This window comes from Streptomyces sp. NPDC058637 (assembly GCF_042717325.1).
Lineage (GTDB): Bacteria > Actinomycetota > Actinomycetes > Streptomycetales > Streptomycetaceae > Streptomyces.
The window spans coordinates 55,606-262,006 of sequence record NZ_JBHXRD010000007.1; the positions used below are offsets into that span (position 1 = coordinate 55,606).

186 protein-coding genes and 15 pseudogenes (1 of these 201 cut by a window edge) are annotated in these 206,401 nt (G+C 71.2%); 82 read left to right on the top strand and 119 right to left on the bottom strand.

Annotated features, from left to right (window positions below; all coding sequences use genetic code 11):
• The 6 genes from ACFWVP_RS08875 to ACFWVP_RS08900 all read right to left on the bottom strand — a co-directional run.
• Nucleotides 1-199 carry the 5' portion of a DUF1049 domain-containing protein gene (locus ACFWVP_RS08875; protein WP_384494830.1) on the bottom strand. It extends 35 nt beyond the left edge of the window, so 199 of the gene's 234 nt are visible here — the first part of the coding sequence; it begins with the start codon at nucleotides 197-199; its stop codon lies beyond the left edge, outside the window.
• A 114-nt stretch (nucleotides 200-313) separates the two neighbouring features.
• The gene (locus ACFWVP_RS08880; RefSeq protein WP_384494832.1) at nucleotides 314-2,089 is read right to left on the bottom strand and encodes a CocE/NonD family hydrolase; all 1,776 of its coding nucleotides are present in this window, start codon (nucleotides 2,087-2,089) and stop codon (nucleotides 314-316) included.
• A gap of 151 nt (nucleotides 2,090-2,240) precedes the next feature.
• The gene (locus ACFWVP_RS08885) at nucleotides 2,241-3,194 is read right to left on the bottom strand and encodes an LD-carboxypeptidase (RefSeq protein ID WP_384494834.1); all 954 of its coding nucleotides are present in this window, start codon (nucleotides 3,192-3,194) and stop codon (nucleotides 2,241-2,243) included.
• Nucleotides 3,191-5,200 carry a S9 family peptidase gene (locus tag ACFWVP_RS08890; protein ID WP_384494836.1) on the bottom strand — a complete coding sequence of 670 codons (2,010 nt, stop codon included), beginning with the start codon at nucleotides 5,198-5,200 and terminating at the stop codon, nucleotides 3,191-3,193. The genes ACFWVP_RS08885 and ACFWVP_RS08890 overlap by 4 nt, the downstream gene beginning before the upstream one ends.
• Nucleotides 5,201-5,221: 21 nt before the next feature.
• Nucleotides 5,222-6,562 (bottom strand): M20/M25/M40 family metallo-hydrolase, encoded by a 1,341-nt coding sequence (locus tag ACFWVP_RS08895; RefSeq protein WP_384494838.1) that lies wholly within the window; start codon nucleotides 6,560-6,562, stop codon nucleotides 5,222-5,224.
• Nucleotides 6,555-7,388, bottom strand: a complete 834-nt coding sequence (locus ACFWVP_RS08900; RefSeq protein WP_384494840.1) for a M55 family metallopeptidase — start codon at nucleotides 7,386-7,388, stop codon at nucleotides 6,555-6,557. Before ACFWVP_RS08900 ends, ACFWVP_RS08895 begins: the two co-directional genes overlap by 8 nt.
• A gap of 272 nt (nucleotides 7,389-7,660) precedes the next feature.
• Between ACFWVP_RS08900 and ACFWVP_RS08905 the strand changes: the two genes are divergently transcribed.
• On the top strand, nucleotides 7,661-8,743 hold the full coding sequence (locus ACFWVP_RS08905) for a magnesium and cobalt transport protein CorA (protein WP_384494842.1): 1,083 nt from the start codon (nucleotides 7,661-7,663) through the stop codon (nucleotides 8,741-8,743).
• A 57-nt stretch (nucleotides 8,744-8,800) separates the two neighbouring features.
• Here ACFWVP_RS08905 and ACFWVP_RS08910 read toward each other — a convergent pair whose 3' ends face one another.
• A complete protein-coding gene (locus ACFWVP_RS08910; protein WP_384494844.1) occupies nucleotides 8,801-9,805 on the bottom strand; it encodes an aldo/keto reductase in 1,005 nt (334 codons plus the stop codon).
• A gap of 127 nt (nucleotides 9,806-9,932) precedes the next feature.
• Here ACFWVP_RS08910 and ACFWVP_RS08915 point away from each other — a divergent pair, with 127 nt between their 5' ends.
• Nucleotides 9,933-10,823 carry a LysR family transcriptional regulator gene (locus ACFWVP_RS08915; RefSeq protein ID WP_384494846.1) on the top strand — a complete coding sequence of 297 codons (891 nt, stop codon included), beginning with the start codon at nucleotides 9,933-9,935 and terminating at the stop codon, nucleotides 10,821-10,823.
• A 58-nt stretch (nucleotides 10,824-10,881) separates the two neighbouring features.
• On the opposite strand, the gene ACFWVP_RS08920 is transcribed toward ACFWVP_RS08915, so the two are convergent.
• Nucleotides 10,882-11,886, bottom strand: a complete 1,005-nt coding sequence (locus ACFWVP_RS08920; protein WP_384494848.1) for a chitinase — start codon at nucleotides 11,884-11,886, stop codon at nucleotides 10,882-10,884.
• Nucleotides 11,887-12,178: 292 nt separating this feature from the next.
• Between ACFWVP_RS08920 and ACFWVP_RS08925 the strand changes: the two genes are divergently transcribed.
• The 3 genes from ACFWVP_RS08925 to ACFWVP_RS08935 are packed head-to-tail and all read left to right on the top strand — an operon-like array spanning nucleotide 12,179 to nucleotide 15,968.
• Nucleotides 12,179-12,634: a hypothetical protein gene (locus tag ACFWVP_RS08925; RefSeq protein ID WP_384494850.1), complete on the top strand. Its 456-nt coding sequence runs from the start codon at nucleotides 12,179-12,181 to the stop codon at nucleotides 12,632-12,634.
• Nucleotides 12,634-14,883, top strand: a complete 2,250-nt coding sequence (locus ACFWVP_RS08930) for a bifunctional polysaccharide deacetylase/glycosyltransferase family 2 protein (protein ID WP_384494851.1) — start codon at nucleotides 12,634-12,636, stop codon at nucleotides 14,881-14,883. The genes ACFWVP_RS08925 and ACFWVP_RS08930 overlap by 1 nt, the downstream gene beginning before the upstream one ends.
• Entirely contained in the window at nucleotides 14,883-15,968 is a 1,086-nt protein-coding gene (locus ACFWVP_RS08935) for an acyltransferase (RefSeq protein ID WP_384494853.1), read from the top strand. The genes ACFWVP_RS08930 and ACFWVP_RS08935 overlap by 1 nt, the downstream gene beginning before the upstream one ends.
• A 19-nt stretch (nucleotides 15,969-15,987) precedes the next feature.
• On the opposite strand, the gene ACFWVP_RS08940 is transcribed toward ACFWVP_RS08935, so the two are convergent.
• The 3 genes from ACFWVP_RS08940 to ACFWVP_RS08950 all read right to left on the bottom strand — a co-directional run bounded on the left by ACFWVP_RS08940 (nucleotide 15,988) and on the right by ACFWVP_RS08950 (nucleotide 19,852).
• A complete protein-coding gene (locus ACFWVP_RS08940) occupies nucleotides 15,988-16,716 on the bottom strand; it encodes a class I SAM-dependent methyltransferase (RefSeq protein WP_384494855.1) in 729 nt (242 codons plus the stop codon).
• Between the two features lie 62 nt (nucleotides 16,717-16,778).
• Nucleotides 16,779-19,208, bottom strand: a complete 2,430-nt coding sequence (locus ACFWVP_RS08945; RefSeq protein WP_384494856.1) for an MFS transporter — start codon at nucleotides 19,206-19,208, stop codon at nucleotides 16,779-16,781.
• Between the two features lie 200 nt (nucleotides 19,209-19,408).
• The gene (locus ACFWVP_RS08950; protein ID WP_384494858.1) at nucleotides 19,409-19,852 is read right to left on the bottom strand and encodes an SRPBCC family protein; all 444 of its coding nucleotides are present in this window, start codon (nucleotides 19,850-19,852) and stop codon (nucleotides 19,409-19,411) included.
• Nucleotides 19,853-20,001: 149 nt separating this feature from the next.
• Here ACFWVP_RS08950 and ACFWVP_RS08955 point away from each other — a divergent pair, with 149 nt between their 5' ends.
• The 3 genes from ACFWVP_RS08955 (at nucleotide 20,002) to ACFWVP_RS08965 (ending at nucleotide 23,411) form a co-directional block, all read left to right on the top strand.
• Nucleotides 20,002-21,042: an Rv2578c family radical SAM protein gene (locus tag ACFWVP_RS08955; protein WP_384494860.1), complete on the top strand. Its 1,041-nt coding sequence runs from the start codon at nucleotides 20,002-20,004 to the stop codon at nucleotides 21,040-21,042.
• 128 nt (nucleotides 21,043-21,170) lie between these two features.
• The gene (locus tag ACFWVP_RS08960; protein WP_384494862.1) at nucleotides 21,171-22,802 is read left to right on the top strand and encodes an alpha/beta hydrolase; all 1,632 of its coding nucleotides are present in this window, start codon (nucleotides 21,171-21,173) and stop codon (nucleotides 22,800-22,802) included.
• A gap of 45 nt (nucleotides 22,803-22,847) precedes the next feature.
• Nucleotides 22,848-23,411: a GNAT family N-acetyltransferase gene (locus ACFWVP_RS08965; protein WP_384494864.1), complete on the top strand. Its 564-nt coding sequence runs from the start codon at nucleotides 22,848-22,850 to the stop codon at nucleotides 23,409-23,411.
• On the opposite strand, the gene ACFWVP_RS08970 is transcribed toward ACFWVP_RS08965, so the two are convergent.
• Nucleotides 23,389-23,961, bottom strand: coding sequence for a HEAT repeat domain-containing protein (locus ACFWVP_RS08970; RefSeq protein WP_384494866.1), 573 nt, complete (start codon nucleotides 23,959-23,961; stop codon nucleotides 23,389-23,391). The genes ACFWVP_RS08965 and ACFWVP_RS08970 overlap by 23 nt on opposite strands.
• A 354-nt stretch (nucleotides 23,962-24,315) precedes the next feature.
• Between ACFWVP_RS08970 and ACFWVP_RS08975 the strand changes: the two genes are divergently transcribed.
• A complete protein-coding gene (locus ACFWVP_RS08975) occupies nucleotides 24,316-26,097 on the top strand; it encodes a 3-hydroxyacyl-CoA dehydrogenase family protein (protein ID WP_384494868.1) in 1,782 nt (593 codons plus the stop codon).
• Between the two features lie 323 nt (nucleotides 26,098-26,420).
• Nucleotides 26,421-27,236, top strand: coding sequence for a TetR family transcriptional regulator (locus ACFWVP_RS08980; RefSeq protein WP_384494870.1), 816 nt, complete (start codon nucleotides 26,421-26,423; stop codon nucleotides 27,234-27,236).
• 8 nt (nucleotides 27,237-27,244) lie between these two features.
• Here the strand turns inward: ACFWVP_RS08980 and ACFWVP_RS08985 are convergent, their stop codons facing one another.
• Complete coding sequence (locus ACFWVP_RS08985) at nucleotides 27,245-27,994, bottom strand: restriction endonuclease (RefSeq protein WP_384494872.1); 750 nt, start codon at nucleotides 27,992-27,994, stop codon at nucleotides 27,245-27,247.
• Between the two features lie 128 nt (nucleotides 27,995-28,122).
• On the opposite strand from ACFWVP_RS08985, the gene ACFWVP_RS08990 reads away from it, so the two are divergent.
• The 10 genes from ACFWVP_RS08990 (at nucleotide 28,123) to ACFWVP_RS09035 (ending at nucleotide 41,896) form a co-directional block, all read left to right on the top strand.
• Complete coding sequence (locus tag ACFWVP_RS08990) at nucleotides 28,123-28,935, top strand: GNAT family N-acetyltransferase (RefSeq protein WP_384494874.1); 813 nt, start codon at nucleotides 28,123-28,125, stop codon at nucleotides 28,933-28,935.
• 341 nt (nucleotides 28,936-29,276) lie between these two features.
• Complete coding sequence (gene ccrA, locus ACFWVP_RS08995) at nucleotides 29,277-30,614, top strand: crotonyl-CoA carboxylase/reductase (protein WP_384494876.1); 1,338 nt, start codon at nucleotides 29,277-29,279, stop codon at nucleotides 30,612-30,614.
• A gap of 10 nt (nucleotides 30,615-30,624) precedes the next feature.
• Complete coding sequence (locus ACFWVP_RS09000; RefSeq protein ID WP_384494878.1) at nucleotides 30,625-32,637, top strand: protein meaA; 2,013 nt, start codon at nucleotides 30,625-30,627, stop codon at nucleotides 32,635-32,637.
• Nucleotides 32,634-33,647 (top strand): HpcH/HpaI aldolase/citrate lyase family protein, encoded by a 1,014-nt coding sequence (locus ACFWVP_RS09005; protein ID WP_384494880.1) that lies wholly within the window; start codon nucleotides 32,634-32,636, stop codon nucleotides 33,645-33,647. Before ACFWVP_RS09000 ends, ACFWVP_RS09005 begins: the two co-directional genes overlap by 4 nt.
• Nucleotides 33,648-33,649: 2 nt before the next feature.
• Nucleotides 33,650-34,183, top strand: a complete 534-nt coding sequence (locus ACFWVP_RS09010; RefSeq protein WP_384494882.1) for a MaoC family dehydratase — start codon at nucleotides 33,650-33,652, stop codon at nucleotides 34,181-34,183.
• Nucleotides 34,180-35,385, top strand: coding sequence for an acyl-CoA dehydrogenase family protein (locus ACFWVP_RS09015; RefSeq protein WP_384494884.1), 1,206 nt, complete (start codon nucleotides 34,180-34,182; stop codon nucleotides 35,383-35,385). The genes ACFWVP_RS09010 and ACFWVP_RS09015 overlap by 4 nt, the downstream gene beginning before the upstream one ends.
• A 182-nt stretch (nucleotides 35,386-35,567) precedes the next feature.
• On the top strand, nucleotides 35,568-36,215 hold the full coding sequence (locus tag ACFWVP_RS09020; protein WP_384494886.1) for a phosphatidylserine decarboxylase: 648 nt from the start codon (nucleotides 35,568-35,570) through the stop codon (nucleotides 36,213-36,215).
• Nucleotides 36,202-37,065, top strand: a complete 864-nt coding sequence (gene pssA, locus ACFWVP_RS09025; protein WP_384494888.1) for a CDP-diacylglycerol--serine O-phosphatidyltransferase — start codon at nucleotides 36,202-36,204, stop codon at nucleotides 37,063-37,065. The genes ACFWVP_RS09020 and pssA overlap by 14 nt, the downstream gene beginning before the upstream one ends.
• 188 nt (nucleotides 37,066-37,253) lie before the next feature.
• Nucleotides 37,254-39,398, top strand: a complete 2,145-nt coding sequence (locus tag ACFWVP_RS09030) for a SpoIIE family protein phosphatase (protein WP_384494890.1) — start codon at nucleotides 37,254-37,256, stop codon at nucleotides 39,396-39,398.
• A 140-nt stretch (nucleotides 39,399-39,538) separates the two neighbouring features.
• The gene (locus ACFWVP_RS09035; protein ID WP_384494892.1) at nucleotides 39,539-41,896 is read left to right on the top strand and encodes a discoidin domain-containing protein; all 2,358 of its coding nucleotides are present in this window, start codon (nucleotides 39,539-39,541) and stop codon (nucleotides 41,894-41,896) included.
• 58 nt (nucleotides 41,897-41,954) lie between these two features.
• Here ACFWVP_RS09035 and ACFWVP_RS09040 read toward each other — a convergent pair whose 3' ends face one another.
• Genes ACFWVP_RS09040 through ACFWVP_RS09060 form a run of 5 tightly spaced genes read right to left on the bottom strand, consistent with a single transcriptional unit; the run spans nucleotide 41,955 to nucleotide 46,827 of the window.
• Nucleotides 41,955-43,208 carry an ABC transporter substrate-binding protein gene (locus ACFWVP_RS09040; RefSeq protein ID WP_384494894.1) on the bottom strand — a complete coding sequence of 418 codons (1,254 nt, stop codon included), beginning with the start codon at nucleotides 43,206-43,208 and terminating at the stop codon, nucleotides 41,955-41,957.
• The gene (locus ACFWVP_RS09045) at nucleotides 43,205-44,335 is read right to left on the bottom strand and encodes a branched-chain amino acid ABC transporter permease (protein WP_384495155.1); all 1,131 of its coding nucleotides are present in this window, start codon (nucleotides 44,333-44,335) and stop codon (nucleotides 43,205-43,207) included. The genes ACFWVP_RS09040 and ACFWVP_RS09045 overlap by 4 nt, the downstream gene beginning before the upstream one ends.
• 4 nt (nucleotides 44,336-44,339) lie before the next feature.
• Nucleotides 44,340-45,230 carry a branched-chain amino acid ABC transporter permease gene (locus tag ACFWVP_RS09050; protein WP_056792191.1) on the bottom strand — a complete coding sequence of 297 codons (891 nt, stop codon included), beginning with the start codon at nucleotides 45,228-45,230 and terminating at the stop codon, nucleotides 44,340-44,342.
• Nucleotides 45,227-46,030 (bottom strand): ABC transporter ATP-binding protein, encoded by an 804-nt coding sequence (locus tag ACFWVP_RS09055; protein WP_384494897.1) that lies wholly within the window; start codon nucleotides 46,028-46,030, stop codon nucleotides 45,227-45,229. The genes ACFWVP_RS09050 and ACFWVP_RS09055 overlap by 4 nt, the downstream gene beginning before the upstream one ends.
• Nucleotides 46,027-46,827, bottom strand: coding sequence for an ABC transporter ATP-binding protein (locus ACFWVP_RS09060; RefSeq protein WP_384494899.1), 801 nt, complete (start codon nucleotides 46,825-46,827; stop codon nucleotides 46,027-46,029). The genes ACFWVP_RS09055 and ACFWVP_RS09060 overlap by 4 nt, the downstream gene beginning before the upstream one ends.
• A 217-nt stretch (nucleotides 46,828-47,044) precedes the next feature.
• Here ACFWVP_RS09060 and ACFWVP_RS09065 point away from each other — a divergent pair, with 217 nt between their 5' ends.
• Nucleotides 47,045-47,758, top strand: a complete 714-nt coding sequence (locus ACFWVP_RS09065; RefSeq protein WP_384494901.1) for a PucR family transcriptional regulator — start codon at nucleotides 47,045-47,047, stop codon at nucleotides 47,756-47,758.
• 73 nt (nucleotides 47,759-47,831) lie between these two features.
• Here ACFWVP_RS09065 and ACFWVP_RS09070 read toward each other — a convergent pair whose 3' ends face one another.
• A complete protein-coding gene (locus tag ACFWVP_RS09070; RefSeq protein ID WP_384495156.1) occupies nucleotides 47,832-48,947 on the bottom strand; it encodes a glycerate kinase in 1,116 nt (371 codons plus the stop codon).
• Nucleotides 48,948-49,098: 151 nt separating this feature from the next.
• On the opposite strand from ACFWVP_RS09070, the gene ACFWVP_RS09075 reads away from it, so the two are divergent.
• Nucleotides 49,099-49,593, top strand: coding sequence for an NUDIX domain-containing protein (locus ACFWVP_RS09075; RefSeq protein WP_384494903.1), 495 nt, complete (start codon nucleotides 49,099-49,101; stop codon nucleotides 49,591-49,593).
• Nucleotides 49,594-49,674: 81 nt separating this feature from the next.
• Nucleotides 49,675-50,952 (top strand): hypothetical protein, encoded by a 1,278-nt coding sequence (locus ACFWVP_RS09080; protein ID WP_384494905.1) that lies wholly within the window; start codon nucleotides 49,675-49,677, stop codon nucleotides 50,950-50,952.
• A 202-nt stretch (nucleotides 50,953-51,154) separates the two neighbouring features.
• On the opposite strand, the gene ACFWVP_RS09085 is transcribed toward ACFWVP_RS09080, so the two are convergent.
• The gene (locus ACFWVP_RS09085) at nucleotides 51,155-51,559 is read right to left on the bottom strand and encodes a (2Fe-2S) ferredoxin domain-containing protein (RefSeq protein ID WP_384494907.1); all 405 of its coding nucleotides are present in this window, start codon (nucleotides 51,557-51,559) and stop codon (nucleotides 51,155-51,157) included.
• Between the two features lie 326 nt (nucleotides 51,560-51,885).
• Between ACFWVP_RS09085 and ACFWVP_RS09090 the strand changes: the two genes are divergently transcribed.
• Nucleotides 51,886-52,470: a TMEM165/GDT1 family protein gene (locus ACFWVP_RS09090; protein WP_384494909.1), complete on the top strand. Its 585-nt coding sequence runs from the start codon at nucleotides 51,886-51,888 to the stop codon at nucleotides 52,468-52,470.
• A gap of 50 nt (nucleotides 52,471-52,520) precedes the next feature.
• Here ACFWVP_RS09090 and ACFWVP_RS09095 read toward each other — a convergent pair whose 3' ends face one another.
• The 3 genes from ACFWVP_RS09095 to ACFWVP_RS09105 all read right to left on the bottom strand — a co-directional run bounded on the left by ACFWVP_RS09095 (nucleotide 52,521) and on the right by ACFWVP_RS09105 (nucleotide 56,136).
• Entirely contained in the window at nucleotides 52,521-53,039 is a 519-nt protein-coding gene (locus ACFWVP_RS09095) for a methylated-DNA--[protein]-cysteine S-methyltransferase (protein ID WP_384494911.1), read from the bottom strand.
• Between the two features lie 16 nt (nucleotides 53,040-53,055).
• Nucleotides 53,056-54,528, bottom strand: a complete 1,473-nt coding sequence (locus tag ACFWVP_RS09100; protein WP_384494913.1) for an AlkA N-terminal domain-containing protein — start codon at nucleotides 54,526-54,528, stop codon at nucleotides 53,056-53,058.
• A gap of 192 nt (nucleotides 54,529-54,720) precedes the next feature.
• Entirely contained in the window at nucleotides 54,721-56,136 is a 1,416-nt protein-coding gene (locus tag ACFWVP_RS09105) for a phytoene desaturase family protein (RefSeq protein ID WP_384494914.1), read from the bottom strand.
• 86 nt (nucleotides 56,137-56,222) lie between these two features.
• On the opposite strand from ACFWVP_RS09105, the gene ACFWVP_RS09110 reads away from it, so the two are divergent.
• Nucleotides 56,223-57,068 (top strand): nucleotidyltransferase domain-containing protein, encoded by an 846-nt coding sequence (locus ACFWVP_RS09110; protein WP_384494916.1) that lies wholly within the window; start codon nucleotides 56,223-56,225, stop codon nucleotides 57,066-57,068.
• Between the two features lie 3 nt (nucleotides 57,069-57,071).
• On the opposite strand, the gene ACFWVP_RS09115 is transcribed toward ACFWVP_RS09110, so the two are convergent.
• The 6 genes and pseudogenes from ACFWVP_RS09115 to ACFWVP_RS09140 all read right to left on the bottom strand — a co-directional run bounded on the left by ACFWVP_RS09115 (nucleotide 57,072) and on the right by ACFWVP_RS09140 (nucleotide 62,769).
• On the bottom strand, nucleotides 57,072-57,905 hold the full coding sequence (locus ACFWVP_RS09115; RefSeq protein ID WP_384494918.1) for an inositol monophosphatase family protein: 834 nt from the start codon (nucleotides 57,903-57,905) through the stop codon (nucleotides 57,072-57,074).
• 45 nt (nucleotides 57,906-57,950) lie between these two features.
• Complete coding sequence (locus ACFWVP_RS09120; RefSeq protein WP_384494920.1) at nucleotides 57,951-59,750, bottom strand: gamma-glutamyltransferase family protein; 1,800 nt, start codon at nucleotides 59,748-59,750, stop codon at nucleotides 57,951-57,953.
• Nucleotides 59,751-60,097: 347 nt separating this feature from the next.
• Nucleotides 60,098-60,580: a hypothetical protein gene (locus tag ACFWVP_RS09125; protein ID WP_384494922.1), complete on the bottom strand. Its 483-nt coding sequence runs from the start codon at nucleotides 60,578-60,580 to the stop codon at nucleotides 60,098-60,100.
• A gap of 20 nt (nucleotides 60,581-60,600) precedes the next feature.
• Nucleotides 60,601-60,897 (bottom strand): annotated as a pseudogene (locus ACFWVP_RS09130) (MFS transporter); the annotation flags it as partial.
• Between the two features lie 7 nt (nucleotides 60,898-60,904).
• Nucleotides 60,905-61,369, bottom strand: a complete 465-nt coding sequence (locus ACFWVP_RS09135; RefSeq protein ID WP_384494924.1) for an ArsI/CadI family heavy metal resistance metalloenzyme — start codon at nucleotides 61,367-61,369, stop codon at nucleotides 60,905-60,907.
• Between the two features lie 32 nt (nucleotides 61,370-61,401).
• Complete coding sequence (locus ACFWVP_RS09140) at nucleotides 61,402-62,769, bottom strand: NAD(P)-binding domain-containing protein (protein WP_384494926.1); 1,368 nt, start codon at nucleotides 62,767-62,769, stop codon at nucleotides 61,402-61,404.
• Between the two features lie 484 nt (nucleotides 62,770-63,253).
• Between ACFWVP_RS09140 and ACFWVP_RS09145 the strand changes: the two genes are divergently transcribed.
• Both ACFWVP_RS09145 and ACFWVP_RS09150 read left to right on the top strand, forming a co-directional pair.
• On the top strand, nucleotides 63,254-63,628 hold the full coding sequence (locus ACFWVP_RS09145; protein ID WP_384494927.1) for an ArsR/SmtB family transcription factor: 375 nt from the start codon (nucleotides 63,254-63,256) through the stop codon (nucleotides 63,626-63,628).
• Nucleotides 63,629-63,657: 29 nt separating this feature from the next.
• Nucleotides 63,658-63,890, top strand: a pseudogene (locus ACFWVP_RS09150) (N-acetyltransferase); the annotation flags it as partial.
• A 74-nt stretch (nucleotides 63,891-63,964) separates the two neighbouring features.
• On the opposite strand, the gene ACFWVP_RS09155 reads toward ACFWVP_RS09150, so the two are convergent.
• The 3 genes from ACFWVP_RS09155 to ACFWVP_RS09165 are packed head-to-tail and all read right to left on the bottom strand — an operon-like array spanning nucleotide 63,965 to nucleotide 66,437.
• Nucleotides 63,965-65,023, bottom strand: coding sequence for an ArsO family NAD(P)H-dependent flavin-containing monooxygenase (locus ACFWVP_RS09155; RefSeq protein WP_384494929.1), 1,059 nt, complete (start codon nucleotides 65,021-65,023; stop codon nucleotides 63,965-63,967).
• Entirely contained in the window at nucleotides 65,020-66,132 is a 1,113-nt protein-coding gene (gene arsB, locus ACFWVP_RS09160; RefSeq protein ID WP_384494931.1) for an ACR3 family arsenite efflux transporter, read from the bottom strand. The genes ACFWVP_RS09155 and arsB overlap by 4 nt, the downstream gene beginning before the upstream one ends.
• Nucleotides 66,129-66,437 carry an ArsR/SmtB family transcription factor gene (locus ACFWVP_RS09165; protein ID WP_384494933.1) on the bottom strand — a complete coding sequence of 103 codons (309 nt, stop codon included), beginning with the start codon at nucleotides 66,435-66,437 and terminating at the stop codon, nucleotides 66,129-66,131. The genes arsB and ACFWVP_RS09165 overlap by 4 nt, the downstream gene beginning before the upstream one ends.
• A gap of 92 nt (nucleotides 66,438-66,529) precedes the next feature.
• Between ACFWVP_RS09165 and ACFWVP_RS09170 the strand changes: the two genes are divergently transcribed.
• The 5 genes and pseudogenes from ACFWVP_RS09170 (at nucleotide 66,530) to ACFWVP_RS09190 (ending at nucleotide 71,310) form a co-directional block, all read left to right on the top strand.
• Nucleotides 66,530-66,943, top strand: a complete 414-nt coding sequence (locus ACFWVP_RS09170) for an arsenate reductase ArsC (protein WP_384494935.1) — start codon at nucleotides 66,530-66,532, stop codon at nucleotides 66,941-66,943.
• Nucleotides 66,940-67,521: pseudogene (locus ACFWVP_RS09175) on the top strand (NAD(P)/FAD-dependent oxidoreductase); the annotation flags it as partial. The gene ACFWVP_RS09170 and the pseudogene ACFWVP_RS09175, both read left to right, overlap by 4 nt.
• 388 nt (nucleotides 67,522-67,909) lie before the next feature.
• Complete coding sequence (locus tag ACFWVP_RS09180; RefSeq protein ID WP_384494937.1) at nucleotides 67,910-68,665, top strand: alpha/beta fold hydrolase; 756 nt, start codon at nucleotides 67,910-67,912, stop codon at nucleotides 68,663-68,665.
• A gap of 592 nt (nucleotides 68,666-69,257) precedes the next feature.
• Nucleotides 69,258-69,866 (top strand): hypothetical protein, encoded by a 609-nt coding sequence (locus ACFWVP_RS09185; RefSeq protein WP_384494939.1) that lies wholly within the window; start codon nucleotides 69,258-69,260, stop codon nucleotides 69,864-69,866.
• Between the two features lie 1,240 nt (nucleotides 69,867-71,106).
• Entirely contained in the window at nucleotides 71,107-71,310 is a 204-nt protein-coding gene (locus ACFWVP_RS09190) for a cold-shock protein (protein ID WP_010982331.1), read from the top strand.
• A gap of 672 nt (nucleotides 71,311-71,982) precedes the next feature.
• Here the strand turns inward: ACFWVP_RS09190 and ACFWVP_RS09195 are convergent.
• The 12 genes from ACFWVP_RS09195 to ACFWVP_RS09250 all read right to left on the bottom strand — a co-directional run bounded on the left by ACFWVP_RS09195 (nucleotide 71,983) and on the right by ACFWVP_RS09250 (nucleotide 84,350).
• A complete protein-coding gene (locus ACFWVP_RS09195) occupies nucleotides 71,983-73,125 on the bottom strand; it encodes a saccharopine dehydrogenase family protein (protein WP_384495158.1) in 1,143 nt (380 codons plus the stop codon).
• 28 nt (nucleotides 73,126-73,153) lie between these two features.
• On the bottom strand, nucleotides 73,154-74,236 hold the full coding sequence (locus ACFWVP_RS09200; protein ID WP_384494941.1) for a saccharopine dehydrogenase: 1,083 nt from the start codon (nucleotides 74,234-74,236) through the stop codon (nucleotides 73,154-73,156).
• A gap of 109 nt (nucleotides 74,237-74,345) precedes the next feature.
• Nucleotides 74,346-75,524, bottom strand: coding sequence for an NAD(P)/FAD-dependent oxidoreductase (locus tag ACFWVP_RS09205; RefSeq protein WP_384494943.1), 1,179 nt, complete (start codon nucleotides 75,522-75,524; stop codon nucleotides 74,346-74,348).
• On the bottom strand, nucleotides 75,521-76,552 hold the full coding sequence (locus ACFWVP_RS09210) for an ornithine cyclodeaminase family protein (RefSeq protein WP_384494945.1): 1,032 nt from the start codon (nucleotides 76,550-76,552) through the stop codon (nucleotides 75,521-75,523). The genes ACFWVP_RS09205 and ACFWVP_RS09210 overlap by 4 nt, the downstream gene beginning before the upstream one ends.
• Nucleotides 76,553-76,596: 44 nt before the next feature.
• Nucleotides 76,597-77,553, bottom strand: coding sequence for a DMT family transporter (locus ACFWVP_RS09215; protein ID WP_384494947.1), 957 nt, complete (start codon nucleotides 77,551-77,553; stop codon nucleotides 76,597-76,599).
• Complete coding sequence (locus ACFWVP_RS09220) at nucleotides 77,547-78,347, bottom strand: thioesterase II family protein (RefSeq protein WP_384494949.1); 801 nt, start codon at nucleotides 78,345-78,347, stop codon at nucleotides 77,547-77,549. Before ACFWVP_RS09220 ends, ACFWVP_RS09215 begins: the two co-directional genes overlap by 7 nt.
• Nucleotides 78,344-79,744, bottom strand: coding sequence for a class I adenylate-forming enzyme family protein (locus ACFWVP_RS09225; protein WP_384494951.1), 1,401 nt, complete (start codon nucleotides 79,742-79,744; stop codon nucleotides 78,344-78,346). Before ACFWVP_RS09225 ends, ACFWVP_RS09220 begins: the two co-directional genes overlap by 4 nt.
• 13 nt (nucleotides 79,745-79,757) lie before the next feature.
• Complete coding sequence (locus ACFWVP_RS09230; protein ID WP_384494953.1) at nucleotides 79,758-81,566, bottom strand: beta-ketoacyl synthase N-terminal-like domain-containing protein; 1,809 nt, start codon at nucleotides 81,564-81,566, stop codon at nucleotides 79,758-79,760.
• Nucleotides 81,563-82,057, bottom strand: coding sequence for a 3-hydroxyacyl-ACP dehydratase FabZ family protein (locus ACFWVP_RS09235; RefSeq protein ID WP_384494955.1), 495 nt, complete (start codon nucleotides 82,055-82,057; stop codon nucleotides 81,563-81,565). Before ACFWVP_RS09235 ends, ACFWVP_RS09230 begins: the two co-directional genes overlap by 4 nt.
• 16 nt (nucleotides 82,058-82,073) lie before the next feature.
• Complete coding sequence (locus tag ACFWVP_RS09240; protein ID WP_384494957.1) at nucleotides 82,074-82,547, bottom strand: acyl-CoA thioesterase; 474 nt, start codon at nucleotides 82,545-82,547, stop codon at nucleotides 82,074-82,076.
• Nucleotides 82,544-83,935 carry an aminotransferase class III-fold pyridoxal phosphate-dependent enzyme gene (locus ACFWVP_RS09245; protein WP_384494959.1) on the bottom strand — a complete coding sequence of 464 codons (1,392 nt, stop codon included), beginning with the start codon at nucleotides 83,933-83,935 and terminating at the stop codon, nucleotides 82,544-82,546. Before ACFWVP_RS09245 ends, ACFWVP_RS09240 begins: the two co-directional genes overlap by 4 nt.
• 130 nt (nucleotides 83,936-84,065) lie before the next feature.
• Nucleotides 84,066-84,350 (bottom strand): acyl carrier protein, encoded by a 285-nt coding sequence (locus tag ACFWVP_RS09250; protein ID WP_384494961.1) that lies wholly within the window; start codon nucleotides 84,348-84,350, stop codon nucleotides 84,066-84,068.
• 552 nt (nucleotides 84,351-84,902) lie between these two features.
• Between ACFWVP_RS09250 and ACFWVP_RS09255 the strand changes: the two genes are divergently transcribed.
• Together ACFWVP_RS09255 and ACFWVP_RS09260 are read left to right on the top strand one after the other, a co-directional pair.
• Nucleotides 84,903-86,132 (top strand): M20 family metallopeptidase, encoded by a 1,230-nt coding sequence (locus ACFWVP_RS09255; protein WP_384494963.1) that lies wholly within the window; start codon nucleotides 84,903-84,905, stop codon nucleotides 86,130-86,132.
• Entirely contained in the window at nucleotides 86,132-87,466 is a 1,335-nt protein-coding gene (locus tag ACFWVP_RS09260; protein WP_384494965.1) for an MFS transporter, read from the top strand. The genes ACFWVP_RS09255 and ACFWVP_RS09260 overlap by 1 nt, the downstream gene beginning before the upstream one ends.
• Before the next feature lie 442 nt (nucleotides 87,467-87,908).
• Here the strand turns inward: ACFWVP_RS09260 and ACFWVP_RS09265 are convergent, their stop codons facing one another.
• Nucleotides 87,909-88,085, bottom strand: a complete 177-nt coding sequence (locus ACFWVP_RS09265; RefSeq protein ID WP_384494967.1) for a DUF1206 domain-containing protein — start codon at nucleotides 88,083-88,085, stop codon at nucleotides 87,909-87,911.
• A 228-nt stretch (nucleotides 88,086-88,313) separates the two neighbouring features.
• Here ACFWVP_RS09265 and ACFWVP_RS09270 point away from each other — a divergent pair, with 228 nt between their 5' ends.
• A complete protein-coding gene (locus ACFWVP_RS09270) occupies nucleotides 88,314-89,099 on the top strand; it encodes a hemolysin III family protein (protein ID WP_384494969.1) in 786 nt (261 codons plus the stop codon).
• A 238-nt stretch (nucleotides 89,100-89,337) separates the two neighbouring features.
• Here ACFWVP_RS09270 and ACFWVP_RS09275 read toward each other — a convergent pair whose 3' ends face one another.
• Entirely contained in the window at nucleotides 89,338-89,493 is a 156-nt protein-coding gene (locus ACFWVP_RS09275) for a DUF6131 family protein (protein WP_384494971.1), read from the bottom strand.
• An 814-nt stretch (nucleotides 89,494-90,307) separates the two neighbouring features.
• On the opposite strand from ACFWVP_RS09275, the gene ACFWVP_RS09280 reads away from it, so the two are divergent.
• The 3 genes from ACFWVP_RS09280 to ACFWVP_RS09290 all read left to right on the top strand — a co-directional run bounded on the left by ACFWVP_RS09280 (nucleotide 90,308) and on the right by ACFWVP_RS09290 (nucleotide 92,572).
• Nucleotides 90,308-91,264 carry an NAD-dependent protein deacetylase gene (locus ACFWVP_RS09280; RefSeq protein WP_384494973.1) on the top strand — a complete coding sequence of 319 codons (957 nt, stop codon included), beginning with the start codon at nucleotides 90,308-90,310 and terminating at the stop codon, nucleotides 91,262-91,264.
• A gap of 16 nt (nucleotides 91,265-91,280) precedes the next feature.
• Nucleotides 91,281-91,586 carry a hypothetical protein gene (locus ACFWVP_RS09285; protein ID WP_384494975.1) on the top strand — a complete coding sequence of 102 codons (306 nt, stop codon included), beginning with the start codon at nucleotides 91,281-91,283 and terminating at the stop codon, nucleotides 91,584-91,586.
• Nucleotides 91,587-92,026: 440 nt separating this feature from the next.
• A complete protein-coding gene (locus ACFWVP_RS09290; RefSeq protein ID WP_384494977.1) occupies nucleotides 92,027-92,572 on the top strand; it encodes a tellurite resistance TerB family protein in 546 nt (181 codons plus the stop codon).
• Between the two features lie 91 nt (nucleotides 92,573-92,663).
• Here the strand turns inward: ACFWVP_RS09290 and ACFWVP_RS09295 are convergent, their stop codons facing one another.
• Nucleotides 92,664-93,260: a hypothetical protein gene (locus tag ACFWVP_RS09295; RefSeq protein ID WP_384494979.1), complete on the bottom strand. Its 597-nt coding sequence runs from the start codon at nucleotides 93,258-93,260 to the stop codon at nucleotides 92,664-92,666.
• A gap of 231 nt (nucleotides 93,261-93,491) precedes the next feature.
• Between ACFWVP_RS09295 and ACFWVP_RS09300 the strand changes: the two genes are divergently transcribed.
• The gene (locus tag ACFWVP_RS09300) at nucleotides 93,492-94,547 is read left to right on the top strand and encodes a biotin/lipoate A/B protein ligase family protein (protein WP_384495160.1); all 1,056 of its coding nucleotides are present in this window, start codon (nucleotides 93,492-93,494) and stop codon (nucleotides 94,545-94,547) included.
• 112 nt (nucleotides 94,548-94,659) lie between these two features.
• Here the strand turns inward: ACFWVP_RS09300 and ACFWVP_RS09305 are convergent, their stop codons facing one another.
• From ACFWVP_RS09305 to ACFWVP_RS09315, 3 genes are all read right to left on the bottom strand, one after another.
• Nucleotides 94,660-96,879: an NADP-dependent isocitrate dehydrogenase gene (locus ACFWVP_RS09305; RefSeq protein ID WP_384494981.1), complete on the bottom strand. Its 2,220-nt coding sequence runs from the start codon at nucleotides 96,877-96,879 to the stop codon at nucleotides 94,660-94,662.
• 222 nt (nucleotides 96,880-97,101) lie between these two features.
• Nucleotides 97,102-98,574 (bottom strand): amidase, encoded by a 1,473-nt coding sequence (locus ACFWVP_RS09310; RefSeq protein ID WP_384494983.1) that lies wholly within the window; start codon nucleotides 98,572-98,574, stop codon nucleotides 97,102-97,104.
• Between the two features lie 195 nt (nucleotides 98,575-98,769).
• Nucleotides 98,770-99,126, bottom strand: a complete 357-nt coding sequence (locus tag ACFWVP_RS09315) for a hypothetical protein (RefSeq protein ID WP_384494985.1) — start codon at nucleotides 99,124-99,126, stop codon at nucleotides 98,770-98,772.
• A 184-nt stretch (nucleotides 99,127-99,310) separates the two neighbouring features.
• Here ACFWVP_RS09315 and ACFWVP_RS09320 point away from each other — a divergent pair.
• Nucleotides 99,311-100,078: pseudogene (locus ACFWVP_RS09320) on the top strand (hypothetical protein); the annotation flags it as partial.
• 111 nt (nucleotides 100,079-100,189) lie between these two features.
• Here ACFWVP_RS09320 and ACFWVP_RS09325 read toward each other — a convergent pair.
• From ACFWVP_RS09325 to ACFWVP_RS09365, 9 genes are all read right to left on the bottom strand, one after another.
• A complete protein-coding gene (locus tag ACFWVP_RS09325) occupies nucleotides 100,190-101,722 on the bottom strand; it encodes an NCS1 family nucleobase:cation symporter-1 (protein WP_384494987.1) in 1,533 nt (510 codons plus the stop codon).
• 95 nt (nucleotides 101,723-101,817) lie between these two features.
• Nucleotides 101,818-102,819 (bottom strand): TIGR03842 family LLM class F420-dependent oxidoreductase, encoded by a 1,002-nt coding sequence (locus tag ACFWVP_RS09330; protein WP_384494989.1) that lies wholly within the window; start codon nucleotides 102,817-102,819, stop codon nucleotides 101,818-101,820.
• 11 nt (nucleotides 102,820-102,830) lie between these two features.
• Nucleotides 102,831-104,231, bottom strand: a complete 1,401-nt coding sequence (gene hydA / locus ACFWVP_RS09335; protein WP_384494991.1) for a dihydropyrimidinase — start codon at nucleotides 104,229-104,231, stop codon at nucleotides 102,831-102,833.
• A 120-nt stretch (nucleotides 104,232-104,351) separates the two neighbouring features.
• Nucleotides 104,352-105,635 carry an aspartate aminotransferase family protein gene (locus ACFWVP_RS09340; protein ID WP_384494993.1) on the bottom strand — a complete coding sequence of 428 codons (1,284 nt, stop codon included), beginning with the start codon at nucleotides 105,633-105,635 and terminating at the stop codon, nucleotides 104,352-104,354.
• Nucleotides 105,632-106,474 (bottom strand): nitrilase-related carbon-nitrogen hydrolase, encoded by an 843-nt coding sequence (locus ACFWVP_RS09345; protein ID WP_384494995.1) that lies wholly within the window; start codon nucleotides 106,472-106,474, stop codon nucleotides 105,632-105,634. The genes ACFWVP_RS09340 and ACFWVP_RS09345 overlap by 4 nt, the downstream gene beginning before the upstream one ends.
• Before the next feature lie 133 nt (nucleotides 106,475-106,607).
• Nucleotides 106,608-107,645: a serine hydrolase domain-containing protein gene (locus ACFWVP_RS09350; protein ID WP_384494997.1), complete on the bottom strand. Its 1,038-nt coding sequence runs from the start codon at nucleotides 107,643-107,645 to the stop codon at nucleotides 106,608-106,610.
• Entirely contained in the window at nucleotides 107,642-108,562 is a 921-nt protein-coding gene (locus ACFWVP_RS09355; protein WP_384494999.1) for a DUF6895 family protein, read from the bottom strand. The genes ACFWVP_RS09350 and ACFWVP_RS09355 overlap by 4 nt, the downstream gene beginning before the upstream one ends.
• Complete coding sequence (locus ACFWVP_RS09360; RefSeq protein WP_384495001.1) at nucleotides 108,559-109,287, bottom strand: hypothetical protein; 729 nt, start codon at nucleotides 109,285-109,287, stop codon at nucleotides 108,559-108,561. The genes ACFWVP_RS09355 and ACFWVP_RS09360 overlap by 4 nt, the downstream gene beginning before the upstream one ends.
• Nucleotides 109,284-109,466: a hypothetical protein gene (locus ACFWVP_RS09365; protein WP_384495003.1), complete on the bottom strand. Its 183-nt coding sequence runs from the start codon at nucleotides 109,464-109,466 to the stop codon at nucleotides 109,284-109,286. Before ACFWVP_RS09365 ends, ACFWVP_RS09360 begins: the two co-directional genes overlap by 4 nt.
• A gap of 183 nt (nucleotides 109,467-109,649) precedes the next feature.
• Between ACFWVP_RS09365 and ACFWVP_RS09370 the strand changes: the two genes are divergently transcribed.
• Nucleotides 109,650-110,708, top strand: a complete 1,059-nt coding sequence (locus ACFWVP_RS09370) for an aldo/keto reductase (protein ID WP_384495005.1) — start codon at nucleotides 109,650-109,652, stop codon at nucleotides 110,706-110,708.
• A 190-nt stretch (nucleotides 110,709-110,898) separates the two neighbouring features.
• On the opposite strand, the gene ACFWVP_RS09375 is transcribed toward ACFWVP_RS09370, so the two are convergent.
• From ACFWVP_RS09375 to ACFWVP_RS09390, 4 genes are all read right to left on the bottom strand, one after another.
• Nucleotides 110,899-112,260 carry a hypothetical protein gene (locus tag ACFWVP_RS09375; protein ID WP_384495007.1) on the bottom strand — a complete coding sequence of 454 codons (1,362 nt, stop codon included), beginning with the start codon at nucleotides 112,258-112,260 and terminating at the stop codon, nucleotides 110,899-110,901.
• A gap of 135 nt (nucleotides 112,261-112,395) precedes the next feature.
• Complete coding sequence (locus tag ACFWVP_RS09380) at nucleotides 112,396-112,776, bottom strand: PPOX class F420-dependent oxidoreductase (protein WP_384495009.1); 381 nt, start codon at nucleotides 112,774-112,776, stop codon at nucleotides 112,396-112,398.
• A 20-nt stretch (nucleotides 112,777-112,796) separates the two neighbouring features.
• Nucleotides 112,797-113,153: a helix-turn-helix domain-containing protein gene (locus tag ACFWVP_RS09385; RefSeq protein WP_384495011.1), complete on the bottom strand. Its 357-nt coding sequence runs from the start codon at nucleotides 113,151-113,153 to the stop codon at nucleotides 112,797-112,799.
• A gap of 136 nt (nucleotides 113,154-113,289) precedes the next feature.
• Nucleotides 113,290-113,712: a MarR family winged helix-turn-helix transcriptional regulator gene (locus tag ACFWVP_RS09390; protein WP_384495013.1), complete on the bottom strand. Its 423-nt coding sequence runs from the start codon at nucleotides 113,710-113,712 to the stop codon at nucleotides 113,290-113,292.
• Between the two features lie 176 nt (nucleotides 113,713-113,888).
• On the opposite strand from ACFWVP_RS09390, the gene eno reads away from it, so the two are divergent.
• Nucleotides 113,889-115,190, top strand: coding sequence for a phosphopyruvate hydratase (eno, locus tag ACFWVP_RS09395; protein WP_384495015.1), 1,302 nt, complete (start codon nucleotides 113,889-113,891; stop codon nucleotides 115,188-115,190).
• Nucleotides 115,191-115,270: 80 nt separating this feature from the next.
• Here eno and ACFWVP_RS09400 read toward each other — a convergent pair whose 3' ends face one another.
• The 3 genes from ACFWVP_RS09400 to ACFWVP_RS09410 form a co-directional block, all read right to left on the bottom strand.
• Nucleotides 115,271-115,984: a glycoside hydrolase family 75 protein gene (locus ACFWVP_RS09400; protein WP_384495017.1), complete on the bottom strand. Its 714-nt coding sequence runs from the start codon at nucleotides 115,982-115,984 to the stop codon at nucleotides 115,271-115,273.
• 155 nt (nucleotides 115,985-116,139) lie between these two features.
• Entirely contained in the window at nucleotides 116,140-117,945 is a 1,806-nt protein-coding gene (gene ggt / locus ACFWVP_RS09405) for a gamma-glutamyltransferase (protein ID WP_384495019.1), read from the bottom strand.
• Nucleotides 117,946-118,059: 114 nt separating this feature from the next.
• On the bottom strand, nucleotides 118,060-119,085 hold the full coding sequence (locus tag ACFWVP_RS09410) for an NlpC/P60 family protein (RefSeq protein ID WP_384495021.1): 1,026 nt from the start codon (nucleotides 119,083-119,085) through the stop codon (nucleotides 118,060-118,062).
• A 474-nt stretch (nucleotides 119,086-119,559) separates the two neighbouring features.
• Here ACFWVP_RS09410 and ACFWVP_RS09415 point away from each other — a divergent pair, with 474 nt between their 5' ends.
• Together ACFWVP_RS09415 and ACFWVP_RS09420 are read left to right on the top strand one after the other, a co-directional pair.
• On the top strand, nucleotides 119,560-120,141 hold the full coding sequence (locus tag ACFWVP_RS09415; RefSeq protein WP_384495023.1) for a snapalysin family zinc-dependent metalloprotease: 582 nt from the start codon (nucleotides 119,560-119,562) through the stop codon (nucleotides 120,139-120,141).
• Nucleotides 120,142-120,222: 81 nt separating this feature from the next.
• A pseudogene (locus tag ACFWVP_RS09420) lies at nucleotides 120,223-120,962 on the top strand (PEP-utilizing enzyme); the annotation flags it as partial.
• A gap of 412 nt (nucleotides 120,963-121,374) precedes the next feature.
• On the opposite strand, the gene ACFWVP_RS09425 reads toward ACFWVP_RS09420, so the two are convergent.
• The 5 genes from ACFWVP_RS09425 to ACFWVP_RS09445 form a co-directional block, all read right to left on the bottom strand.
• Nucleotides 121,375-122,244 carry an amino acid ABC transporter permease gene (locus ACFWVP_RS09425; RefSeq protein WP_384495025.1) on the bottom strand — a complete coding sequence of 290 codons (870 nt, stop codon included), beginning with the start codon at nucleotides 122,242-122,244 and terminating at the stop codon, nucleotides 121,375-121,377.
• Nucleotides 122,241-122,885 carry an amino acid ABC transporter permease gene (locus ACFWVP_RS09430; RefSeq protein ID WP_384495026.1) on the bottom strand — a complete coding sequence of 215 codons (645 nt, stop codon included), beginning with the start codon at nucleotides 122,883-122,885 and terminating at the stop codon, nucleotides 122,241-122,243. The genes ACFWVP_RS09425 and ACFWVP_RS09430 overlap by 4 nt, the downstream gene beginning before the upstream one ends.
• Nucleotides 122,886-122,899: 14 nt before the next feature.
• Nucleotides 122,900-123,814, bottom strand: a complete 915-nt coding sequence (locus tag ACFWVP_RS09435; RefSeq protein ID WP_384495028.1) for a glutamate ABC transporter substrate-binding protein — start codon at nucleotides 123,812-123,814, stop codon at nucleotides 122,900-122,902.
• Between the two features lie 11 nt (nucleotides 123,815-123,825).
• Nucleotides 123,826-124,569 (bottom strand): amino acid ABC transporter ATP-binding protein, encoded by a 744-nt coding sequence (locus ACFWVP_RS09440; RefSeq protein WP_384495030.1) that lies wholly within the window; start codon nucleotides 124,567-124,569, stop codon nucleotides 123,826-123,828.
• Between the two features lie 101 nt (nucleotides 124,570-124,670).
• Nucleotides 124,671-125,132 (bottom strand): DUF6278 family protein, encoded by a 462-nt coding sequence (locus tag ACFWVP_RS09445; protein WP_384495031.1) that lies wholly within the window; start codon nucleotides 125,130-125,132, stop codon nucleotides 124,671-124,673.
• Between the two features lie 100 nt (nucleotides 125,133-125,232).
• Between ACFWVP_RS09445 and ACFWVP_RS09450 the strand changes: the two genes are divergently transcribed.
• Complete coding sequence (locus ACFWVP_RS09450; RefSeq protein WP_384495033.1) at nucleotides 125,233-126,012, top strand: SDR family NAD(P)-dependent oxidoreductase; 780 nt, start codon at nucleotides 125,233-125,235, stop codon at nucleotides 126,010-126,012.
• A gap of 263 nt (nucleotides 126,013-126,275) precedes the next feature.
• On the opposite strand, the gene ACFWVP_RS09455 is transcribed toward ACFWVP_RS09450, so the two are convergent.
• Nucleotides 126,276-127,016 carry a Clp protease N-terminal domain-containing protein gene (locus tag ACFWVP_RS09455; RefSeq protein ID WP_384495034.1) on the bottom strand — a complete coding sequence of 247 codons (741 nt, stop codon included), beginning with the start codon at nucleotides 127,014-127,016 and terminating at the stop codon, nucleotides 126,276-126,278.
• Nucleotides 127,017-127,162: 146 nt separating this feature from the next.
• Here ACFWVP_RS09455 and ACFWVP_RS09460 point away from each other — a divergent pair, with 146 nt between their 5' ends.
• A complete protein-coding gene (locus tag ACFWVP_RS09460) occupies nucleotides 127,163-127,456 on the top strand; it encodes a glutaredoxin domain-containing protein (RefSeq protein WP_384495035.1) in 294 nt (97 codons plus the stop codon).
• A 78-nt stretch (nucleotides 127,457-127,534) separates the two neighbouring features.
• Here ACFWVP_RS09460 and ACFWVP_RS09465 read toward each other — a convergent pair whose 3' ends face one another.
• The 7 genes and pseudogenes from ACFWVP_RS09465 to ACFWVP_RS09495 all read right to left on the bottom strand — a co-directional run bounded on the left by ACFWVP_RS09465 (nucleotide 127,535) and on the right by ACFWVP_RS09495 (nucleotide 133,066).
• Nucleotides 127,535-128,314, bottom strand: a complete 780-nt coding sequence (locus ACFWVP_RS09465) for an exodeoxyribonuclease III (RefSeq protein WP_384495037.1) — start codon at nucleotides 128,312-128,314, stop codon at nucleotides 127,535-127,537.
• 34 nt (nucleotides 128,315-128,348) lie between these two features.
• Nucleotides 128,349-129,002 carry an MBL fold metallo-hydrolase gene (locus ACFWVP_RS09470; RefSeq protein WP_384495038.1) on the bottom strand — a complete coding sequence of 218 codons (654 nt, stop codon included), beginning with the start codon at nucleotides 129,000-129,002 and terminating at the stop codon, nucleotides 128,349-128,351.
• A 13-nt stretch (nucleotides 129,003-129,015) separates the two neighbouring features.
• Nucleotides 129,016-130,299, bottom strand: coding sequence for an alpha/beta fold hydrolase (locus tag ACFWVP_RS09475; RefSeq protein WP_384495039.1), 1,284 nt, complete (start codon nucleotides 130,297-130,299; stop codon nucleotides 129,016-129,018).
• A gap of 505 nt (nucleotides 130,300-130,804) precedes the next feature.
• Nucleotides 130,805-130,939, bottom strand: a complete 135-nt coding sequence (locus tag ACFWVP_RS09480) for a hypothetical protein (RefSeq protein WP_384495041.1) — start codon at nucleotides 130,937-130,939, stop codon at nucleotides 130,805-130,807.
• 262 nt (nucleotides 130,940-131,201) lie between these two features.
• Entirely contained in the window at nucleotides 131,202-131,774 is a 573-nt protein-coding gene (locus ACFWVP_RS09485) for a S1 RNA-binding domain-containing protein (protein ID WP_384495043.1), read from the bottom strand.
• A gap of 46 nt (nucleotides 131,775-131,820) precedes the next feature.
• Nucleotides 131,821-132,632 (bottom strand): annotated as a pseudogene (locus tag ACFWVP_RS09490) (transposase).
• 83 nt (nucleotides 132,633-132,715) lie between these two features.
• Entirely contained in the window at nucleotides 132,716-133,066 is a 351-nt protein-coding gene (locus ACFWVP_RS09495) for a MerR family transcriptional regulator (RefSeq protein ID WP_384495044.1), read from the bottom strand.
• A gap of 55 nt (nucleotides 133,067-133,121) precedes the next feature.
• On the opposite strand from ACFWVP_RS09495, the gene ACFWVP_RS09500 reads away from it, so the two are divergent.
• From ACFWVP_RS09500 to ACFWVP_RS09550, 11 genes and pseudogenes are all read left to right on the top strand, one after another.
• Nucleotides 133,122-133,724: an RBBP9/YdeN family alpha/beta hydrolase gene (locus tag ACFWVP_RS09500; RefSeq protein ID WP_384495045.1), complete on the top strand. Its 603-nt coding sequence runs from the start codon at nucleotides 133,122-133,124 to the stop codon at nucleotides 133,722-133,724.
• Nucleotides 133,721-134,104, top strand: a pseudogene (locus tag ACFWVP_RS09505) (helix-turn-helix domain-containing protein); the annotation flags it as partial. The gene ACFWVP_RS09500 and the pseudogene ACFWVP_RS09505, both read left to right, overlap by 4 nt.
• Nucleotides 134,105-134,107: 3 nt before the next feature.
• Nucleotides 134,108-134,323, top strand: a pseudogene (locus ACFWVP_RS09510) (YhjD/YihY/BrkB family envelope integrity protein); the annotation flags it as partial.
• A gap of 40 nt (nucleotides 134,324-134,363) precedes the next feature.
• A complete protein-coding gene (locus tag ACFWVP_RS09515; protein ID WP_384495047.1) occupies nucleotides 134,364-134,912 on the top strand; it encodes a phosphatase PAP2 family protein in 549 nt (182 codons plus the stop codon).
• Nucleotides 134,913-134,998: 86 nt separating this feature from the next.
• Entirely contained in the window at nucleotides 134,999-135,157 is a 159-nt protein-coding gene (locus ACFWVP_RS09520) for a YegP family protein (RefSeq protein ID WP_384495048.1), read from the top strand.
• Nucleotides 135,154-135,573, top strand: a complete 420-nt coding sequence (locus tag ACFWVP_RS09525) for a phage holin family protein (protein ID WP_384495050.1) — start codon at nucleotides 135,154-135,156, stop codon at nucleotides 135,571-135,573. Before ACFWVP_RS09520 ends, ACFWVP_RS09525 begins: the two co-directional genes overlap by 4 nt.
• Entirely contained in the window at nucleotides 135,570-136,037 is a 468-nt protein-coding gene (locus ACFWVP_RS09530) for a DUF3618 domain-containing protein (protein ID WP_384495052.1), read from the top strand. The genes ACFWVP_RS09525 and ACFWVP_RS09530 overlap by 4 nt, the downstream gene beginning before the upstream one ends.
• Nucleotides 136,034-136,300, top strand: a complete 267-nt coding sequence (locus tag ACFWVP_RS09535; protein WP_384495053.1) for a DUF4235 domain-containing protein — start codon at nucleotides 136,034-136,036, stop codon at nucleotides 136,298-136,300. The genes ACFWVP_RS09530 and ACFWVP_RS09535 overlap by 4 nt, the downstream gene beginning before the upstream one ends.
• Nucleotides 136,301-136,378: 78 nt before the next feature.
• A complete protein-coding gene (locus ACFWVP_RS09540) occupies nucleotides 136,379-136,678 on the top strand; it encodes a hypothetical protein (RefSeq protein WP_384495055.1) in 300 nt (99 codons plus the stop codon).
• A gap of 136 nt (nucleotides 136,679-136,814) precedes the next feature.
• The gene (locus tag ACFWVP_RS09545) at nucleotides 136,815-137,327 is read left to right on the top strand and encodes a hypothetical protein (protein ID WP_384495057.1); all 513 of its coding nucleotides are present in this window, start codon (nucleotides 136,815-136,817) and stop codon (nucleotides 137,325-137,327) included.
• A gap of 303 nt (nucleotides 137,328-137,630) precedes the next feature.
• Nucleotides 137,631-137,798 (top strand): hypothetical protein, encoded by a 168-nt coding sequence (locus ACFWVP_RS09550; RefSeq protein WP_384495058.1) that lies wholly within the window; start codon nucleotides 137,631-137,633, stop codon nucleotides 137,796-137,798.
• Nucleotides 137,799-138,048: 250 nt separating this feature from the next.
• Here the strand turns inward: ACFWVP_RS09550 and ACFWVP_RS09555 are convergent, their stop codons facing one another.
• The 3 genes from ACFWVP_RS09555 to ACFWVP_RS09565 all read right to left on the bottom strand — a co-directional run bounded on the left by ACFWVP_RS09555 (nucleotide 138,049) and on the right by ACFWVP_RS09565 (nucleotide 139,514).
• On the bottom strand, nucleotides 138,049-138,429 hold the full coding sequence (locus ACFWVP_RS09555) for a DUF2267 domain-containing protein (protein WP_384495059.1): 381 nt from the start codon (nucleotides 138,427-138,429) through the stop codon (nucleotides 138,049-138,051).
• Between the two features lie 168 nt (nucleotides 138,430-138,597).
• Nucleotides 138,598-138,993, bottom strand: a complete 396-nt coding sequence (locus ACFWVP_RS09560; RefSeq protein WP_384495060.1) for a DUF2267 domain-containing protein — start codon at nucleotides 138,991-138,993, stop codon at nucleotides 138,598-138,600.
• Nucleotides 138,994-139,079: 86 nt separating this feature from the next.
• Nucleotides 139,080-139,514 (bottom strand): Hsp20/alpha crystallin family protein, encoded by a 435-nt coding sequence (locus ACFWVP_RS09565; RefSeq protein WP_384495062.1) that lies wholly within the window; start codon nucleotides 139,512-139,514, stop codon nucleotides 139,080-139,082.
• 131 nt (nucleotides 139,515-139,645) lie between these two features.
• On the opposite strand from ACFWVP_RS09565, the gene ACFWVP_RS09570 reads away from it, so the two are divergent.
• Together ACFWVP_RS09570 and ACFWVP_RS09575 are read left to right on the top strand one after the other, a co-directional pair.
• Nucleotides 139,646-140,281: a type III effector protein gene (locus ACFWVP_RS09570; RefSeq protein WP_384495064.1), complete on the top strand. Its 636-nt coding sequence runs from the start codon at nucleotides 139,646-139,648 to the stop codon at nucleotides 140,279-140,281.
• Nucleotides 140,282-141,148: 867 nt separating this feature from the next.
• The gene (locus tag ACFWVP_RS09575; protein WP_384495066.1) at nucleotides 141,149-141,355 is read left to right on the top strand and encodes a hypothetical protein; all 207 of its coding nucleotides are present in this window, start codon (nucleotides 141,149-141,151) and stop codon (nucleotides 141,353-141,355) included.
• 228 nt (nucleotides 141,356-141,583) lie between these two features.
• Here the strand turns inward: ACFWVP_RS09575 and ACFWVP_RS09580 are convergent, their stop codons facing one another.
• Nucleotides 141,584-142,300 (bottom strand): dienelactone hydrolase family protein, encoded by a 717-nt coding sequence (locus tag ACFWVP_RS09580; protein WP_384495067.1) that lies wholly within the window; start codon nucleotides 142,298-142,300, stop codon nucleotides 141,584-141,586.
• 324 nt (nucleotides 142,301-142,624) lie between these two features.
• Nucleotides 142,625-143,257: pseudogene (locus tag ACFWVP_RS09585) on the bottom strand (CGNR zinc finger domain-containing protein); the annotation flags it as partial.
• Between the two features lie 59 nt (nucleotides 143,258-143,316).
• Here ACFWVP_RS09585 and ACFWVP_RS09590 point away from each other — a divergent pair.
• Both ACFWVP_RS09590 and ACFWVP_RS09595 read left to right on the top strand, forming a co-directional pair.
• Nucleotides 143,317-144,093 carry an MBL fold metallo-hydrolase gene (locus ACFWVP_RS09590; protein WP_384495069.1) on the top strand — a complete coding sequence of 259 codons (777 nt, stop codon included), beginning with the start codon at nucleotides 143,317-143,319 and terminating at the stop codon, nucleotides 144,091-144,093.
• A gap of 72 nt (nucleotides 144,094-144,165) precedes the next feature.
• Nucleotides 144,166-145,251 carry an LLM class flavin-dependent oxidoreductase gene (locus tag ACFWVP_RS09595; protein ID WP_384495071.1) on the top strand — a complete coding sequence of 362 codons (1,086 nt, stop codon included), beginning with the start codon at nucleotides 144,166-144,168 and terminating at the stop codon, nucleotides 145,249-145,251.
• A gap of 476 nt (nucleotides 145,252-145,727) precedes the next feature.
• On the opposite strand, the pseudogene ACFWVP_RS09600 reads toward ACFWVP_RS09595, so the two are convergent.
• The 3 genes and pseudogenes from ACFWVP_RS09600 to ACFWVP_RS09610 form a co-directional block, all read right to left on the bottom strand.
• A pseudogene (locus ACFWVP_RS09600) lies at nucleotides 145,728-146,629 on the bottom strand (MerR family transcriptional regulator); the annotation flags it as partial.
• Between the two features lie 752 nt (nucleotides 146,630-147,381).
• Nucleotides 147,382-148,698, bottom strand: a complete 1,317-nt coding sequence (locus ACFWVP_RS09605; protein ID WP_384495073.1) for a YncE family protein — start codon at nucleotides 148,696-148,698, stop codon at nucleotides 147,382-147,384.
• A 630-nt stretch (nucleotides 148,699-149,328) separates the two neighbouring features.
• Nucleotides 149,329-149,703, bottom strand: coding sequence for a cupin domain-containing protein (locus tag ACFWVP_RS09610; RefSeq protein WP_384495075.1), 375 nt, complete (start codon nucleotides 149,701-149,703; stop codon nucleotides 149,329-149,331).
• Nucleotides 149,704-149,771: 68 nt separating this feature from the next.
• On the opposite strand from ACFWVP_RS09610, the gene ACFWVP_RS09615 reads away from it, so the two are divergent.
• A complete protein-coding gene (locus ACFWVP_RS09615; protein ID WP_384495077.1) occupies nucleotides 149,772-150,212 on the top strand; it encodes a MarR family winged helix-turn-helix transcriptional regulator in 441 nt (146 codons plus the stop codon).
• Nucleotides 150,213-150,355: 143 nt separating this feature from the next.
• On the opposite strand, the pseudogene ACFWVP_RS09620 reads toward ACFWVP_RS09615, so the two are convergent.
• A pseudogene (locus tag ACFWVP_RS09620) lies at nucleotides 150,356-151,137 on the bottom strand (IS5 family transposase).
• Nucleotides 151,138-151,362: 225 nt separating this feature from the next.
• On the opposite strand from ACFWVP_RS09620, the gene ACFWVP_RS09625 reads away from it, so the two are divergent.
• Nucleotides 151,363-152,775 (top strand): cytochrome P450, encoded by a 1,413-nt coding sequence (locus tag ACFWVP_RS09625; protein WP_384495079.1) that lies wholly within the window; start codon nucleotides 151,363-151,365, stop codon nucleotides 152,773-152,775.
• Between the two features lie 184 nt (nucleotides 152,776-152,959).
• Nucleotides 152,960-153,082 carry a hypothetical protein gene (locus ACFWVP_RS09630; protein ID WP_384495081.1) on the top strand — a complete coding sequence of 41 codons (123 nt, stop codon included), beginning with the start codon at nucleotides 152,960-152,962 and terminating at the stop codon, nucleotides 153,080-153,082.
• A 120-nt stretch (nucleotides 153,083-153,202) separates the two neighbouring features.
• On the opposite strand, the gene ACFWVP_RS09635 is transcribed toward ACFWVP_RS09630, so the two are convergent.
• The 3 genes and pseudogenes from ACFWVP_RS09635 to ACFWVP_RS09645 form a co-directional block, all read right to left on the bottom strand.
• Nucleotides 153,203-153,679 (bottom strand): ATP-binding protein, encoded by a 477-nt coding sequence (locus ACFWVP_RS09635; protein WP_384495082.1) that lies wholly within the window; start codon nucleotides 153,677-153,679, stop codon nucleotides 153,203-153,205.
• A 105-nt stretch (nucleotides 153,680-153,784) separates the two neighbouring features.
• Nucleotides 153,785-154,242, bottom strand: a pseudogene (locus ACFWVP_RS09640) (transposase); the annotation flags it as partial.
• A 61-nt stretch (nucleotides 154,243-154,303) separates the two neighbouring features.
• A complete protein-coding gene (locus tag ACFWVP_RS09645) occupies nucleotides 154,304-155,416 on the bottom strand; it encodes an erythromycin esterase family protein (RefSeq protein WP_384495084.1) in 1,113 nt (370 codons plus the stop codon).
• Nucleotides 155,417-155,937: 521 nt separating this feature from the next.
• Between ACFWVP_RS09645 and ACFWVP_RS09650 the strand changes: the two are divergent.
• Together ACFWVP_RS09650 and ACFWVP_RS09655 are read left to right on the top strand one after the other, a co-directional pair.
• Nucleotides 155,938-156,036 (top strand): annotated as a pseudogene (locus tag ACFWVP_RS09650) (IS5/IS1182 family transposase); the annotation flags it as partial.
• Nucleotides 156,032-156,273: pseudogene (locus tag ACFWVP_RS09655) on the top strand (YbhB/YbcL family Raf kinase inhibitor-like protein); the annotation flags it as partial. The pseudogenes ACFWVP_RS09650 and ACFWVP_RS09655, both read left to right, overlap by 5 nt.
• A 153-nt stretch (nucleotides 156,274-156,426) precedes the next feature.
• Here the strand turns inward: ACFWVP_RS09655 and ACFWVP_RS09660 are convergent.
• Complete coding sequence (locus ACFWVP_RS09660; protein WP_384495086.1) at nucleotides 156,427-158,868, bottom strand: polysaccharide lyase 8 family protein; 2,442 nt, start codon at nucleotides 158,866-158,868, stop codon at nucleotides 156,427-156,429.
• A gap of 539 nt (nucleotides 158,869-159,407) precedes the next feature.
• Between ACFWVP_RS09660 and ACFWVP_RS09665 the strand changes: the two genes are divergently transcribed.
• Nucleotides 159,408-160,160, top strand: a complete 753-nt coding sequence (locus ACFWVP_RS09665; protein ID WP_384495087.1) for a heparin lyase I family protein — start codon at nucleotides 159,408-159,410, stop codon at nucleotides 160,158-160,160.
• 71 nt (nucleotides 160,161-160,231) lie between these two features.
• On the opposite strand, the gene ACFWVP_RS09670 is transcribed toward ACFWVP_RS09665, so the two are convergent.
• From ACFWVP_RS09670 to ACFWVP_RS09695, 6 genes are all read right to left on the bottom strand, one after another.
• A complete protein-coding gene (locus ACFWVP_RS09670; RefSeq protein WP_384495162.1) occupies nucleotides 160,232-161,212 on the bottom strand; it encodes a hydroxyacid dehydrogenase in 981 nt (326 codons plus the stop codon).
• Nucleotides 161,213-161,265: 53 nt separating this feature from the next.
• The gene (locus ACFWVP_RS09675) at nucleotides 161,266-162,195 is read right to left on the bottom strand and encodes a carbohydrate ABC transporter permease (protein ID WP_384495088.1); all 930 of its coding nucleotides are present in this window, start codon (nucleotides 162,193-162,195) and stop codon (nucleotides 161,266-161,268) included.
• A gap of 2 nt (nucleotides 162,196-162,197) precedes the next feature.
• Nucleotides 162,198-163,097 (bottom strand): carbohydrate ABC transporter permease, encoded by a 900-nt coding sequence (locus ACFWVP_RS09680; RefSeq protein WP_384495089.1) that lies wholly within the window; start codon nucleotides 163,095-163,097, stop codon nucleotides 162,198-162,200.
• A 79-nt stretch (nucleotides 163,098-163,176) separates the two neighbouring features.
• Nucleotides 163,177-164,505, bottom strand: coding sequence for an ABC transporter substrate-binding protein (locus ACFWVP_RS09685; protein WP_384495091.1), 1,329 nt, complete (start codon nucleotides 164,503-164,505; stop codon nucleotides 163,177-163,179).
• A 247-nt stretch (nucleotides 164,506-164,752) separates the two neighbouring features.
• Nucleotides 164,753-166,540 carry a beta-galactosidase family protein gene (locus ACFWVP_RS09690; RefSeq protein WP_384495092.1) on the bottom strand — a complete coding sequence of 596 codons (1,788 nt, stop codon included), beginning with the start codon at nucleotides 166,538-166,540 and terminating at the stop codon, nucleotides 164,753-164,755.
• Nucleotides 166,541-166,578: 38 nt separating this feature from the next.
• Complete coding sequence (locus tag ACFWVP_RS09695; RefSeq protein WP_384495094.1) at nucleotides 166,579-167,637, bottom strand: substrate-binding domain-containing protein; 1,059 nt, start codon at nucleotides 167,635-167,637, stop codon at nucleotides 166,579-166,581.
• Between the two features lie 798 nt (nucleotides 167,638-168,435).
• Here ACFWVP_RS09695 and ACFWVP_RS09700 point away from each other — a divergent pair.
• The 5 genes from ACFWVP_RS09700 to ACFWVP_RS09720 all read left to right on the top strand — a co-directional run bounded on the left by ACFWVP_RS09700 (nucleotide 168,436) and on the right by ACFWVP_RS09720 (nucleotide 174,175).
• Complete coding sequence (locus tag ACFWVP_RS09700; protein WP_384495095.1) at nucleotides 168,436-168,750, top strand: hypothetical protein; 315 nt, start codon at nucleotides 168,436-168,438, stop codon at nucleotides 168,748-168,750.
• Nucleotides 168,751-169,478: 728 nt separating this feature from the next.
• Nucleotides 169,479-170,621 carry a polyprenyl synthetase family protein gene (locus tag ACFWVP_RS09705; protein WP_384495096.1) on the top strand — a complete coding sequence of 381 codons (1,143 nt, stop codon included), beginning with the start codon at nucleotides 169,479-169,481 and terminating at the stop codon, nucleotides 170,619-170,621.
• Nucleotides 170,618-172,189, top strand: coding sequence for a phytoene desaturase (locus ACFWVP_RS09710; protein WP_384495098.1), 1,572 nt, complete (start codon nucleotides 170,618-170,620; stop codon nucleotides 172,187-172,189). Before ACFWVP_RS09705 ends, ACFWVP_RS09710 begins: the two co-directional genes overlap by 4 nt.
• Nucleotides 172,176-173,171 carry a phytoene/squalene synthase family protein gene (locus ACFWVP_RS09715; protein ID WP_384495099.1) on the top strand — a complete coding sequence of 332 codons (996 nt, stop codon included), beginning with the start codon at nucleotides 172,176-172,178 and terminating at the stop codon, nucleotides 173,169-173,171. Before ACFWVP_RS09710 ends, ACFWVP_RS09715 begins: the two co-directional genes overlap by 14 nt.
• Nucleotides 173,168-174,175 carry a DUF5914 domain-containing protein gene (locus tag ACFWVP_RS09720; protein WP_384495101.1) on the top strand — a complete coding sequence of 336 codons (1,008 nt, stop codon included), beginning with the start codon at nucleotides 173,168-173,170 and terminating at the stop codon, nucleotides 174,173-174,175. The genes ACFWVP_RS09715 and ACFWVP_RS09720 overlap by 4 nt, the downstream gene beginning before the upstream one ends.
• 117 nt (nucleotides 174,176-174,292) lie before the next feature.
• Here the strand turns inward: ACFWVP_RS09720 and ACFWVP_RS09725 are convergent, their stop codons facing one another.
• From ACFWVP_RS09725 to ACFWVP_RS09745, 5 genes are all read right to left on the bottom strand, one after another.
• Nucleotides 174,293-175,792 carry an FAD-dependent oxidoreductase gene (locus ACFWVP_RS09725; protein WP_384495163.1) on the bottom strand — a complete coding sequence of 500 codons (1,500 nt, stop codon included), beginning with the start codon at nucleotides 175,790-175,792 and terminating at the stop codon, nucleotides 174,293-174,295.
• Nucleotides 175,793-175,842: 50 nt separating this feature from the next.
• Nucleotides 175,843-176,574, bottom strand: a complete 732-nt coding sequence (locus ACFWVP_RS09730) for a class I SAM-dependent methyltransferase (protein WP_384495103.1) — start codon at nucleotides 176,572-176,574, stop codon at nucleotides 175,843-175,845.
• Nucleotides 176,571-177,794 carry a lycopene cyclase family protein gene (locus ACFWVP_RS09735; RefSeq protein WP_384495104.1) on the bottom strand — a complete coding sequence of 408 codons (1,224 nt, stop codon included), beginning with the start codon at nucleotides 177,792-177,794 and terminating at the stop codon, nucleotides 176,571-176,573. Before ACFWVP_RS09735 ends, ACFWVP_RS09730 begins: the two co-directional genes overlap by 4 nt.
• Nucleotides 177,791-178,507, bottom strand: coding sequence for an SDR family NAD(P)-dependent oxidoreductase (locus tag ACFWVP_RS09740; protein WP_384495106.1), 717 nt, complete (start codon nucleotides 178,505-178,507; stop codon nucleotides 177,791-177,793). Before ACFWVP_RS09740 ends, ACFWVP_RS09735 begins: the two co-directional genes overlap by 4 nt.
• A gap of 99 nt (nucleotides 178,508-178,606) precedes the next feature.
• The gene (locus ACFWVP_RS09745; protein ID WP_384495108.1) at nucleotides 178,607-179,854 is read right to left on the bottom strand and encodes an NAD(P)/FAD-dependent oxidoreductase; all 1,248 of its coding nucleotides are present in this window, start codon (nucleotides 179,852-179,854) and stop codon (nucleotides 178,607-178,609) included.
• Nucleotides 179,855-180,989: 1,135 nt separating this feature from the next.
• On the opposite strand from ACFWVP_RS09745, the gene ACFWVP_RS09750 reads away from it, so the two are divergent.
• Nucleotides 180,990-181,316, top strand: a complete 327-nt coding sequence (locus ACFWVP_RS09750) for a plasmid stabilization protein (RefSeq protein ID WP_384495109.1) — start codon at nucleotides 180,990-180,992, stop codon at nucleotides 181,314-181,316.
• 521 nt (nucleotides 181,317-181,837) lie between these two features.
• Here ACFWVP_RS09750 and ACFWVP_RS09755 read toward each other — a convergent pair.
• The 6 genes from ACFWVP_RS09755 to ACFWVP_RS09780 all read right to left on the bottom strand — a co-directional run bounded on the left by ACFWVP_RS09755 (nucleotide 181,838) and on the right by ACFWVP_RS09780 (nucleotide 187,843).
• Nucleotides 181,838-182,533 carry a hypothetical protein gene (locus ACFWVP_RS09755; protein ID WP_384495111.1) on the bottom strand — a complete coding sequence of 232 codons (696 nt, stop codon included), beginning with the start codon at nucleotides 182,531-182,533 and terminating at the stop codon, nucleotides 181,838-181,840.
• A 73-nt stretch (nucleotides 182,534-182,606) separates the two neighbouring features.
• Nucleotides 182,607-183,773, bottom strand: a complete 1,167-nt coding sequence (locus tag ACFWVP_RS09760; protein WP_384495112.1) for an ROK family glucokinase — start codon at nucleotides 183,771-183,773, stop codon at nucleotides 182,607-182,609.
• 129 nt (nucleotides 183,774-183,902) lie between these two features.
• Complete coding sequence (locus tag ACFWVP_RS09765) at nucleotides 183,903-184,769, bottom strand: ATP-binding cassette domain-containing protein (RefSeq protein ID WP_384495114.1); 867 nt, start codon at nucleotides 184,767-184,769, stop codon at nucleotides 183,903-183,905.
• Nucleotides 184,766-185,815, bottom strand: a complete 1,050-nt coding sequence (locus ACFWVP_RS09770) for an ABC transporter permease (protein WP_384495116.1) — start codon at nucleotides 185,813-185,815, stop codon at nucleotides 184,766-184,768. Before ACFWVP_RS09770 ends, ACFWVP_RS09765 begins: the two co-directional genes overlap by 4 nt.
• On the bottom strand, nucleotides 185,812-186,795 hold the full coding sequence (locus tag ACFWVP_RS09775; protein WP_384495117.1) for a substrate-binding domain-containing protein: 984 nt from the start codon (nucleotides 186,793-186,795) through the stop codon (nucleotides 185,812-185,814). Before ACFWVP_RS09775 ends, ACFWVP_RS09770 begins: the two co-directional genes overlap by 4 nt.
• 286 nt (nucleotides 186,796-187,081) lie before the next feature.
• Nucleotides 187,082-187,843, bottom strand: a complete 762-nt coding sequence (locus ACFWVP_RS09780; RefSeq protein ID WP_384495119.1) for a GntR family transcriptional regulator — start codon at nucleotides 187,841-187,843, stop codon at nucleotides 187,082-187,084.
• Between the two features lie 93 nt (nucleotides 187,844-187,936).
• Here ACFWVP_RS09780 and ACFWVP_RS09785 point away from each other — a divergent pair, with 93 nt between their 5' ends.
• Complete coding sequence (locus tag ACFWVP_RS09785) at nucleotides 187,937-188,971, top strand: Gfo/Idh/MocA family oxidoreductase (RefSeq protein WP_384495121.1); 1,035 nt, start codon at nucleotides 187,937-187,939, stop codon at nucleotides 188,969-188,971.
• On the opposite strand, the gene ACFWVP_RS09790 is transcribed toward ACFWVP_RS09785, so the two are convergent.
• The 4 genes from ACFWVP_RS09790 to ACFWVP_RS09805 all read right to left on the bottom strand — a co-directional run bounded on the left by ACFWVP_RS09790 (nucleotide 188,947) and on the right by ACFWVP_RS09805 (nucleotide 193,853).
• Nucleotides 188,947-190,143, bottom strand: a complete 1,197-nt coding sequence (locus ACFWVP_RS09790; RefSeq protein WP_384495122.1) for a cytochrome P450 — start codon at nucleotides 190,141-190,143, stop codon at nucleotides 188,947-188,949. The genes ACFWVP_RS09785 and ACFWVP_RS09790 overlap by 25 nt on opposite strands.
• Before the next feature lie 152 nt (nucleotides 190,144-190,295).
• Nucleotides 190,296-191,471, bottom strand: a complete 1,176-nt coding sequence (locus ACFWVP_RS09795; RefSeq protein ID WP_384495123.1) for a cytochrome P450 — start codon at nucleotides 191,469-191,471, stop codon at nucleotides 190,296-190,298.
• A 400-nt stretch (nucleotides 191,472-191,871) separates the two neighbouring features.
• Nucleotides 191,872-192,612, bottom strand: coding sequence for a response regulator (locus ACFWVP_RS09800; protein ID WP_384495125.1), 741 nt, complete (start codon nucleotides 192,610-192,612; stop codon nucleotides 191,872-191,874).
• Nucleotides 192,609-193,853 carry a sensor histidine kinase gene (locus ACFWVP_RS09805; protein WP_384495127.1) on the bottom strand — a complete coding sequence of 415 codons (1,245 nt, stop codon included), beginning with the start codon at nucleotides 193,851-193,853 and terminating at the stop codon, nucleotides 192,609-192,611. Before ACFWVP_RS09805 ends, ACFWVP_RS09800 begins: the two co-directional genes overlap by 4 nt.
• A gap of 144 nt (nucleotides 193,854-193,997) precedes the next feature.
• On the opposite strand from ACFWVP_RS09805, the gene ACFWVP_RS09810 reads away from it, so the two are divergent.
• Entirely contained in the window at nucleotides 193,998-194,201 is a 204-nt protein-coding gene (locus tag ACFWVP_RS09810; RefSeq protein WP_384495128.1) for a hypothetical protein, read from the top strand.
• Here the strand turns inward: ACFWVP_RS09810 and ACFWVP_RS09815 are convergent.
• Complete coding sequence (locus tag ACFWVP_RS09815) at nucleotides 194,191-195,111, bottom strand: DMT family transporter (RefSeq protein ID WP_384495130.1); 921 nt, start codon at nucleotides 195,109-195,111, stop codon at nucleotides 194,191-194,193. The two genes, ACFWVP_RS09810 and ACFWVP_RS09815, sit on opposite strands and share 11 nt — an antisense overlap.
• Before the next feature lie 220 nt (nucleotides 195,112-195,331).
• Here ACFWVP_RS09815 and ACFWVP_RS09820 point away from each other — a divergent pair, with 220 nt between their 5' ends.
• The gene (locus ACFWVP_RS09820) at nucleotides 195,332-195,976 is read left to right on the top strand and encodes a TetR/AcrR family transcriptional regulator (protein ID WP_384495132.1); all 645 of its coding nucleotides are present in this window, start codon (nucleotides 195,332-195,334) and stop codon (nucleotides 195,974-195,976) included.
• 105 nt (nucleotides 195,977-196,081) lie between these two features.
• Here the strand turns inward: ACFWVP_RS09820 and ACFWVP_RS09825 are convergent, their stop codons facing one another.
• Nucleotides 196,082-196,705, bottom strand: coding sequence for a dihydrofolate reductase family protein (locus ACFWVP_RS09825; RefSeq protein ID WP_384495134.1), 624 nt, complete (start codon nucleotides 196,703-196,705; stop codon nucleotides 196,082-196,084).
• A 215-nt stretch (nucleotides 196,706-196,920) separates the two neighbouring features.
• On the opposite strand from ACFWVP_RS09825, the gene ACFWVP_RS09830 reads away from it, so the two are divergent.
• Entirely contained in the window at nucleotides 196,921-197,676 is a 756-nt protein-coding gene (locus tag ACFWVP_RS09830; protein WP_384495136.1) for an SDR family NAD(P)-dependent oxidoreductase, read from the top strand.
• Between the two features lie 72 nt (nucleotides 197,677-197,748).
• Nucleotides 197,749-198,585 (top strand): aldo/keto reductase, encoded by an 837-nt coding sequence (locus ACFWVP_RS09835; protein ID WP_384495138.1) that lies wholly within the window; start codon nucleotides 197,749-197,751, stop codon nucleotides 198,583-198,585.
• 36 nt (nucleotides 198,586-198,621) lie between these two features.
• Here the strand turns inward: ACFWVP_RS09835 and ACFWVP_RS09840 are convergent, their stop codons facing one another.
• The 3 genes from ACFWVP_RS09840 to allB form a co-directional block, all read right to left on the bottom strand.
• On the bottom strand, nucleotides 198,622-198,951 hold the full coding sequence (locus ACFWVP_RS09840; protein ID WP_384495140.1) for a putative quinol monooxygenase: 330 nt from the start codon (nucleotides 198,949-198,951) through the stop codon (nucleotides 198,622-198,624).
• Nucleotides 198,952-199,106: 155 nt separating this feature from the next.
• On the bottom strand, nucleotides 199,107-200,222 hold the full coding sequence (alc, locus tag ACFWVP_RS09845; protein ID WP_384495142.1) for an allantoicase: 1,116 nt from the start codon (nucleotides 200,220-200,222) through the stop codon (nucleotides 199,107-199,109).
• Between the two features lie 3 nt (nucleotides 200,223-200,225).
• Nucleotides 200,226-201,593 (bottom strand): allantoinase AllB, encoded by a 1,368-nt coding sequence (gene allB / locus ACFWVP_RS09850; RefSeq protein WP_384495144.1) that lies wholly within the window; start codon nucleotides 201,591-201,593, stop codon nucleotides 200,226-200,228.
• Between the two features lie 334 nt (nucleotides 201,594-201,927).
• On the opposite strand from allB, the gene ACFWVP_RS09855 reads away from it, so the two are divergent.
• Together ACFWVP_RS09855 and ACFWVP_RS09860 are read left to right on the top strand one after the other, a co-directional pair.
• Nucleotides 201,928-202,731, top strand: coding sequence for an IclR family transcriptional regulator (locus ACFWVP_RS09855; protein WP_384495146.1), 804 nt, complete (start codon nucleotides 201,928-201,930; stop codon nucleotides 202,729-202,731).
• 186 nt (nucleotides 202,732-202,917) lie between these two features.
• Nucleotides 202,918-203,277: pseudogene (locus tag ACFWVP_RS09860) on the top strand (response regulator transcription factor); the annotation flags it as partial.
• A 10-nt stretch (nucleotides 203,278-203,287) separates the two neighbouring features.
• Here the strand turns inward: ACFWVP_RS09860 and ACFWVP_RS09865 are convergent.
• Nucleotides 203,288-203,602 (bottom strand): DUF5955 family protein, encoded by a 315-nt coding sequence (locus ACFWVP_RS09865; RefSeq protein WP_384495164.1) that lies wholly within the window; start codon nucleotides 203,600-203,602, stop codon nucleotides 203,288-203,290.
• Between the two features lie 185 nt (nucleotides 203,603-203,787).
• Between ACFWVP_RS09865 and ACFWVP_RS09870 the strand changes: the two genes are divergently transcribed.
• Complete coding sequence (locus ACFWVP_RS09870) at nucleotides 203,788-204,393, top strand: NTP transferase domain-containing protein (protein ID WP_384495148.1); 606 nt, start codon at nucleotides 203,788-203,790, stop codon at nucleotides 204,391-204,393.
• A 256-nt stretch (nucleotides 204,394-204,649) separates the two neighbouring features.
• Nucleotides 204,650-206,269, top strand: a complete 1,620-nt coding sequence (aceB, locus tag ACFWVP_RS09875) for a malate synthase A (RefSeq protein WP_384495150.1) — start codon at nucleotides 204,650-204,652, stop codon at nucleotides 206,267-206,269.
• Nucleotides 206,270-206,401 lie beyond the last annotated feature (132 nt).

The following is a 206,401-nucleotide window of genomic DNA, read 5'->3' on the forward strand; positions in this document are numbered from 1 at the left end:
CGCAGAGCAGGCCGGCCACGAACACCCCGAGCAGCGCCGCCCAGAGCGGCATGGTGACCTTCGGGATGATGACGCGGATGGTGACGTCGGCGGTGTTGACGCAGATGAAGACGATCGCGAGGACCGCCAGGAGGGTGACGGCGATCCGGGCGGGGCTGAAGGGGCCCGTGGAACCGCTGGATACGTCCTTGGGGCTCATGTGCGGCCCTTTCCGCTGGGTCCTGGTTCCTGGACCAGGAACGACCGTCCCCGGACCCCAGGATCTCTCCGTCCGGGGCCCGGGGGCAGTGGAGTGCGGCCGTTCGGGTGGCGGTCAGCCGACGACGGGGAGCTCCAGGACGCCGGTGTCCCGCGGGGCGCTGACGACCGTGACGGGCTTGACGCCCCGGTTGCCGAAGTACGCCGTGTCGCTCGCGGCGATCACGAACCGCAGCCGGTGCCCCGCCTCGTACCGGTGCACGATGCCCGGCAGCTCCACGGTGAAGGGACGGGTGACGTCGGGGACGCGTACCGGGGCGACCAGGCGGTTCACCAGGTGCTGCGTTCCGTCGGGCGCCACGTCGTACACCTTCGCGAACAGGACCAGCTTGTCCGCGGCGTCGCCGCTGTCCTGGACCCGTTCCGCGGCGGGCGACTTCACCTCCAGGGTCGCCTTCGGTGCGCCGACGACGTCCATCGGCGCGGTCAGCGGGGCGCTGGTCCAGGCGAGGTGGGTGCCCTTGGTGTCGTACGGTGCCCGGTCCGTGAGGCCGATGAGGCCGGCCAGGGAGCTCTCGGAGTGGCTGGTCGGCAGGAGCCAGTCGGTGTACCGGCGGCTGCCGGGGGTGACCTGCGCGCGACTGTTCACCAGGGTGCCGTCGCCGGAGAGGTACATGGTCCGGGTGGGGCCGGGCACGGCTGCCGCGGTGCCGTAGCCGCTCGTCCAGTCGCGGTAGTACGCGAACTGGGGGCCGGTGTCGGCGTCCTCGTCGTGCTGGAGGTAGCGGTCGAACCAGGCGAGGATCCGCTGTCCGACGTAGCTGGTCTCCAGATTGCCCGTGCCCAGGTCGAGTTCGCCGGGCGCCTGGCCGCCGCTGTGGCCCCAGGCCTGCCAGATCATCTTCGCGGTGGTGCCCTGCGCCCGGAGCGTGCGGTAGGTGGCGGTGGCCTCGTTGAGGTTGAACAGGCTGTCGGCCTGTCCCTGGACGAGCAGGGTGGGTGCGGTGACCTCGGGCAGGTAGGTCACCGGTGAGACACCGCGGGCGTACGCCAGCATCGCGGCCGTCCGGTCGGCGGGATAGCGCCCGGAGTTCAGGAGGCGGATGGTGTCGCAGGCCTTCGGCGCGAAGTGCAGACAGGTGAGGCTGCCGAAGCGGGACGGGTCGAGGGCGGGGACGAGGAGCGGCTGCCCCTCCCCCATCAGGTAGAACCCGTTGGTCCACTGCCACTTGAAGACACCGGGCGTCTCGGAGGAGACACCCCGGGCCGCTCCGGTCGTGTTGGGCGACAGCGCGTACGCCAGGTCGTTCCAGGTGATCAGCGGTACGAGGGCGTCGACCCGCTTGTCCACGGAGGCGGTGGCCAGCTGGACGGCTCCGCCGTAGGAGCCGCCGATCATGCCGACGCGCGGGTCGCCCGGGCCGTCGGTTGTGACGAAGTCGGCCTTCGTGCCGTCGTCGGCGGCGCGTGTCCCGGCCAGGAAGTCGACGAGCCCGGAGGCCGCCCTGCCGTCGATCGCGGGGTCGTCGAGGGTGATGAGGCAGCCGGACCCGCCGAAGCCGAGGCCGGAGTAGACGAGGCCCACATAGCCCCGGGCGGCGAAGGCCTTGCCGATGGCGTCGGTGGTGCCGTCGGACTTGCTGCCGCCGAAGCCGTTGGTGGCGAGGACCGCGGGGGCGGGGTGTCGCGCGTCGACGCCGGCGGGCCGGTAGAGGTCGGCGTCCACGGTGCACGTACGTTCGCCCGCCCGCACGGTGAACTCCAGCGGGGTGACGGTGAATTCGGCGGCGGCCGACGCGGGTCCCGCGCCGAGCAGCGTGAGCGGGGCGATGAGTGCCGTCCCGGCGAGGAAGGTGAGTGGACTGCGGAACCTGGGGACAGCACGCGACACATGGACCTCCACACCGAGGACACCTTACCGACTGGTAAGTACCGAGCCGGGCCCATGCTGTGACACACGTCATACCGCTGTCAACGCACAGGGGCGGAGTTTCACGACGGTTGTTCACCTCCCGGACGGCGTCCGGGCTTTCGGGACGGGTTCAGAGGAGCGCCGGCACGTCCACGGTGAGCGTGCAACGGCCGCCGTCCGCCGGGGCGTCCAGCACCGCGGGCACGCCGAGCGGGACGGTCAGCGCCGTGGGGCCGTGGCCGAAGCCCAGCTCCTCGACGACCGGTATCCCGAGTCCGCCGAGCCGGTCGGCGAGCACGGCGCGCACCCGCTCGTACGGTCCGCAGTCCTGCCACGAGCCGCACGCCACCCCCGTGATGCCGTCGAGGGCGCCGATGCGCAGCAGCCGGGTGAGGACGCCGTCGAGGCGGTACGGGTCCTCGGTGACGTCCTCGATCACCAGCAGCCCGCCGCGGGCGGAGGTCCGGGCGTGCGGGGTCCCCGCGTCGGCGGCGAGCAGGCTCACGCATCCGCCGTAGGTGATGCCCCGGGCCGTGCCGGGGACCAGTGGCGCCGCCGTGTCCAGGCCGAGGGTGCGCACCGAGTCGGGCTCGAACAGGGTGGAGCGCAGCGCTTCCCGGGTGGCCGCGTCCCCGAGGAAGACCTCGGTGGCGACCATCGGCCCGTGCAGCGTCGAGAATCCGGCCCGCAGCGCGAACGCCTCGTGCAGCACGGTGATGTCGCTGTAGCCGACGAACACCTTGGGTCCGGCGGCCCGCAGCGCGGTCCAGTCCAGGAGGTCGACCATGCGGTGCGCGCCGTATCCTCCCCGGGCGCACAGCACGGCGTCCACGGACGGGTCGCACCAGGCTTCCTGGAGATCCCGGGCGCGGTGCTCGTCGCTACCGGCGAGGTGGTCCAGCTCCGGGTGCGTGTCGAGGACGTGGGGGGCGACCACGGGCTCCAGGTCCCAGCCGCGCAGCAGGTCGAGGCCCTTTTCGAGGCGGTCGGCGGGTACGGGTCCGCTGGGTGCGACGACCGCGACCCGGGCGCCGGGGCGCAGCCGGGCCGCCCGGGCGAGGGGCTGGAGGGTCCCCCGGGTCACTTCTCCAGCTCCAGCCGCGGTACGTCGGTGCGGTCGATGCCGAACGTCTGCGCGTAGAGGGAGAGTTCGGCCTCCAGGGCGCGGATCACGGTCTCCGCGCGGCGGAATCCGTGCCCCTCCCCCTCGAAGGCGAGGTAGGCGTGCGGCACGCCGCTGCCCTCGATCGCGGCGAGGAAGCGCTCGCACTGGGCCGGTGGGCAGATCGGGTCGTCGAGTCCCTGGAGCAGCACGAACGGTGCGGTGAGCCGGTCGGTGCGGTTGATGGGGGAGCGTTCCCGGTAGCGTTCGGGCACCTCGGCCAACGGGCCCACGAGCGATTCCAGGTACTGCGACTCGAAGTCGTGCGTCTCCCCGGCGGCCCATCCCTCCAGGTCGAGGATGGGGTAGCTGATCGCTCCGCAGGCGTACACGTCCGTGCCGGTGAGGGAGGCGGCGGCGGTCCAGCCGCCTGCGCTGCCGCCCCGGACCGCCAGCCGGTCGCGGTCGGCGGAGCCTTCCTCCGCCAGCCCGAGGGCGACGGCGGCGCAGTCCTCCACGTCGACGACGCCCCACTGTCCGCGGAGCCGTTCGCGGTAGAGCCTGCCGTAGCCGGTGGAGCCGCCGTAGTCGACCTCGACGACGCCGATGCCCCGGGAGGTGAAGTAGGCGATCTCCAGGTCGAGTACGACCGGGGCGCGGCCGGTGGGTCCGCCGTGCGCCCAGATCGCGTAGGGCGGCAGTTCACCGTCGGGGCCGGTGCGGTCGGGGTGGTGCGGCGGATAGACGTGGGCGTGGATCTCGCGGCCGCCGGGTCCGGTGAAGGTGCGGATCCGCGGCTCGGGGTAGTAGGCGGGGTCGACGGCGTCCTGGTGGGGCGAGCCGATGGCCCGGGTGTGTCCGGTCGCGGTGTCGAGCTCCACCACCTCGTACGACGTGTGCGGGCTCGCGGCGACGCCGATGATCCTGGTGCCCTGCACGGCGAGGGTCTCGGCCCACGCGGTCCAGGCGCCGACGGCGTCGACGAGTTCGCCGGTCTCCGGGTCGAGCACGCCGAGCCGGGTGGTGCCCCGGCCGTGGATGACGGCGATCAGCCCGTTGTCCAGCAGCCGGAACCAGCGCAGGCCGATCTTCCACAGCGGCCCGCCGAACTCCTCGCCCCGGCCGGAGCAGAGCCGGCTGCTGGGCACGACGGCGCCCGCGACGGCGTCCGGCCGGATCCGCTGGAGCTCCCACCAGTCCCCGATGTCCGACACGAAGAGCAGCGAGCCGTCCCGGTCCCACTCGACCTGGACGACCGATTCGTCGGTGTCGCCGACGAGGGGCCGTACGCCGGTGAAGGCGCCCTCCGCGGTGATGTCGGCGATCATGACGACGGTGCCGTCCCACGGCATCCGCGGGTGGTCCCAGGCGATCCAGGCGGCTCTGCGGCCGTCGTGGGAGACCCTGGGGCCGGTGACGAACCGGTGCCGGTCGTCGCCGAGTTCGCGGACGGCGGCGCGGTCGGCGGCGGCCGAGCCGTCCAGCGGCACGGCGGCGATCACCCGGCGGACATCGGTGGGCGACTCACCGGTGAACTCCTCCAGGACGCACCAGACCTCACCGCTCGCGCCGCGTTCGAGGTGCAGCTCCGGGTCCACCCAGCGCAGCCCGCCGCCGATGTCCGACACGGGGGTGAGCGGCCAGGGTTCGGCGGGCCCGTCCGGTTCGTACGCGTAGAGCCGCTGGTCGGGGAAGTGGACGAAGACGACCAGCGGACCGCCCGTCCCGCGGGCCTCGCCGGCCCAGGGCGACCCGCCGTACTCGATGACCCGGCTGCGGGGGTTCCACGGCTCGGGGAGCACCGACACGGTGGTGCCGTCGGCCCGGCGGCGCACCAGGGCGCGGCGGCCTCCTTCGGCGGGGCGTGGTTCCGTCCACCACACCTCGTCGCCGACGCTGCCGACGAACTCCGGCCGGCCGTCGTGCGAGGCGGCCGTCGCCGCGTCGATCGGTGACGGCCACGTGCCGTACGCCGCTGTGGACACCATGGGCGGTTCCCCCGTAGTCGGTCAGGCGGTGCGCAGGAAGTGGTCCAGGACCCGGACGCCGAAGTGCAGGGCGTCGACGGGGACACGCTCGTCGACGCCGTGGAAGAGCGCCTGGTAGTCGAAGCCGACGGGCAGCTTCAGCGGTGAGAAGCCGTAGCCGGTGATGCCGAGCCGCGAGAACTGCTTGGCGTCCGTGCCGCCCGACATGCAGTAGGGGACGGCGTGGGAGCCCGGGTCGAACAGCTCGACGGCGGCGCGCATCTTCGCGTACGTCGGTGAGTCGACCGGTGCTTCGAGGGGGACCTCACGGTGGTCGAACTCCCACGCGACGCCGGGCCCGGTCAGCCGGTCCATGGTCTCGATGAACTCGTCCTCGGCGCCCGGCAGCATGCGGCCGTCGACGTGGGCGGTGGCCCGGCCCGGGATGACGTTGACCTTGTATCCGGCGTCCAGCATGGTCGGGTTGCTGCTGTTGCGTACGGTCGCCTCGACCAGCGCGGCGGCCGGGCCGAGCTTGCCCAGCAGTTCGTCCACGTCGAATCCGGGCGTGTCCAGGTCGACCCGGATGTGGTGGAGCGCGGCGATCTCGGTGAGGGCGGCCCGTACGGTCGGGGTCAGCCGCACCGGCCACTCGTGCTCCCCGATCCGGGCGACGGCGGCGGCGAGCGTGCTGACGGCGTTGGCCCGGTTGACCTTGGAGCCGTGTCCCGCCTTGCCCTCGGCGGTGAGCTTCAGCCAGCCGGTGCCCCGTTCACCTGCCGCGATGGGGTAGAGGGACATTCCGGGGCCGGCGTGGAAGGTGAAGGCCCCGGATTCGCTGATGCCTTCCGTGCAGCCCTCGAACAGCTCCGCGTGCCGGTCGGCGAGGAAGCCCGATCCGTCGTCGGCGCTGGCCTCCTCGTCGGCCGTGTACGCGATGACGATGTCCCGGCGGGGGCGGACCCCTGCGCGCGCCCAGGCCCGGACGACGGCGAGGACCATCGCGTCCATGTTCTTCATGTCGACGGCGCCGCGTCCCCACACGACGCCGTCGCGGACCTCGCCGGAGAAGGGGTGCACGCTCCAGTCGGCCGCTTGGGCGGGCACCACGTCGAGGTGGCCGTGGACGAGCAGGGCGTCGGCCGACGGGTCGGTGCCCTCGATCCGGGCCACCACGTTCGTCCGTCCGGGCGTGCGCTCCAGCAGCGTTGGCTCCAGCCCGGCGGCGGCCAGCCGCTCGGCGACGTACTCGGCGGCCGGGCGTTCCCGGCAGCCGCCGTCTCCGTTGTTGGTGGTGTCGATCCGGATCAGCTCGGAGGTGAAGGTCACCGACTCGTCGAGCGCCAGGTCGTCGACACCGGGCGGGGTGGTCGTCTCAGCCATACTGTTCCTCCACGGCGGACGACACGATCGTCGTCACCGCCTTGAACGTGCGAATACCTTCGTACATCGTCCCGCTGGTATAGGCGACGCGCCGCTCGCCGCTGGGCGCCACGCCGGGTACCACGGTCGCGGCAGCGGCCAGATGCTCGGCGTCGAACTCCAGCTCCACCGTGTATGTCCCGTCCGTCACGGGTGTGTGGCGCACCGCGAGTGCGGTCGCGTCCTTGGCCGCCGCCCTGATGTCGGCGGCGGTACGGGTCGGGGTCCGGCACACGGCGGCGTACCGCGACACATGGTCCTTGACTGCGACCTTGCGGGCGGCGGGGGCGTAGAGATCTGCGTCCTTGCAGGTCAGGTCGTCGCCGGTGACGAGGATGACGGGGACACCGTACTCCGCGGCGACATGGGCGTTGAGCAGGCCCTCGCTCGCGCGGACACCGTTCAGCCAGACCCCGGTGATGGAGTTGGCGAGATAGGTGTGGGCGAGGACGCCCTCGGTGCCCGCGCCGGTGTGGTAGCCGACGAACGCGACGGCGTCGACGTCCCCGTGCTGGATCCCCTCGACCATGGAGAGGGACTTGTGCTTGCCGGTGAGCATCTGGACGCGGTCGTCGAGCCGCTCCAGGAGGAGGTTGCGCATCGACCAGTGGGCCTCGTTGACGAGGACCTCGTCGGCTCCCCCGTCGTAGAAGCCGAGGGCCGCGGCGTTCACGTCGGAGGTGAACAGCGAACGGCACCTTTCCCACTGCGGGGTGCCGGGCAGCACGTCGGCCGGCCACGTCACCCCGGTCGCGCCCTCCATGTCGGCACTGACGAGGATCTTCACGGTGCGCGGTCCTGTCGCTCGTCGGTCGGTTGCGGTGCGTACGGCCACCGTGACTGTCGTGCGACATCGGTACCCGAACGGCTCACGGATATCCCCCGCCCGTCCCCGGGAAGAAGATCTTCGTGCCGCATCACGGTACGCGCCGGGACGGCACGGGACCAGAGCCGCCGGGATCTGTCACTGGTCCAGTCCGGTGACGTGGGGGTGGGAACGCGCCGGTGGGCGGTGGTGGCACACTGGCCGCCGATCGTGCGAAGGAGTCCGCAGTGCCGATGATCCGCAATCTCCGCCGGGCGGTCCGCCGCGCCTACCGCGGGACGGTGGACCTGAGCCATCCGGCCCGCTCGCCGCTCGGCAGCGCGGTGGTCAACTGCGTGCTGTACGAGGACGGGCTGCGCCACCCGTCCGACTGCCCGGCCGACGAGGCCCTGCGCCGGGTCCGGTCCTCCGGCCGGGGTTTCGTGTGGCTCGGTCTGCACGAGCCGACCGCGGCAGAGTTCGCCGGTGTCGCCGAACTGTTCGCGCTGCATCCGCTGGCCGTCGAGGACTCCGTGCACGCCCGTCAGCAGCCCAAGGTGGAGCGGTACGACGGGACACTGTTCGCCGTCTTCAAGACGTGCCGCTACGTCGAGCACGAGGAGCTCACCGCGACCAGCGAGGTGGTCGACACCGGGGAGATCATGGTCTTCACCGGTGCCGACTTCGTGATCACGGTCCGGCACGGCAGCCACGGCTCGCTCGGACCGCTGCGCGAGGGCCTGGAGGCCACGCCGGAACGGCTGGCCCAGGGGCCGGCGGCCGTGCTGCACGCGATAGCCGACCGGGTGGTCGACGACTACCTCGTCGTGGCCGACGCCATGCAGCACGACATCGACGCCGTGGAGACCGCGGTGTTCAGCGAGCACGCGGGCCGGGGCGACGCGGGCCGCATCTACCAGCTGAAGCGTGAACTCCTGGAGTTCAAGCGGGCGGTGTCCCCGCTGGACCGGCCGCTGCAGGCGCTGGCGAGCCAGGCCATGGAGCCGGTGGGTCCCCGCTTCCAGCCTTACTTCCGTGACGTGGCCGGGCATCTGGCCCGCACGGCCGAGCAGATCGCCTCGTTCGACGCGCTGCTCGACTCCGTGCTGCAGGCCCACCTCGCGCAGGTGACCGTCGCCCAGAACGAGGACATGCGCAAGATCACCGCGTGGGCCGCGATCGTCGCCGTACCCACCATGGTGTGCGGGGTGTACGGCATGAACTTCGACCACATGCCGGAACTGCGGTGGACGTACGGGTATCCCACGGTCCTCGGTGTGATGGCCGTGGCGTGCTTCGTCATCCACCGCGGGTTCCGGCGCAACGGCTGGCTCTGACCCGGTGGAGCTCGGCCGGCTTGGAGCCCCCTGACGGGGCCTGACGCTATGGAGCGGTCAGGGGCGGGCCGTGCCCTTGAGGAGTTCGTCGATGCGGGTGAGCTCCTCCTCGCCGAACTCCAGGTCGCGGACCGCGGCCACGCTGTTCTCCAGCTGTGCGACACTGCTCGCGCCGACGACGGCGGAGGTGACCCGGCCGCCGCGCAGCACCCAGGCCAGGGCCAGCTGTGCCAGGGACTGCCCGCGCTCCCGTGCCAGCTCGTTCAGCGCGCCCAGCCGGCCCACCAGCTCGGGGGTGACGGAGTCGGCCGACAGGAACGGGCTGGCGCCCGCGGCACGCGAGCCCTCCGGGATGCCGCGCAGATAGCGGTCGGAGAGGATGCCCTGCTCCAGCGGCGAGTACGCGATGGAGCCGGTGCCGAGCTCGTCCAGGGTGTCCAGCAGCCCGTCGTCCTCCACCCAGCGGTCCAGCATCGAGTAGCGGGGCTGGTGGATGAGGAGCGGGGTTCCCAGGTCGTTCAGGATCCGGGCGGCCTCGCGGGTCTGCTCGGCGGAGTAGTTGGACACGCCCGCGTAGAGCGCCTTGCCCTGGCGCACCGCGCTGTCCAGCGCGCGCATCGTCTCCTCGAGCGGGGTGTCGGGGTCGAAGCGGTGCGAGTAGAAGACGTCGACGTAGTCGATGCCGAGCCGGGTCAGGCTCTGGTCCAGCGAGGAGCGCAGGTACTTGGCGGACCCCCACTCGCCGTACGGGCCGTCCCACATGTGGTAGCCGGCCTTGGTCGAGATGACGATCTCGTCCCGGAGGCGGGCGAAGTCGGTCTTCAGGGCGCGGCCCATCGCGACCTCGGCGGAGCCGGGCGGGGGCCCGTAGTTGTTGGCGAGGTCGAAGTGGGTGATGCCCAGGTCGAACGCACGGCGCAGGATCGCGCCCTGGCTCTCCGGGGTCCGGTCGCCCCCGAAGTTGTGCCACAGCCCGAGCGACAGCGCGGGGAGCAGCAGGCCGCTGCGTCCGGTGCGCCGGTAGGGCATGGCGGTGTAGCGGTCGGCGGACGGAAGGTACATGCGAGCACTCCGCGGGAGAGGTCCGGGCGAGCGCGCCAGGTCTGGTGCGCGGGTCCAGACTGACGGAGATCGATCCAGCGGTCCAACAGGAGATTCCGCTGGGATTCATCGGTTAGATTGCTCAATCATGGAACTGCGTCAGCTGGAGCACTTCGTCGCCGTCGCCGAGGAGCAGCACTTCACCCGCGCGGCGGAACGCCTCGCCGTGTCCCAGTCCGGGCTCTCCTCGTCGGTCCGGGCGCTGGAGCAGGAGCTGCGGACCCCGCTGTTCAGCCGCACGACCCGCACGGTGCGGCTCACCGAGGCGGGGCAGGCACTGCTCGTGGAGGCGGAGCGCACGCTCGCGGGGGCCAGGGCCGCGAGGGACGCCGTCGACGCCGTACGGGGACTGCTGCGCGGCACGCTGACGCTCGGGGTCGAGCAGTGTGTGGCCGGGGTCAGTCCGGCCCGCTTGCTCGCCGCCTTCCACCGGGAGCATCCGCACATGGAGATCCGGCTCCGGCAGGAGGGCACCTCCAGCCTGCTGGAGGGGGTGGCCGGCGGGCGTCTGGACCTGGCGTTCGCCGCCACCGTCAGCCCGCTGGAATGGCGGGGCGAGCTCATGCCGCTGGCGCGGGAGCCCATGGTCGTCCTGTGCGCCCCCGGCCACCGTCTCGGGGCGGTGTCCCGGGTGGCGTGGGCGGGGCTGCACGGTGAGCCGTTCATCGACTTCCACCCGGACTGGGGGCCGCGTCGCGCGGCGGACGAGGCGTTCGCGGCGGCGGGGGTGCGGCGCACGGTGGCGCTGGAGGTCAACGACGTGCACAGCCTGCTGGAGCTGGTCCACGAGGGCCTCGGCATCGCGGTGGTGCCGCATCACTTCTCCCGTAAGCAGGAGGCGCGGGGGCTCGTGGTGGTGGAGCTCGACGGCCCGCACCGGCCGGTCTACGAGAGCGTGGTGCTGCTCCCGCCGTCCCGGGCCATGAGCCCGGGGGCGCGGGCGCTGATGACGCTGGTCCGGGAGGATCCCCTGCGCTGAGGCCGCCCGCCAGGTCGCTAGGCCGTCCGGTCGCCCAGTCGCTCTGTCACTCAGCCGCTCAGCCGCTCAGGGCTTCGGCGTACGCGCCCGCGTCCTGCTCGACCCCGCTGCAGGTGTCGTTGGCTTCGGTGACGTCCTCGCCGTCGGTGCACGGCCGGTCGCGGAAGGCCGACCACATGGAGAGTGCGCCGACCCCCTTCCCGGTGGCGAAGCCGCGCAGGGACGCGGCGTCGGCGAGCGTGAACGTCTCCCCCGCCACGTCGTTGACCCCGATCATCACGGTGAGGTGCAGTGCCTTCCAGGCCGCGTCCCGCGTCAGGCCGAGCACGTCGACGAGCTGGTCGTGGGCCGCTTCGGCGGCCTGTTCCGCGTAGTCGCCCATGTCGCCGTCGTGGGACGTGCTGTAGTTCATGGCCATGATGTCGACCGCCGAGACGTCGACTCCCTGGTCCACCGCGTCCTGGACGATGGCGAGTCCGGTGTCCTCGAGCCCCTCGGGCATGACGGGCAGCGTGTAGGTGACGTCGAGGTCGCGCTCCTGCTGGAGCAGGGCGAGCGCCTCGTTGCGCCGGGTCACGGACGCGGTGTCGGTGAGCGCGTCCCCCTCGATGTCGAAGTCGGCCTTCGTGGCGCCCACGGCGTCGAGCACCTCGGCGTAGGCGTCGGCCAGCTCCTCCGCGCTGTCGCAGGCCAGTGCCGTCTCGGTGCCGGCGGCTCCGCCGAAGGAGACCCGGATGTCGGCCCCGTCGGCGGTGAGCGCGGCGACACGGGCGACGACCGCCTCACCGGTCGCCGCCGTGGTACCGCCCCAGAGAGGGGCGCACCCCGACGTGCCGGAGGTGACGAAGGCCAGGTTGTACGTGTCGGGGGAGCCGGCGTCGTCGGTGTCGGAGGCGGTGGTCGCGCTCACGTACGGGGTGTACGCGGTCTGCGCGGCCACCGGCGGAGGCGGCGCCGCCCCCTTGGCCTGATCGGCGACGCCGCCCGTCGAACAGGCCGAGCAGGCCAGACCGAGCGCGATCAGTCCCGTGATGGCCGAGGAAATGCGTGTGCGCCTTTGCATGACGTGAACACCTGCTCCCGGAGAGTCGCCCGGACCAGCGGCCGGTGCTGCCGGGACACCATGAACCTCTCACACCACGGGCCTGCCAGAAGCCACAGGAAACTCATGGGAAAGGGCCGGCGGGGGCCGCCGAAAGCGGCCGACTTCCCTTGCCCGGACGGGTACGGGCGCCCGGGAACAAATGCGCGGCGCCCGGTGCGCTCTCAGCGGCCCGACAGGTTCGGGCCGCTTTCACAGCGTGCGGCCAGGAACGCTCCAGACTTCGCACAACAAGCTTCGCCACCATGCGCACATGCAATCCGACCCCGTCATCGAGAGAGACCCGGCGCCGCGCGGCCGACGCCGGGCACACGCAGGCCCGGCCCGCTCGGCAGGCCGCCGCCGCGCGGCGGAACAGCTTCGGGAGGGGCCCGTCTTCGTGGACAGCTCCGGCCGCCGGGCCAAGCTGCTGCGCCGCGCCGGAATGCTGCTGAGCGCCGTCTGTATCGGTTACGCCGGTGTGCTGGGGCTCGCCTTCATGGGCGGCATCTCCCTGGCCCCCTCCCAGCTGCTCCCCTTCGACGGTGGTCCCGGCGCGGAGGCCGGCCCGGGCGGGGCGCGGCCCGGCTACGGCATGCCGCCGGGCGGCACCGCGCCCCCGAGCGGCGCGCCGACGCCGCCGGTGTCCGGCGGGACGGCACCGTCCGGCCAGGCGACGGCGACAGCGACGGCATCGGCATCGGCATCGGCATCGGGCGAGGAGAACTGATGGCCGCCGCACGCCGCCGGCACGCCACGCCGGGCAGGATCGGCCGGGTGGGGCGCCAGGCCGTCCCCCGGCCGCGCGTGATCATGGCGCTGCTGCTGTTGCTGGGGCTGGTCTGCATGATGCTGCTGGACGGCTTTCTGCGCGCCGAGGTCGGGAACGACCAGCGGGTGCGCTCCGAAGCCTCGGCGGACACGGTCCCCGGCGAGGTGCTGGCGGGCGGTCCCATCCTGAGCTTCACCGACGGCACCGCCCGTACGCAGTCCGTGCCGGACAAGACCATCGTGCTGACCTTCGACGACGGTCCCGATCCGGAGTGGAGCGAGAAGGTGATGGACGTCCTGGACGAGAACGACGTGCCGGGCACCTTCTTCCTCGTCGGCTCGATGATCTCCCGCTATCCGGACGTCGTCCGCAGGATGGTCGACGACGGCAACGAGGTGGGCGTCCACACCTTCACCCACGTCGACCTCTCCTATCAGAGCGAGGCCCGCGTGAAGCGGGAGATCGCCCAGACGCAGCTCGCCCTGGCGGGCGCCGCCGGGATCACGACGACGTTGTTCCGCGCGCCGTACTCCTCCAAGAACGAGGCGATCGACGACTACAGCTGGCCCGTCTACCAGCGTCTCGGCGCGATGGGCTACACCAGCGTGTTCATCGACACCGACAGCGAGGACTGGCAGCAGCCGGGCGTCTCCAAGATCGTCCGATGGGCGACTCCGGAGGCCGACGCGGGTGCCTCGGTGCTCTTCCACGACGCGGGCGGGGACCGTTCCGAGACGCTGGCCGCACTGCCGGAGTACATCGAGAAGATGAAGGCGAAGGGCTACACCTTCACCACGGTCAGCGGCGCGCAGCAGCTGGACACCGCCGCCGGTGAGGACGGCGCCCCGACGGCCGGTGGGGCACAGCCCGGACCCGCGCGGGCCGGCGCCCAGGGCGACGCGGATCAGGCCGCCCACCGGAAAGCCGACACCGCCAGCCTGTGGGAGGGCCGTGCGCTGCTCGCCGCCGTCGCCGTGGCGGAGTGGACCGTGCCGGGGCTGGCCGCCGTGCTGGCGGTCGTCGGGGTCGCGGTCCTGGGCCGCTTCGGCATGATGCTCCTCCTCGCCCGGCGCCACTACCGGCAGCGCAACCGGCGCCGGTTCTCGTGGGGGCCGGAGGTGACCGGGCCGGTGACCGTGATCGTTCCCGCGTACAACGAGAAGGAGTGCATCGCGAGCACCCTCGGCTCCCTGGCGGCGAGCACCCATCCGATCGAGATCCTGGTCGTCGACGACGGTTCGACCGACGGCACGGCCGAGATCGCCGAGTCGCTCGGCCTGCCGAACGTCCGGGTCGTCCGGCAGGAGAACGCGGGCAAGTCCGCGGCCCTCAACAACGGTGTGCGGCACGCGCGTCACGACATCGTCGTGATGATGGACGGGGACACCGTCTTCGAGCCCGACACGGTGCACCAGCTCGTCCAGCCGTTCGCCGACCCCCGGATCGGTGCCGTCGCGGGCAACGCGAAGGTCGGCAACCGCTCCACGACGATCGGCGCCTGGCAGCACATCGAGTACGTGATGGGCTTCAACCTGGACCGCAGGATGTACGACCTGCTGCGCTGCATGCCCACCATCCCCGGCGCCGTCGGGGCGTTCCGCCGTGAGGCCGTGCTGGAGGTCGGCGGGATGAGTGAGGACACGCTCGCCGAGGACACCGACATCACGATCGCCCTGCACCGTGCGGGATGGCGTGTCGTGTACGCCGAGCACGCCCGTGCCTGGACCGAGGCACCCGCGTCGCTGGGCCAGTTGTGGCGACAGCGCTACCGCTGGAGCTACGGCACGATGCAGGCGCTCTGGAAACATCGCGGGTCCGTGACCGACCGGGGGCCGTCCGGACGCTTCGGCCGGGTCGGTATGCCGCTGGTCGTCCTCTTCCAGGTCGTCACGCCGGTGTTCGCCCCGCTCATCGACGTGTTCACGCTCTACGCCATGGTCTTCGTGGACTTCCGGGCCTCGCTGCTCGCCTGGCTCGCGGTGCTGGGCGTCCAACTGTTCTGTGCGGCCTACGCGTTCCGCCTCGACCGGGAGAAATACCGGTATCTGCTGATGCTGCCGCTCCAGCAGCTCGCGTACCGGCAGCTGATGTACCTCGTGCTGATCCACTCGTGCGTGACCGCCGCGGCGGGCGGCCGGCTGCGCTGGCAGAAGCTGAAACGGACCGGCGAGGTGGGTACGCCCACCCCGGGCGCGGGGGCGGGGTGATGGCGGGTGCGCACCGCAGGACGGCGCCCGCCCCGGCCACGGCGCCGGGAACGGGCACGGGCACGGGCACGGGCCGCGACCGTGCCTTCGACGTGCTGCGGGCCTTCGCGCTCGTACGGGTGGTGACGTACCACACCTTCGAATGGCCCTGGCTGGGGTTCGTCTTCCCCTCGATGGGGGTGATGTTCGCGCTGGCCGGCTCGCTCATGGCCCGATCGCCGGCCCGGCCGGCCCTGGGGGTGATCCGCGGCCGGCTGCGGAGACTGCTGATCCCGGTGTGGGTCTTCGGTCTCGTTCTCGGGGTGGCGATGCTGCTGCACGGCTGGGTGCCGGGGCCGGACGTCCTGTACTGGGTGCTGCCGCTCGGTGATCCGCCGGGCGACGAGTGGGGCGAGCAGGCCTGGGCGGTGCTCTGGTACCTGCGGACCTATGTGTGGTTCTTGCTGCTGTCGCCGGTGCTGCTGCGCGTCTTCCGGACCGCTCCCCTCGCGGTCCTCGCACTGTCGCTCGTGCCCGTCGTGGTCCTGGAGACGGTGGTGACCGTGCCGGACGGGCGCCTGGGCAGCGCGATCGGCGACCTGTCCGTGTTCCTGTTCTGCTGGCTGCTGGGCTTCGCCCACCGCGAGGGCGTGCTCGACCGGCTCCGCGGGGCGGGGGTGGCCGCCGCCGCGCTGCCGCTGATGGCCGCCGGTGCCTGGTGGGCGGTGCGGCATCCGGTGGACGGCCTGGTCGACCTGGACGACATCCCGCTCGCCCAGGCGCTCTGGTCGGCGGGCTTCGTGCTGCTCCTGCTGCGCTTCCGGCCCCGGTTCGACGGGCTCGCGCGCCGTCCGGTGGCCGACCGGATCGTCACCGTGTTCAACGCGCGTGCCGTGACCGTGTACCTCTGGCACGAGGTGGCGCTGATGGCCGCCGTACCGCTGATCGATCTCATGTGGGAGGTTCCGGCGTTGGAACGGCGTCTACCGCTGGAGAGCGCGTGGGTGCAGTTCGGTGTCGCCTGGGTGCTGATCGCGGTCGCGGTGCTGTGCCTGGGGTGGGTCGAGGACGTCGCGGCGAAACGGGGCCCGCGCCTGCTGCCGTGAGAAGAGGACGGTGGCCCTTTCAGGCCCCGCCCCTGCCCGCCAGGACGAACCACCGGGCCGGCAGGGCGATACGGGTGCCGTCCGGCAGGTATTCCGTCTGGGCCAGCGCGGTGTCCCCGCAGACCAGCACGGTCAGGCCCGCCGCGCGCAGGAGTTCGGGCACCTCCTCCTCCGTGGCACTCGCGGGCTTCAGCCGGTGGTCGAGGACCCGGCGCAGCTTCGGGGGCGGCCCTTGGGGGCTCTCCGCTGCCCGCCGGATCACGTCCTTGGCCGCCGGGGTCAGTTCGGCCACGAAGGCCCGCCCCTTCTCCCCCACCAGCTCCGCGACGGCGGCGGCGACGGCGGGCCTGGCCTCGGGCTCGCTCTGGTGGATCACCGCCCGCATGTACACGTTGGCGTCGCCGGTCCGCTCGTGCAGTGCCCGTACCGCCTCCCCGTCGACGAGGTCGAGCCGGGCGAACTCGGCGACCCCTTCGGTGTCCGCCCGGCGCGCGAGCGCGACCGCCGCGTGCGAGAGGTCCACGCCGATCGCCCGCGCGAAGCGGGTGGCGAGGAAGCGGGTCTGGGTCCCGTTGCCGCAGCCGAGGTCGACGACGGGCAACGAGGCATCGGCGTACGGCAGGAGGAGCTCGCTGTGCGGCTGGGCGGCCAGGGACGGGTCGGCGTCCCAGATGGCCTCGCCCGGCGCGTCCGAGGTGGCCGCCCAGAAGTCTTCCCACGCCTCGCGGTATCCCGATGACACGTTCACGCGTACTCCCCGTCGTCGTACGGCTGTTCAGTCCCTGCGCGTCGTCCGCGCGAGAACCTTACTCAGTCCGCGTGTCCCAACTGGAGGTCACGTTCGGTCCGTCCGCCGCCGGGGACCTGGAGCACGGTGGCGACCGGTGGGTAGCCGGCGGCGATCACGGTGTACTCACCGGTCGAGAGGTCCACGAAGCGGAACGCCCCGTCGGGTCCGGTGGTGAGCGTGTCGACGACGTTACCCGCCGCGTCCAGCAGGGTGACCCTGGCGTCCTCGACGGCCCGCCCGCCCGCGGCCCGTACGACCCCGCGCAGCACGGCCCCGCCGGCCAGCTCGATGTCCTGCCTGGTCTCCCGGGCCGCCTGCACGCTGACCGGGAGGGCCGCGGGGCGGAAGGCCGGGGCGCCGGCCGCCAGGGTGTATTCGCCGGCCACCAGCTCGCCGATCACATAGCCGCCCTCGCGCCCCGTGCGGGTGGTCGCGACGACCTCGCCGCGCACATCGGTGAGGGTCACCGCCGCGTCGCGGACCGGGGCGCCGTCCGGGGTGACGACCGCGCCCGCGAGCCGTCCCGCGCCACCGAGCACCACGTCGAGCTCGACGGGCCGCTCGCCGACGGTGACGCTGACGGCCTGCGGCTGGTGCCCGCCTGCCGCCGCGATCAGGACGTACGAGCCCGCGCCGGGCGCGCTCAGCGCGTACCGCCCGTCGTCGCCGCTCGCACCCCGTCCGATCTGCCGCCCCTGGACGTCGATGAGGGTCAGCGCGGCCCGCCCCACCTTCGTCCCGTCGGAGTGGTGGACGCTGCCGCGGACCGGGACGCCCGACAGCCGTCCGGGCTGCGGGGGGCCGGGCTCGACGCGGGCCGAGGGGATCGTGGAGTGCGTCGCGGACGGGTCGGCGGCCGTGCCGGGGGTGTGGTGGGACACCAGGGGTTTCTCCTTGAGGAAGAAGGCGAGGAACAGGCCGAGCAGGAGCACCGGCACGAGGTAGAGGAAGATCCGGGGCATCGCGTCGGCGTACGCCTGGATGTAGGCGTCGCGCAGCGCGGGCTCCATGGCGTGGACCAGCTGCGGGGTGATCGACTCCGGGTCGGGCAGGTCCGCCCCGGACGGGAGCCTCACTCGGAGCGCGTCCGCGAGGCGCCCCGCGAACAGGGTCCCGAAGATCGCGGCGCCGACGCTGCCGCCGATCTGCCGGAAGTAGTTGTGGGCGCTGGTGGCGGTGCCGAGGTCGGAAGGACGGACGGAGTTCTGCACGGCCAGCACCAGGATGGACATGACGAGGCCGATACCGACGCCCAGGACGGCCTGCCAGATCCCGTACTCCAGCGCCGAGGTGCCGGTGTCCAGGAGCGAGAGCAGCCACATGCCGACGGCCGACACTGCTCCGCCGACCAGCGGGTAGACGCGGTAGCGGCCGGTGCGCGAGACGAGATGGCCCGAGACGACGGAGGCGATGACGATGCCGCCCATCATGGGGAGCATCAGCAGCCCGGACTCGGTGGCGGACACGCCCTCGACCATCTGGAGGTAGGTCGGCAGATAGCTGGCGGCCCCGAAGAGCGCGACCCCGACGACCGCGCCCACCAGCGAGGTGATGTTGAAGACCGAGTCACGGAACAGTCGTGGCGGAATGATGGGTTCGGCGGCCCGGCGCTCGACGACGAGGAAGAGCAGGGTCGTTCCGGCAGCTCCGGCGGCGAGCCCGAGGACGGTGCGCGAGCCCCAGGCGTATTCGGTGCCGCCCCAGCTGGTGAGCAGCACCAGGCAGGTCGAGGCGACGGCGAGCAGCAGCGCGCCGAGTACGTCGAGGCGGGGGCGGACGGAGGGCTTGGGGAGTTTCAGCACGACGGCGATGACGGCGAGCGTGACCAGTCCGAACGGCACGTTGACGTAGAAGCACCAGCGCCAGGAGGCGTGGTCGGTGAAGAAGCCGCCGAGCAGCGGTCCGGCGACGGAGGCGAGGCCGAAGACTGCCCCGATGAGGCCCATGTAGCGGCCTCGCTCCCTGGCCGGGACGATGTCGGCGATGATCGCCTGGACGCCGATCATGAGCCCGCCGCCGCCGATGCCCTGGACGGCCCGGAAGGCGATGAGTTCGTCCATGGTGCGCGACCAGCCGGCCAGCGCCGAGCCGATGACGAAGACGACGATCGCGAACTGGAAGACGCCCTTGCGGCCGAAGAGGTCGCCGAGCTTCCCGTAGACCGGCAGGCCGATGGTGGAGGCGAGCAGATAGGCGGTGACCGCCCAGGACATCTTGTCCAGGCCGTGCAGTTCACCGACGATCTTCGGCAGGGCGGTGGCGACGATCATCTGGTCGAGCGCCGCGAGGAGCAGCGTGAGCATCAGCCCGAGGAAGACCAGGCGGATCCGGCGGGGGCTGATCTCCTCGGCCGAGGGGGCCGGGACCGCGGCGGGCGGTGGGGGCGGGGCCTGCGCGGCGCCTCCCGCGCCGCTCGGCCCGTCCTTCACCAGAGTGATCCCACCCACCACGTGACGCTCCCCTCGTCGCTGCTGCGCCGCCCATTTCTCGCACCAGGCGGTAAGGCGGGGCAAACGCGACCGGGCGCGCGAACGGCGCGCACAAAGGGCTTACGCGCCGGTGGGAGGCGCTACGGCGCACAACCGGCCGTCCCGGAAAACCACCCGTTCCGGTGAGGCCGGTTGCGGAGCCGGTGAAGTCAGCGCACGGGCTACTTCTCGACCTCGGTGGCGAGGTTCTGCAGCAGTTCGTCGTAGATCCGGCCGAGTCCCTTGGGAGCGAAGGTCCTCTCGAAGAACCCGCCGATGCCGCCGGCGCCGTCCCAGACGGTCGTGACGACGGTCCTGGACTTGCCCTCACCGGCCGGTGTGACGATCCAGGTGGTGACCATCGAGGAGTTGCGGTCCTTCTCGACCAGCTGCCCGTCGGTCGGCTCGGTGACCTCGAGCAGGCAGTCGCGGACCCGCTTGCTGGTGGCCTGGAGCTTCCAGTGCACGAGGGAGCCTTCGCCGTCTCCGCCCTCTCGCACCTCGTACTCGCTGAAGTGCCCGGTCAGCACCTTGCCCCGGACCTCCTTGTAGTCGGCCAGCGCATCGAACACCGTCTCTGCGTCCGCCGCGATGACTCGCTCTGTCGTGGCCTCGACCTGCGCCATGCCTGTTCCTCCAGCACTCGGATGTTCGGGGTGCTGCTGAGCCAACCACCTCCGGTACGGCCCCTCAAAATCGGGTCCCGCGTTCCTGCCGCGCACGATCAAGGGAACAAGTGTTCTATTCTCTGCGGAGTGCTACCAAGGAGGCGTCCATGCGCTGGGACAATCTGGCCGAGAAGACCGCAAAGGCGGGTAACGGCGCGCTCTTCGCTGCGGATGCGGTGACCACGCGCACTTTCGACACACCCGAATTCCGGGGGATCACCTTCCACGAGATCCGGGCCCGCTCGATCGTGAACCGGGTTCCCGGCGCGTCCCGCATGCCGTTCGAATGGACGGTGAACCCCTACCGGGGCTGCTCCCACGCCTGCGTGTACTGCTTCGCCCGCAAGACCCACAGCTATCTGGACCTGGACACCGGCCTCGGCTTCGACTCCCAGATCGTCGTCAAGATCAACGCCGGCGAACTGCTGAACCGTCATCTCGCCTCGCCCCAGTGGCACGGGGCGCACATCGCGATGGGCACGAACGTCGACTGCTACCAGCGGGCGGAGGGCCGGTACCGGCTGATGCCCGGCATCATCGAGGCGCTGCGCGACCACGCGAACCCCTTCTCGATCCTGACGAAGGGCACCTTGATCCTGCGTGACCTGGAGCTGCTGCGGCAGGCGGCGGAGGTCACAGAGGTCGGCATCTCCGTCTCCGTCGGATTCACCGACCGCGAGCTCTGGCGCACGGTCGAGCCAGGCACCCCGTCCCCCGAGCGCCGCCTGGACGTCGTCCGCACCCTCGCGGACAACGGCATCGGCTGCGGGGTCCTGATGGCGCCGGTCATCCCCTTCCTCGGCGACCACCCCGACCAGTTGCGCGCCACCGTCCGCGCCGTCGCCGCCGCCGGGGCGACCTCGGTGACTCCCCTCGTCCTGCACCTGCGGCCCGGCGCCCGCGAGTGGTTCATGCGCTGGCTCGGACAGCACCACCCGCACCTGGTACCGAGGTACGAACGGATGTACGCGGACGGGGCGTACGCACCCACCTGGTACCAGCGCGGCATCACCCGCCGGGTGCACGAGCTGGCGGCCGAGTTCGGCATCGGCCCCGCGCACCGGGGCGAGACCCGCCGGATCTCCGTACCCGAGGCGCCCGCTCCGCTGCCGGACGGCCCGGGCCCCACGCAGCTGACCCTGCTCTGACCGCACCCGCGCACCCGCTCGAACGGGTCAACTCTCGATGGAATCTGTCCTGCCGTGCCCGGATCCGGGGAGCATCCGGCGGGGGCTGTGCCGCTCACAGGCGCGTTCCCTCCACCACGGGAGGCCGTATGACAGCACGTGCAGGAATTCTGGTCGCCGTCGGCGCCACGGTCGCGGGTCTGGTGACCGCGGTCCCGTCCGCGGCTTCACCCACCGCGTCCACCGCATCCGCCGGGACGCGTGCCACCGCGCCGGAGACGCCGAAGCCGCCGAAGCCGCCGAAGCCGAAGTGGACGGCCTGCGGGACGAAGACGTATCCACGGCTGCAGTGTTCGACGGTCCGTGCCCCGCTGGACCATGACGACCCGTCGGGCCGACAGGTCACCCTCGCCCTGTCACGGATCCCGCACACGGCGAGGACCTCCCAGGGTCCGCTGCTGGTCAACCCCGGCGGCCCCGGCGGCAGCGGGCTCTCGATGGCCGGTTTCGTGGCGGCCTCGCTGCCCGCGGAACTCGCCGCCCAGTACGACGTGATCGGCTTCGACCCGCGCGGGGTGGGGAGGAGCACCCCCGCCCTGGACTGCGTACCGAAGCATTTCGGCCCGGTGCGCCCCGACTCGGTGCCGGATTCCCACGAGGCCGAGACGACCAGCCGGGACCGGGCCGCGGCCTTCGCCGCCGCGTGCGGCGAGAAGCACGGCGACCTGCTGCCCTTCATGGACACGGTCAGCGCGGCGAAGGACCTCGACGTGATCCGCCGCGCCCTCGGCGCCCCGCGGATCAACTACTTCGGCTACTCCTACGGCACCTATCTGGGGGCCGTGTACGCCAAGCTGTTCCCCGAGCGGGTGCGGCGCCTGGTACTCGACTCGGTCGTCGACCCGGACGGCGTCTGGTACGAGGACAACCTCGGCCAGGACCACGCCTTCGACGCCCGCCACAAGGCGTTCGCCGCCTGGGTCGCGAAGAACGACGCCACCTACGGCCTGGGCACCGACCCCGCACAGGTCGAGGCCGCCTGGTACCGGATGCGCGCCGCGGTGAAGGCGCACCCCGCGGCCGGCAAGGTCGGCCCGAGCGAGCTGGAGGACACCTTCCTGCCGGGCGGGTACTACGACGGCTACTGGCCCTACCTGGCCGAGGCGTTCGCGGCGTACGTCAACGACGCGGACCAGGACGCTCTCGCCACCGCCTACGAGAACTTCGCGGCCGGCGACTCGAGCGGCGACAACGGTTACTCCGTCTACACGGCCGTGCAGTGCCGGGACGCCGCCTGGCCCCGGACCTGGAGCACCTGGCGCAACGACACGTGGAAGGCGCACCGCAAGTCGCCCTTCATGGCGTGGAACAACACCTGGTACAACGCGCCCTGCGCCACCTGGCCCGTGGAGCCGCTGAACCCGGTGCGGGTCAGCAACCACGCGATCCCGCCGGCGCTGCTCCTCCAGGCCACGGACGACGCGGCCACCCCGTACGAGGGTGGTGTCACCCTGCACCGCAAGCTCAAGGGTTCCGCCCTTGTCGTCGAGCAGGGCGGCGGCAACCACGGCATCAGTCTGAGTGGCAACGACTGCCTGGACGCGTACCTGGTGGACTACCTCACCGACGGCACCGTCCCGCAGGCCGGCGGCAGCGGCGCCGACGCGGTCTGCGACGCGCTGCCCGAGCCGAAGCCCGCCGCGGCCGCGAAGTCGGGCGCGGACACGGGCTCGAACACGAAGGGCAGGACGCTGCACGGCCTGCTCGGCTTCCGCGGCTGAACCCGGTACGGCCTCCCGACGGGGGCGTACGCCAGGATGGACCGTATGACCACACGGCCCACTCCCGCGTACGCCCCCGTCGTGCGTGTACGCGACATGGTGCCCGGCGACTGCGCGGCCGTGGCGGAGATCCGGGTGCGCGGCTGGCAGCGGGCGTACGCCGGGATGGTCCCGCAGGCGTATCTGGACGCGATGGACGTGGCACGCGACGCCGAGCTGCGTCGCCGCCACCTCTCAGCGGGTGGCGCACAGGTGCACGTCGTGGCCCTGGCCCCGGACTCCGCGGTGACCGGCTGGGCCTGCTACGGGCCCTGCCGTGACGCGGGCGCCCCACCCGGCCGCGGTGAGCTGTACGCGCTCTACGCGCATCCGGACCGAATCGGCACGGGAACGGGCCGCGCGCTCCTGACGGAGCTGACCGCCCGCGCCGCGGCGGCCGGTTTCCACGAGATGGCGCTCTGGGTGCTCAGGGACAACGAGCGGGCGCGCCGTTTCTACGAGCGGGCCGGTTTCCTGCCGGACGGCGCCGAGGAGTCCTTCGAGGCGGGCGGCGCCATGGTGCCGGAGGTCAGGTACGCCCGCACGCTCAGCGGTCAGGCAGCCGGCTGAGGGCCTCGGCCGCCGCCGTGCCGAGGCGCTGGTGCGGCAGTGCCGCCCGCAGGACCGGGCGGGCCTCGGCGTCACCCAGACATCCCAGGCCCTCCACGCACGCGAGCGCGACGCGCCAGTGCGGCTCACAGGGCGCGAGCAGCCGGCGCAGGGTGCCGACCAGAGTGGGCACGGACTCGGGGGCGCGCAGCGCGGTCAGCAACCGCACCGGCTGCAGGGCGTAGGCGGTGCGCAGGGTGTTGCCGGCAAGTGCGGCGGCGGCTCCGGGGGTTCGCGGGTCGCCCAGGAGCAGCAGGGCGTGCGCGGCCGAGACGCAGCGCTCGGGGTCGCGGTGGTTGAGGAGGAGGACCAGCGCCTCGAAGGCCCGGCGGTCGCCGTGGCAGCCCAGCCGGAACGCCGCGATCTCACGGGCCCACAGCGGGCGTTCACGTGCGACGAGGGCTTCGGCCAGCTCCTCGTCGTCCTCCGTACCGAGAAGCCGGTGGAAGTCCGCCGAATCCCCCGCCTCGATCCGCAGCCGGTCGGTCAGTGAGCGGAACTCCTCATCCATGACGTTCAGTTTATCGGCGAACACGGAACGTGGTGGGCGAAAGTGTGGGCCAGTGCACAACAGCCCAGGACTGGCGCGCTCGTTACTCGCCGGTTAATCTCATGTGAGCGGGACACACACCCCGCCGACTCGGGTGGCCTGGTGACGCAGCCACCCGGAGTGCTTGTCGGTTCGGCAGCTCTGTGAGACGCGACTCGGGACGGAGTCCGTCACCCTTCCCCGGTCCCGGCGTGCTCCGCGCACGCGGGACCCGTGCACCACGACACGCAACCTCCGCACGCCGGCCGCCGGTTCGTTCTCGACCCCGCGCGCCGCCGTGCTCCTCACAGTCGTCACTCACCCTGGAGTCCCGTGATGGACATCCCGCTCAGCACCATTGCCGTCGTCGGTCTCGGCACCATGGGCACCGGCATAGCCGAGGTCCTGGCCCGTGCGGGCCGCGAGGTCATCGGCATCGACATCAGCGAAGCCGCCGCCCGTCAGGCCGTCGCCTCGCTGGAGGCCTCCACCGCACGCGCCGTGGGGCGCGAGCGGATCACGGAGCAGGAGCGGCGCGACATCCTCGCCCGGTTCCGCACGTTCACCGATCCGCAGGCCGCGGCGGACGCGGAGCTGGTCATCGAGGTCGTCCCGGAGACGTACGAGATCAAGCAGCAGGTCTTCCGGGAGCTCGACGCCGTCGTCTCCCCCACCGCGATCCTCGCGACGGGCACCAACGCCCTGTCCGTGACCCGGCTGGCCGCCGAGTCCCGGCACCCCGAACGTGTCCTGGGTCTGCACTTCTTCAACCCGGCGCCCGCGATGAAGCTCGTCGAGGTGGTCTCCTCCGTGCTGACCGCGCCGCCGGCCGTGGAGAGCGTGACCCGGCTGGCCCGTGAGCTGGGCAAGGAGCCGGTCGCGGTCGGCGACAGGCCGGGATTCGTCGCGGACGGGCTCCTCTTCGGCTACCTCAACCAGGCCGCCGCGATGTACGAGGCGAACTACGCCTCCCGTGAGGACATCGACGCGGCGATGAAGCTGGGCTGCGGGCTGCCGATGGGCCCCCTCGCCCTGCTCGACCTGATCGGCATCGACACCGCGCGCACGGTCCTGGAGGCCATGTACTCGGCGTCGCACGACCGGCTGCACGCCCCGGCCCCGATCCTGGGGCAGCTCACCGAGGCGGGCCTGACCGGCCGCAAGACGGGACGCGGCTTCTACACGTACGACGCCCCGGGCGGCCAGAGCGTGGTGCCGGACGCCCTGACCCCGAAGGAGAGCTCGGGTGCGGTGGCCGGGCGTGAGGTGTCCTCGGTGGGTGTCGCGGGCTCCGGGACGATGGCCTCGGGCATCGCGGAGGTCTTCGCGAAGGCCGGGTACCCGGTGGTCCTCGCCGCGCGCAGCCAGGAGAAGGCGGACACGGCCAGGGCCCGGATCGGGAAGTCGCTGGAGCGTTCGGTCACCAAGGGGCGGCTGACGGCCGAGGCGCGGGACGAGACGCTCGCCCGGATCACGGCGGCCGGTTCCCTGGACGCCCTCGCCGACGTCGACCTCGCGGTCGAGGCGGTCGCCGAGGACCTGGACGTGAAACGGCAGCTGTTCGCGACGCTGGACAAGGTCTGCAAGCCGGGCGCGGTGCTGGCCACCACGACCTCCTCGCTGCCCGTCGTCGCGATCGCGAAGGTCACCACGCGTCCCCAGGACGTCATCGGGATGCACTTCTTCAACCCGGCTCCGGCCATGAAGCTCGTCGAGGTGGTCCGCACGGTGCTGACCGCCGACGACGTGCACGCCACGGTCCGCGAGGTCTGCGTGAAGGTGCGCAAGCACCCGGTGGACTGCGGTGACCGGGCGGGCTTCATCGTGAACGCGCTGCTGTTCCCCTACCTCAACAACGCGATCAAGATGGTCGAGGAGCACTACGCGACGCTCGACGACATCGACGCGGCGATGAAGCTGGGCGGCGGCTACCCGATGGGACCGTTCGAGCTCCTGGACGTCGTCGGGCTCGACGTGTCGCTCGCCATCGAGAAGGTCCTGCACCACGAGTTCCGCGACCCGGGCCTGGCCCCGGCACCGCTGCTCGAACACCTGGTGGCCGCCGGCTGCCTCGGCCGCAAGACGGGGCGCGGCTTCCGCGAATATGCCCGCCGCTGAGAGGGTCCGGCAGCGGGCGGCGCGGATGAGGGGGCGGGGCCGGATCGAGCCATGGCGAATGGGGCCTCCCCTGCTCGCCGGGGTCTCCCCTCAACGGGGTCTCCTCTGCCCGTGCGTCCCCGAGAGCTCGGGGACGCGGCCGGGAGTCGGGGAGCATGGTGGTTGACGACGACGCCGCGAGGCGCGTGCCCCGGCCCCGCGACGCCGCGAAGCCCGCTGCCGGGCCCTCTACGGCGGGAGCCGGGTGGGGCGGGCTGCTGGGGCCCCTGGACGGCCCGCCCCCACAGGCGCGCTCTCCCGCACGGATGAGTTACGTTCACACCATGTCCCAACCCGCCAGGTCCCCCCGTTCCACCGCCGCGCCCGACGCCACGGAGAGTGCCGCAGGCACCCGCGCCGCCGCCCAACGGCTCAGGATGCGCCGTGAGCTGGCCGCGGCGGCCATGGAACTCTTCGCGACGAAGGGGTACGAGGCGACGACGGTCGACGAGATCGCGGGGGCCGCCGGGGTCGCCCGGCGCACGTTCTTCCGCCATTTCCGCTCCAAGGAAGAGGCCATCTTCCCGGACCACGACGACACCCTCGTCAGGGCCGAAGCCGTCCTCAACGCCGCTCCCGCGCACGAGCACCCGCTCGACACGGTGTGCCGCGGCATCAAGGAGGTCATGAAGATGTACGCGGCGAAGCCGGCGGTCTCCGTCGCGCGCTACAAGCTGACCCGCGAGGTCCCCACGCTCCGGCAGGCCGAGATCGCCTCGGTGGCCCGCTACGAGCGGCTGTTCACGCGCTATCTGCTGGGCCACTTCGACGAGCGCGACCACCATGTGGGCAATGACGACCCGCTGCTGGCCGAGGTGGCCGCGTCGGCCGTGGTGACCGCGCACAACCACGTGCTGCGGCGCTGGCTGCGGGGGGACGGCCACGGCGACGTGGAGTCGCAGCTCGACCACGCGTTCGCGATCGTGCGGGACACGTTCGGGACGGGGATCGGTGCCGGGCGGACCGCGGACAGCGAGCCCTCGAAGACCCCGGCCGCCTCGGTGACCACCGGGGGCGAGGTGCTGGTCGCGGTGGCCCGGACCGACGCACCGCTGGACGAGGTCATGCGGACGATCCAGCAGGCCCTGACGGAGCGCTGAGCGGGCGTTCAGCTCTCGACGGGCTGTACGGCCGCCTCGGCCTGCCAGGGCAGGGGAGCTCCGTGGTCGCTCCAGGCGATGAGTCCGGCCAGGTCGACGCACACGATGCCGCACTGCTCCGCGTACTCGAGAGCGGGTTCGGTGAAGGAGGCCGTGGTGACGACGACGGCCACCCCGGCCTCGTGCACGGCGTAGCACGTGCCGCCGAACCGCTGGAGGTCCTGCGAGCCGACCTTGTTCTCGGCCGTGTACCTCTTGCACTGGACGACCAGGCGGCGGCCGTCGGGCGTGGTGCCCACGACATCGGCCCCCAGATCCCCGGCACCGCCGACGACTTCGGCGTCCTCGCAGCCGTCCCGGCGGCAGAGGGCGGCGACGGCCTCCTCGAAGCCGTACGGGTCCATGTTCTCCCAGTCGACCGGCTCGGGGCGCCGTACGGGCTCGGGGACGACGTCGGACCGCTCCTCCAACGCGGCGTCCACCACCTCGTAGGCGGTGTCCAGAGCCGCCGCCGCCGCCCTGGCGGCCGCCGTGCGGTTGCGGCGGTGACGCAGGAGCGCCACGGCCCCGGCGACCGCCGCGGCCACCACGAGGCCGGCCACCCACGGGTGCCGTCCGGCGCTCTCCAGGGCCGTGCGGAGGGTCAGCCCGGCGACGCAGAGCAGTACGGCGACCAGAGCGAAGCCGAACGCCGTCCGGCGGAGGCTGAATTCGGACCGGCGGTCTCTTCGGACGCGTCCGCGCATCGGTATCGGCATCGGGTGCCCCACCCCTGTTCGTCGTGACCTGATCAAGATCACTACCGTGTGCCCCCACCTGCCACGTTGACGCCTCCGCCGGCGGAAACCCGGTGGCCCGGCGGCGCACCCCGTGGTCGGATGCGCGGATGGAACCCCGCAGCACACTGGCCCTTTTCGACCTCGCGATGCGCGAACACGCCCGCCCCGACGGTCCCGGAGTCCTGGTCGAACGAGTGGGCGACGTCGTGCGGCAGACCGGCGGCGCCGACGACTGGAACGGCGTCGTCTGGACGGCCCCGGACCTGGACCCCGTACGCGCCGAGGCGGAGATCGCGGCGCAGGTGGATCACTACACCGCGCTCGGACACGACACGTTCGAATGGAAGCTGTACGCGCACGACAGCCCCGCCGACCTGGGCGAGCGCCTGACCGCGGCCGGTTTCGAGGCCGAGCCGCCGGAGACGCTGCTGCTCGCGCCCGTCGCGGACCTGCCCATGGACGCGGCACCCCCGGAAGGGATCCGGCTGCTGCCGGTGACCGACGCGGCCGGCGTGGAGCTGATGGTCCGGGCGCACGAGCGGGCCTTCGGCACCGACGGCTCGCGGTTGGGCCACCGGATCCTGACCCGGCTCGACGCCGACCCCGGCACCCTGGTGGCCGTGGTGGCGCTGGCGGGCGACGAGCCGGTCTCCTCGGCCCGCATGGAGCTGCACCCGGGCACCGGCTTCGCGGGCCTGTGGGGCGGCGGCACGGCGGCTCCCTGGCGGGGCAGGGGAATCTACCGGGCACTCGTCGCCCATCGCGCCCGGATCGCCGCCGAGCGCGGCTACCGCCATCTGCAGGTCGATGCCACCGATCAGTCGGCCTCGATCCTGCGCCGACTCGGCTTCACGGCCCTGAGCACCACCACGCCGTACGTCCACCGCACCACGCCGCAGGAGCCCGCCCAGCGGCATTGATCAGACATACCGCCCATGATGTTGCTCCTGCGTGCCCAGCAGATGACAAGTGAGAGAAATTGTTGGCACTCGGTGCCTTGCCACCTGTCACGGAGTGCCATACGTTGAAGGTGTCCGGGCGGCCGGCGTGCAGAGACCTCTCGTACGCCGGCTGTCCCCGCAAACCACGTGTCTGCGCGCCCGGGCGCCTGCGTCACAGGCAACCCTTCTGCTCCACCGAGCAGGCCGAAGCACCACCCGCCGAACCGACGGCACACCTCCACACCGCACCGCTCCCCTGTCCACAGGGGTCCTCCGGCGTTCCCTCGGCGCCGGAGACCCGATCTGCCGGAGGCATCACCGTGAAGGAAATCCTGGACGCGATCCAATCGCAGGACAGCACGGCCGCGGACTTCGCGGCCCTGTCCATCCCCGAGTCGTACCGCGCGGTGACCGTGCACAAGGACGAGGCCGAGATGTTCGCCGGCGTCGCCAGCCGTGACAAGGACCCGCGCAAGTCCCTCCACGTGGAGAACGTGCCGGTTCCCGAGCTCGGCCCGGGCGAGGCGCTGGTCGCGGTCATGGCCAGCTCGGTGAACTACAACTCCGTCTGGACCTCGATCTTCGAGCCGGTCTCGACCTTCGGCTTCCTGGAGCGCTACGGCAAGCTCAGCGACCTCAGCAAGCGCCACGACCTCCCGTACCACGTCATCGGCTCCGACCTCGCGGGTGTCGTGCTGCGCACCGGTCCCGGTGTCAACGCCTGGCAGCCGGGCGACGAGGTCGTCGCCCACTGCCTGTCCGTCGAGCTGGAGTCCTCCGACGGTCACAACGACACGATGCTCGACCCCGAGCAGCGCATCTGGGGCTTCGAGACGAACTTCGGCGGACTCGCCGAGATCGCCCTGGTCAAGTCGAACCAGCTGATGCCGAAGCCGCAGCACCTCAGCTGGGAGGAGGCCGCGTCCCCGGGCCTGGTCAACTCCACCGCGTACCGCCAGCTCGTCTCGCGCAACGGCGCCGGCATGAAGCAGGGCGACAACGTGCTGATCTGGGGTGCGAGCGGCGGACTCGGCTCGTACGCCACGCAGTTCGCGCTGGCCGGTGGCGCCAACCCGATCTGTGTCGTCTCCAGCGACCAGAAGGCGGACATCTGCCGGAAGATGGGCGCGACCGCGATCATCGACCGCAACGCCGAGGGCTACAGGTTCTGGAAGGACGAGCACAACCAGGACCCTCGCGAGTGGAAGCGCTTCGGCAAGCGCATCCGTGAGCTGACCGGCGGCGAGGACGTGGACATCGTCTTCGAGCACCCGGGCCGCGAGACCTTCGGCGCGAGCGTGTACGTGACCCGCAAGGGCGGCACGATCGTCACCTGTGCCTCGACCTCGGGCTACAACCACGAGTACGACAACCGCTACCTGTGGATGTCCCTGAAGCGGATCGTGGGCTCGCACTTCGCCAACTACCGCGAGGCCTGGGAGGCCAACCGGCTGGTGGCCAAGGGCAAGATCCACCCGACGCTCTCCAAGGTCTACTCCCTGGAGGACACCGGCCAGGCCGCGTACGACGTGCACCGCAACCTCCACCAGGGCAAGGTCGGCGTCCTCGCGCTGGCGCCCCGCGAGGGCCTGGGCGTGCGCGACGAGGAGCTCCGCGAGCAGCACATCGACGCCATCAACCGCTTCCGCGACGTCTGAGGTCCACCAGATGACTGAGCGCCAGAAGGACCGGCCCTGGCTCATGCGGACGTACGCCGGTCACTCGACCGCCGAGGCGTCCAACGAGCTCTACCGGCGCAACCTCGCCAAGGGACAGACGGGTCTGTCGGTCGCCTTCGACCTGCCGACGCAGACCGGGTACGACCCCGACCACATCCTCGCCCGCGGCGAGGTGGGCCGGGTCGGGGTGCCCGTCTCGCACCTCGGTGACATGCGGCGGCTGTTCCAGGACATCCCGCTGGAACAGATGAACACCTCGATGACGATCAACGCCACCGCGATGTGGCTGCTGGCGCTCTACCAGGTGGTCGCGGAGGAGCAGGGTGCCGATCCCGACAAGCTCCAGGGCACGACGCAGAACGACATCGTGAAGGAGTACCTGTCGCGGGGGACGCACGTCTTCCCGCCCGTTCCCTCGCTGCGGCTGACCACCGACATGATCACGTACACGGTCAACCGCATCCCCAGGTGGAACCCGATCAACATCTGCAGCTACCACCTGCAGGAGGCGGGGGCCACTCCCGTCCAGGAGATCGCCTACGCCATGTCGACGGCCATCGCGGTCCTCGACGCCGTGCGCGACTCCGGACAGGTGCCCGAGGACAAGTTCGGCGACGTCGTCGCACGTATCTCCTTCTTCGTGAACGCGGGCGTCCGCTTCATCGAGGAGATGTGCAAGATGCGGGCCTTCGGCCGCATCTGGGACCGGGTCACCCGCGAGCGGTACGGCATCGTGGACGCCAAGCAGCGCCGCTTCCGCTACGGCGTGCAGGTCAACTCGCTCGGGCTGACCGAGGCGCAGCCGGAGAACAACGTGCAGCGCATCGTCCTGGAGATGCTGGCGGTCACGCTGTCCAAGGACGCCCGCGCCCGCGCGGTGCAGCTGCCCGCCTGGAACGAGGCGCTGGGACTGCCCCGCCCCTGGGACCAGCAGTGGTCGCTCCGCATCCAGCAGGTGCTCGCGCACGAGAGCGACCTGCTGGAGTACGAGGACATCTTCGCCGGGTCCCATGTCATCGAGGCCAAGGTGGACGAGCTGGTCACCGAGTCGCTGGCCGAGATCGACCGGATCCAGCAGATGGGCGGCGCGATGGCCGCCGTCGAGTCCGGCTACCTCAAGTCGGAGCTGGTCTCCTCGCACGCCGCCCGGCGGGCCCGGATCGAGGCCGGCGAGGAGAAGATCGTCGGCGTCAACATCTACGGGACGACCGAGCCGAACCCGCTGACCGCCGATCTGGACGCGGCGGTCATGACGGTGGACCCCGCGAACGAGGCCCGGGTGGTCACCGCCCTGCACGAGTGGCGCGACAACCGCGACGAGGCCCGTGCCTCCGAGGCGCTCGCCGCGCTCAAGAAGGCCGCGGCCGGCACCGAGAACATGATGGCAGCGACCGTGGAGTGCGCCCGGGCGGGCGTCACCACCGGCGAGTGGTCCTGGGCGCTGCGGGACGTCTTCGGCGAGTACCGGGCGCCCACGGGCGTCTCGTCCGCCCCGGTCGCCGTGACCGCCGAGCCGGGCACCCCGCTCGCCGCGGTCCGCGAGGAGGCCGCCCGTACCGCCGAGGACCTGGGCGTGGGCCGGCTGCGTCTGCTGGTGGGCAAGCCTGGCCTGGACGGGCACTCCAACGGCGCCGAGCAGATCGCCGTACGGGCCCGTGACGCGGGCTTCGAGGTGGTCTACCAGGGCATCCGGCTCACCCCGGAGCAGATCGTCTCGGCGGCCGTCGCGGAGGACGTGCACTGCGTCGGCCTGTCGATCCTGTCCGGCTCGCACGCCGAACTGGTGCCGGACGTACTGAACCGGCTGCGCGCGGCGGGCGCGACCGACATCCCGGTGATCGCGGGCGGCATCATTCCGCCCGCCGACGCCGCCGCGCTGATCGGGGCCGGCGTCGCCGCGGTCTTCACCCCGAAGGACTTCGGTATCACGGAGATCATCGGCCGTATCGTCGACGAGATCCGGAAAGCGAACAAGCTCGACCCTCTGGAGGTCACCGCATGACCACGCCCCCGTCGCCCGCCACCGCCCCGATCTCGGGCGGCTCCGCCGCGCACCCCTTGAATCGTCTGCGTCCGCGCCGCTCCTGCCTGGCCGTGCCCGGCTCGAACCCGCGGTTCCTGGAGAAGGCCCAGGGCCTTCCCGCCGACCAGGTCTTCCTCGACCTGGAGGACGCCTGCGCGCCGCTCGCCAAGGAGGGCGCCCGTCACCACATCGTCGACGCGCTCAACAACGGCGACTGGACGGGCAAGACCCGGGTCGTGCGGGTCAACGACTGGACGACGCACTGGACGTACCGCGACGTCATCACGGTCGTCGAGGGCGCGGGACCGAACCTCGACTGCATCATGCTGCCGAAGGTCCAGGACGCCCAGCAGGTCGTCGCGCTGGACCTGCTGCTGACCCAGATCGAGAAGACGATGGGCTTCGAGGTCGGGAGGATCGGCATCGAGGCGCAGATCGAGAACGCCAAGGGCCTGGTGAACATCGACGACATCGCCGCCGCCTCGCCCCGGCTGGAGACCCTGATCTTCGGCCCGGCCGACTTCATGGCCTCGATCAACATGAAGACCCTGGTCGTCGGCCAGCAGCCGCCCGGCTACCCGGCGGACGCGTACCACTACATCCTGATGCGCATCCTGATGGCGGCGCGCACGCACGACCTCCAGGCGATCGACGGACCGTTCCTGCAGATCCGCGACGTGGACGCGTACCGCGAGGTCGCGGGCCGGGCCGCGGCGCTGGGCTTCGACGGCAAGTGGGTGCTGCACCCCGGTCAGGTCGACGCGGCCAACGAGGTGTTCTCGCCCTCGCAGGAGGACTACGACCACGCCGAGCTCATCCTCGACGCGTACGACTGGTGCACCTCGGAGGAGGGCGGCAAGAAGGGCTCGGCGATGCTCGGCGACGAGATGATCGACGAGGCCAGCCGCAAGATGGCACTGGTGATCGCGGGCAAGGGCCGTGCGGCCGGAATGCGGCGCACCTCCAAGTTCGAAGCCCCGGAGGCCTGATCATGCAGTTCGGACGGACCTATGAGGAGTTCGAGATCGGTGCTGTCTACAAGCACTGGCCCGGAAAGACGGTCACGGAATACGACGACCACCTCTTCTGCCTGCTGACCATGAATCACCATCCCCTGCACATGGACAGCAACTACGCGGAGAGCACGACCGATTTCGGAAAGAACGTCGTCGTCGGCAACTACGTCTACTCGCTGCTGCTCGGCATGTCGGTGCCGGACGTCTCCGGCAAGGCGATCGCCAATCTGGAGGTGGAATCGCTGAAGCATGTCGCGCCCACCTTCCACGGCGACACGATCTACGGCGAGACGACCGTGCTCGACAAGACTCCGTCGAGGTCCAGGAGTGACCGCGGCATCGTCCATGTGGAGACAAAGGGATACAAGCAGGACGGCACGGTGGTCTGTGTGTTCCGCCGCAAGGTGATGGTCCCCACCGAGACGTACATCAAGGAGCGGGGCGGAGAGCAGCCCGGCCGCCCGGAGCCGATCCAGCCGCCGCAGAAGAACGTGGAGAAGCAGCCATGAGCCGACTCGCGCAGACCGCCGGTCTGACGGATGTCCAGCGGGAAATCCTCTCCACGGTCAGGGATTTCGTCGACAAGGAGATCCTTCCTGTCGCGACCCGGTTGGAACACCGCGACGAGTACCCGACGGAGATCGTCGAAGGCCTCAAGGAACTCGGCCTGTTCGGGCTGATGATTCCGGAGGAGTACGGCGGTCTGGGCGAGTCGCTCCTCACCTACGCCCTGTGCGTGGAGGAGATCGCCCGCGGCTGGATGAGCGTGTCGGGAATCATCAACACGCACTTCATCGTGGCGTACATGCTCAAGCAGCACGGCACACAGGAGCAGAAGGACACGTTCCTGCCGCGGATGGCGCTGGGCGAGGTGCGGGGCGCGTTCTCGATGTCCGAGCCGGCCCTGGGCTCCGACGTGTCCGCGATCACGTCAAAGGGCGTCAGGGAGGGCGAGGAGTACGTCCTGAACGGCCAGAAGATGTGGCTGACGAACGGCGGAACGTCCACGCTGGTCGCCGTCCTCTGCAAGAGTGACGAAGGACACCCCGAGGGCACGGCCCCGCACAAGTCGATGACGACCTTCCTGGTGGAGAAGGAGGCGGGATTCGGCGAGGTCCGCCCCGGTCTCACCATCCCCGGGAAGATCGACAAGATGGGCTACAAGGGCGTCGACACGACCGAGCTCATCATGGACGGACTGCGCATTCCGGCCAATCGCGTGCTGGGGGGCACGACCGGCCGAGGTTTTTACCAAATGATGGACGGTGTAGAGGTCGGCCGGGTGAATGTCGCCGCGCGTGGCTGCGGTGTCGCACAGCGTGCGTTCGAACTGGGTGTTTCGTACGCGCAGCAGCGTCAGACCTTCGGAAAGCCGATCGCCCAGCACCAGGCGATCCAGTTCAAACTGGCCGAAATGGCCACCAAGGTCGAAGCCGCCCATGCGATGATGGTGAACGCGGCACGCAAAAAGGACTCCGGGCAACGAAACGACCTGGAGGCAGGGATGGCGAAGTACCTCGCCTCCGAGTACTGCAAGGAAGTCGTCGAGGACGCCTTCCGTATCCACGGCGGTTACGGCTTCTCCAAGGAGTACGAGATCGAGCGCCTCTACCGCGAGGCCCCGATGCTGCTGATCGGTGAAGGTACCGCCGAGATCCAGAAAATGATCATCGGTCGCCGGCTCCTCGAGGAGTACCGGTTCCAGGGTTGATTGCCCCTTTCGAGGTGATTTAGTGGCGAAGAACATCACACCGAGTCACCCTCGTCCGGAGCCTTTCAGCTGTCCGACTCGGCTGCTGGCTTGCCCAGTTGCCGCTCGCACCCGATAGCATCGCGGGAAAGCCGCCGTCCCCCCCGTTGCCAGCGCGGCATCATCCGCTACGAAGGTCATCCATGCCCGACAGTCAGAACTCTGCACCACGCGGCGGGGTCCGCCTTGCCCGCGGAGCATCGCCGTGGCTCCTCCCGACCGTCGCCACCGCGGCACTCAGCCTCGCCCGGGCCCGCAGGTCCGGACGCTGGGCCGCCGTGGCCGTGCCCACCACCGCGCTCGCGGCGGGCATGCTGTGGTTCTTCCGCGACCCCGAGCGCGAGATCACCCAGGGTCGTGTCATCTCGCCGGCCGACGGCGTGGTGCAGAGCATCATGCCGTGGAAGGACGGGCGCACCCGCGTCGCGATCTTCATGAGCCCGCTGAATGTGCACGTCAACCGGGCGCCCCTGTCCGGCACCGTCACATCGGTCGAGCACGTCCCGGGCGGGTTCGTCCCGGCGTTCAACAAGGAGAGCGAGAACAACGAGCGCGTTGTCTGGCACTTCGACACCGAGCTCGGCGACATCGAGATGGTGCAGATCGCGGGAGCGGTCGCCCGTCGCATCGTGCCCTACATCCCGCAGGGTACGAAGGTGGAGCAGGGCGAACGCATCGGTCTGATCCGGTTCGGCTCGCGCGTCGACATCTACCTTCCGGAAGGTATCGATGTCGCGGTCGAGGTCGGCCAGGCCACCACCGCGGGGGTGACTCGAATTGACCGTGATTGATCCTGATACACAGGCCGGCTGGGTGCCGGAGGCCGTCGAGGACGAGGACTCCGACGGCACGGAGGACATGCCGCTCTCCATGCGGCTGTCGATAGCGGACACGCTCACCCTCGGTAACGCCACGTGCGGTTTCATGGCGGTGTACTTCACCACCACGGGGATCCTCATCCCGCACCTCACGGGCAGCGACGAGACGGGCATGGCCCGGCACTCCGCGGCCACCGCGGTCATCCTCATGCTCATGGCCGCCGTGTTCGACCTCTTCGACGGGCTCGTGGCGCGCAAGCTGCGTTCCTCGCCGATGGGCGCGGAGCTGGACAACCTCTCCGACCTGATCAGTTTCGGGCTCGCCCCGGCGTACTTCGTGCTGGTGTACGGGATGGTCGCGGACGACGCGCACCAGAGGGTGTCGGCGCTCGCGGCGATCGTCGTGCTGCTGGCGGTGGTGCTTAGGCTTGCCAGATTCTCGTGCGTCACACTGAAGGACGGCATGTTCCAGGGCATGCCGAGCCCCTTCGGAGCGCTCACGGTCGTCTCGATCGTGCTTCTGGAGCTGCCCTTCGTGCCGACGCTGCTCGCGATCGTCGGAGTGGCGTGGCTGATGGTCAGCCGGGTCGAGTACCCGAAGCCGCGGGGTGTCCTCGCGGTGGCGATGCTCAGCTGGATCGTGGCCGCGATGGGGCTCCTCGCCGCATGGGCGTTCGACGCACCCGGCGGTCAGCTGCTCCTGCAGACCGGCTGTGCGCTGCAGGTGGTGATGGGCGCGGTGATCCCGCTCTTCGCCACGGCTCGGCGGGTGAACACCTTCCGCGGCAACCGGCGTGAGGCGCGGGCGGCACAGCTCCCGTAGCCGCACGGAACAGACAGTCACGAGGGCCCGGATGCTCCCCAGCATCCGGGCCCTCGCGCGTGCGGGGTGATCGCGATGTCCCCGACGCACAGTGGGCGTATTGTCCATATAAGTCGTATCGACAGGATGCCCGGACAAGCCGTCGTCACCGGATGCCCCGCCGCTCGTCACGGAGAAGGGTCGAGAGGGTGCAGGACCAAGCCGCCTCCACCGCCGCCACGGGTTCCGGCACGGAGCTCCTGGACAGCGCCGTGGCGCACCTCGTGCGGGAGGCCGGGGCGTCCGTCGCCATGCTGTACCTGCTGCCGCGGAACGAGACAACCCTCCACCTGGCGGTGCTGTCGGGGGTCCCCTGGCAGCTGGCGACCCCGTGGAACCGGGTCACGCTGTCCGCCCCGATCCCGGTGGCCGACGCCGTGCGGCACCGGTGCCTGATCTGGCTGGGCAGCCAGGAGGAGCTGGCCCGGCGCTATCCGCGGCCCGCGCTCGTGATGCCGTACCGGTTCTCGCTGTGTGCCGCCCCGATCCGTACGGGCGACATCGACCGGGGTGGGGTCGTACTGCTGTGGCCCGGCTCGCACGCGCCGCAGCTGACGCCCCAGGAGCGGGACGCCATGGTCACCGCCTGCCACGGCATCGGGATGCTGCTCCAGCAGGCCGAGAGCGGCGGCCTCCCCGTGCTGCCGGGCATCCAGCCCCGGGTGCTCGCCCCGCCGGAGCCTCCCGTGCCCGAGCCGGCCGAGGCGGCGGCCGCCATGGAGTTCGTCCAGCGGCTGCCCGGGGGGAGCTGCGCACTGGCCCTGGACGGGTCGATCACCTTCCTGAACGACGCCGCCGCGGACCTGCTGGGCATCCGGGCCGCGGACGTCCTGGGCACGCTCCCCTGGGTGTCACTGCCGTGGATGGACGACCCTGCCGCCGAGGACCACTACCGGGCCGCGGTCATCGGCCGCCAGCAGACGTCCTTCACCGCTCTCCGGCCGCCGGACCGTCTGCTGTCCTTCCACCTCTTCCCGAACGCCTCGGGCATCAGCGTCCGGATCACCCCCGCCGGCGAACCCGACCCGGGGACGTCCCAGGCGCCCCGGCTGTACACCGCGACGGCCGTGCCGAGCCGGGCGACCGCCCTCTACCATCTGATGCACCTGGCCGCCACGCTCACGGAGGCCGTCGGCACCCAGGACGTCATCGAGCTGGCGGGCGACCAGCTGATGCCCGCCTTCCGGATCCAGACCCTGATCCTCATGACCTCGGCGGAGGGCCGGCTGCGGATCGAGGGCCGGCGCGGCCTGCACCCCACGCTCATGGACCGCTTCGACGGCGCTGCGCTGAACGCGGACACCCCGGCGGCACACGTCCTGGTGACGGGCGTTCCCGGCTTCTACGCCGACTTTTCCGGGCTGGAGCGCGCCTACCCCGCCGCGGGCCTGCGCAGGGCCGTCGCCGCGAGCGCCTTCCTCCCCCTCATCGTCTCCGGGCGTCCCGTCGGTTCGCTGGTGCTCGCCTACGACCGGGACCACGTCTTCGAGCCGGAGGAACGCGCCCTGCTCACCTCGATCGCGGGACTGCTCGCCCAGGCCCTGGACCGTGCCCGCCTCTACGACACCAAGGACCGGCTCGCGCACAGCCTCCAGGCCCACCTCCTCCCCCACACCCTGCCGCGGGTCGAGGGCCTGGACGTCGCGGCCCGCTACCTCCCGGCCACCCGTGGCATGGGCATCGGCGGGGACTTCTACGACCTGATCCGCCTGGACGACAGCACGGCCGCGGTGACCATCGGTGACGTACAGGGGCACAACGTGAACGCCGCGGCGCTCATGGGGCAGGTCCGCACCGCCGTGCACGCCTCGGCGGGCGCGCCGCCCGACGAGGTCCTCGCCCGCACCAACCGGCTGCTGACCGACCTCGACCCGGACCTGTTCACCAGCTGCCTGTACGTCCATCTCGACCTCGCCGGGCACCGCGCCGTACTGGCCACGGCGGGCCATCCGCCACCCCTGGTGCGGCAGCCCGACGGGCAGACCGAGGTGCTCGGGCTGCCCCCCGGTCTGCTGCTCGGCATCGATCCCTCGTCGCGCTACCCGACGGCCGAGATCCCGCTGCTCCCGGGCGCGGCGCTCGCCCTCTACACCGACGGACTCGTGGAGGCGCCGGGTCTGGACTTCGACGACGCCGTCGCCGAACTGGCCGAGCACTTCGCCCTGGCGCTGGACCAGACCATGGACGAGGTCGCCGACACGCTCGTCCGGTACGCGAAGCGGTTCACGCCCGGTAGCGACGACATCGCGCTGCTCCTCGTCAACGCGCTGCGGACGGACGACTCAGAGCCGTGAAGCGCGGAATTGTCGCGCGTGAGTCACTAATTTGAGTTCTGAGCACGAAATCTTGCGCAGCAGCGTGGACTTCCTTGCGGGGATGCTCCTAGCCTGTGGGGCGTCCGCAGAGCCCCCACGAGCCGCAAGGACGACCACACGTGACCCCACCAGAAGGACGACGCCTGCTCAGGCGCTCCCTGTCCGCCTCCCTCTCCCTGGCACTCGTCGCCGCCGGTACCGCCGCGGTGGTCGTGCTGGCCGGGGCGCCGCCCGCCCAGGCCGCCGCCGTGCCCGCACCGTCGCCCGTCGGGATACCGGGCCGGGGCGCCACCGTCCCGTTCGTCGAACAGGAGGCCGAGTACGCCGCCACCAACGGCACGCTCATCGGGCCGGACCGGCTGTACGGCTCGCTGCCGTCGGAGGCGTCGGGCCGGCAGGCCGTCACCCTCGACGCGGCGGGTGAGTACGTGGAGTTCACCCTCACCGCTCCGGCGAACGCGATGACCTTCCGCTACTCACTGCCGGACAACTCCGCCGGGACGGGCCGGGACGCCTCGATCGACGTACGGGTGAACGGCTCCTCGCTCAAGAGCGTGCCGGTGACCTCGAAGTACGGCTGGTACTACGGGGGTTATCCCTTCAACAACAACCCGGGCGACACCGACCCGCACCACTTCTACGACGAGACCCGGACGATGCTCGGGTCGACTCTGGCCGCCGGTACGAAGGTCCGGCTCCAGGTGACGTCCACCGCCGCCTCCCCGTCGTTCACGATCGACCTGGCGGACTTCGAGCGGGTCGGCGCGCCGGTCGGCAAGCCCTCCGGGGCCTTGGACGTGGTGGGTGACTTCGGTGCCGACCCGACGGGTGCCGCCGACTCCACCGCGAAGATCCAGGCGGCGGTCGACGCGGGCCGCGCCCAGGGCAAGGAGGTGTACATCCCGCAGGGCACCTTCCGGGTCACCGACCACGTCGTCGTCGACAAGGTGACCCTGCGAGGCGCGGGCCCCTGGTACAGCGTGCTGACGGGCCGCCACGCCACGGACCGGAGCAAGGCGGTCGGGGTCTACGGGAAGTACGCCGCGCAGGGCGGCAGCAGCGGTGTCGTCCTCAAGGACTTCGCCATCATCGGCGACATCCGTGAGCGCGTGGACAACGACCAGGTCAACGCCATCGGCGGGGCGATGTCCGACTCGGTCGTCGACAACGTCTGGATGCAGCACACCAAGTGCGGCGCCTGGATGGACGGCCCGATGGACAACTTCACCATCAGGAACAGCCGCATCCTGGACCAGACCGCCGACGGCGTGAACTTCCACTACGGCGTCACGAACTCCACGGTCACCAACACCTTCGTCCGCAACACCGGGGACGACGGCCTGGCCATGTGGGCCGAGAACATCCCGAACGTGAAGAACAAGTTCACGTTCAACACGGTGATCCTGCCGATCCTCGCCAACAACATCGTCACGTACGGCGGCAAGGACATCACGATCTCCGACAACGTCATGTCGGACACGATCACCAACGGCGGCGGCCTGCACATCGCGAACCGCTATCCGGGGGTCGACTCCGGCCGGGGCACGGCTGTCTCGGGCACACACACGGCCGCCCGCAACACCCTGATCCGGACAGGTAACAACGACTACAACTGGCAGTTCGGCGTCGGCGCGATCTGGTTCAGCGGACTCAACGAACCGATCAGCGACGCCACGATCAACATCACCGACAGCGAGATCCTGGACAGCTCCTACGCGGCGATCCACCTCATCGAGGGCGCCACGAACGGGTTGCGCTTCGACAACATCGAGATCGACGGTGCGGGCACGTACGCCCTGCAGATCCAGGCCCCGGGCTCGGCCTCGTTCAGCGGGGTGAGGGCCACGAACATCGCGCAGTCCAACCCGATCCACAACTGCGTGGGCAGCGGCTTCCGGATCACCCGGGGTGCCGGAAACTCCGGCTGGTACGCCGACCCGCCCGTCTGCACCGGCACCTGGCCCGCCCCGGTGTGGACCAACGGCGGGGTGCCGGGCGGCCCGACGGATCCCACGGACCCGACCGACCCTCCGGACCCGACCGATCCGCCCGAGGAGACGGGCAACCTCGCACAGGGCCGTACGGTCACCGAGACCAGCCACGCCGATGTGTACGGCGCCGGCAACGCGGTGGACGGCAACGCGAACAGCTACTGGGAGAGCCGGAACAACGCCTTCCCGCAGTCCGTCACCGTGGACCTGGGCGCCGCGAAGGCAGTCAAACGTCTGGTGCTGAAGCTTCCCCCGGCCGCCGCCTGGGCCACCCGTACGCAGACCGTCACCGTCTCGGGCAGCACCGACAACTCCACGTACAACTCCCTGAAGGCGTCCACGGGTTACACCTTCGACCCGTCGAGCGGCAACACCGCCACCCTCACCCTCCCGGGGACACCGGTCCGCCATGTGCGGCTGACGTTCACCGGGAACACCGGATGGCCGGCGGCACAGCTGTCCGAGCTGGAGGCCTACACCGGCTGACCGGACACACGGACGGGCCCGGCCTCGGTGGCCGGGCCCGTCCTGGTGTGCGGCGGGGTCAGGACTTCGGTGTGAAGGTCTCCGCCGCCGCGGCCACCTCGGCCGGGCGGACCACCTTGAGGCCGCCGGGGGTCTTGGCGTCCGGCTTCATGACGACGGTCTCCTTGGTGGAGGGGGCCGCCGGGTCGGTGAAGTCGTGCGAGATCCCGAAGTCGCTGCCGAATCCCTTGATGGACAGCAGGGCCTTGCCGACGCCCGCACGGGTGAGGTCCTTGGACTCGCAGGCCTTCTTCAGCGCCTCGCCGAAGACGGAGGCCGCGTTGTATCCGGCGATGACCCCGTTGTCGAGGCCGTCCTTCGGGTACTGGGCCGCGTACGCCTTGGAGAGCTTGGCCGGACCCTCGGCCGGGTCCCCGATGGGCAGGGTGGAGGCGCCGATGTAGTAGTCCTTCTGCAGTGCCGCGCCCGCCTGGGTCGCGAGGAGCTGCGGGGCGTAGGCCGAGTTGTTGCCCACGACGGGGACGTCGAAGCCGGTGGCGGCGGCGACGCCGACCAGGGAGGCCGCCTGACGCGGTCCGGCACTGATGACGATCGCCTTGACGCCGGCCTGCTTGAGCGCGGACACCTGGGCGGTCATGTCGTTGTCGGTCGGCTTGATCTTCTGCTCGACCACGGTGAGGCCCGCCTCCTTCGCCACGTGCTTGGAGCCGGCCAGGGCGTTCTCGCCGTAGTCGCCCTCGAAGTAGACGTGACCGATCTTGTCGCCCTTGGCGATGCGCTTCTCGGCCAGGAGGAAGTCGATCAGGTTGATCGTCTCGACGTCGTACGTGGCGCCGATGACCCGGACGTACTCGGAGCCCAGGAGGCTCGCGGACCAGGCCTGCGGCAGGACGATCCCCTTGTCCTGGCCGTCGACGCGCTGTTCGACGGCGGCGACGAACGGGGAGCCGATGAACTGGGCGAATCCCAGCACGTCCGGTTCCAGCTCGGTGTAGGCGGCGATGGCCTTCTGCGGGTCGTAGCCGTGGTCGCGGACCGTCAGCTCGATCTGCCGGTCGCAGATGCCGCCCGCGGCGTTGGTCTCCTTCACCCACAGCTGCTGGGCCTGGGTGACGCTCTTGCCCAGCGAGGCGTACACACCGGTCATGTCGGTGAGGGCACCGAGGGTGATCTTGGAGTCGGTGACCCCCTCACCGGTCTTCATGCCGGTCTTGTCCGTACCGGCACCGTCGTCCGTGGTGGCCTTCCCGCTGCACCCGACGAGGGTGAGGGTGAGGGCCGCGAGGACCGCTCCGTAGACACGCAGTTTCATTTCTTCTCCCCTGGATTCTTCAGACGCGTAAGGCCGCCGGGCAGGAACAGGACCACCGCGACCACCGCGGCGCCGTACAGATAGCGGGACGCCTCGCCCGGTGTCAGCCCGCCCGTTCCGGGGGCCGACACGAGGGGCAGGGAGTCGCTGTAGTGGGTGAGCACCTGCGGGAGCAGGGTGACGAACGCGGCGCCGATCACGGCTCCGGCGACGCTGCCGAGCCCGCCGATGACGATCATGGCGAGGTATTCGAGGGACAGGACCATGCCGAAGTACTCGGGCACGGTCCGCTGGAAGACCAGTGCGAGAAGGACGCCGGCGAGGCCCGCGTACATGGACGACAGGACGAACACCCCGGCCCGGTACTTCGCCACCGGTACGCCCATCACCCCGGCCGCGATGCGGTGGTCCCGGACGGCGTTGAGCGCCCGGCCGGGCCTGCCGCGCAGCACCCCGCGGGCGAAGACCGCGCTGAAGGCGAGGGCGGCCAGCGCCACGTACCAGAGCTTCTCCGAAGCCTGGAAGGGCACCGCGGCGACGATCACCTCGGTGTCGTCGAAGGTGAATCCGAACAGCGAGAGCGGGGGCACGGCACGGCCGTTGAAGCCGCCGGTGAGCGAGCCCGCGTTGAACAGCACATGCTGTCCGATGAAGATCAGCGCGAGCGTGGCGATACCGAGGTACGCGCCGCGCAGCCGGCCCGCGATGGGGCTGAACAGTCCGCCCGCCGCGCCCGCCAGCAGGACGGCGAGGATCGCCGCGAGCCAGGTGGGGAGGCCGAGGCCGCTCAGTTCGTGGCCGTTCTCGGTGCTGCTCTCCCCCGCCAGGATGCAGTAGCCGTAGGCACCGACGGCGAGGAAGAAGGCGTGGCCCATGGAGAGCTGGCCGGTGCTTCCGGTGAGCAGGTTGATCCCGATCGCCCCGATCGCGGCGGCCATCGCGAAGAGTCCGGCCTGGAGCCAGAAGCGGTCCAGGTAGAACGGGAGGAGGAGCAGCAGGACGGAACCGGCGAGCCAGAGGTAGGTGCGGACGCTCCGCAGCGGTCCGGTGAGCGAACGCCCGGCGGCCGGGGCCGCCTTCGGTCCGGCGGCCGGTCCCACGGACGGTTCCCGCGCGGTGTCGGGCATGGCGTCAGACACGGGCGAGCTCCTTCGTGCCGAAGAGTCCCGCGGGCCGGATGAGCAGGACGGCCACCATCACGAGGTAGGGCGCGAGATCTCCGATGCCGCGTCCGAGGAAGGAGAGGTCGCTCTGGTATCCGGTGGCGAGTGACTCGGTGACCCCGACGACGAGTCCCCCGACCAGTGCTCCCGTCGTCGAGTCGAGTCCGCCGAGGATCGCGGCCGGGAAGGCCTTGAGCGCGGCGAAGGATGTGGCCCGTTCGAGGCCCGGGGTCGGGAAGACGGTGAGGAAGAGCGCGGCGACGGCGGCGAGTGCCCCGGCGACCGCCCAGGCCGAGAGCGAGACCCGGCCGAGCCGGATGCCCATGAGGGCGGCGGTCTGCGGGTTCTCCGCCGCGGCCCGCATCGACACACCCCAGGAGGTGTAGCGGAACGCGAGCAGGAACACGGTGATGAGGAGTGCCGCCGCGACGAACGCGGCGATGCGGGTCTCGGCCAGGGTGACCCCGCCGACGGTGACGACGTCGTCGCCCCAGGGGTCGCCGAGCGAGAGGACCTCGGTGCCCATCCGCCGGACGAGTTCCGTCGTGATGACGATGTCGACGCCGATGGTGACGATGGCCAGGACACTGTGGTCGCTGCCCCGGTAGCGGCGCATCACGAGGAATTCGACGGCGGAGCCGACGACCGCGGCGCCCGCGATCCCGACGCCGAGGGCCGGCCAGAAGCCGATGTCGTCGTGGAGCACGGCGGTGACGTAGCCGCCCGCGAGCAGCAGGGAGGCGTGGGCGAAGTTGACGACCTCGGTGGCCTTGAAGATGACGACGAAGCCGAGCGCGATCAGTGCGTAGACCGAGCCGATGGAGAGTCCGCCGAGGAGGAGTTCGATGAAGGTGGTCATTCCTGTGTCCCCAAGTAGGCCTGGACGACGGCCGGATCGTTCTGGACCTCGGCGGGGGTGCCGCCCGCGATCCTGCGTCCGAAGTCGAGTACGGTCACCGCGTCGGCGAGCCGCATCACCACACCCATGTCGTGTTCGACCAGCACGATGGAGATGCCGAGGCTGTCGCGTACGTCCGCGACGACGGCCGCGACGCGGCGCCGCTCCTCGGCCGTCATGCCGGCGATGGGTTCGTCGAGCAGCAGCACCCGCGGCTCCATGCAGAGCGCGCGGCCGAGCTCCACGAGCTTCTGCTTCCCGTACGGGAGGATCCCGGCGGGCAGCTCCAACTCCTTCTCCAGGCCGATGAACTCGGCGATCTCCCGGACCCGTTCCCGGTGCAGCCGCGCCTCGCGTGCCGCCGAGGGCAGCCGCAGTCCGCTGGCGAGGAAGCCCGCGCGGGTGAGACGGTGCCGGCCGAGCAGGAGGCTGTCGGCGACCGTGGCGTGCGGGGGCAGTGCCAGGTTCTGGAACGTGCGCGCGATGCCGAGGCCGGCGATCTTGTGCGGGGCGAGCCGGGTGAGGTCGGTGGAGCCGAGGTGCACCGTGCCGGAGGTGGCGCGGTAGACGCCGGAGAGCACGTTGAACGTGGTGGACTTGCCGGCGCCGTTGGGCCCGATGACGGCGTGCACACTGCCGGGTTCGACGGTGAACGAGACCGCGTCGAGGGCGGTCAGCCCGGCGAAGCGTACGGTCACGTCGCGCACGGCGAGGGCGGCCGGGGCGGTGACGGAGGCCGTGGTGGCCGAAGCGGCGGTCATGCGGACCACCTGCTCAGCGTGCGCGAGGGTCCGGCGACGGCCTGCGTGGCGTCCTCGGCGGCCGTCTCGTCGACGACGCCGAGGTAGCGGCGGCGCACCTCGTCGGAGGCGGCGAGTTCGTCGGCGGGGCCTTCGAGGGCGACCTCGCCGACGTCCAGGACGTACGCGGTGGAGGCGAGGCGCAGCGCGATGGCCGCGTTCTGCTCGACGAGCATGACGGAGGTCCCCGTCGCGTTGATCTCCTGGATCGTCTCGGCGATCCTGGCCGCCATCAGCGGTGCGAGTCCGAGGGACGGCTCGTCGAGCAGGAGCAGGCGGGGCCCGGCCATCAGGGCCCGTCCCATCGCCAGCATCTGCTGCTCCCCGCCGGACAGCAGTCCGGCCCGCTGGTGCGAGCGCTGGGCGAGTACCGGGAACAGTTCGTGGACCCGGTCGAGCGCGGCGGTGGTCGCCTTGCGTCCGCCACGGGCGCCGAGCGCGCCCGCCCGGAGGTTGTCGGCCACCGTCATCCGGGCGAACACCTGCCGGCCCTCCGGTACCTGGATCACTCCCGCCGCCACCACCTGGGCGGGGCGCAGGCCGTCCAGGGGCTGTCCGTCGAACCGGATGGTGCCCGTGCCCGTGCCGCGGTGGAAGCCGAGGGTCCGCGACACGGCCCGCAGCAGCGTGGTCTTCCCGGCGCCGTTGCCGCCGAGTACTGCGGTGATCGCGCCGGGCGGCACGTCGACGGAGACGTCGCGCAGTGCCCGTACCGGGCCGTAGCCCACGGACAGTTCGCGGATCTCGAGCGTTGCCATGCGTCCTCCTCCTTCCGACTGGTCGTTGTGGTGCCACAGACCAGCAGGGGGGCGCACCGCGCGTCCACGGTCCGTCGCGCACTCGCTGCGGGTGACCAGTGTGTGAACGGCCCCGTTGTGCACGCGCACAGAGGGAGGTGATCCGCTGTCGTCCCCGTGGGGGCGGGTGGCATCGTCACCAGCCATGAACGGCCCGGGTGCGGAAGGGAGCGAACGTATGCAGCGGCGCAGTGACGAGCGGGGCGAGGTGCTGCTCGACGCCCTGCTGGACGGCCGGTCCGCACCGGGTCTCGCCGCGCGCGCCGCGGCGGTTCTCGGCGTTCCGGAACAGGGCCGCTACGCGGTGGCGGTGGTGCGGGTCAGGCCGGCGGGGCAGCTCGTGGACGCGGACGGCCTGCGGTTCTTCCGGCGGGCGCGGGCGGACGGCGAGCTCGTCGTCGTCGCCCTGGGTGACCGCGATCCGGCCGGGCTCGCCCCGCTGCTGGCGCGGTGGTGCCCGGGTCCGGGCGGGATCGGCCCGGTGGCGGAGGGCCTGGCGGGGCTCGGGACGGCGCGTCGGCTGGCCGAGGTGGCGCTGCTGACCTGTGTACCGGGCGAGGAGGGGATCGTTCGGCTGGAGGAGCGGCTGCCCGCGGCGCTGGTGGTGAGCCAGCCGGAGCTCTCGGCGCGGCTGGTCGCGGACGTCTTCGGTCCGCTGCTGGACCTGGATCCGGCGGACCGGGCGCTGCTGGTGCGTACGCTGGACGCGTGGCTGGAGTGCGGGGGGTCCGCGGGTCGGGCGGCGGGGCGGCTGTACTGCCATCGCAACACCGTGCTCAACCGGCTGCGGCGGCTGGAGCAGTTGACGTCGCGGTCGCTTTCACGGCCGCGCGAACTGATCGAGATGATGCTGGCGCTGGACGCGTTCCGGCTGTCGGTGTCCCCGCCGTGAGGCGGTGTCCCCGCCGGCAGGGTGAAGGGGCGTGGAGGGGCGGGGTGTCCCGCCCCTCCACGGGTGCCTCGGGTCAGACCAGGAAGTCGCGGGCGATCGACTCGGCCGCACGCTCCAGCAGGGGCCCGGCCTGGGCCATGCAGACCGCCGGATCGGGTTCCAGCGCCGTCAGGGCGTAGGCCCGACGGATCCCGGCCCCCTCCAGTGCCTCGGGCGGCAGGGCGAGGCGTCCGCAGACGGCGACGACCTCCACCCCGGCGGCCCGGGCCGCCGCGGCGACGCCCGCCGGTGCCTTGCCGTGCAGGGTCTGCTCGTCGAGCGACCCCTCACCGGTCACGACGAGGGTGGCGCGGGCGAGCGCCGGGGCGAAGCCCAGGACGTCGAGCATGACCTCGATGCCGGGCCGGAAGCGTGCTCCCAGGGCGACGAGCGCGCCGTAGCCGATGCCTCCGGCGGCGCCCGCGCCGGGAAGCGCGGCGTGCTCGGGTCCGAGTACCGAGGCGTAGTGGGCGAGCGCCGCGTCGAGGACCGCGATGTCGTCCTCGGTGGCGCCCTTCTGCCGCCCGTACACCTCGGGGGCGCCCTTCGGGCCGGTCAGCGGGTTGTCCACGTCGCTGGCCAGGATCAGGTCGACGTCCGCCAGCCTGGGGTCGAGCCCCGACAGGTCGGCCTCGGCCAGGTCGGCGAGTCCACCGCCGCCCGGTCCGACGGGCTTGCCGTCCGCGTCCAGGAAGCGGGCCCCCAGCGCGGCGAGCATGCCCGCGCCGCCGTCCGTCGTGGCACTGCCGCCGACGCCGAACACGATCGTCCGGGCGCCCGCGTCGAGCGCGGCCAGCAGCAGCTCGCCCGAGCCGTACGTGGTCGCCGTGAGCGGGGCGAACTCCCCGGCGGGGAGGTGCTGGAGGCCCGAGGCCTCCGCCATCTCCACCACGGCCGTGGTGCCGCGCACCGCGTACGCGGCATCGACGGGCGTTCCCAGCGGCCCGGTCACCCGTGCCTCACGGCGCTCGAATCCGGCGGCCACCGCCGCCGCTACCGTGCCGTCGCCGCCGTCCGCGACGGGCAGGGTCTCGACCCGTACCCCGGGGACGACGCGCCGCAGTCCGGCCGTCACCCGCTCCGCGACCTGCACGGCCGTGAGCGAGCCCTTGAACTTGTCCGCCGCGACGAGCACGCGGGCGGTCTCCATCACTGCTCCGTCCGTCACCTTGCATCCTTTGCTTTCGAACAGGCAGTCGCGCCGCCCCGACCCTATCCGGACCGCCCCCGGTCTGCCCATGGCTGTCCACGCGTCGGCCGCGGGTCGGCCGGGCCCCGGCCGGTGCCTCTACGCTGCCCTGGTGACCACCACTGACTACGCCACGTACATCGCAGGACTGCCCCGGGTACTGGCCGCGGCTGCCTCGCTCTTCCGGGACGAGCACGGCCGGCTCCTGCTCGTCGAGCCGAACTACCGGGAGGGCTGGGCCCTGCCCGGCGGCACGGTCGAGTCGGACGGGGGTGAGAGCCCCCGGCAGGCCGCGCGCCGGGAGACGGCGGAGGAGATCGGGCTGGACCTGGAACCGGGCCGGCTGCTCGCGGTCGACTGGGCCCGCGGTACGGGACGGCCGCCGATCGCGGCGTACCTGTACGACGGCGGGGTGCTGTCGGCCGAGCAGTTCGAGGCGATCCGGCTCCAGGAGGAGGAACTCCTGTCCTGGCGGCTGGTGGACCGCGCGCACCTCGGCGGATTCCTGCCGGCACGACTCGGACGACGTGTCCTGGCGGCTCTGCGGGTGCTGGACTCGGGGGCGGGTACGGCCGAGCTGGAGGACGGTGAACCGCCCGTCCGCTAGGGCGGGTCGGCGTTCACACGCCATTGGTCCCTCGTGCACCCGGGCCGGGCATCATCCCGACTCCGCTACAGGGGAGGGACCATGCCCGGGCTCGACGGACTCGACGGAACGCACGGCACGAGCAGGCCGCACGGAACACCCGGCCCCACGAGGCGCGCCCGCCGCCTGTGGAGGACGGCGGTGGCCGCGCTGGCCTGCACGGCCGTGATCGGCGCGGCCGGTGGCGCGGCGGCCACCGCTCCGGCGTCCGTGACCGTACGGGCCACCGCGCCGGTCACCGTTCCCCGCCCCCTTCCGGCCTCGGTGGACGGTGGTGCCTGGCAGTCCGGCCATGTCCAGGGCATGGCCCTCGACAGCCGCCGCGGCTTCCTGTACTTCTCCTTCACTAACCTGCTGGTGAAGACCGATCTGAAGGGCCGTCCGGTCGGCTCGGTCACCGGTTTCACGGGGCATCTGGGCGACCTCGACTTCAACGGGAAGGACGGCAGGGTCTACGGCTCGCTGGAGTACAAGGCCGCCAAGTCGTTCTACATAGCGATCTTCGACGGTGACCGCATCACCCGGACGGGCATGGACGCGCAGTCGACCGGTGTCGTGTCGACGGTGTATCTCGACAAGGTCGTGAAGGACTTCACGGCCGACATGAACGGCGACGGGGTCTTCGACGGCGACACCGCCGCGACACCCGACCACCGGTACGGCTGCAGCGGCATCGACGGGGTCGCGTTCGGGCCGGAGTTCGGCAGTGAGCACGGCGAGCAGCGGCTGACGGTCGCCTACGGTGTGTACGCCGGAACCGGCCGCACGGACAACGACCACCAGGTGCTGCTCCAGTACGACGTCACGCGGTGGAAGAGGTACGAGCGCCCGCTGACCGAGGCGGCCCCGCACACCAGTGGCCCGGCACGGGTCGGCGGCACGTACTTCGCGTACACCGGGAACACCAGGTACGGCGTGCAGAACCTGGAGTACGACGCCTACCGCGGCACCTGGCTGATGGCCGCCTACAAGGGCACCAAGCCGGACTTCCCCAACTACACGCTCTTCGCGGTGGACGGTGCCGCGAAGCCGGTCCGGGGCGTCGTCCGCGGGCAGCGCGAGCCCGAGCGCGGGCTGCTGCTGCCGCTGCTCCGCGAGGGGCTGCACGACGCGGCGACCGGTGTGTACGGCTGGCCCGCGACGGTTCGGTACGGCCAGTACGGGCTCGTCTCGCTCGACGACGGCCGCTACTACGTGGCGCGGAACGGCACGGCCACGGACGGCGGAGTCACCCGGCAGACGGCCCGCGCCGAGCTGAACACGTGGACGGGGCGGGCTCCTTCGCCGTTCGCTCCGGTGACCGGGGTCCGGGCGGGCTGACCCCCGGCATCGCCCGAAACGTGATCGCGGACGGCATGTGCTCCCGCGTACGCTCCGCCCCTGACTCCCGTCGCGATCCTCAGAGGCGCCGGTGTCCCCACGGACTCCCGCGCTGCCGGCCCGGCCGGCCCCGTCCGTGGAGCGCTGACCGGAGCCGCTCCCCAGCGTCCCGGCCGTTCTCCCCGGCCTTCGGGCTGTCCCGCTATCCCTTCAGACCGCCCTGGATCCGGCGCGACGGCTTGAACGTGTACAGGTCCAGGATCTCGGGCACATCGGCGAGGCCGGGTCCGCCCTGTGCCGCCCAGGTGGCTATGTCCGCGACGGCCTGCGGATCGTTGACCAGCCCGAGCCAGACGGGACGGCCGCCCGCGCCACGGCCCTCGGCGGAGGGTTGTACGACCATGACGTTGCCGTGCTCGCACGCGTCCAGACACTCCACGGCGCGCACGGTGGCGACCCCGTCGAGGGACTGCCTCAGCTGCGCCAGCTGCCCGGCGTGGTCCACGCCGGGGATCTTCGGGGTGCCGCAGCAGCAGCCCCGGCAGACGCTGACGGTGGGCCGGGACGGTCCCGGCTCCACGGCGGCCTTGCGGGTGCGGCGGCTCATGCGGGAACACTCCCGTCGGTGGCACGGATGATCACCGTACGACTGTACCGAGCGGCTCCCCCGCGGGCCGGGGCGGCCGGGTGGGGTAGTGTTGACGGCTGCGAAGGGGAGTAGCCCCGAAAACCGGTCGTCGACACACTGGAGCCCTCGGGTTCCCGGTGGCCGGGCCCGTGGATCCTGGACGGGTGGGCGAGACCTTCGGTCAGGTATGACACGTCCGCGCCCTGCGGGCGGTGCCGTCATGCCGGGCCGAGTGGTCCTCCGAAAAGCCCGAACGGCACTTCGCGGATGACCCGGGGCCCGGTTCTCACAGAAAGCCACCCGGAATGCATCTCGACCCACTGGCGATCCTCACCGCCTTCGGGCTGATCTTCCTCGCGGAGCTCCCCGACAAGACGATGTTCGCCTCGTTGGCCATGGGCACGCGCATGCGCCCCCTGTACGTCTGGTTCGGTACGTCGTCCGCCTTCGTGGTGCACGTCGCCATCGCGGTCGGGGCGGGTGGCCTCATCGGTCTGCTGCCCGACTGGACCGTCAAGCTGGTCTCGGCCCTCCTCTTCGCCTTCGGCGCGTTCATGCTGCTGCGCGCCGGCGGTGGCGAAGAGGAGGACGGGGACGAGATCAAGACCGTGACCGGTTTCTGGCCGGTCTACTCGACCGCCTTCATGGCCGTCTTCATCAGCGAGTGGGGCGACCTCACCCAGATCACGACCGCGAACCTCGCCGCGAGCAACGGCGCGTGGTCCACGGCCATCGGAGCGGCCGTCGCCCTCGTGTCCGTGTCCGCGCTCGCGCTGCTGGCCGGGCGGTTCATCGCCAAGCGGGTCCCGCTGAAGACCGTGCAGCGCATCGGCGGGCTGTGCATGCTCGGGCTCGCGATCTGGTCGGCCGTCGAGATCTTCACCGGCTGAGCACCGGCCGCCGCCGCGGCGGCGGCGCGACCGGCCCGCCGTACCGGCCCTCAGAACAGGGCCGGTACGGCGCTGTCCGCCCCCCGCTCGAAGTCGAGCAGCCGCCGCTTGCGTTCCAGGCCGCCGCCGTATCCCGTGAGGCTCCCCGAGGCTCCGACGACGCGGTGGCACGGGACGATGATCCCGACCGGGTTCTTGCCGTTGGCGAGGCCCACCGCACGGGAGGCGCCGGGCTTGCCGAGCTGTTCGGCCAGCTCGCCGTACGAACGGGTCTCGCCGTACGGGATCCGCTCCAGCTCCGCCCAGACGCTGCGCTGGAAGGGTGTGCCGTGCAGGTTCATCGGCAGGTCGAATTCCGTCAGCTCGCCCGCGAAGTAGGCCTCCAGCTGCCGGACCGTCTCACCGAAGGGCCGCGGGTCCGGTTCCCCGAAGGTCTCCTCCGGCGGGCGGTGCCGTTGCTCGGTCATGTACAGGCCTGCCAGGACACCGTCGGTGGCGACCAGCGTGAGGTCTCCGTAAGGGCTGTCGACGACCGTGTGCTGTCTGGTCGTCGCAGGTGTGGCTGTCATGGATCGTCCTCGGGTGTCAGGCGGGCAGGTGGTTGATGGGGTGGTCGTCGACGGTCCAGAGGTACTGCACGGCGTACGCGCGCCAGGGGCGCCAGTGCGCGGCGCGTGCGGTGAGTGCCGCGGGGGTCGCCGGGAGGCCGAGCTTCTCGGCCGCCCTGCGGATGCCCAGGTCGGTGGGGAGGAAGGCGTCCGGGTCGCCGAGGGCGCGCATGGCGATCACCTCGACCGTCCAGGGGCCGAATCCCGGCAGTGCGGTCAGCTGGGCGCGGGCCTGTTCCCAGTCCGTGCCCTCGCCCAGGCGGAGGGATCCGTCGGCGAGCGCGGCGACCAGGGTGGTGAGCGTGGTGCGGCGGCTGCGCGGCAGGGCGAGTGCCTCCGGATCGAGCCCGGCCAGCGCCTCCGGTGTCGGGAACAGGTGGGTCAGGCCGCCCTCGGGGTCCTCGACCGGTACCCCGTGGGCGGTGACCAGACGCGCGGCGTGGGTACGGGCGGCGGCCGTGGAGACCTGCTGACCGAGCACGGCGCGTACGGCGAACTCCGCCGCGTCCACCGTGCGCGGCACCCGGCGCCCGGGGGCCCGGTCGACCAGCGGCGCGAGCAGCGGGTCGGAGCGCAGCTGCTCGTCGACGGCGACGGGGTCGGCGTCCAGGTCGAAGAGTCTGCGGCAGCGGCTGATGGCCTGGGTCAGATCGCGCGGATCGGTGAGGGAGAGCCGGCAGGCGATGTGGTCGGACCTCGGTGAGAGCGCCACGATGCCGTGTCCGTGCGGCAGCCGGAGCGTGCGGCGGTAGGCGCCGTCGCGCCACTCCTCGACCCCGGGGACGGCCGTCGCGGCCAGGTGCCCGAAGAGGTTGCTGGGGTTGAGCGGGGCACGGTAGGGCAGCCGCAGGGTGATGACGCCGGCCGCCTCTGCCGCGCCCGCCCCGCGTGCCGCGCGGGCGCGCAGCTCTCCCGGCGCCAGGGCGAAGACCTCGCGGACGGTGTCGTTGAACGTGCGGATGGAGGCGAATCCGGCCGCGAACGCCACTTCCGCCATCGGAAGCGCGGTCGTCTCGATGAGGACGCGGGCCGTCTGGGCCCGCTGGGACCGCGCCAGGGCGAGCGGCCCGGCGCCGACTTCGGCGAGGAGTTGGCGCTCGATCTGCCGGGCGGAGTAGCCGAGCCGCGCGGCGAGACCCGGTACACCCTCGCGGTCGACGACCCCGTCCTGGATGAGGCGCATCGCACGGGCGACGGAGTCGGCGCGGGCGTTCCACTCCGGGGAGCCGGGGCTGGTGTCCGGCCGGCACCGCTTGCAGGCTCGGAATCCGGCCTGCTGGCACGCGGCCGCGCTGGGGTAGAAGCTCATGTTGCGCACCTTGGGCGGCACCACCGGGCAGCTGGGCCGGCAGTAGATCCGGGTGGTCAGGACCGCGGTGAAGAACCAGCCGTCGAAGCGGGCGTCCTTCGACTGTACGGCCCGTACGCAACGCTCGGTGTCGGTGTGCATGCCTCCAGGATCAGGCACCCGGAACGGGAGGGCTGGCGGAAATCCGACATCAGCCCCGCGCGGGAATCCGACATCATCCGTTCGAGCGAATACGGCACCGGCGCCGCCACCACTGCCGGCGGGCCTGCTAGGGGGCGGCTACGGGAGGTGCCCCTGCCGCCGGGCCGCCTCCCGTACCGCCCGTGCGGGCCCTCACCCGGCCCGCAGCCGCTTCCACACCGCCCTCGCCGCGTGGTGGCCGGACATGCCGTGCACTCCGGGGCCGGGCGGGGTGGCCGAGGAGCAGAGGAAGACCGCCGGGTGGGCGGTGGCGTACGGCACGCGGGCGAGCTTGGGGCGGAGCACCGTCTGCAGTCCGGCGAACGCTCCCGTCGCGATGTCACCGCCGACGTAGTTGGCGTTGCGCGCGGCGAGTTGGGGCGGTCCGGCGATCGCGCGGGCCAGGACGAGATCGCGGAAGCCGGGCGCGAACCGCTCGATCTGCCGCTCGATGACCTCCGTCGCGTCCCCTTCCCAGCCCGCCGGGACGTGTCCGTAGACCCAGAAGACGTGGCGGCCCTCGGGGGCCCGGGACGGGTCGACGAGGCTCGGCTGTGCGGTGATCAGGAAGGGGACGCTCGGGTCGTCGCCCTCCACGGCGGCGCGCAGGGCGGTGTCGATCTCCCCGGCCGTGGGCCCGACATGGACCGTGCCGGCCCGCCGGGCCTCTTCCGCGGTCCACGGGACGGGGCCCGACAGCGCGTAGTCGATCTTGAAGCAGGAGGCGCCGTAGCGGTAGCGGCCGTAGGCGCTGCCGAGTCCGGCGATACGGGCCATCGCGGTGGGCGAGGTGTCGAAGACGTAGGCGCGGGCGGGCGGGAGTTCGTCGAGGCGCTTGACCTCCACGCCCGTCCGGATCGTGCCGCCCTGTTCGCGCAGGTACGAGGCGAGGGCGTCGGAGATGGCCTGCGAGCCACCGCGCGGCACCGGCCAGCCCTTCGCGTGTGCGGCGAGCGCGAACAGCAGGGCGATCCCGCTCGTCGCGATTCCGCTGGTGGGCGCGATGGCGTGGGCGGCGAGCCCCGCGATCAGTCCGCGCGCCCTGGCCCCCCGGAAGCGGCGGGAGAGGAGGGTGGCGGGTGGCAGCGCGTCGAGGCCGAAGCGGACCCATCGGTACGGGTCGCGGGGCAGCCCGTCCCACGGGGTGCGCAGGAAGTCCGCGGCGAGGGTGTCCCAGTGGCCGGTGTAGGGCTCGACCATCCTGCGGTACGCGCCCGCGTCCTGCGGGCCGAGCGACATGGCGCTCTCCCCCACGGACCGGGTGAGCACGGCGGCGGAACCGTCCGGGAAGGGGTGGGCGAGCGCCAGCTCGGGCTGCAGCCATTGCAGGCCGTGCCGGGCCAGCGGCATCGCGTCGAAGGCGGGCGAGCCGATGCCCAGCGGGTGGACGGCGGAACACGGGTCGTGGCGGAAGCCGGGGAGGGTGAGCTCCTCGGTGCGCGCGCCGCCTCCGACGGTCCCGTGGGCCTCGAAGACCTCGACGGCGAGGCCCCGGCGGGCCAGTTCGACCGCGGCCGTCAGCCCGTTGGGGCCCGCCCCCACGATTACGGCGTCCAGCATCGATGGCACCTTCGGACTCCTTCGTCAGCCGATGGCCAGGGCCCCCAGGATATTCGGGCGCACCGACAACCGGCCCGCGGGTAGCCTTCCGCTCGATGAACACCGCGTGCGCACCCTCTTCCGCCGTCGCCGCCATGGCCTCCCGGCTCACCGCCGTGTCCGGTGTCCGGGCCGTCGTCCTGGGCGGCAGCCGGGCCCGTGGCACCCACCGGCCCGACTCCGACTGGGACCTGGGCGTCTACTACCGCGGCACACCCGACCTCGCCGCGATGGCCGCTCTGGGCTCGGAGATCCAGGGTTCACCGCTGGAGGTCGCGGGGCCGGGCGGCTGGGGGCCGTGGGTCGACGGCGGTGCGTGGCTGACGGTGGACGGTGTCGCCGTCGACTGGATCCTGCGCGATCTGGACCGGGTGGAGTCGGTGTGGTCCGACTGCCGGGAGGGCCGCTTCGAGGTGGGCGTCCAGCCCGGGCACCCGCTGGGGTTCTGGTCCCCCTGCTATGTCGGCGAGGTCGCCCTCGGCCGCGTGCTGGAGGACCCCCACGGCGAGTTGACGCCCCTCCAGGAAGCGGTGCGGACCTATCCCGAGCCGCTGCGCGAGGCTCTGGCCGAGGCGGCGTGGGAGGCGGAGTTCTCCGTGGCCGGCGCCCGTAAGTCGGCGCCGACGGGTGACACGCTCCATGTCGCCCTGTGCCTGTCGAAGGCGTTCGGGATCCTCGCCCAGGCCCTGCACGCCCATCACCGCACCTGGTGTCTCAACGAGAAGGGCGCGCTGGCCGCCGCGGCCGCCCTGCCGGACACGCCCGCGGACTTCGCGGACCGGGTCTCCCGGTCCCTGCGCGGGCTGGACGCGGCGGCGGTGGAGACCGCGGCCGGTGTCGTGCGGGACGTACGGGACGTGCTCGCCGGCGGTGGTCCCGCGGTCGCCGCCGCGGGAGCGTGAGCGCTACAGGCCGGCACGCAGCGCGGACAGGATCCGGTCCGCGGTGGGCCTGTCCCTGGCCGCCGTGAACGGGAGGTCGTTGCCGCCGGTGATGCGGTACGGGGCGCCGGAGAGCGTCGACTCGGCGCCGCCCGCCTCGGCGACCAGGAGCAGGCCCGCCGCGTGGTCCCAGGCGAACTCCCAGTTGAACGCGACGGCGTCCTGTGCCCCGCAGGCGACGGCGAGGTACTCCAGGCCGGCCGAGCCGCACGCACGGGCGTCGATCCCATCGGTACGCAGACCGAGCAGGGCGCGCTTCTGGGCGTCGGAGGTGTAGTCGGGGTGTGACATCGCCACCTTGAGCACGGCTCCCGGCGCGGGCGAACCGCTGTGCAGCGGGGTGCCGTTGAGGGTGGCACCCCTCCCCCGTACGGCGACGGCCATCTCGCCGAGCACGGGGGCGTACGTCCATGAGGCGTACACCTGTCCGTGGTGGGCGAGGGCGACCAGGGTGCAGAAGCCGGGTTCGCCGTGGACGAACTGGCGGGTTCCGTCGACGGGGTCCACGATCCACACGGGCGCGTCGCCGCCGAGCGCGTCGTACACGGCCGGGTCGGCGTGGACGGCCTCCTCGCCGACGACGGCCGAACCGGGCAGGAGCCGGGTCAGGGATTTGGTGAGGTGTTCCTCGGCCAGCCGGTCCGCGGCGGTGACCAGGTCGTGCGGGCCGCTCTTCTCGACGATCTCGTGCGTGGCGAGCTGCCGGTAGCGCGGCAGGATCTCCGCGGCGGCCGCTGCACGGACCGCCGCCTCGACCTCGGTCAGGTTCCCGTTCTCGGCGAGGAAGTCATCGATCATGCCTCCAGCTAAGCACGGTCCGCGTGGGACGCCGCGGGTGGGCGGTCAGCGGCCGACCGCGTACCCCTGCATGCCGCGTGGATTGGCCGCGGCGGACAGCACTCCGGTCTCCGGATCACGGGCGACGGCGCACAGCCTCCCCTCGGACCAGGGCGGGCCGACGGTGACGTCGTGGCCGCGGCGGCGCAGCTCCGCGACGACGTCGGGGTCCATGCGCTCCTCGACGGTCAGGCTGCCGGGCCTCATGCCGCGCGGGTGGAAGGAGCCGGGGAAGCTGTCGTTGTGCCAGTTCGGGGCGTCGATGGCGCCCTGCAGGTCGAGCCCGCCGCGGATCCGGGGGCGCAGGGCGACGGCCAGGAAGAAGTGGAGCTGCCACTGGTCCTGCTGGTCGCCGCCGGGGGTGCCGAACGCCATGACCGGGACGCCGTCGCGCAGGGCAAGCGACGGGGTCAGGGTCGTGCGGGGGCGGCGGCCGGGGGTGAGGGTGTTGGGCAGTCCCTCGTCGAGCCAGGCCATCTGCAGCCGGGTACCGAGCGGGAAGCCGAGCTCGGGGACGACGGGGTTCGACTGGAGCCAGCCGCCGCTGGGGGTGGCGGAGACCATGTTGCCCCAGCGGTCGACGATGTCGAGGTGGCAGGTGTCGCCGCGGGTCGTGCCGTCCCCGGCGACGGTCGGCTCGCCCGCACCCGCGACCGTCGGTACACCGGTGGTGCCGAGGCCGGCCGCGACGGCGCGGGCGTGGGCGCTGAGGACGGGGGTGCGCCCGCCGGGGCTGCCGGGGCGGAGCTCGTGGGACGCCTCGTCGGTGACGAGGGCACGGCGTGCGGTGTTGTACGGCTCGGAGAGCAGGGTGTCCAGGGGGACGTCGTCGGCGTCGCCGTACCAGGCCTCGCGGTCCGCCATGGCGAGCTTGCAGCCCTCGACGAGCAGGTGCACGTAGTCGGCGCAGCCGTGCGGCGGCAGCTCGTCGGGGAGGAGCGCGAGCTGCTGGAGGAAGGCGGGGCCCTGGCTCCAGCCGCCGGCCTTGGCCAGCGTCCAGCCGTTCCAGTCGTACGTGGCGGGGGCCTCGTAGGCCGCGGACCAGCCGGCCAGGTCGTCGGCGGTGAGCGTGCCGGTGTGGCGGGTGCCGCTGGTGTCCGGCGTGGGTACGGCCGCCTGCCGGACCAGGGCCTCGGCGATGAAGCCCTCGCTCCAGACGGCGCGGGCGGCCTCGATCTGGGCGACGCGGTCGGCGCCACCGGTCCGCTCGGCCTCGGCGATCAGCCGCCGCCAGGTCGCGGCGAGTGCGGGGTTGCGGAACAGTTCGCCCGGCCGTGGGGCCCTCCCGCCGGGGAGGTACACCTCGGCGGACGACGGCCAGGAGGTCTCGAACAGCTCGCGGACCGTCTCCACGGTCTCGCCGATCCGCTCGACCGGTGGGTGGCCGTCCTCGGCGTATCCGATCGCGTACCGCAGCATCTGGCGGAGGGTCCTGGTGCCGTGGTCGCGCAGGAGGACCATCCACGCGTCGAAGGCGCCCGGTACGGCGGCGGCCAGCGGCCCGGTGCCGGGCACCAGGTCGAGGCCGAGCCCCCGGTAGTGGGCGACGGTCGCTCCGGCGGGGGCGGGTCCCTGGCCGCACAGCACCCGCACGTCGCCGTCCTTCGGCGCCAGGATGACGGGTACCTCCCCGGCCGGGCCGTTGAGGTGGGGTTCGACGACGTGCAGGACGAATCCGGCGGCGACGGCCGCGTCGAAGGCGTTGCCGCCGTCCTCCAGGACGGCCATCGCGGACTGCGAGGCGAGCCAGTGGGTGGAGGACACCATGCCGAAGGTGCCCTGGAGGGTCGGCCGGGTCGTGAACATCGCGCCTCACCTTGGTGGTTGTACGTGGCAAACGGCCCGAACACGGCTCACTATCGGCCCTGGGGAGAAGCTGGGGAGTTTCGCCCTGCAGGGTCGTTCACCCGATCATCGGTCAGGCTATCGATCACCCGCCGCCCTCTGCGGCCCGCCTCCGGCATGAAGTGCGGTCTCCGGCTCCAGGGGACGGCCGTCCTTCCGGGCGGAGCGGAACGGCCGCGGGTGCGGCCTCGACGCGGCGGGCCCGGAGACGGTGCGCGGCCGGGTGCCCAGTCGCTCCGCACGACGCACCGCTACCACGACGACACCGCCGCCCAGCTCGCCGCCGAGACAGGGGGAACCTGGCGGCACTATGCCCCCGGCGACCACTCACGCTGAACACGAGCCCGGGAGCGGTCACCCTCCGGTCGCACGGATCCCGGCGCGCGAAGGGGCTGCGGTCGACTGGTGGAAAGACGTGCGGCCTCGGCGGCCACCCAGTCCAGAAGCACATCCGCCAGATCAGAAAGGGATCTTCCTTCGCCGGGAAGGACGAAGCGGCAGTCGAGGTGGTCCCCCGGATTGTGGGGGTTCAGGATGCCGCAGCGAAGACCCGTACGGTCGATCTGGCCGCCCAAGCAGGTGCTGGTCATATTGAGCACGGGGTCCACCAGGCTCGTCCACACCAGCAGGCCGTCTGTCCACAGGACGTCGGCGGGGAAGTCCACGCAGAAGTCTTCAGGTTCCGGCGCCCCCTTGGGCCAGCTCGTGACGCGGGCCGCCAGGTGCTCGACCACCGGCCGCCAGCCCTCGCCGAACTCCCAGTCCGTGAGGTAGTCGTCGAACGTGCTCATCGGGCCAGTGAATCACCCCTGAGCACGCCGAGGACGGAGCCTGCGGTCATCACGGTGCGAGGGCCGCGGTGGTCGAGGATGCGGCCGACACGGATTCCGGAGCATGCGGAGACGAGCGGAGCGGCGGAGAACGCGGCGGTCGTCGCGCCGGCGGACCAGCCGGTGGTGGCGGTGATCTCCGGGTTGAGCACGGGGAAGGCGTAGTAGATGGCGCCTCAGCTGGTGATCTGCGTGGTGGACAGGGCGGGCAGGACGGCGCGAGGCCGCGACCGGTCCCCTGTTCCGGTCGCGGCCTGGTCGGTGTGCGGGCTGGTCATTGCAGGGTCAGCAACAGCTGCCGGTTGTGACCGGATCGCGCGCGTCGGCGTCGGTGCTTTCCGGGCTGGAGCAGCACGGGCTGCTCTGCTGCTTGGTCAGTGCGTTGGCGTCGGCCTTCACGACGTACACCTCCCACGGCTCGTGGCCGGGCCCATGGACCCAGACCTTGTCCTGGACGGCGTAACAGCAGGTGGTGTCGTTCTCTTCTGCCGTTGCCAGGCCTTCCTTGTTCAGCCGGGCGGTGGCCGATTGGACGGCTTCGGTGCTGTCGACTTCCACGCCGAGGTGGTCCATGCGGGTGTCTTCGCCTGCGGAGCCTTCGATCAGGACGAGTTTGAGCGGAGGCTCGGCAACGGCGAAGTTGGCGTAGCCGTCACGCAGTTTGGCCGGCTCGGTGCCGAACAGCTTGGTGTAGAAGGCGACGGATGCGGCCAGGTCAGGGACACGCAGGGCGAGTTGTACGCGGGACATGACGGTCCTCCTGCCGGGTGGGTGGGTACGCGTCAGCAGGCGCCGGAGATGGCCGGAGCGCCGACGCCGATCTGCGGGGTTGAGGGTGTTGCGCAGCAGCCGCCGTCTGCCTGCGCGGTCTCGGGTTCGTCGAGCAGCCCGGCCCCGCCGCAGACTCCGGTTTCCGGGAGGGTGAGTTCGACGCGGTCGGCGGCCTCGAGGTCGCCGGCGATCGCGGCGGCGACGGATCGGACCTGCTCGTAGCCGGTCATCGCCAGGAATGTCGGGGCGCGGCCGTAGGACTTCATGCCGACCAGGTACACGCCCTGCTCGGGGTGGGAGAGTTCGCGGTGACCGTGCGGATAGACGGTGCCGCAGGAGTGCTGGTTGGGGTCGATCAGCGGAGCCAGCTCGACAGGCGCCTGGAGGCGCTCGTCCAGGCCCAGGCGCAGTTCGCCGAGGAAGGACAGGTCGGGGCGGAGGCCGGTCAGCACGATCACCTCGTCGACCGTGTCCAGACGGCGCCCGTCCTCGCCGACCAGGATCAGGCGGCCGTCGGCGTCGCGCTCGATCGCCTCGGTCCGGAATCCCGTGACCGCGTCCGCGTGACCCTCGTCGACGGCGGCCTTCGCCGCCAGGCCCAGGGCACCGCGCGCCGGAAGCTGGTCGGCTTCTCCGCCACCGAAGGTCGAGCCGGAGATGCCGCGGCGCAGGATCCACACCCCCTTCGTGCCCGTGCCGTCGTCCGACTTGGCGAGGGAGGCGAGGGAGGCGAGGGCGGTGAACGCGGAGGCGCCGGAGCCGATCACGGCGGTGCGCTTTCCGGCGTACCTGGCACGGACGGCCTGGTCCTTCAGGTCCGGGACGCGGTAGGTGATCCGGTCGGCCGCCGCCTTCTCGCCGAGGGCGGCGAGGCCACCGGCGCCGGCCGGGCCGGGTGTGGCCCAGGTGCCGGAGGCGTCGATGACGGAGCGGGCGAAGACGCGCTCCTCACGGCCGTCGGCGTGGCTGAAGTGCACGACGAACGGCTGCTGCTCGCGGTCGGCGTCGACGACGCGGTCGCGGCCGGTGCGCGAGACGCCGGTGACCGTCGCATCGAGGCGGACGCGGTCGCCGAGGACGTCGGCGAGCGGCTGCAGGTACTGCTCGGCCCAGTCGCCGCCGGAGGGGTGGATGGCCGGGTCGGGCCGTGTCCAGCCCGCGGGGGCCAGTAGTTTCTCGGCGGCCGGGTCGACGACTTCGGCCCAGGTGGAGAACAGACGCACATGCGCCCACTCGCGCACTGCGGCGCCGGCGCTGTGGCCGGCTTCCAGGACCAGGGGCTCGATGCCCTGGTCGAGCAGGTGGGCGGCGGCGGCCAGACCGGCGGGTCCGGCCCCGATCACGACGACGGGCAGCTCGGTGGTGGCGGGCGCGTTCACGACGACTCCTTACGTGTTTCGACATCTGTCGATGTCTTCGGGATCCAGCATGGCACCTGTATTGATGAACGTCAACATAGACGTTTATCGAAACCATAGGGTGTGCCGATGGAGAGCACATCGACGTCGCCCTGATCGGCGGCGGCCGGTCCGGACTCGCCACCGCTCACGCACTGCCGGGAGGCCGCCACCGCCGCGCCACGGACTGCGGCCGGGTGTGCTGGAGGCTTCCGGCCGCACAGCCGGGTCGTGGCCGCGCTACTACGGCAGCCTCACACTGTTCTCGCCTGCGCGGTACGGCTCTTTGCCGGGCATGCCGTTTTCCGGTTAGGACCGTGACAGCCATCCGTACCGCGACGAGGTCGTCGCCTACCTCCCCGCCTACGGGCCTGGATGCGGAGCGCATCGCCCGGCGCCTGGCCGCCCACCTCGCGCGCCGATGACGGACCTCCCGCACTGGTTCGACGTGTGTCAACATAGACATATGTCGAATACGAAGGTGCTGCCGCTGCTTGAGCCCGCCGGTGGTCAGGGTGTGGTGCCGTGCTGTCCGCCGCTGACCGAGCGCCCGATGACCGCCGTGGAGGCCGAGACGGCCGCGCGGATGTTCAAGGCGCTCGGTGACCCGGTGCGCCTGCGGCTGTTCTCCGCCGTGGCCTCGCACGAGGGCGGGGAGGCGTGTGTGTGCGACATCTCCGATGTCGGCGTCTCCCAGCCCACGGTGTCCCATCACCTGAAGAAGCTGAAGGACGCCGGCTTGCTCACCTCCGAGCGGCGCGGCACCTGGGTGTACTACCGGGTCGAGCCGTCGGTACTCGCCGCGATGGGCAAGCTGCTCGCCATGCCGACCGCGGCCTGACGCCCGCCCGGGAGGAGGGGGAGCGGGGCATGCATGCGGTGGTCACGCCGTTGACGGCGGAGCACGCCGCACAGGTGCCGGCGATCTACCGGGCGGGCATCGACGAGGGCAATGCCACGTCCGGGACCAGCCCGCCCGCCTGGGAGACGTTCGACGGCGCGAAGCTGCCCGAGCACGGTTCTCGCCTCGCTCGACGACACCGGGGTGGTGCTGGGCCGGGTAGCGGCGAGCAGGGGTTCCGGACCGGTGTGCGTACGCGGGAGCGGATCGGGCGCCATCACGGAGTCCGGCGCGCCGTCATCCTCGCCGCGCCGTAGCCCCGCCATCACCTGACCGTCAGCGGAGTTGTGCGATCTCGCGTGCGGCGTCTCGGGCTGGGCGGCCGACGCCGATGAGGGTGGCCGACGCCGGGCCGGTCCAGTCGCCGTAGCCGAGCAGGTGCAGTCGCGGTTCGCCGAGGGCACGCGTGCCGTCGGTGGGGATGTGTCCACGCGGGCCGCGTAGGTTCAAGGGGGCGAGGTGCGCGAGGGCCGGGCGGAAGCCGGTGCACCAGACGATCGCGTCCGAGCCGGTGTGGCTGCCGTCGTCCCACCGGACTCCGTCGGCGGCCAGCCGGGCGAACATCGGTTTCGCCTCCAGAAGCCCCGCGTCGCGGGCGGCGCGAACCGGTGGCACGGCGACGATGTCGCCGAGCGAGGCCACCCCGCCACTGTCGCTGCGGCCTTCCTCAAGGGCACGGCGGCGGGCGGTGGCGACATCGAACAGGGCGCGGCCGTCGATGTAGTCGGCCAGGAAGCGCGGTGGGCGCCGGGTCACCCACGTGGTGTCGACGCGGTCGTCCAGGGCGAGGTCGGCGGCAATCTGGGCGCCGGAGTTCCCGCCGCCGACAACGACGACGCGCTGCCCCGCGAAGTCGGCCGGACGGCGGTAGTTCACGGTGTGGAGCTGCCGGCCGTCGAAGACGCCGCGGCCGGGGACGGCGGGGAGGAAGGGCCTCGACCAGGAGCCGGTGGCGCTGATGACCGCGCGGGCCCGCCAGGTGCCGGTGTCGGCCTCGACCAGGAGCCGGTCGCCGTCGCGGCGCACGGCGTCGACGTGGGTGCCGTGCTGCACGGGCAGGTCGTAGCGCTTTTCGTATGCCGTCAGGTAGTCCACGACGTGCTTCGTGCCGGGGTAGGTCTCTCCGGGCTGGACGGGCATGAGCCGCCCGGGCAAGGAGGAGTGTTCCGCCGGGGAGAACAGGTGCAGCGAGTCCCACATGTGCTGCCAGGACCCGCCCGGAGCCGGATCGGCACCCAGGATCTCGAACTCCAGGCCTTGGCGGCGCAGGTGGTAGCCGGCGGCGAGTCCAGCTTGGCCTCCGCCGACCACCACCACATCCGTGTGCTGTGTCACGGGGCCGTCGTTACCGCGTCGGCGGCGAACCTCCTTCGCCAGGCGAGCGCGACGTAGACCAGGCCGATGAGGACCGGGACTTCGATGAGCGGGCCCACGACGCCGGACAGCGCCTGGCCGGAGGTGACGCCGAAGGTGGCGATGGCGACGGCGATGGCGAGCTCGAAGTTGTTGCCCGCCGCGGTGAACGCGAGCGTGGTGGTCCGGTCGTACGCCAGACCGAGGCCCTTGCCCAGGAGGAAGGTACCGAAGAACATGATCGCGAAGTAGACCAGCAGCGGCAGTGCGATCCGTACGACGTCCAGCGGCTGCGAGGTGATGGTTTTGCCCTGCAGGGCGAAGAGGACGACGATCGTGAACAGCAGCCCGTACAGGGCCCACGGGCCGATCTTCGGCAGGAACCTCGTCTCGTACCGGGTACGGCCCATCTTCCGCTCACCGATGCGGCGGGTCAGGAAGCCTGCCAGCAGCGGGATACCGAGGAAGATGACGACGTTCAGCGCGATGTGCCAGACGGGCACGTCCAGACCCTGCCCGTCGCCGAGGTTCATCCAGCGCGGCAGCAGGTCGAGGTAGAACCAGCCCAGCACACCGAACGCGAACACCTGGAACACCGAGTTCAGCGCGACCAGGACAGCCGCGGCCTCGCGGTCCCCGCACGCGAGGTCGTTCCAGATGATGACCATGGCGATGCAGCGGGCCAGGCCGACGATGATCAGACCGGTGCGGTACTCGGGCAGGTCCGGCAGGAAGATCCACGCCAGCGCGAACATCACCGCGGGTCCGACGATCCAGTTGATGACCAGCGAGGAGACCAGCAGCTTGCGGTCACCGGTCACGCGGTCGAGCCGGTCGTAGCGGACCTTGGCGAGGACCGGGTACATCATGACCAGCAGGCCCAGCCCGATCGGCAGGGAGATCCCGCCGATCTCGATCTTCGCGAGCGCGTCGTTCATGCCCGGGATGAGGCGGCCCAGACCCAGGCCGACGGCCATGGCCAGCAGGATCCATACCGCGAGGTAGCGGTCGAGGGTCGAGAGCTTCCTGACGATCGAGTCGGCCTCACCGCCGGCCGGAGCGGGGGCGGTGGTGGGCTCGGTGGCGGTCACGGGCAGGCCCTCTTGTTCTCGGAAGCGGTGCGGGCGGAGTCGGACAGTGCGGCGAATTGCTCGGAGAGCCCGGCCAGGACCTCGGGCCTGAGCTTGTAGTAGGTGAAGCGGCCGCACGGCTCGGTCTCCACCAGCCCGGCCTCGCGCAGCACCTTCATGTGGTTGGACAGGTTGGTCTGCTTGGCTCCGGTCTCCTCGACCAGGTGCGTCGTGCAGAGCGTCTCGCGCGCCAGCAGGGTCACGATCTTCAGGCGGAGCGGATCGCCCAGCACCCGGATCACATCAGGATCGACTGAAGTCAGCATGCGCTGATACTCTCACATCATCACCCGCTGATACCAGCGGGGGCTGAAGTCATCGGCGGCTGCCCGCCATGCGACGAGAGAGAACGATCACCATGGCCGACAAGCCGTCCGTCCTGTTCGTCTGTGTCCACAACGCCGGCCGCTCCCAGATGGCCGCCGCCTGGCTGACCCACCTGGCCGGCGACCGCGTCGAGGTCCGCTCCGCCGGGTCCAGCCCCGGCGATCAGGTCAACCCGGCCGCCGTCGAGGCCATGGCCGAGGTCGGCATCGACATCTCCGCCGAGACACCGAAGATCCTCACCATCGACGCGGTGAGGGAATCGGACGTCTGCATCACCATGGGCTGCGGCGACACCTGCCCCGTCTTCCCCGGCAAGCGCTACCTCGACTGGCAGCTCGAGGACCCGGCCGGCCAGGGCGTCGAAGCCGTGCGTCCGATCCGCGACGAGATCAAGACTCTGGTCGAGGGCCTGATCGCCGAGATCGCCCCGGAGACGACGGCATGAGCGAGATACGCGACGTCGTCATCATCGGATCCGGACCCGCCGGATACACCGCCGCCCTCTACACCGCTCGTGCGCAGCTGAAGCCCTGCTGTTCGGCAGCTCCATCTTCGTCGGCGGGTCGCTGACGACCACGACCGAGGTCGAGAACTTCCCCGGGCTCCCCGGGGGCGTCGACGGCCCGGTCCTCATGGAGAACATGCGGGCCCAGGCCGAGAGGTTCGGTGCCGAGATGATCGACGACTCCCTGTCCGTCGACCTGACCGGTGACATCAAGCTGCTCACCGACTCCGCCGGCACCGTCCACCGCGCCCGCACGTGATCGTCGCGACCGGTTCCGGCTACCGCAGACTCGGTCTTCCTCGCGAGGACGAGCTGTCCGGCCACGGGGTGTCCTGGTGCGCGACCTGCGACGGGTTCTTCTTCCGTGACCGCGACATCGTCGCGGCGGCGACACCGCCATGGAGGAAGCCACCTTCCTCACCCGCTTCGCCAGGTCAGTCACCGTCACCCACCGCCGCTCGACGCTGCGGATTGCGCTCTCCGGGCGCCACAGGTCGATGCTCGTCCGGTACTTCTGGTCCCAGGCGGCGATTCCCGCGTCCGCCATGGGCTGAGGGAATGGATCAGGAGCCGCGTCGAGGCTACGGCCGGCGCACCCACGCGCTGCGGTACGGATGAGAGGCGGGGCGCGGATGCGGCCGAGGGCACCGTGCAGTGGTTCAACGGCGAGAAGGACTTCGGGTTCATCTCCCCGACGAGGGCGGTACAGATCCCTTCGTCCGCTTCTCCTCGATCGTGGGCAGCGGTTCCCGGCACCTGGAAGGGAACCAGCGGGTTGAGTTCGAGATCACTCAAGGCAGACCAGGGGGCCGCAGTCAGCGGACGTCCGCGCGCCCTCCAGCGGTGAACGAGCCGTCCCCGCACCCCGCGAGACCACCACCACAATCCGTAGAAGGTTGCGCTGCCATGACCACTCAGCACCGTCTGATCGGCTCCGGAGACCACAAAGTCCTGGTGCTCCACGACTGGTTCGGCACCAGCTCCGGCTGGGGGCCCTTCCTGGACTACCTGGACGGTGAGACCTTCAGCTACGCCTTCCTCGACTACCGCGGCTACGGCGACCGCAAACACGTCACCGGCATCTACACGCTCGCCGAAATCGCCGACGACGCCCTCACCCTCGCCGACGAGCTCGACTGGGAACGCTTCTCCCTCGTCGGCCACTCCATGGGCGGCAAGGCCGTCCAGCAAGTGCTGGCCCAAGCCCCCCAGCGGGTGCGGAAGCTGGTAGGGATCGCCCCCGTCCCCGCCGGCGCGTATCCGCTGGACGCCGACGGCGAGGCGCTGTTCTACGGCGCCGCGCAAGACCGCGACAAGCGGCGGGCCATCGTGGACCTGGTCACCGGTCAGCGCGCGTCCCCGGTGTGGGTCGACCTGATGGTCGACCGCTCCCTGGAGTGCTCGACCCGCGAGGCATTCGGCAGCTACGTCAAGGACTGGGTCACCGCCGACCTCGCCGAACAGATCACCGGCCAGCCCGTCCCCGTCAAGGTCATCGTCGGCGAGCACGACCTCGCCCTCACCGCCGACGCCATGCGCGCCACCTGGCTGACGCACTACCCCAACGCCGAACTGGAAGAGATCGCCAACAGCGGCCACTACCCCATGCACGAGACACCGGTAGCCCTCGCAACAACCCTCGAAACATTCCTGCGCGTCTGAGTGTGACAACACCGCGCGGGCTCCAGGAACGCACCGCGGTCTGCACGAACCGGACGCGGCCGTCCTCAGCTTGTCGTCTGTCGTCCGGGGCGCCGGCGGTGCCGTACCGGCGGGTGGCAGTAGTCACCTCGAAGCGCGGCGGCCGCGAGACCGAGCTCGTCACCCCGCTCGCGCAGTGGTGACGGCCCGCACACAGGTACCTTTTAGGCCTCAGCAGCGAGGCCGGCCCCGCGAACGCGGCCAAGGCAGCACGGTGGCCTGAGACGTCCGAATACAGCGGGCGGTCTTGTTCGGGGTGTGGGGCCGGCTCGCCGGCGACATCGGATCCCGCGCCTGTCCAGCTCCACCAGGGCAAGCAGCGCGGGCCCCGACCACGGGTCCAGGTCAGCGGCCTGCTTCCGCACGCCGACGGGCCGGCGGGCTCGGCTTGCAGCTCTTCTTCCGCTTCCAGCCTGGTCATCCTCGCGAGTGCGCATCGCTCGCACCACGGACAACGGCTCGATTCGAGGAACCGGTACCGCGTGGGCGGATTCACCGAGGTGCGTAGCATCGGCCACAACAGACGTTGATCTCAGCCACAGATGAGGACCTCATGGCCAAAAATACTCCACCAGCAGATATCAGTGCGAACTATGCCCAGAGAATCTCCGACGACTTGAGTGCGAACCGGGGTGAGCAGGAGCGCGTCCGGGCCGAGCTCGATCGCCTCCAGGACGAACTCATCAGCCTCGAGACGGGCGAACAGGTGCTGGTGAAGATGCGCGAAGTTCTGGACAGCAGCGCATCGGCAGCCCCCACGAGCAGCAAGACGGCGGTTAGCGTTCCTTCCGCGCGTCGGCGCAAGGCCAAGCCCTCTCTTCGGAAGGCGGCAGGCGGAACCGTGGCCCCGTCGCCCAACTCGCCCGACACGAACGACACGAACGACACACGCAAGGAGCCTGGTCGGCCGACGTGGCGGGAGCTGGTCACCGAATATCTGTCAGGTCAACGTGAGCCGAAGTCCTCCACCGAAGTCACCGCGGCTCTGACAGAGGCCTACCCACAGCGCCAGGTACAGGTCACCGTCGTGCGCAACACATTGGAGCAAGGGGTTGCGCACGGCCTGATGGAGCGGCACAGGCAAGGACGCTCTGTCTTCTACAGCTCGGTCTCAGCGGCCTCCGTCGGCTCATCCCAGGAGGCTGAGGCACCGGCCCCGTAGCGGTGCCAGGACCTACCAGGGCCTGGGCCTGGCTGAGCCCCTGGCGTGCCCCCAAGGGCTCGGCCCTCTGGCCGCTTCGGGGGGGTGGTCGCTCCCTCAGGTCGGCCCGTAGCTGCTTGCTCCTGTCGACTGGTCATGTGCCTTCGATACCCAGGTATTCCTTGGTCCCCGCAGTTGTTTCTCGAAGACCGTCGTCCATCGGCAAGACCCGAGGACGGGTGAGGGCTTCTCCGCTGCGTAGAAGAGCCAGAGGTCCGGTGAAGGGGTCCTTGGCCGCATGGTGCCGGACCGTCGTGCCATGGAGGAACTTCCGCTCGATGCCATGCGCCGGCCGGGCTGTCACCCGAAGCCGCCTCCTCCGCCCAGGAGGCCCCACGGAGCAAGAGGCCCGTCGAGCCCTTCCGGGCCGTTCCCGAGACCAAAGCCTGCCGCCCCCAAGCCGGTAAGGACGCTGCGTCCCCAGGGTGCCCTGCGAAGAGAAGCCGGCAGTGGCGCTGAGGAGCGGGGAGCGGACGTCGCTCCCGACCGTTCCCGTCCGCCTGTGACGATCAGGAACCGGCGTGCGGCCAACTGGGCTCCCGAGAAAGCGTCGTGGACGCCCAGGAAGGCGTCGGACAAGGTCACAGACCAGCTGGGAGGCGTGGGGGCACACTCTGTCCCCGAGCCGCCGGTGACCGTCATGACGGTCTCCGCCACTTGACTCGGGCCGCGCTCGGGGACGGAGGCCGACGAGTGACCGTGCACGTCGCGGACGACAGGTCCTCCGTCGTCGTGCTGGTGATGTCCCTCACCAGAGGCCCGGCCGAGCAGGACGAGTGCGCTCCGCTGACGACACCGGCGGGACTCGGTGCGGCAGAGTGCGGCAGCGACACCGGCTCCGACGAACCGGGGCCGTTGGGCCCCATGGGAACTATGACTGCCCCCTTCCTCGGACGGCACCCGGAGTTCGAGGGTCGTCTGCCTGGCCGGACCTGGCGTGCTCACGACCGTCTTCTCTGGAACCCCTCGCCTCCGGCCGGGTCGACCAGGTGAGAATGTGACGCTCTTCATCTAGCGGCAAGTACTGACGAGAGATGGCTCATCGGTGTAGCGTCAGGTCCAGCTGTCGTGGTTCCTAGGAAATCGCCCGCGAGATTGTCAGCGGGCGATTGTGCTGTTCAAGCGAGTCTCGAAGGACCAGGGCGATCACCTCCGGTTCCCGCAGGGTGCGGGAACCGATTCTCAATGCCTTGGAGGCAACATGGCCAGCGGAACCGTGAAGTGGTTCAACTCCGAAAAGGGCTTCGGCTTCATCGAGCAGGACGGCGGCGGCCCCGATGTCTTCGCCCACTACTCCAACATCGCCAGCTCCGGCTTCCGTGAGCTCCAGGAAGGCCAGAAGGTGAACTTCGACGTCACCCAGGGCCAGAAGGGCCCCCAGGCAGAGAACATCACCCCTGCCTGAGCCCTCCATCCTCTCGGGACCCGCCTCGCGACTGCTCGCGGGGCGGGTCCCGTGCGTCAAGGCCGTCCTCCGTCACGACGTGAATCCTGCCCTGATGGAGATCCGGTCGGCTCGCAGACCCCTGTCCCGGAGCAGCGGAGGGTTCAACCGTCGGACCCCGGGTTTCCGTCCCATGGCCCCTTCAGTCCCCCGCAGGGAGCGCAGTCGGGCGGACAGGGAAGGCCGGAAGGACGTCCGTGGAAGGTGGGAGCGGATGGCCCCGGGCCCCCCTTCCGCCGCGTCCGCCCCATTCTCACCTCCGCGCCCTCCCCACCCAGGAGACGGGTCTCGACGCGGTGTCCGCCGCTGGTGACGATCACGAGCGGCGTGCCGTCGGCGCGGAGGACGATGTTGTCGGCGACGGCGCAGCCCAGCTGGGCTGCCGCCGCTGCGGCCGTCGGCGCGGGGTCGGGTGGTTCCACGGTGCTGACCGGGGCTTCGTACTCGGCCAGGACCTCGCGAACCCGTTGAAATGCCGTGTGCGTGAACGTGCCCCATGGGGCGGATTGCCCCTGTCGACGGTGCGACGTTCGGGTGAGCCGCTGCTCGCCGTACCTCTGGATGGCCGGCCGTACCGCATGGATGGTCGGCCGTACCGCATGGATATGGCACGACCGCCGTACGGGAGGGCGCTCAGTCGGGGAGGTGACGGGTGAAGCCGATGCCGTGTCCGGCGAGGCGGGCGAGGGCCTGTTCGGACTCGTCGGCCCCGGGGGCCGCACAGGTCAGGCCCACCGGCAGGAGGCCGTGCAGGATCTGTTCCACCCCGTCGGCCAGTGGCCGGGAGACGCAGCGGGCCATGGCGCTCTCGGCGGCGTCGCCGACGGTGTCGAGGAGGTAGTGGCCCTCCCAGGCGTCCCCGGCATCGTTGCGCACGTCGAGGGAGACCCTCAGGATCACGCGGTCGCGGTCGCTGTCAGTGGTGGGGTGGCGGGCCGCCAACTCGTCGGCCAGGTGTGCGATCCGCGTGTCGTCGCCGCGGCGCAGTTCGGCGAAGACCGGTTCCCAGGCGCTGATCCAGCCGCCCAGGCGCAGCGTGCCCCGCACGAACGTGTCCACGTTCCACTGCGGGGGCAGCCCGTACTGAGCGATGAAGGGCACGCTGTCGCGGTTGGGGTACACCTCGAAGGTCTCGCCGCCGACCGTCTGCGTGACGGCGGCCTCCCACGGCCTCGCGGCAGTGACGCGATCGCCGTCCGCCACGTACCGGGCGGGCGTGCGCAGCGCTGCCAGTACGCCCCGGGGCGCCCAACTGAAGCGGTAGCGGAAATCGTTGGGTACGGCGGGCACCCCCCCGCAGTAGGACGTGAAGCGGACCCGCGCGGGAGCGTCGCCCCACCGTTCCCCGGCCCGGCCGATCAGGCTGTGGGCGAAGAGATGGTCGATGCCCGGATCGAGTCCCGCCTCCGCGAGGATCACGGTGCCGTTCGCGGCGGCGGCCGGGGCGAGTTCGCGCATGGCGTCGGAGGCATAGCTGCTGCAGGCGAAATGGGTCCGTCGGCCGACGCACACGTGCAGCAGCGCGTCGTGTTCACAGGCGGGCAGCATGGAGACCACGATGTCGCCGGGAACCAGTTCGGCGCTCAGCGCTTCGGGGGTGAAGGCACGGGGGGCGACGCGACCGGACAGCCCGAGCCGGTCCAGAGCCTTCTCGGCGCGGTCGGCGCTGCGGTGCCAGAGCCGTACCTGCGGTGCCGTCCGGAGGACGGCCGCGAGTCCGCTGCCCGTGGACAGGCCGGCACCCATCCAGTGCACGGTGCCGGTGGGGGCGATCATGTCGGTCGCGCCCGTAACGTCGGTCACATCACTCACGTCCGGTCCTTTCCGAGGTGCGGTCGATGTCCGTCAGCAGTGCCGTGTGGAAGCGGGCCGCACAACGGCCCCACGGGGAGGCCGGGTCGTTGCGGCCGTGAGCGAGAGCGAGCAGCTGGGGCAGCAGTGCCGCCGAGAAGTCCGTACTGGCTTCCTCGGGCAGCAGCGAGGGGAGGTTGTCCAGGGCGATCAGGTCGAGCGGTGGCGTGTCGAGCAGTCTGCGTACGGGCTGCTCCCAGGTGGTCACCGCGTCGTAGATCGGCAGCATGTTGCACTCCGATCCGACGTCGCACGTCACGTCGCAGACGGTGGTGAGCCTGCGGTGCGGGGTGTCGAGGTCGCGCGGGGTGAGGAAGGGGGTGGCCGGCACCGTGCTGAGTACGGCGTTGACCAGCAGGTCGTGGGCGAGCAGGGCCGGGCGGTCGAGGTCGCGGGTTTCGGCCATGTCCCAGCGGACCGGGTCGAGGCCTGCGGCGGTCAGCGCGTCGCACGCGCCGCGTCCGCAGCGGCCGAGTGCGCCGAGGACAAGAGCCCTCAACTCCGGGTCCCCGGGGCTCCGTTCCAGGGAGGCGTCCAGTGCTGCCCGCGTGGTGGGGACGGGGGGTGAGGTGATCCCGCCCCGGGCGCACAGGACCGCGAGGGCGGTTCCGGCGTATCCGGCCCAGTAGCCGAAGGCGGCCAGACGGCGCCCCAGGTCGTCGGTGAGTTCTTCGAGGTCGAGCAGTACGCCGCCGCCCGCCGCGAACCGGTCCAGCAGGCGCGCGGCGCCCGGCTGCCCCTTGTAGGCGTGACCGAACATGACATGGCGGTGAACCAACCCGTCCGGACCGTCGGGGAGTTCCTTCAGGCCGACGACGACCGCGTCGCGGGGCGCGCCGGTCCAGGCGTCCGGCGCGGCGGGCCGGCATCCGGCGGCCAGGTAGGCCGACAGAGGGAACACCCGTTGCGGGCAGTCCTCGACGGTCACGGGGACACCGGCGGCGACGAGCCGACGGGCGTCCTCCGGGGTGATCGGGGCGCGCCGCTCGTGGGGGCGGGTCTCACGGCGCATCCAGAGCTGCGGGGCATCGGTCATGGCGGTCGGCCGCTCCTGTCGGTTTCGGTGCCGGTCGCGACAAGTGTTCCGGTGGCACCGGTGGTACGGGGCTTCGGTGGCACGGATGCCTGGGTGTTGCGGGTTCCGCTCACACGAGATTGGCCTCCGGGCGTGCCTCCTGAACAGCGAAACGCTCGGCCCGCAACGGGGACACGTCGACGAAAGGCTCCCGGCCGAGGTACAGGTCACGGATCACTTCGCCCACCGCGGGTGCCTGGAGGAAGCCGTGCCCGGAGAACCCGGTGGCGTACAGGAAGCGCGCGGGTCCGCCGGCCTCGCCGATCAGCGCGTTGTGGTCGGGGGTGGTCTCGTACAGTCCGGCCCAGCCGCCGGTGACGCGCGCCTCCAGCAGGGCGGGGGCACGCCGGCTCATCGCGGCGTGCAGCCGGGGCAGCCACGCGTCGGAGACCGTGGTGCGGAAGCCCGGGGTCTCCTCGGGGTCGGACATGCCCAGCAGTACGCCAGGGCCCTCCCCGTGGAAGTAGAAACTGCTGTCGAAGTCGATCGTCATGGGCACGTCGGACGGCATCCCCGGCACCGCCCCGGTGACGGCGATCTGACGGCGCAGCGGCTGCACGGGCAGTTCCACGCCCACCATGGCGCCGACCTCGGCCGACCAGGCACCGGCCGTGCAGATGACGTCGGACGTGGCGATCCTCCCCCGGGAGGTGAGGACCGCCTTGATGTCCGGGCCCGTCGTCTCGATGCCGGTGACCGCGCAGTGCCGGACGATCACCACACCGTGCCGGCGTGCGGCGTCGGCGTAGCCGTGCACCACCGCCTCGGGGGTGCAGTGCCCGTCGTCCGGGGAGAAGGCGGCGGCCAGCAGCCCTTCGGTGCTGATCAGCGGGGACAGCCGCTGCGCCTCGGCCGCGTCGATCATGCGGCTGGGCACGCCCAGACCGTTCTGCAACCGCACACCGGCCTCGAAGGAAGCCACCTGCTCAGATGTCGACAGGAGGAAGAGGTACCCCACCCGGTGCAGCCCGATGTCGTGCCCCGGTTCCTCGCCGAAGCGGCCGAAGGCCTCCAAGCTCCGGGAGCCGAGCTGGATGTTCAGTACGTCGGAGAACTGCGCCCGGACTCCCCCTGCGGCCTTGGACGTGGAGCCGCTGCCCAGTTGGTCCCGCTCGACGAGCACCACGTCGCGCACACCGGCACGGGCGAGGTGGTAGGCGATGCTGGTGCCCATCACTCCGCCGCCGATGACGACGACCGACGCCCGGCCCGGCAGCGCTCCGCCAGGCCGGGCCCCGCGCCCGCTCATCGCGCGGCCGCCGGTCGCTCGTCCGCAGGCGCCGGTCGTACGTCCACGGCCGCCGGTCCCTCGTCCGCGGCCCTGGCCGCGTCGACGACGGCCCAGGCCGCCGCCGCGTCCTGGATGCCGAGGCCCACACTGAAGTACAGGACGATGTCCTTCTCGAAGGAGCGCGCCGCCCGTTGCCCGGTCAGTACCTGCCCGAGGGGCACGAGATCACCGGGCACGAGGTCGCCGCTGCCGATCGCGGCGACCACGGGACCCGCGTGTCCTGCGGCGGTCCGCGGATCGTCCACCACGACTGCGGCGGCCCGTTGCAGGGCGTGCGCGTCCACCTCGTGCCGGTCGGGCTCGAACGAGCCGACGCCCACCACCGTGGCGCCCGGCGACAGCCACCGCCCGCGCAGGACCGGCTCACGGCTGAGAGTGCAGGTGGCGATCACGGGCACGCCGTTCACCGCCTCCCGTGCGCTGTCCACCGCGTCGGCCCGTACCCCGAGTTCGGCGGCGATGCGCTCGGCGGCCAGGACGCGGTGCTTCTCGGTGGGACTCCAGACCCGTACCGCACGCAGCGGCCGTACCCGTGCGACGGCACGGGCGTGGGCCAGCGCCTGGGTGCCCGAGCCGAGCAGTCCCAGCTCGTCCGCGCCCGGAAGGGCGAGCGCGTCGACGGCCACCGCACTCGCCGCGGCGGTGCGCAGCGTCGTCAACGTGGTGCCGTCCAGCACCGCGACGACGGCCCCGGTCGCGGGGTCGAGAACGACGACGACCGCGTTCACGCTGGGCAGGCCGTGTGCGCGGTTGGCGGGGTGGACGCTGCCGAACTTGGCGACCGCCCCGGTGTCCGCGGAGAGGCGGGACACGTAACAGAACATCACGCTGTCGTCGAAGCGGCTCGGATGCATGACCTTCGGCGGCAGGTCGGCCGTGCCGTGGGCGAGGGCGGTGAACGCGCGCCGCTGGGAGGCGATGGCCTCGTCCATTCCCAGCAGCGTCGCGACCTCCTCGGCCGAACAGAAGAGCGGACGTGTGGGCATGAGGTCTCCTGGTTCTTCTCGGGGGAAGGTCGGGCGGCGGCCGGTCAGCGGCGCGGGGGCGGCTGCCCGGACCGTGGTGGCGTGGCGTCGTGGTCCCGCGAGAGCTGTGGTGGCGGCGTGGGCTGCGCGCCCGGGGACGAGGGACGGCTGGAGAGGACGCCGGCGGTGGCACCGGTCAGGACCAGGGCGGCCCCCAGGAGTTGCAGCCACGTCAGCCCGCTGCTCAGCAGCACCGCGCTGGCGACGATGCTGACCACGGGCTCCAGCATGCTGCCGATCGACGCGCGCGTCGGACCGATCACGGTCATCCCGAGGAAGAAGCAGAGAATCGCCACGACCGTGGAGACCAGGGCCAGGGCGAGCACCCAGAGCCAGCCCCGGAACGCGAAGTCGAGCCTCAGATCGCCCGTGGCCGCCCCGTACAGCAGGAAGGAGACCGCCGCGGCCGCCGAGACGCAGGCCGTCATCACCACGGGGTGCACACTGCCGCTCACCCGGTCGCCGTACAGGATGTAGGCGGTGTAGACCCCGGCGGCGCCGAGTACCTGCAGGACGCCCACGATGTTCAGGTCCGCCCCGATGCGGCCCAGCACGAGTGACACTCCCGCGAAGGACGCCAGCATCGAGCCGACGATGGCCAGCGAGGGCCTGTCCCGGCCGACGACGGCGGACACGGTGGCCACCAGGGCCGGGTACACGTACAACAGCAGGGCGGCCAGCGCGGGCGAGATGTGTTTGACGGACGAGAAGTACAGCGCCGACTGTGCCGTGTACAGGACCCCGCCCAGCACGACCAGCCGCAGCAGGTCCGCCCGCTTCGGGGGGCCGGTGCGGCGCGCGTGGCGGATCGCGTACGGGAGGAAGACCGCCGCCGCGAGGGCGAAACGGAGGAAGAGCAGCGTGGCGAGGGTCAGCCCGTCACGGTAGGCGAACGTGGCGAAGACGGGCATGAGCCCGAAGCCGGTCGCGGAGAGCCCGATGAGCAGGTAGCCCTTCAACATCCGTGACCTTCTTTTCCGGCGGACGAGCGTCCGGGCGGCCCCGGTTCGACCCGCCGCAGTTGCGCGCTGATGAGCCCCATCAGCCAGGGAACCCTTTCGTACACGGAGAAATGGCCGCCGTCGTGGTGCGCCACGGTGCAGCCTTCGTCGGAGTACCGCCCCCATTGCGTCAGCACGGCGTCGTTGGTCAGGGGGTCCTGACGGCCTGCCAGCACGAGCAGGGGCGCCGCCGTGCGCCGGAGCTGTTCCCCGGGCAGGTAGGTGTGGGCCATCCGCAGGTCGGCGCGGAAGGCGGGCAGGAAGAAGTGCGCGGCGATCGAAGGACTCAGCCCGGGCGGCACGCTCCCGAGGGCCCGGAGTTCGGCGAACAGTTCGCCGTCGGTGAGGCCGAGGACCCGGCGTGTCCAGGCGGGCGGGCAGTGCGGCGGGTTGCGCCCGGACACCACGAGCAGCGCCGGCTCCGGCTGGTCCTCCGGCCCCGCCGCGGCAGCCATCTCGTACGCGATCAGGCTGCCCATGCTGTGCCCGAGCAGGACGTACGGGTTCCGCCCGGCCGTGGCGCGCACCGTCGCGGCGAAGTCGCGGGCGATCTCCCGTACCGACCGCGCGGTGGACGCTCCCGTCCGCGTTCCCCGTCCCGCAGGTTCCAGCGGCACCACCTCGATGCCGGGCGGAGCGTGCCGCTGCCAGCCCCGGAAGACGCGGGCCGAACCTCCGGCGTGCGGTACGCAGAACAGCCGGAGCACCGCGTCCCGGCGGGGCGGTGCGGTACGGGGGACGGACGGCGCGGTCACTTGTGGAAGCCCTCCTGGTCGGCCTCGGTCACCGTGACGGTGCGGGGGCGCTCCGACGGCAGGAGGGCGGAGTTGAGGGTCCGCCGCATGCTCTGCGCCGCGTCGGGCTGCGGATCGGCCACCTCCAGCTCCACCTCCAGGAAGGACTCTCCGTCGTCCCCTGTGCCCACCTTCGTCACACAGCGCACCACACCGGGCAGGCCCAGCGCGGTCTGGCGGACGGAGCTGAGGGAGACCTTCTCGCCCCTGATCATCACGAAGTCCGACAGGCGGCCCCGGAAGAAGAGGTAGCCGTCCTCGATGCGGAAGACGTCACCGGTCGCGACGACCCCCGGGGCGGACAGTGTTCGTCCGGCTCCCGGTGCGTCGGAGAGCTTGCGCACGAGCGTCGTGTCGCTGGCGACCATGAGTTCACCGGTGCCCTCGTCACCGGGCTGCTCACGCAGCCAGACCCGCACCCCGGGCAACGGCAGCCCCACGGAGGCGTACCGGTGCGGGGGTTCCGCGTGCGCGGCGAGGGTGGACACCCGGGGCCCCGCCTCGGTCAGCCCGTAGGTGAGGTACAGCTCGCCGCCGGGACGGCCCGCCAGCAGCCTGGCCACCTGCTCCGGCGGTAGGCGGTCGCCGCCGACGGTGAGCGCCCGGACGCCCGACGGAGCTCCCGCGGGTTCTTCAAGGAGCCGCCGGACGATGGTCGGCGTGACGGAGGAGTGGGTCACCCCGTGGTCCGCGATCTGTTTGATGTACCCGGCCGGGGAGAAGGGCGGCCCGGACACCACCACCCTGGCACCGCACCCGTACGCGGCCAGCACCTGCGCGACCATCGCGTACGAGTAGTACAGGGGCAGGTTGACGAGGACGGTGTCGCCCGAGTGCATCCCCACGGCCCCGGCGTGCCGCTCCGCGTTGCGCAGCAGGGACGAGGCCCGGTGCAGGCAGGCGCTGGCGGCCCCGGACGTCCCGGAGGTCGACATCAGCACGTCTCCTGCCGCGTACGGGGGCGGGCCGCTCGCCTCGTTCAGCAGGACGGCCGCGCCGCCCGGGACCGGGTGGGCGCGCGGGACGCCGTAGCGCTGCGGGTCGGGCCGGGCGGCGATCAGCACCCGGACGTCCAGTTGCCGGGCCAGCCTGCGGATGCGCGCGGAGGGGGTCGCCGGGGCGACGGCGAGCGGCACCAGCCCCAGGAGCAGGGTGGACAGGTAGAGGCGCAGCATGTGCAGGGAGTTGGAGAGCGCCAGCAGCACGGCGCTGCCGGGGGGCAGACCCAGCGCGGCCAACGCGGCCAGGGTGTCGTCCAGCGACGGCTCGGGGCCGTCCGCCGCGCCGGGCTCGGAGGAGCGGTCCAGGAACTCGGCGACCCGCCGGTGTTCTAACAGGAGGTCATCCGTGGCAGACATCCGTGGTGTCCCTTCATGGCCGCTGTACCGCGTCGGCGATCGGCGGGTCGGTGAACAGTTTCCGGGCGAACCCGGCGCCGTCGGCTCCGTCGTCGTCGGGCGTCCCGGCACGGAGCACCACGCAGGTCGCCGTCCACGAGTCGCCGTCCTGCCGGTACGCGGCCCACAGCACGTACCTCGCCCGGCCGGTGTGCAGCCAGGCCCCGGCCAGCGCCGTCGCGACGTCCGCGGCGGCGTCGGGGTCCGACTCCAGGACCAGGGACGGGCCCCGCAGACCGAGGGTGAGGCAGGTGAGTCCGGCCAGGATGCCGGGATTGGAGCCCGCGAACCGCAGTGGCGAGACCCGGCCGCGCGCCGCGTCCCGGGCGATCCGCAGGTGGGTGGGCATAGCCCGGCCGTCGTTGGTGACCAGGACGGCGACCTCGTCGGGCTCCGCCAGGACCTCCTCCCGGCAGGTGACGAGCGCCTCTTCGGCCGCGGAGACGATCAGCCAGGCGACCGGGTCGGCGTAGAAGGACGGTCTGTTGCGCGTGCAGGACGAGGGGTCGGCGACGGACAGGGTCGCGTGCCCGGCGACGGCGAGCGGCAGGGCCGGTGTGCGGCTGCCGGACCCGGAAGGCACCGCGGTGGGCGCGTCGGTCACGGCGGAAGGCGCTGCCGTGACCGCGTCGTCCCCGGCGGGCGGCCCGGAGTCGAACAGCAGGCAGGTGTTGAATCCGCCGAACCCCAGGGTGAGGCTGATGCCTCGCGTACCGTGCGTCTTCTCCGGACCCCCGCGGGGCAGCCGCAGCGACAGACCCGGCAGCGGGGAGGAGAGTCCGTGGAGGGGAGGCACCTGTCCCTCCTGGAGGGCGAGCACGGTGGCCACCGCCTCGATCGCCCCGGTGGCACCGAGACTGTGGCCGAGCGCCCCCTTGGTTCCGAAGACCAGGGCGGCGGGCCCGGTCCGGACGCCGCCGAACAGCCGCTGGACAGTGGCGGCTTCGACCTCGTCGTTGAGCGGGGTGCCGGTGCCGTGCGCGCAGATCACGGCCACGTCGCCGGGCACGCTGCCCGACCTGGCGAGGGCCCGCCGCACCGCGGCGGCCACGGTGCGCCCGGACGGATCCGGTGCCGTCAGCCCGGACGCGTCGTTGGCCGAACCCGCGCCGCTCAGCGTCGCGTACACCCGGGCGCCCCGGCGGCGGGCCGCGGCGGCGCCCTCCAGCACCAGGAAGCCCGCACCCTCACCGAGGGTCATGCCGTCGTGCGTCACGTCGAAGGCGCGCAGCCCGGTGGGGCTCATCGTGCCGAGTGCGGAGTGACCGAGCCGCTTGGCCTCGGTCAGTACGTCCACCCCGCCCGCCAGGAAGATTCCCTCGCCGTCGCCCTCGTGGAGCAGTGCCCGGGCGAGCAACAGGCTGTCGGCCCCGGCCGAACAGGCGGTGGTGACCACCAACGGCCTTTTTCGGTGGCCGAGTTGGCGGGCCGCCGCCATGGCCCAGTCCTCCTGGGGGTCCTCGCGGTCGATGCGGGCGTCGAAGCTGGTGCCCGGAACGAGGGTCAGTCGGCCGTCGTCCGCCGCCACGCCCGCGTCCCGCAGGGCCGCGGCCATGGTGCGCACCGCGAGGCCCACCTGCCGGTCCCAGGCCTCCCGGCCTCCGGGTCGGTAGGCCGGGGAGGGCACGGCGGCGGCACGTTCCGTACGCAGCCGGTGCGGCGACGGCAGGTCGGCGACACCCGTCGCACCCGAGCAGAGCTGCTGCCACACCTCCTGGAGGCCGTCGCCCAGCGGAGTCGCCCAGGCCATACCGGTGACGACGGCCTCGGGCGCGGCACTCACCACAGCTGACGGCCGAGGTCCGCGGCCTTCCTGCGGGTCAGCGTTCCACGGAAGGCGGCGACCGGCAGGCCGTCGACGGTCGCCTGGCACGAGAAGAAGAACGTGGTGCCGACCAGCCGGTCGGCTCGGACGTCGAAGATCACCTGGTCGCCGGGGACGACGGGCCTGGTGAACCGCGACTTCACGGAACCGATCAGCGTCAGCTCGTCGTCGGCCAGCGGGCTGGTGCTCATCTGGTAGAGGATGATCCCGGACTGCGCGAAGGCCTGCATCAGGTGGCTGCCCGGGTAGATCGCCCGTTCCGGGAAGTGTCCCGCGATGGCGTCGAGGTTCCCGGAGACCGACAGCAGGCTCTTGAGGAAGACCCCGGGCTCGTGGTCGGTGATCCGGTCGATGTAGATCATCGGGTGGCGGTGGCGCAGCCACTTCTTGAGCTCCGAGAAGCCGATCTGCCGGTCGGCACCCTGCTGCGGCTCCTGCGACGGGGGCATTGCCGCTGCCGTACGTTCAGTGGGCTGCGATGTCGTGTCGAGCTGCATCGGAGACGATCCCTTTCAGAGTGTGACGGACAGCCGGAGGCAGCGGCACCGGGCCGCCGGCCGTCGGGTGGACGGCTGCGAAGGTGAGGATTCCGGAGGCGAGTTCGGTGCGTGTACCGTCCGTCTCCTCGCGCAGCAGACTGGCGGCCACCCGGATGCGGGCGGCCCCCACGTGCTCCACGACGACCTCTCCGGCGATCGGGTCCCGGTAGGCACCCGGCCTGCGGTAGCGCACCGTGAGCTCGGTGACGGCGAGGTCGGCGCCGAGTTCGGCGATACGGGCCAGCCCTGCGCCGTGTTCCTCGAAGTGGTCGAGTACGAAGGTCTCCAGGAGGGAGACGTACCGGGAGAAGTGGACGACCCCGGAGGCGTCGGTGTCGACGTGCTCGATCCGGCGCCGTACCGTACCGACGACGGTGGCCGGGGCGTCCGCCGAGGTCACAGCGTCTCCTGGAAACGCCGGGTGCCCTCGCCCAGCCGGTCGACGATCTCGTCCGCCTGCGCCTCGCTGGTGATCAGCGGCGGAGCGATCCGCATCGTCGGGTACACGTAGCGCAGACCGTGCGAGCGCTTTCCGGCACCGGCCATGAACTCGACGTACACCCCGGCCGAGATCAGGTGGGAGCGCAGGAGGTCCAGTTGGGCAGACGCGGTCTCGGACAACTCCACCCCGTGCATGACGCCGAGGCCCCGCGTGTGCGTGTACATCTCGGGGAAGCGCTCGACGAGCCCGGACTGCAGCCGGTCAGCCAGCCGTGCGCCCAGTTCCGTGGAGTGCTTGAGCAGCCCCTCGCTCACCAGGTGGTCGATGCCGTCGTGCATCACGGCACAGGTCAGCGGGCGCAGGTCGGACGTGGAGATGGTGCCGGTGGCACGGGCCCGCAGCTCACGGCGGGCGATGACCATGGAGGTCGACAGCGCGCCCATTCCCAGGCTCTTGCCGATCACCGTGATGTCGGTGGGGACCGGTCCCTCCGCGTCGTGCATGCCGAACCAGCGGCCGGTCTTCGCGAAGGTCAGCACCTCGTCGGCGACCAGCCAGGTGTCGTTGTCCCCGCACATTCCCGACAGGCGGCGCAGGTACCCGGGCGGGGGCAGCAGGATTCCGGCGTCCCCCTGGACGGGCTCGACGAAGACGGCGAGCAGCCGCTCGGAGTTGGCGGCGAAGTACTCCCCCAGCGCACCCTCGTCGCCGAACGGGATGTGCTCCACTCGCAATCCGTAGTCGTGGTCCGCGACGGGGCCCGGCAGACCCACCCGGTAGTGCCGGCGGTTGAGGAACGGCAGCAGGCCGTGGGTCCAGCCGTGCCAGGCGCCCTCGAACGCCAGGATGGTGTCCCGCTTCTCGCGCCCGGGGCGGTGGCGCAGACGCCTGGGGTCGAACCGCGATTCGAGGACCAGCCGGAGCGCCAGTTCCAGTCCCTCGGAGCCGGAGTTGCGGCCCGCGACGTGGTAGGCGTCGCCGGGGAAGTGGTCCGTCCACAGTCCCTCGGCCCCGAACAGCCGGTCCAGCAGGGCCGCCCGTTCGCGGGACGCGATCTCGTCCGTCACGTACCCGGTGTCGGTGACGGCCCGCTGCAGGGAACGCCGCACACGGTCGTGGCCGGCGCCCAGGCAGGCGCTCCCGTAGCCGCCGCTCGCGTCGAAGAGGGTGAAGGGTTCACCGCGTCGGGGCCCGGCGAGCTCGACCGCCTCCAGCTCGATGCCCCGGGCGCCCAGGCAGGCGAACGGCAGGGGCGGGCGGCCGTAGTGGTTGTAGTGCATGGACTGACTTCGCTGGAGCTGGTCGAGTTCGGACTCGGTGAGCCGGGTGCCGACTGGCGTGGACAACGGTGTCTCCGTCCCTGGCGATGCGATGAGTTGATCGTTTCCGTGTATGTGTACGGCGGAGGCGGGGACGCCCCCACGGCGCCGCCCGGTGGAGCCGGGCCGGTGCCGAACCGATGGGCGGGGGCAACCGTCAGCCGGCGGGCTGGGCAGTGTTCTCCTGCTCCTTCAGCAGCCGCTCCACGAGACTGACGACCGTGCCGAGGGTGGCGAAGTGCTGGGGCGAGAAGTCGTCCTCCGAGATGGTGATGCCGAAGTTCTCCTCGCACATCACACGCAGTTCCACGAAGCCGAGCGAGTCGAGCCCGTAGACGTCCCGCAGGCTGTCGTCCGCGTCCATCCGGCCGACCGGGACCTCCACCATGAGCTCGGAGGAAAGCAGTCCCTTCACGGTCTGTGCCACGTTCGTTGCGTTCACTCGGATCTCCTCTTCGACGGCCCTGACCAGGACGGCCGGGCGGTGCGGTTGACGGTGGGACGAAGGACCGGCTGCTGTGCAGTGACCGGTCGGTCTCCGGCGCCCGGGCCGCGGCATGCGGCGTCGGGCAACGCCGTGGGCGACAAGGATTCGTGGACGGAAGGAACGAACGAGATTCAACGATGTCCGACATGATCGCCACAAGCGCCCCGGAGAAGTTGGCGGCATTCACCACCTTGCGGCCGGCCGCGCATCCGCCGCCGAAGCCGTCACTCCGCAGGTGGGGCACGGAACGGGGTCGTCAAGAAATCTTCCGTCGGGGGTGTCGGGTTCTCGCCACCCGGTCCACGGGACGCTCCCCCGGCCGTCTTGCGGCGCCCCTGGCCACCGGGCACCCTTGGAAACCGTCCGGCGCAGACCGGGCCGCGCACGGCTTGTTCTGCTGCTGACGTCCACTCAACTCCCTTCTATGCAAGGGAAGTTCACTTTGGCAACCCTGGTGACGACTGCCGCGCCCTGTGACGGCGCGCGCCGAACGACCGAGAGGTTCACTTGGACACACCGGACGCGGACCGCGCGGACGACGCGGCACGCCACATCGCCAGGATCGACCGCGACCGGCTGGCGGCGACGCTGGTCGACCTCATCGGGCTGCCGAGCGTCAACCCCTTCGGCGCGCCGCCGGACGGCGAGGCCGGAGAGCGGAAGATGGCCGACTACCTCGGCGGCCGGCTCGAAAAGCTCGGGTGGGCGTGCAGGGCCACAAAGTTCGCCCCCGGGCGGTACAACTTCGTCGCCCGTGCACCCCGGGCCCGCGCCACGGGGCACGGCCGATCACTGATGCTGGCCGGTCACATGGACACGGTCGAGACGACCGGTTATCCCGAGGCCCTCTCCGGCACCGTGCGCGACGGCAGGGTGTACGGGCGCGGTGCGTGCGACATGAAGGCCGCACTGGCCTGCTACCTCGAAGTCGCGGAGGTACTGGCCGAGCAGGGGGTGCCCCCGAACGGCGAGCTGTTGATCGCCGGAGTCGGTGACGAGGAGTACCGCCAGGAGGGCGCGAAGGCCTTGGGCCGGTCCGGTCCGCGCGTGGACGGCGTCATCATCGGCGAGCCGACCGAACTGAAGATCTGCCACGCCACCAAAGGACTCGCCGCCTACGACCTGACCGTCACGGGCAGGGCCACCCACAGCAGCGTGCCCCACCACGGGGCCAACGCCGTCCTCGCGGCGGCGGAGCTCCTGGGGGCCTTCCCCCGCTACGCACAGCGACTCGAGCGCCACCATCACCCGTTGCTCGGGCACCCCACGGTCAACGTCGGAGTCATCGAGGGCGGCGTGAAGCCCAATATCGTGCCCTCCCGGTGCCGGGTCGGCTTCAGCCGGCGGCTGCTGCCGGGTGAGACCCCGGCCGTCGTACGGGCGGAGATCACCGAGCTGCTCGGCACACCGGATGACCGGCTGAGCTGGAGTCTCGGTGACGCCTGGTGGACCGTCGAGCCGTACGAACTTCCCGGCGATCACGTCTTGGCGGAGGTGGTCCGTGCCGCCGCCACGGAGGTGCGGATTCCGGACACGACCCCCCACGGGTTCCCCGCCAGCTCGGACGCGGCGTATTTCGGTTCGCCCGTCCTGCTCTTCGGACCCGGGTCGCTCGCCCAGGCACACAGCCTCGACGAGTGGGTGGCGGTCGACGACATGGTCACCGCGACGGCCGTGTACCTGCGCGCCGCCCTCACGATGCCGGGCCTCCCGCCCGAAGCGGTTCGAACGCCGTGATGCCGCAGGAGGAGGCACCTCCCGAAAACCTCCGCAAGGTCGTTCTGGCGGGCTCCGTGGGCGCCCTGGTCGAGTGGTACGACTTCGCGGTGTACGCCTATATGGCCACCGTCATGGCCCGGCTGTTCTTCCCGGCGGGCGATCCCGCCAACGCGCTCCTGAACACCCTCGCCATCTTCGCCGTGGGCTTCGTTCTGCGTCCCGTCGGCGGCGCCGTGTTCGGCCACTACGGCGACAGGTTCGGACGGCGCAACGCCCTTTCCGCCTCCATCATCCTGATGGCGGTGGCCACCCTGGCCATCGCGGTACTGCCCACCTACGCCCAGGCGGGAATGCTCGCACCGGTGTTGCTGGTGCTCGCTCGCATGGTCCAGGGGCTGGCGGCCGGCGGCGAATGGGGAGGGGGTACGGCCTTCCTCGTCGAGTACGCACCTGATGGCCGAAAAGGCCTGTACGGCAGCCTCCACCAGTTCGCCACCATCCTCGGCTTCGTCTGCGGAATCGCGTTGAGCACGCTGGTCACGGCGGCCTTCACGCGGTCGGCGCTCGACTCCTACGGCTGGCGGGTGCCGTATCTCATCGGCGCGCTCGGCGCTCTGGTCGGTCTCCATCTGCGCCTGCGGATGGAGGACACCCCCGCCTTCCGGAGCCTGGCGCGGGGCCGGTCGGTGGTGCGCGCTCCGCTCAGGGAAGCCTTCACGAAGCACACCCGCACCGTGCTCCTGGTCATCGGAATAGTCGTCGCGTGGACGATCGCGTACTACGCCCTGATCGGCATGCCCAGCTTCACGGCGGGGACCCTGGGGGTGCCGCTGTCCACAGCGCTCGCCTGCAACCTGATCGCCATGGTCGTGCACCTCCTGCTCCTGCCCGTCACCGGGGCGCTCTCCGACCGGATCGGGTGGAGACCTCTCATGCTGGGCTCCACCGTGGCGCTCGCCCTGGTGGCGTACCCCGTCTACTGGCTGATGGCCCAGGGCACGTACGGCAGCCTGCTGCTCGGGCAGGTGGTCTTCGCGGGCGTCCTCGCGGTCTTCTCCGGTCCGGCGCCGGCCGCGCTGGCGGAGCTGTTTCCCGCGCAGGTACGGCAGAGTGCGCTGTCCCTGGGCTACAACATCGCCACCGCGGCCTTCGGCGGCACCGCACCGTTCGTCGTCGCCTTCCTCGCCTCCCGCACCGGCGACGACCTCGCCCCCGCCTACTACGTGATCGCCGGTGCCTTCGTCACCACGACTGTGCTCGCGCTTGCCACCGGCCCTCCTGCCCGACGCCCACCTCAGGACGGCGCCCCGCACCCTGAAGCGGTACGAGAACACGAAGACCGGGCTCCGTGACCTACCCGGCGGCAGTCGGCCCATCTCCTCCGAGGGCGAAGAGCGCGAGGTCCGCCGCGACAGCGCGCCCCCGCCCATCGGCCGGGACGCTCATCGTGCCGGCGCCTACGCGAAGTTGGGGGCCCGTTCGTCAGGGTGACAGCAGGGACGACAGACGACTGCCGCGTGGGCCAGGCACGTCACGGGACGAGGACACCGGCCCCGGCCGCGACCACGCCGCACGACCATGCCTGGTATCGCGACGCCCCGCCGCGTCGCCGGGCGCATCTCTTCCGTCCGGAGATCCTTCTCGAACCTCCGCGTCAGGCTGCGCACCGGTATCACCGACGCCGACGATCACCCGGCCGCCCCGCCGGTCCGGCACCCTGGTGGTGTACTCCTTCGACGTCTCGTCACCGGAGCGGCCCCCGGCGGAGCGCCGTCTGCCCCACGCCGCCACAGGTCACGGCGTAGCACACCGCCGGCCCCGAAGGGCCCCGACACCGGCTCCTCCTGTCGCCGCCCGCACCGTCTGTCCGAACGCCGCCCCGGCCGGCCGCCACAGCGCCATCGCCGTCGGCCCCACCACCATCACCCACACCAGGGCCTGACCGAACGGCTGCTCGCCGAGGGTCCCCACCGCGCCGGACCGGTCGGTCCGAGCAACACCGACGGCGCTCGGCGGCCCGCCGGATCCGCGACTCCCACGGCGTCAGTCGTCGCCGGGCAGCCGGGACCGAAATCGTAAGGTGACTGAACCGACCACGTGCGAGGAAGGGGACCTCCTGGGCTCCCGTCGCGGTCAGGTTCCTAGCATGGGCACATGGTTGCCCGTGATATCCAGCAGTCCGATTCAGGAGGAGAAACAGTGTCCCGAGACGACGCCGAAGCCCGCGGTGTCTCCTCCCCACCGGCGGCCCAGGCGCGCGACTCGGCCGGCCCTTCTCCGGGATCGCGACGAGACGGGGCCGTCGAGGACTCCCGCCCGGTGGCCGACCTCGTCGAGCGGGCAGCCGCTCTGGTGGAACCCGTCAAGCCGAGGCTGCGCGGTTGGCTTCACGCCGGCATGGTCCCCGCTTCGCTGGCAGCGGGCATCGTCCTCATCTGCCTGGCAGGGACGCCGCAGGCCGTGCTGGCCTGCACCGTGTACTCCGTCACGGCCTGGCTCCTGTTCGGGACGAGCGCCGTCTACCACCTCGGCACCTGGGGACCACTCGGTGAGGCCGTTCTGCGCCGCCTCGACCACGCCAACATCTTCCTGATCATCGCCGGCACGTGCACCCCGCTCGCCGTGCTCCTGCTCTCCCGCGACCAGTGGTCGGTCCTGCTGTGGATCGTCTGGACGGGCGCGCTGGTCGGTATCGCCTTCCGTGTCCTGTGGGTCGGAGCTCCCCGCTGGCTGTACACCCCCTGCTACCTGGCTCTGGGCTGGGCGCCCGTGCGATACCTGCCCGACTTCCTTCACCGTGGCGGGGTGGCGGTGCTCTACCTGATCGTGGCCGGCGGGCTTCTCTACAGCGCGGGCGCGGTCGTCTACGCCTTGCAGCGCCCCAACCCCTCACCCCGATGGTTCGGCTTCCACGAGGTCTTCCACGCACTGACCGTGGCAGCCTTCACCGCCCACTACATCGCCATCTTTCTCGCCGCTCGCTGAGCGGCGAGGCACCTCGACCGCTCGCTGGGCGGTCGGGGTGCGGGCCTCGGCGCTCGCCGACCGTCCGGAGGGCCGCACGAGGCCGGCCCTCCGCCGTCAGGACGCGGCGGGCGGCTCGCCTCGGCGCGAGCGCAGTATCGAACGCACCAGCAGGTACGGCACGGCGACGGCGAGAAGCGGCAGGGCGGCCTGGTGAAGACTCGATCACGAAGGCCGCGTCGGCTCGGGGCCGAGCCGCCTACCAGTAATGACGGCGTCCACCGACCGCGTGACCGACCCCCCCGAGGATCCACAGGATGACGCCGATCACGACCAGGACGATGCCGATCGTCCACAGGATGGAAATGCCGGCCAAGAACCCGATGACGAGCAGAATGACCCCAAGAATGATCATGGTGACCTCCGGCCTCGCAGTTACCTCGATTCCAGGGTAGGCGCAACCCGCCGAGGCGGCCTGTCGGGCTCCTGTCCTTCCGGGGGCATGAACAGAAGCCGTCCGATCGGCACACCTGTCCGGTGCGACGGGACGGCCGCGGCGACCGGGAGCCGTCGGGCGGGACCTGGTCCCTGGACATGGCGGGGAGTTCTCGGTCGACCCGATGGGCGCGGTGGCGGCCTTCCCGGAGGCTGACCTCCGCCGGGAGATGGTCGAGGCCCGCCGAGTGCCGTGCGGGACCTTTTCGTCAGCGGCTCGGCTCATCCGCCCGAAGCCCACACATCCGGTACGTGCGTGCAGACGGCTTCGGGCCGCGCTCGCCGTCCAGTAAGGCCACGCGGGTTGCGGCGTGACGAGTTCCGGCCAACGCGATCGTCCCCGCGACCTTGGGCGGCCTCCTCTTCACTGCGCTCGGCATCCACTGGCCGCACGAGGCCGCAACCGTCGGCAGGGCGGCCTGGCCGTACGACGAGGGCTGGGATGTCCTCGCGATGGCGATGAGCGGGCTGATGAGCCTGTGGGGGCCACTGCTGCTGATTCTCACGTATGCGTACTACCGACGCCGTAGGACCTGATCCCGGTCTTCGGTGGGAACACTCGAACCCTCGCGGCGAAAAACATCATGTCTGGTGTGCGGCTTACCGACGGTCATCGCTGCCTGGGCGGCTCGGGCATGGTGGCGGCGCCTCCGGTCGGCCCGGGACACGCGGCCGGCACCCGCCCGAGGGGCTGAGGACACCTGCCGGCCGATCCGGTTCCGTACCCTGGGGACATGCGGATGCGCCCCACCCTGAGCTGGACCCCTCCCGAGGACCTGTCGCCGGGCACCACGGATCCGGGGCCGGTCGCCGACGTGCTCGGCGCCGGCGGTGTGCTGGTGCTCAGTGGGGCGGGCATCTCCACGGAGTCGGGCATCCCCGACTACCGGAGTGAGGACGGGAGCCTGGGCCGGCACACCCCGATGACCTACCAGGACTTCATCGCCGGCGCACAGGCTCGGCGCAGGTACTGGGCGCGCAGCCACCTGGGCCGACGCACGTTCGGCCGGGCGCGCTCCAACGCCGGACACCGGGCCGTGGCCGCGTTCGGGCGGCAGGGCCTGCTCTCGGGAGTGATCACCCAGAACGTCGACGGTCTGCACCAGGCCGCCGGCAGCCAGGGCGTCGTGGAGCTCCACGGAAGCCTGGACCGGGTCGTCTGCCTCTCCTGCGGCGCCTTCAGCGCGCGTGGTGAGCTCGCCCGGCGGCTGGAGGAGGCCAACCCGGGCTTCGCACCGGTGCCCTCCGCTGTCAATCCGGACGGCGACGCCGATCTGACCGACGAGCAGGTCGGGGACTTCCGCGTGATGCCCTGCACGGTCTGCGGCGGCATCCTCAAGCCGGACGTGGTGTTCTTCGGCGAGTCCGTGCCCCCTCAGCGGGTCGAGCACTGCCGCGAGTTGGTGCGTGGGGCGGCTTCGCTGCTGGTCCTGGGCTCCTCACTGACGGTGATGTCCGGACTCCGGTTCGTCCGCCAGGCGGCCCAGGACGGAAAGCCGGTGCTGATCGTCAACCTGGCCCCGACCCGGGGCGACCGGCACGCCGTCACCCGCGTCGCTCTCCCGCTGGGAGCGGCCCTGACCGCGGTGGCCGGCCGGCTGGGCGTCCCCCCGTCGACAGCGGGGCGGCAGGACCGGGTGAAGGTGCTCAGGAGTCGTAGGTACGCGTACTCATCCGACCGGGCCGGGTGACGGGCAGGGTCGGAGGATGAATCAGGACCGCCCCGGCCGTGAGCCACGCAGTGCCCTGGCCAATCTCGGCATCTTCCTCGCGGTGCTGCCGTTCAACGTCCTTCCGGCCGGCTATGCCTGGCTGGCGGTCGGCATCGGTGGCTGGGCCGCCACGAAGAACGGCGAGCAGCCGACCCTGCCGGTGTGGGAGATCGCGGGGTCCGGCAGCGCTCTTCTGGCGGTGGCGCTGGGTTTGGCATGGGGCCGGTTCCGGGCCGCCGCCGCCGCGCAGGTCGGCCTCACGGCGGTGCTGATGGCCTGGCTTCTGTCGGCGTACAGCTGACGTATCGCGGCGGGGACGGGCCGCCGCCCGACGCGACCGGGCGTTCGGGACGCGCCGGACCGCCCGCCACGGTGGCCGCCTGACCGTTCAGCCGGCGTCGTCCCGGGTGAGGCTCGCGCCGGTACGGGCCGCGGTCTCCCGGAGCGGGATGTACGACGCGTTGCAGGTGCCGGGTCGCTGGGCCAGGACGACGACCGGGGTCTCCGTTGCCGAGATACCGGTCGTCGACGGTGATCTGACGGCCCCACGGGGCGTGAAGCCCTTGTCCGACGCCCTGCGGCCGCCGAGGGGCGGCTGTGAGGAGGCCGTGCGGCGGCTGCCCTGGCGGCAGGGCGAATCGAACGGGTCACTTTGCGGAACCTTTACCCGGGATCGGCCGTTGGTCCGAGTGAGCACACGGCTCGCGACCGACAAGTCAGAATCAGACCGAGGTGACGTCAATGGCAGTGTGGGACAAGCTCAAGGACCAGGCCAAGAATCTGCAGCAGTCCCAGGGAGGGCGCCCGTCCGGCGGACGGAGCGGCGGGACAGGGTCCGGCGGTGGTTCACGTGCCCAGCTGGTCAGCACGCTGAAATCACAGCTGACCTCCCTCAAGACCGAGCTGAAGAGCGGTGCCTACCGGGACGCGAGCATGGCGGTGTGCGCGCTGGTCGCCGCCGCGGACGGTCATGTGGACCCGGCCGAGCGGCAGCACGTGGAGTCGATGATCCTGGGCAACGACGTCCTGCAGAACTTCCCGCCGGAGCAGCTGCGCACGCGATTCAACAAGCATGTGGACCAGTTGGCCCTCAACTTCCAGCAGGGCAAGGCGGACGCGCTGCAGGAGATCGTCAAGACGGCCAAGAAGCCGACCGAGGCACGGGCCGTGATCCAGACGGGCATCGTCGTCGCCGGTGCCGACGGCGACTTCTCCCACGCCGAACACATGGTGCTGCGGGAGGTGTGCACGGCGCTGGGGCTGTCCCCCGCCGAGTTCCAGCTCTGAGACCCCTCCCCCGCACCGGTTCCCGGGGCGGCGGCACCCGTCGGACGCGGTCCGACACGACGGGTCCGCCGGCCCGGAACGGTCCGGTGGCTCAGTGGCCTCCCCGGTTCTCGACGCAGGGGCCTGTGCCGGGCTGCGGTTCGGCGTAGGCGCCGTGCACCTCGCCGGTCAGCTCGTCCTCGGTCACATGCCCGGACACGCAGGTGACTCCCGTGTGGACGCTGTAGAACCCGGACCAGATGTAGACGCCGTGCTCCTTGCCGCACCCCAGGCGCTTCAGTGCCGCCGCGATCCGGGCATCGCCGAAGTCCCCCTCCTCGCGGACGTTCTCCAGCTCCTCGCGGATGAGCCGGGCCGAGGCCTCTCCCCGCACACGCTTCTCCTCGGTCAAGGGGGCTTGCATGCGGTACGCGTGGTTCTCCTCGTAGTGGGGTGCGCCGTCACCGGGTTCGCCCTGCCGGGTGCCGTCGGCATCGGGAACGGCACCCGGAGCGGGGGAGGACGGCGGCTGCGCGGGCGCCCCCTCAGGAGGCTGCGCGCAGGTCGGCCGGGGAGCGAAGGAAGTCTGCGGGGTGACGGAGGACTGCGGCGCCGACCGCGCGTCGCCGCTCCGCTCGGTCCCGCAGGCGGTGACGCCGATCAGCAGGAGAGCGGCTGCCGCGGCTGATCGTCCGAATGGCTTGGGCATGCGCGGAGTCTGCCACCCGTTCCGGGTACGGGCGTCGGCGCGGGTACTCATCTCCGGCGGGACGTCCCGGGCTTGCCCCCGGCCTCCCTCGCCGCACCGCGCACTCCGCACACCTGAGCCGCGGTCTTCGGGCGATCTGGGCACCGGCGCGGATTAAACCGGCATTCGGCAGAGTTGTGCCTGATCGGAGCCGATTCGCGAAGACGGGCCGGCGGATGCGGAGGCATGGCGGTGCACGGAGAGTACAAGGTCCCCGGCGGCAAGCTCGTGGTGGTCGACCTGGACGTGGAGGGCGGCGCCCTGCGCGGCGTACGCGTGGCCGGGGACTTCTTCCTGGAGCCCGACGAGGCCATCCTCGCCATCGACGCCGCGCTGGAGGGCGCCCCCGCCCACACCGACACGGCGGGCCTCGCAGCCCGGATCGACGCGGCTCTGCCGGAGTCGACCGTGATGCTGGGGCTGACCGCGGAGGGCGTCGCCGTCGCCGTACGGCGGGCTCTGGCGCAGGCCACCGAGTGGAGCGACTACGACTGGCAGCTGATCCACGACGCGCCGCAGTCCCCCGCCCTGCACATGGCGCTGGACGAGGTCGTCACCGCCGAGGTCGCCGCCGGACGCAGGCCGCCCACGCTGCGGGTCTGGGAGTGGGCCTCCCCGGCCGTGATCATCGGGAGCTTCCAGTCGCTGCGCAACGAGGTCGACGGCCCGGCCGCGGAGCGTCTCGGCGTCGAGGTGGTCAGACGCATCTCGGGCGGCGGCGCCATGTTCGTGGAGCCGGGGAACACCATCACGTACTCGCTCTCGGTGCCGGACTCGCTCGTCTCGGGGCTCTCCTTCGCCGACAGTTACGCCTACCTCGACGACTGGGTGCTCGGGGCCCTGGCCGACATGGGCATCAAGGCCTGGTACCAGCCGCTGAACGACATCGCCACGGACGCGGGCAAGATCGCGGGGGCCGCGCAGAAGCGGCTGGCGGGCGGGCAGGGCGCCGTGCTGCACCACGTGACCATGTCGTACGACATCGACGCCGACAAGATGCTGGAGGTGCTCCGGATCGGCAAGGAGAAGCTGTCGGACAAGGGCACCAAGTCGGCGAAGAAGCGTGTCGATCCCCTGCGTCGGCAGACCGGGCTGCCCCGCGAGATCGTCATCGCCAACATGATCGACTCGTTCCGCAACCGGCACGGCCTGACGCAGGGCGCCGTGACCCCCGACGAGCTGGCGCGGGCCGAGGATCTCGTACGGACCAAGTTCGGCACCGCGCAGTGGACGGCCCGCGTGCCGTAGGGGCGGGGCGCACGCGAGCCGCCCCGGCAGGCGGGTGCCTGCCGGGGCGGCCGGTGGTGCGGGGTGCTGCGTCGCGGGGCGGCGCACCGGGATCCGGCCCGGCGCCGGGGGATCAGCCCAGCGTCGCGATGGCCTTGTTGAAGGTCGCCGACGGGCGCATGACGGCGGCGGCCTTCGCCGGGTCGGGCTGGTAGTAGCCGCCGATGTCGACGGGCTTGCCCTGGACGGCGATCAGCTCGCCGACGATGGTCTCCTCCTGCTCGGCCAGCGTCCGGGCGAGCGGCGCGAACGCCTCGGCGAGCTTGGCGTCCTCGGTCTGCCCCGCCAGCTCCTGGGCCCAGTAGAGCGCCAGGTAGAAGTGGCTGCCACGGTTGTCGATGCCGCCGAGCTTGCGGCTGGGCGACTTGTCCTCGTTGAGGAACGTGGCGGTGGCACGGTCCAGCGTGTCCGCGAGGACCTGTGCACGGGCGTTGGACGTGGTTTGCGCGAGGTGCTCGAAGCTGACCGCCAGGGCGAGGAACTCACCCAGGCTGTCCCAGCGCAGGTAGTCCTCCTTGACGAGCTGCTGGACGTGCTTCGGCGCGGAACCGCCGGCGCCCGTCTCGAACAGGCCGCCGCCGTTCATCAGCGGGACGACGGAGAGCATCTTCGCGCTGGTGCCGAGCTCGAGGATCGGGAACAGGTCCGTCAGGTAGTCACGCAGCACGTTGCCGGTGACGGAGATGGTGTCCTCGCCGCGACGGATGCGCTCCAGGGAGAAGGCGGTGGCCTCCTGGGGCGTCTTGATCTCGATCCGCAGACCGTCGGTGTCGTGGTCCGCGAGGTAGGTGCGGACCTTCTCGATGAGCTTGGCGTCGTGCGCGCGGTCCTCGTCGAGCCAGAAGACGGCCGGGTTGCCGGTCGCGCGGGCGCGGGTGACGGCGAGCTTGACCCAGTCCTGGATCGGCAGGTCCTTGGTCTGGCACATCCGGAAGATGTCACCGGCGCCCACGGCCTGCTCCAGCACGGCGTCACCGGCGGCGTCGACGACCCGCACGGTGCCCGTGGTGGGGATCTCGAAGGTCTTGTCGTGGCTGCCGTACTCCTCGGCCTTCTGCGCCATGAGGCCGACGTTGGGCACCGAGCCCATCGTGGACGGGTCGAAGGCGCCGTTCGCACGGCAGTCGTCGATGACGACCTGGTAGACACCCGCGTAGCTGCTGTCCGGCAGGACGGCGATGGTGTCGGCCTCCTGGCCGTCCGGGCCCCACATGTGGCCGGAGGTGCGGATCATGGCCGGCATGGAGGCGTCGACGATGACGTCGCTGGGGACGTGCAGGTTGGTGATGCCCTTGTCGGAGTCGACCATCGCGAGCCCGGGGCCCTCGGCGATCTCGGCCTCGAAGGACGCCTTGATCTTCGCGCCCTCGGGCAGCTCCTCGAGTCCCTTGAGGATGCCGCCGAGCCCGTCGTTCGGGGTGAGGCCGGCCGCGGCGAGCGTCTCGCCGTACCGGGCGAAGGTCTTCGGGAAGAACGCGCGGACCACGTGGCCGAAGATGATCGGGTCGGAGACCTTCATCATGGTGGCCTTGAGGTGCACCGAGAACAGCACGCCCTCGGCCTTGGCCCGGGCGATCTGCGCGGTGAAGAATTCACGGAGCGCGGCCACCCGCATCACGGCGGCGTCGACGACCTCGCCCGCCAGGACGGGTACGGACTCGCGCAGCACGGTGGTGGTGCCGTCGTCGCCGACGAGCTCGATGCGCAGGGTGCCGGGCTCGGCGATGACGGCGGACTTCTCGGTGGACCGGAAGTCGTCGACGCCCATGGTGGCGACGTTCGTCCTGGAGTCGGCCGACCAGGCGCCCATGCGGTGCGGGTGCGTCTTGGCGTAGTTCTTGACCGAGGCGGGGGCGCGGCGGTCGGAGTTGCCCTCGCGCAGGACCGGGTTGACCGCGCTGCCCTTGATCTTGTCGTAGCGGGCGCGGACGTCCTTGTCCTCGTCGCTCTTGGGGTCGTCCGGGTAGTCCGGCAGTGCGTAGCCCTGCGCCTGCAGCTCGGCGACCGCGGCCTTGAGCTGCGGGATCGACGCCGAGACGTTCGGCAGCTTGATGATGTTGGCGCCGGGAGCCTTGGCCAGCTCGCCGAGCTCGGCGAGTGCGTCATCGATACGCTGGCCGGCCTCGAGGCGCTCCGGGAAGGCGGCGATGATCCGGCCGGCCAGGGAGATGTCGCGGCTCTCCACCGTGACCCCCGCGGTCGAGGCGTAGGCCTCGACGACCGGCAGGAACGAGTACGTCGCCAGGGCAGGGGCCTCGTCGGTGTGCGTATAGATGATGGTCGAGTCAGTCACCGGGTGCTCCGCTCCACGTCTGCAACATTGCTTGACATCAAGATATCTCGTGGCCGCCCCCCTCTCCACAGGGGCCCGCCCCCGTTCTCGGGCGGATTCCGTCACACGCGGACGGTGAGGCCCGGCGGGTGCCGCCGTTCGCGGATCACCGTCCGGTCCGGCTGGTGGCCTTCGGCGCGATCCGCGCCGCGGGGCGGGTCGCGGCCGGCCTGCGGGAGGAGGTCAGCGCTGTGACGTCCCGGGGGCGGGCGGGCGGTGCTCGTACCAGCGCCGGTCGGATTCCAGCTGGGCGGCGAGCGAGATGAGGCGTTCCTCACTGCGGGAGGGGCCCAGGAGTTGGGCGCCGAGGGGCAGGCCGTCGTGGGTGAAGCCCGCGGGGACGTTGACGCCGGGCCAGCCGAGGACGTTCCAGGGCCAGGCGTACGGGCAGGCCGCGGTCATCGCGAGGTCGGTGCGCCAGGCGCTCAGCCGGTCGAAGGCGCCGACCCGGGGCGGCGGAGCGGCGGTGGTCGGGGTGAGGAGCACGTCGTATCCGCTGCCGGTCCCCGCTGTCTCGAAGAAGGCGCCGAGCCTGCGGTGCTGGCGTACCTCGCGGGCCCTGGCCGCGCGGACCACCCGGCCGCCGAGGCGGGTTCCGGTGCGCAGGGCGCTGCGGGTACGCGGGTCCAGGAGCGTGGGATCGGGGTGCCGCGCGGCGAGTTCGGCGATCCCGGCGGTGGCGCGGGGGACGAAGGAGAGGCCGATCAGTCCGTAGCGGGGGCGGGCCTCCTCCACGTGGTGGCCCAGGCGCGCGAGGGTTTCGGCGAGTGCGGTGACGGCACGCACCACCTCGGGGTGCGGCGCGTTCCTGGTGAGGGTGAGCGGGGGCTCCAGGGCGAGGCCGATCCGCAGCCTGCCGGGGTCGCGGCGGGCCGCGGCGGACGCGTCGACGGCGGGCGGCCGGTGCGGGTCACCGGGGTGCGGTCCCGCGGCGGCGTCCAGGAGCAGGGCCGCGTCGGCGACCGTACGGGCGAGGGGGCCGTTCACGGTGAGGCCCTGGAAGGCGTCGGTGTTGGGGTGGACGGAGATCCGGCCGCGCTGCGGCTTGATGCCGACGAGGTGGGTCCAGGCCGCGGGGATGCGGATGGATCCCGCGCCGTCCGAGCCGAGTGCGGCCGGTACGAGGCCGGCGGCGACGGCCGCGGCGGATCCGCCGGACGAACCGCCGGGCGTGTGGGCGGTGTTCCACGGATTGCGGGTGACGCCGAAGGCGGGCCCCTCGGTGAAGGCCCACTGGCCCAGCTCGCAGGAGTTGGTCTTGCCGACGACGACGGCTCCCGCGGCGCGCAGCCGTCGGACCGCCTCGCTGTCGGCGGTGGCGGGCGGCAGTTCGCCGTCGCAGCCGAAGTAGGTGGGCATGCCGGCGACGTCGGTGTCGTCCTTGACGGCGACCGGTACCCCGAGCAGTGGCAGCCGCTCCCCCGAGGCGAGCCGCCGGTCGGCGTCGGCGGCCTCGGCGAGTGCGGCCTCGGCCCGCAGGTGGCGGAAGGCGTTGAAGGTGTCGCGGCCGGATTCGATGCGGGCCAGCGCGGCGGCGACGAGCGCCAGCGAGGTCGTCCGGCCGTCGGCCAACCGCTGTGCGCTGTCCACGAGTCCCGGCTGTTCGGACACCTTGTCGGGCCTGCTCGGTCGCTCCGTCGGTTCTGCTGAGGACATCGCTGCAGCCTCCTCGCGTCCGCCGGAGCACCGGTGTCCCGGGTCCGCCCCGGGGCCGCCCGAGCGGGACCTACTGGAGAGTAACGAAGCGGGGTGGTCCGCTCAAGCATGCTGCCGTCCGCGCCGCCGCGGCCGAACGGCGCGGACGCCCGCCCGCGTCGGTCCGGGGCCTAGGGCCTGTCGCGGGGCGGGGCCCTACGGCCTTACGTGGATCTCGCCGATCCCGGTGCCGAGACCGGCGCAGTGGGCGGTCGACTGCCCGGACTGCCCCGGGCCGAGGGTGACGTGCTCGCCGTCCACGTCCGGGGACCAGCCGCAGACCAGGTGGACCCAGAAGGTCCGGGGTACGGACCCGTTGTTGCGGCAGAGGGCGTATCCGGTGTGGTCGTCGACCGCGTGCTTCCCGGTGTCGCAGGACAGGCCGGGCGCTACGGCAGCCGGCGCCACGGCCACCGCTGCGGTCACCGGCACGGCCGCCGCGAGGGTCAGCCCCAGAACGGCGGCACCGCGCACGAGGGTGCGGACGGCGTTCCCCTTGGACAGCTTCTTCATGACTCTCCTTCGATTCCTTGATCGTCACGGCGACCCTCCCCCACGTTCCGTAGCCGAAAACAGCGCCGAACCTCACACTCCGTGCACACGGTCCGCCGCGCGTGCGCAGGGCCGCGGGCGTACGCTCGATCGGGGAAACACACATGCGAGAAGGCTCGGGAAGGGCTGTTTCCGAGGAGGCGCCGTGACCGTACAGCGCATCGCCGCCCGTGCCGCCGCCTGCGCCGTGGCGGTCGTACTCTCCGTGACGAGCGGCGCGGTGGCCCGTGCGGAGGACGACATCGAGTCGCTCCCCGCCCAGCAGATCGCCGACCGGTCCCGTGACGCGCTGCTCGACGCCGAGTCGCTGCACCTCCGCGCGGAGGGCGACCTGGGTGAGGGGCGGCCCCCGATGACGATCGACCTCGTCCTGGACCGGAACGGCAACTGCGTGGGCGGCATCGACCTGGGTGACGGCAAGGGCCAGGTCGAGATCGTGAAGCGGGGCGACGAGGTGTGGGTGAAGCCGGACGCGGACTTCTGGGAGAACCAGGTCCCGGTGGGCGGCACCACGTTCGAGGCGATCCTGGCCGGGCGCTACATGAAGGGCGAGGCCTCGGACTCCAGGCTGCGGCCGGTGGTGGAGGCCTGCGACCTCGACACGTTCCGGGAGCTGGTCACCGACAACGCCGACACCGCGGGGGGAACGCTCACCAGGGGAACGCCTTCCACCGTGGACGGCACCCGCGCGATCCCCGTCACCAGGAGCGGGGAAGGCGACAGGAAGGACGACCGGCTGACGGTGTACGTGGCCACCGAGGGCAAGCACCACCCGGTGCGGATCACGGTGAAGAGCGAGACGGCGGACGCGGCCGTGGACCTCTCCCGCTTCGACACTCCGGTGCCCACGGCCACGCCGTCGCCGCAGGACACGGTGGACGTCAGCGCCCTGCTGGGGCGCCCGCGGCCCCCCCCCCCCGCTGCCGGGCACCGCCAACCCCCCCCCGCCCACCCGTCCGGCGCGAGAGGAACGGCGGGCCGCGGGGCCCCGGGTCGGAGGCCGCCCCGGACCGCGGTCCCCGGGTCAGACGCGGACCCGGGAGCCCCGGCTGAGCAGCGTGTACAGCAGCAGCGACGAGGCCAGGCCCACCGCCCAGCCGTAGTCGGCGAGCGGCTTGAGGAAGGGGACGATCCCGTCCGCCGGGAAGGGTCCCTTGCCGGGGGACGAGTGGGAGCCGCCGATCGCGAGGACGCCACCGGCCGCGAAGGCCGCCACGGCCCGCAGGTTCCAGCCGTTGGTGTACCAGTAGCGGCCGCCGGGCCGGTAGAGGTCGGCCAGGTCGAGCACGGTGCGGCGGATGATCCAGTAGTCGGCGATCAGGATGCCCGCGACCGTACCGAGCAGCCCGCCCACCAGACCGAGCCACGTGAAGATGTACAGCTCGGGGGTCTCGGTGAGCTTCCACGGCATGATCAGGACGCCGACGACACCCGTGATCAGCGCACCCGTACGGAAGTTGATGAACCTGGGCGCCAGGTTCGCCAGGTCGTACGCCGGGGACACGACGTTCGCCGCGATGTTGACGGAGATCGTCGCGATGAGCACGGTGATCAGCCCGAAGAGGAGCCCGAAGGCGTTGTCGGTCTTGGCGACGAGCTGCACCGGGTCCCAGATGGCCTCCCCGTACACGGCCTGCGAACCGGAGGTCACGAAGACGGAGAGCAGGGCGAAGAACGTCATCGTGGTCGGGAGTCCGAGCGACTGGCCCCAGATCTGGGCGCGTTGGCCGGCGCCGAAGCGGGTGAAGTCGGGGATGTTCAGCGACAGGGTGGCCCAGAAGGCGATCATGCCCATCAGGGAGGGGAAGAAGACCGGCCAGAAGTCGGCGCCCCAGCCCAGTGCGGACGGCTGGTCCAGGAGCGGGCCGAAGCCGCCGGCCTTGACCGCGACCCAGACCAGCAGCACCACCGCGCCGACGAGGACGAACGGCGCCGCCCAGTTCTCGAAGCGCCGCAGGGTGTCCATGCCCCGGTAGATGATGGCGAGTTCGAGCGCCCAGAAGAGGACGAAGCAGAGCCAGAGCGTCCAGGGCTGTCCGCCGATCTCGTCGGCCCGTGCCCAGCCGCCGAAGATCTTGCCGAGCAGCGTGAAGATGCCGACGCCGCCGATCCAGGTCTGGATCCCGAACCAGGCGCAGGCGACCGCCGCCCGGATCATCGCGGGCAGATTGGCACCGCGCAGCCCGAAGGAGGCGCGGGCCAGGACCGGGAAGGGGATTCCGTACTTGGGTCCGGCGTGCCCGGTGAGCAGCATCGGGGCGAGCACGATCAGGTTGGCCAGCGCGATCGTGAGGACGGCCTGCTTCCAGTCCATGCCGAGCGCGACGAGCCCGGAGGCCAGCAGCCAGGACGGGATGTTGTGCGCCATCCCGATCCACAGGGCGGCGAAGTTGTACGTCGTCCAGCGGCGCCGTTCGAGCGGGACCGGCAGCAGGTCGTCGTTGGCGAAGCGGGGATCGTCGGGGACGGTGCCCGGGGCGAGTTCGATCCGGCCGGAGGGGTCGGGTATCCGCTCTCCGGGTCCGGACGGTGGGACAGGTGGGACGGTGGCGGTCATGGCTGCGGGACCCTTCGCTCGGGAACGGTGCCGTGCGGGGCGCGGGGGCTGGGGGTGCGGCCTCTCGGTGGAGAGCTCGCGGACGGGCTCGCGGGTCAGGCGGAGAGCGCGGGAATGATCGTCGAGCCGTAGGCGTCGATGGTCGCCTCCCGCGCGTCGTGCATGTTGTATACGGCGAACTGGTCGACGCCCAGGTCACGCAGGGCCTGCAGCTTCTCGATGTGGGCCTCGGCCGGTCCCAGCAGGCAGAACCGGTCGACGATCTCGTCGGGGACGAAGGCCGTGTCCGGGTTCCCGGTGCGGCCGTGGTGGCTGTAGTCGTATCCGGACCGGCCGGCGATGTACGCGGTGAGGGCTTCGGGCACGAGCCCCGAGTGCTCCCCGTACCGGGAGACGAGGTCGGCGACGTGGTTGCCGACCATGCCGCCGAACCAGCGGCACTGCTCGCGGGCGTGGTCCAGGTCGTCTCCGACGTAGGCGGGCGCGGCGACGCAGATGGTGACGGAGTCCGGGTCGCGGCCGGCGTCGGACGCCGCGTCGCGCACCGCCTTGACCATCCATTCGGTGAGGTAGGGGTCGGCGAGCTGCAGGATGAACCCGTCGGCCTTCTGCCCGGCCAGGGCCAGTGCCTTGGGCCCGTACGCGCCCATCCAGACCGGGAGCCGGCCGTCCTTCACCCACGGGATCCGGACCTGCTGCCCGTCTACGGTGGCCTCGCGCCCCTCGGCGAGGTCGCGGATCACGTCGATGGCCTCGCCCAGTCTGGCCAGGGTGTTGGGCTTGCGGCCGGCCACCCGCATCGCCGAGTCGCCGCGCCCGATCCCGCAGACGGTGCGGTTGCCGTACATCTCGTTGAGGGTGGCGAAGGTGGAGGCGGTGACCTCCCAGGTGCGGGTGCCGGGGTTGGTGACCATCGGGCCCACGATCAGCCGCTCGGTGTGTTCGAGGATGCGGCTGTAGATGACGAAGGGCTCCTGCCAGAGCACCGCCGAGTCGAAGGTCCAGCCGTAGCGGAAGCCGTTCCGCTCGGCGCGGCGCATGAGCCCGACGACGGCGGAGGCCGGCGGGTCGGTCTGGAGGACGAGTCCGAAGTCCATGGCAGGTGCTCCTAGTCGAGGTACTGACAGGTGGCGCGCGGGGTGTACATGCCGTGACCGGCCCGGCCGGTGAACTCCCGTTCGTCGATGACCACGTCGCCGCGCGAGAGGACGGTCTCCACCCGGCCGGTGAGCCGCTTGCCCTCGTACGCCGAGTAGTCGACGTTCATGTGGTGGGTCTCGGCCGAGATGGTCTGTTCGGCGTGCGGGTCGTAGATGACGACATCGGCGTCGGCTCCCGGCGCGATGGTGCCCTTCTTCGGGTAGAGCCCGAACATCCGGGCCGGGGAGGCGCAGGCGATCTCGATCCAGCGGCGGCGGGAGATGTGGCCGTCGACGACGGCCTGGTGGAGGAGGTCCATCCGGTTCTCCACACCGGGCATGCCGTTGGGGATCTTCGAGAAGTCGCCGCGGCCCATCTCCTTCTGCCCCGAGAAGCAGAACGGGCAGTGGTCGGTGGAGACGACCTGGAGTTCGTTGTTCCGCAGCCCGCGCCAGAGTGCGTCCTGGTGCTCCTTGGGGCGCAGCGGGGTGGAACAGACGTATTTCGCGCCCTCGAAGTCGGGCTCGGCGAGATTGTCCGTGGAGAGGAAGAGGTACTGCGGGCAGGTCTCACCGAAGACCGGGAGTCCCTTGTGACGGGCGGCGGCGAGCTCGGCTACGGCCTCGTCGGCGGAGACGTGGACGACGTAGAGGGGCGAACCCGCGACCCTGGCGAGCTGGATGGCGCGATGGGTGGCCTCGGCCTCCAGCGCCACCTTGCGTACGTCGCCGTGGTGGCGCGGGTCGGTGCGGCCCTCGGCGAGGGCCTGCTCGACGAGGACGTCGATGGCGATGCCGTTCTCCGCGTGCATCATGATCAGGCCGCCGTTGCCGGAGGCCCGCTGCATGGCGCGCAGGATCTGGCCGTCGTCGCTGTAGAAGACGCCGGGGTAGGCCATGAACAGCTTGAACGAGGTGATCCCCTCCGCCACCAGGAGGTCCATCTCCTTGAGCGAGGACTCGTTCACATCGGACATGATCATGTGGAACGCGTAGTCGACGGCGCAGTTGCCGTCCGCCTTCGCGAACCAGGCGTCGAGCCCCTCGCGCAGCGATCCGCCCTTGCTCTGGATGGCGAAGTCGACGATCGTGGTGGTGCCGCCCCAGGCGGCTGCCCTGGTGCCGGTCTCGAAGGTGTCGGCGGCGAAGGTCCCGCCGAACGGCATCTCCATGTGCGTGTGCGCGTCGACACCTCCCGGGATGACGTACTTCCCGGTGGCGTCGATCCTCCGGTCGGCGGTCCAGCTCGCGGCCGCGTCGGTGCCGTGGGCGGCGAGGGCGGCGATACGGCCCCCCTCGATGAGTACGTCGGCGTGGATCTCGTCGGACGCGGTGATGACGAGGCCGCCGTGGATGACGGTGCGGCTCATGTACCTTTCCTCCTCGCGGTGCGGTGGCGGACGTCTCTGTTTCCGGCACGTCCCCGGGCGCGGCGCACCGGTCGGCCCGGTGAGGACGGGTCGGGGGTGCGGCGCTCCCGGTGTGGGCGGTCAGCCGGCCGCGCGCAGCGCCTCGGCCAGGATCTCCGCACCTTCCTCGGCCTCGGCGACGGTCAGCGAGAGCGGAGGTGCGATCCGCAGGACGCTGGTGCTGTGACCGCCGCCCTTCCCGATGAGGAGTCCACCCGCGCGGGCCGCTTCGAGCACGGCCGCCGCGCCCTCCGGGTCGGCCTCGTCGGTACCGGGCCTCACCAGCTCGATGCCGATCATGAGGCCCCGGCCGCGCACCTCCCGCACGGCCGCTGAGCCCGCGGCGACCGCGCGGATCCGCTCGATGAGCAGTCCGCCGACCCGCCGCGCGTTCCCCTGGAGGTCGTGTTCCAGGAGGTACGAGAGATTGGCGAGCCCGGCGGCCATGGTGACCGGGGAACCGCCGAACGTCGAGATGGAGTTGGCGTCCAGGCAGTTCATGACCTCGGCCCGGGCGACGACCCCGCCGATGGACATGCCGTTGCCGATGCCCTTGGCGAAGGTAAGGATGTCCGGCGGGCCGTTCTCGGCATGCGCCTGCCAGCCCCAGAAGTGCTCGCCGGTCCTGCCCCAGCCGGTCTGCACCTCGTCGGAGATCCACAGGACGCCGTGCCGGTCGAGGACCTCACGGAAGGCCGCGTACAGCCCGTCGGGCGGTGCGGTGAAGCCGCCGACGCCCTGGACGGGCTCGGCGATCAGGGCGGCCGCTTCCCGGGTGTGGCCGAGCAGGTCCTCCAGATCGGCCACGCACGCCTTGATGAACCGGTCGTCGCTCAGCTCCGCGTACGGTCCGCGGGTGCGGACCCCGCCGTGGACGTACAGCGTCTGCAGGGGCGACAGACTGGTGGGCGACCAGGCCTGGTTGCCGGTGACGGACACCGCCGAGAACGATCTGCCGTGGTAGCTGTTGCGCATCGCCAGGATCTGGTTCGACCGGCGGTAGGCGGTGGCGAGCAGCAGGGCGGTGTCGTTGGCCTCGGTGCCCGAGGTGGTGAAGAAGACCCGGGCGTCGGGGATGCCGGAGAGGGTGGCGACGCGCTCGGCCAGCTCGACCATCGGCCGGTTGAGGTAGAGCGTCGAGGAGTGGATGATCCGGCCGGCCTGCTCGGCGACGGCCTTGGTCACCTCGGGCAGGGCGTGCGCGGTCATGGTGGTGAGGATGCCGCCGAAGAAGTCGAGGTAGCGGTTCCCGTCCGCGTCCCAGACGTGGCGCCCTTCGCCGTGGGTGAGTTCGAGGGGCTGCCGGTAGTAGAGGGCCAGCCAGTCGGGGCTGACCGCCAGATGCCGTTCGTGCAGTCCGGTCACGGCTCCACCAGCCCGTCGTACGCGTCCGGCCGGCGGTCCCGGTAGAAAGCCCACTGCTGGCGGACCTCCTCGATCAGGCCGAAGTCGAGGTCGCGGACGAGGAGTTGCTCCTCCTTGTCGTCGGCGACCTCACCGACGAACTGGCCGCGGGGGTCGACGAAGTAGCTCGTGCCGTAGAAGTCGTTGTCGCCGTACTCCTCCTGGCCGACGCGGTTGATCGCGGCGATGAAGTACTCGTTGGCGACGGCGGAGGCGGGCTGTTCCAGCTGCCACAGGTGACTGGAGAGGCCGCGCGAGGTGGCCGACGGGTTGTAGACCAACTGCGCTCCGTTGAGCCCCAGTTGCCGCCAGCCTTCGGGGAAGTGCCGGTCGTAGCAGATGTAGACGCCGACCTTGCCGACCGCGGTGTCGAAGACCGGCCAACCGGCGTTCCCGGGCTTGAAGTAGTACTTCTCCCAGAAGCCCTTGACCTGCGGGATGTGGTGCTTGCGGTACTTGCCGAGGTACGAGCCGTCGGCGTCGATCACCGCGGCGGTGTTGTAGTAGAAGCCGGACTGTTCCAGCTCGAAGACCGGCACGACGATCACCATGCCCGTCTCGCGGGCCAGGTCCCGCATCCGCCGGACGGTCGGCCCGTCCGGGACGGCCTCCGCCCAGCGGTAGTGCTCGGGCTCCTGCACCTGGCAGAAGTAGGGGGCGTTGAACACCTCCTGGAAGCCGATGATCTGCGCGCCCTGCCGGGCTGCCTCGCGAGCGTGTTCCTCGTGCTTGGCGATCATGGATTCGGTGTCGCCGGTCCAGGTCGCCTGGACAAGTGCGGCGCGTACGACTGGGGACATGAGCTGCTCCTTCGACGCGGCGTCAGAGAGCCTCTACGCGTTTTTCTACGCCCGTAGACACGGTGTATAGGAGGAGAACGTAAGCCCCGTCACACGGCGGGGCAAGACCATCGCCGTGAACCGGCGGAGTCGATCATGTTTCGCACCCGAGCGGTCCACAGGGTCCGGACGGCGGCTCACCCAAGGTGCGCAGCGTCCCGTACGCGGCCTGGACGAACGGTGCGAGCGGGGTGGGAGCCGTGTTCGTGAGGGCCACCAGTCCGGTGCGCGAGCCGGGCAGGAAGCCCGCGAAGGCGGTGAAGCCGCGGGTGCCTCCGGAGTGGTGGAGCAGCGCTCCGTCGGGGCGCGGGCGGAGGTTCCAGACGAGGCAGAGCCGGGAGCCGGTCCGGGGCACGCTCAGCCGGGGGCGCTGCACCTCGGTGAGCGCGGTGCGCAGGACGGCGGACTCCCCGGCGGCGGTGTCCGGGTCGAGCAGCGCGGTGAGGACGCGGAGCAGGTCCCTGGCGCTGGAGCGCACGGCACCGGCCGCGGGCAGGCCCGGCATCAGCAGGGCCGGGCGCGGCCTGCCGTGCCAGTGCCCGGTCGCCTGGGGCCGGTCGGGGTCGCAGTCCGTGTCGGTGAGGCGGAGCGGGCCGGTGACGCGTTCGGCCAGCAGGGCCGCGTAGTCGTCCCCGGTGCCGCCGGCCGCTCGGGCGAGTACGTGGCCGAGCAGGGCGCCGCCGAAGTTGGAGTACAGGACGCGGGTGCCGGGGCGGTGGCGCAGCCGGGTGCGGGGCAGGGCGGCCAGCAGGTCGGCCTCGGAGAAACCGGCGTACGGGTTGCTGAGCCATCCGCTGCGTACCGCGCGGGCGAGCAGGCCGGGGGGCAGCCGGGGCAGGCCCGAGGTGTGGGTGGCGAGGTGGAGCAGGGTGAGCGGTCCGGGGAGCCGGACCGGGAGGTAGCGGTCGACGCGGTCGCCGTAGCGGACCTCGCCACGGGCGGCCAGTTCGGCGAGCAGCAGTGCGGTGAAGGTCTTGGTGAGCGAGCCCGTCTCGAAGCGGGTGCGCTCCCCCACCGGACCGCGGCAGAGCACCAGGTGCTCGTCCCCGCGGACGGCCGCCACCACCGTTCCCGGCCCTTTGGCCGCGGCCAGGAGTGGGCGGAGGCGGACGGCCAGCGGGGCTCCGGTCACCGTCGGCCCGCCGCCCGGGCGAGTGCGACGGATCCGGCGACGGCGGTGACGACGACGGTGTGCTGATGGTCCGTGAACCTCTGCCCCGGGTCGTCGTCCACGGGGTCGGAGTCCCGGGGCACGAGTCCGTCCTCGTGCTGGAGTGCGGCGACGGCCTCCCAGTCCCCCGCCGCGCAGTACGGGTCCGGGAGCGAGGCTCCGACGATCAGCAGCTCCGCGACGAGGTCCCACTGCCCGACCTCGCGCCAGACGTCGATCCACACGGGGAGCCAGGTGCGTACGTACGTGGCGAGTTCGGGCGGCAGCCCCTCCGGGTCGGCGCCCCAGTCGGTGAGGTGGAAGACCGTGTGGGTCATCGCGTAGGCGGTGATCCAGTTGATGGCCCAGGGCTCCGGGGTCGCGCCGAGCCAGGTGGCGCCGGCCAGCGCCGTCATGTCCTCGGCCTGCCGCAGGCCCACGACGCGGGCCGCGTTGGCGACGGCGAGCCGGCGGTTGGGCAGCATCTCGACGCTGTCGGCCGACCGCATGCGGGACCGGTGGGCCAGCAGCCGGTCCAGCCCTTCGTGCCGGTAGCCGCAACGGAAGAACGGGGCGTACATCTCCAGCGGGTCCGTCATCAGGGTGTGGCGGAGCTGGCGTTCGTAGATCATGTCGCCCTGCCGGAACTGCTCCCAGGTGAAGTCCATCAGGCTCTGGGCGGCGACGAGACGGCCAGGGCCTGCGACCCCGTCGCGCAGGATGAGCGACGCGGCGAGGGTGGTCTCGCCGAGGGGCTTGTAGACGCTGTCCGGGTCGGCCATCGTCTCGGTGGTGTCGGGGGGCAGGCCGCCGAGCGCACGGTTGGCGTGCAGCCACGAGAGGGCCCGGTCCGCCATGACGCGGGCCGCCCGGGTCACGGGCTCGGGAATCGTCGTCATGTGCGTGCCGCCTTCGTGCCCGTGCCGGGCCGCCGTCTCAGCAGGTGGCCGGCGATCGCCAGGTCCAGGGCCGCACGGGGGCCCGCTCCGCCGACCAGCCATAGGTGTTCCGCCGCGAGGGCCGGGTCCAGCGGCAGTTCCGTGCCGTCGTGGTGCAGCCAGGCCAGCCACCGGACGAGCCGTACGGCCGTGGGGAAGTCGCGGCGCAGGATCGACCGGCTGACACCCCGGCTCAGCGGCAGGGCGCCGCCGCGCGCCGCGTCGTGCACCGGCCCGTCGAGGCCGAGGGTGGCGAGCGGGGCGAGTTGGGCCATGCGGACGGACCAGGTCTGCCAGTGCGTGGTGCCGGCGAGTTCGGCCTCGTCCGCCGGCGGGGCGGCGAGGGCCCGGAGGGTGTCGTCGCCGGTGAGCCGGGCGAGGAGTCCCGCGGTGGCCCAGTCCCGGCGGTCGACCGCGTGCTCTTCGAGTGCGTCGGAGGCCGGGAAGGCCTCGAAGGCCTTGGTCACGACGGCCGCGTCCTGCGCCTCGAACGGGTCGCCCGCAAGGAGGTGGGAACTGAGGGCGTCGGCCCCGAGCACCCGGACGGCCGCGAGGGCCGCCAGGGTGTCGGAGGCGTCGTCGACGTACCGGGCCAGCTGTACAGCGTCCCCGGTGCCGTCGAGGGCACCGAGGACGCTGCTTGCCAGGACATCGGTCGCCGCGACGAATTCGGACTGGGAGCTCACTTGCCCCGGGGCTCCTTCGGCTCCTTGGGAGACAGGAGCAGGAGCGCGAGCAGGAAGCCCGCCGCTTCCGGGGTGTACAGCGGGGCGTCGCTGACGGCGGCCTCGGGCTCGGCCATCAGCGCGCCCAGCACGGTGGTCTCGGTCGGCGTGGCGGTGAGAGTGATTTCCTGGGCAAGCATGGTGCCTCCTCATCACTGGGGTGAACATGACCCACTTATGTGGATATGCCACGACCGAGCCTAAAGGGTGGAATGGGATTTATCTCCGCGAGGCCGGACTGGCTGGGCTCTTGCGTCGCCTCTTGCGCTGGAGCGCACTCCAGCTCGTAGCCTCCGGGAACCATCCGACCGAAGGGGCACCTCTTGCGTTACACACTGTTCGGCAGGACCGGGCTGCGGGTCAGCGAGCTCGCCCTGGGTGCCATGACCCTGGGCAGCCATGAATCGGAGCCCGACGCCGTCAGGAGGACGAGTGGCCGGATCCTGGACGCCTATCTGGAGGCGGGCGGCAATTTCGTCGACACCGCCGACGTCTACGGCGGCGGATCGTCGGAGTCGGTCCTCGGCGAGCTGCTCGGTGACCGCCGCGACAGCCTCGTCCTGGCGAGCAAGTACACGTGCGCGACCGCCGTCGGTGATGTGAACGCGGCCGGCAACCACCGCAAGAACCTGGTCCGCTCGGTGGAGGCGAGCCTGGACCGGCTGCGGACCGACCGCCTGGACGTGCTGTGGGTGCACGCCCGGGACCACTTCACCCCCGTCGACGAGGTGATGCGCGCACTCGACGACCTCGTACGCACGGGAAAGGTGCTCTACGTCGGTGTCTCGGACTGGCCCGCGTGGGAGATCGCCCAGGCCAACACCCTTGCCGAGCTGCGCGGCTGGACGGCGTTCACCGGCTCGCAGCTGCGCTACAGCCTGCTGGAGCGCACGCCGGAGCGCGAACTGCTCCCCCAGGCGTACGCCTTCGACCAGGCCGTGTTCGCGTGGAGTCCGCTTGCCCGCGGGCTGCTCACGGGCAAGCACCTCGGCGGGGCCGACGGAGCCACGGGGGACGTGCTCGACGGCGTCCGGCGCCGCGAGCACGAGACCGTCACCGCTGTCGTGGAGACCGCCGAGCGCGGCGGCTGGACCCCGGCCCAGGTCGCGCTGTCCTGGCTGCGCGGGCGGCCCGGCAACATCGTCCCGATCATCGGCGCCTCCACGGAAGTACAGCTGAAGGACAACCTGGCCTGCCTGGAGGTGGACCTCGACGCCGACGCCGTCGCCCGGCTCGACGCGGTGAGCGCGGTCCCGCTCGGCTTCCCCCACGACTTCCTGCGCGAGCGGGGCGTCACGGAGACGGTGTACGGGGACCGTTGGGCCGACATCGAGGACCGGCGCTCCACGGGCCGCCGCACGACGAACGGGGCGCCCTACTAGGGTCTTTCGTTGGGGTCAGGCCGGGTCAGGGAGCGGGGTCCGGTGCGCGCAGCCGCAAGGCGGAGGAGGGAGCCCACGCGGAGCGGTCGCCCTCTGCTCGAGTGAAGCCGAGGGATCGGGGGAGGGCGTGCCAGGGCGCGCGAGCCCGGCATGATCCGAGCGAGAGGCCCTGAAGGGCCGCGCCCGGCGGCTACGGTGCCGCGATGCCCGCCACCCGCAGGGCGTGGACCAGGTCCCACTCCCGCGCCGCGGACACCTCGCGGGCGGCGGCGAGCAGTTGGGGGACGAGGTGGCGCGGGCCGCCCTCGGCGATCCGCGCCGCGTCCTCGGCCGTCCGTACCCGTACGAACGCGCCCAGCAGTGCCCGCGCCTCGGGTTCCCGGCCCGCCCGGTCGAGGGCGACCACGGCGTCGGCGATCTCGGCCGCCGGCCGCGCGACTCCTTGCCGGAGCAGCTGCCCGCAGTCCCCGGCGCGGCCCGCGGCGGCCAACGCGCTCGCCGCCGCCGCGAGTTCGGCGGGCGGCAGGGAGGACACCTCCCACAGCAGGGTGGCCCAGTCGGCGGCCAGACCGGCCCGGTGCAGCGCGACGGCGAGTACCGGAAGCCGCTCCGCCTGCCAGGCGGCCGCCTCGCAGAGCACACCGTGCGCCTCACCGCTGCGGCCCTCCGCGCGCAGCCGTACGAGCAGTGCGACGGCGTCATCGGCGGCGCGGCCTGCCGCGGGGTCGGCGACGGCTGCCCGCGGCGCGGTCGCGGGCGCGCTCTCGGCGGGGACGCCGCCGAAGCGGGCGCCGCGCGGTAAGGCGGTGGCCGGTGAGGGCTCGGGGAGCACGGGAACGGCCGAGGGTGCCGGGGCCGCTTCGGTGTCGTCCTCCAGGTCCAATCCGGCGAAGCGGGCGCCGCGCGGCTTCTTGCGCCCGGGCGCGGGGCGCGTCGCCTCCGGATCGGGCCCGTGGCCCGGGGCAGGGGCCGCCGTTCCGGACGGGCGGCGGGGCTCCGGGACCCGGTGCGCGCGCCCGGCGGGTTCCGGTTCCGGTGTGCGCGCGGGTTCCTCCGCACGGAACCAGGTGTCGGGCACGGTGTTCTCCACGGCCGCCAGCCGGTTGCGGAGCTCGGTGCAGCGGGCCGAGGCGCGGGTGTGGTCGTCGCGCGCCCAGGCCAGGGTGTCCGGATCGGCGTCCGCGTCCTCCTCCGCGGCCCGCAGCCGCCGGGCGGTGTGGGTCTGCTCCCGGAGCATCAGGCCCAGGCGGTCGACGAGGGCCTGCCGTCCGCCCGGCCGCCGGTCGTGCGCACCGGCGGAAGCGGTGAACAGCGCGGCGGCCCGTACGGACTCCTGCGCGGCGACGTCGGTGCCGCGCGCCGCGGCGAGGTCCTGGAGGAGTGCTTCGACGACGTCCCAGGGCGGCACCTCGGCACCGTCGAAGCAGGCGCGCATGCCCTCGGGATCGCGGGCGCAGAAGACTCCGTACCACCCCCGCCCGGGATCGAGCAGGGCGGCAAGATCGTGCAGGTACTGTGCGAACTTCCTTACGTCCCACGCATGTTGATCCACTGTTACCGTCGCCCTCGCCGGCCGTCGACTGGAGCGTTCCAGTCCGGTGGCATTCGACCGCAGGCGTGTTACGGGCGGGCTACGCCCGCTTTTCGAGCATGGTGCGTCCGGAGCGCGGCACGGACCGCGCGCCCCTCAGAAGGTGACGGCGATCCCGGTGTGGGGCCGCTTGCCCAGGCGCACGATCATGGCGGGCCGGTCCACGGTCCAGAACTTCCAGGTGTACTTGCGCGCGAGCACCTTGCGCACCGCGGGCATCCCGTCCTTGTCGAGCAGCCGTGCCGTCCCCTCGGCGCTCGGCGCCCCCTCGGCGATCCTGCCGCGGACGTCGCAGACGGTGACGAGGACCCGGGGGTTGTTGCGCAGCCGCTTGACCTTCCAGGAATCGCTCCGTGTCCAGACGTACAGCACGTCACCGTCCGCCGCCGCCCAGACGGGCGTGGCGACGGGCGTGCCGTCCTTCCGGTACGTGGTCAGACTGACGTACTCACTGCGGGCGAAGTCCTGGAGGGTCACGGGCGTGACCCTACTCCGCACTAGGCCGTGAGCGGCAGCGCCCCCGGTCCGGGCAGCGGCACGGGGAGCGCGGGGAACGGTCCGGTCGCCGGGGCCGGGCCGGCCGCCGAGCGCTCCACGGCCACCGGTTCCGGCTCGTGCGCGCACCGCGCGAGCACGACGTCCATCGACAGGCCGAGGGCGCCCGCCACCGCAGCCACGGTGAAGAAGGCGGGGGTCGGGGCCCGGCCCGTCTCGATCTTGCGGAGCGTCTCGGCGGAGATTCCCGCGCTCGCGGCGACCGCGACCATGCTGCGTCCGCCGCGCGCCTCGCGCAGCACATCGCCGAGCCGCTCGCCGCGACGGCGTTCTTCCGGTGTCAGGGGTGTCCGTACCATGCCGTCATTCTAATACCGCTACGACCGGTATAGAAATTGGCGGGGTGCAGCCCGGCCCCGACGCAGGGCGTCGGCGGCAGGACAGTACCGCGCCGATCCGAACGCGGGGTCTAGCGCGGCGGGCCGAACGCGAGGTCTAGCGCGCGGCGAGCCGTTCCATCAGAGCGGCGCTGCGCGCCAGCACCTCCCGCTCCTCGCCGGTGAGCTCGGCCTCGATGGCCTGGGCGAGCCAGCCGGCCCTGCGCCCACGCTCCGCGTCGAGGGCCGTCCGCCCCGCGGCGGAGAGCTCGACCAGCGCCTTGCGGCCGTCCGTGGGATGTGCCCGGCGGACGACCAGACCCTGTTCCATGAGCAGCCCGACCGCACGGGCCATGGACTGGGGCCGCACGCGCTGATCCGCGGCGAGCTCACTGGTGGTCATGGCCCCGTCGCGATCGAGGGTGCCGAGCACCGAGACCTGACCGTGCGGAATGCGGTCCTCGTGCTTCACGCGCCGCGTCAGCTTGCCCATCGCGTTACGCAGTTCTGTGGCGACGGCGGCGGGTTCCGGGGTGGGCATAGGGCACTTTAACCGGTGATCACCAGTGGGACCCGGCCCCCTGCCCGTGCGGCCGAACTGCACAGCCGAACTGAACAGCTGAACTGAACAGCATTGCTGTAGAGTCGATGTGTCGCGGCACGCGCCAGCGTTGTCGCAGCAGGGCCGCGGCGTGCGTCGAAACGAAGGAACTCCCCATGGCATCCGCAGCGGTCGAGTCCACCGTCATCCGCTCCGTCACCGCCCGCAGGGTCCTCGACAGCCGGGGCAACCCCACCGTCGAGGCCGACGTCCTCCTGGCCGACGGATCCATGGGCCGCGCCGCGGTCCCCTCCGGTGCTTCGACCGGCGCACGGGAAGCCGTGGAGCTGCGTGACAGCGACCCCGGGCGCTGGCACGGCAAGGGCGTCGACCAGGCGGTCGCCCACGTCAACGGCGACATCGCGTCAGCGGTCGTGGGGCGCGACGCCGACGACCAGGCGGGCCTCGACGCCGCGCTCGTGGCACTCGACGGCACGACGGACAAGTCCCGCCTCGGCGCCAACGCGCTTCTCGGCGTCTCCCTCGCCACCGCCAAAGCCGCCGCGGCGGCCCACCGCCGGCCCCTCTACCGCTACCTCGGCGGCGCCGACGCCCGCCTCCTCCCGCTGCCGATGATGAACATCGTCAACGGCGGCGCCCACGCCGACAACCCGCTGGACTTCCAGGAGTTCATGATCGCTCCGGTGGGTGCGGAGACCTTCGCGGAAGCCGTGCGCATGGGCAGCGAGGTCTTCCACACCCTGCGCCGCGATCTGCTGGCCGCCGGGCACTCCACGGGCGTCGGCGACGAGGGCGGCTTCGCCCCCTCGCTGCGCACCGCGGAGGAGGCGCTCGACTTCGTGATGACCGCCATCGAGCGCACCGGGTACCGGCCCGGCACGGACATCGGTCTGCTCATGGACCCGGCGTCGTCGGAGTTCTTCCGTGACGGGGTGTACGACTACGCGGGCGAGGGGGTGCGCCGCACGCCCTCCGAGAACGTCGACTACCTGGCCAGACTCATCGACGCCTACCCGGTCGTCTCCATCGAGGACCCGATGGCGGAGAACGACCTGGACGGCTGGCGCGAGCTGACCGCCCGCGTCGGCGACCGCTGCCAGCTCGTCGGCGACGACGTGTTCTGCACCGACGAGAAGCTGCTGCGCGAGGGCATCCGCACCGGCGTCGGCAACTCCGTCCTGGTCAAGGTCAACCAGATCGGCACCCTGACCGAGGCCCTCGCCACGGTCGCCACCGCACACCGCGCGGGCTGGACGGTCGTCATGTCGCACCGCTCCGGTGAGACGGAGGACACGACGATCGCGGACCTGGCGGTCGCGACGGGCTGCGGGCAGATCAAGACCGGATCGCTGTCCCGGTCCGACCGTACGGCGAAGTACAACCAACTCATCCGTATCGAGGAGGAGTTGGGCGCATCGGCTCGGTACGCGGGCGGAGCTGCGCTGGACCGTTCCTGACGCACCACACGATGAAGAGCCCTCGTCCGGCGGTACGACGGCCGTCCCGTCGGCCGCCCTGCCCCCCGCCGGCACGGCCGTCACCCCGGCGAACCGTCGTCGACGAACCTCCGGGCGAGCGTCTCGCCGGCCGTGACCGCGGCCTCATGGCTCTCGATCGGTGACACCTCGGAGTTCTTGAACAGGATGTAGGTGACGCCGGACGCGGTCCCACCGCTCTTCGGGTCCGGGTCGATGCCGAGGGCCTCGGCCGTGGCGTACGACGCCTCCCCGATGATCCCGGTGGGTCCGGTGTCCCCCACGACGGCGTACTGCACCTGTCCTCGGTGAACGACGGCGGCGACCGTGCCGCCGCGGATCCCTGACTTGGTGTGGTTCCAGAGCGGGCCGGGGCCCGGTACGACGACGTACGGCAGCCGGGCCGAGTCCAGGGGCTTGCCCGCCGATGTCTGGAACGCCGTCTCCGGCAGGAAGGACGGGTCGGTCCGGCTGTTGCACGCCTGGGTGATCCGGCCGTCGCAGTCGATGTCCATGTCCGCCTCCCAGAACACCGCCCCCTCCGTCCCGCACACCGGCACGTTCGCCGGGCCGCCCTGGTCCGTTCGGTACCTCCCGTCGGAGATCCGGGTGCAGGTCTTCACCCGGGCCAGCAGCTCGGCGGCGCTCACCGGGGCCTTCCCGCTCCCGCCGTCGGCATCGTCGGCCGGGGTGGTGAAGGCCGCTGCGGGGAGGGCCGCCGCGGCGAGCAGCGCGGCGCCGGAGACGACGGAGAGGACGAGCATTCGCGTACGCACCGTGGGCGAAGCCCTTTCGCTGGACACGAAGGACCTCGGCGGGTCCTTCCTTGCCGACGCGGCCGGGACTGCCCGGCCGTGTCATGGAGCCGGGGCCGGTACGACGCGGCTGAGCACGTCGTACCGGCCCCGAGGCCACTGCTACGGACGACCGGTCATGAACGACCGCTCGGATGCACCACCATGGCCGAGCCACCGCCCCGCCGCACCTTTTCCGCGGCCGCGAGCCAGCGTCCGTCCGGCAGCCGCTGGACGCCGGTGGCGGCGCCGATCTCCGGATTCGCCTTGAAGACGTGCCCGAGCGCCTCCAGCTCCTCCCGCACCGGGCTGTTCCAGAGCCCCGGCTCGATCTCCGTCGTCGCCGAGTTGCGCTGGCTGGCACGCGGCGCGGCGATCGCGTCGACGAGCGGCAGCCCCCGGTCGACATGACCGGTCAGCGACTGCAGCACGGTGGTGATGATCGTGGCGCCGCCGGGCGAGCCCAGTGCCAGTACGGGGGTGCCGTGCTTCAGCACGATGGTCGGCGAGATCGACGACCTCGGGCGCTTGCCGGGCCCCGGCAGGTTCGGGTCGTGGACCGCCGGGTTCGCGGGTGCGAAGGAGAAGTCCGTCAGCTCGTTGTTCAGCAGGAAGCCCCGCCCCGGGACCGTGATGCCGCTGCCACCCGTCGACTCGATGGTGAGGGTGTACGCGACGACGTTGCCCCACTTGTCCGCGGCGGTCAGATGCGTCGTGTTCTCGCCCTCGAACGTCGTCGGGGCGGCGGTGCCCCCGGATGCGCACCGCACGGGGTCGCGCGGGTCCCCCGGAGCGAGCGGGCTGGTGAGGACCGCGTCGTCCTTGATGAGGCACTCGCGCGAGTCGGCGAAGCGCTGGCTGAGAAGTCCTCGCGTGGGTACGTCCTCGAACGCCGGGTCGCCGACCCAGCGCCCCCGGTCCGCGAACGCGATCCGGCTCGCCTCGATGAGCCGGTGCAGGTACTGCGCCTTGGTCGCCTTCGAGAGGTCCGTGGACTCCAGGATGTTGAGCGCCTCGCCCACGCTCGTCCCGCCCGAGGAGGAGGGCGCGATGCCGTAGACGTCCAGGCCCCGGTAGCCGATTCTCGTCGGTGCCTGACGCAGCGCCCTGTAGGACTTCAGGTCCGCGGCCGTGAGGTCACCGGGGCGCACCACCCGGGCCGCCGCCGGGTCCACGGGCGGTGTGCGGACCGTCGACACGATGTCCTGGGCGATGTCGCCCCGGTACAGCTCGTCGACGCCCTCCCGGCCCAGGGTCTCGTAGGTGCGGGCGAGGTCCGGGTTCCTGAACACCGAGCCGACCACCGGCAGTTGGCCGCCGGGGAGGAAGAGGTCGGCGGAGGCGGGGAAGTCGGCGAACCTGGCCTGGTTGCCCGCGGTCTGCGAGCGGAAGGTGTCGTCGACGACGAACCCGTCGCGGGCGAGCCGCTCGGCCGGTTTCAGGAGCTGGCGCAGGGACTTGGTGCCCCAGGCGTCCAGTGCCTTGTCCCAGGTGGCGGGGGTGCCGGGGGTGCCGACGCCGAGGCCGCTGGTGACGGCGTCGGCGAAGGGGATCGGCTGCCCGTTCTCCAGGAAGAGCGAGGAGTCGGCGCTGCGGGGCGCCGTCTCCCGGCCGTCGACGGTCTCCACGGTGCGCTTTCGGGCGTCGTAGTGGACGAAGTAGCCTCCGCCGCCGATGCCCGCCGAGTAGGGCTCGGTGACGCCCAGCGCCGCCGCGGTCGCCACGGCCGCGTCCACGGCGTTGCCGCCCTTGCGGAGCACCTCGATACCGGCCGCCGACGCGTCCGCGTCGACGCTCGCGACGGCTCCCCCGTATCCCACCGCCACCGGCGACTTGGGGGGCGGCGCCGCGGGTGATGACGCCGCGGGGGCCGCGGCGCCGAGCGAGCCGATGACGGCGATCACGCTTAAGAACGACACATTCCGGCCGACGGAACGACGCATCCGTACCTCCAGTGAGGGATCGTCCGCGCAGGGTAACTCCGCCCCGGCCGAATCGTCAGGACCGCCTCCGGCACGGGGTCGAAGGACCGCCCGTTCACGCGTCGGCGGTCGTGATCAGATGCGTACCGCGGCCTGGTAGCTGCCGACGGTGTTCATCGATTCGTAGCGGACGAAGGCGCCCGGGTACGGGGCGTGCAGCACGGTGTTGTTGCCCGCGTAGAGGCCCACGTGCGTGGTGTTGCTGAAGAACACCAGGTCGCCCGGCTTCAGTTGGCCGCGCGCGATACGGGTGCCCTCGTTGATCTGGGTGTGCGTGGTGCGGGTGATCTGGACGTTGGCCTGGGCGTAGGCCCACTGGGTCAGGCCTGAGCAGTCGAAGGCGTCGGGTCCCGTGGCGGACCAGTCGTACGGCTTGCCCACCCGCGTGTCGGCGGCCTGGAGGGCGGCGGCACCGTGTGCGGACGCGGGGGCCTCGTTACCGAGGTCGACCCGGTCGCCGGCGGCGCGGCCGGCGCGCTGCTCGTCCTCGGCCGTCTTCGCGCGCTCGGCGGCGGTGAGGGTGTTGAGCAGCCTCTGGGCGTCGGCGAGCTTGCCCTGCTGCTCCTTCTTGTTCCTGCCGAGCGTCTCGCGGACCTCGGCGAGGTCGTCGAGCTTGCCCTGGGCTTCCTTGCGCTGCTGCGCGAGGGTGCGCTGTTTCGCCTGGATCTTCTGCAGCGACTCGGTCTGCTTGGCCGTCAGCTGGTCGAGCGCCGAGGCCTGGTCGAGGAAGCTGTCGGGGTCCGAGGAGAGCAGCAGCTGGACGGACGGGTCGAGTCCACCGGAGCGGTATTGCGCCGTGGCGATCGAACCGAGTTCCCGGCGCAGGGTGTTGAGATCGTCCTGACCACGGGCGACCTTGTCCTGGAGCGCGTCGGCCTGCTTCTTGAGCTTGGTCTGCTGCTCCTTGGCACCGTTGTACTTCTCCGTGGCCTTCTCGGCCTCGTGGTAGAGCTTGTCGACCTTCGCCTTGACCTCGCTCGTGGTCGGCTTGGGGTCGGCGTGTGCGGCCTGGGAGGTCAGGGCAACGGTCGCGGCGGCGGTCGCGGTGAGCACGGTCACGCGGGTGCGGCTCGGCTGTTTGGGACGACGATGGGACGCCATGGAGGCGAGCTCCTTCTTTTCGAGCCGCCTGCCGGGCCACTGGGACGCGAACGGATCCCGGCTCCGCGCACGTCACGGACACGGCGGTTCCTTCGCCGCCACCCCGAATGGATGATCAACCGCGCGAAGGTTCGAGGGCCGACTCTAGTAACCGGTTCGTGATCTACGCAATCTTCACAGGAAAGTTGCCGATCCGAGCTGGTGATCATGGCGACCGAGCCGCGTACACCAGGGCGCGGTGCCACTACTCATGGTGACGCATCGTCAGCACACCCCTGAACAGGGGCCCGCTCGGTGACGGCCCGGACACCCTTTTCCGGCCACCTTGATGACAGGGGCATGATAAGTGCGTGCTGATGGGCATAGTCCTGAGGCCCGGGGAGAACCCGCGACAGGCGACCGTGCCGATGCGGTCCCCACTCCCCCGCCCTCGGTTCCCGACGGAGCCGTGTCCCCACGAGCGAAGGAATGACCATGCCGCACTTCTCATGGCTGAAGGCAGCCGGCACCGCCGCCGCGATCACCCTGGTCGCGGCAACAGCGGCGCACGCCGCACCCGTACCGGAGCCGGCCGCGGCGGAGAGATCGGCAGCGGTGGTGACACTCCACTACGACGACAGCCGGGCAGGGGGCTGGGAGGCTGCGATATCCGCAGGAGTCGCCTCGTGGAACCAGAACGTCGGCAACGTCCGGCTGGCCGAGGCCGCGCCCGGCACCCGCGCCGAGATCCAGATCGTGGCCACCAGCGGCTGGCCGCAGGCGACTCTCGGACCGGTACGCCCCGGTGGCCAGGTACGTGTCGAACTCGGCAGCCAGGCCGTGTCCCAGGGCTATGACAAGACCCGCATCGCCGCCCACGAGATCGGGCACAGCCTGGGCCTGCCCGACACCAAGCCGGGCCCGTGCTCCCAGCTGATGTCCGGCTCGAGCGCCGGCATCAGTTGCAGGAACGCGATTCCGAACGCGACCGAACAGGCCCGCGTCGAGTCCGCGTACGCCAACGGCCTCGCCTCGCTCGTTCCCACCGACGGCCGCACGCTGGTGGACGCGCCGTAGGACTCGTACGGCCGATCATGTGACCACTCCGTGCCCGAGTCGCTCCTGTGGGGTGTGGGGCGGGGTGATCTTGGTGATGCCGAGGAGGGGCGGCAGAAGGCGCGGAGGAAGGAGCAGGACGTGCTCTCACGTCTGCGCGCCCTGCCGGAAGGGGGCCTGAAGCCGATGAGACCAAGCGGATGATCGACCGGGTCAGGACCTTCGTCGGCTACCGGGAGTACCCGAAGTACGGCATCGTCAGCCGCTACTTCGTGTACAAGAAGGCCCTGCTGGAGGAGGCCGGGCGTCTCGTGCGGGCCGGGGTGGTTCCTGAGAAGGAGGACATCTTCTACCTCACGTTCCAGGAACTCCACGCCGCCGTACGCTCGAACCGGGTGGACGGCCGGCTCGTCCAGGAGCGCAAGGACGCGTTCCGGTCGTACCACGCGCTCACACCGCCCCGGGTGCTCACCTCGGACGGTGAGGCCGTCACCGGGGCGTACCGGCGCGACGACGTGCCGGACGGCACCCTGGCCGGCCTGGCGGTGTCCGCCGGGACCGTCGAGGGAAGGGCCCGCGTCATCCTCGACATGGCGGACGCCGATCTCGGAGCGGGCGACATCCTGGTCACGCCCTTCACCGACCCCAGCTGGTCGCCGCTGTTCGTCGGGATCGCGGGTCTGGTGACGGAGGTGGGCGGCCTGATGACCCATGGGGCGGTGATCGCCCGGGAGTACGGTCCGCCCGCCGTCGTGGGCGTGGAGCGGGCCACCCGGCTGATCCGGGACGGGCAGCGGATCCGTGTGCACGGCACGGACGGGTACGTCGAGATCCTGCCTTGACCGGCCGCACCTGGAGGCCATGTCCGTAGCTACTTCCTGATCAGCGCCGTGGCGGGACCCCTCGGCGCGTCACCGCCACCGCGGCCGGTACCAAGGAGAGCGGCACCCCCGTCGCCTGTCTCCGCGACGTGGGGCCGCCCGGCCTCGGCAGACTGGTCGGCAACGCCCCCTATACGTGTTCGGCGGGCGGATGCCGGGCCGGCGGTCCTCCGTCGGTCCGGAGCCGTGCTCCATGGCCTACGGCGTACCGACCGGTCACCGGCTCGCCCTGGTGGCCGACAGCTCGGCCACCTCCGCGTCGTGCACCCTCCGACCGGCGCGCAGCTGACCTTCTCCGCGCGGAACGGCCCCGGAGACAGGTCCGGTACCGCTGCGCGAGGAGTGATCACCGGCTGCTGCCGGACGGTCTCGGCTACTGCCTGCCCGGCAGCACCGTTCCTGGTTCGGCGGGGGCGACACCCGCCGCTTCCGTCTTCGGGTTGCGCCGCTGCCGTCTGGCCATCCAGGTCGCGAACCACGAGAGCAGCATGCACATCCCGATGTAGATGGGTGAGATCACCATGACCACCGGGATGAACGGCAGGTCGTAGTCGAGGTTCGACGCGATGAGTTTGCCCGCGTGGAGGAATTCCTCGTAGGTGATCAGGTAGCCGAGCGAGGTGTCCTTGAGGGCCACCACCAGCTGGCTGATGATGGTGGGCAGCATCGCCCGGACGGCCTGTGGGGCGAGGACATGGGTGGTGACCTGCGTCTTGCGCATGCCGAGGGCGTACGCCGCCTCCCGCTGCCCCCGGTCCACGGAGTTGATGCCGGTACGGAACACCTCGGCGAGCACGGAGCCGTTGTAGAGGGTGAGCCCGGCCACCAGTGCGGGCAGCGGCTGCACCTTGAGCGCGACGAAGATGAAGAAGATCATCACCAGGACGGGCATGGCCCGGAAGAACTCGACCAGCAGCGTCGCGATCCAGCGCACCGGCCGGTGGACGGAGAGCCGGCCCACGGCGAGCACGGCCCCGAGCGCGAGGGACAGGACCGCCGCGTACGCGAAGGCCTTCAGGGTGTTGCCCAGTCCGCGGAGCAGCAGTTCCTGGATGCCCTTGTAGGTGAAGGGGTTCCACTTCGCGGCGGTGAACTGGTCCGTGTCGAAGAGCAGGTAGAGGATCCATCCGAACACGGCGAGGATCACGATCGTCGAGACGACCCCGTACGTGAGGTGCCTCTTGCGGGTCACCGGCCCCGGAATGTCGTAGAGCGCGGTGGCGGAGGCGGTGGAGTGGGTCATCGGGCGACTCCCCAGCGCTTCTCCATGAAGTTGAAGAGCGCACTGATGGACAGGGTGATGATCAGGTATCCGACGGCGATCCAGACGAACGTCCAGATGATGCTGTAGCCCAGTTCGTTGAGGGTCTTGTAGGTGCCGAGCAGTTCGGTGACGCTGAACGCCCCGGCGATCGCGGAGTTCTTCGCGAGCGCGATGAGTGTCGATCCGACCGGCGGGATCACCGAGCGGAAGGCCTGCGGCAGCACGACGTTGTTCAGTGTCTGTCCGAAGGACATCCCGAGGCTGCGGGACGCCTCGCCCTGTCCTGTGGGCACGGTGTTGATGCCTGAGCGCAGGGCCTCGCAGATGAAGGCCGAGGTGTAGCAGCCGAGGGCGAGGACCGCGAAGACCTCGAAGGGCAGCACCAGGCCGAAGCGGGGCAGCCCGAGGAGGACGGCGAAGAACAGCAGTGTCAGCGGGGTGTTGCGGAGCACGGCCACCCAGACGGTGCCGATCACCCGGAGCGAGCCGACGGGCGCGACCCGGAAGGACGCCATGAGGAAGCCGAGGAGCAGCGCGAGGATCGAGGCGTAGACGGTGAGCTCCACGGTGCCGAGGAAGCCCTTGCCGTAGAGCGAGAAGTTCTCTGTCAGTACATCCATGGTGGTGGCCCGCCTCAGTTCGCCGGATAGCGGTCGATGGGCGGGGGTGTCGGCGCGGGCACCCCTGACAGGCCGAGCGTGGCCTCGAACGCCTTCTTCCAGTTGCCGTTCTTCTCGTTCTCCTCCAGGGCGTCGTCGAGCGCGAGGCGCAGCGCGTCGTCGCCGCGGGGGACGCCGATGCCGTAGGGCTCCTCGGAGAAGGGCTTGCCGACGACCTTCATCTCGTCCGGTGCCTTGGCCGCGAAGCCCAGCAGGATGGCGTCGTCGGTGGTGACGGCGTCGACCTGGTAGGTCAGCAGGTTGTCGACACAGATCGAGTACGTGTCGTAGGCGACGAGGTCCGCGTCGGGGAAGTCGGCGGCGATCCGCTGGTACGGCGTGGACCCGGCGGCGGAGCAGACGGTCCTGCCCGCCAGGTCCTGCGGCCCCTTGATGTCGTTCTCGTCGGTGCGCACGAGCAGTCCCTGCCCGGCCATGTAGTACGGCCCGGCGAAGCCGACGAGCTTCTTGCGCATGTCGTTGATCGTGTAGGTGCCGACGTAGTAGTCGATCTGCCCGTTCTGGAGTGCCGTCTCGCGGTTGGCGGAGGCGATGGTCCGGAAGCTGATCGTGTCGGGCTCGAAGCCGAGCGACGCCGCCATCATGCGGGCGATCTCGATGTCGAAGCCCGAGTAGATGCCGGTGGCCGGGTCCTTCTCGCCGAGATAGGGCTGGTCCTCCTTGGCGCCGACCACGAGGTGGCCGCGCTTCCTTGCCTTCACCCAGGTCTTCGAATCGGGCAGCCGGAAGCTCGTGTCGACCGTGTACCGGGGCAGCGCCCCGGCTTTGGGTCCCTTGACCGGCGGGCTGCCCTCCTTGCCGCAGCCCGCGGCGAGCACGGCGAGCAGGAGGCCGGCGAGCACGGCCGCGATGTTCCTCGTACGCAACACGGTGCCCCCTGTCAGTGCTTGAGGATCTTGGACAGGAAGTCCTTGGCGCGGTCCGTCTCCGGGGCGGTGAAGAACTGCTCCGGGGTGCGGTCCTCGATGATGCATCCCTCGGACATGAACACCACACGGTTGGCCGCGGACCGGGCGAACCCCATCTCGTGCGTGACGACGACCATGGTCATGCCCTCGCGGGCGAGCTGTTGCATGACTTCGAGCACCTCGTTGATCATCTCCGGGTCGAGCGCCGAGGTGGGCTCGTCGAAGAGGAGGGCCTTGGGGTCCATGGCCAGTGCGCGGGCGATGGCGACGCGCTGCTGCTGGCCGCCGGAGAGCTGGGCGGGGAGCTTGTCGGCCTGCGAGGCGAGCCCGACCCTCTCCAGCAGCTCCCGCGAGCGCCGGTCGGCGTCGTCCCTCTTGCGCTTGCGGACCTTGATCTGGGCGAGGGAGACGTTCGCCAGGACGGTCTTGTGCGCGAACAGGTTGAACGCCTGGAACACCATGCCGACTTCGGCCCGGAGCTGCGCGAGCCCCTTCCCCTCCTCGGGGAGGGGCTTCCCGTCGATCGCGATGAAGCCGGACTCGATGGTCTCGAGTCTGTTGATCGTCCGGCAGAGCGTCGACTTGCCCGATCCCGAGGGGCCGATCACCACCACCACCTCCCCGCGGCCGACGGTGAGATTGATGTCCTGCAGTACGTGCAACGTCCCGAAGTGCTTGTTGACGTCCCGCAGCTCGATCAACGGATCGACGGCCATACGCTGCCCTACCCACTTTTCGCTGTGTCGAGGTCAGCGCAAACTAACCAGGCCCGCCGCGCACTTCGGGGCCGACACGCACCAAAAGCGCATAAGGCTGTTTATCGCGCTTTGCGTTCCGGCCCGCTCTCCGCCGACTCCGCGTACATCTCCGAGAGCTCGGGGCTCCCCGACATCGCCCAGTCCAGCCCCGCCCCGACGACATCGATCTCACGGCCGGAGGCCAGGCGCACCACGGGCTGTCCACCGGCCAGGATGTCCCAGGCCGCCCCGGGGACGGTCCGTACGAGGACGGTGCCGAGGTAGAGGCCCGCGTCGTTGCCCAGCCAGGGCAGCTCCTCGGGGTCCTCGCGCCACAGCGGCGGGAGCTGGTCGAGGGCGGACAACGAGGCGGGGCTGTCGTCGAGTTCGAGGCCGTGCTGCCCCGCCCGGACACGCAGCAGTTCGCATTCCGCGAACAGCTCGGCCACACCGTCCGGATCGGTCTCGACGGCAGCCGCGAGAGCCACCCCCCGCGTACCGCCCTGGCGCTTACGCCAGTTGTCCAAGAAAGGGATGTTCATACCACTAGGATCCCACCCCGGACCTGTTCCGCACCGCAGGGCGCGCGACTGTTCCCGATCCGGGACCGAGTGCCGGATCACGCCTGTCTAGGCTGGGCGGATGATCTCCCAGAACTACCTCTCCGAACTCTTCTCGCTGGACGGCCGGGTGGCCGTGGTGACCGGCGGCAGCTCAGGCATCGGCCGGGGCATCACCGACGCGCTCGCGCGTGCGGGCGCGCGGGTCGTCGTCGTGGCACGCCGGGAGGCGGAGCTGACCCGCACCGTCGCCGAACTGACGGCGGAGGGCTGCCGGGCGGCCTGGGTGAGCGCCGACCTGGGGACCACCGAGGGTGTGCGTACGGCCGGCGACAAGGCCGTGGCGGCGTTCGGTGAGCCCGACATCCTGGTCAACTGCGCGGGCGTCAACCTGCGGCCGCCGATGGGTGAGCTGGACGAGGACGTGTGGGACACCACGATGACGGTGAACCTCAAGGCGCCCTACCTGCTGGGCCGGCGCTTCGGGCCCGGCATGGCCGAGCGCGGGTACGGGCGGATCATCCACATCACCTCGCAGCAGGCGCATCGGGCGTTCGTGCAGAGCGGGGCGTACGGGGTGTCCAAGGGTGCGCTGGAGTCGCTGGCCCGCTCCCAGGCCGAGGCCTGGTCCCCGCGGGGTGTCACCTGCAACACCCTGGTGCCGGGCTTCGTGATGACGCCCCTCAACGAGCGGCTGTCCTCCGACCCGGAGCGGGTGGCGGCGCTGGCCGCCCGCACGATGGTGGGCCGCAACGGGCTGGCCGAGGACTTCGCCGGCGCCGCGGTGTTCCTGGCGAGCGCGGCCTCGGCGTACGTCACCGGGCAGTCGCTCTTCGTGGACGGCGGGTTCTCCGTGCACTGAGCGGTGCGAGGTGCCCGGTGCGGGGCTCCCTGCGCTCGGTACGCGGCACTCCGTGCGCGTGCGGGGCGCTCCGCACTCGGTGCGGAGACGCGTGATGCCGCCCCCGCAGGGGGACGGCATCCAGATGTGCGAGCGCTCGAGATCAAAGGCGGCGACGGTGACAGGGTGCGCCTCCGCGCCACGGCCCGGCCTGAGCCGGACCATCAGGAATCGAACCCGAGAAGTGTCCGTTGCCCGCGCACCGGGCGCCCGCCACGCTCACCCTAGCTGTCGGCGGCGGGAGTTGCCGGCTCCTTTTCCGCGGCGGCGACGGCCGCCGACGCGGTCTCCTTGTCGATGCCGAGCCCCGTGAGCACACCCGCACCACCCTCGAACTCCAGCAGGGCCAGCAGGATGTGCTCCGCGCCGACGAAGTCGTCCCCCAGCCGCAGCGCCTCCCGGAAGGTGAGCTCCAGGACCTTGCGCGCTCCGGCGTCGTACGGGATCAGCTCGGGGACGGTGTCCGCCGCGGCCGGCAGCGCGAGCAGGGCCGCCTCGCGGACGGCGGCGTGCGACACGCCCTGTCCCGCGATCACTTGCGCGGCGAGGGCGTCCGGCTCCCCCAGCAGCCCCAGCACCAGGTGCTCGACGCGCAACTCGTCGTTGCGGGCGGCCTGCGCCTCGTTGTGGGCGCCCATCACGACGTTCCGGGCCTGCTCGGTGAACCGCCCGAATCCCTGGCTCGGGTTCAGGTCCGTGGTCTCGTCCGGCTTCTTGGCCACGAACCTCTTCTGGGCGGCCTGCCGGGTGACGCCCATACTCCTGCCGATGTCCGTCCACGAGGCGCCCGAGCGCCGCGCCTGGTCCACGAAGTGGCCGATGAGGTGGTCGGCGATCTCACCGAGGTGATCCGCCGCGACGACGGCACCGGTGAGCTGCTCCAGTGCGTCGGTGTGGGTCTGCTTGATCGCGTCGATCAGGTCGTCGAGGCGAATGGGAGGGTTGGGCCCGAGCGGCTTCGTCATGGGGCAACCCTAGGTTGACACTCTGGGGTCGTCAACCCTTGGTTGACAGTCCGTGGAGCTTGTCCGTACGGCTACCGCGGTGTTGGCTGTAGATCCGGTGTCGGCCGCGGTCGATCAACCGTAGGAGCTGCGACGAGAGGCACACGATGGCCGAGGACCGCGACGGCATGGTCGTCCACTGGCGGCCAGGCTGCCCCTACTGCATGAAGCTCCGCCTGCGGCTGCGCTTCTCGAGGCTGTCGTACACCGAGGTCAACATCTGGCGGGACCCGGACGCCGCCGCCTTCGTGCGCTCGGTCGCGGACGGCAACGAGACCGTGCCGACGGTCACCGTGGCCGGACACTCCATGGTCAACCCGTCCATGCGTCAAGTGATGCGGGCCGTCCAGGAGCACGCCCCCCACCTGCTGGACGCCGACGGGACCCCGAAGGACCGCTGACCGGGGCGGGTCAGCGGCTTCGGACGCCTCCGGAGTCCCGGTCGCCTCGTAAGTCCCGGGAGCCCCGTGGGGCGGGCCTCAGAGATCGAGGTCCACGACCACCGGGGCGTGGTCGGACGCGCCCTTGCCCTTGCGCTCCTCGCGGTCGACGTAACTGTCCTTGACCGCGGCCGTGAACGGGGCGTTGCCGTAGACCAGGTCGATGCGCATGCCCCTGTTCTTCGGGAAGCGCAGCTCGCGGTAGTCCCAGAAGGTGTACGGGCGGTCGTACTTGAGCGGGCGCGGCATGACGTCCGACAGCCCTTCCGCGCGCAGGGTGGCGAGGGCCGCACGCTCGGCGGGTGTGACGTGCGTGGCCCCCTCGAAGAGTGCCGGGTCCCAGACGTCCTCGTCGGTGGGCGCGACGTTGAAGTCGCCCAGCACCGCGAAGGGCAGCGGGCCCGCGGCGTCCGCGGCCACGGCCTTCCGCAGTGCCTCGAACCACCGCAGCTTGTAGGCGTAGTGGTCGTGCGCCACCTCGCGGCCGTTGGGGACGTAGACCGACCAGACGCGGACCGGCCCGCAGGTCGCCGAGATCGCCCTCGGTTCCTGCACGCCCTCGTAGTCCGGGCCGTCGGGCAGGCCCGTCACGACGTCCGCGAGGCCGACGCGGGAGAGCAGCGCGACGCCGTTCCACCGGCCCGTGGCGTTGACCGCGGACTCGTAGCCCGCCTCACGCAGCGCCTCGGCGGGAAACTGCTCCAGTGTGCATTTGGTCTCCTGGATGCACAGCACGTCCGTGCCGGTGCTCTCCAGCCAGGCCAGCAGCCTCGGGAGCCGGGCGGTGATCGAGTTGACGTTCCACGTGGCGATGCGCATGCGTCAAACCTAGCGGCTCCCACTGACAGCCGGGTCAGAGACGGGTCGCGTCGCCCGGGGTCAGCCTGCCGTGGTCCGTTCCGCCCAGGGCGCCGATCTGACGGTCGTAGATCGGGCGGGCGAGGTCGGTGAGCAGCGCGTCGTGGACGTCGATCGCCCGTCGCGGCTTGACCTCGCGCACGTAGTCGATGACCTCGGAGATCTTGTTCCAGGGGGCCATCACGGGCAGCAGCAGCGTGTCGACCGTACGGTCGGGCACGGTGAGCGCGTCACCCGGGTGGAAGACCGAACCGTCCACCAGGAACCCGATGTTGGTGATCCGCGGGATGTCCGGGTGGATCACCGCGTGCAGTTCGCCGTGCACCTGTACGTCGAACCCGGCGGCGGCGAAGGTGTCGCCGTGGCCGACCGTGTGGACGCGCCCGGGGAACGCCGCGGACAGCTTCTCGGCCACACTCCGCAGGGTCCACACCTGCGCGGCCGGATTGGATTCCAGGCCGGCGCGCAGCCGCGCCTCGTCGAAGTGGTCCGGGTGTTCGTGCGTCACGAGGATCGCGTCGGCACCGACCGCGGCGTCCTCCTCGGAGAATCCGCCCGGGTCGATGACGAGCGACCGCCCGTCGCGCTCCAGCCGGATGCAGGAGTGTGCCTTCTTCGTGAGCGTGAGCGTGCCGATCGGTGTGTTCATACCCGCCATCCTGCTATGCGGGCGGAGTGGTCTCCTCCTGGATTACGGACTGCGCGATGCCGAACGCGGCACTCGCCGCGGGGATGCCGCAGTAGACGGCCGTCTGCAGCAGCACCTCCTTGATCTCGGCGGGGGTGAGCCCGTTGCGCAGCGCGGCCCTGACGTGCTGGGCGAGGCTGCCCAGATGTCCGGAACTGACGACCGCGGTGAGGGTGACGCAGCTGCGTGTCCTGCGGTCGAGGCCTTCCCTGGTCCAGATCTCGCCCCAGGCGTAGCGGGTGACGAGCTCCTGGAAGTCGTCGGTGAAGTCGTCGGACCCTGCCGTCGCGGCGTCCACGTGGGCGTTGCCCAGCACTTCGCGCCGGACCTTCATCCCGCTGTCGTACCGGTCGCCGCGGTCGGTGGGGACCACCTCCGGCGGGACGGCGGCGGCGATCTCGCCCCTCGGCACGACGGGCACGAAGGAGGCAGTGCCGCCCCCCGGGGCCGGCGGCACCGGAATCGAGCCCGTGGTGTCCTGCCAGCCCGTGGAGAAGTGCATCAGGAGCAGGTCGGTGACGGCACCCGGCTGTTCGACGGGAGCGAGGTGGGAGGCTCCGGGTACGAGCGCGAGCCGGGCGTCCGGGATGCCGGCGACGAGCGTACGGGCCTCGGCGGGACCGGTGACCTTGTCCTCGGCACCGACCAGGACGAGGGTCGGGACGCCGATCCGGGAGAGTTCCGTACGGATGTCGAAGGCGGCCAGGGCCTCGCAGGCGGCGATGTAGCAGCCGGGGTCCGTCGTACGCACCATCTGTACGGCCCACTCGACGATGGCCGGCTGGGCCGCGGCGAAGCCGGGGGTGAACCAGCGTTCCGGGGAGGTGCGGGCGATGGGTTCCAGGCCGTTGCTGCGGACGATCACCCCGCGCTGCCGGAACTCGTCGGCGGTGCCGAAGCGGGGCGAGGCCGCCACCAGCGCGAGCGAGGCGACCCGGTGCGGGTGGCGCAGCGCGAGATCGGCGCCCACGGCGCCGCCGACGGAACAGCCCGCGTAGGCGAAGCGGTGGACGCCGACACTGTCCAGCGTGTCGAGCAGACGGTCGGCGAGATCGCTGACGGCGGCGGCCGGGTGCGCGGGGGCTCCGCCGTGCCCGGGCAGGTCGTACCGGAAGATCCGCCAGTGCTGGGAGAGCCCGGGTATCTGGCGATCCCACATGTGCCATGTGGTACCCAGGGACGGCCCGATCACCAGGACCGGAGCGTCTTCTGGCCCGTCAAAGCGGTACTGCAGGGTGTTCGGTGGTGTCTCGGTCACCCGGAAAACCCTCTCACGTCTCACGAAATCTCACACGACCGGGGGAAGCCGGCTGGCTCGATGCACCCGCGGCTCGACTTGGCGAGCACTGCCACGGCACCGTCGATCGAGTCCGGGCCTCTCGGTGTGCACGGATGCCCCCGACCGTGACCGGACGCCCGAAGGGCCGCCGGGGACCAGATCCCCCGCGACCAGCCCTCCGCCCTTACCGCCGAATTCCTGGACGCCGGCCCCACCACCGCCCCAGGCCCCGGCACCGCGGTGCTTGGCCGAGCCAGGAGCGCCCAGCCCCGCCGGATGACGGGCTCAGCGGCGCCCCTGCCTCTCGCGGCGGTCCTCCGGACGACGGACTGTCCTTGCCTGCTGGTACCTGGCCGCCCTGCCTCCCCGAGTCCACGCCCGCCACCGTTTCCCGGCGGCAAATCACGATTGGATCCGCGCCCCGGGAGATGAAGACCCCGGCAGCCCAGACGGCGGCGCTGACGATGAGCCCGGCTACCGCGGCTCACAGGAGGAGAAGGACGGAGGGGCCGGGGTCGGCCTCGACCGCAGCCGTGTACGTGGTGGCAAGGGTGGAGATCACAACGACGCCCAGGGAGACAGCGCTCCATTCGAGCGCCCTGTGATGATAGGAGGACATGAGCTTGGGGTGGCTGGCTTCCAGGCGGGACCGTGCGTCCCGGAAGGCCTTGCCGGAAGGAACACAATGCCCGGAGTTGCTCCCCGAACTCATGCGGGGTGCGGACCGTGGCCAGGCGCTCCCGCAGAGCCGTTTCTGGGCTCGGTCCAATGCTCTGACCGCATAGGTTCACCGGGTTGGAGCGGTGCTTCCTTTGCCCCGAGCGGGCGCTCAGACGCTCAGGAACGCTCGCCCGAGAAGCCGTCGCGGGAGCGTAGAGGAGTCACCGGTGGTCGGATGAGCCTTGTCGTGGAGAGAGGAGCAGCCTGCGTCGCTCCCGGTCGATCTCCGTGACGACGACCGTGAAGTCGTCGCCGGCCTGGACGACATCTGACGTACTTGCCACGGGCGTCGATGTGAGCTCTCGCAGGTGGAGCAATCCCTCGATCCCGTCGGTGACCTGAACGAAGACGCCGAACGGGACCAGCTTGGTGACCCGTCCGTGCAGTTCTTGCCCCACCGCAGTGCGGTCGGCGAATGTTTGGAAGGGGTCCGGCTGTGTCGCCCGCAAGGACAGTCTGGCCTCCAGGTTCCATGTGTCGAACTGAAGGAACTCGGCTGAGACGTGCTGTCCGACCTGCACAACGTCGAAGGCCGCTTCGATGCGCCGCCAGGACAGTTCGGGGATCGTGATGAACCCGACGCCGGGGAAGACCGGGTGGTCGGGTCCATCGTCCAGTGCCACGAACACGCCGAACCGTTCGATCGCTGTGACGGTGCCGGAAAGGATCTCGCCGCGGTGCAGAGATTCTGGGAACGCCCAGAGTTCTGGGTTCTCGGACGGATCACCCATCATGCTCCCAGCCTTTCACAAGGAGCTGCGCACTCGGCGGGAAGTGCGGTCACGCTGCGGTCTTGAGGGGAAGTCCGCCCCAGCGGACGTCTTTCTCGCTGCGGATGTGGGCACGTTCCTTGCGTTCGGCGGCCAGGACGTCGCGGTGGCGGGCGTTGGCACTACGCCAGCGCAGGTAGGTGTGCAGGGCCCGGGTATGCACGGTGTGGTGGGGTGGTTCGAGTTGGCGATGCCTCAGCGGCCCGAGGTGCGCCTCGACCGGATTCGCCCACGAGGCTAGGTCGGGGTGAAGCACAGCTCGACCTTGTGTTTCCTCGCCCAGCACCGAATGCCAGCGCCCTTACGGGCGGACAGGCTGTCCAGGAGGACGTGGATCGGTGCGCCGTCTTGCCTGGCGGCGCGGGCTGGTGCGCTGGAAGGTGACACCGCGGCGGGCGAGCAGACTGCGTAACGTCTCGCGGCCGATGCGGATCACCCGGCCATGGACTTTCCGCAGGTAGGCGACGAGCTTGCGCAGTGACCAGCGAGTGAAGGGCTGGCCGAGCTCGGTGGGGCGGGTGGTGGCCGTCTGGATGACGAAGTCCTCGTCGTCAGGGTCGAGTTGGCGGGGACGGCCTCCCGCCCGATGAGGGTCCAAGCGGCCAGGCCGATCTCGTTGAACCGGTGGATCACATCGCGCACGGTGTCCTCATCGGGCTGGACCAGGAGGGCGATCACCGGCACCCGGTTCCCGCCGGCCGAGGCCGGCAGCGTCATCGCCCGCCGATAGCGCACCGAACTGGTGCTGCCCCGACGCACGATCTGCCGCAGCTTCTGCCCCCTCTGGTCAGTCAGTCCGCGCACACGGACAGGCTCGGCCACCGCACCTCCAGCGGTCGGTGCGGACGTCACCGCACATCCAACCGCCACGACTGCCAACCCGGCGGACCTATGCGGTCAGAGCACTAGCGAGCGGAGGCGAGTTCCGAAAGTCGCTGCCGCGTCTCCCTGAGCGAGGCTTCCTTGGCGTCAAGGCGTCGCGCCAGGAAATCCAGCTCGGCCCGAAGGTCGGGGCACATCTCGAGGGACACGCCGTGCTCGCCCGAACGAGCGCAATCGAGGTAACGGCGGATGGTTTCGGTTCCGAGGCCTGCGGCGATCATCGTCTTGATCTGGGCCACACGCGCGATGTCGGAATCGGTGTAGGCCCTGTAGCCGTTACGGTCGCGCTCGGGGACCAGGAGCATGCAGTCCTCATAGTGGCGCAGCGCTCGCGCTGTCACCCCGGTCAGCGCGGCGAGTCGGCTGATACGCACGGGTCCTCCTGTGATTTGACCTTCACGCTGGCGTGAAGCCTTACCGTCCAGCACCATGACACTGAAGACAACCCGGCAGCGGGCCACGATCATCCACGGCTACGCCGCAACACCTGAGGACCATTGGTTCGGATGGCTGGCCGCGCAGCTCGACACCCGTGGCATTCCTACGACCGTTCCTGCCCTTCCGGAATCCGAGGCGCCTGACCCTGATCGCTGGCTGGCAGCGGTGGCAGCCAGCGTCGGTACGCCGGATGAGGGCTCGGCCCTGGTGGCGCACAGCCTCGGCTGCATCACAGCCCTCCGTCATCTCTGCTCCCTGGCGGGTCCGTGGCGTCTTGGTGCGCTCGTGCTCGTCTCAGGATTCGTCGACGCGCTGCCGACCCTTCCGATGCTGGACTCTCACATCGGCAAGCCGCTGGATCTGGCCGGAATCCGCAACCACGTCGACAGACTCACCCTGATCCGGTCGGACGCGGACCCTTACGTACCACCGAGCCACACCGACCGCCTTGCCGATCTCCTGGGGGCATCAACCCACGTCATTCCCGGAGCCGGCCACTTCCTCGCGTCCGACGGTGTGACATCGCTCCCCGTGGCCGTCGCGGCGATCGCATCGTCCCGAAGGACCGACGGAGATCTGACGAGAACGAGATGACACACCGCAACGCGCCGCTCTCTCCCGAGGGGCGACGTCGACTTGTGGAGCGCTGCGAGTCACGCCCGATCGCTCACGTCGCCGCGGAGATGGGCATCGCGCGGGCGACCGCATCGAAGTGGATGCACCGCTACCGCCGGCACGGCGATCTTGGTCTGCTGGACCGCTCCTCACCACCACAGCACAAACCCTCTGCGATTCCGGCAGACGTGGCCAGCCGGATTGAGAACCTGCGACGCGAGAACAAGTGGTCTGCCGCTCGAATCACCCATGAGCTGGCATCTGAAGGGACCGAGATCTCCCGGCGCACCGTCACTCGGCACCTCGCCGAACTTGGGCTCAACTGGCGAAAGTTCATCGACCCCAACGGCGAGAGCAGCGGCTCGTACAACAAGACGTACGGCACCCTCGCCGGCGTCATCATCTTCCTGGTCTGGCTGTGGATCACGAACCTGGCTATCCTCCTCGGCTTGGAGTTCGACGCCGTGAGGGTCCGCCAACGTGCCATCGCCGGTGGGCACCCCGAAGACGAGGAGCCCTCCGTCGAACCGCGCGACACGCGGAAGTGGAGTGGTGAAGACCGCCGTCGGCTGGAGTGAGGCGCGTTTGGCGCGGCCGCGGGCGGGCAGGCGGCGGAGCATGGAAATCTTGGCGTCCCTGCGCAGCGGTGATCACCGGCTGACCAAACGGATGGCCGCATGGGACTCCGCCTGGGCCCGCCAGTTGCTGCCGCCGGTGGAAGAAGCGGCCCAGCACACGAAGCTGTGGTGGGCCGCCGCCGTGATCATGGCGACGGGCGGGGGCTGGCAGGGCCGCAAAGCGGCCGCCGCCGGGGTCACCGCCATGGCGATGGCGGAGCTGCTGTCCAACGGGGTCGCCAAACAGCTCGTCGAGCGGCGCCGACCGCCCAAGGAGTGGGTCCCGCACGACGATGTCGAGGACCGGCCCGACAGCTCTTCCTTCCCCTCCGGCCACACCGCCGCCGCCGTCGCCTTCACCGCGGCCGTCGCGCCCTCCTGGCCGTGGGCCGGTGCCGTGTGCGCCGTACCGATGGGGCTGGTGGCGATCGAGCGGGTCCACAGCGGCGCGCACTACCCCTCCGACGTTGCCGCCGGCGCCGCCGTCGGCCTGGCCGCAGCCGCCCTGGTCCGGGCGACGCCTCGCCTCGTTGTCCGCCACATGAGATGACCACAAGTCGCTGCGGTGACCAGAAGGTTGCGGGGTAAGCGCGCTGCGACAGGAGCGTGCACATTCCGAAGAGGGAGGGCTCTGCCATGGCAGCGCGTTTCGAGGTCCGGCACCAGCCGGGCAAGGGCTATCACTTCGTTCTGATCGCAACCAACGGGCAGGTCATCGCGACCGGCGAGCACTACGAAAGCCACCGCGCCTGCCTGGGGGGCATCGACTCGGATGAAGGGGTATGGATTCCATGAGCGTCGTTGGACGGCACCCGGACCGCGGCAGTACCGAGGAATCGGTGGGTGACCTCGTCTCGCGGGCGTCGCAGCAGATCTCCGAACTGGTCCGCGAGGAGATGCAGCTGGCGCGGGCGGAGATGACCCAGAAGGGCAAACGCTTCGGGATGGGCGGCGGCCTGTTCGGCGGCGCCGGCCTGGTCGGCTTCCTGGCCGCGCAGGCCCTGGTCGGCGCCGTGATCGCGGCACTCGCCCTGCTCCTGCCGGTCTGGGCTTCCGCCTTGATCATCGCCGCCCTGCTGGCAGCGGTCGCCGCGGGGATGGCCGCTGCCGGGAAGAAGCAGATCTCCAGGGCCGGCACCCCCGCACCGGTGCAGGCCATCGACAGCGTCAAGGCCGACGTGGCTGAGATCAAGGAGGCATCACACCGATGAACACCCCTTCACAGGGCGACAAGGAAGCCGCACCCACTCCCGAGGAGCTGCGCGAGCAGGTCGAGCACACCCGCGAAGAACTCGGACAGACCGTCGAGGCGCTGGCGGCCAAGGCCGACGTCAAGGCCCAGACGAAGGAGAAGGCGGCCGAGATCAAGGACCAGGCCGCCCAGAAGGCGGCCGTGGTCACCGACCAGCTCCGGGACAAGGCAGCGCAGGCAGCTCAGCTGGTCAAGGACAAGACCCCCGATGCCGTCCTGGACAAGGCCGCCCACGCCGCGGCCCAGGTACGCGACACCGCGGCCCAGGCCGGCCAGCTCGCCGCGGAGAAGACCCCGGACCCGGTCCGCGAGAAGGCCGGCCAAGCCGCCACCTTGGCACGGGCCAACCGCACCCCGCTGCTCGCCGCGGTCGCCGCGCTCGCCTTCTTCGTGCTGCTGCGCCGCAGCCGGAGGCGCCGGTGAAGACATCCAAGATCGCCTACCGGCCGGTCGGACTGGCGCTCGGCGCGGCGAGCGGCATGATCGCAGGCGCGGCATTCAAGCAGGCGTGGAAGATGATCAGCCATGACGACGATGCACCCGATGCCACAGACGAGCACCGCACCTGGCAGGAGGTCCTGGTCGCCGCGGCCCTGCAGGGAGCGATCTTCGCCATGGTCAAGGCCGCTGTGGACCGGGCCGGAGCGACCACCGTCCGGCGCTTGACCGGTACCTGGCCAGGCTGATTCGAAAAGGGGTGGCGCCGCCCAGCCCCGGGGTCGGCGCCACCCCACCCCATCGCACGAAAACATGGGAGGAACGTCGTGGCCGCGCACCACGGGCTGCACGCCATCGCCGCCGCTCTCACCACCGCCGTGCTGCTCGCCCGATGGTGGGCCACCCGCGCGGTCCAAGACGCACACGGCGCCGGCGCCGCCAGAACACCCTGGCGCCGCACACCGCCCGAACCCGCCCCCGCCGAAACTGCCGACGACCGCGTGGCCGAGCTGCACGCCGCGTTCCTGGACCCGGCACTGCGGGAAACCGACGCCTACCTCGAGCAGTACTGGAACAAGCTCACATCCCTCTACCCCCGCCGCGACAGCGAACACCGACACCGGTGAGACCCCACCTCACCGCCCGTCATCGCGCCGCACAAGCGATGCCACCGATTCCCTGACCCGACCCGGGTGCGCCCCAAGAGCGGGGCGATGCGCACCGGGGCGGGTATCCGTGGGCCGTCTGGGCACACGAGAGGTCATGCACGGACAACATGCGCGTCCCACCAGCAGCAGTCTGTTCGGCCCGGCTCCCACAGCCCAGACAGCGCCGACCGGTCACACCGGCGCCAAGCACGCACGCCGCAGTCGGCTCACTGGCCGTCTGCGCCGCCGCATGCTCGCCTACCGGGCCATCGACTTCCTGTCCACGCACATCCCAGACACGTCCGGGCCCGGCGAGGAATGCCTCCTCCTCATCCACATCCGCCAGGTCGTCGGCCAGGTCCACTACCGGCTCTGCACCAACTGCGCACAGGGCGTCATCACCGCCGTCGTCATCGACGAGCGCTTCCGCAGCACCGGCCTGGGCACCCGCGCGCTCTCCCACCTGCGCTCCCGCCACCCGGGACTCGCCTGGCGCAGCACCCTGCGCAAGCGCACCACCCAAGATCTCCTGCGCCGCATGCGGATTCCCACGACCACCTCTGCCGCGCCCTGTCCCCACGCCCACCAGACACCGTCTTACTCGGGCCCGATAATCGCCGACCGCTGAGCCCGCGACCCGCTCAGCAGTCACAGCGTCAGGTGAAAAACACCCCCCGTGGCAAGGGCCCTGCTTTCAGAAGCGACCTTCGGCACACGAACGTCGGATCTCCTACAGTGACTGGCGTGCGCGACAGCCAGCAGCTCCTCAAGGAGATACGCCGTGTTCCGGCCCAGTCGGGGTTCGACCAACCCAGTGTCTCAGTCCGACACCGGCGTGCTGGGGAGCCCGAGGCCGGAGCGGCGCCCTGCCTGCCGCGCTCCACTTCTCACAGCTGAGCCCAGGGCGAACGCCGACAAGAAGCCGGCCACGGTGACCAGGCCCGTCAAAAGGTGCACCCTGCTGCACGCCTCGGGGATCATCGTGTCCGCGATCATCGCCAGGATCGCCCCGCCCGCCACTGCGGTGATCGTCGCCATCACCGTCTCGGACGCCCCGCCCAGCAGCGCGTGCCCGGCCGGCGCAGCCAACAGCCGTTGAAGACAGGTAGTACGGGCGGAACTCTTCGGGAGCCGGAACGCGGAAAGGTCCCGCTCTGCCGGATAGGGCAGAGCGGGACCTTTCGTGGACCTTTCGTGGCGTGGCAGCCCGGGCCGGCGCAGCCTCCCCCGGCCCGTACCACGGCCGGGGAGCCCTGCCGCCGGTGTGGCAGGGTGCCAGGGCCCGGGGCGGGTGGCTGGTGCCCGGTACCGCAGCGGTCCTCGACGGAGCCTCTGGGCGTTCGGTCGGGTTACGCGGCTTGGATGAGTTCGGCGCGGCCGAACAGGAGTGCGTAGCCGGGCGGGAGCTTGGCGATGATGCGGTCGATGAGGTGAGGGCCGGCGAGGCGGGCGATGGCGGCGAGGACGGTTCCGGTGTCCCAGCGCACGGTGCCGGGGGCGCCGCCGGTGCGGGTGGCAAGGTCCTTGACCATGCCCCAGCCGGTGAGCGGTTCGGTGGCGGGGATCTGCGCGGCGAAGATGCGGGCGGCTTCGGCGGGGAGGCGGGCTGCGAGGGCAACGCGTTCGTCGCCGGTGAGCTGACGGCCCAGAGCTGCCAGCACAGAGCGGGTGACCTCCTCGGCATGCTCGCGGGTCGGGTATGCGCCGTCGTAGCGGATTCTTTCCAGCATCTGATCGAACGTCATGCCGGGCGCGGCCTGGACTTGTGCGGGCAGGGGCAGGGGAGGCATCGGTGGATGTCGCCTTTCTCGTGTTTCTCGTGGTGAAGGCTTTGGCGGCGCGTCCGAACGGATCCCGCAGACGCCGGCGCTGTCGGTTTCGAGCGGTAATGGTGGGGCTCAGGTGGGCTGGGGGCGGCCGAAGAGGAGGTCGTAGCCGGGCGGGAGCTGGAGCAGGATGCGATGGGTGAGTTCCTCACCGGTGGCGTCGGCCACCACGCTCAGGACCGCGCTGACGTCCCAGGTCGCTGTCTGTTCGGTGGCTCCCTCGATCCACGCCGCGGTGGCCCGTAGGAACCGTTGTGGTGAGAGAGGTTCGGTCGCTTGCAAGGGGTTGAGCAGGATCAGAGCGAAAGTCTCCGGGAGCCGGGCGGCCAGTTCGGCCCGGACCTCACCGACGAGATGCGCGCCCAGCAGGGCCAGAACGGTGCGTGCCGCCTGTTCGGCTTCCTGGGGTGTGCCGTACTCGCCGCGTTCCTGGACCTGCTCGAGGAACGCTTCCCATCGCAGGGCCATCGCTGCCTCCTGATGCTGTGCGCGCGGAGGACGGGACGGGGAGATCACTTTCCCGTCCTCCGCGACCGGTGCGGCAGAGGAGTGGGTCAGCCGCTGATCTCCTTGTGCGCGGGCTCTCCGCCAATGGTGATCTTGCGGGGCTTGGCGCGCTCGGCGATCGGGATCCGCAGGGTCAGGACCCCGGCGTCGTAGTCGGCCCTGATGCGTTCCGTGTCCAGGGTGTCGGCCAGTACGACCTGGCGGGAGAAGGCGCCCAGCGGCCGCTCGGAGAGCTCCATCTGCACGTCATCGGCCTTGGTTTCCGGCCGGCGCTCGGCCCTGACGGTCAGCATGTTCCGCTCGACGTCGATGTCGATCGCGTCCTTGGTGACGCCGGGAAGGTCGAGGGCGATGACGTATTCCTCGCCCTCGCGGTAGGCGTCCATCGCCATCGCCGAGGGCCTGGACCAGGTCCCCGTCGTGCCGGTCAGCTGCTGGGCGATCCGGTCGAGTTCGCGGAACGGGTCGGTGCGCATCAACATCGCGAAACACCTCCACAAGGTTCGGGCAGTACCTGCCAATGCGCTTCATCTGACATCCGTTGTAACATGTCATCCAAGTGATGACAAGAAGGAAAGTCGCCGTGAGGGTGACATCAGCGGGAAGGCGACCCATGACCACGTCCGATCACTCCAGTGACCCCGCCTCGTTCTTCGCCGCGGCCACGGCCCTCAACGCGGTCGACAAAGCCCTCCGCACTGCCCGGACCCCCCAGGCGGGGCGGCGCCCCGAAGAAGACGGGCAGGCCAGTCCCGAGCAGGCACTGGCCGCCCTGCTGCTGCTGCGTGAACTGCGCGAGCAGCTCGCCGGCTGGGAGGCGGGGCTGATCGAAGCGGCCCGTGCGGCCGGTACCAGCTGGGCCGACCTTGCTCACCCCCTCGGCGTGGCCAGCCGGCAGGCCGCCGAACGCCGCTACCTGCGCGTGCGCCCCGGAACCCCCGGGAGCACCGGCGAACAGCGCGTCCAGGCCACCCGCGACCGCCGCGCCGCCGACCGCACCATCGCCGCCTGGGCCCGAGTCAACGCAGCCGGCCTGCGCCAGCTGGCCGGCCAGATCACCGCCCTCACCGACCTGCCCACCGGCGCTCGCACCCACCTCACCGACGCCCTCGCCGACAACGACGCCGCCCGCCTCCTCGACCCCCTACTCCATAGCCACAAGTACCTGCGGGCGGGCCACCCCGATCTCGCCGCCCGCGTCGACACGATCAGCCACCACACCGACCGGCTCCGCCAGGCCAACGGGTAACGCCGCTGCGCCACGCATACGGCTACCGCCCGACCAGGCAGCCGCGCCGGACTCAGGGCCGTGGTTCCTTGCGGGCCGCCCACCGACCGCCGCCCGGCGGTACGCGACCTGGTGAAGGTGCCGGGCTCAGTCGGGATGGGAGTGCAACTCTCCGGGGGCACCCGAGCGTGCGGCCCGATCGCCGTGCCATTCCAGGAAGAGCACGGTGGCGTCGTCCTTCAGCTTGCTCCCGCGGAAATCCATGACGCCGTGCATGAGGCGGCGCAAGGTTTCCGGGACGGGGAGTCCTCGGCGTTGTGGACCAGAACGAAGTCCATGCATCCGGTGCAGCCCGAACCCGTCGCCGGCGGGCTGCGGGGCTCGGTAAAGCCGTAGGCGTAGAGCACCAGGCGGTCCCCGGGGTACAGCCGTTCATGGCACAGAGTCGCTTTCAGGCCCAGACCAGTGCCCAGCAAATGGGCCGGCGGGCAGGGCAGCTCTTTCCATCCCTCCTTGCCACGGTCGGTTTGATCCGGTCCCGTCGGGGTGCGGCTGCGCGAGGACGCGGCGGTCAGAGGGCTCTGGGCACGCGCTCGACGTGACACCTTCCTCGCGGGGCCCTACCCCTAGAGCAGCACCCTGTCCGAGCGGCACGCATTGCAGGCCGGAACTCCGTCAGCGAGCTCTGCATGAAGTGCTCCCGGCTGATTGCCGCCAGTCCCTTCCCGGCGGCCCGGCAGTCACCGCGGTGAACCTCGACAGCCGATCAATCTCACCGTCAACCGCCGTACGGGTACGACTCGCCCCGGGCGATCCGCATGCGGTCGGGCAGAGGTGGGCATAGCTCGGGTACTCATGTCCGCAGAGTGAGCAATCCTGGGGGGAATCATGACGGATGACCGTCACGATGCGGCCAGCCCGGCTCGCCACACCCGGCGCCAGAAGTTAACGACTTGGTACGGCCGCAATGCGTTTTGGGTCGTCATAGGCGGCTTTTTACTGCTGGTGGCGGTGTTCTACCTGATTGCGCTCACCAACGGCACCAGCGCTGGCGAGCCGTGCCCGACCGGCAAGGTCTGTGATTTCGTCCGTTGAGCTTGCCGGACCTGGCCGAAGGCGGTGGCGTCGTTGACGTTGCCAGCCGTGCGTACGCGGGAGGCCCCGGCCGTCGACGGCGAGGTCGACCTTGGTAGTCAGCCCGCCCGACCGGCCGGCCGAGGGCCTGACGCGCTTGCGAGCTTGAGGGGAGGAAACCGTCAGTGCGCGACGCTGAACAGTCCCGGCGCCAGCATCTTTGCCTGGGTCATGCCCCCAGGTCTTCCCTCACGGGAGGCACTCGGCGAGCAGGTCGACGACGTCGCGCCAGGCTCGCTGCGCGTGCTGTGGGTGGTAGCCGACGCCGGGGAGCACGGGGTGGTCGACCGGCGGGTGGTGGAAGGCGTGCAAGGCGCCGCCGTAGACCGTGAGGCGCCAGTCGACGCCTGCCGCCTGCATCTCAGCGGTGAACGCGTTGCGTTGCGCGGGCGGCATGATCGGGTCTTCCGACCCGACCCCGGCCCACACCGGGCAGCGAATGCGCGCCGCCTCGCCCGGTCGGCCCGTGGTAGTTGCGTTGACTGTTCCGATCGCGCGCAGGCTGACGCCGCCTCGCCCGAGTTCCAGCCCGATGGCGCCCCCGGTGCCGTAGCCGACGGCGGCGATCCGTTCGGGGTCGGTCCGCGGTTCGGTGCGCAACACGTCGAGCGCCGCACGGCCGATGCCCCGCATCCGGTCGGGATCAGCGAGCAGCGGCAGGCAACGGGCCAGCATCTCCTCGGGGTCGCCCAGATAGCGCCCGCCGTGAAGGTCGAAGGCCAGCGCTGTATATCCCAGTTCGGCGAGGGCATCGGCCCGGCGGCGCTCGACGTCGCTGAGCCCCATTCCCTCTGGGCCGAGCAGCACCGCGGGCCGACGGTCGACACCGGCCGGGAGCGCGAGGTGCCCGATCATCGTCAAACCGTCGGCCGGATACTCGACCGTACGCGTCGTAATCGTCGTCATGAGACTGGACTGTAGTGATCGTCGGGCCCGGTCCAGCTGCGGTTCTGCCGCTGGCAGAACAGCGTAGGTGTCCCTCTGAAATACAGGACGGGCCCGGCTCTCAGGGCTTCAGGATCATCCCGTTGCCCCTTTGGCGTGTATCTCGGGCACACCCCCAATTGCCTTGCCGTCCAGACGTCGGCCAGTGAGTCCGGGCTGGTGCCCTGGTGACGGCGCCGGTGGTTTCGTGGGGGTCACCGGCGACCGCACGGCGGCGAAGCGTGGCGAGGGCGGGCCGGCAGCATCCGGAGCGCCCGGGTCCCGGGGCTCGCGCCGGGTCGTTCCGGGCTCGATGCGGCGGGCGTAGGCGCGGGCGGCGCGGGCACGGTCGCCACACCGGACCGAGCACCAGCGGCGCCGCCCTGCACGCAACAGGTAGCGATTGCAGGGGGTGGAGGGGCAGGCCGTCAGCCGTTTGGCGTCGGGCCCGGTGAGTAGGTCGGCGGCGTCGGCGGCGAGGATGCCGAGGGCCTGGTCGACGATCTGGTCGATGGGGTGCGGGGTGGTGCGGTGCATGCCGCGGACCGCATCCCAGCCGAGCGGGGGGACGGCGGGGGCCCGGATGAGGGCGTCGTTGACGGCGGCCGGCGCGGTGGCGGGAGCGGGATGGCCGCCGACTTGGGCGGCGAGCAGGGCACGCACCTGCTCGCGCAGGGAGCGCAGGCGTACCGCGCGAATCTCCTGCACACCGGCGTCCGCGGGGGCCAGGTCGCGGTCGACCAGCCACTGGCTGGCGCCGGACGGTGTGCCCGGCGAGTCGAGGAACTGGCCACCGGGCAGGGCAATGGCGGTATTGGCGAGGTCGAGCGCGGGGTACTGCTCGGCGCCCGGCGTCGGCGGCAGCCCGGGGTCGGCGGTGCCAACGATGGAGGCGGTATCGACCTCACGCACACTTCTCACGTTACAACTTGCCTTCATCCGTGACAAACACTTATGCTCACGGATATAAGTTCATCTATCCGTGAGGAGATGTCGTCATGACAGCAACCAGCGCGTCCAACGAGCAGGTCCCCATCCGAGTCTTCGGAGGGCCGACCGCACTCATCGAGTACGGCGGGCTGCGCTTCCTGACCGACCCGACCTTTGACGCCCCCGGCACCTACCCCTCAGGGCTGGCCAAGACCGCACCCGCCTCCGCCGCGCCCGCCGACCTGGGCCGTATCGACGTGGTGCTGCTGTCGCACGACGAGCACGACGACAACCTCGACGCCTCGGGCCGGGCCATGCTCGCCGATGTCCCGCTGACCCTGACCACGCCCAGTGGCGCGGGCCGACTGGGCGGCACCGCACGCCCCCTGAAGGACTGGGAGACCATCGAGCTGGAGCGCCCCGGTGGCGGCACGATCACCGTCACCGGCGTCCCGGCCCTGCACGGCCCCGGGGCACGCGCGGACCTCGAACCCGTCGTCGGCGAGGTCGTCGGATTCGTCCTGAGCGGTGACGACCTACCCACCGTCTACGTCAGCGGCGACAACGCCCAGCTCTCCCTCGTCCGTGAGATCGCCGACCGATTCGGCCCGGTGGACACCGCTGTCCTGTTCGCCGGCGCGGTCCGCACCCCCGTCCTGGACCGCGCGCTGCTCACACTCGACAGCGCTCAGGCCGCCGAGGCCGCCCGCATCCTGGGGGCCCGCCGCATCGTGCCCATCCACTTCGACAGCTGGGCCCACTTCACCGAGGGCCGTGACGAGCTCGTCGCCGCCCTCGCCGCCGCCGGTCTCACCGACCGCGTCGACTTCGGCGTCCGCTGCTGAACCCACCTACGTCGCACGCGTACGCCGGACAGTCGGGCGCCGCACACCTCGAAACCGAAGGACCGCACGAACATGACCGACCCCATCCGCGGCGCCCGCCACGGCTCCGCCCTCGCCGCCCTGTCCGTACTGGACTCCGCCATGACCGGCACCGGCCAGAGCGCCGCAGAGGCACTGGGGGGCAGCATCGAACTCGCCCGGCTCGCCGACCGGCGCGGCTTCACCCGCTACTGGATGAACGAGCACCACGCCATGCCCGGCGTCTCCACCTCCAGCCCGCCCGTCCTGCTGGCCCGGCTCACCGCGGAGACCAGCAGACTGCGGCTCGGCGCGGGCGGAATCATGTTGCCCAACCATCCACCGCTGGTCATCGCCGAACAGTTCGGCATGTTGAACGCCCTCGCCCCCGGCCGCATCGACCTGGGCCTGGGCCGCGCCCCAGGCACCGATCACACCACGGCCGCCGCCCTGCGCCGCGGCGCGAGCGACGTCGAGGACTTCCCCCAGCAGGTCGCTGAGCTGCTGCACTTCCTCGGCGACGACTTCCCCGCCGAGCACCCCTACGCGGAGCGCGTGTACGCCGTGCCGGGACCCGCCCAGGACCGGCTCAACGGTGTCACCCCGACCACCGGTCGCCTGCCGGTGTGGTTGCTCGGCTCGTCCGGCTACTCGGCGCAGCTCGCCGCCCGGCTCGGCCTGCCGTTCGCCTTTGCCGCACACTTCAACCCGCACGACGTCGTGACCGCCCTGCGCCTGTACCGCGAGCGGTTCACTCCGTCCGAGACCCTGGCCGAGCCGTACGCGCTGGTCAGCTTCACCGTCGCGGCATCCGACGACGAGCGTGAGGCCCGCCGCCAGGCAGGCACCCTCGCACACGCCATGCTCCGCATGTTTCAGCGCAAGTCCTACCTGATGCCGTCCCCCGAGGAAGTGGACGCCTACACCTACGACGCCCAGGAACGCCAGGCCGTCGACACCTGGCTGACCCACGTTCCGCACGGCACCCCCGACCAGGTCACCGCCCACCTCAACCAGGTCCAGCGGGACTCCGGCGCCGACGAGCTCATGATCGGCAGCGTCGGCCACTCCGTCCAGGCCCGGCTGCGTTCCACCGAGCTGATCGCCGACGCCTACGGCATGCCCGATAGCCCGCTCTGACATGGGGCCGGGCAGGCCTCACCCCTAAGGGCGCCATGCCGCCATATTTCACCCTCTGCGCCTACCGCCCGGCCTCCGACCCATCGGAGGCCCACCCGTGCTGGAACAGTGAAAAGGCCCCGCCCCAGCGCGCGAACGGCAGCAGCGCGGTGATCGCTGGTGCGGCCACCGCGCTGATCACCGCCGGGATTCTCCGTCGGCAGCTCGGCGAAGCTCCCCGTGTGTCCTCGGGCTGTTCCTCAGGCTCCGTACGGGGGGCAGGGTGGCGTGGATTCGTGCGCGCTGTCGTCGGTGGCCGATGTCTCCGGGGCTGCCGCGAGTTCGGCATCGAGCTCGTAGGTGGTCGCCGACGCGGGTGGGGGCGATACCCATCAGGGTGAGCGCCGTGGCGGTGGCGGTGTCCGCTCGATCAGCCGGAGTGGGTGGAGTGGCGGGGACGACGTGCGCACACGTACGCGGCGGCGGGCCGTGTTCTCGGTAGCGGGTGAGTCTTGGGCGGAGAGTTCTTCGGCCAGTTCCATACGGCGCAGGCGGGGTGGGGAGAAGTCGTAGGGCATCTTGCCGATGGCTTCGAGCACGCTCTTGGAGTCAGCCTCCCGCCTGCCAGAGCTGAGGTCGGCCTCGCCGTCATCGGTGGTGGCAGGGTGCACAGTGTCCCAGGCGTCGAAGAGGTCATCGTCGTCCTTACTCAGGCCGGACTCCTCGATGACGGCCTGCAGGGTGCTTTCGAAGGTGTGCCGCTCGACGGCCGCTTGAGCCACCCGTGGATCATCGACGGCGACACTGTCATGGAGTGCCTCCTCGGCTTCATCGAGACGGTCGGAATCCTCTCGCAGAGTGGGATGCGTGGCCAGGACGACGAAGCGGGTGGCCTGGACAGCCGCGCCGAGCGGGCCGAAGATCCGCTCGGTGACCAGCAGACCGTCCAGGTCCGCCTGGCGCAGGGAGCCCTCGGGCAGGCTCTTGAGGCGTTCGGTGACGACGTCGGAGAGCAGGCCCATCCGGCTGCCTTCGGTGCTCATCCGCTGCACGGCGGTTCGTTGCCGTTGCGATTCCGCCTCCTGCTAGGCGAGGGTTTCCTCCAGCTGCTCCAGGATGCCCGCGACACTTTCTCCGTTGTCCGTACCGGCGGAAGCCGTGACGGTGGCGAAGGCGTCACGGATGTCGTCCAAGGCGATCCCGGCATGGCTATCTTGCGAATCCACAGCAGGCGGATCATGTCCTCGGATTCGTAGCGGTGGCGGTCATCGCGGACCCGCTCAGGCTCGGGGAGCAGGCCGATCTCGTAGCAACGGCGAATCGCCCGCGGCGTGCTGCCGGCGAAGGCCGCCGCGTCCCCGATCTTGACCTGTCGGGGTGGCATGCAAGACGAACGCATGAGCAGGGACCATTCCTCAAGGCATCGGGACGTGAGTCCACCGGACCACATGCCGCCACGGAAGGTGCAAACCCATACACACCGCTCCGCCAATGCCAAGTAACGCGCCCTTCGTCCGGTCGGCCTGGGCGAACCTCTTGGCCGCCTTCAGCCGTAGCTCCTCGCGGCGCTGCTGTCGTCCGGCGGTCAGCCCGGGGCCCCTTGTGGAATACCGCTTGCCTCGGTGGGATCGCACGGGCAACGAGCCGTCAGCCGTGCGTAGGCCCATTCGTCGAGCAGGGTGTGGCTGAGTGTCCGACCTTGCCGTTGGTCTGTGGCCGGTAGGGCCGGGTTCGCTCAGCATCCCCGGGTGGTGATCACTCTGGGGCCGCCCGCCACAACCCCGGCCGAGGGCGTGGAGTCCCTCGGCCGTCGAGCGCCTGCGTGACGCCGCCGGCATCGAGCCGACATTCAAGGCGTGAGGACCAGTGCGCACTGGCCGACACCCGCATGCCGATGCTGGACCACATGCGGGAGCTGATGCGCACTGCCTGCTACGGCTGAACACGGGGCGGTCGTATCCGCGTGGAAGCTGCTGCCAAGGCCCTCCCCTGACAGCCCTGGCAGAAGACCGCCCGCAGGCGCGATCACCGTCCGGCGTGCTTCGCGACCCGGCCCGGGAGCGGGTCGGGGGGACTGCTCCCACCCGAACCGTCGGATGTGGGGCGGCAGGTTCGGGTCGGGGCGGCGCGAGACTCAGGGGCAGGTGCTTCTCAGCTGGTGGTGGGGCCGGTCCAGTCCGTGGGGACATGGCCGATGCGGACCCGCTGCGGGTGGTCGCCGACCGGGACGGAAGTGACCTTCTCGCCGGTGGCGAAGTCGATAGCCGTCACCTGGTCGGTGCCGCTCTCGGACACCACACAGTGCTTGCCGTCTCCGCTGACGGTGGACCAGTACGGCTTGGAGGCGGTGACGAGCGGGCCCTCCTGAAGCGTCTCGCGGTTCACGACGGTGACGTAGTCGTCCATGGTCCCGGCGATGCAGAGCTTGTCACCCCGAGGGCTCATGGACATGCCGTGGTGCCGGGAGTCGTTGACGTAGGTGGTGCGTTCGTCGCTGGTGTCCGGGTTCTTCGGCAGCGTCTTCACTCGGGTGATCTTGTCGTTGTGCACGTCGTACTCGACGAAGCCGTTGAAGAAGGAGACCTGGAAGTACATCTTCGACTCGTCGGGCGTGAAGGCGACCGGGCGCAGCGCGTCGGACAGGTCCTTGCGACCGAAGGCGTCGAGCCGCTCGCGCATGTCGATGATCTTCTTGACCTGGAAGGTCTTCGCGTCGGCGATGGTGATGCGGCGGTCGCCCTTGGTGAAGTCCTGCCAGGGTGCGTCCATGTCGGTGTTGACCTCGCCGATGGCCATGTTCCAGAGGTACTTGCCGCTGTCGGTGTACACGTTCTCGTGCGGCTTGTCGCCCGTCTTGAAGTTGCCTGCCTCCTTGCCCGTCACCATGTCGAGGACGTGCACGGTGTTGGAGATGGAGGAGGAGACGGCGACCTGAGTGCCGTCGGGTGAGACCGCCATGTGGTCGGAGCGGAAACCGGACACCGGAAAGCGCCAGTTGATCTTGCCGCTTTCCACGTCTATGGAGACCACGTCGGCGAAACTCGGCCGGGAGGCGACCACGGACTTGCCGTCCCTGGTGGTGTACATGTCGTCGACGTACTGGTCATGACCCTCGCCCGGGCCGAGCCGGATACCGAGGAAGAAGGCGAGCTTGACGGGGTTGAGGTAGATCTCCCGCAGCCGCTCCTTCCTGTCGGGGATCATGTCGATACGGCCGATCTTGGCGTAGTCGCCGCGGGAGTTGATGACGTCGGCAGTCCCCTCCCAGTTGTTGCCGACGAAGAACACCTCCTTGAGCTCCTCCGAGGAGGTCGCCCGTACCTCTTCCCGTGCCTGTTTCGGGATCTCGCTCGCGCCGGCCGAGCCGGAGGCGGCGGGCAACGCACCCGCGGTCAGCCCCACGGCGACAAGGACGGCCGCGCCGAAGGGGTGCCGCAGGCGAGGGCGACGAGCAGGGGAACTCGGCATGGTGAACTCCAGAGGCAGGGGTGGGCGGCGCGCCGTCAGACACAGGCCCGCATCTGTTACTGCAGGTAACATAGCCAGGTAAGGGATTCATGAACAGAGTCCGACCGAGATTCCTTGAGGGGTGCGATCGAGCCTTCATGGTTTAGCCACGGGCCGACCCATCTGTGCCGCCTTGTTGCGGGCAACGCGCATGCTGTCAGCAAGATCCCAGCATCTCCGCGCGGGGCTTCACGTTCTTGGCCGTCAAGTGATCACTCGACCGCCGCGAGCACAGCGGCGGAGAGAAGTGGGGTGCCGCGAACCCGTACCCGCATCATCCACGGCACCGCTACGCATCGAAGGCCTTGGCGAGTTCCTTCTTGCACGCGTCGGTGCCCGGGTAGAAGTCCTTCTTCCAGTCCAGATCGACGCCCTCGGACCGGCGACACCCACGGCGAAGCCGGCGCCTGGGACAACCTCGGCAACACACTTCAGGAACTGCGACGCTTCGCCAAGGCACTCCACGCACACCAAAGGATCTGCACTACTTCGCCCGTTTACGTACCCTCACCCAGCAGCAGAAGGTGCACGGTTCGGTTGTGACCGAGGCGTCGCTGATCCGGGAAGCGTGACCACCGGCCCGCCGTGGGCTCAATGAGTCCAGGGCGGCGTGATGGTGCTGCCGTCGGCCAGCCTGGCGCTGAGTCCGACACGTGTGGTGACCCACATGTGCGCGGGCTGGTCGGTGGTATTGGCCACCGCCAGCTCGGAGCCTGCCGGAGCCACCGCTGCGTCGCCGACGCCGAGTTCGGCGCTCTCGCCGCCGATGGTAAGCCGGAGGTGACCGGACAGAACGTAGAACGTCTCCTCGTGACTGATCATGTGGGCCGGACTGACCGTTCCGGCCGGGATCTCGCCGCGCCAGGCGGCGAGGTCCCGGCTGCCCGTGCCTGGACGGACGTAGGAAACGAAGCGGGCGCCGTGGATCTCATGCACGACGGCCTCGTCACTTCGGATGAAGGGCATGCCAGCCTCCTTATAGACAAGAAACTTGTCCATAAAGACAAGCAGCTTGACGAGTTATAGTCAAGCCCATGGATGACGCTCTGGCCTTCTCCGCACTCGTGCTGGCACTCTCCGGACAGTTGGTGCAGGAGATCCACGATCGCGTGTCCCAGCAGGGATTCGAGGACCTGCGGCCAGCACACGGCTTCGCCTTTGCCCGCATCTCCCTGGGAGACGCCACTACGGCCAACCTGGCCGAGCACCTGGGGGTGACCAAGCAGGCCGCCGCCCAGCTGGTCGAGGAGCTGGTCCGCAAGGGATACGTGGTGCGGCATCCACACCCCCACGATGCCCGCGCCCGGCTCTTGGGGCTGACCGAGGCCGGCTGGGCCGCCACTCGCGCCGCCGACCAGGCGGCCCGAGCCGCCGTCGCACCATGGAAAGAGGCGCTGGGCGAAGCGCGCTTCAGTGAACTTGTCGCCGACCTGACCCGCCTTACACCACCGGGGCCGATCCGCCCCACCTGGTGAGCCAGTAAGCCACTGGCCTGGACTACCGCAGGTCATTAAGGAGGAGCGACGACAACGGATTTGCGCAGCCCGTGTCGGTGATGCGCAGTCGTGGATTCCGCAACCCCCGAAGGACTTCCGGATCCGACCACTTACTGATCGTTTCAGAATGAAGTTCTGAGTCGTCTCAAGCAGATGACGCTGCAAGCGAGTTGGAGTGGTCCGAGGTGGAGGTCGGCTCATCTCTCGTAGCGGATGCGCAGTCGTCCGAACTGGTGGAGCCAGGCGGAGGTCCGCTCGACGACCCATCGGGTCTTGCCCAAGCCGGAGCCGTGCGGGGAGCCGCGGCGGGCGATCTTGGGTGTGATCCCACGCGCCCGAACGAGACGGCGATATTTGTCGAAGTCGTAGCCTCGGTCGGCGAACAGCTGCCGGGGCCGGTGGCGTGGCCTGCCGCGCAAGCCACGAATGCGGGGGATGGCATCGATGAGGGGCATCAGCTGGGTGACGTCGTGCAGGTTGCCGCCGGTCAGTGACACCACGAGCGGTGTGCCGTGCCGGTCCGCGACGATGTGGTGCTTGCTGCCAGGGCGGCCCGGGTCGACCGGAGATGGTCCGGTGTGTTCCTCCTTCGAGGGCGCGGATGTGCGGGCCGTCTATGGCACATTCGTCCATCTCCAGCAGCCCGGCTGCTCGCAGCTCGGCAAGGATCGCCGCGTGCAGTCGGGGCCAGACGCCGGCCTCGGTCCAGTCCCGTAAACGACGCCAGGCCGTGACCCCCGGAGCAACCCACCTCCTGACGTGGCACGTCGCGCCAGGTCACGCCTGTGCGGAGGACGAAGATGATGCCTGCCAACGCGATGCGGTCGCATGTTCGGTGTCGTCCTGCATACCGATGTCGCCGCTGTGGAGGGGGCGACAGCCTCGGAGCGATGCGTGTCCACAAGGACGGCCTGGAGGTCGGCCGGTGCCGGCCCCGGCCCCGGGCCCGGCGGTGCCGGCCCCGTGCGGGCCGGCGTCGCCGGTGTGGATGCAGGCATCGTCGCCGGAGCGGACTTTGCGACGGACGGGGCCAGCCCGCGCGTGACCGCCCCCGCAGTTGATCGTTGCCCACCTGTACTGGCGGCCGGAGCCGCAGAGGCCGACGAACGTGGATAGGACAGCGAAGCTGATGAGTGTGGACAGGACAGCCTGCCCCGGACAACCGCCCGTGCCGCCCGGTCCGCCCGGTCCGGGAGTACTCGCCCACTCCCGCGCCCTGCGGTTCTGGCTGGACCCGGCCAACCTCGCGGCCCGCCTCGACCAGGCGGGCCCGGTCGTCCGCACCAGGACCGGCCCGGCGACCGCCTTCCAGGTCAACGACCCGGTACTGCTGCGCAAGGTCGGCACCGATGAGGACACCTTCCGGTTCTGGGGCCCGGACCCGAGCCTGCGCGACTTCGCCGAGAACGGGGTGGTCGGCCTCGATGGCGCCGCCCACCGGGAGCGGCGTGCCGTGATGAGGCCCGCGTTCACCGCGTCCCGGCTCACCGCTCTCGGGCCCAGCGTCCAGGCCCGTACCCGGCGGCTTCTCGCTGACCTGCCCGAGGACCGACCACTCGACATCCGGGTGGAGATGAGCCGGCTCGCCTGCGGTCTCCTCGTCAGTTGTGTCCTCAACAGCGAGCTCACTCCCGACACCCTGTCCAAGATCGCGGCCACCCGCTCCACACTGTCCAGCGGCATCTTCTGGCGCTACGCCCTCGCACCCTGGCCCTGGGTACCCGTGCCCCGGCGCCGCGCCTGCCGCCGCGCGCTCGCCGAACTGGACGAGGCCGTCTGCCAGGTGCGAGCCCGCCACCGGCCCGACCCGGACGGCCAGGACCTGGTGTCCTTGCTCGAAGCCGCCGCTCCCGGAAACCCCCTCGTGGTGCAGCGCGACATTCGCGCTCTGCTGATCGCCGGCATGGAGACCAGCGCCTCCACCCTCGCCTGGGCCTGCTACGAACTAGGCCGCCACCCGCACTACCAGCAAGCGCTCCAGGACGAAGCCGACGCCGCGCCCGATACGAGCCGCCTCCAGGCACACCAGCTACCGCTCGCGACCGCCTTCGTTCAAGAAGTCACCCGCCTCCACGGCATCCCGTTCCTGGTCCGCCGCACCCGCCACCAGACCTACCAGGGCGGTGTACGGATCCCGGCCGGAGCCGTGGTCACCCTGCCCCTGGGGGCCCTGCGCCGCGACAGGAATCGCTACCCCGACCCGGACGTGTTCGACCCGCAGCGCTGGCTCCCCCACGCCGAGCCGCCACCGGCCCCCGCCGCGCTGCTCACCTACGGCCTGGGTCCCCGGTACTGCCCCGGCGCAGCCGCGGCCGATGCCATGCTGCCCGTCGCCCTGGCGACCCTGGCCAGCTCACACACGCTGCGCCCGGCGCGGCCGGGCCGCAAGATCGGCGTGAGCCTGGAACTCACACCGACGCCCAAGGGCCTGACCATGTACGCCACACCATGCGAACCTCGGCTCGCCGACACCAGACCGGCGCCCGGCACGCGCACGGTCTCCCGTTCCGGGGTGGCTTCCACCGAAGGTGGACATCGTTGACCCGCGCCCACGGATGAAGCGAAAGTAGTGACTCTGGAACGGCGCCTCGGAACCTCTCGAACAGCCCGAAGGAACGCCTTTTCCTGGATCCGTCCGCATCGCCTCGGCCAGGGGCGGGGCGATGGCGGCCAGGGCCTCGACGGCCTCACGGATGCAGCGGTGGACGGTCGCGATCCCTGGAGGGATGAGCGCGCCGATAATCATCCACCGCCCCTCCCCCACGGGCGGCCGTCGAGTCGCCGTCGTGAGCGGATCGCCTGACTCCTTCGAGGACCAGGACGTCGTGGAGTTCGTGCGGCGGGCCTGACTCCGCCTCGTCCAACCCTTCGAGACTCTGAGCACCTGGGCGGCGATCACCCTGATGACCCGCTGTCTGACCCGCCCGCCAAGGTAGGACCCGGTTGACGGCCTGGGCCTGGCCGTCTGGTCACATCACCTGACGGCCGGCCGGGGCACCGCCCGGGTCGTCAGCCAGGACGACGGCCGCCCTGATGCGCTTGCCGACCGGTTCGCGGTGGACCTCGAAGCTGCGGCAGAGCGCCATAACGATCTCCAATCCGTGCTGGCCGACCCTGGCCGGGTCGGGCGCCAGGATCAGCGGCAGCGTCGGGCTGCTGTCCCAAACGGTCACCTCGACAGCACCCTCACTGGCCTCCAGCGTCAACAGACACGGCCCCGGAGCGTATTTGCGGGCATTGGTCACCAGCTCACTCACCACCAGCTGAACCATGCCAATCGCCCGCTTCGACATTGGCAGCCCATGCACAGCCTGCAACGACTCCAGAAAGTCCCGGGCCGTGCCACGAGCAGAGGCGATGTCCTCGCTGCCCTCGAGCACGGCGGACACCGAAATCGGACGCTCCACCAACGGCAGCCGAAACTCGTCTTGCACAGTCAGGTCCATACAGCCCGCCTCACGAAGCGCTATCGCTTACCAAGCCCGCCTACCCCCAGAACACCTCCACACTCCACACACATCAGAGACAGCAGAAGTCACCCAGCGTCACGGGGGTAATTCACCGTCGTGGCCGAGCCAGGAGGGAGCGGTGGGTGAGCCTTGGGTGGACCCGGTCCCACGCCTGGGTCTCGGCCTTGCGTAGTAGGTGGTGTCGGGTGACCGTGGTGATCGCAGGTTCGGACCAGGTCTCCGGCCTGGTGAAGCGCAATTCCGGGCCGTGCTTGGGCGGGCGTCCGTTGACGCCGTGCACCCTGGGTGGTTTCGGTAGACGCATCACGCGGTCAGAGCGGACCCGGCCGACCAGCTCGACCGGCAGATCGCGCAGGACCCAGGCCAGAGGCCAGGCGGGTGACGTCGTGGTCGGCATCGCTGACGATCACGACATGCGGGTCCCCGTTCTGCCACTGGCCTGCGGCGATGAGCCGCTCGACGACACCCCTCAACTGGGCGGCGGTGACTGCGGTCGCGTCGTCTACCGGGCCGAGCCGCACCGCGTCCGGGATCGCGGTGTCGAGGCGAAGCTGGACCGGGTGCGCCGTGAACTCGACGAATGGCGCCACATGGCACTCTCTACCGGCATCTGAACCGTTCCGGGTTCGGTGGGGACCCGACACGGAGCGGGCGGGCCGACGTCACGTGCCGCACGTGGACAAGGACGTCGAACCACTCGGCCATGGATCCTCCCGTCATGTGGTGGGCGGTGTCGTTGTCCGGGTCGTGGCGCGGTCCGATGACCCGGGTTCTAACAGTCCCCTTGAGCCAGTCGGCGACAGGGCGCGGGGGATCCGCGCGAAGGTCCAGGAGATAGTCGCCGCCCATGGCGTCCAGGACCGACTCCACCAGGGGCGGGGCGGGCCGGGGCACCCGATGGGGCGGGGCGCCGCTGTACGTGCCCAGTTCCCCGTCGCCGAAGGTGAGGCCGATCGACAGGTACCGGGATCCGAGGCGGTCCTGGAGGTGGCTACCGGCGTTCGGGGACCCGCTTGCGGGATCCGGCGGAAAGACGACGGCGCGGGTGCGCCCCTTGGAGGCATGGGTGCAGGAAGACCAGAACAGCACCTTGTGACCGGTGTGCCGGTACCACCAGGCGGCGTTCTCGGCGAACGACCTCTCGTAGTAGTCCATGTTGTGTGGATCCGACGGATCGTCGGGGTGGTCGTGAAGTTCGTAATATTGGACGATCACGCGAGCGTTGCGGAGTGCCCAAGCGTGGCCGTCGTGGCCGGGCAGCGCTCCTACAAGGTCGTAGGCCTCCTGTGCGCGGTCGCGCCAGATGCTCCTGTCGGGGAGGCCGCGGAATCGACGTGTGTGCGCGGATACCTCCCCGTCCGGCCGGAGTTCGGCGTAGCAGGCCAGGACCTCGCCCAGCAGTTCGGGCGCGGCCCGGCGTACGTAGGCGGTCACGGTGTCGTATGCCGACGTCCCCGTCTCATGGGGGCTGACCCCGACGAGGCGGACCGGATCGTTCGGGTGGGTCTGGTTGAACGCGCGCATCCACCGCAAAAGGGCGAGTACCTCTTCCGTGCGGGCGAACGGCTCCGCGGCCTCCAGCAGCGAGACCGGATCCCCGGTGCCGGTGCGGAGGTAGGTGTCGAGCAGCACGCAGAGCGTCCAGTCCTGGTCGAGGGCGACGGCGCGGAATCCGGCCTCGTCGACCAGAAGCCGGGCAATGCGCACCTGCATGGCGAAGAGTTCATGCGCTCCGCGGGTCCCGGCGCCGTATCCCACCACAGCCGCGTCTTCCCCGAGCATGCCCAAGAGAGGCCGCAGGTCCTCCAACGGCGCCAGGGGGTCGACGGTCGTCAAGGGGCACGCCGTGCTTTTGATCCAGTTCCGGACCGCCGCATGTCGTTGTGCCGAGAGTGTCATGAGGACACTCTCGTAGCTCAAGTCCGGTAGAGGTCAAGCACCGCGGTCGGCGAGCCCATTCCCTGCGGACGGACCCCAGCCGGTCCGATCCGGGGGCTGAAACTCAAGCTAAGAGGGCGTTTAGCTCAATCTCGCGAACTTTTTGACGTTGCGAACTTCGGATCATCTGGGGCTGCTGAAGCCGGTGTGGTGCGTGGTGAGGAAGTAGTGATTCTCGGGGCGTGTTGGCCAGGAGGATCCTGCTTCATCCCAAGGCGCCAGGTTGTGCACCACGTGCTTCGGGCGCCGGGGTGTACGCCTGAGCACGGCCGTCTGTGGGTGGGGAGCCCGTGATCGTGCCTGAACGTCGTCGCTACCCGAGTGATCTGCCCGATGCCCGGTGGGAGTTGATCGGACCGGTCCTGACCGCGTGGCGGTCCGAGCACCGCGGCCGGCTCGGGCCTGCCCGGAGACGCGTTCCAGCTGCCCGACGACGCCCGCGCGGCCCGTTTCATCGGCGCTGCCCCGCCGGCCGGACACGGCCCGCACCGCCACCTCACCGGGGTGCACGCCCTCGACGTCGACACCATCGCGTCCCCGCCGACGCCACCCCGGCCGCCCTCGGCTTCACCATGGCCGGACACATCCTCGGCCGGGCGGTCCTGACAGCCACCACTGAGGCACTCACCTGACACCTGCACCGGCAGCGCCAGGTCGAGCCGCTTGGCCATGTCCAGACGAAAAGTGCCGCACGGGCTGGTGTTCGGCCAGAACAATGCCCTCCCGTTCGCGGGACCACCGGCGTCCGGGGCGTCTCCGTCCGCGCGTGACGGACTGCGGTGCGGTCAGGCCGTGCGTACCCGTACGGTCTGGGTGACGCCGTTCGTGGCGCTGAGGTCGCCGAACCGGAGTGTCAGGACGGAGCCCGTGCCGACCCCGGTGACCGTGCCCGGCCGGGTCAGCACCGAGTGCACCCGACGCCTCCAGGTGAGAGTGAGCCCCTTGACGGTACGGCCGGGGTCTGCGACACAGACAACCGCCGTGCCGTCGCGCTTCTCGTGGATCTGCACGCTGACCGGCGCGTCGGCCGTCACCGGTCCCACGGCTCCCGCAGCGAAGAAGTTGATCCCGGTGAAGCCCGACGAGAGCACCCGGACGCCCTGCTGGGCACTCGTGTTGGCGAGGATGTCCAGCCATCGCGGATCGGCCGCCCGTGCGGCCGTGCGGGCTCGGCTCGCTCCCGGCATCAGTATGTAGGCGTACTCGGCGTCCTTCGGATCCTCGCCGTGGTCGGCGAGGAGAGTGACGTAGCGCCGGGTGACAGGATCGGCGGAGCCACCACCGTTGATGGCCTTCCAGGTGCCGGTGCGCTCCTCGCGCAGTCCGGTCAGCGTCGTGCCGCCGGGGAAGACGTAGCCGGCGTGTCCCGCCAGGTGCGCCCACCGCACCCGGTTCAGCGTCCCGGACCAGGAGCCGCCGGGCTGGGCACGGCCGTCGACCGTGAGCCCGGCCGTCCCGTCGGCACCCAGGCCGCGGTTGTCGACGACGGTCTCGACCCTGGTGCCGTCGCCACCGGTGATGCCGCTCCCGAGACAGACCACGCAGTCGCCGAGGAAGAACCAGGACTTCTTGGCCTCCAGGGTCGAGGAAAGCCCCTTCAGATGCTGGCCCAGGCTGGCGTAGGTGCCGTCCGAGGCCCCGCCGGCCCACACGGCGTCAGGCCTTGCCGCGCCCCAGATTCCACCCTCGCCGTCCGCGAGCCGTTTGGCGGAGACGGTGGTGCCCGGCAGCCGGTAGGGGTCCACGGTCGGCCAGTAACCGTCGCTGTACTGGCCCTCGCCCTCCGGCCCCCACCAGTAGAGCATCCCCGAACCGGTGTGCCAGGCCCGCAGGTTCTCGCCGTTTCCGTTCTCGTAGTAGGTGATCCGGCTGGAGGCCATCGAGACGGATGCGGTGAAGTCGCGGGTCCGGTGCACCGCGCGGTCCATGCCGGGGAACACCCTGTGGCCGTTCGCCTCCGGGGCGGGCCGGACCGAGGAATCGCCGAGCAGCTCGATGACCCGGGACAGCGGTGCCACACCGAGGGTGCGGCCGGTGGTGACGTCGCTGTACCGGTCCCGGCTGAACCAGCCCTTGGCCATCGCCCGCCAGCGGGCGTTCTCTTCGGCGGCGGCGCCCTGTCCCAGGAGCAGGATCGACGCGATGACGGCATGACCGCGCAGATGGTCGTCCTGCTGGACCTTCGCCGGGTCACCGGCGACGAGCCCGCGGCTGATCGCCCGGCCCGAGACGCCGTCCATCATCAGCCCGTCGTGGAGGAAGGGCGCATAGGCGTGCTCCACGGAATCCAGGAAGATCTGCCGCCGCGGGTCGGTGATGGCCCAGGCCGAGTCTCCGAGCAGCGCGAACAGTTTGCTCAGCCCGTCGATGAGCACAGCGCCGTACGAACCTGTGTAAGGGACCCAGGTGTGCTGGACCAGCGAGCCGTCGGCGTACAGACCGTCTCCGGAGGTGACGTACGGAAAGACCGGCGAGACGGCGTCCCTGGCGAGAGCCACCTTGGCGGCCGTGCCGTCGAGGGCGCCGCGCAGGGCCAGGACCCGGCAGAGGTCGATCCGGTTGGCACCCGTGCTGGTCCCGCTGTACGCCGCCACGGAGGAGTCGGGCACGAAGTGGTCGATGGCGCCGGCGGTCGCCGACCGTAGATCGTCGGAGAGCTGGTCGTCGAGTATGAGGCAGATGTCCAGGAGGGCCTGGGGAGCACCTATCTGCCAGTTGTACCAGTTGCCGTAGGGCGCCTGGGACTCGTTGTAGACCTGGGCGCCGAGGTGGCCGATGCCCGTGAGGACGGCGGCGAGCAGAGCGGGGTCGCCGGTCAGGCCGGTGCCGGGCTGTGCGTACGCCTCGGCCATCGTCCTCAGCTTGCCGTACGAGTTCTGGATCTGCGCCGAGTAGGCGTAGGACTCGGTGTCCTTGTCGGGGTCGGGGTCCGCGTAGACGTTGCCGGGCCACAGCGAACCCTCGGCGGGTGCCATGGAGGACAGGTACCCACGCGCCGTCGACCCCAGCGCGGCGAGCTTGGTCCTGAAGGGCTCGGCGGTCGGACTGAAGCCCTGGCCGAGCAACAGGTCCCGCCACTTCCCCCGCAGGGCGGAGAAGTCGTCGGTGAGCGGCTCCTCCGCGGGCGCGCTCTGAAGTGCGGCAGCGCCCGGGACAGGCAGGGCCAGAGCCAGCGCTCCGGCGCCGGACAGGGCGAGGGCTCCGCGGCGTGACCAGAAAGTCGTCATGAGTACTCCGAGATCGAGAGCGGACAGACACCGGGTAGGCGGTTTTTTAGCACGCTTCGATCGAACGGACAATAGTATGAGCGCTATTGATCGATCGCACACGGGTGGAGGCTGCCCCGATTCCGCTGGTCGGCGGCTTCAGGTGCGGTCGAACTGGTGCTTTGTTCCCGTGGGTGCTCGCGCGGCGCGGCCGAGCCCGGCGTGGCGTGTGTCGCTCTCCGCAAAGAACCGACGAGATCCGAACACCAGCGGATTGTTCGATCAAACGGTTGACTTCCCACGTTCCCTTCTCCAGGATTGCGGACCAACAGGCAGCCCGTCGAGCGTCAACTCCGGCTCCCCGCAACTGATTTGCCGGACTCCACGCCCGCGCCGGCGCACCCTGACCCCATTCCCGCGACCTCCTGCCGGGCGCCCGGCAGGAGGTCGCCCCGGGACGGAAGCGACCCCGCCCAGCGCCCTTCACACGTGTCTCGGCGCCCGCCGCCCGGCATGCGGCGCGCTCCTGGCCGCCCCTCGGAGACCAAGAGGACCCCCACATGGGAACCCACGCACGCACACGCACTCCGGCAGCCCTCGCAGCCGCAGCCGCGGCCCTTGCGGCAGCGGTGGCCTGGCCCCTGCTGTCCACCGCCTCCGCACAAGCGGCGGGGATCTGGGACGGCGACGCCTCCAAGGGCACCGGCGTCTTCGGAGGCGTCGAGTGTCCCGCCCCTGGCAGTCTGATCACGGCTGCCGGCGGTACCACGCACGGCACGGTCTTCCGCTACACCAAGCCGGGCGGTGACATCCGCTGCGAATCGCGCGGTGTGTCCGTGAACGGCTCCTCGCGCTACGCCTTCGCCGAGGGCTCCACCTACTACCTCGGGTGGGAGAGCCGGCTCTCCTCCGTGAGCGGGGACTTCGTCGTGTGGCAGTGGAAGTCCTACCCCAACGCCCAGCAGAACTACCCCCTCATCATGACGGTCAAGGACGGCTCGGCACGTCTCTTCCACGTCACCACCGATGGAGACTGGCAGATGGTCTGGTCCAAGCCCGTCACCGCCGGCGACTGGAACGCGTTCGCCCTCGGAATCCACACGTCCGGGTCGGCTTCCTCGGGGTGGGTGGAGCTGTACTTCAACGGCACCGAGCAGACCTTCGTCAACGGCGTCACCCGGTACTCATGCCGCACCTGGGACAGCGCGAACGAGCCGAAATGGGGCGTCTACGACCGTGACGACGGCTCCACCACCCTCACCAACCGCGTCGACAGCCTGAAGATGGGGACGTCGTACGCGGACGTCACCTGACGGGAAGCACCGGCCGTGACGTCACTCAGGGCCGGTGCCCTTCCCGGGAGCCGGGATCCCGTGCTCCTCCCTCATGCCGTTCGGGTCAGTGCCTCGCCCCTCACGGGGTCGGCGTACGGGAGACCACGGCCGTACCGCTCCAGTTCGTCCAGCGCGGCGTGTGTCATCCGGGCCAGTTCGTTGCCGGCCGAACCGGCTACGTGCGGGGTCAGAAGGACGTTGGGCAAGTCGTACAGCGGGGACGCGGCGGGCAGGACCTCGGGCTCGGTGACGTCGAGCACGGCGTCGAGCCGGCCGGACACCAGCTCCTCGGTCAGCGCAGCGGTGTCGACCAGCGAACCGCGTGCCGTGTTGATGAGTGTCGCGCCGTCCCGCAACAGCGCCAGTCGTTCCCTGTCGAAGAGGTGCCGGGTCTCCGGGAGTTCTGGGGCGTGAATCGTCACCACGTCGCTCGAACGGACGAGCGTGTCCAGTGGCACCGGGGCCACGCCCAGACGGGTGGCCTCCGCCTCGCCGATGTACGGGTCGTACAGGAGCACCCGGAAGTCGTGCGGGCGCAGCAGCTCGATGACCCGCCGCCCGATGCGGGACGCCCCGACGACGCCCACCGTGCGCCCGTAGTTGCCGCCTGTCCCGATCACGTCGATGGCGCTCACCCTGGCGCGCTCACGCCGGTAACTCAGCTGGGCGGCCAGGACCCGTTTCCCTGCGAAGAGGACGGCCGCCACGGTGTACTCCGCGACCGGCAGGGCGTTCGCCCCCGCGGCGGAGGCCACGGTCAGCTCACGCTCCCAGCAGGCGTCGGTGATGTGGTGTTTCACCGAACCGGCGGCGTGGACCACGGTACGGAGCCGGGGCATCCGCTCCAGGGCGTCGGCCGTGAGAGGCGGGCAGCCCCAGCCGGTGAGGAGCGCGTCCGCCTCGGCGAGCGCGGAGGCGGCGGCCGGGTCCGTGAAGTCGTCGACCACGAGGGAGGGGTCGGTGTCGGCGACGGCGGCGAGCCGGGCGAGTGATGTCTGGTCGAACAGCGCGTCCCTGACCGACGGATCCATCGCGAGGACGGTGCGGGGGCGGTGGTACGGCGTGGGGGACGGGGACGCGGACGTCACTTGACGGCTCCTGCGGTAAGGCCCGAGCGCCAGTAGCGCTGCAGCGCGACGAAGGCGATGGCGAGCGGGACGATGGACACCAGGGATCCGGTGATGACGAACGAGTAGAGCTGCGGCTCCTGCGGGAGCGTGGCGTTCCAGTTGAACAGGCCGAGGCCGACCGGATAGAGCGACGAGTCGTTCAGCATCACCAGCGGCAGGAAGAAGTTGTTCCAGCTGCCGGTGAAGGAGAAGAGGAAGACCGTGACGAAGGCGGGGGACAGCATCGGAAGGGCGACCGAACGGAAGGTGCGCAGTTCGCTCGCGCCGTCGATGCGGGCCGCCTCCAGCGTCTCCCCGGGGACGTGACTTTCCGAGAAGACCCGTGCCAGGTAGACGCCGAACGGGTTCACCAGGCCCGGGATCAGCACGGCCCAGTACGAGTTGACGAGCCCGACCTCGGATGCCATCAGGTACATCGGCAGAGAGATGACGGTGTGTGGGACGAGGATGCCCAGCAGCACCAGGCCGTACAGCTTCTCCTTGCCCCACCAGTCGTACGTGTGGAAGGCGTAGCCGGCGAGCAGCGAGATGAGCGTGGAGGCGAGGGCGCCGACCACCGAGTACAGCAGGCTGTTGGTGAGCCAGCGACCGAAGACACCGTCCTGGTACGTGAAGAGGTCAGCGAGGTTGGTCAGCAGGTTGAACTCGGCCGGCTCGAAGCCGGGGCTGGCGAACAGGTCACCGTTGTTCTTGGTCGCGTTGACCAGCAGCCAGCTCAACGGCATCAGTGTGTAGACGGCCACGAAGGCGAGCAGGGTGTTGACGACGGCCTTCGATGCCCAGGCCGGTCCGGAGGCCCGTGCCCGCCGTGACGGGCCGGCGGTGCCGGCACCGTCCGGGGACCGGACCGGGGCCGGAGTACGAGGGGGCGCGGTGGCGGCCATGGTCACGCCTCCTTCCAGCGGTTGCCGAGCTTGGTGATCACGAAGGACAGAGCGGCACCGAGGAGCGCCAGCAGCAGCGAGGCCGCGGCCGCGAGTCCGTAGTCGTGCTCGGTGAAGGCGGCCTGGTAGATGTACATCACCGGACTCCAGTCCTGTGAGATGGCGGACGACCGGCTGCGCAGCACCTCCGGCTCGTTGAACAGCTGGATCGCGCCGACGGCGGTGAAGAGCATGGTGAGGACGACGGAGGACCGGATCATCGGCAGCTTCACCGCCAACGCCGTGCGCAACTGGCCCGCGCCGTCGACCGTGGCCGCCTCCAGGGTCTCCTTCGGTACGGCCTGCAACGCGGCGTAGAAGATCACCATGTTGTAGCCCATCCACTGCCAGGCGGCGGCGTTGGCCATGGAGAGGACCACCCCGTCCGGGCCGAGGAAGTCCCACTCCACGCCGACGGTCCGCAGGAGGTCGATCACGGGGCTGAGCCCGGGTGTGTAGAGGAACCCCCAGATGATCGCGGCGATCAGTCCGGGTACGGCGTGGGGGAGGAAATATGCCAGCTGGAAGAACTTCTTCGCCCTGGCCATCGCGGAATCCACCAGCAGGGCCAGGGCCAGCGCCCCGCCCACCATCACCGGGATGTAGATCAGACAGTAGAGGGCGATGTGCAGGAAGCCGCGGTGGAACGACGCGTCGCCGAGGGCGCGCAGATAGTTGTCGGCGCCGACGAAGACGGTCTCCGTGCCGCCGAATCCGAGTCCGCTCGTGGCCTGTTCGTGGAACAGGCTCATCCACAGCGAGTACCCGACGGGGGCTACGAGCGTGGCGATGAAGAGGATGAAGAAGGGGGCGACGAAGAGGAGGGGTGTGGTGCGCTGCCCGCGGCCGAGCCGGGTAGTCATCGGCGTTAGCTCCTTGGAGGGGTCGGAGCGTCGGGGCGGGGAACCGGTCTCCCGCCCCGACGGCTCGGGTACGCGGGGATCAATGGGCGAGCTTCAGCCCGCGGTCGCTGATGGCCTTCTCGGCCGCCGCCTGCCCGGCCTGGAACGCGGGCCAGAACTCACCGGTCTTCTGGGCCTTGCCGAACTCCGCCTGCATGGTCATCGTCGTGGAGTTGTGCACGGGGCTCCAGGTCCAGTCCTTGGCGATGTTCGGCACCTGGGCCCCGGCTACGGCGTAGACGTCCTGGCCGGCGAAGAACGCGGTGTCGAACGTGGACCTGGCCGCGGCGCGCAGCTTCTCGGCGGCGGGCAGTCCGCTGGAGGTGCCGGCCGCGAGACGGGCCTTGACGGCCTCACCGTCGGTGGTGGCCCAGGTGATGAACTCGGCAGCGGCCTCGGCCTTCCTGCTGTCCTTCGTCATGGCGAAGGCCGAGCCGCCGACCGCGCCGGTGACCGGCGTGCCCCAGTGCGGCAGCGGGGCCTCGGCCCACTTGCCGGACTGTCCGGGGTACGTGGTCCTGATGGAACCGGCGCTCCACGAAGCGCCGATCAGCGCGATGGCCTTCGAGTCGGTGACCGCCTTGGTGGCCTCCGGACTCCACCCCTTGTGGTTGAGGACCAGGTCGTCCTGGACCAGGTCCTTCCAGTAGTCGGCGACCTTCCGGGTGGCCGGGTCGGTGATGTTCACCTTCCAGGCATCATCTGTCGCGCCGTACCACCGGGCACCGGCCTGCTGGGAGAGACCGGCCCAGGTGGCGGTGTCGTCGCCCCAGAAGTCGAGCAGCCGCGCCTCGCCCTTGGAGGCGGTCTTGACCTTCTCGGCGGCGGCCCTGAACTCGGCCCAGGTGGTGGGGACCTCGATGCCGTACTGCTTGAAGAGATCGGTGCGGTAGTAGAGCGTCTGCGGGCCGACGTCGTAGGGGGCCGCCCATGTTCTGTCCCCGAGCGTGACCAGGCTCCGCACGGATTCGGGGGCGTATTCCTTGACCGACTCGCCGAGCTCGGCGCTGGAGTCGCGAAGCAGCCCCTGGGTCACGAAGTCGGGCACGGCCTGGTATTCCAGGTTGACGACGTCCGGGGCGTTGCCCGCCTTGACCGCCTTGGAGATCTTGTCGTATCCGCCGTTGAGTCCGGCCGGGATCTCGGCGTGCGTGACCTTGATGTTCGGGTGGGACGCGTTGAACGCTTCGGTCATGTCGGCGGTGCCAGGCATCCATGACCAGTAGGTGATCTCCACGGGCTTCGCGGCGGAGCCGGTGCCGGCGTCCGACGTGGTGGTGTCCTCGCCTCCGCAGGCGGTGAGGAGGAGGGCCAGGGAGGCCACCGCGGCGGCGAGGGCCGTGGAGGACGAACGAGTGCTTGGCTGCATGGCGGTACTCCTACGAGAGGCCAACGGATGGCGGCGAGTTGACGACATCTTTCGACCATGAACGATCAGAGTCAATAGAAAATGAGCAAACGAACATTAAGAAGCGATATCGATCGGATCCAGTGATCATGTGCACAGTCCGACACCGCACCCGGCGGCGCCGGGGCACGCAGAACTCCCCCTGGCAGGTCCGGCAGGGGGAGTTCGCGGGTGTGGCTGCCCACTCGGGGGCATCGCGCCGAGGGGGTCAGCCGAGGTCGGGGGCCTGGCGCAGCTCCACGACGGGTTGCTCGACGCCGTCGAGCTCCAGGACCACGATGTCGTTGCGTCCCGCGCGAAGGAGCGGCCAGGGTACGTACAGCGTCCGTTGCGGGCCTCTCGCTTCCCAGTACCGCCCCAGGCAGAAGCCGTTGACCCACGTGTAACCCTTGCCCCATCCGGGCAGCGCGAGATAGGTGTCGCCCGGCTCCGCCACATCGAGGGAACCCCGGTGGAAGACAGGCCCCGAACGTGGAGCGTGCGTGTGCGCGACGGCACCGGAGGAGGTCTCCCACGGCAGCCTGTCCGGGGTCCCGTGACCCAGCTCCACCGCACGCGCGGTCCAGCCGTGCAGCATTTGCTGGGTGTGCAGGACCCGGCTCACCCCCTTGCGGTCCCCGAGTCCCGCGCCGTAGTTGACCCTGCCCATCGACTCCACCAGCAGGTCCACGCGCGCATGTGTTCCGGTGACGCGGACACCGTCGACCGCTTCGACTCCGTCCCGCTCCAGTACGCCGACGGGCGTGCCGTCCACGAAGACGTGCGCGCGGTCGGCGAGTCCGTGGACCGACAGCGGGTAAGGCCCGCGCGGGCCGGGGATGCGGGAGGTGTAGAGCACGAGACCGTGCCCGATCCCGAGCTCCTCGAACGACGGCGGCTCGGCGGCCCGCACCTCCGTGTGAGCCAGCTCGTCGAGAACGTCGAACAGCCGGATCGATTCCGTGAGCTCCACGAGCCCGGGAGGCAGCAGGGGGGCCGTGGTCTCCGGTTCGGGCAGCGGCTCGTCGGTGTACCGCTGGAGCACGTCCCGGAAGGCGAGGAACTTCTCCGTCACGCCGCCCCGCTCATCGATCGGCGCGTCGTAGTCGTAGGACGTCACGGTCGGCAGATAGCCCGCACCCGTCGCCGGGTCCTCCGTGTTGGCTCCGGCCCACGTGGAGAAGTTCGTCCCGCCGTGTGCCATGTAGAGATTGACCGACGCCCCGGCGGCCAGGATCTCCGCCAGCGAGTCCGCGGCGTCCTCCGGGTCCCGTGTGACGTGCTCGGCGCCCCAGTGGTCGAACCAGCCGCACCAGAACTCCATGCACATGGCCGGGTCGTCCGGCCGCAGCCCCTTCAGGCCGGCGAAGGCCTCGGTCGCGCGGCTGCCGAAATTCACTGTGGCCAGACGCCCCGGGACCGTGCCCCCGGTGAGGAAGAAGTCGTCCGGTCCGTCCGACGTGAACAGCGGTACGTCGATGCCGCGCCCGCGCAGTCCGGCGGCCAGGTGCTCCAGATATCCGGTGTCCGTACCGTAGGACCCGTACTCGTTCTCCACCTGCACCATCAGGACGTTGCCGCCCCGGGTGACCTGGTGCGGTGCGAGGAGGGGGATCAGCCGGTCGTACCAGCGGTCGACGCGGGCCAGATACCCCGGATCCTGGCAGCGCAGCGCCCGTACCTCCGGGTCGGCGAGGAGCCACCAGGGCAGACCGCCGTTCTCCCACTCGGCGCATATGTAGGGCGACGGCCGCACGATCGCGTGCAGCCCGGCCTCGCGAGTGGCGTGCAGGAACCGGTCCAGGTCCGCGATCCCCGAGAAGTCGTACTCCTGGGGACGCGGCTCGTGGAGGTTCCAGGGGACGTACGTCTCCACGGTGTCGAGACCCATGGCGCGCATCATCCGCAGCCGCTGCGGCCACTGTTCGGGCAGGACGCGAAAGTAGTGCAGGGCACCCGACAGCAGGCGCAAAGGGCGGCCGTCGAGGGAGAACCCCTCGGGCGAGATACGGAACATGAGGGACTCTCCGGGTGGGCGTACCGCGTGAACGGGGATCAGGTGGAGGCGCGGACGTGCAGCTCCGGCAGGATCGAGAGCAGATGCCGGGGACGGCTCGGGTCCGCGACGCGCTTGGCCAGCAACTCCACCGCGGAGACGCCCACCGCGAGCTTCGGCGGGGCGACGGCGGTCAACGGGATGTCAGCGAGGGAGGCGACCTCGTCGTCGTACGCCACGATGGCCAGGTCGCCGGGAACGTCGATGCCGCGGGCCCGGAGGCGCTGGAGCAGCACGAGGGCGTCGTGGTCGTTGTGGATCAGCGCACCGTCCAGCCGCCCGTCGGCGACCGCGTCGGCGAACTCGCCGAGCACCTCCTCGCGGCGGACGGCGTCACCGGCCGGCGGCGGCATGCGGAAGACGCCGTCCGCAGGCACGTCGAGCGCGGCCGCGGCCAGACCCTTGCGGTATCCGTCCACGAGGGGTTCGCCGTGCGGGCTGTCGTCACGCACCATGAGCCCGATCCTCCGGCGCGTCGACGCGAGATGGTGAACGGCGAGCCGGGCCCCGTACACGTGGTCGGTGACGACCCGCTCGGCGCCGGAGATCTCGTCCCCGGGGCGGCGCTCCACCCACACGTGCGGAATGGTCAACTCGTCGAGCCAGGTGGCGGCCGCCGTGACGTCGCAGGTCGCGATCAGGAGCCCGTCGAGGCCGTCGGCCAGCATGCGACCGGCCTGCGCGCGCTCCTCCTCCAGGCTGTACTGCGAGATGCCCAGGACCAAGCGGATACCGCGCTCGCCGGCGGCTTCCTGGGCACCCTTGATCACTTCCGGGTAGTAGTAGTCGGCGGCCGGCACGATCAGGCCGAAGGCCAACTGCCCCCGGCCTGACGGGGGCCTGACGGCTGGCTCCGTACCTGTGGTCCCGGCGCGGGTCGTCGGCAGGACGGCACCGCCGTGCACGCGGACGACCAGCCCACGGTCCGCGAGCGTCTCGATGTCCCGGCGGACCGTGACGGGCGAGACCTGCAACTCCTCGGCGAACTCGGTGACCCGGAGCGTGCCCCGCTCACGCAGCCGGTGAAGTACCGCCTGATGCCTCTCCTCGGCATGCATGCTTGAGCGCCCCCCTCTTTCGTGCGTGGCTCAGTGCCAGTCTATCCGCCCGGTGCGCATATGTGAACGTTTTTGTTCGAACAATCATTCTGTGAGGTGGATGCTTCGTTTGATGCTCTCCCGCCGGAGAGGTGCCGGGCCAGAACACACGGAAGAGGTCGGCGGCGTGAACGTCGGCGAGGTCCTCGCTCGAGCGGAGGTCGCCGCAGGGGCAGGGCGGCCCATCCGCAGCGCCACCGGGTCCGGGCCCGGGGCGCCGGTGGATCGACGAGTTGGTCTCCGGGATGTCCTCTGTCAAGTTCTGCGTGTTGAATCGCTGGGGGCACCGCCCCCTGACAAGCCGGCCGGACGACGCGCCGGCGGGCTGCGAGGTCGCTCCGGACGGCCTCGGCAACAGCCACGTGAGTTCCCGGCTCGCGTCGCCCGCGAGGACGTGGAGACGTCACAGTGCCTCGGTCGACACCGCTGGACCATCGAACGGACCGTGGCCCGGCTCGCCGGCTGCCGCCGACTCCACCACCGCTGCGAACGCGAGGCCGGGATCGGTTCGGCGACAACAGTGCGAAGGTGGCCGGCCCGTGGGGATCTCTCTCGATCCTTACGCTGCGTTTCCCGGCACCCGCCGTGGATGCGGCGGGACGTTTTCGGTCCGCACGGCTCGTGGGCTGATCAGAGGGCCCTGATTCCCCGGTCGGATAGCCTGCGGCCATGGGGGACACAGCGCAGGCCGCGGCAGGGAGCCATGACACGTCGAGGCCTGATGGCCCGTCGCGACTGAGGCGGCTGATGCCTGTGTGGGTGAACTTCATCATCGGGTTGCCCGCCATGATGCCGTTGCACTCGGCATGGCTGCTGCTGACCGAGTACCGTTCCTGCGCGTTCAACAGCGCAGGGTTCCGGAGTTTCTGCGGCAGTGTCGACGTCATCGAAGGGGCCGGGTGGGCCAGGGCGGGCGTCATTGTCGTCGGCGGGCTCGGTCTGTTGCTGGTCGTCGCCGTTGATGTGCTCCTCCCCGCGGCCTATGGGCGGCGGATCCGGCCGTGGCTCCTCGGGATGCTCGTCATCCCGGTCCCCTATCTGATCGCCGTCGCAACACTCGCCATGGCTGGTTGAGACACCGTTCACCGACGGGAATCGGTGTGGTGCGGTAGCTCGGTCCGGCGCGGGTCGCGGATAGGGGTTGCAGAGAGTTACTGAAGCAGGTTCATCTTGCGCGGCAGCTCGAACTCGGCACGGCCGTGGAGTTGCCTCATCGGTGCCGGGCACGGTCGATGCGTTCCCCTGTCCGGAGAGCGGGAGAACACCGCCTGACGCCGCATCGGGAGACACCCACGCACGATCTGGCGATGGGCATGGCTCCCACGGCTCTCTTTCCGCATCCACTTCGTAGACGCGTGCGACCGGGTCATGGCCCCGACGTCGTCGGCATGTCCCGGTACGCCGACGGCGGCCGGATGACGACCGAGCCCTGCACGTCGGCCGGCTCCTGTGCGCACCGCACGAGCGACCTGTACGGGCCGTGCCGCCACCGGCCTGGGCGAAGGGACCGGTGAGTGCATCCGTCCCTGTCACCGTCGGCCACTGGACGTTCCCCGACCGGCACCGGAGGCGGCTCTGCCACAGCCACCTACGGCAGCAGGAGCGGCTCACCGACCCTTCCGAGATGCGCCGGCAGGAGCGCGCTCGACGTGACACGCCGCCATGACGTCATCGGCGTGGGCCGTTGAGGTGACCGGCACCGAGGTCCGCCCGCGTACTGGGCAGGCATGAGCGCATCCGGACAAGGGGCGCTCGACGGAAGCAGTGGTGTGCAAGTGACGGAGAGTGAGAAGGGATCGTGCATGCTGGGACTGCGGCCCTCCGCGGCAGGACCGGTCGGCCCGGCCGGCGGTCCGGCCACGGCCGGCGACGCCGTCCGTGCCGTCGAGGCGGAGCTCGGACGTTTTTTTGACGAAGGACTGCGCCGGGCCCGTGAGACCGATCCGGTGTTCGCACGCGATGTCGCCGACCGTGTCACCGCGTTCGTCCAGCGCGGTGGGAAGCGGCTGCGCACGCAGTTCACGTGGTGCGGGTGGCGAGCCGTCGGCGGCTCGGGCGACGCGACGGCCGTGGTGCGCACAGGGGCGGCCCTCGAACTCGTCCAGGCGTGCGCTCTCATCCACGACGATGTGATGGATGGGTCGACGCTGCGTCGCGGTGCACCGGCGGTGCACGTGGACTTCGCCCACATGCACCGGACCGCGCGGATGGCCGGTCCGCCCGAAGCGTTCGCGACCTCCGCCGCGGTGCTGGCCGGAGACCTGGCACTGACCTGGGCGGACGACCTGCTGACCGAAACGGCACTCGGCTCACCGCACGGCCCTGGCCTGCACCGCGAGTGGCAGGCGATGCGCGGCGAGATGGTCGCCGGGCAGTACCGGGACATCCACGCGCAGGCCACCGGGGCGTCCGGCGTCGACGAGGCGGTGACCATCGCCACGCTCAAGAGCGCCCTGTACACGGTCGAGCGCCCACTGGCTCTCGGTGCGTCTCTGGCCGGTGCCGACGCGTCGACGATGGATGCCCTGCGCTCCGCAGGCCGCTGCGCCGGTCTGGCCTTCCAGCTCCGCGACGACCTCCTCGGCACCTTCGGCGACCCGGACGTGACGGGAAAGCCCGCCGACGAGGACCTGCGGACGCGCAAACTCACCTACCTTCTCGCCGTCGGTCTCGGGCTGGCCGAAGCCTCGGGCGACGAGGAAGCCGCTGACGCGCTCGCCCCTGGGCCGCCCTGTCCGTCGGACGACGCCGTGCAGCGGATGCGGGCGGCGCTGGAGCGGACAGGGGCGCGGGGCGTCGTGGAGTCGAAGATCACGGAGTTGGCGACGTCGAGTCTGCGGCACTTCGACCGTACGGGCGCGGATCCCTTCGTACGACGGGAATTCGCGAGGCTGGTCGAAGGGGCGGCGGGCGTGCCGCTGAAAGGCACCGAGGAGGCCGCGTGAGGACAGTACCCGGTCCGACGGACCGTGTGATCGTGGTGGGCGCGGGACTGTCCGGCCTCGCCTGTGCCCTGCACCTGGTGGGCGCGGGCCGCCAGGTGACGGTCGTCGAACGGGACGCCGGTCCGGGCGGCAGGGCCGGCCGCGTACGCCTCGGAGGCTACGAGGTGGACACCGGGCCGACCGTCCTGACCATGCCTCACCTGGCCGACGAGGCGTTCGCCGCCGTCGGTGACAGCCTCCACCGTCACGTCGAGCTGACGGCTCTGCATCCGGCCTACCGGGCATGCTTCGCGGACGGGACCTCACTCGACGTGCACACCGACGGCGAGGCCATGGAGGCGGAGGTCAGAAGGTTCGCCGGACCGGCCGAGGCGCGCGGATACCGCGAACTGCGGAACTGGCTCGAGCGGCTGTACCGGGCGCAGATGCGGCGCTTCATCGATACCAACTTCGACTCGCCCCTACAGCTTCTGCACCCGGACCTGGCGCGTCTGGCGGCCCTGGGGGGCTTCGGACGGCTGGACCCGCGCATCGGCCGTTTCCTGGCCGACCCCCGTCTGCGCCGGGTCTTCTCCTTCCAGGCCCTGTACGCCGGAGTCACCCCCGCCAGAGCCCTCGCGGCCTACGCGGTGATCGCCTACATGGACACCGTGGCCGGCGTCTGGTTCCCCAGAGGCGGCATGCACGCGCTTCCCCGCGGGATGGCGAAGGCCGCGGCCGGCGCGGGTGCCGAGTTCCGCTGGTCGGCCGAAGTGACCTCGCTGGAACGAACGGCAGGCCGGGTCCGTGCGGTACGGCTGGCCTCCGGCGAACGGATTCCCTGCGACACGGTGGTGCTGGCCTGCGAGCTGTCCACCGCGTACCGGCTGCTGGGACGTGCCCCGCAGCGCCCGGCAAGGCTGCGTCACTCGCCGTCCGCCGTGGTCCTGCACGCGGGGACCGATCGCACCTGGGACAGCCTCTCCCACCACACCCTGTCCTTCGGCGGTGCCTGGGAGCGCACCTTCGAGGAGCTGACCGGTTCGGGGCGGCTGATGAGCGACCCGTCCCTGCTGATCACCCGTCCGACGACACACGATCCGGCCCTGGCACCGCCGGGCAAACACCTCCACTACGTGCTCGCGCCCTGCCCGAACACGTCCGTCGGCCCCTCCGCCGCCGCGTGGCGGGATCTTGGCCCGCGTTACCGCGACAGTCTCGTCGCCGAGCTGGAGCGGCGGGGCCTGGACGGGTTCGCGAACAGCGTCCAGGAGGAGCTGCTGGTGACACCGCTGGACTGGGCGGCGCAGGGGCATGCGGCGGGCAGCCCGTTCTCGGTCTCCCACACCTTTGCCCAGACCGGCCCCTTCCGCCCGCGCAATCTGGTGCGCGGCGTCGAGAACGTGGTGCTGGCCGGCTGCGGCACCACCCCCGGTGTCGGTGTGCCGACGGTACTGATCAGCGGCAAGCTCGCAGCCGCGCGCGTCACCGGCGGCGTCCACAGCGGTGCGGTCCGCACCCGTCCGGCACCGCGTGCCACACGTGTCGCCGTCTCATCGCCCTTGGAAGGCACCCATGACCCGTCGTGAACTGGACGCAGCCGGGATCACCGACCCCTCTCTGCGCGCCGCCTACACCCGATGCAGACGTCTCAACGCCCGCCACGGCCGGACCTACTTCCTGGCCACCCGTCTCCTGCCGGTGGAGCGCCGCTCGGCCGTGCACGCGTTGTACGGTTTCGCCCGCTGGGCGGACGACATCGTGGACGACCTGGACCGGCGCCGGTCACCCGCAGAACGGGACCGGGTACTGCGACGCCTGGAAAGCGATCTCGCGCACGGGCTGCGCACCGGGAGCGGGGACGAGCCCGTGGTCCGCGCCGTGGCGGACACCGCCGACCGGTACGGGATCGAGCCGGCGCTGTTCGCCGACTTCCTGATCTCGATGCGCAGCGATCTGCGTGTCACGGACTACCCGACCTACGCCGACCTGCGGGACTACATGCACGGCTCGGCTGCGGTGATCGGACTGCAGATGCTGCCCGTGCTCGGCACCGTCGTGCCCCGTGAGGAGGCGGCGCCGCACGCGGCGGCCCTGGGGGTGGCCTTCCAGCTCACCAACTTCCTGCGGGACGTGGGCGAGGACCTGGACCGCGGCCGCGTCTACCTGCCGGCGGACCTGCTCGCCGCTCATGGTGTGGACCGGCCACTGCTGGAGTGGAGCCGCCGCACGGGCCGCACCGACCCGGGCATCCGTGCGGCCCTCGTCGCCGCCGAGGCCATGACGCGAGAGGTGTACCGAGCAGCGGAACCGGGCATCGCCATGCTCGACCCCCGGGTGCGCCCCTGCATCCGCACCGCTTTCACCCTGTACGGCGGCATTCTCGACGCCATCGCGGAGCAGGGCCATACGGTGCTGCACCGCCGTGCGGTCGTGTCCCGGACGCGTCGCGCGGTCACAGCCGCCGTGGGCGTCGCGCAGATCACGGGCGCCCGGTGGCGTGCTCGCAGCGCGCGGGGGATGCCTCCGGCGAATAGCGCGGCAATCCGGACGAGAGGACCCGTGAAGTGAACGACCGAGCCGCACGAGCCGGTTGGACACCACCGTTGCGGCGCCGCCGCCGGCCGGACTGGTCGGCGCAGACGCCGACCTGGCGGGAGGCTCGCCCCGCGCTGATCGCCGACGCGCTCGCACGGGCCGCCGCCCGCCCGTCCGGGAACTGGTTCGTCGTCGGTGCGTCGCGCGACATCCGCCCCGGTGGCCGCCCCTACGGCAGGACGGTGGGCGGTGTCGAGGTCGTGCTGTGGCGGTCGGACACCGGTGCGTTGCGTGCGGGCCCCGGCGCCTGCCCGCACCTCGGTGCGCCGCTGCGCGACAGCCGGGTGGTGTGCGGCACGCTGGTGTGTCACTGGCACGGACTGGCTCTGGACGGTGGGCCGTTCGCCGGCTGGGATCCGTATCCGGTCCACGACGACGGGGTGCTGGTGTGGGTACGGCTGGACGCGGTCGGCGGTGAGGAGCCCTCCGAGCGTCCTGTGGTCCCTGTGCGGCCGCCGGCGGGCAGCGGGGTGGACGCCGTGTTCACGGCGGTCGGGCGGTGCGAACCGCAGGACGTGGTCGCCAACCGGCTCGACCCGTGGCACGGCTCGTGGTTCCACCCGTACTCGTTCGTCGACCTCACCGTGGCCCGTCTGCCGCTGGGCGAGGAGGACGACGCGTTCGTCGTGGACGTCTCCTTCCGTGTGACCGGCCGTCTGGTGGTTCCGGTCCGGGTCGAGTTCACCGCGCCCGGGCCACGCACGGTCGTCATGCGCATCACCGAGGGCGAGGGCTCCACGTCCGTGGTGGAGACTCATGCCACGCCGCTGAGCCGCGAGGCGGACGAACGGCCGCGGACCGCCGTGACCGAGGCGGTCGTCGCCGCCTCGGACCGGCGCGGCTTCGCCCTCGCACGGGCCGCCGCGCCCGCACTGCGACCCCTGATGCGCCGGACGGCCGGCCGGTTGTGGCGCGACGACCTGGCCTATGCGGAGCGACGCTGGGAGCTGCGCGGCACGGGACGGTTCCCCGGGTGAGCGCGGCGACGGGTTCGTCGCGGTGCGGTGGGTCCCCGTGGTGTGTATGCCCCGGTCCCCATGCCTCCGTCCGCGAAGTCGATCTCGTGGGCCGGGCGGCGGGCAGGAGCGCCGGTCTCACCTCCTCGCGGCCGTGCCGAGGGCTCTCAGCACAGGTGACCGGCCCGCCCGGGGAACCGTCCACAGCACCTGTCCCCGGACGCCCCAGCGGTTGAGCAGCACGCCGGCTGCCAGGAAGCCGGTGGTGGCGGCGCGTTCCATCAGAGCCACGGGAAGGTCGCAGCGGATCGCGTCCCCGGCCAGCGTCACCCGGGGGTGGGGCGTCGTTACGGTGGGCCGCCGGAAGTACGAGCCGACCGGGAAGAGGGGGCAGTCGGCGTGCCATTCGTGCCGGGCGTCCACGATCCGCGCCGGTCGTGCCTCCGGGTACACCCGGTGCAGGCTGTCGACGAGCCGGTTCTGCACCGTTACCCGTTCCGCTCCGCCGTCGACGGCGTAGGCGTGCAGTTCCACCACCGAGCCCCCGCTCCGCGCGGCCCAGCGGGCGGCTTCGCCCTCGTAGCGTTCCAGGACACTGATGTTGTCCAGGCCGTCGTATCCGCTGGTGCCGAGGAACCCCGGGCGGTCGGCGCGGACCGGCCGGTCCAGCCAGAGCCGGGAGACGAGGAAGGACGGGGCGGTGCCCAGGGTGGCGACGTCGTCGCGCCAGGCGGAAGTGCCCAGACCTGGAGACGCCGCGACGACCCCTTTCAGTGCCCCGGGGTCGAGCGCGAGTACGGCCGCCTCGTGCCGGTCGGCGGCACTGCCGGTCCGCACCTCCACTCCGCCACCGTCGCGCGGATGGACGCCGTGTACGGGGGTGCCGGTGCGGACTTCCGCGCCGAGGCCCTGGAGGTAGTCGCCGAGCGGGTCCCACAGGGCTTGGGGGAAGGGTTCGTCCGGCACGTCGAAGAGCAAGCCCTCCGAGGAGCCGAGGAAGTAGATGTGGAACATCAGCAGCAGTTCCGCGGCGGACAGTTCGCGCGGGTCGGCGAAGAAGCTGCGTGAGAAGACCTCGAAGGCCAGATGGTGCGCCGCTTCGGGAAAGCGGACGCGTTCCAGGAACGTTGTCGCGCTCATGCTGTCGTAGCGTTCGTAGACCTCGGGCACGCGGACGTCGAGAAGTGGCAGGGCTGCCCGGGCGTCCATGGCGGCGAGGTCGCGCCAGCCGAAGGTGGGGCTCAGGGCGGCGAAGCCGAGCGCGCTGAAGGGCGGTGTCCGCGGAACACGGGCGAAGCTGTCGGTGGTCCCGCCACTGTGTCGCAGCGGGTAGTCGGGCAGTGGCCGGAGACGGTCGAGCCCGGGATCGGTCCGCCGCAACAGGCCGCGCAGGTTGTAGTACTGACGGAAGAAGGCGTGGAAGCCGCGGCTCATGGTCGCCGCGGAGCCGTCGGCGAGGCGGGTGCGCCGGCCCGCGAGACGGCCGCCCAGTGACTCCTCTCGTTCGTAGAGGGTCACACGGGCGCCTCGTTCGGCCAGCAGGGTGGCCGCGGCGAGACCCGCGATCCCTCCGCCGATCACGGCGACGCGGGGCGCTTCCCCGCGATCGAACCGTGCTCGGCCGGGTGCGGGCATCATGATCTCGGCCTTGCGGTCGCGGCCCCGTCGGGCCGCGACTCGCCGGGCGCTCACCGGGCGTCCAGCGCTGCCGCCGCGGAGTCGTTGCGGGCCAGGAAGGTGTGCACGATGCCGGTCTGCCACCCCGCGACGGGTGCCGCGCGCACGCCCGTGAATCCGGCGTCGATCAGACGCGCGGTGAAGGCGGGGACGGTGTCGAAGTCGAGGACGCTTCGCCACAGATGGCGGTAGAGAGCACGGTCGCCGCTGAGCGCGCCCGCAGGAATGATCACCCCCTGGCACACGGCCGTCCACAGCGCGCGGTGGGCGGCCGAACCGCTGAGGCTGTACTCGTGGACGGCGAGCCGACCGCCGGGCCCGAGCAGCGACCGGACGGTCTTCAGGACTCCGTCCGGGTCCGTGACGTTGCGGAACAGGTAGGAGGCGAACACCGCGTCGTAGGGTCCCTCACCGGTCGTGGCCACCTCCTCGGCGGTCAGGTGCCGAAACCGCACGCGGGCCGGCCACGGTTTGGCCAGTGCGCACCGCAGCATCCCCGCCGAGGCGTCGACGGCCGTGATCCGGGCCCGGGGTGCGGCTCGTAGCAGGGCCCGGGTGGAGGCGCCCGTGCCGCAGCCGAGGTCGAGGATGTGCAGCCCTGCTCCGGCCAGGGGCAGCCGCAGCCGTCGGGCCGAACGCAGGAGGTCGGTGCGGTAACCGGGGTTGAAGGACGTGAGGAGGTCATAGGTGGGCGACGCGTGATCGAAGGCCCGTGCCAGGTCGTGGTCGCGCAGCAGGGTCATCGGTGGTTCTCTCCGATTCGGGGGGCGGGGCGGGAACGGCGGGGCAGGAAGGGGAGTTCGACGGCGGTGCGGAGCATGGGGCCGATGGGGGTGCGCAGGCCGATGCACCATTCCTCCCAGGGGGAGGTGGCGCCGTCGAGGAAGCGCAGCAGACGCTCCGGGGGGATGCGGCGGAACAGGCCGGTGAAGAAGTCGGGCCCGTCGATCCGTCCGGTGTCCAGGGCCCTCAGCAGTACCGCGTCCATGGCCAGGGCACGCCGTCCGTGGGGCGGGGGCGCGATGGCTCGCCCGTCGAGGAGGGCGGCGGCGATGGCACGGCTCTGCCGCTGGACCGCGGCGAAGGTGTAACCGGTCGCCGGGCGGGTGGCGCCGCCCGCGGTGCCGATCCGGAAGACGGCGGGTCCGGTCCGGCGGGCGAAGCGCGCGTCCGTCATGGGGATGACGCCCTGCTCCGCCGACTCGACGGTGTACGGGCCGAGCCGCAGGACGTCGCGGCTGTAACGGGTCAGCGCCGCCTCGTAGGCCGGAGTCGTCAGCGGGGTCCGGGAGAACTCGGTGTACTCGACGAGCGCGCGGTCCGGTGCCAGCGGCAGTACGTAGCCGAAGGCGAGTCCGTGGCCCGGCTGGGGCACACGGAAGTCCATCAGGTCGGCGACGGAGGGATCGAACCGGTCCGTGTCCGTGTGCACGAACCATCCGCGGAAGTGCTGCATCAGCTGTGTCCTGGCCGGGGGCAGGGCGGACCGCGGGCGGGAGTCGAACACGTGGCGGGCGCGTAGCGTCAGCGTCCGGCCGTCGGCTGTCGTGCAGCGGACTTCAGCTCCGTCGACCGTGCTGCGTACCGAGCCGACCGTCGCGCGCAGGACGCGCCCGCCGGAGGACCGGGCCAGCCGGGAGTGCACCAGTCGCTCGAACTCTGTGGAGCGGAGCATGCGGTAGCGCAGCGGAGACGGGTCGACGGTGACCTCACTGCCGTCGGTGCCGTGAACCCGCAGTCGTGTCCAGGACCCGGTGACCGCCTCGTCGAAGTCGTCGGCGTCCCGGTCCCAGTAGCACCAGGTCCGCTCGGGCGGTCGTCGTGGGCCCTCCGGAGCCTCCACCACGGTCACGGTGGGGGATCCGGTCGCCGTGAGTCGGTGCGCGAGGCTGAGCCCGGACGCTCCCCCGCCGACGATGAGCACGTCGGACGTCCCTTCGGGGGCGTCGGGGTGTCGGCTCACCTGGCACGCCGATCGGCGACGGGCGTACCGTCCGGTGCCGTGCGCGGCGGCTCGGCCTCCGCCTCCGTCGCGTCGACGACCACACCGACGCGTTGGTGCGGGTCGCGCCCCACGGGCGTCGTGCGCGCGGTCGGCCGGTCGGCGAAGCCGGTGTCCCGATGGCCTGGCCGGATGTCCAGGATCCGGAAGTCGGTGGTCCGCGCTCCGGGGCGCGCGGCGACGAGCCGGGCGCGCGGTGCGGCCTCGGAGGCGCTGTGGTCTGCCGTCCTCGCCCGTGGGCGCCCAGAGACCCCGCCGGTGAGCGTGGCGATCACCGAGCCGGGTCGCATGATCCCTGGCGCGGCGCGGAAGAACGCGGCGGGCGCGGGGACGTCGGCCGCCATCCGATACTCGGCGGCCTCGTCACCGACCCCCGTCGCCCGGCCGAAGTCCACCGGCCCGGAGCCCACCGGTCCGAAGGCCGTCACGACCGCGTCCAACCCACCCGATCCGGCCGCCGGGCCATGCACGGCGCGGGTGCGGGGGGCGGAGTCGTACGCGTCGAACGGAACGGGCGGAGCTCCCGGGCGGGGCTGAGCCGCCCGGGCGAGGCGGCCCGGGTCGCGGCCCGCGAGCGCCGGGCGCGCTCCCCGGCCGGCCGGTTCCGCTGTGAGGACGCCACCGAGGACACCGGTCGCACCGGCCACCGGCACACGCACGCCGTTGATGTACATGTCACTTCCGATCGAGGGACCGGTCGGCGACCTGGTCCCTCAGCTCTGCTGTTCCGCGAACCGCCGCTGGTGGACGCGGCCGCCAGGGACGGATCCGCATCACCCGCGCGCCATATCGCCCAGCACTTCACGGGCAGCCCGGGTACCCGACGCCAGTGCGCCTTGCACGGACCCGGTCGCCCGGTGGTCCCCGCAGACGTACCGGCCCGGGGAGAACCGCGTGGTACGGCTCAGTGGCCAGGGCGGCTCCATCGCGGGCAGGGCCCCTTCGACTGTGTGCACGGCGACCTGCTGCCAGCCGCTCGTGTCGGTGCCGTAGAGCTCGGCCAGCCGCCTGAGCACCGGGCCGTCCGCACCGGACCGTTCGGGGCCCAGTACGGAGCTGGAGACCAGCGCGGTTCCGGGGGGCGCGTACGTGGGCGCGACCTCGGTGAGAACACAGGTGTTCAGCACCGCTCCGGTGCTGTCGACCACCAGGGTCGGTTCAGCCAGGGGTGTGATCGGGGCCGCGTGGTAGTACGTGGTGACCGTACGGCCTTCCGGCACTGCCAGGCCGGGCAGCAGACGGGCGGCCGACGCGGCCTCCACCGCCACCACGACGGACGTGGACGGCAGCTCGCGGCCGTCCGCCAGAAGCACCCCCGACGCGGTGACCGCGGCGACCGGCGTCCCCAGCCGGAGCACACCGTCGGGCAGACCGCCGGCCAGCTGGGCGGGCACGGCGCCGATGCCGTCGGCGGGCAGACAGAGCGTCCCCCTCACCATGCTCCGCAGGACCAGGTGGAAGAAGCGGGCGGAAGTCTCCAGCCGGTCCTCCAGGAACACTCCGGACAGGAACGGCCGCAGAATCTCCGTGACCACCTCGGCCGACAGCCCGGCACGCGACAAGGCGTCGGCGGTGGAACGGTCGGGCCGTCGTTTTGACCAGCCTGCGGGCAGGACGACGTCCCACGCTGCGAGCGCCGCCATCGCGGCCAGGTCCCGGGCCGACAGAGCCCGCCCGGGCAACAGCGCTCTCGCCTTCTCCGGCCGCCGGGTCGGATCGGCGAGGTATACGGGCCCTGTCGACGTGTGCGCGATGATGCCCGGGGTGAACGGCCTCAGCCGCAGACTCGGCAGGTCCAGGCGTCGCTTCACCTGAGGGTAGGAGGTGTTGAACACCTGGAATCCACGGTCCAGCAGGAACCCGTCCCGCCGGTCCGTGCGCATGCGGCCGCCCACGCCGTCCGACGCCTCGAGAAGCGCGACACGCTGCCCGGCGCGGCACAGATCCAGGGCGCAGGCCAGGCCGGCCAGACCGCTGCCGACGACGACGGTGTCCAGAATCCGGTGGTGCTGCGTGGTCATGCTCCTCCTTCGGGCGGCCCTCGGTACACCGAGAGCCGGGAAGCGTCCCGCGACCCGCTGTTCAGGCTCTTGGCTCAGACCCTGACGCGCCCCGACACGGAAAGCGCCGCTTTCCCGGCGTTGTGAGTGCGGTGACAGGTCCGACCGCTCACGACTCCACCCGAACACGTTCCGCCCCGCGAAGCCAGGCGCCACTGCGATCACGCACCCGACAGACGACACCGCCTCACCTGAGCAGCACCGACTCCGCCGTCCTGACCGCCTCCTCCGGCCCCGGCGGATGCGGGCGCCCCGGCACGGTCCGCCCGGCCCAGCCGTGCCCGCGCGTCAGGACCACCGGCTTCCTGCGAGCGCCGCGCACACCCCACCCCACAGCCGGCACATGCTGGGCCGGCTGCCTCCTCGCCGTGCTACGGGGCTGCGCCCACAGTCCCGCCACGGCAGCCCCGGTCCTACCGACGGCGGCGACGAGTGACTCGACAGGCAGTGCGCCACCGAACGTGCGCACGGCTTACCCGCCCGAACGATCAACTTACCCGGCGCCCACCCGCCCGGGGACAGCCACCCGCACCGGTGTACGTGCGTGTGTCCGCCGGTGCGGATTGCCGCGTACGCCGACAGGGGGCAGGGGCGCCTTCAGTGTCTCCAGTACGTCCACCCGAACCGCGCGAGCACGGCACTGCGACGACCGGTTCACCCGCGCGAAGACCCGGCTGCCCGGGATGCCGGAGCACACGACCAGCCGAGCCGACAGAAACCGGCGGCGCCGCTCGGTTCGGTCGTGTCCGGCATCACCGCATCGACCAGCTCGATGGTGGCCCTTCGTCAGAACCCCGATCCGCACCCACCGGCCCGCACCCCACACCGCCGAACACAGGGCACCGATGAGGAGGTCAGGCGCTCCCCTGCCGGAGCATCTCGGCCGGCCCCCGGTCACCGCCCACAACGGTGCCGCGGCGGCGGACCCCGCTCCACTCACCCGAGCGCACGGCCCCGGGGGCACGAACCCGTCGCGGATGCCATGTTTCCGACGTGCACCAGGGGTACCCGGGAGGTGGACGGCGGTCTCCACCCGCGCCGTCCGAACCGAGTACCTCCGGGCCGAACCCGTGAGAGGAACGAGGAGGAGAACACCATGCCGGCAGGATCAAGCCCCAAGCGCGAGCGTCAGTACGAACACGTCAAGGAGAGTGCCGAGAAGCGCGGCACGTCCGAGAAGCGCGCGAAGGAGATCGCCGCCCGCACCGTCAACAAGGAGCGCGCTCGCTCCGGGGAGGCGAAGACGGCGAGCAGGACGTCGACGCGCGATCCGAAGTCCGCCTCGCAGCGTGGCGGGGAACGCTCGCACAAGGGTGCGCAGGGCCGCACCAAGGACCAGTTGTACGAAGAGGCCAAGAAGAAGAACATCGAGGGCCGCTCGACGATGAACAAGGAACAGCTCCTGAAGGCCGTCGACCGCTGACCCGCGGCCCGCCGCGGTACGACGTCCACCGCCCGCAGGCCGGTTCTCGGCCTTGCGGGCGGGTCCGGTCGGCCGGGGAGGCCTGGGCGGGACGATGCCCGTACCCGCGCCCCTACGGCCACCTCGTGGTGTCCGTCCGCCGCCGACCGGGCTGCCGCGCGGCTCAGCCGGCCCTCGCACGCACTTGGCCGGACCGCCGGGTCAGGAGCCGCACGCTGCCTGGTGCCCGCCTTCGGACTCACCCGGCGCGGGCGCCTTGCTTGCCCGGAACAGCCTCGCGAGGCCCGGGTGGTCCTCGGCCTCGCCGCACTGGGGCGAGCTCGAAGGCTGTCCACCCACCGTGCGGACGCGTACTGCCCGGATTGTCCGGCAGGCTCTGCGAGAGCACCGGCAGGCAGGCGGCGAGCAGCCGGATCCGTTCGCAGGGCGCACCTCGGTAGCTCGAACGTGCACGCCACGGGCGCGCGTCGGCCACACCGACCGGCGGAATCCGCACCCGGCCGCCACCCGGCCGCGCCCGTTCAGGGGGTCGCCGCGGACACCACGTAGACGACGGGGGCTGCCGGGTCGGTCATGTTGACGGTGATGTCCTGCGTGGGGCGCGGGTCCTTGTTGCGGTGGGTCGTTCCCGCCCAGTCCACGCCCGGTCCGAAGAACCATCCGGTGATCTTGGTGTCCCGGTCGCCGATGGTGACCTTGCCGGTCTCCAGCGCCGCACGGCCGGTGCCCACGCCGCTCAGGAACCGGTCGAGGCCGGCGGAGGTCGTACGGAACTTCACGTACATCCTGCTGGCCTTCCAGTTGTTGGTCTCGTAGTACTGGACGCCTACGGCGTTGCCCGGGATCGGCAGTTCGAAGATCCGGCGCTGCATTCCGGACGGCCAGTCCTCGCGCAACCCCTGGGCCGCCGCCTCGGCCTCCTTGTCCTGGCCCGAGCGGCGGCTCTGTCCGGCGGAGATCACGAGGTAGCCGGCCGGAATGCCGATGAGCAGCACGATGATCGTCAGGGTGATCAGCCGTCGCCGGATCATCCGGCGGCGGTCCTTCGGCGACATCGCGCCCCCACCCCCGGAGGAGTCGCCGGAATCGCCGGGACCGCCGGAACCGCCGGAACCCGACAACCCCGAAGATCCGCCGGAGCCGGACGGGCCGGACGGGCCGGCGGAACCTGAGGAAGGGGGCTGGCCCGGCACGACGTGGTGCTCGGCTGCTGTCATGGTGGGTGATCCCTCGAAGCTGCGGTGCGGAGTGCTGATGGCCAGGATGCCGGGTGCCGCGGCGCTGCCGCGCTCAGTCGGTGGCCCGGGTGCTGCGCGTGTTGCGGATGGTGCTCGCGGCCTGGTCGTAGAACTGCGCGTAGCGCTCGTACCGCTCGACACGCCGCCGGTTGGTCCGCCGGAATCTGCGGGCGACCAGGCGGGCCAGGTCGGCGGCGCCGACCATGCCCGCCTCCGGGCCGAGCTGGGCCTTCGCGATCCGGGCCTCCGGGCGGTAGCCGCGGCCGGTGAGGTGGCGCTTGAAGGCGTCCCGGGCCGGGCCGATCAGCAGGTCGTCGGCCGCGCTCACCCCGCCGCCGATGACGAAGCAGGACGGGTCGAGGGCGGCGGCGAGGTTGGCGATGCCGACGCCGAGCCACTGGCCGATGTCCTGGAGGAGCTCGACGCACATCGCGTCGCCCTCGCGGGCCAGCTCGGTGATGAGCGGACCGGTGATGTCGGGGATGTTGCCCTTGACGCGCTCGATGATGCCGTGGGCCACCGGCGAGTCCGCCGCGGCCAGTTCCCTGGCCTCGCGCACCAGGGCGTTGCCCGAGCTGTACTGCTCCCAGCAGCCGCGGTTCCCGCACGGGCAGCGGTGTCCGCCGGGCACCACCTGCATGTGGCCGAACTCCCCCGCGACGCCGTACTTGCCGCGCTTGACGTGCCCGTCCTCCAGGATCGCGCCGCCGATGCCGGTGCCCAGCGTGATCATGACCAGGTGGTCCTCGCCGCGGCCGGCGCCGAAGCGCCATTCCGCCCAGGCCGCCGTGTTGGCGTCGTTGTCGACCATGACGGGGACGACGAGGCGGGAGGCGATGGCGTCCCTGAGGGGTTCGTCGCGCCACGCCAGGTGCGGTGCGAAGAGGACCTTGGAGCGGTCCGCGTCGACCCAGCCCGCCGCGCCGATGCCGACGGCGTGCACGTCGTGCCGGTCGGAGAGGTCCAGGACCAGCTCGACGATGGTGTCCTCGACGACCTTGGGGCTCTTGGACTTGTCCGGCGTCTCCGTGCGCAGGGTCTCCAGGATGTTGCCGTCGGCGTCGACGACTCCGGCCATCACCTTCGTACCGCCGATGTCGATCCCGACGGTGGGGACCCGGGGCGCGGTGAGGTGTGAGCGCCGCTCCCTGGTCCCGACACTCCGCAGAACGGTGGCGCGGGCGGAGCCGCGGTGTGTGAAGTCGCGGTACGTGCTCATCGTCCCTGCGCAGATCGGGGGGCCGGCTGGTCTCCTCCGGCGGCGAACGGTGCCCGCCGCCCCCGATTCTGCCATTGCCGGGCCCCCGGAACCGGTGGATGGCCCGGGGGCGGGGAACATCGGCGACGGTTACGGGGTGTCGTCCCCGACCGGACGGCCGCCGAGGTGGTCCGGCGCGGGGGCCCGCTCCAGCTCGTGGCTGAGCTCCTCCAGCTCGCTGCCACCTGCCATTTGGCGGGTCAGCTCGTCCAGCGTGACGCTGTCCTTCGTGTGGCTGCCGGACATCGCGCCGCGCTTGAGCAGGACGAAGCGGTCGCCCACGAGGTAGGCGTGGTGGGGGTTGTGCGTGATGAGAACCACGCCGAGCCCGGCGTCGCGGGCCGCCGCGACGTACTTGAGGACGACGCCGGACTGCTTGACGCCGAGCGCCGCCGTGGGCTCGTCCAGGACAAGGACCTTGGCGCCGAAGTACACGGCGCGGGCGATCGCCACGCACTGGCGCTCGCCCCCGGACAGCGTGCCGATCGGCTGGTCGACGTCCCGCAGGTCGATTCCCATGCGCAGCAGTTCCGCACGCGTCGTCTCGCGCATCAGCTGCACGTCGAGGCGCTTGAACGGGCCGGTGCCCTTCGTCGGCTCGGAGCCGAGGAAGAAGTTGCGCCAGACCGGCATCAGCGGGACGACGGCCAGGTCCTGGTAGACCGTGGCGATGCCCCGGTCCAGGGCGTCGCGCGGGTTGGCGAGCGTGGTCTCCGCGCCCTCGATGAGGAAGGTCCCGGAGTCGTGCCGGTGCAGCCCCGCGATGATCTTGATGAGGGTGGACTTGCCCGCGCCGTTGTCCCCGAGGACGCAGGAGATCTCCCCCGCGTGGACCTCCAGGGACACGTCTTCCAGGGCCTTGATGTGGCCGTAGTACTTGCTGACGTGGTCGAGCTCGACGAGCGCCGGGCGGGCCGTGTCGGTGTCCCGGGGAGCCGGAGCCTGGGGGGCCGTCATTTGGTCGCCTCCGCGCGCTTGCGTACCCATGCGTTGAGCAGGGTGGCCAGGAGCAGCATCGCTCCCAGGAAGAACTTGAACCAGTCGGGGTTCCACTCCGCGTACACGATGCCCTTGCTGGTCATGCCGAAGATGATCGCGCCGACCGCGGAGCCGATCGCGGAGCCGTAGCCGCCGGTGATCAGGCAGCCGCCGATGACGGCCGCGATGATGTACGTCAGTTCGTTGCCGACGCCCTCGCCGGACTGCACCACGTCGTACGAGAACAGCAGGTGCTGGCCGGAGACCCAGGCGGCGAAGGCGACCCCGAGATAGAGGCCGATCTTCGTACGGATCACCGGCACACCGACGGCCCGCGCCGCGTCGGCCTCGCCGCCGACGGCGAAGATCCAGTTGCCGAAGCGGGTGCGGAGCAGAATCCAGGTGCAGACCGCGACGAGCGCGACCCACCACAGGATGGTGACCTTCAGCTCGACGCCGCCGACGGTGAGGTAGGAGGCGAAGACCTTGCGGGCGGACTCGAAGCCCTCCATGTCACCGATGGCCTTGGTCGACACGGTGCCGCTGATCAGCTTGGTGAAGCCGAGGTTGAGACCGGTCAGCATGAGGAACGTGCCGAGCGTGATGATGAAGCTGGGCAGTCTGGTGCGCGTCAGCATGAAGCCGTTGAACGCGCCGAAGCCCAGGGTGACCAGCAGCGACACGAAGACGCCGACCCAGACGTTGGCCGTCATCTGGTAGCTGAACATCGAGGAGACCAGCGCGGCGCTGGTCACCATCACACCGGCGGAGAGGTCGAACTCCCCGCCGATCATCAGGAGCGCCACCGGCGCGGCCATGATCCCGATGGTGGAGGCCGCGTAGAGCACCGTGCCGAAGCTGGACGACTGCAGGAAGCTGTCGGCGACGATCGTGAAGAAGAGGAAGACGGCCACGGCCCCGACGATCGAGCCGAGCTCGGGGCGGCCGAGCAGCCTGCGCAGCGGCGAGGTGCGCAGCAGCCGTTCGTCGGTTCCCGGTGCCGCGGGCTGCCCGGTAGCCGTCATCGGGTTCCCCGCTCGGTGTACTCGGCGAGCTCGTCGGCGTCGTCCGCGGTGATGATCTGCGGGCCGGTCAGGACGGGCAGACCGCCGCCGAGGACGTTCTGGTTGTAGCGGTGGAGCCAGAGCAGGTCGACGGCCTCGTAGCCCTGGAGGTAGGGCTGCTGGTCGACGGCGAAGCCGAGTGTCTTGTTCGAGAGGCTGGTGGCGACGCTCGCGTTGAGGTCGAAGGTGTCGATCTCGGCCTTGCTGCCCGCGGTCTTCTTCGCCTTCACGGCCGCGGCGGCGAACGGGGCCCCGAGAGTGACGACGGCGTCGATGCTCGGGTCGGCGTCGAGCTTCGCCTCGATGGAGGCCTGGACGTCGGGCATGTTGGTGCCGTCGACGTAGAGGCTCTGCATGGTGCCGTCGAAGGTCTTCTTCGCTCCGGCGCAGCGCTGCTCGTGGCCGACGTTGCCCTGTTCGTGCAGGACGCACAGCGCCTTCTCGCGGCCCCGGCTGTCGAGCTCGTCGCCGACGGCCTCGCCGGCGATGGACTCGTCCTGCCCGATGTGGGTGAGCGCGCCGAAGTCCTTGGACTCGGCCGAGCCGGAGTTCACCGTGATCACGGGGATGCCGGCCTTGACCGCCTTGGCGACGACGGCCTTCATCGAGTCGGGCTTGGCCAGTGTGACGATCAGGCCGTCGACCTTCTTGTCGATCGCGGTCTGGACGAGCTCGGCCTGCTGCTGCCCCTCGTCGTCGTGCGAGTAGAGGAAGTTGATGTTGTCCTTGAGGGCCGCCTGCTCGGCGCCCTCCTGGACGATGTCCCAGAAGGTGTCGCCGTCGCCCGAGTGGGTGACCATGGCGAACGTCCAGCGCGGTGTGTTCACCGCGGACCGGCCCTCGGCGGCCTCCTTGGCCGCGCGCTCCTCCGCCCGCTTGCCGCCGGTGCTGCTGCATCCCATGAGGGAGACTCCCAGCACCGCCGCCAGCACGGCGCCCATCGCACGTACCCCTGTCCGAACCCTTGCCACGACGCCGTGCCCTTCTTGTGCTGCTCACTGTGCTGCCTGGTGGAGCCGGGTGGAGCGGACTCGCGGCCCGGCCGACCAAGTATCCCCGAGCCCGTCCGGGGACGGCCCGGCAGGGGCGTGGCGGCGATTCGGTGACCGTGCCCCTTCCGTCGACCCGCCGCGGGATTGCGGCTGTGGGAGTTCTAGCCGCCTTACATGACCCCGTCAACACATTGTCCGTACGTTCTCACGCGGGGACCGTACGGGGACGGGTCCCTCAGGGGCGTACCAGCAGCTGGAACTCGAAGGCGTACCGCGAGGCCCGGTAGACGTGGGAGCCGAATTCGACCGCCCTGCCGCCGTCGTCGAAGGTGGTCCGTTCCATCGTCAGCAGCGGGGCGCCGGCGGGCTCGGCGAGCAGCTCCCCCTCCTCGGCGGTGGCGGCCCGGGCGCCCACGGACTGGCGGGCGCTGTGCAGGGTGATGCCGGTGGAACGCATCATCCGGTACAGCCCGGTCGACTCCAGCCGCTCGGTGCCGAGATCGAGCAGCTGGGGCGGCAGGTGGTTACGCAGGAGGGCCATGGGCTCGTCGTAGGCGTAGCGCAGCCGCTCGACGAGGTGGACGCCGCTGCCCTCCGCCACCCCGAGTGCGGCGGCGACGCCGGCCGTCGCGGGCTCGACCGTGTTGCGCAGGACGCGGGTCGTGGGGCGGCGGCCGGCCGCCTCCAGGTCGTCGTAGAGACTGCTCAGTTCGAGCGGCCGCCTGATGCGGCTGTGCACGACCTGGGTACCGATCCCCCGGCGGCGAACCATCAGGCCCTTGTCGACGAGTGACTGGATGGCCTGCCGGACGGTGGGCCGGGACAGCCCGAGCCGCGCGGCGAGCTCCAGCTCGTTGCCCAGGAGACTTCCGGGTGCGAGGAGGCCCTGCTCGATGGCCGTCTCCAGCTGCCGGGCCAGCTGGTAGTAGAGCGGGACGGGGCTGTTGCGGTCCACACCCAGGCCCAGGGCGGCGGAGTCGGCGGTGGGTTTGGGCACGGCAGGGAGCGTACCCCGTCACCTCACTCCCGCACCCGCGAATTGTCAGGACATATAGTTGACAGCGCAGCCGGTGGGCGGCACGTTGAGTCCATGCGCATCGGACTCATCGGCACCGGCCGGATCGGTTCCTTCCACGCGGGCGTCCTGGCACGCCATCCCGCGGTCGGCGCCCTGGTGGTGACGGATCCCGACGCGGCCCGTGCCGCGCGGGTCGCGGAGCGGACCGGTGCCACCATGGCCGCGTCGGCGGCCGAGGTCCTCGCCTCCGGGGTGGACGCGGTCGTCATCACCTCGGCCACCTCGGCGCACGCGGAGCTCATCGGCCGGGCGGCGCGGGCGGGCCTGCCGGCGTTCTGCGAGAAGCCGATCGCCCTGGACCTGCCGGGGACGCTGGGCGCACTGCGCGAGGTCGAGCGCGCGAACAGTGTGCTCCAGCTCGGATTCATGCGCCGGTTCGACGCCGGTTACGCCGCGGCGCGCGCCGCCGTGCGTAGCGGCTCCCTGGGCCGGCTGCACACCGTGCGGGCGGCGACGTCCGACCCCGCTCCCCCGCCCGCGGCCTATCTGCCGCTCTCCGGCGGCCTGTTCAGGGACTGTCTGGTGCACGACTTCGACATCCTGCGCTGGGTGACGGGCCGTGAGGTGACGGAGGTTTACGCCACCGGGTCGGACGCCGGCCCCCCGATCTTCCGCGCCGCGGGCGACGTGGACACGGCCGCCGCCCTGCTGACCCTGGACGACGGCACGCTCGCCACCGCCACGGCCACCCGGTGCAACGGGGCGGGCTACGACGTACGCATGGAGCTGGCGGGCGAGCGGGACCAGATCGCGGTCGGGCTCGACGACCGTACGCCGCTGACCTCGGCGGAACCCCAGGGCCCGCCGGCGCCGGCCAGACCGTGGCCCGGGTTCCTGGAGCGGTTCGCCCCCGCGTACGAGGCGGAACTGGACGCCTTCGTCGGTGTCGTACGCGGGGAGGCGGACAACCCGTGCGACGGCCGGGAGGCGCTGCACGCGCTGCGGATCGCCGAGGCGTGCGAGCTCTCGCGCGCGGAGCGCCGGCCCGTACGGATGTCGGAGATCCCCGGCGTCCGACCGCGCTACCAGGCGACCGGCAGCTGCTGAGGACCCCGTATCAACATGCCGGTGCGCCAGGGAAGGTTGGCCGGATCGGCGTCGAGCCGCAGCCCCGGGCAGCGTTCCAGCAGCGACCCGATGGCGATCCGGGCCTCGATACGGGCCAGTGGGGCGCCCAGGCAGTAGTGGATGCCGTGGCCGAAGGCGACGTGCCCGCGGGCGTCCCGGGTGATGTCGAAGCGCCCGGCGTCCGGGAAGCGGGCGGGGTCGCGGTTGCAGTCGGCCATGGCGATCAGCACGAGCTCGCCGCCCCCGGGGATCACCGTGCCCGCGATGTCGAGCGGTTCGGTGGTGAAGCGGTACGTGGGGGTCTCGATCGGCCCCTCGTAGCGGAGTGTCTCCTCCACCGCGTTGTCGATCAGGCCCGGGTCGGCGCGCAGCGCGGCGAGCTGGTCGGGGTGGGTCAGCAGGTTGAGGACACCGTTGGTGACGAGGTTGACGGTGGTCTCGTGGCCCGCGACGAGCAGCAGCCAGGCCATGCCGATGAGTTCGTCGGGGCCGAGCCGGTCGCCGTCGTCGTCGGCCGTGTGGATCAGCGCGCTCATCAGGTCGGTTCCGGGGGCGGTGCGCTTCTCCTCCAGGAGCTCCTTCAGGTATCCGCCCATGGCGGCGGTGGCCCGGGTGCGCGCCTCGGGGTCGACGGAGGACACGGCGGTGTTGGACCAGGCGCGGAAGGCCTGCCGGTCCAGGGTGGGCACACCCAGCAGTTCGCAGATGACGGCCATCGGCAGCGGGAACGACAGGGCCTCGACCAGGTCGGCTTCCCGGCCGGGCCCGGCGAGCAGGGTGTCGAGCAGTTCGTCCGTCATCTCCTGGATGCGCGGGGCGAGCTGTTCCATCCGCCGTAGGGTGAACTCCCGGCTCACCAGCTTCCGCAGCCGGGTGTGGTCGGGGGCGTCCGAGCCGAGCATCGACTTGCCCGCCGACACCTTGCTCACCCCGAGCGACGGCGACGCCCGCTGCCAGTCCTTGGCCAGGCGCTGGTCGGCGAGGAGCGCGCGCCCCGCGTCGTATCCGACGACGAGCCAGGCGTCGGTGCCCTCCGGGATCCGGACCCGGTGCACCGGCCCGCGGGCCCGGAGTTCCGCGTAGACGGGGTACGGATCGCGGGTGAAGTCGTCTCCGAGTGCGGCGAGGTCGACGGTCGCTTCGGTGGTCAACGCGGTTCCCTTCGGGTCAGCTGTGCGGACGTGTCGACGTGTCTACGTGCTGAGGTGTCTACGTGCTGAGGTGTCCGGCCCGGCGTCTGACAGGTGCTCTCCGGCCCTCCCCGGGCCGCCCGCCCGGCCCGACGGCGATGGCGGCCCTCGCCTCACCAGCGGACCGGCAGGGTGCGGACCCCCCGGATCAGCGTCCCGGGCAGCCAGTCCGGCTGCCCGCCGTCCGGGTCCCGTACGAGTCCGGGACAGCGGTCCAGCAGCGCCCGCACCGCGATCCGTCCCTCCATACGGGCCAGCGGCGCGCCGAGGCAGTAGTGCATGCCGTGCCCGAACGCCAGATGCCCCTGTGCCTCGCGCCGGATGTCGAAGGTGTCCGCGTCCGGATAACGGCCGGGGTCCCGGTCCGCCGAGGCCAGGGCGACGAGGACCGGTTCGCCGGCCGGAATGACCTGGGAGCCGACCCGCACGGCTTCCCTGGTGAAGCGGAAGGTGGCGTTCTCGACCGGGCCGTCGTAGCGGAGCATCTCCTCGACCGCCCCGTCGATCAGCTCGGGTCGGGCCCGGAGCAGGGCGAGCTGATCCGGGTGGTCCAGGAGTGCGCGTACGCCGTTGGATATCAGGTTCACGGTCGTCTCGTGGCCCGCGACCAGGAGCAGGAAGGCCATGCCGACCAGTTCCTCGGGCGACAACCGGTCGCCGGCCTCGTCGCGCGCCTGGATCAGGGCGCTCATCAGGTCCTCGCCCGGCGCGGCGCGCTTGTCCTCGATGAGTTCGTCGAGGTAGGTGCCCATGGCGTGGACGGCCGCGCCCTCCGTCTCGCGCGAGACGGGGGCGACGATGGCGTTGGAGAGCTGCCGGAACCTGTCCCGGTCCAGGTCGGGTACGCCGATCAGCTCGCAGATCACGGTCATCGGCAGCGGGAAGGCGAGGGCGTCGACGAGATCGGCGCTTCCGGCGGGCACCATCGCGTCGAGGAGTTCACCGGTGATCTGCTCGACGCGCGGGCGCAGGGCCTCGATGCGGCGGGGGGTGAACTCACGGGAGACGAGCTTGCGCAGCCGGGCGTGCTCCGGTCCGTCCATCTCCAGCATGTTGGCGTTGATCGGGTTGCTCGACGCCTCCCACCTGTCGGACAGCCGCCAGTCCTTGCCGAACCGCTGGTCCGCGAGCGCCGCGCGGGCCTCCTCGTAACCGACGATCAGCCGGATCGGGTGGTCGAGGCCGTCGGTACGGATGGTGTGTACGGGGCCTTCGGCGCGCAGCTTCGCGTAGTAGGGATACGGATTCGCGGTGAAGTCCGGCACCTCACGCAGGTCGACCACGGACATGGGTCCGTCCCCCTCTCGGTCTGATCCGTTCAGCGTAGAACAACAGAAGTGCCCTGCCTGGGCGTTCGGGTACGCGGGCGGGTGAGGGTGCGCGGGCGCTTTTCGTGTCCTTCTCTCCCGTCCCGGCCGAGGCAGGCGCCCCTCGACGCGTTCCACGGGCCGACGCGTCCTGGACCGCCGGGCACGACGGAGGACTACGACGCACCGTCCTCGGACGCGTCGCCGTCCTGCGCCTGTCGGCGTTCCTGGCCGTGTCGCCCGCGGTCACCACCCGCAGGGTGCGCGGCACCTGGCGCCCGTCCGGCGCCGGCCGGGTTCGTCCTGCCGGCCCGGCGTCTCGGTGTTCCCGCTGTCTCTTGCGTCGCGTGTCTGGTCCGCGGTCCGGGGTGGTGGCGGGGCATCAGTCGTCCCGTCCGCCGCCCCCGCCCCCGCCCCGGTCCTCGTCCTCGTCCTCGTCCAGCAGTCCGGCGTCGTGCACCAGCAGGGCGATCTGGACGCGGTTGTTGAGTTCGAGCCGGGCGAGGATCCGGGAGACGTGCGCCTTCACGGTCGCCACGCTCAGATGGAGGGCGGCGGCGATCTCCGCGTTGGAGCTGCCGCGCCCGACCGCCGCGGCCACGTCCCGCTCACGCTCGGCGAGCGCGGCGTACCGCCGGCGCGCACGGGCCCTGCGAGCCGACCGGTCGTCCGTGACGCCGCCCGCCGCGCGGGCCATCAGCCGACGCGTGACAGCGGGTGAGAGGACCGGCTCACCGGCGGCGACCCGCCGGACGGCGTCGACGATCCGCGCGGGCGGGGTGTCCTTCAGGACGAATCCGGCAGCCCCCGCGCGGATGGCCCGCAGCACCTGCTCGTCGGCGTGGAAGGTGGTGAGGACGACGACCTCGGGCGCGTCCGGCCTGCGCCGCAGCAGTTCGGTCGCGGCCAGCCCGTCCATGCCCGGCATCCGGATGTCCATGAGCACCACGTCGGGGCGCAACCGGTCGACCAGGGCGGCGACTTCGCTGCCGTCGGCGCCCTCCCCGACGATGTCGACGCCGGCGGCTCCGCCCAGCATCAGGGCGAGCCCGGCCCGTACGAGCGGGTCGTCGTCGACGATGATCAGCCGGACCGGCGGCGCCGGAGTGGTGGGGGTGCTCATGCGGGCCACGGTAGCCGGGCGCGTACCGCGAATCCGCCGTCGGGCCGGGGTCCGTGCTCCAGGCCGCCGCCCGCGAGGGTGGCACGTTCGACGAGGCCGATGAGCCCCTGGCCCGATCCGGGGACGGGCTCGAAGGGTTCGCGGGGCGGGGGGTTGGTCACCTCGATGGTCAGTCCGTCGCCCGGACCGCCGGCCACGGCGACGGTGACGGGGGTGCCGGGTGCGTGCTTACGGGCATTGGTGAGGGCTTCCTGGGCGATGCGGTAGACGGTGCGTCCGGTGGCCGCGGGCGCGTCGGCCGGGTCGGCGACGCGGTTGTCGAGAGTGACCTCCATGCCGGCCGACCGGGACTCCTCGATCAGCGCGTCCAGAGTGACGAGGGTGGGCTGCGGCCGGTTGCCCTCGTCTCCGTCGCCGGGGGCCCGCAGGACGCCGATGATCTCGCGCAGGTCCTGGAGAGCTTCGTGGGCGCTGTCCCGGATGACGCCCGCGGCCCTGCCGACCTCGGCCGGGGGCGCGTCGGGCCGGAATTCGAGGGCGCCCGCGTGGACGCTGAGCAGGGTCAGCCGGTGGGCGAGGACGTCGTGCATCTCGCGGGCGATGGCCTCACGGGCCAGCCGCTGGGCCCGTTCGGCGCGGAGGTCGGCCTCGGCCTCGGCCCGGCGGGCCCGTTCGCGCAGTGTGACGACCAGTTGGCGCCCGGAGCGTACGACCATGCCCCAGCTGATCACCAGCAGGACCAGCAGCACGCCGATGACGGTGGAGACGACGAAGGAGGTCCCGGGGTCCGGGCGCAGCATCGGCTGGAGAGGGGCGACGGCGATGGCGCCCGCGGCGACGATCGCCACCGGTCTGAACGGCCGGTGCACGGCCAGGCTGAACAGGGCGACCAGCAGGGCCCCGGCCGCGACCGGTTCCACGACGCCGACGACCGTGAGGACCGCGGCGAGAGCCACCGGCCACCGGCGCCGGACCCAGAGAGCGCAGCAGGCGGCGGCCCCGATCAGGGAGTCGGCGAAGACGATGCCGTCCGGGGTGGTGGTGTCGGCGTCGATCGCGCCGAGGGCGAGCACCCCGACGCCCGCTGCGCAGAGGAAGGCCGTGATGTCGACGGCCCAGTCCCGTACGGTCCGCCGCGACCGGCCGCGGCCGACGGGGCCGCCCGGGTCTGCCGGGTCGGTGGGCAGCTCGTGATCGGCCAGGGCCGAGGGGAGCAGCCAGCGGTATTCCGTACGCGTCATGTCGACGAACCTACGCAGCCGGGAGGTCCGGCGGGCGTTTCACACCTAGGGGTAGACCGAAGTCACGAGGTCCGAGACTTTCGGCGGAGCCCCGCAGACCGTCGGCCGACGCGGGCCCGGGACGGTGCCCGACAGGCTCGGGGGATGAGGAAATTCGTGGAGACGGTCGGATTCATCGTGTTCGCCCAGGGCGCCGCCGGACTGCTGTACGAGTGGACGGGGTGGTTCCGGCTGTGGGCCCTGGTGACGAGACTCGACTTCCTGGACGACTACGGGCTCTTCGTCAACATCGTGCTGGTCGTGACCGGCGCCGCGGTGATGATCTCGGCGGACGCGATCAGGACCTGACCTCCACGCTGCGGCGCCCCCACGCGGTGCCCGCCAGGACGAGGGCCCCGCCCAGCGCCCCGAGGACACCGAGGCGCTCTCCCCCGATCGCGATGCCGACGGCGGCGGCCCAGAGGGGTTCCGTACCGAGCAGCAGGCTGACCCGGGACGGCGAGGTGCGGCGTACGGACCACATCTGCACGAAGAAGGCGAACAGCGTGCAGAAGACGGAGAGGAAGATCAGCCCCGCCCACTCGGCCGCGCCGAAGCCCGCCGCGACCGTCCAGGGCGCCGGGCCTGTTCCGGGGACCGTGGCGAGCACGGCGAAGACCGCCACCGCGCTGCCGAGCTGCACGGTGGTCAGGGACAGCGAGTCCGCCTCCCGGACCGACCTCATGCGTGCCATGGCCAGGACGTGGACGGTTCGGGCGAGGGCGGCGAGCAGCATCAGCAGGTCGCCCGCCGAGGGGCTGGTGAAGCCGCCGCCCTGGGTCAGCAGCACCACACCGGCGACGGAGAGTCCGGCGGCGGTGAGGAAGGTGCGGGGCGGCCGGGTCCGGGTCACGGCGGCCTCGGCGAGCGGGGTGAAGATCATCGTGAGGCTGATGATGAGCCCGGCGTTGGTCGCCGAGGTGTGGACGACGCCGTAGGTCTCCAGCAGGAAGATCCCGCTGAGCACGAGCCCCAGCAGTCCGGCGCCCCGCCACTGCGCCGCGTTCAGCGACCGCAGCCCGCGCCACCCGGCCACGGCCAGGACGGGCAGCACGATCGCGAAGCGCAGCACGAGGACGGCGATCACGGTGTGCGTGGTGGTGATGCCCTTGGCCGCGAGATAGCTGGCGCCCCAGACGACGGCGACGAGCAGGACGGGCAGGTCCGTGACCCACGCGCGGCGGGGCGGCGCGAGGGCGGGCAGGGCGACAGAGGACACGTGGTTCTCCTGGTTCTCCACAGGCAACGATGTGGAGACCTCGCCGGCTCACACGGGGAGCGGTCACCGTATCGAACGGACACCCTTCGCGGGAACCTCTGCCCGAGGGGCGGTCCGGCCGTCCGCTCCCAGGGGTTGTCCCGTGCCGAAGCGGTCTCGCGGCAGTGACGGGCCCTCCTAGAATGTCGGTCTTGGACGCTCGGACACACGGAGTTGGCACATGGGTGGAGCGCGACCGGACGGACGGGTCGAGCGGGGGAACCAGACCAGGCAGCTGGTCCTGGGGCGCGCGGTCCAGGTCGCTTCGACGGAGGGGCTGGAGGGCCTGTCGCTCGGCCGGCTCGCCACGGAGCTGAAGCTGAGCAAGAGCGGCGTCTTCGCGCTCTTCGGCTCGAAGGAGGAGCTGCAGCTCGCCACCGTACGCGCCGCCGTGAGCGTCTTCGTCGAGCACGTGCTGACCCCGACGAGGGCCGTGGAGCCGGGGCTCGGCCGTGTCTGGCGGATGTGTGAGAGCTGGCTCTCGTACTCGCAGCAGAGGGTGTTCCGCGGCGGCTGCTTCTTCTACGCGACCATCGCGGAGTTCGACTCACGGGCGGGCAAGGTGCATGACGCGCTGGCGTCCACGCAGACCGGCTGGGTGACGTTCGTGGAGGAGACCATCGAGGGGGCCCGGGTGCGCGGGGAGCTCGCACAGGACACGGACGTCTCCCAACTGGCCTTCGAACTCATCGCGTTCATGGAGCTGGCCAACGCCGAGTCCGTCCTGCACAACAACAACCCGGGGTACACGAAGGCGTCGCGGGCGATCCTGGGCCGGTTGCGGGCCGCCACGACGGCCGAGGAGCTGCTGCCCGCGGCGCCCTGAAGGCTGCTGGTCGCGGCGCGCTCACGGCTGCTGCCCGCGGCGCGTCCCGGACGTCCGTAGGGGCCGCCTGCCGCGCTCACGCGTGCTCACCTGTGGTCCCGGCGCTCACGCGTCCCCCGCGAACGTCCCGAAGCGTGCGTGTCCGGCGGGCCGGTAGGTCTGGACGGCGACACCGCTCGCCGTGGTCCGCGCGTCGGTCAGCTCGAAGGCCGTCGGCAGGCCGCCGTCCGGGAAGAGCCGTCGGCCGCGGCCCAGGAAGACGGGGTGGACCAGCAGGTGGTACTCGTCGATGACGTCGTACGGCATCAGCGACCGGGCGAGTGCGCCGCTGCCGTGGATCTGCAGCTCGCCCTCCTCCGTCCGCTCCTTCAGCCGGGCGACCTCGGCCGCCACGTCACCGGACACCACCGTGGTGTTCTCCCACTCGGGGTCCTTCAGCGTCGTGGAGACGACGTGTTTGGTCAGGGTGTTGAGCCGGGCGGCGATCCGGTCCTCGGGGTCGGTCACCCTGGGCCAGTAGGCCGAGAAGATGTCGTACGTCCGTCGTCCGAGGAGGAAGGCGCCCGCCCGGTCGAAGGTCTCGTTCGCGTACTCGATCATGCCCTCGTCGGCGAAGGGCACCATCCAGCCGCCGCACTCGAAGCCGCCCGAAGGGTCCTCCTCGGGGCCTCCGGGAGCCTGCATGACGCCGTCGAGGGTCACGAACGTGGTGAGGGTCAGCTTCGCCATGGTCCTGCTCCTTCGCATCCCTGCCCACGGTTCCCGGCAGTCCGTGTACCCCCACCTGTCCAGACCCCACTTTCGGACGGAACTCATCGGTACGCCCGGTGGCGGGCCGCCTTAGGTGTCCGTTTCCCGCCGGTGCCGACGAGCCCGAGGGACTTTCCTTGTCCTTGCCGCCGCCATACCGGCCCGGCGGCCTCCCGGACGGACAGGAACCAGCCATGACCAGCGACAACAGCACCACCGGCAGTACCCGGACCGCGCTCGTGACCGGTGGGAGCCGCGGCATCGGTGCGGCCGCCGCCCTCCGGCTCGCCCGCGACGGCGCCGATGTCGCCTTCACCTACGTCCAGGACAAGGAGGCCGCCGAGGCGGTCGTCCGCCGGATCGAGGGCTACGGCCGCCGCGCCGTCGCCCTGCGGTCCGACGCGGTGGACGCGGAGGCCGCCGCGGCGGCCGTGCCCGAGGCGGCGGACGCACTGGGGCGGCTCGACATCCTCGTCAACAACGCGGGCATCGGCGTCCTGGGCCCCATCACGGACCTCGCTCCGGCCGATGTGGACCGGGTGCTCTCCGTGAACGTACGCGCGGTGTTCCTGGCCTGCCGGGCCGCGGCCGGCCGACTGGCCGACGGGGGCCGCATCATCTCGGTGGGCACGGCGCTGAGCAGGTACGCCGGCGGCCCCGGCAGCACCCTGTACGCGATGAGCAAGTCCGCCCTGTCCGGCCTCACCAAGCCGCTCGCCCGGGAGCTCGGGCCGCGCGGCATCACGGTGAACCTGATCCAGCCCGGCCCCGTCGACACCGACCTCAATCCGGCGGACGGCCCGTTCGCCGCCGGTCAGCGCTCCGCCACCGCGCTGGACCGGTTCGGCACGACGGACGAAGTGGCCTCGCTGGTCGCCTACCTGGCGAGCACGGAGGCGGCCTACATCACCGGCACGGAGGTGGTGGTGGACGGCGGCCACGCCGCGTAGGGCACGCCACGCCGCCCTGTTCCGGCGCCCCGCCTACGCTGGCAGGGACGGTACGGACACGAGAGGCACACCATGAGCCAGACCCCGCCCCCGGTACACACGCTCAACGACGGCCGCGCCCTCCCCGCTGTGGGACTCGGCACCTGGCCGCTCGACGACGAGGCGGCCGAACAGGCCGTCGCCGGGGCGCTGGGTCTGGGCTACCGGCTCGTGGACACCGCGCTGAACTACCGCAACGAGACCGGCACGGGGCGCGGCATCGCCCGCGGCGGCGTCCCCCGCGAGGACCTCTTCGTCACCACCAAGGTGCCCGGCCGGCATCACGGGTACGAGGAGACCCTGGCCTCGTTCGAGGAGTCCCGGCGCAATCTGGGGCTTGAGTACGTCGACCTCTACCTCATCCACTGGCCGCTGCCGCGGGTGGGCAGGTACGTGGACACCTGGAAGGCGATGCTCAAGCTCCGCGCGGACGGTCTCGTACGTTCCGTCGGCGTCTCCAACTTCACGGCGGCCCATCTGGACCGGCTGGAGCAGGAGACGGGTGTGGTACCCGCCGTGAACCAGATCGAGATGCACCCGCTGTTCCCCCAGGCGGAGTTGCGTGCGGTGCACGCCGCCAGGGGGATCCGCACGGAGAGCTGGAGCCCGCTGGCCCGTGGGCGCCAGGTGCTGGAGGACCCGGCGGTGGTGGCCGCCGCCGAGGCGCACGGGGTCACCCCGGGCCAGGTGGTGCTGCGGTGGCACACCCAGCTGGGCGCGGTGCCGATCCCGAAGTCCGCCGACCCCGGGCGGCAGCGGGAGAACCTGGACCTGTTCGGGTTCGAGCTGACGCCGGAGGAGCTGGAGCGGATCGGGTCTGGGCCGTCGCACCGCTTCGGCGGCGACCCCGAGACGCACGAGGAGTTCTGACCGGCGGCGGGCGGGCCGCTCCGTGCGGTCCCCGCCCTACCGGTTGCGCGGGGTGACCTCCGCCATCCGGGACCAGTCGTCGCCCGGTACGTCGACGTTGATGATCTCCGGGACCTCGGCGACGAGCTCGGACATGGTCTCGATCGCCGCCTTGAAGTGGTCGGAGTTCACGTGCGCCACGCCCGCCTCCTGCGAGGCGAAGGCTTCGAGCAGGACGAACTGGTCGGGGTTCTCGACGCTGTACGACCACTCGAAGAAGAGGTTGCCCGGTTCCTGACGGGTGGCCAGCGTGAAAGCGTCCACGGCCGGTAGCCAGTTGTCGCGCTCGGCGGTGCGGACGGTGAACTTGACGGCGATGAAGATCATGGCAACTCCTGGTCGGGGTGGTGCACTCCGTATCGGGCAGCGACCAGGTTCCCATATGCCCACAGGGCGGGCACGCCCGGCACACCCGCGTGCCGCCGGACGCGCCCGCCCCGGGGGCCGCCCCCGGGGCATCCTCGGGGGTGTCCTGGGCGCCGTTATCCGCCGAGCTCCTGGTGACGGGCCGTCAGTCGCGCGGCGCCGTCCTCGGTCAGTGAGCCGAAGAGCCGCAACCGCGAGATCCCGCCGTCCGGGAAGATGTCCATCCGGACACGCGTGCCCCGTACGGGCTCCGGCAGGACGAAGCGGTGGTCGGTGTCGGGCTGCAGCCGGGTGCGGGGCAGGACCTCGGTCCACTCCTCGCCCTCCCCGTCGCTCACCGAAAGCCTCGCCCAGCCCGCCGCGTTGCCCTTGAGGTAGGCGGTGTCGATCTCGACCGCCCGGATCTCCGACTGGGCGGCCAGCCGGTAGCGGATCCAGTCGTTGCCCTTGTCCCGTCGGCGGCGGGTCTCCCAGCCGTCGTCCATCTTGTGCGAGCGGCCCGGCGCGATGGTGTTCGTGGCCGGCGAGTAGAAGCGGTCGGACGCGTCCTCGACCTGCCCGCCGTTCTCCAGGGCCGCGAGGTCGAACGTACCGAGCGCGGTGAGCCATGCCGGGTCGGGAGCCACCTCGCCGTACACCCGCAGCCTGGCTATGCCGCCGTCCGGGTGCTGGTTGACCCGGAGGTGGGTGAAGCGCTGCTCGGCGTCGACCACGAAGCCGTTGGCCGCGTGGCCGCCGACGGCCGTGCGGGGCACGAGGGTCGTCCACTTCACGGCGGGCCCCAGAAGGTCCTCGGGGGACGGCGATCCGGGCAGGGAGACCGCCTCGACGGACACGGACTGCGGGTAGTTGCCCCGGAAGTGGGCGGTGTCGACGACCAGGCCGCGGATGACTCCGGGTGCGCCGAGGCGTACGAGGGCCCAGTCGTGGTCCTCGTCGGTGGGGTGGGGCTCATGGGCGCCCGTACCGCGACGCCGGCGGGTCTCCCAGCCGTCCATGATCTTGCCCTTGTGGCCGAAGCGCTCCGGGTCGAACGCGGCGGGCTCCGGCTTCAGCAGGTTCTCGCGCTCGGCGAAGAACTCGTCGTTGGCGGCGATGACACCCGCGCCGAGCCGCCGGTCGGCGAGGTCGACGAGCGAGGTGAACGGGAAGTCGGCGGTGCGGTAGTCGGCGTACGGGTCGCCGCCTCGGTACGGGCTCGCGTCGCCGGTGAAGTGCCGTGTCGGCGTCATGGGTCAGTGGTTCCTTTCGAGGAGGCGGCCGGCGGGTCCGGTGAGCACGCCGTCGGCCGCGATCCGCTTTCCGCGCAGCCAGGTGGACCTGACGACGCCGTGCAGCGTCCGGCCCGCGTAGGCGGTCACCTGGTTGCGGTGGAAGAGCTCGGCCGGATCGACGGTGAAGGTCGCGTCGGGGTCGAGGACCGCGAAGTCGGCGTCGCGTCCGGCCTCGACGGCGCCCTTGCGGGTGAGTCCGGCGAGTGCGGCGGGGGCGGCGGACATCCAGCGGGCGACGTCGTCGAGGGTGTGGCCGCGTCGGCGCGCCTCGGTCCAGATGGCGGGCAGGCCGAGCTGCAGGGAGGAGATGCCTCCCCAGGCGGAGGCGAAGTCCGGGGTCTTCAGGTCCGTGGTGCAGGGTGAGTGGTCGGAGACGATGCAGTCGATCGTGCCGTCGGCCAGCCCGGCCCAGAGCGCGTCCTGGTTGGCCGCCTCCCGGATGGGCGGGCAGCACTTGAACTCCGTTGCCCCGTCGGGGACTTCCTCGGCCGTGAGGGTGAGGAAGTGCGGGCAGGACTCGACGGTGACCTGTACGCCCTCGCGTCTGGCCTCGGCGATCAGCGGCAGGGCGTCGGCGGAGGAGAGGTGCAGGACGTGGACGCGGGCGTTCAGCCGCCGCGCGTGGGCGACGAGCCCTTCGATCGCGGCGTTCTCCGCGACGCGCGGCCGGGAGGCCAGGAAGTCGGCGTACGCGGGTCCGCCGCGCTGCGGGGCCAACTCCAGGTGGCGGGGGTCCTCGGCGTGCACGATGAGGAGTCCGCCGAAGCCGGCGATCTCGGCCATGGAGCGCGCCAGTTGCTCCTGGTCCAGCTCGGGGAACTCCTCGACGCCGGAGGGCGAGAGGAAGCACTTGAAGCCGAACACCCCGGCCTCGTGCAAGGGGCGGAGGTCCTTCGTGTTGGACGGGATCGCACCGCCCCAGAAACCGGTGTCGATGTGCGCCTTGGACGCGGCCACCCTTTGCTTGGTGCGCAGGTGTTCGACGGTGGTGGTCGGCGGGAGCGAGTTGAGCGGCATGTCGAGGAGCGTCGTGACGCCGCCCGCGGCGGCGGCCCGGGTGGCGGTCCAGAAGCCCTCCCACTCGGTGCGGCCGGGGTCGTTCACATGGACGTGGGTGTCGACGAGGCCGGGCAGCAGCACGTCGTCGCCGAGGTCCTCCAGGCGGGCGTCCATGGGCACCTCGGCGTCGTACGGGAGGACGGCCTCGATCACCCCGCCGGCCACGGCGACCGTCGCGGCCCGGGTCCCCTCCGGGGTCACGACGCGCGTGGAACGCAGCACCAGCCTCACGTCCGTCTCCCTTTCCGCTTCCGCGTCCGCACCGGGCACCCGTGCTCCTCCCTCAGAAATTCAACGAACTGTTGAAGGAGTCTTCACTCGGGGGCACGGCCCGTCAAGACCCCACCTTCCTCGCGGGACGCCCAGGGGACCACTCGCACCGCGCGACAGAGATTTCCACGAAGCAAAAGTTCAATTTCGGCATACGGAACGTAGACTGACCCGGGAGCGGCACCACCGAGCCTGCGGCCAGGCTACGACCCGGCCGCCGACGACGGGACAGAACGGGCCCTGACCGGCAAGGACGCCACACCGGGAGCAGTGGGCCGATCGGGAACAGCCCGGTAGGCTGCTGCCTTGCCCCTGCCTCGAAAGGACCGTTGACGTGCCGCCGTCCCACGCCAGCACTTCCGACTCCAAGCCCGCCGGTTCCAGCGGCGGGGTGCAGTCCCTCGAACGCGCCTTCGATCTGCTGGAGCGTATGGCGGATGCCGGGGGTGAGGTCGGGCTCAGCGAGCTCTCCGCGAGCAGCGGACTGCCGCTGCCGACCATCCACCGGCTGATGCGCACCCTGGTGGTGTGCGGCTACGTGCGTCAGCAGCCCAACCGGCGTTACGCCCTGGGCCCGCGTCTGATCCGGCTCGGCGAGTCGGCGTCCCGGCTGCTGGGGACCTGGGCGCGGCCGTACCTCCAGCGGCTGGTCGAGGAGACCGGCGAGACGGCGAACATGGCACTGCTGGACGGGGACGAGATCGTGTACGTCGCCCAGGTGCCGTCGAAGCACTCGATGCGGATGTTCACCGAGGTGGGCCGCCGGGTGCTGCCGCACTCCACGGGTGTGGGCAAGGCCCTCCTCGCCGACACCCCGGCGGACGAGGTCCGGGCGTTGCTGGCCCGTACGGGCATGCCCGCGGCCACCGAGAAGACGATCACCACCCCGGACGGTTTCCTGGACGCGCTGGAGCAGGTGCGCAGGGCGGGCTACGCGGTGGACGACAACGAGCAGGAGATCGGGGTGCGCTGCCTCGCGGTGTCGGTGCCCAACTCCCCCACATCCGCGGCCATTTCCATCTCCGGTCCGGCGGGACGGGTGACGGAGGCGGCGACGGAGCGGATCGTGCCGATCCTGCGGCAGACCGCGAAGGAGCTCTCCGAGGCGCTGGCCAGCAGCGGCGGCTCACCGGGCTGACCCCTCCCGGGCCACGGACCGGCCCCCTCGAATCAGGCCGGGAGGGCCGGTGCGGTCCCAGTGGCCGGACCCGCGCGGCCCGGACCGGTCGGCCGGACAGATTCACCATCACCCGCGGCGGTCGGTGAGGGCAGCAGGTTCGGCTGCTGGAAGACGATGCCGATGCGGTCCCGGCACAGGACCCTGGACGGGGTCATCCTGGCCGCCGTCGAGGCGGGGGCCGGCGACTGTCCGCCCAGGGACGCTTCCCCGGAGGAGCCGGCGGCGGTGCGCACGGCGAGGGCCGGCCGCTCGGCCCTGGCCCCGGCGGTCGCGCACCGGCCGATGGACCGGATGCGCGCCCCCCGCACAGGCCCTCACCGAACGCGAGCTGGAAGTACTCCAGCCGGCCGGCGAGGCCTGTCGAACCGGCAGATGAGCAAACGGCTGTTCCTGAGCCAGGCGACGATGAAGTCCCGTCCGGTGCACCTCTACGCCGAGCTGGGCGTCGACTCACGCACCTCGGCGGTCGCGACGGCCACCGCACGCCGGCTGATCCGGCGCTGATCTCACGGCCTCACGGGTGGCGCGGCGGCTCCCCGAAGAGGTCCACGGCGATCCGTACGTCCCGCAGGCCGGGCGCCAGTGCGCTGACCGAGCCGATCGCCCCCGCGACCAGCAGCAGCGAACGGCGGAGCCGGGGGATCTCGGGCGTGCCGCTGACCGCCATGGCGTCCAGGGCCGCCAGCTCGTCCTCGGCGATGCCCCGGTCCGGGAACTCGGACGGGTGGCCGGCCAGCTCCCGGCGGAGCCGGGAGACCGCCGTACGCAATTCCGTCACCCTCGGATCCTCGTCACTGCGCAACCGCTTCTGCCCCGCACTTCGCAACAGAGCACTCCCCCCTCGTACCACCGCGTGCCGTCTGTTCATCGGTCCCGGGTGCGGTCAAGTGCCCAGGGATGCCCGCAAGTTAACGCCATGAAAGGCGGCGTGCGCCACCGCGCGGCCACAAAAGAGTACCCGTGGGAGTGACATCCTTTTCGCCTGTGCGAAGGGGGCAGTGGTATCCAGGGCTCATGGCTCACACACAACCCGCCCCCGTGATCGCCGGGCTGCTGCTCGCCGCGGGTGGAGGCCGTCGGCTCGGTGGCCGGCCGAAGGCCCTGCTGGAACACCGTGACCGTCCTCTGGTCGAACACGCGGTGCGGGCGCTGCGCAACGGCGGGTGCGGCCCCGTCCATGTGGTGCTGGGCGCGGCGGCCGAGGAGGTGCGGGCACGGGCGGACCTCTCGGGGTGCGAGGTGACCGTCAACCCCTGGTGGGAGGAGGGCATGGGCTCCTCGCTCCGCGCGGGGCTCGGGGTCCTGGTCGGCTCGGACGTGGACGCGGCACTGGTGGCCCTGGTCGACCAGCCGGGGATCGGGGCGGAGGCGGTGGCGCGGGTGCGGTCGGCCTACCGCACCCGTCGGACCCTCGCGGCGGCGGCGTACGACGGACAGCGGGGCCATCCGGTGCTGTTCGGGGCAGACCGGTGGGCGGACATCGCCGCAGGCGCGATCGGCGACCGGGGCGCCCGGGAGTATCTGCGGGCGCACCACGATGCGATCACGCTCGTCGAGTGTTCCGATGTGGCTCAGGTGTTCGACATCGACAGGCCGGAGGACCTCACGCGACTGGAGTGAACGGACAGTACGTGCCCTGGCACGGTGCGCCACCGCGACCCGACCTCTGTCGACCCGGAGAATCTCGACATCAACAAACCATTGAACTTCCACCATGAGGAAACTAATATCCACTGATCAGAAGCCCGCAGTACCGCTTCTGCCCCCGGGCGGCACCCACGGCCGTACCTCGGAGCCCTGGCACCCCGTGCCGCACCGGGCGACCCGGCGACCGTGGCACACCGTCCGTACCGCCCCGCTGAAGGAGTGACAGCTCATGTCCGCACCAGCGCCGTCCCCGCTGGCCGTCGTCGATGCCGAGTCCCTGCCGAGGCAGGACGAGGTCCTGACCGATGCGGCCCTCGCGTTCGTGGCCGAGCTGCACCGCCGGTTCACGCCGCGCCGCGACGAGCTGCTCGCCCGCCGGGGCGAGCGCCGCGCCGAGATCGCGCGCACCTCCACGCTGGACTTCCTGCCGGAAACGGCGGCGATCCGCGCGGACGACTCCTGGAAGGTCGCACCGGCCCCGGCCGCGCTGGACGACCGCCGGGTGGAGATCACCGGTCCGACCGACCGCAAGATGACCATCAACGCCCTGAACTCGGGCGCCAAGGTCTGGCTCGCCGACTTCGAGGACGCGTCCGCCCCCACGTGGGAGAACGTGATCACCGGCCAGCTCAACCTGATCGACGCGTACACCCGCACCATCGACTTCACCGACCCGAGGTCCGGCAAGTCCTACGCCCTCAAGCCCGCCGACGAGCTCGCGACCGTGGTCACCCGCCCGCGCGGCTGGCACCTGGACGAGCGCCACCTCCAGCTCGACGGCACCCCGGTGCCCGGCGCGCTGGTCGACTTCGGCCTCTACTTCTTCCACAACGCCCAGCGGCTGATCGACCTCGGCAAGGGCCCGTACTTCTACCTCCCGAAGACGGAGTCGCACCTGGAGGCCCGCCTCTGGAACGACATCTTCGTCTTCGCCCAGGACTACGTGGGCATCCCGCGGGGCACGGTCCGCGCGACCGTCCTGATCGAGACGATCACCGCCGCGTACGAGATGGAGGAGATCCTCTACGAGCTCCGCGACCACGCCTCCGGGCTGAACGCCGGCCGTTGGGACTACCTGTTCTCCATCGTCAAGAACTTCCGCGACGGCGGCCCGAAGTTCGTGCTGCCCGACCGCAACCTGGTCACGATGACCGCCCCGTTCATGCGGGCGTACACCGAACTCCTGGTCCGCACCTGCCACAAGCGCGGGGCGCACGCCATCGGCGGCATGGCGGCCTTCATCCCCTCACGACGTGACGCCGAGGTCAACAAGGTCGCCTTCGAGAAGGTCAAGGCCGACAAGGACCGCGAGGCGAACGACGGCTTCGACGGCTCCTGGGTGGCCCACCCGGACCTCGTCCCCATCGCCATGGCCTCGTTCGACGCGGTCCTCGGCGAGAGGCCGAACCAGAGGGAACGGCTGCGCGAGGACGTCTCGGTCGCGGCCGGCGACCTGATCGCCATCGACTCCCTGGACGCGAAGCCCACGTACGACGGCCTGCGCAACGCCGTCGCGGTCGGCATCCGCTACATCGAGGCATGGCTGCGGGGCATGGGCGCGGTCGCCATCTTCAACCTGATGGAGGACGCGGCCACCGCGGAGATCTCGCGCTCGCAGATCTGGCAGTGGATCAACGCCGACGTGGTCTTCGAGAACGGCGAACACGCCACGGCGGACCTGGCCCGCAGGATCGCGGCCGAGGAACTGACCGCCATCCGCACGGAGCTCGGCGACGAGACCTTCGCAGCGGGCAAGTGGCAGCAGGCCCACGACCTGCTGCTCCAGGTCTCCCTGGACCAGGACTACGCGGACTTCCTGACGCTGCCGGCGTACGAGCAGCTGCGCTGAGCCTCGTACACCTGGGTCCCGTAGACCCGAGGGCCGCGGCGCCCCCCCCCCCCCGCCGGGGGGGGGGGGCGGGGCGCCCGCCGGGGGGGGGGGGGCGGGGAAACGGCGGGGACGGCGGGCCCCCCCCCCCAC

Excerpts from the sequence above, each read along its gene's own strand:
- ACFWVP_RS08890 (WP_384494836.1), bottom strand. The coding sequence starts at position 5,200 with ATGGTGTCCACAGCGGCGTACGGCACGTGGCCGTCACCGATCGACGCG.
- ACFWVP_RS08895 (WP_384494838.1), bottom strand. The coding sequence starts at position 6,562 with ATGGCTGAGACGACCACCCCGCCCGGTGTCGACGACCTGGCGCTCGAC.
- ACFWVP_RS08905 (WP_384494842.1), top strand. The coding sequence starts at position 7,661 with ATGATCCGCAATCTCCGCCGGGCGGTCCGCCGCGCCTACCGCGGGACG.
- ACFWVP_RS08910 (WP_384494844.1), bottom strand. The coding sequence starts at position 9,805 with ATGTACCTTCCGTCCGCCGACCGCTACACCGCCATGCCCTACCGGCGC.
- ACFWVP_RS08915 (WP_384494846.1), top strand. The coding sequence starts at position 9,933 with ATGGAACTGCGTCAGCTGGAGCACTTCGTCGCCGTCGCCGAGGAGCAG.
- ACFWVP_RS08920 (WP_384494848.1), bottom strand. The coding sequence starts at position 11,886 with ATGCAAAGGCGCACACGCATTTCCTCGGCCATCACGGGACTGATCGCG.
- ACFWVP_RS08925 (WP_384494850.1), top strand. The coding sequence starts at position 12,179 with ATGCAATCCGACCCCGTCATCGAGAGAGACCCGGCGCCGCGCGGCCGA.
- ACFWVP_RS08930 (WP_384494851.1), top strand. The coding sequence starts at position 12,634 with ATGGCCGCCGCACGCCGCCGGCACGCCACGCCGGGCAGGATCGGCCGG.
- ACFWVP_RS08935 (WP_384494853.1), top strand. The coding sequence starts at position 14,883 with ATGGCGGGTGCGCACCGCAGGACGGCGCCCGCCCCGGCCACGGCGCCG.
- ACFWVP_RS08950 (WP_384494858.1), bottom strand. The coding sequence starts at position 19,852 with ATGGCGCAGGTCGAGGCCACGACAGAGCGAGTCATCGCGGCGGACGCA.
- ACFWVP_RS08955 (WP_384494860.1), top strand. The coding sequence starts at position 20,002 with ATGCGCTGGGACAATCTGGCCGAGAAGACCGCAAAGGCGGGTAACGGC.
- ACFWVP_RS08960 (WP_384494862.1), top strand. The coding sequence starts at position 21,171 with ATGACAGCACGTGCAGGAATTCTGGTCGCCGTCGGCGCCACGGTCGCG.
- ACFWVP_RS08965 (WP_384494864.1), top strand. The coding sequence starts at position 22,848 with ATGACCACACGGCCCACTCCCGCGTACGCCCCCGTCGTGCGTGTACGC.
- ACFWVP_RS08970 (WP_384494866.1), bottom strand. The coding sequence starts at position 23,961 with ATGGATGAGGAGTTCCGCTCACTGACCGACCGGCTGCGGATCGAGGCG.
- ACFWVP_RS08975 (WP_384494868.1), top strand. The coding sequence starts at position 24,316 with ATGGACATCCCGCTCAGCACCATTGCCGTCGTCGGTCTCGGCACCATG.
- ACFWVP_RS08980 (WP_384494870.1), top strand. The coding sequence starts at position 26,421 with ATGTCCCAACCCGCCAGGTCCCCCCGTTCCACCGCCGCGCCCGACGCC.
- ACFWVP_RS08985 (WP_384494872.1), bottom strand. The coding sequence starts at position 27,994 with ATGCCGATACCGATGCGCGGACGCGTCCGAAGAGACCGCCGGTCCGAA.
- ACFWVP_RS08990 (WP_384494874.1), top strand. The coding sequence starts at position 28,123 with ATGGAACCCCGCAGCACACTGGCCCTTTTCGACCTCGCGATGCGCGAA.
- ACFWVP_RS09000 (WP_384494878.1), top strand. The coding sequence starts at position 30,625 with ATGACTGAGCGCCAGAAGGACCGGCCCTGGCTCATGCGGACGTACGCC.
- ACFWVP_RS09005 (WP_384494880.1), top strand. The coding sequence starts at position 32,634 with ATGACCACGCCCCCGTCGCCCGCCACCGCCCCGATCTCGGGCGGCTCC.
- ACFWVP_RS09010 (WP_384494882.1), top strand. The coding sequence starts at position 33,650 with ATGCAGTTCGGACGGACCTATGAGGAGTTCGAGATCGGTGCTGTCTAC.
- ACFWVP_RS09015 (WP_384494884.1), top strand. The coding sequence starts at position 34,180 with ATGAGCCGACTCGCGCAGACCGCCGGTCTGACGGATGTCCAGCGGGAA.
- ACFWVP_RS09020 (WP_384494886.1), top strand. The coding sequence starts at position 35,568 with ATGCCCGACAGTCAGAACTCTGCACCACGCGGCGGGGTCCGCCTTGCC.
- ACFWVP_RS09040 (WP_384494894.1), bottom strand. The coding sequence starts at position 43,208 with ATGAAACTGCGTGTCTACGGAGCGGTCCTCGCGGCCCTCACCCTCACC.
- ACFWVP_RS09045 (WP_384495155.1), bottom strand. The coding sequence starts at position 44,335 with ATGCCCGACACCGCGCGGGAACCGTCCGTGGGACCGGCCGCCGGACCG.
- ACFWVP_RS09050 (WP_056792191.1), bottom strand. The coding sequence starts at position 45,230 with ATGACCACCTTCATCGAACTCCTCCTCGGCGGACTCTCCATCGGCTCG.
- ACFWVP_RS09055 (WP_384494897.1), bottom strand. The coding sequence starts at position 46,030 with ATGACCGCCGCTTCGGCCACCACGGCCTCCGTCACCGCCCCGGCCGCC.
- ACFWVP_RS09060 (WP_384494899.1), bottom strand. The coding sequence starts at position 46,827 with ATGGCAACGCTCGAGATCCGCGAACTGTCCGTGGGCTACGGCCCGGTA.
- ACFWVP_RS09065 (WP_384494901.1), top strand. The coding sequence starts at position 47,045 with ATGCAGCGGCGCAGTGACGAGCGGGGCGAGGTGCTGCTCGACGCCCTG.
- ACFWVP_RS09070 (WP_384495156.1), bottom strand. The coding sequence starts at position 48,947 with ATGGAGACCGCCCGCGTGCTCGTCGCGGCGGACAAGTTCAAGGGCTCG.
- ACFWVP_RS09080 (WP_384494905.1), top strand. The coding sequence starts at position 49,675 with ATGCCCGGGCTCGACGGACTCGACGGAACGCACGGCACGAGCAGGCCG.
- ACFWVP_RS09085 (WP_384494907.1), bottom strand. The coding sequence starts at position 51,559 with ATGAGCCGCCGCACCCGCAAGGCCGCCGTGGAGCCGGGACCGTCCCGG.
- ACFWVP_RS09090 (WP_384494909.1), top strand. The coding sequence starts at position 51,886 with ATGCATCTCGACCCACTGGCGATCCTCACCGCCTTCGGGCTGATCTTC.
- ACFWVP_RS09095 (WP_384494911.1), bottom strand. The coding sequence starts at position 53,039 with ATGACAGCCACACCTGCGACGACCAGACAGCACACGGTCGTCGACAGC.
- ACFWVP_RS09100 (WP_384494913.1), bottom strand. The coding sequence starts at position 54,528 with ATGCACACCGACACCGAGCGTTGCGTACGGGCCGTACAGTCGAAGGAC.
- ACFWVP_RS09110 (WP_384494916.1), top strand. The coding sequence starts at position 56,223 with ATGAACACCGCGTGCGCACCCTCTTCCGCCGTCGCCGCCATGGCCTCC.
- ACFWVP_RS09115 (WP_384494918.1), bottom strand. The coding sequence starts at position 57,905 with ATGATCGATGACTTCCTCGCCGAGAACGGGAACCTGACCGAGGTCGAG.
- ACFWVP_RS09120 (WP_384494920.1), bottom strand. The coding sequence starts at position 59,750 with ATGTTCACGACCCGGCCGACCCTCCAGGGCACCTTCGGCATGGTGTCC.
- ACFWVP_RS09125 (WP_384494922.1), bottom strand. The coding sequence starts at position 60,580 with ATGAGCACGTTCGACGACTACCTCACGGACTGGGAGTTCGGCGAGGGC.
- ACFWVP_RS09135 (WP_384494924.1), bottom strand. The coding sequence starts at position 61,369 with ATGTCCCGCGTACAACTCGCCCTGCGTGTCCCTGACCTGGCCGCATCC.
- ACFWVP_RS09145 (WP_384494927.1), top strand. The coding sequence starts at position 63,254 with ATGTCGAATACGAAGGTGCTGCCGCTGCTTGAGCCCGCCGGTGGTCAG.
- ACFWVP_RS09165 (WP_384494933.1), bottom strand. The coding sequence starts at position 66,437 with ATGCTGACTTCAGTCGATCCTGATGTGATCCGGGTGCTGGGCGATCCG.
- ACFWVP_RS09170 (WP_384494935.1), top strand. The coding sequence starts at position 66,530 with ATGGCCGACAAGCCGTCCGTCCTGTTCGTCTGTGTCCACAACGCCGGC.
- ACFWVP_RS09180 (WP_384494937.1), top strand. The coding sequence starts at position 67,910 with ATGACCACTCAGCACCGTCTGATCGGCTCCGGAGACCACAAAGTCCTG.
- ACFWVP_RS09185 (WP_384494939.1), top strand. The coding sequence starts at position 69,258 with ATGGCCAAAAATACTCCACCAGCAGATATCAGTGCGAACTATGCCCAG.
- ACFWVP_RS09190 (WP_010982331.1), top strand. The coding sequence starts at position 71,107 with ATGGCCAGCGGAACCGTGAAGTGGTTCAACTCCGAAAAGGGCTTCGGC.
- ACFWVP_RS09195 (WP_384495158.1), bottom strand. The coding sequence starts at position 73,125 with ATGATCGCCCCCACCGGCACCGTGCACTGGATGGGTGCCGGCCTGTCC.
- ACFWVP_RS09200 (WP_384494941.1), bottom strand. The coding sequence starts at position 74,236 with ATGACCGATGCCCCGCAGCTCTGGATGCGCCGTGAGACCCGCCCCCAC.
- ACFWVP_RS09205 (WP_384494943.1), bottom strand. The coding sequence starts at position 75,524 with ATGAGCGGGCGCGGGGCCCGGCCTGGCGGAGCGCTGCCGGGCCGGGCG.
- ACFWVP_RS09210 (WP_384494945.1), bottom strand. The coding sequence starts at position 76,552 with ATGCCCACACGTCCGCTCTTCTGTTCGGCCGAGGAGGTCGCGACGCTG.
- ACFWVP_RS09215 (WP_384494947.1), bottom strand. The coding sequence starts at position 77,553 with ATGTTGAAGGGCTACCTGCTCATCGGGCTCTCCGCGACCGGCTTCGGG.
- ACFWVP_RS09225 (WP_384494951.1), bottom strand. The coding sequence starts at position 79,744 with ATGTCTGCCACGGATGACCTCCTGTTAGAACACCGGCGGGTCGCCGAG.
- ACFWVP_RS09235 (WP_384494955.1), bottom strand. The coding sequence starts at position 82,057 with ATGCCCCCGTCGCAGGAGCCGCAGCAGGGTGCCGACCGGCAGATCGGC.
- ACFWVP_RS09260 (WP_384494965.1), top strand. The coding sequence starts at position 86,132 with ATGCCGCAGGAGGAGGCACCTCCCGAAAACCTCCGCAAGGTCGTTCTG.
- ACFWVP_RS09275 (WP_384494971.1), bottom strand. The coding sequence starts at position 89,493 with ATGATCATTCTTGGGGTCATTCTGCTCGTCATCGGGTTCTTGGCCGGC.
- ACFWVP_RS09280 (WP_384494973.1), top strand. The coding sequence starts at position 90,308 with ATGCGGATGCGCCCCACCCTGAGCTGGACCCCTCCCGAGGACCTGTCG.
- ACFWVP_RS09285 (WP_384494975.1), top strand. The coding sequence starts at position 91,281 with ATGAATCAGGACCGCCCCGGCCGTGAGCCACGCAGTGCCCTGGCCAAT.
- ACFWVP_RS09290 (WP_384494977.1), top strand. The coding sequence starts at position 92,027 with ATGGCAGTGTGGGACAAGCTCAAGGACCAGGCCAAGAATCTGCAGCAG.
- ACFWVP_RS09295 (WP_384494979.1), bottom strand. The coding sequence starts at position 93,260 with ATGCCCAAGCCATTCGGACGATCAGCCGCGGCAGCCGCTCTCCTGCTG.
- ACFWVP_RS09310 (WP_384494983.1), bottom strand. The coding sequence starts at position 98,574 with ATGTCCTCAGCAGAACCGACGGAGCGACCGAGCAGGCCCGACAAGGTG.
- ACFWVP_RS09315 (WP_384494985.1), bottom strand. The coding sequence starts at position 99,126 with ATGAAGAAGCTGTCCAAGGGGAACGCCGTCCGCACCCTCGTGCGCGGT.
- ACFWVP_RS09325 (WP_384494987.1), bottom strand. The coding sequence starts at position 101,722 with ATGACCGCCACCGTCCCACCTGTCCCACCGTCCGGACCCGGAGAGCGG.
- ACFWVP_RS09330 (WP_384494989.1), bottom strand. The coding sequence starts at position 102,819 with ATGGACTTCGGACTCGTCCTCCAGACCGACCCGCCGGCCTCCGCCGTC.
- hydA (WP_384494991.1), bottom strand. The coding sequence starts at position 104,231 with ATGAGCCGCACCGTCATCCACGGCGGCCTCGTCATCACCGCGTCCGAC.
- ACFWVP_RS09345 (WP_384494995.1), bottom strand. The coding sequence starts at position 106,474 with ATGTCCCCAGTCGTACGCGCCGCACTTGTCCAGGCGACCTGGACCGGC.
- ACFWVP_RS09355 (WP_384494999.1), bottom strand. The coding sequence starts at position 108,562 with ATGACGACGATTCCCGAGCCCGTGACCCGGGCGGCCCGCGTCATGGCG.
- ACFWVP_RS09365 (WP_384495003.1), bottom strand. The coding sequence starts at position 109,466 with ATGCTTGCCCAGGAAATCACTCTCACCGCCACGCCGACCGAGACCACC.
- ACFWVP_RS09385 (WP_384495011.1), bottom strand. The coding sequence starts at position 113,153 with ATGGTACGGACACCCCTGACACCGGAAGAACGCCGTCGCGGCGAGCGG.
- ACFWVP_RS09390 (WP_384495013.1), bottom strand. The coding sequence starts at position 113,712 with ATGCCCACCCCGGAACCCGCCGCCGTCGCCACAGAACTGCGTAACGCG.
- eno (WP_384495015.1), top strand. The coding sequence starts at position 113,889 with ATGGCATCCGCAGCGGTCGAGTCCACCGTCATCCGCTCCGTCACCGCC.
- ggt (WP_384495019.1), bottom strand. The coding sequence starts at position 117,945 with ATGCGTCGTTCCGTCGGCCGGAATGTGTCGTTCTTAAGCGTGATCGCC.
- ACFWVP_RS09410 (WP_384495021.1), bottom strand. The coding sequence starts at position 119,085 with ATGGCGTCCCATCGTCGTCCCAAACAGCCGAGCCGCACCCGCGTGACC.
- ACFWVP_RS09415 (WP_384495023.1), top strand. The coding sequence starts at position 119,560 with ATGCCGCACTTCTCATGGCTGAAGGCAGCCGGCACCGCCGCCGCGATC.
- ACFWVP_RS09425 (WP_384495025.1), bottom strand. The coding sequence starts at position 122,244 with ATGACCCACTCCACCGCCTCCGCCACCGCGCTCTACGACATTCCGGGG.
- ACFWVP_RS09430 (WP_384495026.1), bottom strand. The coding sequence starts at position 122,885 with ATGGATGTACTGACAGAGAACTTCTCGCTCTACGGCAAGGGCTTCCTC.
- ACFWVP_RS09440 (WP_384495030.1), bottom strand. The coding sequence starts at position 124,569 with ATGGCCGTCGATCCGTTGATCGAGCTGCGGGACGTCAACAAGCACTTC.
- ACFWVP_RS09445 (WP_384495031.1), bottom strand. The coding sequence starts at position 125,132 with ATGAACATCCCTTTCTTGGACAACTGGCGTAAGCGCCAGGGCGGTACG.
- ACFWVP_RS09450 (WP_384495033.1), top strand. The coding sequence starts at position 125,233 with ATGATCTCCCAGAACTACCTCTCCGAACTCTTCTCGCTGGACGGCCGG.
- ACFWVP_RS09455 (WP_384495034.1), bottom strand. The coding sequence starts at position 127,016 with ATGACGAAGCCGCTCGGGCCCAACCCTCCCATTCGCCTCGACGACCTG.
- ACFWVP_RS09460 (WP_384495035.1), top strand. The coding sequence starts at position 127,163 with ATGGCCGAGGACCGCGACGGCATGGTCGTCCACTGGCGGCCAGGCTGC.
- ACFWVP_RS09465 (WP_384495037.1), bottom strand. The coding sequence starts at position 128,314 with ATGCGCATCGCCACGTGGAACGTCAACTCGATCACCGCCCGGCTCCCG.
- ACFWVP_RS09470 (WP_384495038.1), bottom strand. The coding sequence starts at position 129,002 with ATGAACACACCGATCGGCACGCTCACGCTCACGAAGAAGGCACACTCC.
- ACFWVP_RS09480 (WP_384495041.1), bottom strand. The coding sequence starts at position 130,939 with ATGTCCTCCTATCATCACAGGGCGCTCGAATGGAGCGCTGTCTCCCTG.
- ACFWVP_RS09485 (WP_384495043.1), bottom strand. The coding sequence starts at position 131,774 with ATGATGGGTGATCCGTCCGAGAACCCAGAACTCTGGGCGTTCCCAGAA.
- ACFWVP_RS09500 (WP_384495045.1), top strand. The coding sequence starts at position 133,122 with ATGACACTGAAGACAACCCGGCAGCGGGCCACGATCATCCACGGCTAC.
- ACFWVP_RS09515 (WP_384495047.1), top strand. The coding sequence starts at position 134,364 with ATGGAAATCTTGGCGTCCCTGCGCAGCGGTGATCACCGGCTGACCAAA.
- ACFWVP_RS09520 (WP_384495048.1), top strand. The coding sequence starts at position 134,999 with ATGGCAGCGCGTTTCGAGGTCCGGCACCAGCCGGGCAAGGGCTATCAC.
- ACFWVP_RS09525 (WP_384495050.1), top strand. The coding sequence starts at position 135,154 with ATGAGCGTCGTTGGACGGCACCCGGACCGCGGCAGTACCGAGGAATCG.
- ACFWVP_RS09530 (WP_384495052.1), top strand. The coding sequence starts at position 135,570 with ATGAACACCCCTTCACAGGGCGACAAGGAAGCCGCACCCACTCCCGAG.
- ACFWVP_RS09545 (WP_384495057.1), top strand. The coding sequence starts at position 136,815 with ATGCACGGACAACATGCGCGTCCCACCAGCAGCAGTCTGTTCGGCCCG.
- ACFWVP_RS09555 (WP_384495059.1), bottom strand. The coding sequence starts at position 138,429 with ATGCTGGAAAGAATCCGCTACGACGGCGCATACCCGACCCGCGAGCAT.
- ACFWVP_RS09560 (WP_384495060.1), bottom strand. The coding sequence starts at position 138,993 with ATGGCCCTGCGATGGGAAGCGTTCCTCGAGCAGGTCCAGGAACGCGGC.
- ACFWVP_RS09565 (WP_384495062.1), bottom strand. The coding sequence starts at position 139,514 with ATGTTGATGCGCACCGACCCGTTCCGCGAACTCGACCGGATCGCCCAG.
- ACFWVP_RS09570 (WP_384495064.1), top strand. The coding sequence starts at position 139,646 with ATGACCACGTCCGATCACTCCAGTGACCCCGCCTCGTTCTTCGCCGCG.
- ACFWVP_RS09575 (WP_384495066.1), top strand. The coding sequence starts at position 141,149 with ATGACGGATGACCGTCACGATGCGGCCAGCCCGGCTCGCCACACCCGG.
- ACFWVP_RS09580 (WP_384495067.1), bottom strand. The coding sequence starts at position 142,300 with ATGACGACGATTACGACGCGTACGGTCGAGTATCCGGCCGACGGTTTG.
- ACFWVP_RS09590 (WP_384495069.1), top strand. The coding sequence starts at position 143,317 with ATGACAGCAACCAGCGCGTCCAACGAGCAGGTCCCCATCCGAGTCTTC.
- ACFWVP_RS09595 (WP_384495071.1), top strand. The coding sequence starts at position 144,166 with ATGACCGACCCCATCCGCGGCGCCCGCCACGGCTCCGCCCTCGCCGCC.
- ACFWVP_RS09605 (WP_384495073.1), bottom strand. The coding sequence starts at position 148,698 with ATGCCGAGTTCCCCTGCTCGTCGCCCTCGCCTGCGGCACCCCTTCGGC.
- ACFWVP_RS09610 (WP_384495075.1), bottom strand. The coding sequence starts at position 149,703 with ATGCCCTTCATCCGAAGTGACGAGGCCGTCGTGCATGAGATCCACGGC.
- ACFWVP_RS09615 (WP_384495077.1), top strand. The coding sequence starts at position 149,772 with ATGGATGACGCTCTGGCCTTCTCCGCACTCGTGCTGGCACTCTCCGGA.
- ACFWVP_RS09625 (WP_384495079.1), top strand. The coding sequence starts at position 151,363 with ATGAGTGTGGACAGGACAGCCTGCCCCGGACAACCGCCCGTGCCGCCC.
- ACFWVP_RS09630 (WP_384495081.1), top strand. The coding sequence starts at position 152,960 with ATGAGCGCGCCGATAATCATCCACCGCCCCTCCCCCACGGGCGGCCGT.
- ACFWVP_RS09635 (WP_384495082.1), bottom strand. The coding sequence starts at position 153,679 with ATGGACCTGACTGTGCAAGACGAGTTTCGGCTGCCGTTGGTGGAGCGT.
- ACFWVP_RS09645 (WP_384495084.1), bottom strand. The coding sequence starts at position 155,416 with ATGCAGGTGCGCATTGCCCGGCTTCTGGTCGACGAGGCCGGATTCCGC.
- ACFWVP_RS09660 (WP_384495086.1), bottom strand. The coding sequence starts at position 158,868 with ATGACGACTTTCTGGTCACGCCGCGGAGCCCTCGCCCTGTCCGGCGCC.
- ACFWVP_RS09665 (WP_384495087.1), top strand. The coding sequence starts at position 159,408 with ATGGGAACCCACGCACGCACACGCACTCCGGCAGCCCTCGCAGCCGCA.
- ACFWVP_RS09670 (WP_384495162.1), bottom strand. The coding sequence starts at position 161,212 with ATGGATCCGTCGGTCAGGGACGCGCTGTTCGACCAGACATCACTCGCC.
- ACFWVP_RS09675 (WP_384495088.1), bottom strand. The coding sequence starts at position 162,195 with ATGGCCGCCACCGCGCCCCCTCGTACTCCGGCCCCGGTCCGGTCCCCG.
- ACFWVP_RS09680 (WP_384495089.1), bottom strand. The coding sequence starts at position 163,097 with ATGACTACCCGGCTCGGCCGCGGGCAGCGCACCACACCCCTCCTCTTC.
- ACFWVP_RS09685 (WP_384495091.1), bottom strand. The coding sequence starts at position 164,505 with ATGCAGCCAAGCACTCGTTCGTCCTCCACGGCCCTCGCCGCCGCGGTG.
- ACFWVP_RS09690 (WP_384495092.1), bottom strand. The coding sequence starts at position 166,540 with ATGTTCCGTATCTCGCCCGAGGGGTTCTCCCTCGACGGCCGCCCTTTG.
- ACFWVP_RS09695 (WP_384495094.1), bottom strand. The coding sequence starts at position 167,637 with ATGCATGCCGAGGAGAGGCATCAGGCGGTACTTCACCGGCTGCGTGAG.
- ACFWVP_RS09705 (WP_384495096.1), top strand. The coding sequence starts at position 169,479 with ATGCTGGGACTGCGGCCCTCCGCGGCAGGACCGGTCGGCCCGGCCGGC.
- ACFWVP_RS09715 (WP_384495099.1), top strand. The coding sequence starts at position 172,176 with ATGACCCGTCGTGAACTGGACGCAGCCGGGATCACCGACCCCTCTCTG.
- ACFWVP_RS09725 (WP_384495163.1), bottom strand. The coding sequence starts at position 175,792 with ATGATGCCCGCACCCGGCCGAGCACGGTTCGATCGCGGGGAAGCGCCC.
- ACFWVP_RS09730 (WP_384495103.1), bottom strand. The coding sequence starts at position 176,574 with ATGACCCTGCTGCGCGACCACGACCTGGCACGGGCCTTCGATCACGCG.
- ACFWVP_RS09740 (WP_384495106.1), bottom strand. The coding sequence starts at position 178,507 with ATGTACATCAACGGCGTGCGTGTGCCGGTGGCCGGTGCGACCGGTGTC.
- ACFWVP_RS09745 (WP_384495108.1), bottom strand. The coding sequence starts at position 179,854 with ATGACCACGCAGCACCACCGGATTCTGGACACCGTCGTCGTCGGCAGC.
- ACFWVP_RS09750 (WP_384495109.1), top strand. The coding sequence starts at position 180,990 with ATGCCGGCAGGATCAAGCCCCAAGCGCGAGCGTCAGTACGAACACGTC.
- ACFWVP_RS09755 (WP_384495111.1), bottom strand. The coding sequence starts at position 182,533 with ATGACAGCAGCCGAGCACCACGTCGTGCCGGGCCAGCCCCCTTCCTCA.
- ACFWVP_RS09760 (WP_384495112.1), bottom strand. The coding sequence starts at position 183,773 with ATGAGCACGTACCGCGACTTCACACACCGCGGCTCCGCCCGCGCCACC.
- ACFWVP_RS09765 (WP_384495114.1), bottom strand. The coding sequence starts at position 184,769 with ATGACGGCCCCCCAGGCTCCGGCTCCCCGGGACACCGACACGGCCCGC.
- ACFWVP_RS09770 (WP_384495116.1), bottom strand. The coding sequence starts at position 185,815 with ATGACGGCTACCGGGCAGCCCGCGGCACCGGGAACCGACGAACGGCTG.
- ACFWVP_RS09775 (WP_384495117.1), bottom strand. The coding sequence starts at position 186,795 with ATGGGCGCCGTGCTGGCGGCGGTGCTGGGAGTCTCCCTCATGGGATGC.
- ACFWVP_RS09785 (WP_384495121.1), top strand. The coding sequence starts at position 187,937 with ATGCGCATCGGACTCATCGGCACCGGCCGGATCGGTTCCTTCCACGCG.
- ACFWVP_RS09795 (WP_384495123.1), bottom strand. The coding sequence starts at position 191,471 with ATGTCCGTGGTCGACCTGCGTGAGGTGCCGGACTTCACCGCGAATCCG.
- ACFWVP_RS09800 (WP_384495125.1), bottom strand. The coding sequence starts at position 192,612 with ATGAGCACCCCCACCACTCCGGCGCCGCCGGTCCGGCTGATCATCGTC.
- ACFWVP_RS09805 (WP_384495127.1), bottom strand. The coding sequence starts at position 193,853 with ATGACGCGTACGGAATACCGCTGGCTGCTCCCCTCGGCCCTGGCCGAT.
- ACFWVP_RS09810 (WP_384495128.1), top strand. The coding sequence starts at position 193,998 with ATGAGGAAATTCGTGGAGACGGTCGGATTCATCGTGTTCGCCCAGGGC.
- ACFWVP_RS09820 (WP_384495132.1), top strand. The coding sequence starts at position 195,332 with ATGGGTGGAGCGCGACCGGACGGACGGGTCGAGCGGGGGAACCAGACC.
- ACFWVP_RS09825 (WP_384495134.1), bottom strand. The coding sequence starts at position 196,705 with ATGGCGAAGCTGACCCTCACCACGTTCGTGACCCTCGACGGCGTCATG.
- ACFWVP_RS09830 (WP_384495136.1), top strand. The coding sequence starts at position 196,921 with ATGACCAGCGACAACAGCACCACCGGCAGTACCCGGACCGCGCTCGTG.
- ACFWVP_RS09835 (WP_384495138.1), top strand. The coding sequence starts at position 197,749 with ATGAGCCAGACCCCGCCCCCGGTACACACGCTCAACGACGGCCGCGCC.
- ACFWVP_RS09840 (WP_384495140.1), bottom strand. The coding sequence starts at position 198,951 with ATGATCTTCATCGCCGTCAAGTTCACCGTCCGCACCGCCGAGCGCGAC.
- alc (WP_384495142.1), bottom strand. The coding sequence starts at position 200,222 with ATGACGCCGACACGGCACTTCACCGGCGACGCGAGCCCGTACCGAGGC.
- ACFWVP_RS09870 (WP_384495148.1), top strand. The coding sequence starts at position 203,788 with ATGGCTCACACACAACCCGCCCCCGTGATCGCCGGGCTGCTGCTCGCC.
- aceB (WP_384495150.1), top strand. The coding sequence starts at position 204,650 with ATGTCCGCACCAGCGCCGTCCCCGCTGGCCGTCGTCGATGCCGAGTCC.